This window comes from Kitasatospora sp. NPDC057595, assembly GCF_042800875.1.
Classification (GTDB): Bacteria; Actinomycetota; Actinomycetes; order Streptomycetales; family Streptomycetaceae; genus Kitasatospora.
In genome coordinates this window covers 1-223,247 of the sequence record NZ_JBHVGL010000005.1, presented here as the reverse complement: position 1 = coordinate 223,247, position 223,247 = coordinate 1, and the positions used below count along the sequence as shown (strand labels likewise).

The following is a 223,247-nucleotide window of genomic DNA, read 5'->3' as shown; positions in this document are numbered from 1 at the left end:
GCGCGCACCGCCGCCAGCACCTCCAGCGGAAGCCGCAGCCGGTGGGCGAGCGGGCCGCCGTACTGGTCGCTGCGCCGGTTGGTGAGCGGCGACAGGAAACCGGAGACCAGATGGCCGTGGCCGAACTGAAGCTCCAGGGCGTCGAACCCGGCTCGCGCCGCGCGCTCCGCCGAGGCGGCGAAGTCGGCGGTGACGGCGGCGAGTTGGATGTCGTTCGCCTCGTGCGGCAGCGGACCGTCGGGCTGCCACGGCAGTGGCGAGGCGGCCAGCAGCGGCAGGCCGGTCTCGGCCGGCCCGGCGGTCGCGGCCCGGCGGCCGGCGTGGGTCAGCTGGATCCCGAGCGGGGTGTCGCTCACCGCCCGGACGGCGTCGACGAGTTCGCGCCAGGCCGCCTCCTGCCGGTCGTTCCACAGGCCCGGGCAGTCGGCGATCCGGCCCTCCGGGGCGACGGCCGTCATCCCGGCGAGCACCAGCCCCGCGCCGCCGAGCGAGTGCGCGGTCAGCTGCGCCCGGTCGAACGCGCTCGGCAGCGCGTCGACGGCCGTGAAGGTGGCCAGCGGCGGCACCACCACCCGGTTGCGCAGCTCCAGCGCGCCCAGCTTCAGCGGCCGGAACATCGGCGGGAGGTCCGGTGTGTCGTCCGCCCCCGCGAACGCCCGGTCGACCGCCGCGACGAACCCGGGATCGCGCGCCCGCAGGTTCCCGTAGGTGACCCGGCGGCTGCGGGTGAGCAGGTTGAACGCGAACTGGTCCGGGCCCTGCCCGGTCCGCCGTCCGATCGTCTCGAACCACTCCAGACTCGCCTGCGCGGCCCGCTGGGTGGACTCCACCACCGGCCGGCGCTCCGCCTCGTACGCCGCCAGCGCGCCCTCCAGTGTGGGCTGTTCGTTCAGTCCGGCGGCGAGCGCCAGGGCGTCCTCCAGGGCCAGTTTGGTGCCCGAGCCGATCGAGAAGTGCGCCGAGTGCGCCGCGTCGCCGAGCAGCACCACGTTGCGGTGCCGCCAGGTGGCGTTGCGCACCGTGGTGAACCGGATCCAGCGGGAGGCGTTGGGGATCAGCCGGTGTCCCTCCAGGTGCCCGGCGAGCAGTTGCGCGATGCGCCGCACGCTCGCCGCGTCGCTCTCGCCGCGTGCGAACTCCCGTGCGGACAGGGCCTCGAAGCCCGCCCGTCGCCAGGGCTCCTCGGCCAGCTCCACGACGAACGTCGACCGCTCGGCGCCGTACGGGTAGGCGTGCACCTGGAGCACGCCGAAGTCGAAGCGCTCGACGATGAAGGTGAAGGCGTCGAAGACCCGGTCGGTGGCGAGCCACATGTAGCGGGCGCTGCGCTCGTCCCGCTCGGGCCGGAAGGCCTTGGCGTACGCGGCCCGGGTGCCCGAGTTGACGCCGTCGGCGGCGACCACCAGGTCGTACTCCTCGGCGAGCCGCTCGACGGGCGGGGCCGGCGTGCGGTAGCGCACGTCCACCGCCAGTTCGGCGCAGCGGCGTTGCAGGATCGCGCGCAGCCGGTTGCGGTCCAGCGCGGCGAAGCCGTGGCCCCCGCAGGTGCGGACCTGGCCGGCGTAGCGGACGTCGATGTCGCTCCAGCGGGCGAACTCGGCGCTCAGCGCGGCGAACACCCGGGGGTCGGCCTGCGCGATGCCGTCGAGCGTCTCGTCGGAGAACACCACCCCGAAGCCGAACCCGTCGTCGCGGCCGTCCCGTTCGAAGACGGTGATCTCCCGCTCGGGCGCCGATTGCCGGGCCAGTGCGGCGAAGTGGAGTCCGCCCGGTCCGGCGCCGATCACCGCGATCCGGCCGGCGCCGGCCGTCACCGGAGCACCTCCGGCTCCTGGCGCCCGGCGGCGGCCAGCGTGCGGCGGACCTGCTCCGGCCACGGTTCGGCGCCCTTGGCGTGCGGCGCGGCGTGCACCACCGACATCCGTCCGCTGGCGGCCAGGCCGTGCGGCCCGTGCACCTCGAACGCGTAGTGCAGCGACGACCCGCCGACCCGCTCGACCCGCAGCTCGGTGCGGACCACGTCGCCGAACCAGAGCCGCTCGCGGTAGTCCGCCTCGAAGTGCACCCGGGGGATCCGGCCGAACAGCCCGTCCAGGCCGAGCCGGCGCAGCAGTGTCGCCTCGGCCGCCTCGGCCCAGCGCTGGACGGCCGAGAAGTGGTAGTGACCGGCCGCGTCGGTGTCCGACCATTCGACCCGCCGTTCGGTGCTCACGCTGGCCGGAGCCGCAGCCGCGGCCGATGTGGGCGCCGCCGCCTGGCGGCGCAGCTCGGCGCGGGCCAGCTTCCCGGTCGCGGTGCGCGGCAGCGCGTCGACGAACTCCACCACGCGCGGGTACTTGTAGGGCGCGATGGTGCGCTTGACGTGCTCCTGGAGCGCGCGGACCGTCCCCGGCCCCGCCGTCGCCGTCCCCGCGCGCAGCACCACGTACGCCTTGACCACGCTGCCGCGCCGCTCGTCCGGCACCCCGACCACCGCGCAGTCGGCGACGTCCGGGTGCTCGGCGAGCGCCTGCTCGACCTCGGGTCCGGCGATGTTGTAGCCGGCCGAGACGATCATGTCGTCGTTGCGCGCCTGGTACCAGAAGTAGCCGTCGGCATCGCGCACATAGGTGTCGCCGGTGAGGTTCCAGCCGCCCCGGACGTAGTCGCGCTGGCGCCGGTCGTGCAGGTAGCGGCAGCCGGTCGGGCCCTTGACGGCGAGCCGCCCGGGCTGCCCGTCGGGCACCGGCCGGCCCCGGTCGTCCAGTATCGCCGCCCGGTAGCCCGGCACCGGCAGTCCGGTCGCGCCGGGGCGGATGTCGGCGTCGGTGGCGGAGATGAAGACGTGCAGCAGCTCGGTGGCCCCGATGCCGTCGATCAGCCGCTGCCCGGTGGCCGCCCGGAACGCCTCCCAGACGCCCGCCGGCAGGTGCTCGCCCGCCGATACGCAGCGCCGCACCCCTGTCAGCCGGTCGGCCAGCCCGGCGGCGAGGATCGCCCGGTAGGCCGTGGGCGCGGTGAACAGCACGCTCACCCCGTGCCGCCGGACCTGTTCGGCGAGTTGCCCGGGCGTGGCCTGCTCCAGCAGCAGGGTGGCGGCGCCGGCCCGCAGCGGGAAGACCACCAGGCCGCCGAGGCCGAAGGTGAAGGCGAGCGGCGGAGTGCCGGTGAACAGGTCCTCGGGGGTGGGGCGCAGCAGGTGGCGGGAGAAGGTGTCGGCGTTGGCCAGCACGTCCCGGTGGAAGTGCATGGTCGCCTTGGGGCGTCCGGTGGTGCCGGAGGTGAAGGCGATCAGCGCGACGTCGTCGGCGGCGGTCGGCACGGCGGCGAAGGCGCCGTGCCCACTCAGGCCGGCCGGCCCGGCTCCGTCGTAGGGCACGACGGTCAGCCCGGGCGTCTCGGCCCGCTCCAGTTCGGTCAGGAAGCGGCTGTCGCAGAGCGCGACGGCCGGCCGGGCGATCGTGTGCACGGTGCTCAGCTCGCCCGCGCGCAGCAGCGGCATGGTGGTCACCGCCACCCCGCCCGCCTTCAGCACCCCGAGCCAGCAGGCCACCAGCCAGGGCGCGTTGGGCCCCCGTAGCAGCACCCGGTTGCCGGGCACCAGCCCGAGCGGTCCGACCAGCAGCCGGGCCACCGCGTCCGCGCGCTCCCGCAGTTCGCCGTACGTCCACTGCCCGCCCGGCGTGACCAGGCAGCGCCGGTCGGGCCCGTACCGCTCGATCGTCGCGTCGAGCAGCTCGTGCGCGCAGTTCAGTCGATCCGGATACGCCAACTCCGGTAGTTCGAACAGGAATTCCGGCCACTCGTCGAGTGGTGGGAGGTTGTCGCGACAGAACGTGTCCACGTGCGCAGAGGGCGAGAGCTCCATGGGCGGGCCACCTCATCGGGCGAGCGGGGAGTGAGGCAAGTATCGCGCTTCGGTGACGCCAGTCAAGAGAGCGATACACGCATTCGGCCCAGCCCTTACCGTCTCCGCCCCCGTCAGTCCGGGCGTCCGCGTCCGGGCCCGCGCAGTCGGCGCAGGGCGGCCTCGGCGGCGTGGGCGCCGCACATGCCGTGGGCGCCGGGGCCGGGTGGGGTGGCGGCGGAGCAGAGGTAGTGGCCGGGCAGGCCGGTGGCGTAGGGGCGGAGGGTGGCGCGGGGGCCGAGGAGCAGTTGGGGGACGTCCTTGGCGCCGGTCATGATGTCGCCGCCGACGAAGTTGGGGTTGTCGGCGGCGAAGTCGGCGGGGCGGCGGACGGCCAGGCCGACGATCCGCTCGCGGAAGCCGGGGGCGAAGCGTTCGATCTGGGCGGTGATCGCCTCGGTGGCGTCGCCGGTGTAGCCGTGCGGCACATGGGCGTACGTCCAGAGCGGGTGGACGTCGCCGACGGAGCGCCGCGGGTCCGCGAGGTACTGCTGCCCGACCAGCACGAACGGGCGCCGCGGCATCCGCCCGGCGGCGACGGCGCGCTCGGTGGCGGTGAGTTCGGCGAAGCTGCCGCCGAGGTGGACGGTGCCGGCGCGGCGGGCCGGTTCGGCCGTCCAGGGGACGCCGCCCGCCACGGCGAAGTCCACCTTGAACGCGCCGGGCCCGTGGCGGAACCGGCGGTAGGCGCGGGCGGTCCGGGGCGGCAGGCGGTCGCCGAGGACGTCGGCGACGGCGCCGGGCGCGAGGTCGTACAGGACGAGGTCGGCGGAGGGGAGTTGGGCGGCCGAGCGGATCCGCACCCCGGTCTCCACGGTGCCGCCCAGCTCGGTGAGCAGCGCGACCAGCGCCCGGGTGATCGCCCCCGAGCCGCCGGCGGCCACCGCCCAGCCGTACCGGTGCCCCGAGGTGAGCAGCCCGAGCCCGATCGCCGCGCTCAGCGGCCGGTGCAGTGGCTGGAACGCGTGTGCCGCCGCCCCGCCGAACAGCGCCCGCGCCCGCTCGCCGGAGAACAGGCGCGCCAGCGCGGAGGCCGGCAGCAGGGCGGGCAGTCCGAAGCGGGCGAGCCGCAGCGGGTGATGGGGCAGGCGCAGCAGCGGACCCATGATGTCGGCGGCGAGCCGGTCGTACCCCGCGACCGGGCCGTCGAACAGCCGTCGCCACCGCGCGCCGTCGGCCCCGCCCAGCCCGGCGGCGGTGTCGGCGACCGAGCGGTACAGGACGCCGGCCGATCCGTCGTCCAGCGGGTGCGCGCAGTCGACCTCCGGCAGCCGGAACTCCAGTCCGAAGCGCTGCAGCCCCAGGCCGCGCAGGAACGGCGAGCCGATGGTCATCGGGTGGACGGCCGAGCAGTGGTCGTGCAGCAGCCCGGGCACGATCGCCTCGCCGCTGCGCGCGCCGCCGCCCACCTCCTCGGCGGCCTCCAGCACGGTCACCCGCACCCCCGCCTGCGCCAGCCGTACGGCGGCGGCGAGCCCGTTGGGCCCGCCGCCCACCACCACCGCGGTCGTCATGGGGCCAGCATCCCGCATCCGCCCGCCCCCGGCGCCGCGGGCACCGTGCGGCCGTCCGCCCCCTCGGCCGGCCGGGGCGCGGATCCCGGACCGAGGGCCCCGCAAGGCCGGTATGGTGATCATTTTGTCGGCCCCGGCCTTGCGGCCATGAGATCACGTCAGGGGAACCCCGAGGATGAAGCCGCGTCTCTCCGGGCCGGTGGCCTGCGCCGCCGTCGCTCTTGTCCTGCTCACCGGGTGCAGCGGCAGCACCGGCGGCGGGAGCGACGCGCCCACCGCGGGCGCCCGGGCGAGCTACGACCCGCCGACGGCCTTCGACCGCGCCCGAGGTGTCGCGCTTCCCCCGGACGCCAGCGCCTTGAGGGCCGTGCTCGACGGGCCGACCGCCTACCTTCCGGCCCAGGGCAGCCTGAAGGCGGTGGACCTGGCCGACGGCAAGGTGCTCGGCACGGTGAGCGCCCAGTACCCCGCCCAGTTCTTCGAGCGGCCCGTGATCGCCGAGGTCGGCGGAGCACGCCTGGCCGTCATCTCCTTCTCGGAGACGATCCCCGGCGAGGGCGGGGGAGCGCCCCGCGCCGCCGCCGAGCTGGTCGCCATGGACACCACCACCCATCAGGCCGCCTGGTCGCTGCCGCTGGAACTCCCCGACGGACGCTTCCGCGACGGCAAGTACGTCACCCTGCTCGGCGTGCGGGGCACCACGGCGGTCGTCTCGGTCACGGACAGCGCCGACGCGCTGCTCCTCGCGGTGGACCTGCTCTCCCGGAAGGTGCTCTGGAGCCGGACCGGGTTCGTGGGCGCCATGCTCGGCGAGGGGCAGATCGTCGGCGCCGTGGAGAAGGACCGGGCGACCGCCGAACGCCGGGTGTCCGCCGTGCACCTCGGCGACGGGCGGGACGCCTGGACGGAGGACGGCGACGGCCTGGAGACGACGGTGCGCCCGGCCGGACCGAACACCGTCCTCGTGCAGGGCCAGGAGAAGGGCTCGTCGAAGCGCTTCGCCCGGCTGGTGGACGCGAGCACCGGTCGTCGGCTGCTCGACCTCGGTGAGTTCCCGGGCATCTGCGCCTACGACGGCCGCTCCGTGACCGTCTGCCACGACCGCGACCTCGTCGTCGCCGCCGACCCCGCGACCGGAAGCCTCCTGTGGAGGCTGCCCGACGCGACCGGAACGCGGCCGGCGCCCACCGTCACCACCGCCTGGCACGGCCTCGTCTACGGCAGGACGAGCACCGGCCCCGTGACCCTGGACGCGGCCACCGGCGCGCAGCGCCCCGGCGACCCCGGGATCGCTCCCACCGCCGTCAGCGGCTACGCGGGCCTCGCGGAGGACGAGACCCGGCACGTCACCATGGCCCACCCCGCCACCGGCTGAGGCCGGTACTCCGGGACCGGCCTCAGAGGCAGATCCAGCAGTAGAGGTCCTCACCGGCCTCCCGCGCGCGACGGGCCAGCCCGGACAGCTCCTCGACCAGCGGTCGCAGGTCTTCGCCGTCCGCGTCCGGCAACTCCTCGGCCGTCGCCGCCCACCGGGCGCTGACGTCCGCGAGCCCGGCCCGCGGGAGGTCCGCCAGGGTGTCCCGCACCGGGCCACCGAGCCGCGTCACCCACGGCCCGGTGGCCCACGGGTCGTCCTCGTCGGCGGGCCCCTCCCGGCCGGGCGGCGGCGTGGTCGGCCACACCGGCGTCCCGCCGACCAGGTCCGCCTCCCACTCCACCCGCCGCACGACGGCTATCAGCTGCCCCAGGACGACGTCCGGGTCCACCCCCTTCGCCTCGACCCCGTCGAACACCGGCCGCGCCCCGCCGACCAGCGGCCCGCCCTCGGCGTCCTCCAGAGCGGCGAGCACGGCGCCGTCGTCGGCCGCGCGGAAGTAGTCGGTCAGCACGCCCATGGCCGGCGGCTCCTGTCTGCTCGGTGGTGGTCCCGCTGTGCGGACAGTGGATCAGACACCACTGACATCGGACGGCCCGCAGCACGTGGCGTCGGTCGGCGGCAAGGGGAGCGCGGCCGACGAACGGGGTGGGCATCGGCGGACGTCAGGCGTCGGTCGGCAGGGGGCGGGCCGGGGAGCGGTGCGGGGCAGTGCGGGGGTGGGCGGGGAGCGGGAGGGCGAGGGAGGCGTCGGAGCCGGCGGGCAGGGCGAGGGCGGCGGCGGCCTCCGGCGGCAGCTCGCGCAGACCGAGCAGCCCGGCCGAGAGCCGGGCGGTGGCGCGGTGCCAGTCGCCGATCCGCCGCATCAGGGTGTGGCCGGTGCCCGCGACGGTGTAGCCGCAGACCCGTGCTCCGGCGGCCCGGCCGCGGGCGGCGAAGGCGCGGGTGTCGGCGGGGGAGGTGACCCGGTCGAGGTCGCCGTGCAGCATCAGCACGTCGCGGCCGGCCAGCTGCTCGCACGGGTCCTCGGCCGGGCACCAGGGGGCGAGCGCGACCACACCGGTGACCGTGGGGTGGCCGGCCGCGCGCAGGGCGGCCCGGCCGCCCATCGAGTGGCCGACCAGCACGGTCGGGACCGGGCCCAGCTCCTCGGCGAGGTCGTCCAGCGCGGCGACGGCGTCCCGGGCGGCGTCGGCCCGCTCGCCGTTCCAGCCCCGGTGGCGGTAGCGGACGGTGCCGACCGCCACCTCCGCGCCCGCCGTCTCGCGGCGCAGCGCGCGCACGAAGCCGGCCATCCGCAGACCGGCCAGGTTGAGCGGCCCCGGCCGGGCGAGGTTGTGCTCCTGGCCGCCGTGCAGGACCAGCACCGCGGCGCCCGGCCGCTGCGGCCGTCCCTGCCAGGCCAGTGCCCGGTGGCCGCCGCCGCCCGTACGGTTGTCGCTCACGTCGTCCCCGCTCCCCGCCCCGCCGTCCGTGTGCCGTCTGGACCGCCACTGTACGTCCGGGGCGCGCCCGACGGGGCCCCCGGCCGGCCGGACCGGGTTCACCCGTGAAGGCCAGTGCGGGTCGCCGGGGCGTGCGGGCCACCCGGAGCGCTGCTATCCACGAAGAGTGGGGGGTCGCCGCGCCGCTCCCGGCGCGGTGCCGCCGAGTGGAGGACTCCCGTGGCTCAGCAGCTGGCACTGTCCGTCGACTTCGGCTCCGGCTTCACCGAGGCCTGGTCGAAGGTCGCCAAGTTCATTCCCCAGTTCATCGCCTTCCTGGCGATCCTCGTCATCGGCTGGTTCGTGGCCAAGGCGATCGCCCGGCTGCTCGACCGGGTGCTGCGCCGGGTCGGCTCCGAGCGGGTGTCGGAGCGCTCCGGGATCGCCGGGTACCTGGAGGGTTCGAAGTACGACCTGACCGGGATCGTCAGCAAGATCGTCTACTACGCGATCCTGCTGATGGCCCTCCAGCTGGCCTTCGGCGTCTTCGGGCCGAACCCGATCAGCGTGATGATCCACGGCATCGTCGCCTGGCTGCCGAGGGGCATCGTCGCGGTCGTCATCGTGGTCGTCGCGATGGCCATCGCCAACGCGGTGCGCGACATCGTGCGCAACGCGCTGTCCGGCGCGGCCTACGGGCGGACGGTGGCCACCATCGCCTGGGCGTTCATCGTCCTGCTGGGCGTGGTCGCGGCGCTCGGGCAGGCCGGGATCGCCACCGCGATCACCGGTCCGGTGCTGATCGCGGTGCTGGCCTCGATCGCGGGCGTGCTGATCGTCGGTGTCGGCGGCGGTCTGATCATCCCGATGCGGCAGCGTTGGGAGCGCTGGCTCTCCAGCGCGGAGCAGGAGACCGCCAAGCTGCGCGGCAGCGCCTACCAGGCGGGCCGCTCGGACGCGCTGGCCAACCAGCCGGCCCGGCCGACCACCCCGAGCACGCCGCCCGCTCCGGGCATCGACCCCGGCCGGCCGGGTGAGCAGCCGCGCTGATCGGTCCGGGTCGATCGGCCCGGCCGGCCGGCACGGTGCCGCCGGGCGGACGCCGCTCAGGCCGTGAGCAGGCCGTCCTGGCGGACCAGCCAGCAGATCGCGGTCAGCCGGTGCACGGCGTAGTCGTACCCGACCGGTTCGCGCCAGCCGATCTCGGCGAGGGCGTCGAGGAAGCCCAGCGCGTAGTCGGACAACTCCTCACGGTCCAGGGGCCGGGGCAGCAGCTCCGGCCCCTGCGCGTACAGCAGTTCGCGCAGCTCGGCGGCGTGCTGGTCGACCGCCGCGGTGAAGCCGGGCTCGAAGGCGAACTCGGCGAGCCGGGGCGTGAACGCGGAGACGATCCGGGGCAGCGGACAGCCGGCCGGCCGGTTGCGCGGGTCGGGGGAGTCGTCGGGGGAACCCGGGGGCGACTCGTCGGGCGTGGCGAACATCCGTCCACGGTAGGCGAGCGCGGGAGCGGCTCCGGCCGCCGGGAGCGGTCGCGGGCTGAGACCTTGGCCACGCGGCAGGTGGGGCCGGCCCTTCCCACCGGCCCTCCGTCACCGGCCGTCCGGCACCGGCCGTCCGGCACCGGCCCTCCGGCACCGGCCCTCCGTCACCGGATCGACGGAACCGCCGTGGGCGCCCGTGATCGGTACCAGAATGGCCGCCATGGACCTCCGCATCTTCACCGAGCCCCAGCAGGGCGCGAGCTACGACACCCTCCTCCGGGTGGCCCGCACCACCGAGGAGCTCGGCGCCTTCAGCGCCTTCTTCCGCTCCGACCACTACCTCAGGATGGGCGACGTCAGCGGGCTGCCCGGCCCGACCGACGCCTGGATCACCCTGGCCGGCCTCGCCCGCGAGACCAGCACCATCCGCCTCGGCACCCTGATGACCGCCGCCACCTTCCGGCTGCCCGGCGTGCTCGCCATCCAGGTCGCCCAGGTCGACGCGATGAGCGGCGGCCGGGTCGAGTTCGGCCTCGGCGCGGGCTGGTACGCGCAGGAGCACACCGCCTACGGCATCCCCTTCCCCAAGGAGAAGTTCGGGCGGCTGGAGGAGCAGCTGGAGATCATCACCGGGCTCTGGGGCACCGGCCCGGGCGAGACCTTCGACTTCGAGGGGGAGTACTACCGGCTGAGCGAGTCGCCGGCCCTGCCCAAGCCGGCCCAGGCGAAGATCCCGGTCCTGGTCGGCGGCACGGGACCGACCCGCACCCCGGCGCTGGCCGCCCGCTTCGCCGACGAGTTCAACCTGCCGTTCGTCGCCGTCGAGGACACCGCCGCCCAGTTCGGCCGGGTCCGCGAGGCCGTCGAGAAGGCCGGCCGCAAGGCCGACGAGCTGGTCTACTCCAACGCCCTGGTGGTCTGCGTCGGCCGGGACGACGCCGAGGTGGCCCGCCGGGCCGCCGCCATCGGCCGCGAGGTCGACGAGCTGAAGGCCAACGGCCTGGCCGGGACCCCCGACGAGGTGGTGGAGAAGATCGGCCGGTACGCCGCCGCCGGCTCCCAGCGGATGTACCTGCAGGTCCTGGACCTGGACGACCTCGACCACCTGGAGCTGATCGCCTCCCGGGTCGCCCCGCAGCTCGGCTGATCCGCCGCGCCCCCCACCGCCCTGTAACGGTCCCGGAGCACTTCTGTGACCTACCTGGGGCGGTGGAGGGCTCGGCCCGGACCCGGTCTGACCATTAGTCTTTACTCTCTCTTGAAGGGGAAGGCCCTTCGAGGCAGGGGGGTTTCGATGGCGGACGCACAGGTCTCCAGGACGGTCCTCGACGGCGCGGTCCGCGGTGCGACGCCGCGCGGCACGACGCCCCGCGACCGGGTGGTCCCGGCGCCGCGGTCCGGCTGCCCGGACGTCGCGGCGGAGCCGGACCGGGGTGCCGGTGCGCTGCGCCCGCGCGGCCTGCAGGACCTGAGGCAGACCCGGCCCGGGCACGGCCGGCCGGTCGCGCTGCACTACCCGGCCGGCGACCTGCTGGTGGTCTCCGGGCTGCCGGGCAGCGGCAAGAGCACCCTGATGCGCCGCTGCGTGCGCGCCCCGCTGGTGGACTCGCAGTCGGTCCGCGAGGAGTACGCGGCCCGGCTGCCGTCCTGGCTGCCGTACGCGGTGTACCGCCCGCTGGTGCGGATCGCGCACTACCGGCGGCTGCGGCGCGCGGTGCTGGCCGGCGGCCCGCTCGCCGTGCACGACTGCGGCGCGGTGCCGTACGTGCGGCAGTGGCTGGTCCGGGAGGCCGGGCGGCAGGGGCGCCGGGTGCACCTGGTCCTGCTGGACGCCACCGCCGAGGAGGCCCGCGACGGCCAGCGCGTCCGGGGGCAGTCGGTCTCCGCCTACGCCTTCGCCCGGCACCGGGAGGCCGCCCGGCGGCTGCGCCGGAGGCTGGCGGGGACGGGCCGCCCGCCCGCCGGCTGTGCGTCGGCCGTGGTACTCGACCGGGCCGGTGCGCGTGCCCTGCGGGAGATCGTCTTCGTCGCGTCGTAGTCTCGGCGAGGCGGTCCGGACGCCCGGTTCATCCCGTTCGTCCGTGTCCGCCGGCCGCCGCACCGCTGCGCGGGGCAGACGGGGTGTCACGTTTCGGACAGGTCGGGGCCGGTACTGTGCGCAGGCGCGCGACGGGAAATGCTCATGTGCGGCAAGGTCGGGCCGCTCAAACTTCCGGATTCTGTCCGATTTGTCGTCAGAAGCTCCAGGCCTGAACCTGTCTGACGCGTACACGCAACCCTGCGTAGCCTGTGGCACACGGTGGCCCCCCTCGACCGCCGTCCCCCCACAACCTCCTCAGGAGCGCAGATGCGTCGTTCCGCCCGTGTCCCCTCGCGTGCCACCAGTCGATTCCTCGGCGCGGCGGCCGTCGTCGCCGCCCTCGGCCTCACCCAGTTCGTGGTGCCCACCGCGCTCACCGCCGCCGGCGCGCCCGCCCAGGGGCCGTCCGCCACCGCCTGCACCGGTGACACCTCCCAGGATGCCGCGGCCCGCAAGCCCGCCGGCAGCCCCGGCGGTCACGAGCCCAACGCCGTCACCGACGCCCAGGCCAACGCGATGGACACGGACCTGAAGGCCCGGCTCGGCCAGCTGGCGCAGACCCCGCAGAGCGGCGCGCTGGTCGCCCCCGGCACGCTGGCCGCCACCACGACCATCCCGGTGTACGTGCACGTCGTGCACTCCGGCAGCACCGGCAAGCTGTCGGCCGCGACCATCGCCCAGCAGATCGACGTCCTCAACGCCGCGTACGGCGGCCAGGGCGCCGGCAACACCGCGAGCCAGTTCCGCTTCCAGCTGGCGGCCACCGACTACACCGACAACGCCACCTGGTACAACGGCGTGGCTCCGGGCTCCACCACCGAGAAGGCGATGAAGACCGCGCTGCGCAAGGGCGGCGCCGGTGCCCTCAACCTCTACAGCGCCAAGCTCGGCCAGTCGCTGCTCGGCTGGGCGACCTTCCCCAGCTCCTACAAGTCCAACCCGACCGACGACGGCGTGGTGATCCTGGACTCCTCGTTCCCCGGCGGCTCGGCCGCCAACTACAACGAGGGCGACACCGCCACCCACGAGGTCGGCCACTGGCTCGGGCTCTACCACACCTTCCAGGGCGGCTGCAGCGGCCAGGGCGACTACGTCGCCGACACCCCCGCCGAGGCGAGCGCCGCCTACCAGTGCCCGGCCGGCCGGGACACCTGCACGTCCCCCGGCCTCGACCCGATCCACAACTTCATGGACTACACCTACGACTCCTGCATGACCCAGTTCACCCCCGGCCAGGTCGCCCGGATGTCCAACTCCTGGGCCGCCTACCGGGCCTGACGGTCCCCGCGCGGGGAGCCGAGACCCTGGCGGATGCGCGGCGAGCACGCCGCGCACCCGCCAGTACCAGTTTCGGAGGTGTGCGAACCGATCGGCGCGGCAATTAGCTGACAAATGCCCCAGTTGATCTATGTTTGGAGGGCAAGGCAGCACGTCGAGCACAACAGCACGTCGAGCAAGGAGCAGCGGCATGGCCAACAGCGCGAACCCCAGGATCGTCGTCGGTGTCGACGGCTCGCCCGCCTCGGAACGGGCACTGCGCTGGGCGGTCGACTACGCCCGGCTGACCGGTGGCACCGTCCACGCCATCGCCGCCTGGGAGTACCCGGCGTTCTACGGCTGGGCCGGCGCGAGCGTGCCCGCCCCCGAGTTCAACCCCGAGGAGCTGGCCGGCAAGACCCTCTCCGACACCGTCACCAGGGTCGTCGGCAAGCAGCCCGAGGTGCGGATCACCGAGTCGGTGAAGCCCGGCAACGCCGCCCAGGCGCTGCTGGAGGCCTCGCGCGGTGCCGCGCTGGCCGTGGTCGGCAGCCGCGGTCTCGGCGGATTCACCGGCGCCCTGCTCGGCTCGGTCAGCCGCCACCTCACCGAGCACGCCCCCTGCCCGGTGGTCGTGGTCCGCCACGGCGTGGGCGGCGAGGAGGGCGACGGCGCCGCCGCTGTCGAGTAACCGGCCGATCGGCTGCGGCGGGCCGTCGCGCGGAGGGAGGATGGAGGCATGCCGGAAGGTGACTCCGTCTTCCGCGCGGCGGCCCGCCTGCACGCCGCGCTCGCCGGCCAGGTGCTGACCACCGGCGAGCTGCGGGTGCCCGCCCACGCCACCGCCGACCTCGCCGGGCGCCGGGTGCTGGAGGTCGCCCCGCGCGGCAAGCACCTGCTCACCCGCCTCGAAGGCGGCCTCACCCTGCACAGCCACCTGCGGATGGACGGCCGCTGGGTGCTCTTCCGCCCCGGCGAGCGCTGGACCGGCGGGCCGTCGCACCAGATCCGCGCCGTCCTCGGCACCGAGCGGGGAACCGCCGTCGGCTACCGGCTGCCCGTCGTCGAACTGCTGCGCACCGCCGACGAGCAGCGCGCCGTCGGCCACCTCGGACCGGACCTGCTCGGGCCCGACTGGGACCCGGCCGAGGCCGCCCGCCGGCTGCTCGCCCACCCCGGCAGGCCGGTCGCCGAGGCCCTGCTCGACCAGCGCAACCTGGCCGGCGTCGGCAATGTGTACGCCAACGAGCTCTGCTTCCTGGCCGGCGTCACCCCGTGGACGCCGGTCGGCGAACTGGCGAGTGCCGACCGGCTGGTGGCCCGCGCCCACCAGCTGCTGGACGCCAACCGGCTGCGCTCCGGCCACGTCACCACCGGCGACACCCGGCACGGCCACCAGCAGTGGGTCTACGGTCGGGCCGGGCGGCCCTGCGCGCGCTGCGGCGCCACGGTGCTGACGGCGCGTCACGGGACGGCGGAGCGGGAGCGGTCGGCGTACTGGTGTCCGTCCTGCCAGCGCGGCCCCGCCCCGGAGGCCCGGCCCGGACCGCCCGGACGGCGCGGGCGCTGAGGACCGTTCGGGCGGCCGGACCGGTGGCCGGGTGGGGCCGGTGATCAGGCGGGTTCCACCAGGGCCGGGTGGCGCGGGTCGTCGCAGCGGACGGTGAGGTCGGCCGCCTCCGCCGGTACGGTCTCGGCCTCGTAGCGGGCGAACGCGGGCAGTGTCCACCGCTCCTCCGGCGCGGTCCGCCGGGCCAGCGCCGCCGGGGAGAGCGCCAGGTGCACCGTCAGCTCCAGCGGCAGCCACCGGCCGAGCAGCAGCGCACCGTCCAGCAGCAGCACCCCGCCGGGCGCCAGCTCGGTGTAGTGCGCGCGGGTGGCGCGGTCCGTCACCGGGTCCCACAGCGAGGGCAGCACCCGGCCGCTGCCGCCCGGCTCCAGCGGGTCCAGCACCTCGCGCAGCAGCGCGCCGTCGTCCAGCCAGAGGTCGTGGAAGGCGTCCGCGTCGTGCCGGCCGTACTCCAGCCGCACCGAGGACGGGCGCAGGAAACCCGCCGCCGGAACCCGCAGGGTCGGGAAGCCGCGCAGCCGCAGCGGCTCGACCAGGGCGTCCGCGAGCGCCCCGGGCCCGGCGGCCGCGGCGCCGTCCACGGCCACCCGCAGCCGGCGCTCGCCGGCCCCGGGCAGCGCGGCGATCCGGTCGGCGAGCAGTTCGACGAGCCGGTCGGGCGAGATCGGGCGAATCGGCACGGCATCATCCTGGGTCGGGGGGACGGGTGGGGCGGCGCTCGTCGTCGAACACCCCGGACGTTCAGGGCACCGGCAGCGCGCCCAGACAGTAGAGCGTGCTGTCGTGGCCCGCGAAGAGCCGGGTGCCGTCGCTGGCCACCGACCAGACGTCGACGCCGGGGCCGGAGTCGGCGAAGGTCGTGAACGTCCGGCCGGTCTCCGTCTCGACGAACTGGACGCCCGCGTCGGCCGGGCCCGGTACCACCAGGGTCGTACTGGTCAGCAGCGGGCGGCAGCGCCGGTCGAGCCGGAACGGCAGCTGGAGCTGCCAGACCTGCTCGCCGCCGTCCGCCGCGTGCGCGGTGACCAGCCCGTCGTCCCGCAGCACGTACACCCGGAAGTCGTCGCTCATCGGCGGCAGGGCCCGCCACTGCTCGCCGGGCCGGGGCTGCACCGACCAGCGCGGGGTGCCGTCCGCCAGCCGCAGCGCGCGGACCCCGCCCGACCCGGCCGGCAGGTAGACGTGCCGCTGGTCGACGGCCGCCCAGGCGGTGCCGGTGTTCTCGGCGGACCAGAGCCGGCCGCCGGTGGTGCCGTCCAGCAGCGAGACGCCGGCGGACGGATCGGCGCCCCAGGCGAGCAGCCGTCCGATGCCGGCGTCGAGCACGGCGATCGAGGTCTCGTCGCGGTCGGCGGCCGGGCGGGACCAGAGCAGGCCCGTGCCGTTGGCGCTCATCGCGAACAGGTTGCGGCTCAGGACGCCCCTGGCGGTGACCGAGCCGTACACCTTGTCGCCGTCGCAGCCGTACACGGTGATCTGGTCGCCCAGCTCCGGTGGCAGCGGCAGGCTCCAGCCGGCGGTGGGGCCCACCAGCGTCCGGGCGTCGACGTGGCCCGGTGAGGCGGTGAACAGCCGGCCGGCGCCGAGGACCAGCGGGGAGTCGTCCGGAAAGCCCTTCGGGGGGCTCACCCCGACGGCGGCGGTCACGGCGCCGGTCTCCGGGTCGAGCAGGCGCACACCGCTGCGGGTGAGGTAGGCGGGCGCGAACAGCCGGCCGCTCTGCCGGCCGGGCGTCATCGGCTCGGGGCCCCGGTAGACCCACGCCGGCTCCGGGCCGACCACCCGGGTGGGCAGCGGCTGAGGCTTCGGCGGTGCGGGATCCGACCCGCCGATCGCCCGGGACACCCCCCAGACGGCGGCGCCCGCGGCGAGCACCCCGGCTCCGGTCAGCAGCCCGCGCCGGCTCAGCCGGGGCCCGTCCCCGTCCGCACCCCCGCTCACCACATCACCGGGCGCACCGGTGGCGCGGCCCTCGTCCTCCCCGTCCCACTGCCAGGACGCCTCGCCCGCCGAACGATCGGCCGGTGTGGACCCCATGCTTCGCCACTCGTCTCCCCCGGGGCAGCGGTCTGCGCTGCGCTGTCCAGGGAGAATACCCAAGCGACCTCGCGCCCCTGCTCCGGTGGAACGCCCCCGCCCGCCCGCACGGCCGCGGTCGGCCCGGGCCGAGCGGGCGGTCAGGAAGGCGCGCCGTGGTCGGCGAGGTCGGCCAGGACGTCGGCGTGGCAGGGGAGCGGGGCGCACCAGCAGCCGAGGCGGTGGCCGCGCAGCCCGGGGACGAGGGACAGCAGCTCCGGGCGGGCGAGGAGGTGGGCGCGGTACCTGACCAGCATCTCCTCGCGCGAGAGGTCCGGGCCGGGGCGGTACGGGCAGTGCAGCGGGGACTCGGCGAGCTGCCAGCCGCCGCGGTGCATCGCCCGGCCGACGTAGACCACGTCGTCGAACGCGGGGTCGTCGCGGTGGCCCTTCAGGTTGACCACGGTGGTCGGACCGGGGCGGGAGGCGCGGGACGTCATGGGGTCGATGGTGGCGCAGCCGGGGCCGGCGGGCACCCCGGGGCGGGCGGGGCTCGCCTTGACAGCCCCCGGGCCCCGGCGTAGCAAGAGAGGATGCGCGAGGGTGTGCCGGCGGACCCGCCCGGTCCGCGACCGAGCGGCGGCGGTGCCCGGGCGGTGGGACCCGGTCCGCACCGCCTGCGCCCGCGCGCCGAGCCGTCCCCGGACGAGCAGGCGGTCCGCGACCGGGACGCCCTGCTGACCTCCGCCGTGCGCACGGTGCTCGGCGGCACCGACGCCCACGGCGCGACCCTCCACCTGCGCTCGCGCGACCGCCGCTCGCTGGTGCTGTGCGCCGTCGCGGGCGTGCCGCTGTCGGTCCTCGCCCCGTTCCGGCGGATCGCCGCCGCCGGGCCGCTGCCGGTCGCGGTCGGCTACCGCACCGGCCGCACGGTGCTGCTCGCCGACACCGAGGACACCATGCGCCGCTTCCCGCAGCTCGCCCTCGGCCTGCCGTACGACTTCGCCTCCGCCTGGGTGCCGGTCCGGGCGGGCGGCGAGACGTACGGGGTGCTCGGCGTGCTGTGGCCGGCCTCGGGAGACGGCGTGCCCGAGGGCGCGCGCCGCCATCTGCGCGCGGTGGCCGACCGGCTGGCCGCCGGGCTGGCCGCGCTGGAGGCGGACGGCCACGTGGTGGAGCCGAACGGCGACACCACGGTCGTCGAACTCACCCCGCCGTCGGCGCCCACCACCCGGGTGGGCCTGTTCGACTGGGACGTGCTGGCCGGCGCGGTGACCGCCGACGACCAGTTCTGCGAGATCTTCGGCCTCGCCCCCGGCGACTTCGACGGCCGCGCCGACACCCTGTCCGCCCGGATCGCCCCCGGCGACCTGCCCGAGTTCCGGGCCGCGGTGCGCGGCGCCCTCGACGGGGACCGGGTGCTCGCGGCCCGGGTACGGGTGCTGGACCGCGACGGCCACCCCTATCCCGTCGAACTCTGGGCCCGCGCGCCGCACAACGGCCCGCACACCTGGGGCCGGCTGGTCGGTGCCGTCCTCGACACCCGCACCGGCACCGCCGCGGCGGCCGCGGTCGAGCGCCTGCGCGACGGCGTCTTCTCGCTCGACCCGGACGGCCGGATCACCTACGCCAACCACAGCGTCGAGCTGCTGCTCCAGGCCCGCCGCGAGGACCTGCTCGGCCACCACCCGTGGCAGGTGCTGTCCTGGCTCTCCGACCCGGTGTACGAGAACCGCTACCGGGCCGCGCTGCTCTCCCAGCAGCCCACCGCGTTCCTCGCGCTGCGCCCGCCGGACAACTGGCTGGCGTTCTCGCTCTACCCCGACGCGCACGGCGTCACCGGCCGGGTGGTCGCCGCCGAGCCGCCCCCGGGCAGCACCGTCCGGTCGGCCGAACCCGCCCCGCCCGGCACCTGGACCGGCCTCGGCGCCATGTACCACCTGCTCCAGCTGGCCAGCGCGCTGAGCGAGGCGGTCACCGCCCGCGAGGTGTTCCGGGCGGTGGCCGACGAGATCCTGCCGGCGCTCGGCGGCCAGGAGCTGGCCGTCTACGCCGTCCGGGAGAAGCGGCTGCACCTGGTCTCGCAGAGCGGCTACCCCGAGGGCTTCCTCGACCGCTTCGAGGGCATCCCGGTCGGCGCCAGAGTGCCCGGCGCGGAAACCCTCAGCACCGGCACCCCGATCTTCTTCGAGTCCGTCGACGAGCTGGCCGCCGCCTACCCCGGCCTCACCCTGGACGACATGGGGGCGTGGGCGTTCCTGCCGCTGATCGCCTCCGGCCACCCGGTCGGCAGCTTCATCCTCGGTTTCGACCGGCCCCGCGTCTTCACCCTGGAGGAACGCGGCCTGCTCACCGCGCTGGCCGGCTTCATCGCCCAGGCGCTGGAGCGCGCCCGGCTGTACGACGCCGAGTTCACCCTGGCCCGCGGCCTCCAGCAGGCGCTGCTGCCGCACCGGCTGCCACGCGTGGAGCGGGTCACGATCGCGGCCCGCTACCTGCCCGGCACCCAGGGCATGGAGATCGGCGGCGACTGGTACGACGCCGTGGTCACCGGCCGGGACCTCTGCCTGGTGATCGGGGACGTCGAGGGCCACAGCGTCGGCGCGGCCGCCACCATGGGCCAGCTGCGCAGCGCCGTCCGCGCCTTCACCACCGGCGGCCACCCGCCGGACGAGGTGCTGGCCCGCACCAACCAGCAGCTGCTGGACCTCGGCCCCGGGCTGCTCGCCAGCTGCTGCCTGGTCCGGCTCACTCCCGCGGCGGGCACCGCCCTGGTCGCCCGGGCCGGCCACGTGCCGCCGGTGCTGCGGCACCCGGACGGGCGCACGGAGGCGCTGGAGGTGCCGGGCGGACCGCTGCTCGGGGTGGACGGGGCCGCCGCGTACCCGGTCAGCCCGCTGACCCTGGAGCCCGGCTCGGTGCTCGCGCTGTACACGGACGGACTGGTGGAGGACCCGGCGGTGGCGATCGACGAGGGCGTGGAGCGGCTGTGCGCCGCCCTGGCGGGCCCGGACGCCGGGTGGCTGGCGGCGGAGGGGCCGGACGGGCTGGCGGAGCGGGTGCTGTACGAGCTCGGCTCGACGCACCGGGTGGACGACATCGCGCTGCTGCTCACCGCCTACCGCTGAGGCGGGCGTCGGTGGCGGCGGCCGGCCGCGGGAGGGTCGTCGGCGTGGGGAGAACGACTTTCGTCGGCCCCGGCCGCGACGAACGGTGGCGGTGCCGGGCACGGCCGCTTCGTTAGCCTCGACGGGTGAACGTCATCGCGAGAGCCTGGTCGAAGGCGGTACGGACGGCGCTGCCCGGGCCCTGGCGGGTCGGGACCGTGCTCCGTGAGGGGGTGGGCGCGCTCCTGCTCGGTGGGCTCGCCGCACTGATCGAGGTGGCCAGCCGCTCCGGTCTTGAGCTGACGATGGGGGTGGCGGTCGCCGTCCTCTTCCTGCTCCGCCGGGGCCTGCCCGCGACCGCGCTGTTGCTCGCGGCGGCGGCCAGCGGGTTCGGCGGCGGGTCCCTGCCGCTGATGGTCTGTGTCGGCTGGTCGGCCGGTGCCCGGGTGCGCCGGGTCGGGGTGCTGATCGGTTCCTTCACCGTCGGCTGGGTGGTGATGACGGCGCTGGGCGTGCTGAAGGACGCCGGGGAGCTGCCGGCCAAGGTCATCGTCGGCTTCTCGCTGGGCGGCTACCTGCTGTTCGCCGTGCTGCCCGCGCTCTGGGCCCGCTACCGGGCGCAGCGCCGGGAGCTGCTGGACGCACTGCGCGAGCGCAACGAGCAGCTGCTGCGCGAACGCGCGATGGTCGCGCACCAGGCGCGGCTGCGCGAGCGGCACCGGATCGCCCAGGACATGCACGACAGCCTGGGCCACCAGCTGGCCCTGATCTCGGTGCACACGGGGGCGCTGGAGGTCGACCGGACCCTCACCGACCGGCAGCGGGAGGCGGTCGGGGTGCTGCGGCTGGCGGCCGTCACGGCGATGCGCGAGCTGCGCGAGGTGGTGGGGGTGCTCCACGACGAGTCGACGGCGGCGCCGTCCGGGCCGGCTGCCGGGGCGGCGGTCGGCGGCTCGCCGGCGGCCGAGGCCGGGGCCGGGGGCGCCGGGACGGGCGGGGTGGAGGGGATCGAGGGGCTGGTCTCCTCCTCCCGGGCGGCCGGCACCGTGGTCGCCCTGGTGCGGGAGGGCGAGCGCCGTCCGCTGACCGCGGTTGCCGGTCATGCGGCGTACCGGGTCGTTCAGGAAGCGCTCACCAATGCGCACAAGCACGCCCCCGGCGCGCCGATCACGGTCGCACTCCGGTACGAGCCGGACGCGCTGGTGGTGGAGGTGGTGAACCCGGCGGCGCCCGAGCCGGTGGGCGCGCGCCCCGGCGGCGCGGTGCCGGCGGTCAGCGGGGGCCAGGGACTGACCGGTCTGCGCGAGCGGGCCAGGCTGGTGGGCGGCATGGTGCACGCCGGTCCGACGGCGGAGGCCGGGTTCCGGCTGGCGGCCGTGCTGCCCTACGAGGACGCGGAGAAACCGGCGGACACCGGGAGCGCGGTCGTGGACGCCGGCGCGGACGGCGCGTGGGGCGTAGCCGGGGTGGCGGGGGCGGAGGGGGCGCCCGCCTGGGCGCTCGACGGCGTGCCACCGGTCGGGGCGGCGCCGGGGAAGCGGCGGAGCCCGGCGCTCGGCTGCGCGGTGGGCGGCGCGGCGGTGCTGCTGGCCGTCCTCGGCCTGCTGGTCTGGGGCATCGTCGGGTTCATCCGCTCCGCCGCGGACTCCACGATGTCGCAGGCGGCGTACGAGGCGGTGCGGCTGGGGGCCCCGCAGGAGGAGGTCGAGCACCAACTGCCGCCCGGCAGCGACTTCTTCACCCAGAACCTGCGGGGCACCGGGCCCACCCCGCCGATCGGGTCGGTGTGCCGCTACTTCCTCGCCGAGGACTCCTCGGGCGGCTGGGACGAGCAGCCGGCCTACCGGTTCTGCTTCAAGGACGGGGTGCTGGTCGACAAGCAGCACTACCGGGTGAACGGCTGACCGACGCGGGTGTGAGGATGGTCCCCGGCGCCGCCGGCGGGTGCGGCGGCGCGCCGTCAGGACCAGTACTAAGGGGATGGCCAGCAGTGATCCGAGTCCTCGTCGCCGATGACGAGCCGCTCATCCGGGCCGGGATCAGGATGATCCTGTCCTCCGCCGACGACATCGACGTGGTGGCGGAGGCCGCCGACGGCCGGCAGGCACTGGAGCTGGCCCGGGCGCACCGGGTGGACGTCGTTCTGCTGGACATCCAGATGCCGGTGATGGACGGGCTGACGGCGCTCGCCGAGCTGCCGAGGGTCGCCCCCGGCGCGCGGGCGCTGATCCTCACCACCTTCGGGGAGCGCGAGAACGTGTTGCGCGCCGTGAGTGACGGCGGTGCGGGCTTCCTGCTGAAGGACACCGCGCCAGGTGAGCTGATCCAGGCCGTCCGGGCGGCGGCCACCGGGCAAGCCTTCCTGTCGCCGGCCGCGACCCGGCACATCGTGGACTCGCTGGCGGGCGGACAGGCCGGGCCGGCCGCGGCCCGCGGGGCGCGGGCCCGGCAGCGGCTGGAGGTGCTGACCGAGCGGGAGCTGGAGGTCCTGGCGCTGCTCGGCGAGGGGCTGTCCAACGCGGACGCCGGTGCCCGGATCCACATGAGCGAGGCGACGGTGAAGACGTACGTCAGCCGGATCCTGGCCAAGCTGGGGTGCGACAACCGGGTGCAGGCGGCGCTGCTGGCCCGGGACGCGGGGCTGGACGGCGTCGGCTGAGGCGGGGTGCCGGGGGGCACGTCGGCATCGGATCGGGGGCAACGGCGGGCTGACGGCCTGTTCGGTCCGTGCGCGGACGGGTCGTGTGCCATGCGCTGAGCGATTTTTTGCTCACTCGCCGTAATGGGAGTGGTGAACGCCACATCGACGGCGGGTGGAATCGGGAACTCCGATCGGCGTGATGACGGTGCGTCAGATGGTCGTGGCGATTTGTCGATGATGCGGGCGGCCGGGCGGCCGGCCGGGTGTGAGTGACGGCACGGAAGACGACCGTTTGGGCCGGGAAATCCGGTCAAAGCCGGTCGTTTCCCGGTCGGTTACATGATCGATACCGCCGGTAACAGTCAACTGACCTGCGGCATCCAAGAATTGCTTGATGCCGCCCGGTGGGCGCCCTTAGCTTCTTTGGCGGTGCAACGAGCACCACCCGGGTTCACCCCCGATGCACGGCCCGCCGGCCGACCACCGGCGCGAGGGCGGTGCCCGTCGACGCGACAGGCTCGAACAGGCCGTCGGCGAGCGGAGGGTGGCCGGGGCGGCACGGCACGTCGGACGCGTGCCCGGCCGCCCACCGAGTGAGGGAGCGACAGCCGGCCCCGGCAGGGGCCTGGTTCCGCACGCCTACCCGGGGCTTGTCGAGAGGAATTCCATGAATCCCCGTCACGAGACCGCCGCTTCCACCACCGTCGACAGCACCACCACCGGCACCAACGGCACCGCCAGGCGCAACCGGGTCCGGCTCGCTGTCGTGGCGGGCGCCGCCGTGGCGCTGCCGGTGGCCGGCCTCGTCACGGCCACCTCGGCCGCTGCCGCCCCCGCCACGTCCTGGGACGCCGTCGCCCGGTGCGAGAGCGGCGGCAACTGGGGCATCAGCACCGGCAACGGCTTCTACGGCGGACTCCAGTTCACCCCCTCCACCTGGCGGTCGTACGGCGGCACCGCGTACGCCCCGCAGGCCCACCAGGCGAGCCGGGAGCAGCAGATCTCGGTCGCCGAGAAGGTCCTCGCCAAGCAGGGCCCGGGCGCCTGGCCGGTCTGCTCGGCGAAGGCGGGCCTCAGCCGCGGCGGCGCGCCGGCCGCCATCGCCGACGCGCCCGACACCTCCGACGCGCCCGCCCCGGCGCAGCAGCCGGCCAAGCAGGCCCCGGCCAAGACCCCGGCCAAGTCCCCCGCCAAGGCGCCGGCCCAGGGCCAGAAGCCGACCTCCCGCAAGGCGCCGGGCACCCCGTCCCAGGCCCCGTCCCAGGGCGCAGCGAAGCCCGCGGCCCCCGCTGCCGCGCCCGCCGCGCCCGCCGCGCCCGAGAAGAACCCCGCGAGCGGCGGCTACACCGTCAGGAGCGGTGACACGCTGAGCGGCATCGCGGCCAAGTTCGGCCTCGACCCGGCCGGGCTGCACGCCCGCAACATCAAGGCGATCGGCGCCAACCCGAACCTGATCTTCCCCGGCCAGACCCTGTCCTTCTGACACCGTCCGCCGTCCCCCGTTCCACCGAGCGATCGGCACTCCCCGGCACCCCCTGCCCGGGGTCCCGTGCGGCCACCCCTTGCCCCAGGGGTGGCCGCACGGCTCGTCGTGGGCCGTTGCCGTGGGCCGTCCGGAGGTGCGCCGACCGGCGGTGGTTGAACGTTGAACGCGGCGTCCGAATACCGCCGGACTCGGGGGCGGCGCGGGCCGAGGATCGAGTCATGTCCGCGAACGACCTGAGGAGTTCTGACGATATGACGACGACCACGCTCGCGAAGCTCGACGGCAAGGTGGCCCTGGTGACCGGCGGCAGCCGCGGCATCGGGGAGGCCGTGGCGCTGCGGCTCGCCGAGGACGGCGCCGACGTGGCGGTGACCTACCTGGGCAGCGCCGAACGGGCCGAGGCGGTCGCGGCCAAGATCACCGCGATGGGCCGGCGCGGCTGGGCGGTCCGGGCCGACAGCGCGGACCCGCAGGAGGTGAGCGCCGCCGTCGAGGCGGTCGCCGAGCGGTTCGGACGGCTCGACATCCTGGTCAACAACGCCGGGGCGGGCTTTGTCGCCCCGATCGAGGAGACCGGTCCGGCCGACGTCGACCGGGTGCTGAAGGTCAACGTCCGCGCGCCGTACCTGTACGCCCGGGCCGCCGTGGCCCACCTGGCCGAGGGCGGCCGGATCGTGACCGTCGGCAGCTGCATGGCCAAGCGGGCCGCCTTCCCCGGTGGCAGCCTCTACGCGACCAGCAAGGCCGCCATGATCGGGCTCACCAAGGCGCTGGCCCGTGAGCTGGGCCCGCGCGGGATCACCGTCAACGTGGTCCACCCCGGCCCGATCGACACCGACATGAACCCGGCCGACGGGCCGTCGGCCGGGTTCCAGGCCGGCTTCACCGCGCTCGGCGGCTTCGGGCGCCCGGCCGACGTCGCCGCGACCGTCGCGCACCTGGCGGGCGCGGAGGGCCGCTACATCACCGGCGCGGAGATCGCGGTGGACGGCGGCTTCGCCGCCTGACCCGGCGGCCGGCGGCCGGTTCGGGGTGTTGCTCCGGGCCGGCCGCCGGTGCCCGCGTTTACGATCGGCCGGTCCGACCGCGGGTGCGGGCGCGCGTCCGCGGCGCGCGCCGGCGCCTGGGTCCCGAGTGAGGGGCCGGTGCGGCCCCGACGACGGAGAGGTGCGTCATGACCGGAGTGGAAGACCCGATCGAGCTGCTCGCCCGGGCCCTCGCGCAGACCGCCGGCCTGATCGACGGGGCCGGGGTCGAGCAGGCCGGCCACCCGACCGCCTGCCGCTCTTGGGACGTCGGGCAGCTGGTCGGCCACCTGCTGCACGACCTGCGGCAGTTCACCGTCCGGGCGGAGGGCGGCACACCCGACTGGTCGGAGCCCTTCGAGCGGGTCGAGGAGGACTGGCTGCACCGCTTCGAGGCCGGCGCCGAGCGGCTGGTGGCCGCCTGGCGCGAGGCCGGGGACCTCGACGGCGTCATCGAGGTCCCCGGCGTCGGCGAGCTGCCGGCCCGCTTCCCGGTGGACCAGCAGATCGCCGAGTTCGCCGTGCACGCCTGGGACCTGGCCCGCGCCACCGGCCAGTCCACGGCGGGGCTGGACCACGAGGTCGCCGAGGCCTCGCTCGCCTGGGGGCGCGGCGCGCTGCGGCCGGAGTACCGGGGGAGCGAGGAGGAGCGGCACGCCTTCGGCCCGGAGGTCGCGGTCGCCGAGGACGCGCCGGTGTACGACCGGCTCGCCGGTTTCTTCGGCCGCGACCCGGAGGCCGCCGCGTAGGGAGAGGGGCGGCTCAGCCGCGGCTCCAGACGAAGGAGATCTCCGGGTGGCGCGGGGAGGGGGCGTCCAGCAGCGGCGACGGGCGCCCGCGCAGGAACCGGTCGAAGTGCGCGCGCACATAGGCGCGGGCCAGCGCGGTGGAACGGGCCGGGGCGATGGTGCCGAACAGCGCGGAGTAGAGCTCCGGCGACATGCGGTCGGCGGCGTGGCCCGGCCCGGCCGAGTACGGCCGGTCGGTGAAGCTGAGGTGACCGGAGTCGCGCTGGCGCAGCTGCCGTCCCCAGCCCTGCTGGTGGGAGCGCCAGCGCCGCCAGGTGTAGTGGTCGGCCAGGGCGGTGAGCAGCAGGAACGGCCGGTCCAGTCCTTCGTCCGCGACCGGCGAGCCGAAGAAGCCGCCGTCCATGTCGAGCCCGGCGGCGAAGCGGCGGTCCTGCCGCACGGCCTCGGCGGCGGCCGCGCCGCCCATCGAGTGGCCGAACACGCCGATTCGCCGCGGGTCGGCGCACGGCAGTCCCGGGTGCCGGAGCGCCGGCCCGACGCCGGTCAACTCCGTGGTGACGAAGCGGAGATCGGCCACCCGGGCGGAGACCTCCTGCTGCTCGGCGGCGTCCCAGTCGGCCGGCTCGTCCTCCAGCGCGCTGCGCACCACCCGGCCGTCCGGGAACTCGACGGCGGCCGCGTCGTAGGTGTGGTCGAGCGAGGCGACCAGATAGCCGTGCGCCGCCAAGTCCTCCGCCAGCGCGGTGCAGTTGCTGCGCCCGCCCTTCCGGCCGTGGCCGAGCAGCAGCAGCGGAAGCGCGCCCGGGAGCGCCGGCGCACCGAGCCGCGCCGTGGGGCGCATCCGGGTGAGGGTGCCCGGGTCCAGGAAGGAGTCCTGCTCCATCACCTCCGCCTCGCGTGCCGTGGCGTACGGCGCACGCGGGCGCCCGGCGGCGCCCGCCGCGGGGTACCAGAGCTGAACCATCAGTTCGCGCGGCCGGGGCGTGGGGGCGAACGGGTCCTGCCGGTTCCCGTCGACCAGGTGCAGCGACACCGTGCCGACCGGGTGCCCCACGGTCGGTGCCGGAAGGTCGATCGGCGCCGGGGCGCCACCGGGCCCGGGTGCGGCCCCGACGGCCGAGGCCGGCAGCGCGAGCGCCACGCCTCCCAACCCCGCAGCGGTCAGCAGCGAACGGCGCCGGATCATCGTCATCCACCCCTCGGGTCAACGGTCGTGACGTCGGATCACCCTAGGTGGGGCCGGTCGTCGGCGGCTAGGGGCGTCTCACGGACCGTCGCCGGTCGCCGGTCGCCGGTCGCCGGTCGCCGGTCGCCGGTCGCCCGTCGGCCGCTGTCGGCCGTTCGCCGTCCGTCGGGGGCGGGCGGGTCAGGCGGAGGTGAGGGCGAGACGGATCCAGCGCTGGGCCTCGGCGGTGGCGCGGTCGAGGGCGAGCACCCCGGGAGCGGTGGCGGCCTGGACGATCAGGCCCTTGAGCAGGCCGACCACCGCCGTCGCCGCTGCCTCCGGGTCGACCTCCGGCCGGACCTCGCCGACGGCCGCGCCCTGGCGGATCACCTCGGCCACCCAGCCGCGCATCCGGGCGTCCAGACGGGCGACGGCGTCGGTGAGTTCGGAGGAGCCGGCGAGCGCCTCGGCGCCCAGGACGACGAACGCCCGGCCGAGGTCGGTCGGGTGGCGCACCCCGTCGAGGCAGGCGGCCCGCGCGAAGGCGCACAGCTCCTGCACGGCGCCCGCGCCGCTGCGCGCCGGCGCGGCGGCGGCCATCGCCTCGGCGAGCGCCTCCTCCTGGAGCCGGGCCAGCAGGGCGCCCTTGGAGCCGAAGTAGTGCGAGGCCAGGCCCCGGCTGAAGCCGGCCTCCTCGCCGACCCGGGCGAGGGTCACCCCGGCGCTGCCGTGCTCGGCGACCAGGCGCGCGGCGGCGGCGAGCAGCGCGTGCTCGGCGCGCGCGCGGCGCTCGGCCTGGGTGCGGCGCGGCGGCTCTGGCCGGTCGGCCGGTGCGGGGGAGGGCTCCGTCGGGGAAACGTGCGTGGACATACCACCATGCTAGGGTGGAACTTGCTTGTTGAACAACAAGTAAGTTGGATGGTGCGGCCCGCCGACCGTGCCACCCCCTGCGAAAGGGAACCGGGATGACCGCCACGATGCTCGCCGGCCGGCTCGACGTCGCGAAGGGCGCCTTCGCCGTCGAAGAGGTGCCCGTGCCCACGCCGGGGCCGGGCCAGGTCCTCATCAAGGTCGGCGCCGCCGGCGTCTGCCTCTCCGACGTTCACCTGATCGAGGGCATGCTCAAGCCGCTGCACCTGCGGGGCGACAAGGTCACCCTCGGCCACGAGGTCGCGGGCACCGTGCACGTCCTCGGCGAGGGCGTCACCACCGCCGCGGTCGGTGACCGGGTGCTGCTCCAGGCCGGGGAGATCCGGGACGGCGTCGTCCTCACCCGGGGCGTCGACTACGACGGCGGCTGGGCCGAGTACGCCCTGGCCACCGTGGAGACCCTGGTGCCGATCCCCGACGAGCTGCCGTTCGAGCAGGCCTGCTTCATCCCGGACGCGGTCTCCACCCCGTGGGCCGCGATCACCGGCACCGGCGCCGTCCGCCCGGCCGAGGCCGTCGGCGTCTGGGGCGTGGGCGGGCTCGGTGCCCACGGCGTCCAGCTGCTGCGCGGCATCGGCGCCCACCCGATCGTGGCGGTCGACCCGCTGCCCGCCGCCCGTGAGCGGGCGCTCGCCTTCGGCGCCGACGCCGCCCTCGACCCGGGCGACCCGGAGTTCGCCGACCGGCTGCGCGCCGCGACCCGGGGCCGCCCGCTGGCCGCCGCGTTCGACTTCGCCGGGGTCGCCCCGGTCCGCGAGCAGGCGATGGCCGCGCTCGGCGAGCACGGCCGCCTGGTGCTGGTCGGCCTGACCAACCAGCCGCTGACGATCACCAACGGCACCCTGGTCAGCTACCTGCGCCAGCAGATCCGCGGCCACTACGGCTCGGAGGGCAAGGACGTGGTCGACCTGGTCGACCTGGTCCGCGGCGGCCGTCTGGAGTTCTCCCGCTCGGTCAGCGGCACCTTCCCGCTGGCCGAGGCCGCCGAGGCGGTCGAGGCCCTGGAGCAGAAGAAGGGCAACCCGATCCGGCTGGTGCTCGTCCCCTGACGGGCCCGGTGGCGTAGCCTCCCCCCGTGGTGCGCGAAGCACCGCGGGGGGAGGCGTCGCATGCTCGGATGGTGGTTCGTGGTCACGGCTCCGGCCGTGGGGGACGGTGCGGGCGAGGTGCTCGCCAAGTGGGAGACCGGTCTCGGCGGTCTCGACTGGATCGCGGCCCTGGCCGCGGCCGGCCGGGCCGAACAGCTGCGGTTCGACGGCTACCCGCTGCGCTACGCCGTCCGGGCCGAGGAGGTCCTGCCGCTGCTGGCCGACGGCTCGGTGTTCGGCGCCGGCCACCGGCCGCGAGAGCTGCATGCCGAGACGGTGGCCGGCTGCCCGCCGGACGCGCTGCTGACCGTCGACGCCTGGGACCAGTCCTGACCCGGTGGTTCGGCCACCCGCTCGGCCGGTCGCTCAGCCGCCCGCGGCGGTGGTGCGGGCGGCGGCCCGCTTGATGGCCTCGCGGATCCGCGGATAGCTGCCGCAGCGGCAGATGTTCTGGATCCGGTCGATGTCGGCGTCGGTCGGCGCCGGGTTGCGGCGCAGCAGGGCGACCGCCGTCATGATCTGGCCGGGCTGGCAGAAGCCGCACTGGGCGACGTCGCACTCCAGCCAGACCTCCTGGACGGGGTGCAGGGTGTCGCCGTCGGCGAGGCCCTCGATGGTGGTGACCCGACGGTCCGCGCAGTCCTTGACCGCCACGATGCAGGGCTGGATCTCCTCGCCGTCCAGGTGGCTGGTGCAGGCGCGGCAGACGCCGACCCCGCAGCCGTACTTGGGACCGGTGACGCCGAGCTTGTCGCGCAGCACCCAGAGCAGCGGCATGTCGTCCGGTGCCTCGACGGTGACCGGCCGGCCGTTGAGGACGAAGGTGTGGCTGGGCATGGGAGGGCGGGTTCCTCGGGGTCGGCGGGCGGGGGCGTGGGGCGGGGACACTCTGCTGGTGGTCAGAAGTTGATCGGGAAGGAGCGCGGGCCGGTGCCGGTCGCCCGGGCGTAGGCGTTGGCCACCGCGGCGGAGGCCGCCGGGACGCCGAGTTCGCCCGCGCCGCCCGGCGGTCCGCTCGGCGGCAGCAGGTGGATCTCGACCACCGGCGGGCTGTGCTTCTGCCGCGCGTAGTGGAAGTCGCCGTAGCTGCCCTCGCGGACGGCGCCGTGGTCGATGTGGTTGCCGGCCTGCAGGATCACCGAGATGCCGTCGATCAGCGCGCCGGTCAGCTGGGCCTCCAGGCCGGTCGGGTTGATCACCGTGCCGAGGTCGGCGGCGATCACCGCCTTGGTGACCCGGGGCTGGGTGGGCTCCGAGGCGTCGAGCTCGACCAGGTAGGCGGTGCGGCCGCCGTTCTCGGCGTGGTAGCCGACGCCCTGGGCCTGGCCGGCCGGCATGGCGCGGCCCCACCGGCCGGCCCGGGCGACCGTGTCGAGGACGGCCCGCCCGGCCGGGTCGCGCAGCCGGGCGCGGCGGAAGGCGACCGGGTCCTGGCCGAAGCGGCGGGCCAGCTCGTCGATCATGATCTCGTCGGCCACCCGCACGGTGCCGGAGTAGACGGAGCGCCAGCTGCCGGTCGGGATCCTCAGCGGCACCTCGGCGAGCACCTGGGTGGGGACTCCGACGTCGTACGGGTTGCTCTGGCTGAGCAGGAAGAACGCCTGGGCGACGGAGAGCCCGGCGACCTCCAGCTGGAAGCCGGCGGCGGTGAGCGCCTCGCCGAGGCCGTGGCCGAAGTCGGTCGTCACGGTGGCGGCGCGGTGCTCGTAGCTGAGCACCTGGCCGAGGCCGTAGGTGGCGCGGACGCGGTGGTGGGTGGCGGGGCGCATCCGGCCGTGCCGCATGTCGTCGTTGCGGGTCCACATCAGCTTGACCGGGCGGCCGGCCGCGCGGGAGATCCGGGCGGCCTCCAGCGCGGCGTCGTAGAACAGCCGGCGGCCGAACGATCCGCCGCCGCGCACCACGTGCACCGTCACCGCGTCCTGCGGCAGGCCGAGTTCGGCGGCGATGGTCTGCTGCGCGACGATCGGGGTCTGCGCGGCGAACCAGAGCTCGGCGCGGTTCGCACGGACGTCGGCGATCGCCGTCAGCACCTCCATCGGCGCGTGGTTGACGAAGGCGAAGTCGAACTCGCCGTCCACGTACTGGGTGAGCAGCGGGGGCACCAGGAACGGGGCGTGGGCGGCGCGCAGCCGCTGCCTGATGTCGGCGTCGGAGAGCGCGGCGACCGGGCCGGGATGCCAGCTGGTGCGCAGCGCGTCGCGGGCCCTGAGCGCCTGGTCGAACGTTTCGGCGAGGACGGCGACCCCGGTCGGGACCGTCACCACGGCGAGCACGCCGGGCATCGCGCGGGCGGCGGAGGCGTCCAGGGTGGCCAGGGTGCCGTTGATGGTGGTCGGGCGGGCGACCACGGTCGGCACCGCGCCGGGAACGGCGAGGTCGCCGGCGTACTTGGCGCGGCCGGTGACGATGTCGCGGGCGTCGATCCGGCCGGTGGGGCGGCCGATCACCCGGCGCTGCTCGGCGGGCTTGGGGGTGGCGGGGAGGGCGGGCACCGCGATGTCGGCGGCCGCGACGGCGAGTTCGCCGTAGCCGGCCCGGCGGCCGTCGGGGGCGAGCACGGCGGAGTCGGCGGTGCGCAGGGTGCCGGCCGGCAGCGACCAGCGCCGGGCGGCCGCGGTGACCAGCCGGGCGCGGGCGGCGGCGGCCACGGCGCGCACCGGGTCGTACAGCGTGCGGACCGAGTTGGAGGCGCCGGTGAGCTGGTTGAACAGCAGGTCGGGGCGGCTGTCGGAGAGCGGGACCTCGACGTCGGCGAGGCGGGCGTCGAGCTCCTCGGCCACCATCATCGCGACCGTGGTGGTGAGGCCCTGGCCGACCTCCAGCCGGGGCAGGTGGAGGACGGCGCGGCCGGCGGCGGTGATCTCCAGGACGAGCAGGTGCGAGGTGGGCAGCCCGGCGAGCTGGAGCGCCTGGCCGAGGTCGACGATGTCCGGGATGCCGGGCAGTCCGAGCAGCGGGGCCGGGGCGGTGGACTGCCGCGCGGGTACTGCCGCCTCGGCGGCCCGGGCGGTGGCGGGCGCGGCGGCGTCGAGGCCGGCCCGGGCGGCGACGGTGAGGGTCGGCGCGGCGAGCAGGTACGTCAGGAAGCGGCGGCGTTCCGTGGCGGCGGGCCGCCGCTCGGCGGCGGGGCCCGGGTCGCCCGGGGGCGCGGTGGAGGTGCTGATGGGAGAGCCCTTCTCGCCGGGTGACGGCTTCCGCCGGACGGGAGCCGCGACGCTCCCGCCCCGGTGCCGGACGGCGCTCGCGGGGCGTGCACGTCTTGGTCGTGTCCACGATCGCGAACGAGAACGCGGACGAGCATAGGAGGGCCCTACTGGCCGGTCAACACGGCTTTCCGGGACGGGATCGGACAGCCGGGGGAGGGGATCGGACAGCTGAGCGGACGTCGGACGGGACGGACACGGAGGGCGCGGGCCGCGCCGGGTACGGCGCGGCGTGGAGCCGTCCGGCGGTCCGCGCCCCGGGGGCGCGCGTCCGGCCGAGGGGGCGGACGGGGGCACCGGCGGGCGCCGGGGGGTGTCCCGGGCGCCCCGAGGTGCCGAAGTGGCCCAAGATCATCGATGATCACTGGCCCTGTCGAATGGTCCGCCGGTGTTCGAGACTGGGGGTCCCACACCGCCCGCCACCGTCCAGGGAGTACCGTGCCGTTCCGCCTCCGTCCCGCCTCCCCGGCCCAACGCAAGCTCGCCGTCGCACAGTTGGTGAGCGCGATCGGCGACGGTGCGTACTACACCAGCTCGGCGCTGTACTTCACCCGGATCGTCGGCCTCTCGCCCACCCGGCTCGGCCTCGGCCTCGCGGTGGCCTGGGCGATCGGCTCGCTCGCCGGGGTGCCGCTCGGCCACCTCGCCGACCGGCGCGGACCGCGCGGCACGGCGGCGGCGCTCGCCCTCGGCACGGCCGTGGTGGTGGCCTCCTTCCTGACGGTCCGCTCCTTCCTGCCGTTCCTGGCCGCCGCCTGCCTCTACGCGACCGCCCAGTCCGGGCTGGGCGCGGCCCGGCAGGCGCTGGTCGGCGGGCTGGTCCCGGAGGGGGAGCGGACGGCGGCGCTGGCCCGGCTGCAGGCCACCCTCAACGCCGGGCTGGCGGTGGGCGCCGCGCTCGGCGGCGTCGCGCTGACCGTCGGGACCGGGGCCGCCTTCCGCGCCGCGTTCGCGCTCACCGCCCTGGGCTTCGTGACGACGGGTCTGCTCCTGCTGCGGCTGCCGGTCGTGCCCGGGTCGGCGCCCGCGGCGGCGTCCGCGTCGGCCCCGGCCACGTCGCGGACCGTCCCCGGCCGCCCGGCCCGGGACGGCGGGTTCGCGGTCCTGGCGGACCGCCGGTACGTGGTCGTGGCGCTGGTCAACACCGTGCTGCTGCTGCGGATGCCGCTGCTCAGCCTGGTGATCCCGCTGTGGATCGCCGACCGGGCCCCGCAGCTCGGCTGGCTCGGCTCGGGCCTGTTCGTGCTCAACACCCTCGGTGTGACGCTCTTCCAGGTCCGCACCGCCCGCGCCGTCACCGGACTGCGCTCGGCCGCCCGGACCGTCCGGCAGGCCGGGGCGGTGCTGCTCGCCTCGTGCGCGGTCTTCGCGCTGTCCGCCGCGGCGGTCCCGCTGTGGGCGACGGCGGCGCTGCTGGTGGCCGGGGCGGTGCTCCAGGTGGTCGGCGAGATGAAGCAGTCCGCCGGGTCCTGGCAGATCGCCTTCGACCTCGCCCCGGCCGACCGGCTCGGCCAGTACCAGGGCTTCTTCGGCACCGGCGTGGCGGTGGCCCGCACGGCCGGACCGCTGCTGCTGACCACGCTGCTGCTGGACGGCGGCGGCCCGGGCTGGCTGCTGCTCGGCGGGCTCTTCCTGGCCGCCGGCTGCGCGATGGGCCCGGCCGTGCGCCGGGCCGAGCGCGACCGCCCGTGGCGGACGCCGGTCACCACCGGGGCGCTCACCGAGGCCTGCTGAGACCCATGACGGCCTGCCAGAGCATACGGTGAATGATGATCTTCAGCCATCGACCGCACTGTTTCCCGTCAATCAGCTGCTGGAACGACGGATTGACGCCCCCTCGGGCCGATCCCGCAAGAATCTCCCGTCGCACACGTCTTCCCCTGCTGATCGAGTACTGACAGGCTGTGCGGGTTTGCAGAACCGGAGGAGGTTTCGTGTCCCGTATCACCAGCGTGGCACTGGCTGTCACCAGTGCCCTCGCCCTCGTCGCCGGATCGGCCGCGGCGGCCGTCGCCGCCCCGTCCGCCGGCCCGGCGCCCGAGGCCAAGGTGGCACCGGTCGACTGGAAGCCGTGCAACCCCGACCCGACCCAGCCGGACCCGAAGATCTACGACTGCGCCGTCTACCAGGTGCCGCTCGACTACGACCACCCCAACGGCGAGACCACCGGCATCGCCATGATGCGCCGCCGCGCGAGCGACCCGGCCAAGCGGATCGGCTCGCTCTTCATCAACCCCGGCGGGCCGGGCGGCAGCGGCTACATGTGGGCGACCACCACCCGCTTCGGCAAGGACGTCCAGGACCGCTTCGACCAGATCGGCTTCGACCCGCGCGGCGTGGAGCGCAGCAACCCGCTCAAGTGCTTCACCACCGACGAGGAGGCCGCCGGCGTCAACGACCGGATGGTCGGCGTCCCGGTGACCAAGGCCGAGATAGCCCAGACCATCGACGCCACCGAGGACTACAGCGACGCCTGCTCGCGCAACGCCGGCCCGCTCATCGAGCACATGTCGACCATCAACGTGGTCCGCGACCTCGACCGGATGCGCCGCGCCGTCGGCGACACCAAGCTGAACTTCGTCGGCTTCTCCTACGGCACCCTGATCGGCGCCACCTATGCCGGCATGTACCCGGACAAGGTCCGCGCGCTGATCGTCGACGGCAACGTCGACCCCAACCTGCGGATGCACAACGGCGTCGAGTACGACCGCCAGCGCGCCACCGGCTTCGAGGTCGCCCTCGCCGAGTACCTCAAGCGCTGCCAGACCGCGGGCGCCCCGCGCTGCGCCTTCGGCGACGGTGACACCCGCACCAAGTTCGACTCGCTCCGCGACCGCCTGCGCACCGGCCCGGCCACCCTGCCGGACGGCACCCAGGTCACCCTCTCCAGCTTCACCGGCCAGGTCGCCAACGCCCTGTACGCGCAGAGCCGTCAGGCGCCGCTGGCCAAGTCCCTCCAGGCGCTCTACTCGGTCGTCAACGCCCCGGCCGCCGCCGCCCAGGGCCTGGCCCCGGTCACGCCGGTCGACCCGGCCGCCGTCGAGGACGCCAAGGTGCTCGCGACGGAGGTGCCGAACGCGCTGCGCGAGGCCCTGCCGGAGACCGCGTACTCCGCCGACGACTCCTACTACGGCGTCAACTGCCAGGACAAGCCGTACCCGTCCAACCCGTGGACCTTCGTCAACCTGGCCAAGGCCTGGGAGAAGGAGTCGCCGACCTTCGGCCGCTACCAGGCCTTCGACGGCCCGACCTGCTCCAGCTGGCCGGCCCCGGCCCGCGACGCCGAGCGCTTCACCGGCCCGTGGAACAAGAAGACCGCCACCCCGGTGATGGTCGTCGGCAACCTCTACGACCCGGCCACCAACTACACCTTCTCCCAGCGCATGCAGCGCCAGCTGGGCAACGCGGTGCTGGTGTCGGTCGACGTCGTCGAGCACTGCGCCGTCGGCCGCAGCAAGGAGCTCGGCAAGCTGGTCACCGACTACCTGGTGAACCAGAAGGCCCCGGCCGCCGGCCAGCTGCTGAAGCCGGACGCCGAGGCGTTCCCGCCGGTCGCCTGACACCCGACCACCGCGAATCAGAACGGCCCGCTCCCGGAAACAGCCTTCCGGGAGCGGGCCGTTCGGCGTACCCGGAGCCGCTCAGAGATCGGTGAGGGGGACGGTCGGGTCGGCGAGGGCCTTCACGTCCACCGGGCGGCCGGAGCGGACCAGTTCGCGGATCGGGTCGGTGACGTCCCAGACGTTGACGTTCATGCCGGCCAGGACCCGGCCCTCGGAGAGCCAGAAGGCGATGAACTCGCGGGTGGCCGGGTCGCCGCGGAACACCACGCGGTCGTAGCCGCCGGGTTCGACGTAGCCGGTGTACTCCATGCCGAGGTCGTACTGGTCCGTGAAGAAGTAGGGGACACGGTCGTACACCGCGTCCTCGCCGAGCATCGCCCGGGCGGCGGTCTGCGGCTGGTTGAGGGCGTTGGCCCAGTGCTCGACGCGCAGGTGGCGGCCGAAGAGGGGGTGGTAGGCGTTGGCGACGTCACCGGCCGCGTGGATGTCGGGGTCGGAGGTGCGCAGGTGCTCGTCGGTCTTGATGCCGTTGTCGACCGTCAGGCCGGCCGCCTCGGCGAGCGTGGTGGTCGGGGCGATGCCGATGCCCACCACCACCGCGTCCGCCGCCACCGTCGTTCCGTCCGCCAGCCGGACACCGGTCACCCGGCCGCCCTCGCCGGTCAGTTCGGTGACCTGCACGCCGAATCGCAGGTCCACGCCGTGGTCGCGGTGCAGGTCGGCGAAGACCTGCGCCACCTCGTGGCCCAGCACCCGCAGCAGCGGAAGTTCGGCCGCCTCCAGCACCGTCACCTCGGCGCCCGCCGTCCGGGCCGCGGCCGCCGTCTCCAGCCCGATCCAGCCCGCGCCGATCACCACCACCCGGGCGCCCTCGCGGAACACCCCGCGGATCCGCTCGCTGTCCTCCACCCGTCGCAGGTAGTGCACGCCCTCCTGCTCCGCCCCGGGCACCGGCAGCCGGCGCGGTACCGAGCCGGTGGTCAGCAGCAGCTTCGCGTACTCCACCCGCCCGTCGTCGGCCAGCGTCACCGTGTGCCCCGCCGGGTCGATCGCGACCACCGGCGTGCCCAGCCGCAGCGTCACGTCGTGGTCGGCGTACCACTGCGGCGGATGGACGTAGATCTTCTCCCGGTCGGTCTTGCCGAGCAGATAGCCCTTGGAGAGCGGCGGGCGCTCGTACGGGCGCTCGTGCTCGTCGCCGATCAGCACGATGCCACCGGTGTACCCGGCCTCGCGCAGCGCCTGCGCGGCCTTGGCGCCGCCGAGGGAGGCGCCGACGATCACGAAGGGGCGCTCCCGCCCGCCGCCTCCGGTGCCGCTGCTGTCCGTGCTCATGGTGAACTCCTCGTTCTCCGGCGGAAATCACGGACAGCCTGCCGCCGGCCGGGGGAGCTGTCGAGAGCGCGTGCGGCGCGCCGCGCGGGCTCCCCCGAACGGGTGACGCGCTGGTCAGGGCTTCAGGGCGTCAGGGCTTCAGGCCGTCATCGCGTCCCGGACCAGCGCGGTGTCGGTGAACTGCTCGAACCGCACGATCCGCCCGCCGCGCACCGTGAAGTGGTGCGCCACCCGCACCGCCAGCGGCCGGCGGGTGGCCTTGTGCACCGCCGTGTACCGGCCCAGCACCACCACCTCCTCGCCGGCCACCACGTACCGGTCGTCGTGCGCCGTCCAGTCCTCCCACTCGGCGGCCAGCCGCTCCATCACCCCGCCGGTGACGCCCTTCGGCGTGCGGTAGGTGCCGCCCAGCGGGAAGCCGGCCATCTCGGTCCACTCCACGTCGTCGGCGAGCGTGCTCCGCAGTGCCCCCAGATCGCCGCGCGCCGAGGCCAGGTACTGGCGGCGGACCACGTCGGCCGGGGCGTCGGACTCCGCGAAGGCGGCCTCGGACCTCGGGATCTCGATCATCGCGCTCAGCCCCAGCTCAGCTCGCCCTTGGCGACCTTCGTGCCGAGGTCGACCGCCAGTGGCATGCCCAGTTCCGGGAAGCGCCGCTCCAGCGCCGCCCTGGCCGCCGCCGCGTCCGGTGCCCGGCCGATCTCCGTCTCGAAGGCCCGCAGGTAGTCGCGGGTGTGGTCGATCGACGAGGTGTCGGTCGGTGCGCCGTCCGTGCGGTGCCCGGCCACCACGAACGCCGGCTCCAGCGCGGCCATGCCGTCCAGCAGGTCGATCCAGGCGGCCCGCTGCTCCGGCGTCGGCGTGTCCGCCGTCCACACGTGCAGTCCCTGGAACAGCAGCACGCCGCCGAGCACCGTGCGGTGGTGGTGCTGCCACAGGTAGTGCCGGTCCGGCAGGTGGAAGTCCGCGCCGCGCAGCTCGAAGCGGTGCCCCTCGAAGACCAGCTCGTCGCCGTGCAGCACCTCCGGGCGCACCAGCCGGGTCGGCAGCTCCGGCCCCAGGTGCGCCCAGGCCCGCTTCTTGGCGTCGAAGGTCTCCTGGATGTGCTCGACCGTCGACGCGGTGGCCAGGAACCGGGCCTGCGGGAAGACGTCCTGCAGCTCCTGGGCGCCGAAGTAGAAGTCCGGGTCGCCGTGGCTGACGAACACCGTGGTCAGCCGTTTCCCGCTCGCCTTCACCCGCTCCGCCAGCCGCCGCCCGTCGGACCGGGTGAACCCGGCGTCCACCAGCAGCGCGTCCTGCGGCCCGGTGACCAGCACGGAGGTCTTGTCGAGCGAGCTGTCCGGGCTGTCGATGACCTCGAAGTCGAGGGCGCTCATGCGGTGTCCTTCCTCACGACCGGAGCCGGGCGCGTGCGCGCGCGTGCCTCGCCGCCCAGGATCGGCGACCGGGGGCCCGCCCGCACCCCGGGCCGCAACCCGGTCCGCCGTGCCGGGCCGCCGTGCCGGTCCTCAGCCGGCCGGGCGGAGGCGGGCGACGGCGGCCGCGGCGAGGAGGGTGACGGCGGCGAGGGACGGCCACAGGACGCCGGGTCCGACGCCGAGCAGGGCGGTGAGGACGGCCGGGGCGAGCGCTCGGCCGACACCCATCGACAGCTCCCAGCGGGCCAGGGCACGGCCGAGCAGGTGCGGCGGCGCGCTCGCGGCGACCAGGGCGGTGCCCGAACCGGAGTAGAGGATCTCGCCGAGGGTGAAGAGCACCGACACCACCGCCACGGCGGACGCCCCGGCGGTGCCGCCGATCCCGCCGGCCGCCCAGAAGCCCAGGTAGGAGAGGGCGAGCGCGGTGCCGCCGACGGCCAGCAGGGTGTGCCGGGAGCGGTGGGCGAGGCGGAGCACCACGGCCAGCTGGAGGGTGATCACCAGCACGGTGTTGCCCACGAAGATGCCCGAGGACCAGGCCGCGGAGGTGTGCAGGTGCAGTACCAGCAGCGCCGGCAGGGCCACCTCCAGGACGTCGAAGGAGAAGGCGAAGGGCAGGTTGGCCACGCTGAGCAGGGTGATCCGGCGCAGCGCCGGGGCCGCGGCGGGCTCGGTTCCCGCAGGGCTCCCGGACGCGGCAGGACCCTCGGACACGACAGGGGCCGACGGCATCCGGGGCGCGGACACCCGCAGCGAGTGCACCAGCACCGCCGACAGCAGGCACCCCACGGCGGTCACTCCGGCGAGCATCCGCAGCGTCGCCGGGCCGCCCGCCACCGCGAGGGTCGCCAGCAGCGCGCCCGCGCCCATCCCGGCGTTGCGCAGCGTCCGCCCGGCCGCCAAGGCGGCGTCCCGGGTGCGGCCCTCGGTGAGCGTCGTGACGACGGCGGCGTGGGTGGCGGGCCAGGACTGGCTGCCCACCCCGAGCAGCACGGCCGCCGCCACGAACCCCGGCGTGCCGTCGGACAGCAGCAGCGTCACCGCTCCGGCCGCCCGCACCAGGAGGGTCGCCGCCGCCGGCAGGCTGCGGGCGCCCCGGTCGATCCACCGGCCGGTGAGCGGGAGGACGAGCAGGCCCGCGACCATCCCGGCGGACATCGCGAGGCCGGCCGTCCCCGCGTCCAGGGCGAGCACGCCGATGCCGTAGAGCAGCAGGAACGGCCGCAGCAGGCCGGTGCCGAGCGCGTCCACCAGCAGCGCGGCCGCGTAGCGCGGGCCGCCCGCGGCGGTGAGCAGGCCGAGCAGGGCGGCCGGTCCGCTGCGGGGCTCCGGTGGGACGGAGGGTGGGACGGGGGACGGGGTGGGGGCCGGGGCGGGGGAACGGTGCGGTGGGGTTCGGGTCGGGTTCATGACCGGTACCGTCGGCCCCCGCCCACCCGGCGGGCACGTCGATTGACGAGTCCCGCCAATCGGTGCCGGGTGCCGTCGTCGCAGGTGACAGGATCGGAGTCGTGAGCCTGACCATCGACATCACCGGCCTGCCCGACGAGCGCCTGCTGTTCACCCCCTCCCCGCTGGCCGAGCTCAGCGCCATGCTGCACGTGCTCGCCGAACCGGCGCACCACCCCACCCTGCACGGATGGGCGGCGAGCACCACGGCCGCCGTCCCGCCGGCGCTCGCCGACCGGCTCGGCGAGGCGGAGTTCCTCTGGCGCTCCTCGCGCGCCGACTTCCTCGTCCCCGGACTGCCCGGCGCCACCCTCGCCGCGGAACTGGACGCCGTCGACCGGATCGACGACGAGCAGTACGTCCGCGCCGCCCTCGTGATGACCTGCGGCGCCTCCCGGCTGGCACACCGGTTCGCCTCGCCGCTCACCGACCCGGTCGCACAGGAGCGGGCCCGCGACCTGGCCCTGGCCCGCGGCCCCCGGCAGGCCGAGTTCGCCGACCGGCTGCTCACCGACCCGCCCGCCGTCCGGGCGCTGGTCCGGCGGCTGCTGGAGGACTGCGCGGACGCCTTCTTCGCCGACGCCTGGCGCCGGGTGCTGCCCGAACTGGCCTCCGACGCCCGCCGCAAGACCGACCTGCTGGTACGGCACGGCGCGGCCGAGGCACTGGCTGCCGTCTCCTCCTCGGTCCAGCTGGAGGACACCGGCGAGGGACGGCGCCGGATCGTCGTCGACAAGCTGCAGGACAACACCACCAGCGGGACCGCCGGCGGCGGCGTCACCTTCGTCCCGACCGCCTTCGGCCGCCCGCACCTGCTGGTGGTCTCGGCGCCCGGCTGGCGGCCGGTGGTGCAGTACCCCGTCGCCGAGGAGGGCGGCGGGACCGAACCGGTCTCGCTCGCGGTGGTCCAGCAGCGGCTGGAGGCGCTCGCCCACCCCGTCCGGCTCCGGCTCGCCCGCACCATCGCCCGCGGCCCGCACACCACCGGCGAGCTCGCCGCCGCCTGGCAGATCAGCGCGCCCGAGGTGTCCCGGCACCTTTCGGTGCTCCGCAAGGCCGGCCTGCTGACCACCCATCGGCGCGGGCGGTACATGCACTACCAGCTCGACCTGGCCGGCAGCGCCCGGCTCGGCACCGACCTGCTGGAAGCGGTGCTGCGGTGACGGGGAACACGGAGCCGACGGGGCACGTTCGAGCGGTCATGACCAGTGACGACGCCGCTTCCGGCGCACCCGAGATCCTGCGCTACGCCGCCTTCGCCGCCGACCCGGCGGGCGGCAACCCGGCGGGCGTGGTGCTCGACGCGGCCGGCCTGTCCGGCGAGCGGATGCTCGCGATCGCGGCCGAGGTCGGCTACTCGGAGACCGCCTTCCTGACCCCCGACCCGGCGGGCGGCTACGCGGTGCGCTACTTCAGCCCGCTCACCGAGGTGCCGTTCTGCGGCCACGCCACCGTCGCCTCCGCCGTGGCACTGGCCGAACGGGTCGGCCCGGGACACTACCTCTACCGCACGGCGGCGGGCGAGGTGCCGGTCGAGGTCGCCGAGGACCCCGACGGCGGCCTGCGCGCCACCCTCACCAGCGTCGAGCCGCAGGTCACCGAGGTGGACGCGGCCGACGTCGCCGAGGCGCTCGCCCTGCTCGGCTGGGCACCCGAGGACCTCGACCCCGCGCTGCCGCCCCGCTGCGCCTACGCGGGCGCCCGGCACCTGGTGCTGGCCGCCGCCACCCGTGAGCGGCTGGCCCGGCTCGCGTACGACTTCGACGGCCTCGCCGCCTTCATGACCGCCCGTGACCTGGTCACCCTCCAGCTGGTCTGGCGCGCCGGCCCCGACGTCTTCCACGTCCGCAACCCGTTCCCGGTCGGCGGCGTCGTCGAGGACCCGGCCACCGGCGCGGCGGCCGCCGCCTTCGGCGCCTACCTGCGCGCCCTCGACCCCGCCGGCGCCCCGCCCGCCGTCACCCTCCACCAGGGCGAGGACCTCGGCCGACCCGGCGTGCTGCACGTCGACCTGCACTCGGCGGCCCCACGCGTCCGCGTCTCCGGCGCGGCGGTGGCCATCCCGTAGGGCAGGGGGCCGCCGGGTGGGCCGCCCGACCGGACCCCCGGCCGGAAAACCGGTCGCGTGGGTGGGGCGGGTGCGGGAACCTGCCACGGTGAATCAAGCGGATGTGCGGACGGTCGGTGTCCATCTCACCCACGGGGGCGACTACCTTGGGCCGGTGGGTCCCTTCGAGGTGGGGGAGCCGTGGTGGTCGTCGGTCGGGTCGGTGGTGGAGCGGGTCTCGGGCGAGGTCGGGGTGCCGGTGGTGGTGGTCCGGCTGGTCGCGGTGACCGGCGGGGAGGGTGGCCGCGGCGGGCACCCGGTGTACCACGTGGAGGCGCTGGAGTACCCGGCCGGACGGGCCGCGCGGCCGGCGGACGCCGGGACCTCGGCGCTGCTGGGGCCGGCCGAGCGGCGGGCCGGCTGGGCGACGCCGCAGGGGCTGCGGGCGGCGCTCGACTGGGCGGAGCGGGCGCTCGCGGCGGCCGGACGGCCGGTCACCGGGCGCGCCGGGCAGGTCCGCAGCTGGAACCTGTCCGGCCTGTTCCGGCTGCCGACGGCCACCGGCCCGGTCTGGCTGAAGGTGGTCAACCCGGCGTTCAACGCCCGTGAGGCGGAGGCGATCGCGCTGTTCGGCGCCGCCGACCCGGCGCTGGTGCCGGTGGTGCTCGCCGCCGACCCGGCCGAGGGGCGGGTGCTGCTGGACGAGGTGCCCGGGGAGGACTGCTGGGGCCCGTCGGAGGCCGTGGTGGCGGACGTCGTACCGCGCCTGGTCGCCGCGCAGGCCACGCTCGCGGCCGACGGCCGGGCCGCCGCGGCGGGGCTGCCCGACCGTACCCCGCGCGCGCTGGCCGCCGCCGTCCCCGGGCTGCTCGACCGGCTCGCCGCCGGGTCGGAGCTGACGGCCGGGGAGCTCGCCGACGCCCGGGTGCTGGCCGGGCGGCTGCCCGCGCTGGTCGAGGAGCTGGCCGCCTGCGGGCTGCCGGAGACCGTGCTGCACGGCGACTTCCACCCGGGCAACTGGCGCTCCGACGGCGGCGCACCGGTCGTCCTCGACTTCGCGGACGCCTGCCTCGGCCACCCGGTGGCCGACGCGCTGCGGCCCCGGGCGTTCGTGTCCGGGGAGCGGTGGGCCCAGCTGGCCGGGGAGTGGGCGCGGGCCTGGCGCGAGCGGGTGCCGGGCTGCGCGCCGGAGCGGGCGCTGGAGCTGGCCCCTCCGCTGTTCCACCTCGGGTACGCGCTGCGGTACCAGGAGTTCCTGGACCACATCGAGGACAGCGAGCGCCCGTACCACGAGGGCGACCCGGCGGCCGAGGTGCGGCGCGCGCTGGAACGGGCCCGCTGACCCCCGGCCGCCCCCGGCTGCCCCCGGTGCCGTCGGCGCCGCGCCGGTCGGGGCGTGGCGCCGACGGACGGTCAGCCCGGCCGGACGGTCACCCGGCCGGGCTGATCCGGCGTCCGTCGCGGGCGCCGTACAGGATGAGCGCCTCGACCGGGCAGTAGTCGACGGCGTCGGCCAGCTCCGGGGTGAGCGGTTCCCCGGCGGCGCCGGTCGGCTGCTCGCGCAACGGCCGCGCGAGGCCGTCGGCGCCGAGCGCCAGCGAGCCGGGCGCGGTCAACGCGCACATGCCCGAGCCGATGCACCGGTCGCGGTCGACCTGGACGATCACCTCCGGCCCGGTCCCGGCGGTGCCGTGGCCGGTCACCAGGAGACCTGCAGCCGCTGCGGGCTGCGGGTCAGCAGGCCGCGACGCCAGTCGATGGCCTCCTGCGGCGCGGTGAGCCGCAGCGCGGGCAGCCGCCGGGCCAGCCGGTGCAGGGCGAGTTCCAGCTCCATCCGGGCCAGCCAGGCGCCCAGGCAGTGGTGCGGTCCGGCGCCGAAGGTGTACATCGGCGCGGCGAGCGGGGAGAACAGCTCGGTCAGCAGGTCCCCGGTGAACACCCCGGGGTCGGTGTTGGCGGCGTTGACGTCGGCCGCGACCACGCTGCCGGCGGGGATCCGCACCCCGCCGATCTCGACGTCCTCCGCCGCCCGCCGCAGCAGGCCGGGCAGCACGTCGGCGTCGCCCAGCGGAACGACCCGCAGCAGCTGTTCGGTGGCGGCGGCCGCGCTCTGCTCGTCGGAGGCGAGCTGCTCCCAGGCGTCGCGGCCCTCGCCGAGGAGGTAGACGAGGGCGTTGCCGAGCGAGGTCATGGTGGTCTCGTGCCCGGCCACGACCAGGCCGATGACCAGCGTGACGATCTGCTCCTCGGTGATCCCGGGGGTGTCGGCGGCTGCCGCCAGCAGGCTGCTGACCAGGTCGTCGCCGGGCGCGGCGCGCCGCTCGGCGACGACCTCGGCGCCGAACGCGGCGAACTCGTCCATGGCGGTGCGGATGGCCTGCGCGGTGAACGCGGTGGTGGCCAGGGCGTGGTCGCTCCAGTGCTCCAGGCGCTTGCTGTCGAGGAGGTCCAGGCCCATCAGCCGGCTGATCACGGCCACCGGCAGCGGACGGGTGTAGCCGGCGACGATGTCGGCGGGCGAGCCTTCGTCGATCAGCTCGTCGATCAGGCCCTCGACCACCGAGGCCACCCAGGGGCGCCAGCGGGCGATGGCGCGCGGGGTGAACGCCCGCTGCACGGTGCGGCGCAGCCGCTGGTGCTCGACGCCGTCGATGTTGAGCAGCCCGTTCGGGTCGTCGAGCAGGTTGGGGGTGAGGGTGAGCGGCGGGGCGTCCGGCGTGTGGAGCGGGGCGCGGCCCAGGCGCGGGTCGGTGAGCACCTGCCGGACGTCGCTGTGCCGGCTGACCAGCCAGACCGGGGTGCCGGTGGGCAGGGCGGCCAGTCGGGGCGGTCCGGGCGCGGTCAGGCGCAGGCAGTGCAGCGGCGGCAGCACGGCCGGGGCCGGGCCGGGGGGAGTGGCGGTACCGGTTCCGGCACCGGTGGCACTGTTGTCGGCGGACATCCGTACTCCAGTCTCCAAGGCGGTGGCCGCCGCGGACGGCGGCCGGCGGGGGGTGGATCCGGGCGGTGCGCGGGGGACGGGCGGGCCGGCCGACGGGTGTGCCGGGTGTGCCGGACTGGCTACGACCGTACGTGGGCGACGGTCCGTCGTCAGCGAGCTTTCCGGCCAACGCCCGGGAACCGTGGGCATGGTGAGGACGCGGCGACGGCAAGGGGGCGCTCGGTGGTGATCGCGCGCCCCGTGGTGCGCCCCGGGGTGGGCCGCCGCGGTGAGCCGGATCACCCGGGACGCTCCCCGACCCGCCGCCGGACCGGGCGCTACGCTTCGTGGGCGAGTCGTCCGACTCGTGTCGACCGACCGTGTCGACGCAGGTCACGCCGGTGCAGAGCGGCACCGGCCGACGGAGGTGGAACCGGATGGGCCAGCAGGTCAAGGCAGTCATCGCGCGCGCCAAGGGTGCGCCCGTGGAGGTGACGACGATCGTCGTGCCCGACCCCGGGCCGGGCGAGGCGGTGGTGCGGATCCAGGCCTGCGGCGTGTGCCACACCGATCTGCACTACCGTGAGGGCGGGATCAACGACGAGTTCCCGTTCCTGCTCGGCCACGAGGCCGCGGGCATCGTGGAGACGGTCGGCGAGGGCGTCACCGAGGTCGAGCCCGGCGACTTCGTCGTCCTCAACTGGCGCGCCGTCTGCGGCCAGTGCCGCGCCTGCAAGCGGGGCCGGTCCCAGTACTGCTTCAACACCCACAACGCCAAGCAGCGGATGACGCTGCTCGACGGCACCGAGCTGTCCCCGGCGCTGGGCATCGGCGCGTTCGCCGAGAAGACCCTGGTCGCCGCCGGCCAGTGCACCAAGGTCGACCCGGCCGCCGACCCGGCGGTCGCCGGTCTGCTCGGCTGCGGCGTGATGGCGGGCATCGGCGCCGCGATCAACACCGGCAACGTCGGCCGCGGCGACACGGTCGCGGTGATCGGCTGTGGCGGTGTCGGCGGCGCTGCCGTGCTGGGCTCGCGGCTGGCCGGCGCGTCGAAGATCATCGCGGTGGACATCGACGACCGCAAGCTCGCCACCGCCGAGAAGCTCGGAGCCACCCACACCGTCAACTCGAAGAACACCGACCCGGTCGAGGCGATCCGCGAGCTGACCGGCGGCCACGGCGCGGACGTGGTCGTCGAGGCGGTCGGCCGCCCGGAGACCTACCAGCAGGCCTTCTACGCCCGCGACCTGGCCGGCACCGTCGTCCTGGTCGGCGTGCCGACTCCGGAGATGAAGCTGGAGCTCCCGCTGCTCGACGTGTTCGGGCGCGGCGGCGCGCTGAAGTCCTCCTGGTACGGCGACTGCCTGCCCTCCCGGGACTTCCCGATGCTGATCGACCTCTACCTCCAGGGCCGTCTGGACCTCGGCGCCTTCGTCAGCGAGACCATCGGGCTCGACGCGGTGGAGCAGGCGTTCGAGCGCATGCACCAGGGTGACGTGCTCCGTTCGGTGGTGGTCCTGTGAGCGACACGACCGCCCGCATCGACCGGCTCGTCACCGCCGGCACCTTCGAGCTCGACGGCGGCAGCTGGGAGGTGGAGAACAACGTCTGGATCGTCGGCGACGACACCGAGGCCGTGGTGATCGACGCGGCCCACGACGCCGCCGCGATCGAGCGGGCGCTGGCCGGGCGCCGGCTGCTCGCCATCGTCTCCACCCACGCGCACAACGACCACATCGACGCCGCCCCGGAGCTCGCGGCGCGCACCGGCGCGCCGATCCTGCTCCACCCGGACGACCTGCCGCTGTGGAAGCTCACCCACCCGGAACGCCTCCCCGACGGCGAACTCGCCGACGGACAGCGGATCGAGGTCGCCGGCACCGGGCTGACCGTGCTGCACACCCCCGGCCATGCTCCCGGCGCGGTCTGCCTGTACGCGCCGGACCTCGGCACGGTGTTCACCGGCGACACCCTCTTCCACGGCGGCCCGGGCGCCACCGGCCGCTCGTTCTCGCACTTCCCGACGATCATCGACTCCATCCGCGAGCGGCTGCTCACGCTGCCCGCGGACACGGTGGTCCGCACCGGCCACGGCGACCCGACCACCATCGGCGCCGAGGCCCCGTCCCTCCAGGACTGGATCACCCGCGGCCACTGAGCGCGCGGGGGTGCCCGAGGCCCGGGCCCGGCGGTCCTCCGCCGGGCCCGGGCACGTACGATCGCGGCCATGGCCCATGACCCGCGTGCGCTCGACGACGCCTTCCTCGCCTTCTGGCGGGAGCGGCACATCTCCACCCTGACCACCCACCGCCCGGACGGGTCTCCGCACGTGGTGCCGGTGGGCGTGACGTTCGATCCCGGGACCGGCGTCGCGCGGGTGATCAGCAGCCGCACCAGCCGCAAGGTGCGCAACGTGCTGGCGGCCGGGGAGGCCGGGCAGCGGGTGGCGGTCTGCCAGGTGGACCGGGCGCGCTGGTCGACGCTGGAGGGCGTCGCCGTGGTGCGTGACGCGCCGCAGGAGGTGGCCGAGGCGGAGCGCCGGTACGCCGAGCGCTACCGCGAGCCGCGGGTGAACCCGGACCGGGTGGTCATCGAGATCACCGTGGACCGGGTGCTCGGGCGCGCGTAGCGACAACTGCCGCTCCGTTTATCCGACGTTGATCGTCAGGCCCTACCGTCGGGGCATGAACGAGGGAACGACGGTGGACCGGGGCGTGCGGGCCCCGGCCGAGGGCGGCCGGATGACGGCCGAGGACGCGGACCGCTTCCGGGTGCTGCTGGCCCGGCTGGAGGACTCGCTGGCGGCGGACCGCCGCACCGGGGTGGTTCCGGCGGCGAGAACGGCGCCGGGCCGCGATGGATGAGCGCCACCCGGCCGCGCGCGTCGCGGTGCTGCCGCTGTGGCAGCGCGGCGCGCGGACGGGCGGCGACCGCGGGCTACTTGGTGAAGCGCACCTCGGGGAAGGCGCGCGAGGGCCGGTCGAGCAGCGGGGCCGGCCGGCCGAGCAGGTGCCGGTCGAAGAACGCGCCCAGGTAGGCGCGGGTGGCGGCGAGCGCGCGGTTCCCGTTGATGGTGCCGAAGCTCTCCCGGTAGGTGTCCGGCGGCAGTTGGTCACGCAGGCCGAGGTTGTCGACCAGCCAGTGCTCGTCGGAGAACGACAGGTGCCCGGCGGTGGGCATCTCCACCCAGTAGCGGGGGCCGGTGAACCGCTTCCAGTTGTCCTCCCAGTTCTGGGTGGCCTCCGGTGAAGCGCCGACCCCGGCGCTGAACAGCAGGGCCGGGCGCCCGGTGTCGTCCCCTGCCGGGATCCAGATGCTGCCGTCCAGGTTGGCGGCGGCCTTGATCCGCGGGTCCTCGCGCATCGCCTCCAGGGCGGCCGCCCCGCCGAGGGAGTGCCCGGCGGCGCCGACCCGCGAGGCGTCGATGCTCAGGCCGCGGACCGGGCCGCCGTGCCCCGGCGCGGTCAGCCTGTCGAGCACGAAGCGCAGGTCGGCAGCCCGGGCGCGGGAGGACTTCGCGCCGAACTCCGGGTCCTTCCCCTCCAGTCCGCAGGCCAGGCAGGACTCGATCCGGCCGTCGGGGAACTCCACCGAGGTCTCGTAGGTGGAGTCGACGGCGGCCACCGCGTAACCCCGGGCGGCGAACTCCTCGCCGAGGGCGGTGAGCGTGCTGCGGCTCATCCCGAAGCCGGGGGAGAGCAGGATCAGCGGGTGCCGTCCGGCGGCCGGCCGGGCGTCGGCCACGGCGTTGGTCCGGATCGTGGCGGGCTCGTCCAGGTCGTACAGGGCGCGGGACAACTTCGGTGATATGTAGGGCGCGTGGGCGCCGCGGGGCGAGTCCGCCGGGTACCAGAAGGTGGCCATCAGCTCGCGCGTCGGCGCGTCGGCGCGCCACGGGTCGGGGCGGCTCGCGTCGACCAGGCGGACGGACGACGTCCCGACCGGCCGGTGCGCGGTCGGGGCGGGCACCAGCGGCCTCGCGGAGTGGGCGGTGCCGCCGGCTGCGGCGGCGGCCACGTTCAGGGGTGCGGCCGGGGCCGCGCCGGCCAGCGCGGTGGCCGGGCCGGCCAGCGCGAGGACCAGGGTGGTGGACATGATCGTCAGGGCGGCGGAACGCCACCGTCGGTTCTTCGACATGACGCCACGTTAGATTCGCCCGGGCCATCGGCACGTCGCTCCGCCGGTGGAGCGCCGGTACGCCGCGAGGGGGAGCCGGACCGGTCCCGGGCACGCCGTCCGGCGCGGTCCGGCTCCCCCTGGGGGCGTGCCCCGGCGGTGGTGCTCAGCAGTCGCAGCCGCAGTCGCAGCCGTCACAGCCGTCGCAACACCCGCCGCAGCAGCTCGCGTTCTCCCCGCAGCACTGGCACCCGTCGCAGCAGCACTCGCCGATGTCGCAGCAGTCGTGCCGGGCGCAGAAGCCCTCGCGGGGTTCGCCGGAGAACGGGTCGTTGTGGTTGCAGCAGAGCAGCTGGCAGGTGCAGGCCATCAGCGCCCACGCGGCGCAACCGGCCAGCAGGTTGCGGCCGTTCGGCGGCGGCGCGCCGGGCGGGGTGAAGCCGGGGCCCTGCGGAACCCACGGCGGGACCGGTGCTCCGGGCTCCTGCGGCGGAGCCTGGTCCGGGTCCTGCTGCGGCGGCGCCTGGTACGGGTTGGCGGCGAGCGGGGTACCGCCGCCGTCCTTCGCCCCGGCCCGGCAGGCGGTGTGACCGGCCCGGCCGAAGACCCGCTCGACGGCGCGCTCGGTCTCGTGCGCGAGCAACACGTGCACCAGGGTGCGGTCGGCCAGTTCGACGTCCCGCAGGGCGAGCCGGATGCCGTGCACGGCGTCCCGGCAGAGCCGCTCGGCCTCGGCGCGGTCGGTGCCGGTGGCGCTCAGCGGGTTCCAGGCGCCGCTCGTGGCGTCGGCGTGCTGGTCCTCGGCGGCGTCCAGCAGGTGCGCGAGCCGGCCGAACAGCCGGCCCGCCTCGGCCAGCGGCGCCGCGTTCCCGGGCCGGCCGGCCAGCGCGGCGGTGTGCGCGAAGGCGGCGGCGGTGGCGGTCTCGGTGGGCTCGGTGACCAGCAGCACCGAGCCGCCGACCGGCAGCGCGCGCTCCAACTCGCCCTGCCGGGCGGCCGCGTCGAGCAGGACGGCGGTGTCGAAGCCGACCACCGAGGCGCTGCCCGCGCTCTTGCGGTCCCAGCGCCGGGTGACCGCCCGGGCGCCCGCCGCCACGGACCGCCGGGCGAAGACGCCGTCCCGGTCCTCCACGTGGTCGCGGATCTTCACCGAGGCGAGCGCCAGCGAGACGGCGGCGGCCAGCCGGGCGCCCTCGCCCTGCGCGACGGAGGCGGTGCGCATGCCGCGCAGCGGACACGGCCCGGCGGTGCGCCGCCCGGCTCCGTCCCCGGCGGCGGCCTGCGCCTCGACCAACACCGAGATGATCAGCCCGTCGTAGTTGGTGGCGGTCCGCGCCAACTGCCCGTGGTCGTCCCGCAGGGCCAGGCAGAGCCCGCAGAGGTGGGCCATCCAGCCGGCCTGCAGCCGCTCGGACAGGCGGTGACGGCAGGGTCTGATGATGCCGAACATGTGGTTCCCCCGTGTTTCGCGTGGGCCGTCGGCCCGTGATCGCGCACATCATATGATCGCCCGCTCGATGCCCCGGAACCCTCGACGGACCGGCCGGGCCATTCCCGGATTCGGGATAGCATCACGGATATGGGAATCGACACGGCCGCCGACGAGCGGCTGGCGGAGCGGCTCGCCGAGTTGCGGGTCGAACGCGGATGGACGCTGGAGGGGTTGGCGCGGCGCGCGGACGTCAGCCGCTCGACGCTCTCGCGGGTGGAACGGGCCGAGGTGAGCCCGACGGCGGCGCTGCTCGGGCGGCTCTGCGCCGTGTACGGGCGGAGCATGTCCCGGCTGCTCGCCGAGGTGGAGGCGGCGCCCGCGCGGCTGGTGCGGGCGGCCGACCAGCGGGTCTGGCGGGACGAGGCGACCGGGTTCGTCCGGCGCTCCGTCTCGCCGCCGCACGGCTCGCTGCGGGCCGAGGTGATCGAGGGACGGCTCCCGGCCGGCGGCGACATCGCCTACGACAAGCCCTGTGACACCGGCCGGGAGCACCACCTCTGGCTGCTGGAGGGCCGCTTGGCGCTCACCGTCGACGGCGCGGAGGAACTGCTGGAGGCCGGCGACTGCCTGCGCTTCGTCCCCGAGACCACCCGCTTCCGCTGCCCCGGCCCGGACGGCGCCCGCTACGCGCTGGTGGTGGTCGAGCCATGAGCGGGCGGGACGCGGGCGGCCTGGACGCGAGCGGGCGCGGCGAGAGCGGGCCGGGCGCGAGCGGGACCGCCGCGATACCCGGGCCGCCGTCGGCCAAGGAGAAGTTCGACGCGGCCGGGCGGCGGGTCCTGCTGGTCTGCGTCGCCGGCGGTTTCACCACCCTCATCGACCAGTCGGTGCTCAACACCTCGATCCCCGCGCTGCGCGAGTCGCTGCACGCCCAGCCCGCCCACCTGCAGTGGATCGTGGCCGGCTACTCGCTCGCCTTCGGCCTGGCCCTGATCCCCGGTGGGCGGCTCGGCGACGTACGTGGCCGCAAGTGGTTCTTCGTCGGCGGCCTCGCCCTGTTCACCCTGGTCAGCCTGGTCTCCGCGACCGCCACCGAGCCCTGGGTGCTGGTCGCCTCCCGGCTGCTCCAGGGCGCCGGCGCCGGACTGGTGAACTCCCAGATGATCGGCACCATCCAGGACGTCTTCCGCGGCCAGCTGCGGGCCAGGGCGCTCGGGATGTACGCGGTCACCGGCGGCCTCGCCTTCGCCCTGGGCCCGCCGATCGGTGGAGCGGTGCTCGCCGCCGTCGGGCCGGAGCACGGCTGGCGGCTGAGCTTCCTGCTCAACGTCCCGTTCGGACTCGCCACCGTGGTGCTGGCGGCCCGGCACCTGCCGCGCCCGCGCCCCAGCACCCGCGGCGCCGACCTCGACCTGGTCGGGCTGCTGCTGGTCGGCGCGCTGACCCTGGCGCTGATGCTGCCGTTCGTCCAGCCGCCCGGCTGGGCGGGCTGGCTCGGCTTCGCCGCCGCCGCGGTCCTGCTGCTGGCCGCGCTGGCCCGGTGGCAGCGCCGCTTCGCCCGGTCCGGCGGCCAACCGCTGATCCACCCCGCGCTGACCCGCTCGGCGCCGTACGCGCTGGGGACGGCGGTGGCGATGGCCCAGTTCGGCTCCTCGCTGGCGGCCGGGCTGGTGCTGACCATGTTCCTGCAGGACGGGCTCGGCCTGTCGCCGCTCGGCGCGGCCCTGGTGGCGCTGCCCTCAGCGGTCGCGATGGGCTTCGCCTCGGCGTTCGCCTGGCGGGTGGTGCAGCGCTTCGGCCGGCGGACCGTCACGGCGGGCATGACCGGCTCGGCGCTGGTGATGCTGGTCGGCGGTCTGGTCGCGCTGCGGGCGCCGGCCGGCTGGCTGCCCTGGCTGCTCGCGCTGCTGCAACTGCTGGGCGGCGCCTCGGTCGGGCTGATGGGGGCGCCCAACCAGGCGTTCGTGCTGCGGCACGCGCCGGCCGAGGCGGCCGGGGTGAGCGGGGCGATCCTGCAGATGGCGCAGCGGATCGCGGCGGCGGTCAGCGTCTCGGCGCTCTCCGGCGTCTATCTGCGGGCGACCGCCGGGGGCGGCGGGCACCGGGCGGCGTACGCGTGGGCGAGCGGTGTCTGTGCGGCGCTCGCCGCGCTGGCGGTGCTGGCCTCGGTGCTGGCCGGCCGGGCGACGGCGCGCGAGGAGAAGGCCCGTGAGGAGGCGGCCCGTGAAGAGACGGCCCGCGCCGGCGGACCCGCGGAGACGCCGGACGCGGTACGCGAGGGGACCCGGGCGTCCGGCTGAGCGAGGCCCGCGGGCCGGGCCCGGACGCACCGGGCCCGGCCCCGCCGGTCAGATGCCGTGCTCGGCCGGGAGCCGGCCCGACCGGATCGCGGCCACCAGGTCGGCGTGGTCGGCCTCGGTGCGGTCCGCGTAGGCGACCGCGAACGCCGCCACCGCCTCGTCCAGCACCTCGGTCTTGCCGCAGTAGCCGCTGATCACCCCCGGGTCGGCGGTGTGCGCGTGCGCGCGGGCGAGCAGGGCGCCGGTGATCCGGGCGTAGTCGTCGAGCTGGGCGGGCAGCAGCGCCGCCGGGTCCACGCTGCCCTTGCGGTTGCGGAACTGCCGTACCTGGTAGGGGAGGCCGTCCACCGTCGTCCAGCCGAGCAGCGGGTCGCTGACCACCTGCATCCGCTTCTGGCCGAGCACCACCCGGCGGCCCTCGTGGCTGTCCGGCGCGGTCACCGGGTACCCGGCCCGGGCCAGGTGGGGCAGCAGCACCGACGGCCGGGCCTCCTTCACCTGGAGCACCAGCGGCTGCTCGCGGTGGTCGGTCAGCAGCACCACGTACGAGCGGGTGCCGACGCTGCCGGTGCCCACCACGCGGAACGCCACGTCCTGCACCCGGTGCCGGGTCAGCAGCGGGTGCAGCTCGGCCGGCACCGTGCGCACGTACGGGCCGAGCGCGGTGGCGACCGCCGTGGCCGTGCCGTCGGCCACCTCGCTGAGCACCGGCGGCGCGGCGGTGAACCGCCAACCGCCCTCCTCCGAGCGGACGGTGGACTTCGCGGCGAAACGCGCGCCGGTGTTGCGCAGCGCCTTGGCCGCCACCCGGTCCAGCACCTCGGCCAGGTCGTGGGCCTCGGCGAAGGAGACCAACTGCTCGTCCGCGACGGCGTTCCAGGCATCCAGCGCCGACAGCTTGGCCAGCGTGCGCATGGTGCGGCGGTACGCCCCGGCCGCGTCGAAGGCGGCCTGGCGGGCGGTCGCCTCGTCCGCGCCGACCTCCCGGCCGGCCAGCACCAGGCTCGCGGCGAGGCGCTTGAGGTCCCACTCCCACGGGCCGGGCACGGTCTCGTCGAAGTCGTTGATGTCCATCACCAGCCGGCCGCGGGCGTCGCCGTACAGACCGAAGTTGGCGGCGTGCGCGTCGCCGCACAGCTGGGCGACGGTGCCGCTGGTCGGCGTGGTGGCGAGGTCGGCGGCCATCAGGCCGGCCGAGCCGCGCAGGAAGGCGAACGGGGTGGCGGACATCCGCCCCAGCCGGATCGGCACCAGCTCGGTGAGGCGGCCCGCGTTGGAGGCCTCGATCGCCTCGACGGCGGTCGGCCGGTCGGCGGCCGCGGCGAACGCGGCGTGCTGCTCGCGCGGGCTGCCGGAGCGCAGGGCCTTGCCGCGCGCCCGGGCGCCGCCGTCCCGGCCCGGCGCGAAACCCTCGACGGTGAACCGCCGCCCGGGCCCCCGCTGGGCCCCCACCCCGTCCGCCGGTATCCCGGCCCCGATCACCGTCTCGGTCAGCTGCGTCACTGCGCCCCGCCCTGTTCTGAGTCGTTCCCGCCCGCGACCTGCACGGACCCGGCCCCGTACGGGCCGGCCAGCAGGCTACCGGGCCGCCTGCGCGGCCTTTCGGCAGGGAGGGACGCGGGAGGAGCGGCAACGGTTCCGGGCCTGCCGGGGCGGTTCGGGGTGTGGTGGTGAACGATCTCCGGTGCTGGTGGGCGGGTTAGGGTTCGACGGTGGACGATCTTCGGGGGCGGTGGGCGGTTCGTGGTGCGGCCGTGGTGGCGGCCGGGCTGACGGTGGCGGCGGGGCTCGGGGTGCGGGCGGTGGGCGGCGGGGACGCCGCCAAGTACGCGGGCGACGCCCTCTACACGGTGCTGCTGTACACCCTGGTGCTGCTGCCGGCACCGCGGTTGCGGCCGTGGCCGGCGGCGGCCTGGGCCGCCGGGCTGAGCTGGGCCGTCGAGCTGTTCCAGCTCACCGGCGTGCCCGACGACCTCGCCCGGCGCAGCACCCTCGCCCGGCTGGTGCTCGGCTCCACCTTCAACCCGCCGGACCTGCTCTGGTACCTCGCCGGCGCGGTCCTGGCCGCCCTCGCGCACCTGGGCGTGAGGGCGGCGCGCCGACAGATTGTCTGATGGATCGTCAGAGCGGCATCAGCTCGGGCCGCTTGGCCTCGACGTGGTCGCCGGAGGACTCGCCGCGCAGTCGGCGGCCGACCCACGGCAGCAGGAACTCGCGCGCCCACTGGAGGTTCTCCCGGCGCAACTCGGCGGAGGAGACCGCCGGGGCGGACGGCCACCGGGCCTCCGGGTCCTGCTCGGTGCGCAGGCCCAGCGAGCGGGCGGCCAGCAGGGCGACCCGCTGGTGGCCCTCGGGGGACAGGTGCAACCGGTCCTCGCTCCAGGCCCGGCGGTCCTGGACGGCCCGCAGCGACCAGAGGTCGGCCACCTTGCAGCCGTGCCGGTCGGCGACCGCCCGCATGTGCCCGTTGTAGGTGGCGATCTTGCCGCGCAGGTGCTTGAACAGCGGCACACCACGGGTGTCGAAGCCGGTGCAGATCAGCACCGTGCCCGCCGAGTCGGCGAGTTGGGCGACGGCGGCCTCGAAGCGCTCGGCGACCTCGTCGGGGTCGCTGCCGGGGCGCAGGATGTCGTTGCCGCCGGCACAGAAGGTGACCAGGTCCGGCTGGATGCGGCGGACCTCGGGCACCTGCTCGGCCACGATCTGGTCCAGCAGCCGGCCGCGCACCGCGAGGTTCGCGTACTTGAATCCGCCCGGCGGCCGGCCCGCGGCGAGCAGTGCCGCCAGCCGGTCGGCCCAGCCGGCGAAGGCACCGTCGGCGGCGGGGTCGTTCAGCCCCTCGGTGAAGCTGTCCCCGAGGGCGACGTACGAATCGAGGTCAAGAGTCTCCTGGAGGTTCGGCATGAAAGAGATAGTTCACTGTCTGAAGTGACCTACGCCACCGTAGGTGGCCGGTAGCGGTACGTGAGATCGGCCACGTGCCGTGGTGCGCGCCCTCGTGCGCCCGGTGCGCGCGGACCAGCGCGCCGGGTGCGCGGGGGGACTGCGCCGCCGGATCGGCCTGCCCGGGTGTGCGAACGGTCCGTTCGGGGCAGCCGCCCTCTGGGCCGACGGGCACCGGCGGTGGACGCCGCCGACCCCTGTCCGTGGTCGCGCCCCGAGTCCCGTCCCGAGTCCCGTTCCGATTCACGCCCCCGATGGCGGAGGTCGCCGCATGCCCACCCGATTCCCGGAGCGCACCGCGAAGCCGCGGCGCTATCTCATGTGCCGTCCGACGTACTTCACCGTCGAGTACACCATCAACCCGTGGATGGACCCCGCGCGGCCGACCGACACCTCGCTCGCCGTCCGCCAGTGGGAGCGGCTGCGCGCGCTGTACGAGGAACTCGGCCACACCGTGGAGCTGATCGACCCGGTGCCCGGCCTGCCGGACATGGTCTACACGGCCAACGGTGCGACCGTGGTCGACGGCCGGGTGCTGGTCGCGACCTTCCGGCACCCGCAGCGCGCCGCCGAGTCGGCCGCCCACGCGTCCTGGTTCCGGGCCGGCGGCTACCGCGAGGTGCGCCAGGCGGGGTACGTCAACGAGGGCGAGGGGGACCACCTGCTGGTCGGCCGCCGGGTGCTGGCGGGCTCGGGCTTCCGCACCGACCCGGCCGCGCACGCCGAGGTGCGGGAGGTGTTCGGCCGGCAGGTGCTCGGCCTGGAGCTGGTGGACCCGCGCTTCTACCACCTGGACACCGCGCTGGCCGTGCTCGCCGACGACCAGATCATGTACTACCCGGCGGCGTTCACCCCGGACAGCCAGGCGCTGCTGCGCAGTCTCTACCCGGACGCCGTCCTGGCCGAGCGGGAGGACGCCGAGGCCTTCGGCCTGAACGCGGTCTCCGACGGCCGCCGGGTGCTGCTCCCCGAGGCGGCGAAGGCCCTGGCCGCCCGGGTGGCCGAGGCCGGCTTCGAGCCGGTGCCGGTCGACCTCTCCGAGCTCTTCAAGGGCGGCGGCGGCCCCAAGTGCTGCACCCTGGAGCTCCGCCCGTCCTGACGCCGGCCCGCCGGGGCCCGTACGGTGGCCGGTCGGCGACGAACGGTGTGCGGGCCCCGGACGGGCGCGAGGTCCTGCGGGAGAGGGCCGACCCGGTGGCGGCGGTCGCCGGGGCCGGACGGGCGCCGAGCGCGTTCTGACGGTCAGCCGCCGTCCGTCACCAGGACGACTTCCAGGGTGCGGGGGCCGTGCACGCCCTCGACGCGGCTGAGTTCGATGTCGCTGGTGGCCGAGGGGCCGGAGATCCAGGTCTGCGGGCGGGTGGGGTCGAGGCGGGGGAGGGCCAGCGGGACGGAGGCGACCACCTGCTCGGGGGCCAGGACCACGCAGACGTGGTGGTCGGGGACGAGCGTGAGCAGCCGGCGTCCCTGGGCCGGGCCGGCGTCCAGCACCAGGGTGCCGGTCTCGGCGATCGCCAGGGCGCAGCCGGTGAGCACGCTGTCGACCGTGTCCAGCCGGGCGGCGGTCAGCGGGCCGTCCGGGCCGTCGTCCGGGAGCGGGCGGGCGCGGGTGACGGCGAGCCAGGCGGGCGGCAGGCCGGGCGGGACGGCCACGGTGCGGGTGCCGCGCGCCTCGAAGAGGGCGGCGAGCAGCAGCGGCAGCCGGTCGGGGGTGCAGCGGTGGACCAGGGCGCGGTAGTCGGCGAGGTGGTGCTGCAGCAGGTCGAGCAGCGCGTCGGGGTCGTCGGTGGGGACGTGGCTGCGCAGGTAGTCGCGCGGCACGGGCGCCTGCTCCGGCGTACCGGCGCGCACCGCGGCGCGGATCCGGGCGAGCATCAGGGCGCGCGAGCCGGCGCCCGGGGGCTGATGGGTGCTCATGTCCGGTTCCTCCGCCACCAGTCGCGGAACGGTTCGGGCGGGACGGCCGGCAGCTCGCGGGTGTCGGTCCAGGCCCGGCCGGGGCCGGGGAGCCGGTGCGGGTGGAGCCGGCGGGTGCGGGCGGCGGCCCGCTCGGCGGCCCGCAGCAGGGCGGGGCGGTCGAGTACGTAGGTGGCGGCGGCCATGGCGGCGCGCTCCAGCCGGTGGCCGCGCTGCCCGGCGACCCGTTCGCGCAGGTGGACCAGGACCTCGGGGATGTCGATGGCCACCGGGCAGACCTCGTAGCAGGCCCCGCAGAGTGACGAGGCGAACGGCAGGGAGGCGTCCAACGGATCACGGGTGCCGCGCAGTTGGGGGGTGAGAACGGCGCCGATCGGCCCCGGGTAGACCGAGCCGTAGGCGTGTCCGCCGGCCCGCTCGTAGACCGGGCAGACGTTGAGGCAGGCCGAGCAGCGGATACAGCGCAGTGTCTGGCGGCCGACCTCGTCGGCGAGCGCGTCGGTGCGCCCGTTGTCGAGCAGGACGAGATGGAACTCCTCGGGCCCGTCGCCGTCCGGGCCGTCGGCGTGGGTGCCGGTCCAGAGCGAGGTGTAGGGGTTCATCCGCTCGGCGGTGCTGGAGCGGGGCAGCACCTGCAGGAAGATCTCCAGGTCCTGCCAGGTGGGCAGGACCTTCTCGATGCCGACCACCGAGATCAGGGTGCGCGGCAGGGTCAGGCACATCCGCCCGTTGCCCTCCGACTCGACGACCACCAGGGTGCCGGTCTCGGCGATCATGAAGTTGGCGCCGGAGACGGCGACCTCGGCCCGCAGGAACTTCTCCCGCAGGTGCAGCCGGGCGGCCTCGGCGAGTTCGGCGGGCGCGTCGGTGAGCCCGTCGGGGGCCGGCCGGCCCCAGTCGGCCATCCGCCGGGCGAACACCTCCCGGATCTCGCCGCGGTTGCGGTGGATCGCCGGGACCAGCAGGTGTGAGGGCCGGTCGTCGCCCAACTGGACGATCAGCTCGGCGAGATCGGTCTCGTAGGCGCGGATTCCGGCCTCGGCCAGTGCCTCGTTGAGCCCGATCTCCTGGGTGGCCATGGACTTGACCTTGACCACCTCACGGGCACCGGCCGCCCGGACCAGGGCGGTGACGATCCGGTTGGCCTCGGCGGCGTCGGCGGCCCAGTGCACGGTGCCGCCCGCGGCGGTCACCTTCTCCTCCAGCCGGACCAGGTGCCGGTCGAGTTCGCGCAGGGTGCGGTCCTTGACGGCCTTGGCGGCGGCCCGCAGCTCGGCCCAGTCGGCGAGTTCGGCGACGGCGCGGGCCCGCTTCTCCCGGATGGTCCGGGTGGCGTGCCGCAGGTTGCCGCGCAGCCGTTCGTCCCGCACGGCCCGCTCGGCCGCCTGCGGGAAGGTGACCTGCGGGGAGACGCCCGGCGGGAAGCCGGGCATGCCGAGGAAGGTTCCGCTCACGACGCCGCCCGCCAGGGGTCGGCCTCGGTGCTGGCGAGGATCTCGGCGAGGTGCAGCGGGCGCAGCCGCGCGCCCTGCCGGGCCAGGGTGCCGCCGAGGTGCAGCAGACAGGAGTTGTCGCCGCCGCACAGCACCTCGGCGCCGGTGGCCAGGGCGTTGGCGGTCTTGTCGGCGGCCATCGCGGCCGAGACCGCCGGGTTCTTCACGGCGAAGGTGCCGCCGAAGCCGCAGCACTCCTCGGCGCCGGGCAGCTCGACCAGCTCCAGGGCCCGGACGGCGCGCAGCAGCCGCAGCGGGCGGTCGCCGAGGCCGAGCAGCCGCAGGCCGTGGCAGGAGGGGTGGTAGGTCACGGTGTGCGGGAACCACGCGCCGACGTCCTCGACGCCCAGCACGTCGGTGAGGAACTCGGTCAGCTCGTGCACCCGGGGCGTCAGCTCGGCGACGTCCGCGGCGAGTGCGCCGCCGGCGCGGGCGGCGATCCGCGGGTGGGCGTCGCGCACCATGGCCACGCAGGAGCCGGAGGGCGCCACCACGTGGTCGTACCCGGCGAAGGCCCGCACGGTGCGGCGGACCAGTGGTTCGCAGGCCCTGACGTAGCCGCTGTTGTACTGCGGCTGGCCGCAGCAGCTCTGCGCGGGCGGGAAGTCGACCTCGACGCCGAGGCGTTCCAGCAGCCGGACGGTCGCGATCGCGGTGGAGGGCAGCAGCGCGTCGTTGACGCAGGTGGCGAACAACGCGACGCGCAACGGTCCTCCCGTACGGGTGGGGCTCTGCCGGTGCCGGTCCGGGCGGACCTGCCGGTGATCGTACCGAGCTGTCGGCCCGGGCGGCGGGGCACCACGCCGGGCGCGCCGCCCCGGACGGGGGCCGGGGCGGCGCGGTGCCGGTGGGCCCGCCGGGGTGGCGGGCCCACCGGGGGTCAGGCGTCCTGGCCGAGCCAGAGGTCCGGGCCGAACACCTCGTAGTGGATGTCCGCCGCCGGGACGCCGGCCGTGAGGAGCTGGCCGCGGACGGCGCGCAGGAAGGGCAGCGGGCCGCAGAGGTAGGCGGTGGTGTCCGCCGGGACCTCGACCGAGGCCAGGTCCACCAGGCCGGTGCGGTCGGCCGGCCAGTCGCCGAGCGGCTGCTCGTAGAAGACGTGGGCGGTGGCGTTCGGCAGCTTGGCGGTCAGCTGGGCGAGGTCGGCGCGGAACGCGTGCGACAGCTGGTCGCGGTCGCCGTGCACGGTGACGACCCGGCGGGTCGAGCCGGTGGCGGCGAGCCTGGCCAGCATCGCGGTCATCGGGGTGTTGCCGATGCCGGCCGAGGCGAGCAGCACCGGGCCGTCGCCGTCGGCGAGGGCGACGTCGCCGAACGGCGGGGCGATGTCGAGGACGTCGCCGGCGCGCAGGGTCTCGTGCAGGTGGTTGGAGACCTCGCCGTCGGGGCCGCCCGCGGCCTCGGCGGTGGCGCGCTTCACGCTGAACTGGAGCACGCCGTCCGGGGCGCCGGAGAGGCTGTACTGGCGGATCTGGTGGGCGCCGTCCGGGAGTTCGGCGCGCACCGAGACGTACTGGCCGGGCGCGGCCGGCGGCAGCGGCTTGCCGTCGGCCGGGCGGACCAGGTAGGTGGTGACGTCCTCGGTCTCCTGGTGGCGGGCCACCACGGTGTAGGGGCGCCACAGGTCGGCCGGGTCGAGGCCCTGGGCGGCGGCGGACTCCTCGCGCAGGCGGTCCTCGATGGCGATGAGCGCGTTGGCCATCAGCCAGTAGACCTCGTCCCAGGCGGCCGCGACCTCGGGGGTGACGGCCTCGCCGAGCACCTCGACGATGGCGGCGAACAGGTGCTCGTGGACGATCCGGTACTGGTCGTTGGTGATGCCGACCGAGACGTGCTTGTGGGCGATGCGGGCGAGCAGCGCGTCCGGGCGGCTGTCCGGCGCGGCGATCAGCGCGGTCGCGAAGGCGGCTATCGAGCCCGCGAGCGCCTGCCGCTGGCTGCCGTTGGCCTGGTTGCCACGGTTGAAGAGGTCGCGCAGCAGCTCCGGGTGGGCGGCGAACATCTTCTCGTAGAAGAGCGGCGTGATGTCGCCGATCGCACCGCCCACGACGGGCAGGGTGGCTTCGACGACCTCGGCGGACTTGGCGGACAGCATCGAATGCACTCCAAACTGGAATCTGAGAATCGTATTTTCGGCCGTGCGGAAGCGCGGACCGGCGTGGGGAGGTGACGTGGTGCGACGGTGGGGCCGTGCGGTGGGGTGGTGCGGTCCTGCGGACGGTGCGGTACCGCGGGTGGTGCGTCGGGGTGTGCCGGAACGCGTCAGCCGGTGGGGCCGGCGACGGGTTCGGGTCTCGGGGCGAGACCCGGTCTCAGGGTGAGGTCGAGCAGGACGGGCCCGGCCGGCGTGGACACCAGATCGCCGATCGAGAGCGGGTCGAGGGTGGCGTAGAACGCTGCCTGCGCGGTGCGCAGTGCCCCGCGCAGCCGACAGGACGACCGCAGCGGGCACGGTGGATCGTCCTCGCAGCCGACCACGTCACCCACCCCTTCCAGTTCGCGCAGCAGCAGTCCGAGCGAACCGGTACGACCGGCGGTGGTGAGGGACAGGCCCCCGCCACGACCGCGCCGCGCCGTCACCACGCCCAGGTGCTGCAGCCGGCTGACCACCTTGGCGGCGTGGGTGTACGGCACGCCGACCGCCTCGGCCACCTCGCGGGTGGTCGGGTTGGCCTCCTCGTCGAGGACGGCCAGCCGCATGGCGATGCGGAGGGCGATGTCGGTGCTCTTGGTCAGCCTCACGTTCGAAAAGCTATCGAATGCGAATCCAGAACTCCAATTTCTTGCACGCACCACCCGGCGGAGCCGAACCGTTACCCACGGTCGCGGTCCGGAGGCTGTCCGCAGGGAGGGTCAACTGCTTTACTGGCCGAGCTCGTTCGCCGGAACAAGGCCTGGGGAATGGGGACATCATGGACAGTGGCACCCCACCGCCACCTCCGCCACAGGGACCACCGCCGACTCCACCACCGCGTCCGTCCAGCCCGCCGCCGGGGTACCCGCCGTCCGCGTCGATCCCGCTCGGGCCGGTCCGGCCCCTGCCGCAGGACGCGACGGTCCGGCCGATTCCTCCGCCCACCGTGCCCGCCGCCGCCGTGGCCGCCGCGCCCGCGACCGCCCCGCCCGCCGTACCGGCGACGCCCGAGAACCTGCTCCACCAGGCCGGCCCCGTCCCCGGCGACGCCACCCGCTACCTGTGCGCCGCCGCCTGGCTGGACCGGCGCTTCCGCGCGGAGCTGATCGAGGAACTGGTCGAGCAGTCCTTCCGCATCCCCGCCCCCTCGCCCGGCACCGATCTGGTCCGGGTGCTGCACGAGGCCCTCACCGCTCGCCGCTGGGAGGCCTGGACCGGCGCCGTCTGCCTGCTCCTGCTCGTCCTCGGCGTCCCGCTGTTCGGCGTCGCGGCCGGTACCGTCACCCTGCTGCTGGTCCTGCTGCTCGGCCTGGTCGGCGGCCTCGGCACGCACCGGATGGACCACCGGCTCGGCCTGGAGGTGGAGCGGCTGGTGATCGCCCCGCGCGCCCCGCGCCGCACCGGCCCCGGCGCCACCCTCACCACCTGGATCGGTCGGCTGCTCGTCCTCGCGGTCCTGCCGGCGGTCGCCCTGGGCCTCGGCCTGCGGGACCGGCTGGACGACGTCGACCCGGACCTGCTCGGCGGCGCCGGGTACGCGTTCGTCGAACTGCTGCTGCTCTGGCTGACCGCCGCCGTCCTGCGCTACCGGATCAGGCGCCGGCTGGCCGCGTTCGCCGACCCCGGCGGCGCCGCCGTCCCGGCCCCGGAGCCGAACGGCGTCCGGGCTGCCCTGCTGTACGAACGGCTGCGCGAACAGCAGAGCGGACCCGAACTGCTCTACCGCCGGCAGGCCCCGCTGGTCGGCCTCGGCCGGGCCGGTCGCACCTGGCGGATGACCTTCGAGCTGCGTCCCTCCGCCGAACGCGCCGCCCGGGGGCGGGCGCCCGAACCGATCGACGCCACCGTGCTCTACCGCACGATCGCCCAGCGGGTGCGCGCCCTGGCCGAGGACCCGCGCTATCCCGAGGACCCGCTGCGCGGACTCTCCGTCACCGACCGGGTGTTCCGGCCCAGCCTGCGCGGCGACGACCCGGCGGGCTGGCTCGGCGCGATGTCCGGCCACGCCGGCGACGCGGTGCTGCTCGAACCCGCCTGGGCGGACCTGCTCAGCCGCACCGGCCACGAACGGCTGCGCCACTACCTGGCGATCCGGGTCGGCTCCTGGCAGGAGGAAGTGGTGATCACCGTGCTGGTCCGCGCCAGCACCCGCGGCGGACTGCTCTACCTGGAGTGGCTGCCCTATGTGCTGGAGCCGGTCGCGCAGGCGTACCACGTGGTCGACCTGCTCGGGCAGCGCTCCGCAGCGGCCCACGCCGCGAACGCGCTCGGCTGGGCCGCCCGCCGTCTCGGCGGTGACATCGGGATCGCCCTCGGCCAGCTGGGGGAGGTCCGGGCCTCGCGCGGCCGGGCCGCCCGGCTGCGCCGCCGCTACCGCTACCTCACCCGCGCCGGCTACGCGGTCGACTACGCGCCCCGGCTGAGCGTGCGCGAGCTCGGCGCCGGCGGCGAGTACCAGAACATCTTCCAGTCGCACGACGTGCAGCGCTTCCTGAACACCGTCACCCAGCGGGTGTTCAGCGCGGTCGGCGACGAACTGCGGGCACGCGGCTACGACAGCGCGGCGTTCGAGGAACAGGCCCAGGGCATCACCAACGTCAACAACGGCGGCGTCCAGGTGGTCAACTCCACCGTGCACGGCCCGGTCGCGGGCGGCGCCGGCGCGAACGTCGACATGAGCAAAGGGAAGGGGAAGTGATGGCTGATCAGCCTCCCGGCCAGGCCGGCCCGCCGGCCGGCGGCAACTGGAACGACGGCGGCGTCCAGGTGGTCGGCTCCACCGTGCACGGCCCCGTGGCCGGCGGCCGGGGCGCGACCGTGTCGATCGGCGACGGCGCCGCCGGAGCGGCGGTTCCACCCGGCCCCGAGGGGCTGCGGACGGCGGCCGGGGCGCTGCGGACCGCGCTCGCCCGGCTGCGCGCCGAACAGCCGGGCGCGGTGTCCGAGGAGGACGCCGAGGACGCCGACGCCGCGCTCGCCGGCATCCTCGACGAGGCGGCCCTCGACGAGCCCCGCGAGGGCCCGCTGCGCCGCCGGGTCCGCACGGTGGCCGACGCGCTGCGCGCGGTCGCGGTGCTCGCCGCGGCGGTGAGCGGTCTGGAGGCAGCCTTCGCGGCGCTGTTCGGGCAGAGCTGAGGCCCCGACGGGCCGTGATGTCCCGGGTTACGGTTACCATGCGCACGAAGGCGTTCCGCCAGCGGAGTTGACGGGGGCGAAACGCGGACGTGGCACGGATGGAACGTCAACGGGGAGATCGGGAGGGGCGGCACATGTCGCGTGCTGACTGGGTGTCGGGAGAGCGGTCGGGAGGGCCTGGCGAGGACGGCTGGACGGGGGTCGATCTGCGGATGGACGTGCCGCACTCGGCGCGGGTGTACGACTACCTCATCGGCGGCAAGACCAACTTCGAGCCGGACCGGGCCGCCGCGCACGCCTCCGTGAAGGCCTGGCCGGCCCTGCCGACCTCGATGCGCAGCACCCGCAGCTTCATGGAACGGGTGGTCCGCCGGCTCGCCGAACAGCACGGCGTGCGGCAGTTCCTGGACATCGGCGCGGGCATTCCCACCTCGCCGAACGTGCACGAGATCGCCCAGGCGGTGGCGCCGGAGTCGCGGGTGGTGTACGTCGACAACGACCCGATCGTGCTGACCCACGCCCGGGCCCTGATGTCCAGCCGCCCCGAGGGCCGCACCGCCTACCTGGACGCCGATCTGCGGGACGTCGACGCGATCCTGGACTCGCCGCGACTGCGCGAGGTGCTCGACCTCACGCAGCCGGTGGCGCTCTCGCTGATCGCGATCGTGCACTTCGTGCTGGACGAGGACGACCCGCAGGGCATCGTCCGCCGTCTGATGGACCGTCTGGCGCCGGGCAGCTTCCTGGCGTTGAGCGTGTTCACGGGCGATACCGACCCGGTCGGCGTCGGCGGGGTGGGCCGCGAGTACAACACCCGGGGCATCCCGCTGCAGATCCGCGACCGGGCCGAGACGCTCGCCTTCTTCGAGGGCTACGAACTGCTGGAGCCGGGCGTCACGCTGGTCCACCACTGGCACCCGGAGCCGGGCGCCGCACCGGTCCGGGACCAGAACATCGCGATGTACGGCGGTGTGGCCGTCAAGCGCTGATCCGCCCGGCCGGGACGTCCCGGCCACCGCCCGCCCGACGGCGCCGCCGCCCACCCGGCAGCGCCGTCGGGCGTTCTGCGACCCCCGGTGGTCCGCCCACCGGTCGTCGCGTCAGGCCGTCCGCGCCTCGCCGGTGATCTCGGCCATGACCGCGTCGTAGCGCTGGAAGAACCGGGGCCCGGGATCGGGAGCGTCCTGGCCCGCGCGGCGCAGCAGGCGCCAGCAGTCGGCGGTGAGGGCGCGCGCCTCGGTGCCGGGCCAGGGGCGGGGGAGGAGCTCGGGCGGGAGTAGCGGATCGGGGGTGGTGGCGCGCGTGAACTCGGCGGCCAGTTCGAGGGCGATCGCGAGGTGCTCGACCCAGGTCGGCGCGCTCTCCGGGGCCGTGGCGGTCAGCCGGGTGAGGCGGTCGGCGGCGAGGGCGGCCAGCCGGCGGTGGCCCTCGGCGAGGTCGTCGAGCGGCCAGAGCCGGCGTGCGAGGGTGAGCGGGTCCTCGTCGCCGGCGATCCGCAGGTCGGTGCTGGTGAGCAGGGTGACGCAGTCGGCGACGCCGAGGCGGGCGGCCTCGGCCTCGACGTGGGGCGCCCAGTCGTTGGCGCTGACGTAGAGCCCACCCTGGACGGCGGCGCCGCCGTGCCGGACCAGCGTCTCCCGCAGCGCGTCCCGTGCGGCGCGGGCGGATTCGGGGACCGCGAAGGCGACGAGGTGCCAGCGGCCGTCCCAGGGGGCGAGTCCGGCGTCCTGGGCGTACATGTGGCGGACGAACCCGACCTCGGGTTCCGCGGACCGCCGGGCGTGCTCGGTCTCCCGCAGCACGGCGCGCCGGCCGCGCCCCTCCTGGACGAGCAGGTCGTCGGCGGCCATCCGCTTGATGCACAGGCGCACCTGCTGGTCGGTCATGCCCAGCTCGCCCGCGACCTCGTACAGCTCGCCGGCGTCGACGGTGCCGTCCGTCCGGACCATGCCCTCGACCAGGGTGCGGGTGGGGACCTCGACCCGTCCTTCCTCGGTCATCGCTGCCGCTCCTCTCGTCCGCCGTGTCGCGGTTCCGCTGCCTACGGACGAGTTTAGTACGCTCCGAACTATCGACCATAGGACGATCGTTTCAAATGTGATAGTCAAAGCCGGCCGCCGCGGCGCCGGGCCCGGTGGGGCGCCGACGGTTCGAACAGGGACCAACTGAGCGGAATTGAACGGTTGGTGACAATCCCAGTCATCTCCTGACGCTTCGTCAGTCGGGCTTCTACGCTTCGGGCGATCCGGGCGGTCCCCCCCGGGTCGCCGAGGGCGACCGCGTACCGCCCGTTCCGCCGAGGAGTCTGGAGATCCCGTTGACCACACGCCCCGCACCGCGCCGATTCTGGACGGCCGTGGCCGCCGCCGGCGCGGCCACGGCCGCCCTGCTCTCCCAACCCGCCACCGCCACGGCCGCCCCCGCGGGCGCCACCGCCGCGCCGCCGCCCGTGGTGGCCGCGACCGTCACCGTCGCCCCCTACCCGGCGGGCGTCGCCCTCGCGCCGGACGGCGGGCACGCCTATGTAACCAGTCAGAGCAGCGGCACGGTGACCGTGCTGTCCACCGCCACCGGCGCGGTCACCGGCACCTTCACCGCCGGTACCGGCTCCTACGCGGTCGCCCTCGCGCCCGACGGCGGACACGCCTACCTCACCCACCACCTCACCGGCACCGTCAGCGTGGTCGACACCGCGACCAACACGGTGGCCGCCACCGTCCCGGCCGGCGCCGGAGCCTTCGGCGTGGCGCTCGCCCCCGACGGCTCCCGCGCCTACGTCACCAACGCCGCCGCCGGCACGGTCAGCGTGCTCGACACCGCGACCAACACGGTGGCCGCCACCGTCCCGGTCGGCGCCGAGCCGCACGGGGTGGCCGTCGCCCCGGACGGCGGGCACGTGTACGTCGCCGCCTCCGGCGCGCAGCGGGTCGACGTGATCGACACCGCCACCGCCACCGTGAGCGCCTCGATACCGGTCGGCCACGGCGTCTTCGGCCTCGCCCTGGCCGCCGACGGCTCCCGGCTGTGGACCGGCAACGGCGGCGACTCCACCGTCAGCGTGCTGGACACCGCCACCCGGGCGGTGACCGCCACCGTCCAGGTCGGCGCCAACCCGTACGCGGTCGCCGCCGCCCCCGACGGCCGCTCCGTCTACGCGAGCAACTACGCCGACAGCACGCTCAGCGTGCTCGACGCCGCGAGCGGCACCGTCGCCGCCACCGTCCCGGTCGGCGCGAGCCCGTTCACCCTGGCGGTCACCCCCGACAGTCGGCACGGCTACCTCGCCGACTTCGACGGCGCCGCCGTGAGCGTCCTCGGCTTCCCGCTGCCGGTGCCGGCGGTCACCGGCGTCAGCCCGGCGAGCGGCCCGCAGGCCGGCGGCACGGTCGTCACCGTCACCGGCACCGACCTGGCCGGCGCGACCGCCGTGAACTTCGGCGCCGCGGGCGACGCCGCGTCCTTCTCCTGCACCGCGACCTCCTGCACCGCCACGGCCCCGGCCTCGGCCACCGCCGGGACGGTCGACGTGCGGGTCACCACGCCCGGCGGCACCAGCGCCGTCTCGGCCGCCGACCGGTTCGGCTACCAGGCGCCCGCCGCCGACCTCGCTGTTTCGCTCGCCGCCAGCCCGGTGGCCAATCTGCTCGGCGGCCGGGTCGACTACACCCTCACCGTCACCAACCAGGGCCCCGGCGCGGTAACGGCCGCGACCGTCGGGGCGGCCCTGCCCACCGGGCTCGCCGCGAGCAGCACCGACTGCGGGGTCGCCGCCGGCCACCTGACCTGCGCGCTCACCGCCCCGCTGGCCGCCGGTGCGAGCGCCACCCGCCACCTCACCCTCCAGGTGAGCCAACTCCTCAACCTCGGCCGGACGTTCACCGTCACCACCGCCCGGACGGCCGGTGCGCCGGTCGACCCGGTGGCCGCCAACGACGCGGCGAGCCGCACCTGCAAGGTCGCGCTGCTGGCGATCACCTGCGACTGAGCCGGAACCGGCAGGGTCGGACGGGCCCGTCCCCGGGATGAACGATCCCGGGGGCGGGCCCGTCCCGTGCCACCGCCTGGACGAAACGTCCACTCTGGACGTACAGTCCAGAAGTGACCATCGAGACCCCCGACCCGCGCCTGCGCACCTGGGCTCCCGTCTGTCAGGCCGTCGCCCTGCTGCTCGGCCCCTACGCCGAGGTGGTGCTGCACGACGCCGTCCGTGACGAGGTGCTCGCCATCTGGAACCCGATGGGCGACCGCGGGCCGGGCGACCCCTCCCTGCTCGGCGAACTCGACGGGCTCGACCAGGCCGCCCCCGACGTCTACGGCCCCTACCCGAAGCTGCTCCCCGACGGCCGGCGGCTCTCCTCGGTCAGCGCCGTGCTCCGGGACGAGGACGGTCGGCCCGCCGCCGTCCTGTGCGTCAACCTCGACCGAGGGCCGCTGGAACACGCGGCCGAACTGCTCGCCGCCTTCGCCGCGCCGACCGCCCCCCGCCCGGAACCGCTCTTCGAGCAGGACTGGACCGAACGGATGAACGACGTGATCGGTGGCTACGTCCGCGCCCACGGGCGGCCCCCGGAGCGGCTGGGCCGCGAGGACCGGCTCGCCGTGCTCCGCGAACTCGACCGGGCCGGGGTGCTCGCCGTGCGCCGCGCCGTCCCGGCCGTCGCGACGGCGCTCAAGGTCTCCCGCTCCACCGTCTACACCCTGCTCGCCGAACTGCGCGGCGCGCCCGGGGCCGCGCAGCCGTCGGACTGACCCCGTCGGACTGACCCCGCCGCTGCGAGAGCGACGAACGCGGAACGCCGCACGCGGCAGCACGAACCCATCGCACCGAGGAACGAGAACCCCCATGACCAGGCTCCCCGACTTCCGGCTGGAGACGTACTTCTCCCGCTGGGAGTTCACCGCCCGCCACCACCTCACCGCCTCCGACGCGCAGACCATGGCGATGTCCGAACTGCTCGACCTGGCGGACGCCGAGGACCGGCAGGCCTGGGAGACCCTCGCCCTCGGCTACACCGAGACCTTCGGCGACCCGGCCCTGCGCGAGGCGATCGCCGGCATGTACGACCTGGCCGGCCCCGAGGACGTGATCTGCTTCGGTGGCGCCCAGGAGGGGCTCAACCTGGCCATGCAGGTACTGCTCGGCCCGGACGACCACGCCGTCGTCGTGACCCCCAACTACCAGTCCGCCGAAACCGTGCCACTCTCGCTCTGCGAGGTCACCGGCGTCGCGCTCGACCCCGGCCGCGACTGGGCGCTCGACCTCGACGAGCTCACCGCCGCGCTGCGTCCCAACACCCGCGTCGTCTCCGTCAACTTCCCCAACAACCCCACCGGGAAGGTGATCGGGGCCGCCGACTTCGTCCGGCTGGCCGAACTCTGCGACGAGCGCGGCATCCACCTGTTCAGCGACGAGGTCTACCGCGGCCTGGAGCGCGACCCGGCCCGAGCCCTGCCGCGGGCCGCGGACCTCTCCGAACGCGCCCTCTCGCTCGACGTGACCTCCAAGTCGCTCGGCCTGCCCGGGCTGCGGATCGGCTGGATCGTCTGCCGCGACCGGGAGTTGCGCGGCCGGCTGGAGCGCGCCAAGCACTACACCACGATCTGCAACGCCGCCCCCAGCGAGATCCTGGCGCGGATCGCGATCAAGGCCCGGGAGCCGATCCTGGCCCGCAACCGGGCGCTGATCGCGGCCAACCTGCCGCTCTTCGACGCGTTCTTCGCCCGCTTCGCCGACCTCTTCGAGTGGCGCGCCCCGGACGGCGGCTGCGTCGCCTACCCGCGCTACCTCGGCGCGGACGGTGTCGAGTCGTTCTGCCGGGGGCTGGTCGAGGAGGCCGGCGTCCTGCTGCTGCCGGCCTCCGTGTTCCGTTCGGAGCTGACCGCGACGCCCGCCGACCGGTTCCGGATCGGCGTCGGCCGGCGGGATCCGGCGCCCGCCCTGGAGGCCTTCGCCTCCTGGCTGGAGGCCCGCCGCTGACGAGACCCCGCCGTCAGTCCCGGGCGGGGACGGCCGCCGGCGCCTCGGCCGCCGTCCCCGTCGTCGCGGCCCGCCCAGCCTCGGCCGGGGCCCGGCGGGCGGCCTTGGCCCGGTACTTGAGCCCGAGCAGTGCCCCCGGCACGCCGTGCGGCACCAGCCAGGAGACGTCCTCGCGGTCCACCGCGTCGAAGCGGTACTTGTACGGCTCGGTGCCGCGCAGGAAGTCGAAGGTGGTGAGCCCCTGCCCGGCGGCGGCCCGGATCGCCTCGGCGATCACCGCCGTGCCGAGCCGCAGCGGGGCCCAGGCCACGTCCCAGCCGATCTGGTAGTAGGCGAAGGTGTCGCGCCACTGGAAGCCGTAGAGCACGCCGACCACCTCGCCCGCCCGCTCCGCGACCAGGAACGCCGGGCCCTCGCCGCGGTGGGTGTCGGCGGCCCGCTCGATCACCCGCAGGTGCAGCGGGGCGCGGGCCTCGTCGAAGGTGGTCGGCCGGCCGAGCGCGGCCCGGCGCAGCCGGTGCAACCGGACGGCGGTGCGCAGCAGTTCGAGGCGCTCCGGGAGTTCGGAGAGCGCCAGGGCGGGCGGCACCCAGCGGAAGGTGATGCCCTCGGCGGCCAGTTTGCGGCCGTAGCGGCGCAGGTTGGCGCGGAACTGCCGCGAGCCGAGCGCGTCCGGTCCGGCCGTGAGATCGGCGCGCGGGCACGGGGTGCGGCCGATCTCCACCGCGCCGGGCGGCAGCAGACCGGCCTGGTCCGGGTCGAGGTCGGCGAGCAGCAGGGTGGCCCGCCGTCCGCGCCGGGCCAGCCAGTCGGCGACCTCGGCGCGGCGGTGCGGGGCGACGGCGAAGCCGCAGTGGTCGGCGGCGCCCGGCCCCGAGCCCAGTACGGTCAGGCAGGGGACGGGCAGCGGCGCGCGCGGGTGGAGGCGCTGGGCGGTGCGCAGCAGCGGGACGACGGCGTCGACCCGGCCGTGCCCGTCCCGCCACACCACGACCTCGCCGCCGGTACCGGAACGCGAACCGCTCTCGGCGGCCCCCAGCGTCTCCCACCAGGCCAGCGTCCACTCGGGCGTGCTGAACCAGGAGCCGCCCGGCCCGCCCGCGCGGCCCGCCACCAGCTCGCGCCAGCCGTCGACCACGTCCGCCGGCAGGGCGGCCGACCGGTACCGGACCGGCACCGCGCGCGCACCGGCGGGCGCGGCGACGGATGCCGTCCGACCGGCCGGGCGCTGAGGTGTCGGTCCCGGATGCGCTGTTCCCATGTGTGCTGCCCCCCAGGCTCGTCCGTTCCCGGTGTGCCCGCCGGCCGGCGGCCGGCCACGGGCCGGTCGGTATTCTCCCGGATCCCGACCCCCGGGCGGCGGGGATCCGGGCAAGCGGTCCCCGCGCCGGCCGTCCGGGCGGGGGAGCGGGCGGCGGCGCGGCCCCCGCCGGAGCGGCCCGTCAGGTGCCGCCGCGCAGGCGGTGCACGGCCGGGTGGAGCCCGGAGAGGATGGTGTCGAAGCGGTCCCGGCCGGTGGTGGAGTTGACCCGCAGCCGGCTGATCCGCAGTGGGTTCGGCGGGAGCAGCCGGTCGTGGCGGTGGTCGAAGAGGAAGCCGAGCCGGTAGCCGAGGCGGTTCAGCAGGGTCTCGGCGCGCGGGTCGAGGTTGCCGTTGGGGTAGGCGAAGGCGGTGGGCGCCTCGCCGCCGAGCCAGCCGGTGAGCGCCCGGTGCGCGCCGGTCACCTCGGCCCCGACGGTGTCGTCCTCGCACCGGTCGAGGCAGGGGTGGCCGGCGGTGTGGTTGCCGATCGCGACGCCGCCGCGGGCGAGCGTCAGCAGGTCGGCCGGGGTGAGCTGTTCCTGCCGCGGTGCGCGGACCCCGGCGCTCTCCCGGAGTTCGGCCAGCGCGGCGCGGCGCTCCGGGTCGGCGAGGGTCTTCATCCGGCGGACCGCGCCGCTCGGCGGGCAGTCGGCCAGCGCGCGGGCGGTGCCGCCGTGTTCGGCGAGGAAGGCGGCCTCGCGCCACCAGAACGGCTGGTCGCCGCCGATGAGGTCGGTGACCACGAAGGCCGCGGCGGGAATGTCGAGCCGGGCCAGCACCGGCAGGCCCTCGGTGAGCACCGTGCGGTCGCCGTCGTCGAAGGTCACCAGCACGCTGCGGTGCGGCAGCGGCCGGCCGCCGTGCGCCGCCTGCTCGACGGCGGCGAGCGAGACCGGGCGGGCGTGGCGGACCAGGCGCTCCATCTGGAGCGCGAACACCCGGGGGTCGTCCACCCCGTGGTAGGCGAGCACGGCCAGCCGGCGGGTGGCGGCGAGCCGGAAGAGCGGCTGGAGCGGTGAGTGGCGCAGGACGGCGTCGACGGTGGCCCGCCGGCCGGCGAGCCGCGCGCGCGGTGGGGCGGCGTCCGTCGGAGCGGTGCCCTTCGTGCGGGTGACGGCGGTCGTGGTCGGGCCGGTGGTCGTGGTCGGGCCGGTGGTCGTGGTGGCGGTCGTCGTGGTCGTGGCCGTGGTGGTTCCGGTGGCCGTCGCGGTGCTCGGGCCTTCGGCGGCCCCGGTCGAATGCGCGGTTCCTTCGGGCATGGACGCGCTCCCCCCTTCCTCCCCGTGCGATGGTGCGTCGGCGGGGGTGGAGCACGCTGCACCGCAAGGCCCGGCCGTTCGGCGCACGCCTGTCGGGTGGGCGGCCCGCCCCGCTCCACGAAATCCCAAGATAGTGCAAAAACCCATGCTCCGAACCGGGTTGCGCACCGTGGACGGGTTTCGACGGGTGGTTGGCGCATTTGCCGACGGCCCGTGAACTGAGCGACGGCTGTGAGCATCCTGAGTGATTGCTGGTGGGAGCGGTGGCGGATGCTTCCTGGGGGGACGGCGCCGGCCACCGGGTGCGGGCCCGGCGGCCGGCCCGGGCCGGGGCGCGCGAGGCCCCGGCCCGTCAGACCCCTGTCATCGGACGGGGCGTCAGAACGGGTTGGTACAGGTGGTCACCTGCTGCGCCACGTCCTGGGCGGGGCCCGCGGTGGCGCAGACTATCTTGAGGTCCGAGGTGACCACGCGGGGCGTCACGGCCTTCGCGAAGCCCTGGGCGTAGGTGGTCGCCGAAGCGGCGGTCACCCACGGGCTTCCCCAGGCGCGCTGGGTGCGCACCTCGACCTTGACGATCGTCAACTGGCCGAGGTCGGCGGAGACCTGGGCGACGCCGACGACGCCCGCACCGTCGGCCTCGTGCCAGACGCACGGCTGGTTCAGCACCGTCGTGCACGCGACGCCACCCGTCGGGGCCGTGGCCCCGGGGGTGGTCGTCGCGGCCGCGGCCGGAAGGACCGTGACCGCGGTGATCCCTGCCGCCGCCGCCATGAGAGCTGCAATCCGAGCGCGCATGATGTCAACCTCCTTGGAATGAAAGGGAATCTCGCTCTGTGGGATGAGTCTTGCACAAATCCTTAAGGTTCCCCGTGTGCGCTGCATCACACTGATGGTGATCGCTCAACTACTGAGAGCGATCGCGCCGGTGACGTGCGGATGACCCTGAGGTGTCGACCGACCGACGTGACGGTGCGGGTGCCGGTAGTCGAATTGACGGTGCGCCAGGGAGCAACTCGCTCCTGGCGGCTCCTCGTTCACTCGTCCGGGTTGGGCCGGCGCTGCCGGATGGTTCGGACGGCTACGATCGGGCCGACCCCCGGAGGTGACCCGGATGACCACGGTCATCGTGCAGTTGCCCGACGCCCGCCCGCCGGCCCCGGCCGACCGTCGCTTCGCCCGCCTGTCGCGGCCGCCCCGCGGCGCCCCGCCCAGCCGTCCGGCCCTGCTGCACCTCGGGCCGGGTGACACGGCCGCGTTCGGGCGCGGCGAGCCCGGCCGCCCGCCCGCCGTGCCGATCCCCGACCCGGGTGTGTCGCGCCGGGCCGGCGAGATCACCGCCGCCGAGGACTACTGGCGGCTCTCCAACTTCAGCGCCACCGCCACCTACGTCGTGGAGAACCTCGAAGGCGCGGGCGAGCACGTCAAGGTCGCGCCCGGGCGGCTGGGCGCGCCCGTCCCGTTCGAGATCTCCCGGATCCTGCTGCCCGCCCACGGCGAACCGGCGGCGTTCAAGGTCTTCGCCCCCCAGCACGCCTACCTGAGCGGCGAGTCGGCCGTTCCGGACGGTGAACGCACGGTCAGCCCGTTCGCCCTGGACCCGACCGCGAAGTACTTCCTCGTCCTGCTCGCGCTCTGCGAGCCGCGGCTGCGCTCGCCCTCCGCGGCGGCCGTGCCCGGTGCCACCGACGTGGTGGCGCGGCTGCGCGACCTGCCGGCCTGCCGCGACCTCAGCCGCTCGGCCGTCAACTACCACATCGACTACCTGGTCGGCAGCAAGCTCCGGCTCCGCGACCCGGTGGAAGGGGGCGACCCGGGCGGCAAGCGGGAGGAACTCGTCGCGCTGGCCCTGCGGTTCGACCTCGTGCGGGAGGAGCACCTGGTGCTGCTCCCGCCCCGGCGCGGCGGGTGACCCCGCGGTGGCAGCGAGCACCGCGTCGCCGGCCCCGCCCGAACCCCCGGAGGACGGGGCGGGGTTCGCGGTGCCGCCCGGCTGTGTCGTCGCGGGGTACCGGGTGGGCGAGCGGATCGGGGCGGGCGGCTGGGGAAGCGTCTACGCCGCCCGCCGCGAGGGGGCGGGATCCGACGGCGGGTCCGGTGCCGGCTTCGGCGAGACGTGCGGCGGCGGGTCCGGCGGCCCGTCCGGGGGTGGTCCGTGCGAGGCGGCCGTCAAGTTCCTCCACCCCGGCCGGCTCAGCCCCGGCCAGCGCGACACCATGCGTCAACTCGCCCACAGTGAAATGCGGTTCAGTCGGCGCGCCGACCACCCCCACCTGATCCGCACCCTCGCCGTGGTCACCCTCGCCGACCCGGCCCATCCCGCACTGGACGGCGCGCTCGCCCTGGTGATGGAGCGCGCCGCGGGCAGCCTCCAGGACGTCCTGGCCGGGACGCGGCCGCCGGCCCCCGTCCCGGACGCCGGCCGGATCCTCGCCGAGGTCGCCGCCGGCCTGCGCCACATGCACACCGCCGGCTGGGTGCACGGCGACCTCAAGCCCGCCAACGTCCTGCTGATGCCCGACGGCACCGCCAAGCTCGCCGACTTCGGACTGACCGCCGAACTGGACGGCACCCACGCCTACGCCCCGCCGCTCGGCTCGCCCGACCACGTGCCGCCGGAGTGGTGGTCCCAGCGGACCGGCGCGCACGGCGTGGCCCTGCGTCCGAGCGCCGATCTGTGGGCCTTCGGCGTCCTCGCCCACCAGCTGCTGACCGGCGGCCTGCACCCGTTCCTCGGCGCCACCGCCCGGGCCCGCTCGCTCGCCGCCCTGGCCTACGCGCGCGGCAGCGCCCCGTTGCGGCTGGACGCCGCGCTGCCGGAGCGGTGGCGGCCGCTGGTCGCCGCCTGCCTGACGGCCGACCGGCGGCGGCGCGCCGAGGTCGACCTCGCGGCGCTGCTCGCCGTGGCGCTCGACGAGGACGCGCCGCTCGCGGGTGGGGCGCCGGTGCGGCCGCGGCGCCGCCGCACCGCCGTGAGCGCGACGGCGCTGCTCGCCGGGGCCGCCGCCCTGCTGGCGCTCACCGGCGCGCCGGAGCCGGCCGAGCCGTCCGCGTCGTCCGCGTCGGCGGTGGCGTCCGGGGCGCCGCCGCCGGTGCGCGGTCCGGTTCGGCCGGGTGCGATCCCGCCGGGCGCCGACGTCCCCGTCGCGCTGCGCACGCCGATCGACGACGCGGCCCGCCGCTGCCCCGAGGCCGAGGTCACCCCGGTGCTGCTGGCCGCGATGATCAAGGCGGAGTCCGGCTTCGACCCGGCCGCCGCCCGCCCCGAGACCGGGGAGTACGGCGTGGCGATGTGGACGCCCTCGGTCTTCAACGCCTGGGCGCAGGACGCCGACCACGACGGCGTCAAGGACTACCTGGACCCCGACGACGCCATCGCCGCGATGGGCGGCTACGTCTGCTGGCTCGCCCAGCGCTTCAAGCAGCGCGGCTATCCCGCCGCCGAGCTGCCCGCCCTGGTGACGGCCGGCTACCGGACGAGCGACAAGACGGTCGCCGACGCCGGCGGTGTACCCGATCGGGTGAAACCGCACGTCGGCAAGGTCCTCGCCTACCTCGCGGAGTACGGCGGGACTACGGTGGCCGGGTCATGAGGTCGGCCACATCCGCGGCCTCCCCGGTGGCGCCGCCGTGGAACCCGTGCTTCCGGATGGGATGCTCGGCGGCATGTTCACCAAGCTCCGACCTGCCGTCACGCAGTGGACCGTCGTCGTGCCCCTGCTGGCCTTCGCCGTCCTCGCCCTGACCTGGCACCGCGATCTCCCCGGCTGGGTGGTCGGCGTGGTGTCGCTGTTCCTGGCGGGCGCCGTGCTCGCCGCCGTGCACCACGCGGAGGTGATCGCCCACAAGGTGGGCGAGCCGTTCGGTTCCCTGGTGCTCGCGGTCGCGGTGACGGTGATCGAGGTCGCGCTGATCGTGACCCTGATGATCGACGGCGGCGACAAGTCGGCGACGCTCGCCCGGGACACCGTGTTCGCCGCGGTGATGATCACCTGCAACGGCATCCTCGGCCTGTCCATCGTGGTGGCGGCCAGCAAGCACCGGGTGGCGGTCTTCAACGCCGAGGGGACGGGCGCGGCGCTGGCCTGCATCGGCACCCTCGCCACGCTCAGCCTGGTGCTGCCGACCTTCACCACCAGCTCGCCCGGCCCGCAGTTCTCGCCCGCCCAGCTGGCCTTCGCGGCCGCCGCCTCGCTCGTGCTCTACGGCCTGTTCGTCGCCACCCTGGCGGTCCGTCACCGGGAGTACTTCCTGCCGGTCACCCCGGAGGGCAAGGTGGTCGAGGAGGACGACCACGCCGAGCCGCCGACGATGCGGGCCACCATCGTCAGCCTGGCCCTGCTCGGCGTGGCGCTGGTGTCGGTGGTCGGCCTGGCCAAGGGCGTGTCGCCGACCATCGAGTCGGCGGTGCAGTCGGCCGGGCTGCCGAACTCGGTGGTGGGTGTCGTGATCGCGCTGCTCGTCCTGCTGCCGGAGACCATCGCCGCCCTGCGCGCGGCCAAGCGCAACCGGGTGCAGACCAGCCTCAACCTGGCGCTCGGCTCCGCGCTGGCGAGCATCGGCCTGACCATCCCGGCCGTGGCGGTCGCCTCGTACTGGCTCTCCGGGCCGCTGGTGCTCGGCCTGGACTCCTCGCACCTGGTGCTGCTCACGCTGACCATCGTGGTCGGCACGCTGACGGTCATCCCGCGCCGGGCGACGCCGCTCCAGGGAGCGGTGCACCTGGCCATCCTGGCCGCCTACGTGGAGCTGGCGATCACCCCCTGAGCGCCCTGGGGACGGCGGGGACGGGGACGGCGAACGGGCCGGTGACCTTGAGGGTCACCGGCCCGTTCACGTGTCCGGGTGCCGGAGGTCCGGGCGCCGGATCAGGAGGAGCGGCGGGTACGGCGGGTGTAGACGACGGCGCCCGCGCCGCCGAGCAGCAGGACGGTGCCCGCGCCGGCCATCAGCAGGGTGCCGGTGCCGTTGCTGCCGGTGGAGGCGAGGTCCTTGCCGGAGGACGTGCCACCGGCGATCGGGGTCGGCACGCTGACCTGGGTCGGAATGATCAGCGGGTCGGCCGGGTCGACGACGGTGTCGGCCGGCGCGATGTGCACCGGAACGGTCGCGGTGGGCTTGGGGGCCGGGCCGCTCGCGCTCGGCTCCGGCGCCTGGCCGCCCGGGGTGGCGGTGCCGGACGGGCTCGCCGAACCGGTGGTGCCCGGGGTGGCCGAGGGGGTGGCCGACGGGCTCGCGGCCGGGGTGGTGGCCGGCGTGCCGCTGGGCGTGGTGCTCGGCGTGACCGACGGGATCGCGCTCGGCGAGCCGGTCGGGGCGACGGTCGGCGGGACCGTCGGGTTCGGCGGCGTCGTGGTCGGCGGCGTGGACGGGGTCGGCGCCTCGGTCGGCGACGGCGTCTCGCTCGGGGCCACCGTGGGCACCGTGCTCGGGGTGACCGGGACCGTCGGGACCGGCGTCGTCGGCAGGGTGGTCGGCGGGGTGGTCGGCGTCGCGCTGGTGGGCGGCGGCGGGACCGGGGTCGCCTTGGTGGGCGTCGGCACCGGCGTCGGCGTCACCGGCGGCGTGGTGGTGGGCTTGCCGGTCGGGCTCGGCGTGGCGGTCGGGGTGGGGGTGCGGCCGCCGCAGTCCACCTTGAACACCTTGTGCTTCGGGTTGTTGAGCTTCGGCGGCGTCGTCGGCAGCTTGCCGCGGTCCAGCTCCACCGAGGCCCAGTACAGCTTGTACTGGCCGTCCGGCAGGTTGATGTCCTCGGTCCGGATGTGGCCCTTGCCGTCCACCGGGATGTCGCCGTACACGACGGCGGTCTCCTTGTTGTCGGTGTGCATCTGGGCGATCAGCCAGACGATGTCCTGGCCCGGGTCGAAGCCGAACGAGTCCAGGTAGAAGGCGCATACCTTGGGCTCGTTGTTCTTGGGCTCCTCGCCCGTCGAGGAGTCGTGGATCTTGACGGTGCCGTTGTTGCCCTTCGCGGCCTGGCCGCCGGCGGCGGCCTCGGCGGTGGGGGTGGCGAGCAGCAGGGCGGCGACGGCGGGGACGGCGACGAGGGACCGCGCCGTGGTGGAGCGAATGCGCATGGCTGTGTCCAACGGGGATCGGCGGCCCGGCGGGGCCGCGCGTGGAGGTGGGAGCCCTCGGCCGACATCGGTCGGCGGACGAGACGCATCAAAATCCCGTAGCCGGTTCGGCTCCGCAAGGACGGTTTGGCCGAATTGCCAGAAAGCAAAGCAGATTGTCCGACAAATTCATGGCAACGATTCGGTCACCCGGATGTGAGGGGCCGGTGTGCGGATCGGTCCGATCGGGCCGGGTGGTGTCGGGTGGGGCGGCCGATGCCCGCGTGTCGGGTTCGACGGGGCGTTCGCGGTCCATATCGTCTGTGTCCGCCGAATCCGCTGAGTCCGCCGCAGGACCGACACCCGTGGGAGCGCCGCATGCCCGGCCCAGCAGAGCAGTCGTCCACCCGTCCCGCCCAGCCGGACCCCGCCGGCCCGTCCGGCGGCGCCGAGCCGGTCGGGGGCGCCGGGCAGGCCGGGGGAGTGGAGCGGACCGGGGGAGCGGAGCCGGTCGAGGGGGCGGAGCCGACCGCCGCCGACGGCGGGTCCGGGACCGGCGTGGACACGGCCGATGTGATCGTGGTCGGCGCGGGTCCCGCCGGCTCCACCGCCGCCTACCACCTGGCCCGCACCGGCCTGGACGTCCTCCTGCTGGAGAAGTCCGCCTTCCCCCGGGAGAAGGTCTGCGGCGACGGCCTCACCCCCCGCGCCGTCCGGCAGCTGATCGACCTCGGGATCGACGTCTCCGAATCCGCCGGCTGGCTGCACAACCGCGGCCTGCGGATCGTCGCGGGCGGGCGCCGGGTGGAACTCGACTGGCCGGAGCTGTCCGCCTACCCGGGCTTCGGGCTGGTCCGCCGCCGCGCCGACTTCGACGAGCTGCTCGCCCGGCGGGCCGCCGCGGTCGGCGCCCGGCTGGTGGAGCGGGCCAACGTGGCGGGCCCGGTGCTGGACGAGCGGACCGGCCGGATCACCGGCGTCACCGCCCGGCTCGGCGAGGAACGCCGGCCCGTCACCTACCGCGCGCCCCTGGTGGTCGCCGCCGACGGCAACTCCACCCGGCTCTCGCTGGCGATGCGGCGCTACCGCCGTACCGACCGCGCGATGGGGGTCGCCTACCGCACCTACTTCACCACCCCGCGCCACGAGGACCGCTACCTGGAGGCCTGGCTCGACCTGCGCGACCCCACCGACCCGGCCCGCCGCCTGCTGCCCGGCTACGCCTGGGTGTTCGGCATGGGCGACGGCACCGCCAACATCGGCCTCGGTGTCGTCGACACCGGCGCGGTGCCCCGCGAGGTGGACTGGCGGCAGCTGCTCCGCCGCTGGTGCGACGATCTCCCCGCCGAGTACGGCTACCACCCCGGGGCCGTCACCGAACCGATCCGCGGCTCCGCCCTCCCGATGGGACTCAACCGCCAACCCCACTACGCCGACGGCCTGTTGCTGGTCGGCGACGCCGGTGGCACGGTCAGTCCGGCCACCGGTGAGGGCATCGCCTACGCGATGGAGTCCGGCCGCTTCGCCGCCGAGGCGATCGTCCAGGCCCTCGCCCGGCGCACCGACCGCGGCCGCGATCTGGCCCTGCGCGCCTACCCGCAGGCCCTGCGCGCCGCCTACGACGGCTACTTCGCGCTCGGGCGGCTCACCGCCGCCGCGCTGAGCCACCCGCGGCTGGTGGGCGCGGCCGGGGCGGTCGGGCTCGGCAACCCGGCCCTGCTGCGGGCAGCGTTCCGGCTGATGGTCAACCTGACGGAGCCCAACTCCCGCGACGCGCTGGACCGCCTGCTGCACCTCCTCGGCCGCCTGGCCCCCAGCAGCCGGGGCTGAACCCGGCGGTCCCCGGTCCGAACCCGGTCCCCGGTCCGAACCCGGTCCCTGGCCCGAACCCGGTCCCTGGCCCGAACCCGGTCCCTGGCCCGAACCCGGTCCCCGGTCCGAACCCGGTCCCTGGCCCGAACCCGGTCCCTGGCCCGAACCCGGTCCCTGGCCCGAACCCGGTCCCTGGCCCGAACCCGGTCCCCGGTCCGAGCCCCGCCGTCCCCGCCGCGGGCCGGCGGGCACGCCTAGTCACTGAACCAGGCGCGCCCGTCGGCGGACAGGAACGCCCGCAGGACGAACGCGCCGAGGGCGATGCCGGCCAGGGCGGCGAACGAGCCGGTGGCCACCAGGAGCACGCCGACGGCCACGGACAGGGCCTCGATGACGGCCACCGTCGTCCTGGTCCAGCCGGCCCGGCGCGAGGCGAGGCCGGCACAGGTGCCGAGCAGCAGGCCGACCAGCACGGAGGTCATCGCGACGAAGCGCACCAGCGCGACCTCGTCGCCCTGGTTCCGGCCGAGGGCCCCGAGCAGCAGGAGGCCCGAGCAGCCGCTGAGCGCGGCGTGGATCCACACGCACGCGACCGCCCGCCGGACCGACGTCGGCATCCGCCGTGCGGCGCACTGGTCCGTCATCGCTGACCACCCCCGGTCGTCGAGCGGCCGTGGCCGGCGGCCGGGCCGTACCGGCGAGGATCGGGCCGGCCCGACGCGCTGTCAATGGAACTGATGCGTCCCCCGGCGGCTCCGGCGGGGTCCGCCGCTGGTTGCGGCGGCTGTGCCGGGTCCGAGGCTGGGGGCGCGACCCTCCAGTTTGCACGCCCCCGGCACCCGACGTGCGCGGGTTGGCCGAAACCGGGGGCTCCGGACCCGTTACGGGCTCGGGCGGTTGACGTGCACTCAGATGATCCGATTGCCTGGTGCCGGCTTGGCCACGGAGGGTGACCGATCATGCTCCGGTCCGCCCGCCGTGCCGCCGCCGGCTCATCACCGAACCACCGCACCACCCAAGCTGCATGCCAGCTCACCACCTCATGACGGAGACAACGTGCGCCTTCGCCTGCTCGCCGTACCGCTCGCCGCGGTCGTCGCCCTGCTCGCCCCGACCACCCCGGCCCTCGCCGCCACGACGGCCGCCACCCCGTCCGACGAGTGCTCGACGGCGGACTTCCACGGCGATCCCCGGCTCGGCCCCGCCGACCTGCCGACCGCCGGCACGGTCGGCCGTGAGCTGATCGGCTACCGGCGGACCGGTGGCCTCGACGAGGCGAAGTTCCTCGCCACCTACTACAGCCCCACCGCCAACAACGGCAGCCCGGGCTGGATATACCCGCCCGCCAACGGCTACGTCACCCTGCCCGACGGCACCCCGGTCGAGTTCGAGATCACCCTCTACCCGAACCAGCGGATCGACCGCTACGGCAGCGAGTACGGCGCGTTCCTCGCCCCCGAGGGCCTGCCCTACGCCAGCCGCTCCATCCCGCCGCAGAGCCTGGACGCCAACCCGGCCGCGAGCTGCAACTACCACGACTACCAGGTGGTCAAGCCCTTCAAGGTGCACGCCGGACCGATAGCGCCCTGGTTCGGCCAGCCCGGCTACGGTCTGCAGTACCAGCTCGACGCCGCGCTCGTCCCCGACGGTCCGGCCCGGCTGAACGTGCTCTGGCTCGTCGACAACGGCTACCTCGCCCGGGTCTGACCCCCTCCGGCGCGACGGCGGTCCCTGGACTGCGGCCTCCGGGCTCCGGCTACCAGAGGTCGCCGTCGCGCCAGTCGCACACCAACCGCCCGTCGAGGTCCAGCGCCACCGCACCCGGCAGCACGAACACCTCGCCCTCGTCGTCCGGCGTCGGCACCGGGCCGTGCGGCGTCAGCGCGGCGAGCGGACCGCGCCACGGCTGCCGGCCGCGCGCCGCGTAGAACGCCACCGCGTCGTCCGCCGCGCAGAGCGCCCCCAGCTGGTAGCCGCCCCGGACCACCGCCTCCGACGCCGCCATCAGCGCCGCACCGTGGCCGCGCCCGCGCCGGTCCGCGCGCACCACCACGTTCTCCACGTACCCCGTGCGCAGCGCCCGTCCGGCGTGCAGCAACCGCCGCTGGACCACCGCCGCGTGCCCGATCAGCACACCGCCCTCCCGGACCAGCGCGTGCACGCCGCCGAGCCCGTGCTCCCAGTCCTCCTCGCCCAGGTCGACGAACTCCTCGGCCAGCAGGGCCCGGACCGCCTCCCTGGTGCCGGGGTCCAGGGCGGAGGTGTGGGCGGTGAGGAGTTCGGCCATGGGCCGATCGTGGCACGCCGGGGCTGCGGTGCCGACCGGTTTTCGCGGCGACGGTAAATCCGTTGCCGGGCAGGTGGGACGGGGGATAGGAAGGGCGGATGAGCACCACGCACTCCACCGCACCCGTCGGCTCCGCCGCTTCCTCCGCGCCCGCAGCGCCCGTAGGACCGCCGACCGACGGCAGCCGCGGGTTCGTCCCGGCCGTCCTCGACCTGGGCGACGTCGTCCTGCGTCCGTGGCGGCCCGGCCTGGAGGTCCGGGGCGGTGCGGTGGCGAGCCTGACCAAGGCCGCCGCCGATCCGGAGATCGCCCTCTGGAACCCGCTGCGCGCCGCCGACCCGGTGCAGGCCGAGGCGTGCCTCGACCGCTGGGCCACCGGCTGGGAGAACGGCAGCCTCGGCTACTTCGCGATCCTGGACGCCGTGGACTCCGAGCTGTTCGGCACCATCGCCCTGCGGTGGACCGACCGTGCCGACGGGCTCGCCATGGTCGGCTACTGGCTGCTGCCGGCCGCCCGAGGCCGGGGCGTGGTCACCCGGGCCACCCGCACGGTCACCCGCTGGGGCTTCGACACCGCGGGCGCCCGGCGCATCGAACTCGCGCACGCGGTCGACAACCCCGCCTCGTGCCGGGTCGCCGACCGTTGCGGCTTCCCGCTCGAAGGCACCCTGCGTGCCTCCTACCGTTTCGGCGACGGCCGCTACCACGACGAGCACCTCCACGCCCGGCTGGCCACCGACCCCGACACCGAGGCCGGCGCGGGTCCCGGCCCCGAGGCGCGGGGCCGCCGGGACGGCTGAGCCCGCGCGGATGGCATCGGGCTGCCCGGTTCCCAGGCGGGCAGGGGGCGGGGTGCCGGGTGCGGGCCTAACCTGGAAGGGCGCGCCCGTACGTGGTGCGGAACGGGAGCGGTGGGCCATGACGGTCATCTCCGCGGCACTCTTCGGGGCCGATTGGCGTGCGACGCCACGCGGTTCCGCCGATCTGCCGCGCGAGTGCGCCGCCCGTGGCTGGACCGTGGTGCTGACCGCCCCCGGTCCTGCCGCGACCCCCGCGCTCACCGTGACCGACCCCGGCCACGACCCGGTTCGGGCCGCGCTCGACCTGGTCGGTGGAGAGCCCGCGCACGCGGTGTTCGTCGCCGGGAGCGTGCCCGAGGTCCGGGCGGCGCGCCGGGCCGGGGTGGCCTGCGTCGCCGTGCTCGGCGTCGGTGCCACCGCGCCCGAACTGCGGGCCGCGGGCGCCGTCGAGGTGCACCGTGACGCCGCGGCCCTGTTGCGCGTGCTGGACGACAGCCTGCTCGCCCGCCCCCGGGCGTTCCGCGACCGCCGTCCGACCGCGTCGACCGGGTTGACCTCCTCGACCGCCTCGGCGGGCCGGAGCGGTTAGCCCGCACCCCGCCGGGCACTCGCCCGGACGGGAGGACGTCGTCACCGGAAGTGCCGGAGGTGACCGAGATGGACGGACCCGCGCTGAGCGGACGGGAGCGGCGGCTCCTGGCCGAGATCGAGGGCGAGCTGAGCAGGGACACCCGCCTCGACCGGCGGTTGAGCACGATGGGTGCCAAACGGCCGAGCCGGTTGGGGAACGCGTTGGGCGGCCTGGGCCGCCGGATGCCGGCCGGTGTGCTGATGACGGCACTGGTGATGTCGGCGGTCTGCCTCAGCGTCGCGGTGCGCAAGCCCACCGCGGCCGTGGCGATCGCCTCGGCGGCGGTCTGGATCGGCAGCGTCCTGATGGCGGCCGCCCTGTCGACCGTGCTGCGCCGTCGGCGGCGCGCCCGCGTGGAGGAGACGGCGGACGATCTGCTGGACGGCGGGTACCGGGGACCGCGCGCCCGCGGGTGGCCGGGGGAGCCCACGGACGGCGGCGACCGCCCCGGCGATCATCCGGAGGGGCGCCGCGACCGGCAGGACGGCCGCGAGCGCAGGCCCTGGGACTATCCGGAGACGTGATGACCACCGAGCTGTGGGAGTACCGCCCCGGCTCCCACCACGCCGCCGATCTCACGCTGGTCGGCTACGAGGTCGAGGCGACGGACGGCCCGCTGGGCCGGGTGGACCAGGACGCCGGGGACCACCTGCTGGTGGACACCCGGCCGTGGGTGCCGGGCGCCCCGGTCCTGGTACCGGTCGGACTGGTGTCCCGGATCGATCACCTCGAACTGGTCGTCCATCTCGACTGCCCGCGCGCCCGGGTGCGCTCGGCGCCGCCGCCCGCGGCCGTCGACCGGGTGGGAGGGGCGGCCGGGCCCGATGCGGGCCGTGCGGGCCGTGCGGGCCGTGCGGGCTGAGTCGGCGCGGGACGGGTGGTGAGCGGGGTGAGCCGGACGGAGTTCGTCGCCCTCACCGGCCGCACGGTCGCGTTCCTGGTCGCGCCCGAGGGCGTCGAGCAGACCGAACTGACCTCCTCCTGGCAGGCCGTCGCCGAGGCGGGCGGCACGCCGCGACTGGTGTCCACCCGGCCCGGACGCGTGCAGGCGTTCCGGCACCTGGACCGGGCGGACACCTTCCCCGTCGACGACCTCGTCGGTGTGGCCGAGCCGGCCGCCTACGACGCGCTGGTCCTGCCGGGCGGCGTCGCCAATCCCGACACCCTGCGGCTGCACCGGGCCGCCGTGGCCTTCGTCCACGAGCTGTCCGCCGCCGGCCGGCCGGTCGGGGTGATCTGCCACGGCGCGTGGACGCTGATCGAGGCGGACGCGGTGCGCGGCCGCACGCTCACCTCCTGGCCGAGCATCCGCACCGACCTGGTCAACGCCGGCGCCTACTGGGTCGACGAGCCGGTCCACGTCTGCCGGGACGGTCCCGGCGTGCTGGTCTCCGGCCGCAAGCCCTCCGACCTGCCGGTCTTCAACGAGACACTGGTGACGGAGTTCGCCCACGCGCACCCGGCCAAGGGCCCGCACCCGCCCTGGCCGGTCGCCCACGAGGCCGCCCCCTCCCGCCACACGGCACCGGAGGACGTCAGCCGAGGAAGCGGTGGACCGGTCCCAGACTGACCGGCAGCTCGTCGCTGACGTCGACGGTGCAGACGTAGGTGACGGCGGCACGCCGGTCGTCGGCCGGGTCGAAGAAGCGCACCATCACGTCCTGGCAGTCGGAGTCCGCCCGGCAGTACGGGCTCCTGGCGACGGTGATCGTGTCCAGGGTGCAGAGGCCGCGTGTGGCCGGGCCGGGCGTGGTGGGGCCGGGCGTGGCGGGGGCGAGTGCGTCGGGCAGCCGCTGGGCGGAGAGCGGGCCCTCGCCGAGCAGGCCGCCGCTCAGGAAGGTCTCCGTCACGGCGTGGTTCAGCGCCCGCTCGGCGGCGCTCCGGCCCGGGTTGCGAAGCTGGTAGTACACCTTGTCGAGCAGTGCGCGGACGTGCCCGGTCACCGCCTCGTGGTCGTGATCGTGGGCGTGTCCGTCGTCGTCGTGTCCGTCGTCGGGATTGCGATCGCGCCGGGTGATGCCCTCCGCGACGGTGTCCACGGCGGCCGCGATCAGCGGGGTCTCCGTCCAGCGGGCCAGGCCGACGGCGCTCACCCGGACCACCGGCACGGTCCGGCCGGAGAACAGCCGCGTCGAGCGTTCGGTGAGCCGGCCGGGGACGGTGAGCCGGCCGATGCGGCCCGGATCCCCGAGCGGGAGCGACTGGCCGAGCAGCGCCTCGCGCAGCGCCCGGTGGACGGGGTGCACCGGCGGGGCGGCGGCGATCCGGCGCAGCAGCGCGAGCCGTTCCTCCTCGTCCTCCTCGGTCCCGTCCGGCGCGGGGCCGGGGAGCGGGCCGGACCAGTCCATCCCGACGGCGGGTCCGGCCTCCAGGGCGTAGACCGGGGTGCTGTCGAGGGTGAGCGTCCAGGTCACCTCGGACGAGGCCCAGGGGTTGCCGACCAGGTGGTCGTACAGCTGCCGGGCGTCCCCGGGATCCGGGGGCGGTCCGCCGGGGACCTCCGCCAGCTGTCGTCGGAAGCCGTCCAGGCGGGCCGCGGAGCGGAAGTCGACGCCGACCCGGCCGACCGCGTACACGGGCGCGCCCTCGGCGGGGCCGGCGTCGGCTTCGGCGGGGTCGGGGTCGGGGTCGGGACTCGGACTGGGGCTGGGGCTGGGGCTGTGGTTCATGGTGCTGGGCTCCCTCGACGCGGCTCGGTGGGCGGGTACGGCTCGGTGGGCGCGTCCGGGCTCAGTCGCCGCGCAGCCGGACGAAGAGCGCCGTCGGAGGCCGTCCGGTCACGGTCACCTCGGCGCGCAGCGCGGTGGTGACCGGCCGGACGGAGCCGTACTGCGCGTCGTGGACGGGCGGGCCGAGCCGTCCGGCCGTCGCCTCCGCCACCTGTCGGGACTGCGGCGGGGAGAGCGGCGGCGAGGAGAGCAGGACCCGGCCGTCGTCCAGCTCCAGGACCACTGCCCTCGGCCGCGCCGGCGGTCCGGTGACGGCGCGCACGGCCGCGTCCACGGTGTCGCCGCGTCGGTACTTCACCCAGACCCGCCCGGCGCCGCGGGCCCGGTACGGGGAGCCGGCCGCTTTGCAGACCAGCCCCTCCACCCCGGTGTCGGCGAGCCGTTCCATCCAGGCCAGCGCCTCGGCCCGGTCGGTGGTCGCCAGGACGGCCTGGACCGGGGGCGGGACGTCGGCCAGCGCGGCCACCAGCAGCCGCCGCCGGTCGGCCAACGGCAGCCCCCGGACGTCCCGACCCGGCAGGGCGAGCACGTCGAAGGCGATCAGCCCGAGCGCCACGTCCTCGGCGGCCCGCGCCTGGCGGGTGCGCAGCAGTTCCTCGAAGGCGAACCGTCCGCCGCGCCAGGCGACCAGCTCCGCGTCCAGCACCAGCCCGGCCGGGAGCCGGGTCACGGCGGCGGCGATCGGCGGGAAGTCGGCGGTGAGGTCCCGCCCCGAGCGGGACTGCAGGAACGACGGGCGCCCCGGCCCGCGCGCGAAGGCCACGCAGCGGAAGCCGTCCAGCTTGAGCTCGTACACCACCCCGGCCCCGCCGAGGCCGTCCGCCGGGGGGACGGCGGGCACGGCCGCCGGGCGCATCACCTCCACCGGGGGCTCCAGGACCACCGGATCACGGGCGGCGGCCGAGGGCGCTCTTCGGGGTGAGGCGGTCGGGGCGGTCGAGGTGGCGGCGGTGGACGGGGTGCGCGGCGAGGCGGCGGGCAGCGGACGGGCGCGTGCCGGATCGAGGAGCGGCGCGAACAGGTCGCCGCGCGCTGCCAGCCGATCCGGCACGTCGGCGATCGTGAACACCAGCTCCTCCACCGACCCGGCCGCGTCCAACTCCGCCCAGGACAGCGGCGCCGACACCGTCGGCCGCTGCTGCGCCCGCACGGTGTACGGCGCGGCGGTGGTCTTCTTGGCCGTGTTCTGCGACCAGTCGACCAGCACCCGGCCGGTGCGACGGGCCTTCGCCATGGTGTGCACGACCAGGTCCGGGTGGGCCGCCTCCAGCTCGGCGGCCAGCTGCTTGGCGTACGCGGAGACCCGGGCGCTCGGCATGGGCTCCAGCGGCACCATCAGGTGCAGGCCCTTGCCGCCGGAGGTCTTCACCCAGGCCTCCAGACCGTCCGCCGCGAGCCGCTCGCGCAGCATCCCGGCCACCGTGCGGCAGGTGAGGACGTCCGCCCCCGCGCCCGGGTCGAGGTCCAGCACCAGCCGGTCCGCCAGCCCCGGCGCGGCGGTGTGCCACTGCGGCACGTGCAGCTCCAGACAGCCCAGGTTCACCAGTGCGAGCAGGGCGGCGCCGTTCTCCAGCACCACCTGGCGCAGCTCGCCGCTGTTGCTCGGCACCTCGGCCGTGCGCACCCAGCGGGGCGTCCCGGGCGGCGGGTTCTTGGCGACGAAGACCTCGGCCGCCACGCCGTCCGGGGTGCGCAGGAAGGACACCGGGCGGTCGCGCAGGTGCGGCAGCAGCGCGGCGTGGACGGCGGCGTAGTAGCGCAGCACCTCGCCCTTGAGGGTGCCGGTCTGCGGGTAGTACACCTTGTCCAGATGCGAGAGCGCGAGCGTGCGCCCGTCAACCACCATCTGCGGCATCGCCGCCTCCGAGGCTGCGCGCGTCCCGGCGCGGCCGGGTCCGTTGCGGCCAGTCTGCCCGGCGCGGGGGCCCGGCGCGAGCCGTCCATGCCCCGGGCAGGTCGCTTGCCCGTTGCCCGGGAGTGTCACGGCCCGAGCAGGTCAAGCGCGGTACGGACCAGCGTGGCATCGGTGTCCGGCGCCCGCGCACCCGCCAGCCCGGAGCGGAACAGCGAGGCGCCCTCGATCAGCATCACGAACACCCCGGCCCTGGCCTGCCGTTCGGCCGGCGACAGCCCGGGCCGTCGCCGGCCGAGGAACGCGGCCACCTGCTCCCGGTAACCGTCGTAGAACTGCCGGACGGCACCGGCCACCGCCGCGTCCCGGGCAGCGAGCGCCCACACCTCGGCGAACAGCCGGACCAGCCGCGCGTCCTCCTGCTCGGCCAGCAGCGCCACCACCACCGCAGCGGCCGTGTCGGTGTCAGGGGCGGTGTCGGTGTCGGGGGCGGTTTCGGGAGCGAGCAGCGGGGCCAACCGCTCCGCCGACCGCCGCAGCACCCGCTCCAGCACAGCCGCGACCAGGTCGGCATGCGTGGGGAAGTAGTACTGGAGATGCCCCAGCCGTACCCCGGCCGCCGCCGCCACGGCCCGCATCGTCAACTCCGCCCCGCCCTCGGCGACCAGCACCCCCTCCGCCGCGTCCAACAGCGCCTCCCGCCGCTCCGCCCCCTTCCGCCCCCGCCCCGGGCCCCCCTTGCCGGCACTCCCGGCAACCCGCTCTCCGGACCCAGCTCCCACCGAGCGACTGCCGGAGCCGCCCGGCCCCGGGGCCGCCGTGCCGGCGGCCCCCGCCGCGCCGGCCAGGGCGTGGCCTTCCGGAGCGGTGGCCGATCCGTGGGCACCGGCGGTGCCTTCGGCTCGCTCCATGGTTGGGGCTGCCACGGTGGCGATTTCCGCCTGCCGTTCGGCTTCCTCCGGTTCGCCTGCGTGCCCAGGGGTGGTGGCGGCGGTTTCGGCCGGGCTGTCGGGGGTGCGGCGTTTCGGAGCGGTGGCCGATCTGTGGGGGCCGGGGGTGGGCTTCGGCCGTGCCGGGCCGGGAGCCGTTGGCGTGCCGGCTTCCGTGGCGGTGTTCGGGGCGGGCGTGGGTGGGGTGGGATCCGGTCGCCGCGTGGCCTTGTGGGGGCGGGGCCGCCCGGGGGGTACCTCGGTGGGGTTGCCCGGGTTCGGGTCTGGCGGTGTGGAGGGGGCGGGGGCGGTGCTCATGCGGCAGCATCCAAGCCGGTGGCGGGGTGAATGTCGACCGAGACACCGAGGGCGGCGAGTGCGGGGAGGAGTTGGGCGGGGCGGGGTGTCCGTTCCGGGAAGGAGACGCCGGCCGGGGCGGGGGCCGCACCGTCCGTGCCGAGGGCGCGGCGGAGGGCGAGCAGGCCGCCGACGGCGGTGAGGTGGGCCTGGCCGGCGCGGTCCTCGACGACGGCGGTGAGGGTGCGGCCGCCGTGCGTGACGTCGATCCGCAGGAGCGCGGTGCCGCCGTCGCCAGGGGAGTACAGCATGGCGCGGCGGGCGGACTGCCAGCGCTCGCCCCGGCCCCAGCGGAAGAAGCCGGCGTGCTTGGCGGCCAGCAGGGCCCGGGTGCTGAGGCCGGAACTGAAGCCGATCCGGGTGGTGGCGGTCGTGGTGCCGAGGGTGAGCGGCAGGGTGAACTGCTCGGGCGTGTCGATCCGGGCGACCCGGGTGGGACGGTCGCCGATCCGGACGGTGCCCGCGTCACTCAACGGGGCGACCGTGCTGCGCCGGCCCTCGCGGATGACCTCGTAGTCCAGCCCCAGCCGGTCCATGAACTCGACGGAGTCCGCACCGGCCCGGTCGGCGAGGTCCCAGCGGATGGCGGTCTCGACCCGGTCCGCCCCGCCGAGCCGGTCCGCCAGCGCGGCGGTGACCAGGCTGACGACGCCGCCCATCCACGCGGAGGAGAGCAGCACCGGTGCGGTCGGGCGCAGCAGGGCGGCCAGGGTGGCGGCCCGCTGGAGCCGGACGGTCCAGCGGGTGATGTCCGCGTACGGCACCCCGCCGACGATCGCTGCTCGCAGCACCCGGTCGTCCGGGTCGTTGACCACGCCCACGACGGCCCGGACCGCGGCCTGGAACGGTGCCGGGTCGGCTAGGTCCCAGCGGCGGACCGCGGCGTGCGGGGCTCCGCCGAGGTCGTGGACCAGCGCTGCTCCCCGTTCCTCGGACCGGCCGGTGAGCAGTACGGGGTGGTCGGCCGCCACCAGGCGGGCGAGTTCGGCGCCGACCGTCCCGTAGCCGCCGACCAGGAGGACGGGCCCGTGCGGGTCGTGGGTGAGGGTGTCGGGGGCGGAGACGTGTGCGGGTGTGGTCATGGAAGAAAAAATAGGTCACCTGACCTAAAAATATTGTCAAGGTGCGCGGCCGGTCACCAGGGCGTGCGCGTCGGCGACCAGGTCCTCGATCCGCTTCCAGTCGAGCGGTGTCACATCGAGGCGGACGCCGACCCAGCCCCGGTGGCCGACGTAGGGCGGCCGGAAGAACCGGTCCGGCTCCTCGGCGACCAGGAACTCCTGGGCGCCGGCCGCCGCCGGACACCAGAACGCGAGGTGGTCGTCGTGGTGGTGGTCGGAGAGCATCACGAGGACCCGCGCCCGGCGGCCGGCACCGGCGAACCAGGTCGGCTCACCGTGGCTGACCCGCTCGTCCACCTCGGGCAGTGCCAGGCAGACGGCCCGCAGCCGCTGCACGGCCGCCGCCTCGCCGGAGGAATCGGCTGCGGTCACGTCGCCGGTCGTGTCACCGCTCGTGTCACTGCTCGTATCGCCGGGGCGCACGGCTCAGCCCGCCGTGGGTCGGGGCGCCCGGGTAGGTGCCGAAGTACCAGTGGTTGCCCTCCGGATCGGCGGCGGCGAAGTCGCGCGAACCGTAGTCCGTGTCGAACGGCGCGGTGGTGATCCGTGCCCCGGCGGCGACGGCCCGCGCGTGCAGGGCGTCCGGGTCCGCCGTGACCACGTACGCGCTGAACGTGCCGGGGCCGCCGGGCCAGGGCTCGGCGCCCTCGGGCGTCGGGCGGTCGGAACCGAGCATCACACCACCGCCCTCCGGCCAGGCCAGCTCCGCGTGGGCCACGAACGCGCCCTCGCCGTAGGCGACCACCTCCTCGAAGCCGAACGCCTCCGAGAGGAAGCGGATCAGCGCGCGGGCGTCGCGGGCCCGCAGGCTCGGCCAGACCTGCGGCGCAGGCGCCGTTCCGCCGGAGTTGATGTCGGCGGTGTTCGTGGGGCCGGTGTCGGTGGTGTCGGTGCCCATGGCGGGTGCCTCCTCCGGGTCGTGGCGGCCGGTCCCGGACAGGCACCGGGCCGGACCGCCGTCATGCCTCTCACTCTGGCGCGGGCCCGGTGGCCCCGCCTTGGACATTTCGGAACTTCGCCGCGTCCGGCCCCTCCTCGGCCAGCCAGGTACTCGGCGCGCACCCGGCCAGCGCGCGGAACTCGCGGGCCAGGTGGGCCTGGTCGGCGAAGCCGCAGTATGCCGCGAGCTCCGCCAGCCGGGGCGTCCGGCCGGGCGCGGCCAGCAGCCGGCGGGCCCGGTCGAACCGCATCACGCGGGCGGCGGCCTTCGGGCTGAGGCCGGTCTCCCGGCGGAACCGGTCCAGCAGGTGCCGTTCGCTCCACCCGGTCTCCCGGGCGAGCACGGCCACCGGCAGGGCCCCGCCGCTGCGCCGCAGCGCGGACCAGGCGTGGACGACCTCCGGCGGCACCTGGCCGGAAGGGCGCGCGAGCCGCAGCAGCGCGCCGTCCAGCGCCGCGAAGCGCTCCGGCCAGTCGCGGGCCTCCCGGACCGCCTCCCGGAGGCTCGCGGCCGCCGCCCCGAGCACTGCCTCGGCCGGGACGTCCATCCCGGACAGCTCCCCGGCGGGCAGCCCGAACAGGGCCCGCGCCGCGAGCGGGTGGACGGCGAGCTGGATGCCGGACTGCCGGCCGTCGTGGCTGATCAGCGCGGGCGCCGTGTGCAGGCCGCCGATCAGCGTGGCGTACCGGGCGGGCGGCTGCCCCGGGTCCGGGTGGCCGGCCACCGTGAGCGGATCGTCCAGGGTCAGGATGAAGGTGAGGTGCGGGGACGGCAGACCCCGGTGCAGCGCGGCTGGCACACCGTGCCGGCGGTAGCCCGAGTACCAGGCCACGTACGGGCGCAGCGCCGTCGTGGGCCGCACCCGGACCGCCTCGTCGAGCGGGTCGTCGCCGGCCGCCGTCCTGCCGGGCGGTGCCCCGGCGAACTCGTCCGTCACGCCCCCAGTATCGGTCCGCCCCGGCGCCCGCCGCAGCGGCAGGGCCCGTGCCGGGCCCTGCTCCCGCACGGCCCGGCGGTGACCGCACGTAGCACCCGGGGCGATGCGCTCGCGGACCGTCGGCGGGGTGCATAGGGTGGGCGCAGCGGACCGTTCGCTGCTCGGGGGAAGACCCTGAGGAGGAGTCCCCGTGACCACAGCCCGAGACATCATGCACCCCGGCGCCCAGTGCGTCGACGCCGAACAGAGCCTCGCCGACGCCGCCCGGATGATGCGCGACATGAACGTCGGCGCCCTCCCGATCTGCGGTGGCGACCAGAAGCTGAAGGGCATCATCACCGACCGCGACATCATCGTCCGATGTATCGCGGAGGGACGGGACCCGGCCGCCGTGAAGGCCATGGAACTGGCCGGCCACCTGCACTGCGTCCGTGCCGAGGACGGCATCGACGCCGTGCTCCAGAAGATGGAGCAGCACCAGATCCGCCGGATCCCGGTGATCGACGGTGACCGGCTGGTCGGCATGATCAGCGAGGCCGACCTGGCGATGGGCCACCGTCAGGGCCACCGCCTGACGGACCAGCAGATCATCGACTTCATGGACAGCGTCTACATGAAGCGGTGACGCCGGCCGTCCCGGACCTGACGGGGCGGGGCCGGCGGGCCCCGCCCCGCGAGGACGCCCGCGCCGGGCCGCGCGAGGGTCCTCGCCGACGCTTCCGGACCCGGGTCGCAGGGCGACGGCGGCGACTGCCGGGACGAGGGCCGCGAGGACGGCGATGGACGCCAGGACCGTCAGGGCCCGGCCGGGTCGGCGAAGGCGCGGTCGGATGATCCGATGGCCTGTCAGAACGCTGTGGTGCATGGATGTTCACTCCTCGTTCCGAGCTCCCGGGGACAGGCCGGGAGGGGCGCTGAACCTGACGCTGATGAGGCTAGGGGTCCGCGCAGGGGGCCAAGAAGTGCCGATCTGCACATGTTCGCGCGGTCTGTGCCCCGGCCCTCCATGACCTTTGGCCAATCTTTGTGCGAGGGAGGGGAGGGTGCCGGGAACGCGGGTACAGTCCCGGCGTGGTCGGGACCGGCCCGGTCGGCACTGAGGAGGGGTGGATGGAACAGCGCGCCGTGCGGTGGATCCCGCCCGTGCTCTACACCGTGGTCCTGGCCGGTGGCTTCTACCACGCGGCGGTCGCCGCCGGTGAGTTCGGCGGTGCCCGGCTCACCGTCTTCGCCGCCGGTCTGCTGGCCCTGCTCGCCCTGGAGGCGCCCGGGCCGGACTCGGCGCCGGCCGCGCGGCTGCCCGCGGAACCGCTGCTGGCGGCGCGGGTGACGCTGTTCGCGGTGGTCGCGGTGGTGGACGGCTCCGGGGTGTCGCGGGCGCTGTTCGTCCTGGTGCCGTTCACCGCGTACCTGGCCTTCGGCCGGTGGGTGGCGCTCGTCTGCGCCGCCGGGAGCGTCGGGCTGCTGCTGATCGGGCTGACGGTCCTGGCACCGGGGTGGTGGGTGCGTCCGGTCTACGTGTCGGACGTGCTGGTGTTCGGCCTCGCCCTGGCGCTGGTCCTGTCGGTGGCCGGGTCGGCGGTCCGTGAACAGGAGACGCGGGTACGGCTGGAGGAGTCGCGCGAGCGGCTGGCCCGCTACGCGGAGCGGGTCGCGGAACTGTCCGCGGCGGAGGAGCGCAGCCGGGCGGCCGGGGAGATCCACGACAGCCTCGGCCACCGGCTCACCGCCGCCGGTGTGCAGTTGGAGAAGGCCGAGGCGTTCCGAGTACTGGACCAGGAGGTTTCGGCGCGGGCCCTCGCGGACGCGCGTCGGTCGGTGGGGCGGGCACTGGAGGAGGTGCGCGAGTCGGTGGGCGTGCTGCGCGGGGCGCGCCCATTCTCCCTGGTCCGCTCGCTCGCCGAGCTCGTCCGGTACCTCGGCGACGATTGGCTGGCGGTGGAGCTCACGGTCACCGGCGAGGAGTCGGGCCACGACGCCGGGACGCTCACCACCCTCTACCGCGCCGCCCAGGAGGCGATCACCAACGCCCGCCGGCGCGGCCGGGCGACCAGGGTGGAGGTCCGGCTCGTCCTGGACGGTCCGGCCGCCCGGCTGACCGTCACCGACAACGGGAGGGGGATCGCCCGGGGCTCCGAACCGGGCCACGGCATACGCGGGCTGCGCGAGCGGGTGGCGCTGCTCGGCGGCCGGGTGGACATCCGGGGCGGGGTCGACGGGGTCGGCGGGGCCGACGACGCCGGTGAACCCGGGGGCGTGGCCGTCACCGTGACGGTTCCCCGCCGGTCGCCCGCCGGAGCCGGAGCCGGAGCCGACGTCACGACGACGGCAACGACCGCCGCAGCGGCGGCGACCAGGGCCGACCGTGCGACCGGTCGAGCTACCGGATGAACGCCGACGATTGGGACGGGTTCTGACGGCACGACACCCAGACCGTCGACGCCGCGACCGCCGACACCCGAGCCCGCCATGAGCTGCCACGAGACGGGCGCGGCGCCGAGGACCGCTCGGCACCGCGCCCGCCCCGGTCAGCAGGTGAGCACCGGTGCGGCCCAGTCGGCGTGGTCGCTGTTGGTGCCGTCGCCGCCGTCCGTCACCACGAGCCGCAGCTCGTTGGCCCCGGTCAGCGCCGCCGCCAGGTGCTTGGCCCCGGAGGCGGCGGTCATCCGCCCGCTGTCGGCGACCTTGCTGTCGTCGGCGTAGATCTCGAAGGAGACCGAACCCCGGCCCTGCGCCTCGTCGTCGACGCCCACGTCGGTGCTCAGCGCGGAGCAGGACCCGCCGAGGTAGTAGACGATCTCGCTGAACGCGTTGACGCCCAGGCCCTTGGGGTACTTGGCGCCCGCGATGCTGATCGCGGAGCCGTCGCGGGCCTGGTTGTCACCATTGCTCATGTCCCGCTCGACCGGACCCCAGCTGTTGCCCGCGGCGGACCAGGCGAGGTCGGAGAGCTGGTAGGTGCCGGCGGCCGGGCCGCTGCCACAGGCGATCCGGACGTTCGCCCAGTCGGCGTGGTCCCAACTGGTGCCGTCGCCGCCGTCGGTGACCACCAGCCGCAGCTCTCCGGCCCCGGTGAGGTCGGCGGTGAGCCGCTTCGCCGCGTCCCGGCCGGTGACCGGGCCGCTGTCGGCGGCCTTCACCCCGTCCGCGTAGACCTGGAACACCACCGAGCCGTTGCCGTACGCCTCGTCGTCGATCCCGACGTCGGTGACCAGGTTGCGGCAGGTGCCGCCCAGGTGGACGCCGATCTCGCTGGGGGCGTGCACCCCCAGGCCGTAGGGGTACTGGACGCCGCGGACGGTGATGGTCCGTCCGTCGCCGGCCGCGTGGTCGCCGTTGCTGTGGTCGCGCTCCACCGGGCCCCAGAAGTTGGAGACGGAGGTGAACGGCAGGTCGCTCAACCGCGTGACCCCGTTGGGCGGGGAGACCGGCGAGCTCGGGGTGACCCGGAACATCGCCGTGCCGTGCCCCGGGACGACCGCGCCGATCGCCCCGGTGCTGGTCGTGCTCTGCTTGGACCACAGGTCCTTGACCGTGTACGACGCCGCGCCGCCGATGCCGATGGCCTGCGCCGTGGTGCTGATGGTGGTGTCGTAGGAGCGCTCGTTGGTGAGGGTCACCGAACGGCTGCCGTCCGCCAGCGGCTTGCTCATCACCACGAGCCCGTTCACCCGGGAGACCACGGAGCCCTGCCGGCCGAGCGGGTCCTGGTCCACCGCGATGACGTCCTTGTTGGTGAGGATCTCCAGGGTCTCCGGTTCGGCGCTGCGCAGGTCGGAGCCGATCAGCAGCGGTGCGGCCATCTGGGCCCAGAGGCTGAAGTGGGTCCGGTACTCGGTGCCGGTCATGCCGCCGTTGCCGACCTCCAGCATGTCCGGGTCGTTGAAGGCGCCGGGCTTGGCGTAGTTGGCCAGGCCCTGGTTGGCCTGCGCGATGGAGATCATGCTCTCCCAGTTGTCGCTGATGTCACCGGTGGTGCGCCAGGAGTTGCCCACCGGCTGCGCCCAGTTCCACGGCCCGGTGCTGCCCCACTCGCAGATGCTGTAGAGGATCGGCCGGCCGGTCCGCTTCAGCGCGTCGCCCATGGCCCGGTAGCGGGTCTGCGCGTCGACGCCCTGGTTGCGGCAGTTGTCGTACTTGAGGTAGTCGACGCCCCAGGATGCCCACAGATCCGCGTCCTGCTGCTCGTGGCCGAGGCCGCCGGGGAAGCCCTTGGTGTCGCAGGTGTGGTCCCCGGCGCTGGAGTAGAGGCCGAACTTCAGCCCCTTGCCGTGCACGTAGTCGGCGAGCGCCTTGATGCCGTGCGGGAAGCGGACCGGGTCGGGAACGAGGTTGCCGGCCCCGTCGCGCTGGGGCATCGCCCAGCAGTCGTCGAGGTTGACGTACTGGTAGCCGGCAGCCTTGAGGCCCTTGTCGACGAAGATGTCGGCGATGTTCCTGATCATCGCCTCGTTGAACTGCTCCCCGCAGGCGGTGGAGTTCCAGTTGTTGAACCCCATCTGCGGGGTCAGGTTGAGGCCGTTGTCGAGGGCCGCGGCCGGTGGCGCGGTGGCGAGTTGGAGCCCGACGGTGAGGGCGCCGCCGCCCGCCATCAGGGTGAGCGCGGTCAGTGCGGCCGCGAAGCGGCGGCCCGGCCGGGTTTCGGGGGTGCGCAAGAATCCTCCAGGTGAGGGAGCCGAAAGGATGGTCGGGTCGGGGGAGTTGGACCCGGGCAAGGAAGGAACGGAACGCGGCCGCTCAGTTGAGCAGTGTCCAGGCCTGACCGGGGGCGGCCGGGTTCGGCGCGCCGAGGACGACCGCGGAAGTCGGTGCGCTCTGCGGGGCCTCCAGGGCCAGCCCGGTGGCGACATTGGTGATGATCAGTGCGCCGGTGGCGGTGTTCTGCACGACCCGCCACTTCTGGTGCGGGCTCGCCGGGTCCCAGCGGTTGAGCACCCAGGCGGCCGAGCCGGGCCCGTTGCCGCCGGTCAGCGTGCCGTGTACCTGGGTGGGCGTGTCGCAGTTGTCGGTGATGTGCACGGTGCCGTCGGGGTTCGGGGTGAACTTCCACTGCTCCGAGGTGTGCCAGTCCCACCAGGTGTTGATGTCGGTGGTGGAGCCGTCCGGCGCGGCGCACATGCCGCGGACCTCCAGGGCCTGGCCGCCGGTGCCGCCCGCGCTGATGCCGTGGTAGCGGCCGTCGCCGACGACCGCGGCCGGAACGGTGGCGGGCAGCGCCTTGAGGCGGTACAGCGTGACGCCGTGCGGCGCCACCGAGGCCCCGACGGTGTTGGTGAAGACACCGGTGGCGCCGGTCCAGAGGTCCTTGACCGTGTAGCCGGGCCCGGTCAGCCCGAGGTCGGTGAGCGTGGTGGTGATGTTCTTCCAGCCGGCCGGGTCCTGGTTGACCAGCAGCACGGCGGTGTCACCGTCGGCCAGTTGGCGCTTGAGCACGATCGGCGCGGCGGGGCTGTTGGGCGGGGCGCCGACCAGGGTGGCCGGCTTGCCGAGGCGGTCCTGGTCCACCGCGATGACATCGGTGTTCTTGTAGATCGCGAGGGCGGAGTCGCTGATGCCGGTGGTCCAGCTGACGCCCTGGTCGGTGTGCCGGGTGTCCGCCGCGGTGCGCAGGTCGGCGCCGCTGATCAGCGGGGCGGCCATCATCGCGAGGATGGACATCTCGCTGCGCGCCTCGTCGTCGGTCATCGGCTTGTGGCAGGTGCAGTTGTCGGTGGTGCCGTAGACGCCGTAGGGGGACAGCCAGCCCGCGAACATCATGTCCATGTCATTCCAGCTGCCGGGCCGGACGTTGCCCGGGTACTCCAGCGCGGTCCGCAGCTGGCCGTTGTAGAGCACGCCGTCCAGGTCGGGGCCGCGGTCGCCGCCGATCCGGCACAGGTTGGCGACCTGGCCGCACCACTTGCCGGTCGGCGCGTAGCCGGGCGCCTCGAACGGGGGCGTGCCGGCGGCGACGACGACCGGGTCGGTGCGGGCGGGGTCGTCGGCCGCCAGCAGGTACGGGACGCCGGTGTGCACGGGCTGGGCGGAGATGCTCAGGGTGACCCGGGGCCGGTTCCGCGCGGCGGAGGAGGCGTCCAGTGCCCGGCGGAAGTCCTGGGCGCGGGCGTAGATGGAGCGGGTGAGCTCCCGGCCGATGCCCTGGGTGTAGTAGTTGTGGCCGTCCGGCCCGGTGATCTGGGGCCCGTAGGGGCAGTCGTCGTACTTGACGTAGTCGACGCCCCAGGCCACGAAGTCGTCGGCGTCGGTGCTCTCGTGGCCCAGGCTGCCGGGGTGGCCCTGGCAGGTGGTGTAGGTGGTGGTGGCGTAGATGCCGAGCTTCATGCCCTTGCTGTGCGCGTACCAGGAGAGGTACTCGATGCCGTTGACGGTGCGGCCGTTGACGGTGCGGGAGGGGAAGTGCGCCGGGTCGGGCACCAGGTGGCCGCTGGTGACGTCGAGGCCCGTGCCGTCGGTGCCGCTGACCGGGTTGCGGTTGGCGTCGTAGAGCTGCATGGCGCCCTCGGCGGTCTTCGCGAAGTCGGCGCTCTGGCCGTCGCGGTGGCCGAGCGACCATCCGTCGTCGATCGTGACGGTGTCGTAGCCGGCCGCGACCAGTCCGCGGGCGACCATGAAGTCGATGGTCTGGACGACCTGTTCCTGGGTGACGGCGGTGCCGAGGATGTTCCAGGAGTTCCAGCCCATCGGCGGGGTGAGGGCCTGTCCGTTCTCGACGGTGACGGCCGTGGGCGCGGCAGCGGCGGGGGTCGCCGCCGGGCCGAGGGCGAGCGTGCCGAGGCCGGACGCGGCGAGGGCCAGCGCCAGCAGGGTGCGGGGGACGATTCGGGGCGCGGATCTGCGCATGGGCGCTCCAGAAGTGCGCGGGTGGGGGCGCATGAGGTTCGCTGGTGAAGGGGAGTCGCGCTGGTGCTTTCTGTCTCATTTTCAAACAGAAAGCAACGCAGCATAGGTCTGGCGGGAGCCGACATTCAAGAGCACCTTTCTGCTGCACGGGGCTTGACGGTCTGTCAGTGCCGGGTGTGATATTTCACATCGCGTTGAAATCTGTTTGGTTCTGCTTGATGAGGAGCGGTCCAGTCCATGACCAGAAGCACCAGCCGTCGCGCTGCGGTCGGCTCCCTCCTGCTCGCCCTCGGCCTGACCGCCGCCTGCTCCGACGGGCAGGAGACGACCACCGGCAACGCCTCGGCGGCACCCGTCGGCGGGAAGATCTCGATCACCTACCTGCAGAAGCAGGGCGACCAGGAGTACTTCATCGGCGAGGCCGCCGGCGCCAAGGCCAAGGCCGCCGAACTCGGCATCGACCTCAAGGTGGTCAACCTCGGCAGCGACGCCAACAAGACGGTCAGCGAGGTGCAGGGAGCCGTCGCCCGGAAGACCAACGGGGTGATCGTCGTCGTCCCCGACCCGGCCGTCGGACCGCAGGTCGTGCGGACGCTCCGGGACGCCGGGACCGCCCTGCTCACCTCCGACGACCAGGTCTGCGCCACCGGCCCCGACCCGGCCGCCTGCGCCAAGGCCGACCTGGTGCCGCGGATCGGCTTCAGCGGCGCGCAGATGGGCGCCGAGGTCGGCCGGCGCGCCGCCGAGGAGTACGCCAAGGCGGGCTGGTCGGCGGCCGACACCCGGGTCGTCTCGGCCTGGAAGCAGGACGTCACCGTCTGCGGGGACCGCGTCAAGGGGGCCAAGGAGGCCTTCGACGCGGCCGTCCCCGGCGTGCGGACCATCGACGTCGCCACCGACAACACCCCCACCGGCGCGCAGGACAAGGTCGCCGCGACCGTCACCGCCAACCCGGGCGTCAAGCACTGGGTGGTGTGGGGCTGCAACGACGAGAACGTGCACGGCGCCGTCACCGCGCTGCAGAACGCCGGCCTCGGCGCGAACGACGTGATCGGCGTCGGCCTCGGCGCCTACCTCGCCTGCAAGGACTGGAGCGCGGGCAAGCCGACCGGGATGAAGGCCGCGCTGTTCATCAACGGACGGGAAGTCGGCGCGCTCGCCGTCCAGACGATGTACGACAAGCTCAAGAACGGCAAGGAGTTCCCGGCCGAGCTGTTCGCACGCGCCACCATGGTCGATGCCGCCACCTGGCAGGGCGCGGGAGTCACCTGTGGCTGACCGGGCCACCGAGCCGCCGGCCACCCCGGAGCCGCCCGGGCCCCGGCCGCCCGCCGGACAGCGGCCCACCCCGCAACCGCCCGGCACCACCGGCGTCGCGGCCCTCACCAAGACCTTCGGCGCCGTCCGGGCCCTGAGCGGCGTCACCCTCGACTTCCCCCGCGGAACGGTCACCGCGCTGATGGGCGAGAACGGCGCCGGCAAGTCCACCCTGCTGAAGATCCTCACCGGCGACCACCGGCCCACCGAGGGCCGCGTCCTGCTCGACGGCCGCCCCGTCGACCTGCGCTCCCCGGCCCAGGCCCGCGCCCTCGGCATCCGCATCGTCCCGCAGGAACCGGAGATCGTGCCGCACGTCTCGGTCGCCGAGAACGTCTACGCCGGCGCCCTCCCCACCGGCCGGGGCCGCCGGCTGGACCGTGCCGTGCTGCGCCGCCGGATCACCGCCGACCTGGACCGGCTCGGCTTCACCGGCGTCCTCGACCCCGACCTGCCCGGCTCCCGGCTCACCGCCGCCCAGCGCCAGCTGGTCGAGATCATGCGCGCGCTGACCGGTGGGGCCGGCGAGGCCAAGCTGATCGCCTTCGACGAGCCCACCTCCTCGCTGTCCGAGCACGAGGCCGACACCCTCTTCGCGCTCATCGGCCGGCTACGCGCCGAGGGCGTCGCGGTCGTCTACGTCTCGCACCGGATGCGCGAGATCTTCCGGCTCGCCGACCGGATCGCCGTGCTGCGCGACGGCGCGCTGGCCGGCGTCCAGGACACACGCGACACCACCGAGGGCGACCTCGTGCGGCAGATGGTCGGCCGCGACCTGTCCGCCCTGTTCGTCCGCGGCGACGTCGCCACCGACCGGGTGGTGCTGCGGGCCCGCGGCCTGACCACCGACCACGTGCGCGACATCGACCTCACCGTCCGGGCCGGGGAGGTGGTCGGTCTGGCCGGGCTGATCGGCGCGGGGCGCTCGGAACTCGCGCTGGCGCTCGCCGGGGACCTGCCGGTCCGCTCCGGCACGGTCACCCTCGACGAGCGACCGCTGCCCGCCGGCCGCCCCGGCCGGGTGATCCGTGCCGGCCTGGGCCTCGCCCCCGAGGAGCGCAAGGCCCAGGCCCTCTTCCTGCACCGCTCGATCCGCGACAACACCTCGATCGCCGTCCTGGACCGGCTGCGCCGCTGGCGCTTCGTCAGGCGCGCGGCCGAACGCGACCTGGCCCGCGTGTACACGGACCGGCTGCGGGTGCGCGCCCCGTCGATCGAGCACGAGGTCCGCAAGCTCTCCGGCGGCAACCAGCAGAAGGTCGTGCTCGCCCGCTGGCTGGCCCGCCGGCCCAAGCTGCTGATCCTCGACGAGCCGACCCGCGGCATCGACGTCGGTGCCAAGACCGAGATCCACCGGATCATCGCCGACCTGGCCGAGGAGGGCGTCGCCCTGCTGGTCATCTCCTCCGAACTGCCCGAACTCCTGGGCCTGGCCGACCGGATCGTCGTCCTGCAGAACGGCCGGATCACCGGCGAACTCGACCGCGCGGCCGCCACCGAGGAGGCGGTCCTGCAGCTCGCCATGGCCGACGACATCACCGCGGTCGCCACCGCCGACCGCCCGACCTCCCCGGGAGCACCCTCATGACCAGCGCCGCTATTCCGCCCGCCGTCGGGCGCCCCGGTCCCGGCGACCCCGGGTCCGGAGAACCCGGCTCCGGCCGGGGACCGGGCTCCGGGCACGGCCGCCGGCGGCGCACGGGAGGCCGTCCGCTCGCCCTGCTCGCCGGGATCGGCGGCCAGAACCTCAGCCTGCTCGGCGCCCTGGCCCTGGTCCTCACCGTCTTCGGCCTGCTCGACGACAACTACCTCGGCTGGACCAACCTCCAGGTGATCGCCGAGGCCGCGACCATCACCGGCCTGCTCGCCGTCGTCCAGACGGTCGTGATCATCTGTGGCGGTCTGGACATCTCGGTCGGCTCACAGGCGGGCCTGGCCTCCGTGGTCAGCGCCATGGCCTTCACCTCGGCCGGGTCGAACGCCCTCGCCGGGACGGCCGCCGCGGTGGCCGTCGGCGTTCTCGTCGGCACCGTCAACGGCCTGGTCATCGTCCGAGGCCGGGTCAACGCGACCATCGCCACCCTGGCCGGCCTCGCCGCCTACAAGGGCATCGCCCAACTCGTCTCGGACGGGCGGGCGCAGGGCTATGTGCTCGGCGACCCGGTGTTCGTCTTCCTCGGCCGCGGCAAGATCGCCGGACTGCCGGTGATGGTTTGGATCCTGATCCTCGTCGCGCTCGCCGTGCACATCCTGCTCACCTACACCGACCTCGGCCGCAACCTCTACGCGATCGGCGGCAACGACACCGCCGCCCGGCTGGCCGGCATCGCGATCAACAAGTACCTGGTGGCCGTCTACACCCTGATCGGCGCGGTCGCCGCGCTCGCCGGCATCCTGCTCACCGCCCGCACCGGCTCGGGCCAGCCGGTCTCCGGCAGCGAGGGCCTGGAACTCAAGGCGATCACCGCCGCGGCACTCGGCGGCTGCGCCCTCAAGGGCGGCCGGGGCGGGATCGGCGGCACCCTGCTGGCCGTCGCCCTGCTCGGCGCCCTGGAGAACGGGCTCACCGTCGAGGGCATCAACTCCTTCTGGCAGAACGTCGCCCAGGGCCTGCTGCTGGTGGTGGCCGTCGTCGTCCAGCAGTCCCGCTCCGGCGACCGCGCGGTCGGCCTGCCCGGCTAGCCATCGGCTCCGAAGCCCCGGAACCGGGGCGCACAAACGCGACCTCGGCCCCTCTCGATGATGTGGCCCCTCGGCGCCCGCCAGGCCGACCCGGAGTCCTTCGACCTCGCCGGGCCGGCCTGCACGCTCGACCTCGGCCATGCGGGCCACGAGATGGTCGCGGATCTCCGGGTGACCCCCGTGCGTGCGGGGCGGACAACGCCCCGTGCCCGAGGCGGGCTTCGGCGGTGCGGCGGCGAATCCTTCGGTTCGACCGTGCAGGCGGCCGTGGGAGGGCTAGCGTGTGGGCGTGCCCGCGCCGACACCACCGCCTCCGCCGCCAGCACCACCCCCTGCTGTCCCGCCCGTTCCCGCGCGGCGGCCCGGCCCGCCGGCCCCTGGCCGTGCCCGGCGGCTGGGCGGTTGGTGGGCGCGGCGGCACGCGCTGGGGCGGTTGCCCTACTGGTTGCTGACCCGTGCGAGCTGGGTGCTGGGACTGTGCGCGGGACTGTTCGCGCTGAACGGCTTCCTGCTGGGGTGGGCGCAGGCGTACGAGGTGATGGTGGGCCTCGCCTCGCCGGCCGCGGTGCGGCCGCAGTGGAGTGCGTGGCTGCTGTCGGTGACCGGATGGGCCGCGATCCCGGCCTTCGTCGGCGGCATGGCCGGGCATCTCGTCACCGCGCAGATCCAGGCCCACCAGGCCCTGCCGCTGGAGGAGGTCCTGAACAGCGTCCGGGAGCTCGCCGCTCCCCCGCCCCCGCCGCCGGGCGGGAGCGGACCGTGATCATGCTGCACGACCTGCACAAACGCGGCGGCGACGTCGAGACGGCCGTCCTCGCCTTCGGCGACCTGCACCGGGCCGCGACGGCAACGGTCCCGGTCCCGGTCCCGGGCCCGGACTGGGAGCGCGCAGAGGAGCACTGGCGACAGCTCGTGACCTTCCTGCTGGACAATGCCGCACCGAAGCGGAAGCAGACTCATGCGGACAGGCTTCGCTGGGCGCAGAACGCCGCGCTCGACGTCCTGCTGTCCTGCGTGGGCGTCTCCGGCTCGCGGTGCCCGATCTGTTCAGGCCTGTCATGACAGCCCTACCGTGGAGAACGTGGTGGACGACGACGAGATGACGCGAGCGAGCGCGGTGCTGCGCGGCGTGCTGTACCTCGCGCGCCCCGACGCTCCCTCCGCTGCGCTGACGGAGACGGCCCGTGGGATCGCCGAACGTGCCGGGCGCGAGGAAGAGCCTCGGCAGGCCCTCGCCCAGGCGGCCGGCCTCACGCTCACTCGTGCCGGCAACGACCGGTTGAACCTGGCGGAGGCCAACCTGGCCTGGGCCGACCTGGCCCTTGCCGGCCTGGTCGGGGCCGACCTGGCCGGCGCCAATCTGACCAGGGCCGTCCTGGCCGGGGCCGAGCTGGCCGGGGCCGACCTGGCCGGGGCCGACCTGACCCGGAGCATTCTGGCCGAGGCCGTCCTGACTGGGGCCGTCCTGGCCGGGGCCGACCTGGCCGGGGCCACCCTGAACCGGGCCACCCTGACCGGCGCCGACCTGACCGGCGCCGTCCTGGCCGGGACCACCCTGAGCGGGGCGGACCTGACCGGGGCCGTCCTGGGCGAGGCGGACCTGGCCGGGGCCCGCCTGGACCGGGCCGACCTGACCGGGGCCGACCTGATCGGGGCCGACCTGGCCGGGGCCAATCTGACCAGGGCCGTCCTGGCCGGGGCCGAACTGCTCCGAGCCACCCTGACCAGGGCCACCCTGACCGGCGCCGACCTGACCTTCGCGGACCTCACCGGGGCCGATCTGACCGGGGCCGACCTGACCGGGGCCAACCTGGCCCTGGCCCGCCTGGACCAGGTCAACCTCGCTTCGGTGACCTGGGGCATTCGCACCACCGCGTGGCCGGCGGCGATCGCCGATCGGGTGCTCGCCGGATCGGACGAGATCGAGCCCGGCGTGTACCGCGTCCGGGGAGGGTCGTCGCCGGACCGCAGCGTGGTGCTGGTGTGACCGGCGCGCGCTCCACCGCTCGCCCCGGTCCGCCCGCACAGCCGGCGTGACCAAGGCCGGGTGCCCGGTTCGCGGCCCGGATCCGACGGCCACCGTGCACACGTCCCGCCAACGGTGCTGGGCGGAAGCCCGGTGACCTGCGAGGGCTCCGGAGACGTCCCGCACCTACGATGACCGGTCACGTCACGGCTCCACGGCGGGCCCGGCCGGCCTCGTCGCGTCCTCACAGCCTTCGAACGACCAGGCGTTCCGCCCGTCGCCCGGGCGGCGGGAAGCCGGAGGAAAGCCCACGCTTCTCGGCGGACTCCTCACCACCAGGGGCCCCGTGATCCCGAGCCGGCAACGGGCGTACGACCGGGCCCCATCTCCAGGCATCCGGCGGGTGTCGGGTGGCGGGCGGCCTCAGTCCGTCGGGACCGGAGCGACGACCAGCTCCCCGACGGCCTCCGCCAGGGCGGTGCGGGCCTGGGCGTTGAGGCCCGCGTCGGTGACGAACACGTCGATCTCGTCCAGCGCGGCGAACCCGCTGAGCGCGACCACGCCCCACTTGGTGTGGTCGGCCACCACCGCGACCCGGCGGGCGGAGGCGACCAGTGCCCGGTTGGTCTGCGCCTCGGCGAGGTTGGGGGTGGTCAGGCCGGCCTTCTCACTGACCCCGTGCGCCCCGAGGATCAGCAGGTCGACATGGAGCGAGCGGACCGCCTGGTCGGCCAGCGGGCCGACCAGCGCCGCCGAGGGGGTGGGCGAGCCGCCGGTCAGCAGCAGCGTGGGCGCGCCGGCCGCCGGCTCGTCGCCCGTCGAGCGGATCAGCTCCGCGACCGGCAGCGAGTTGGTGACGACGGTGAGGCGCGGGACGTGCAGCAGCCGGGCGGCGACCGCGTACGCCGTGGTGCCCGCCGCGACGGCGACCACGCTGCCGGGCTCGACCAGGGTGGCCGCGGCCTCTGCCACGGCGGCCTTCGCGGCCGATTCCAGCGCCGACTTCGCCTCGAAACCCGGCTCGTCGATGGCCGTGCCGGCGGCGGCGACGGCCCCGCCGTGCACCTTCTTCACCACGCCGGACCGCTCCAGGGCGTCGAGGTCGCGGCGCACGGTCATGTCCGAGACGCCCAGCTGCTCGACCAGCTCGGCGACGCGTACGGCTCCGCTGCGGCGCACCATCTCGGCGATCATCGCCTGCCGCTGATGGGCCAGCAGCCCGCTGTCGGCCAAGACCCCACTCCTCACGCTGGTACGCCCTGCAGGACCGGGCGGCCCGCGAGTCCGTCAAGGATACTGTCCGACCGGGTACGGCCGACCGGGTACGGCCGACCGCAGAGGTGCGGGGGCGTCCGGCATACGGAACTCGATCTCCCCGCGGGCGGCCCGACGGCAGAATCACCGCATGGGAAAGACATACGAGAAGATCGACGACCGCCTGCGCGCGTTCATCGAGGCCCAGCCCGTCTTCTTCGTGGCGACCGCGGCGCTCGCCGCCGACGGGCACGTCAACCTCTCGCCCAAGGGCCGGTCCGGGTCGCTCGCCGTGTTCGACGAACGCACCCTCGCCTACCTGGACTTCGGCGGCTCGGCGGCGGAGACGGTGGCGCACGTGCGGGAGAACGGGCGGATCACCCTGATGTGGTGCGCCTTCACCGGCCCGCCGAAGATCCTGCGGGTGCACGGCCACGGCGAGGCGGTGTTCCGCGACGACCCGCGGTTCGCCGCGCTGCTCGCGCGCTTCGACCCGGCCGCGGACGGACCCTCGCTGCGCGCGATCGTCCTGGTGACGGCCGAGCGGGTGAGCGACTCCTGCGGCTACGCGGTTCCGCTGATGGACTACCAGGAGGACCGGGACCTGCACGCGCAGTACTTCGGCCGCCAGACGGACGAGGAGTTCAGCGACTACTGCGCGCGCAAGCCGCAGGTGGCCACCAGCCTCGACGGCCTGCCGGCGATCCCGCTGCCGCTCCCCGCCCGCCCCGGCCCGGCCGGCTGACGGCGTACGCGGCGCGGAACGCACGACGCCGTGGAACGCACGACGCCGCTGGACGCCGACCGGCCCTTCAGGGGCCCGGTCGGGTGCAGCGGCGTTGTCGTGGTGCTCCCCGGCGAGGGGAGGCGAGGCGCGGGGGCCTGCCCGGTCAGGGGTCTTACTTGCTCAGACCGGCCTTGACGGAGCACACGGGCCAGGCGCCGGGGCCCTGCGCGGCGAGGACCTTCTCGCCGACGGCGATCTGCTGCGCCTTGGTGGCCTGGTGGGCCTGCGGCGCGTAGGCGGTGCCACCGAAGGCGGCCCAGGTGCTGGAGGTGAACTGCAGGCCGCCGTAGAAGCCGTTGCCCGAGTTGATGGCCCAGTTACCGGTGGCCTCGCACTGCGCGACCTTGTCCCACACGGAGACCGGCGCGGCGGAGGCGCCGTTCGCCGCGACGAGGCCGGCCACCGGGAGAGCGGTGAGCGCCCCGGCCATCAGAGCCATCCGGACGCGGTTGCGGCGCTTGGTGGCGGTGGTGGTGGCAGCGGCGGTCTCGTTACGGAAGGTCATGGGTTTCCTTTCGGAGAGGGTTTGCGAGCGTGCGGAACCAGGCCCTCGGAAGGCCGTCGGTTTCGGGGACTCAGCACTCGCGTGGTCTTGCACCGTCCGGCTCCCGGGGCGGTGAGGCCCTGGTGAGCGGCTTGCTCGGTGCAACGACTTCGAAGTTACGGGGGCTGTGGGGCCGTTTCAAGGAATCGCAGGTTTAGCCACGTCAGGGCGGGGTTACCGCTAGTAAGGATCAAGAAAATGGGTGGATTTGAAGGCAAATGTCCCGATTTTCAAGATCAAACCTTCCGGGAAAGTGGCCTGGCGCACATCCCGGGCCCTGTGAGGCCGCGCACACGGTCGACGGCGTGTGACGGGCGCTCGCCGCGCCGTGCGCGAATCCGCCCCTCCGGGGGCCGGGGGCCGGGGGCACGGGTGGCCCGCACCACAGCCCTCACCGGCCGTGCCCCCTGCGGTCACCCGCCGTGTCCGGCATAGCCTCTGGCCATGACCAACGAGAGCGATGCGGAGCGGGACGAGGCGGACTTCGAGGCCGAGGAGCCGGGCGGTGCGGTCGCGCCGGCCGGGTTCGAGCTGGGCACCGACGGCCCCAGGATGCTCCTGGCGGGCCTGGACGGCTCGGACTCCTCCTGGCGTGCCACCGCCTACGCGGCCGGCCTGGCCCGGCGGCAGAACGCCACCCTGGCGATCGCCTACATCCAGCCGGTCCTGGGCGCGGCCACCGCCCTGGCCGGCGCGGCGGTGGAGGAGACCACCCGGGAGATCGCCGAGGAACTGCTCACCGCGATCCGCGAGGCCGAGCACCGGCTGCGCGACGTCTGGCAGGTGGACTGGCGGTTCCTGACCGTGCGCGGCGACCCGTACGTGGGGCTGGCGCGGCTGGCGGACGAGCTGCGGGCCGACGGGGTGGTGGTCGGCGCCTCCGAGCAGGCCGGGCACCGGGTGATCGGCTCGGTCGCGGTGCGGCTGGTCAAGGCGGGCCGCTGGCCGGTCACGGTGGTCCCGTAGGCGTCCGCGGGGAGGGGGCGGCAGGTGGGGAAGGAGAACGGGCTGCGGCCCCGGGGGTTCCGGGACCGCAGCCCTCGGCGTGCGGGGGCGCGTCGGCGAGGCGTCGGCGCGCGGGTGGGCGGGCTTCGGTCAGAGGATGGACAGACTGTTGCCGCAGACGTTGATCGGGACGCTGATCGGGATCTGGACCTGGTTGCCGGACAGCACCCCCGGCGAGTTGGCCACCACGCCGCTGGCGTAGGCCCCGCCCTCGTTGATACAGGTCGTTCCGCCGCCCTCGTGGGGGGTGGGGGAGTGGAACGCGGGGGCGTGCTGCCCCGGCTGGTGGTGCCCGTGCCCGTGCTCGGGCTCGTCGCAGTCGCCGGCGAAGGCGGGGCCGGCGGACAGGACCGCCAGCGCGGCACCGAGGCCCGCGGCGATCAGGTACTTCCTGGTGTTGGTCATGCCGAAGGAATAGCCAGCCGCCACGCTGAGGGCGACACAATCCGACCATCGGATCACCCGATCGCAGTCGGAAGCACACACCGATGCAGGAACGCCGCCGCCCACCCGGCGCGGCCGACCGGGCGACGGCCCCGGGCCGCCCGGGGCGGCGGGGCCCGGCCCCGGGGCCCGGACGGGCCCGGCGCTAAGGTGCATGACCATGACGGACACCCCGGTCGATCAGCCCCGGACGCCCCGCCGCCGTCCCGCCGGATCAGGCGGACCGGCACACCCCGTCGCCGGTCCGGCCCACCACCCCGGGCGCCGGACGGACGACGTGAACGCCACCACCGCCGCCCCCCGATCCGCCGCCCCTCGCTCCGCCGCCGGCCCGTCCGGCACCGACCTGCACCTCGACCTGCCCGCCACGGGCAGCCGCCGGTCCGCCCTGATGACCGCCCTGCGCGAGGCGATCCGCAGCGGCCGGCTCGCCCCCGGCACCCGGCTGCCGCCCTACCGCACGCTCGCCGCCGACCTCGGCATCGCCCGCAACACCGCCGCCGACGCCTATGCGGAACTGGTCGCCGAGGGCTGGCTCACCGCCCGCCAGGGCTCGGGCACCGCCGTCGCCGAACGGGCCGAACCGGTCGCCGCGAACCGCGCCCGCCGCTCCTCCCTTCCGCCGCGCCCCACCCACGACCTGCGACAGGGCCGGCCCGACGCGTCCGCCTTCCCCCGCACCGCCTGGCTCGCCGCCGGACGCCGGGCGCTCACCGCCGCGCCCAACGAGGCGTTCGGACCGGGCGACCCGCAGGGCCGGCGCGAGCTGCGCGAGGCCCTCGCCGACCACCTCGCCCGGGCCCGCGGGGTGCGGACCGGCCCGGACCGGATCGTGGTCTGCTCCGGCTTCGCCCACGCGCTGCGCCTGCTGTTCGACGGCCCGGGCGCCGTGCTCCCCGCCCGCGGCCGGGGCCCGCTCGCCGTCGAGGGCTACGGGCTGCCCTTCCACCGCGGTCTGCTGGCCGCGGCCGGGGTCACCACCGTCCCGCTCCCGCTCGACGAGCACGGCGCCCGGGTCGGCGCGCTCGCGGACCAGCGCGAGGTCCGGACCGCGCTGCTCACCCCCGCCCACCAGTTCCCGACCGGGGGACCGCTGCACGCGGGCCGCCGGGCGGCCGTGGTGGACTGGGCGCGCGGGCGTGGTGGACTGGTCCTGGAGGACGACTACGACGGCGAGTTCCGCTACGACCGGCAGCCGGTCGGCGCGGTGCAGGGCCTGGACCCGGAGCGGGTGGTCTATCTCGGGACGGCCAGCAAGAGTCTCAGCCCGGCCCTGCGGCTCGGCTGGATGGTGCTGCCCGACCACCTGGTGGACCGGGTGGTCGCCGCCAAGGGGGAGCGCGAGGGCTGGGCGAGCGCGCTGGACCAGCTGACCCTGGCGGAGTTCATCGACTCGGGCGGCTACGACCGGCACGTGCGGCGGATGCGCCGCCGCTACCGCGAGCGCCGCGACCGGCTGGTCGACGCCCTGGCCGAGCGGGCCCCGCACGTCGAGGTCACCGGGATCGCGGCCGGACTGCACGCGGTGCTCCGGCTCGCGCCCGGTACCGAGCGATCGGTGCTCAGGACGGCGGCCGGCCGGGGGCTGGCCCTGGACGGGCTGGCGGACTTCCGGCACCCGCTGCTGGCTCCGGAGGCGATGCCGGCGGTGGACGGCCTGGTGGTGGGCTACGCGACCCCGCCCGACCACGCCTACCCGGCGGCCGTGGACGCGCTCTGCGCGGTCCTGCCGTCGCCGCTCTGACGGAGCACGGGCCCGGCCGGCCCGCCGGCCGCCCGGCGCCCGGTCCGCCGGACCGCTCCGCCGCCAGGCGCCCGGCCCGTGGGCGAGCCGCCGTCCGGTGCGGCGGGAGGGGAGGGTAGGGCTCCGGACACCCGGGCGCGAAGCGAACCGGAAGGTAATGGCCCCGGTGTCCGCTCGCCGGTCATATGCCGGTACGGACCGGGGCGGAAGCCGCCACCGCGGACCGGACCGCCGCCTACGCTCACTGGTCATGCGCACTTCACTCAAGAGCCGTCTCGGCCTCCCCGCGGTCCTCGCCTTCCTCGTCGCCCTGCTGCTGTCGGCGACCCCCGCCCACGCCGGCACCCCGGTGCTGTCCGTCGCCGTCGACAAGGCGACCGCCACCCCGGGATCCTCCGTCACCCTCACGCTCACCCTGACCAACCCGCACGACACCGCCGCGCAGTTCGTCTACGAGTCCATCCAGCCGACCTACGCCACCACCCTGAACACCGGCCTCAAGTACGGCTTCTCCGCCTGCGGCGGCAACGTCACCAGCTGTGACACCGGTGCCACCAGCGGCCTGGTCCACCACTCCGTCCCGGTCGCGGCCGGCGCGACCACCACGGTCACGCTGACCTACGCCATCGGCGCCGACTCGGTCTGCGGCAACGGCGCGCGGATCGACTTCTACACCTACCTCTACTACGAGTACGCGAACGGCACCGCCAGCGACTCCGGCATCTTCCAGGTGCCCGGCAACGAGGTCGTCTGCGCCTGACGGCCCGTGCCCCCCGCCCTTCCATGACCCCCCGTCAGGTGCCGGTCGCCCCCGTGGCGGCACCTGACGGGGGCTCCGTTCCCGGTGCCCGTCGGTGTGCCCGTTCCGGTGCCCGTCCGCCCACCGGGGCAGCGGCTGCCGCCCCGGCGTTGTCGTACCCCCGTGACAGGCTTGGCGCATGGCCGAACTCGTGACCACCGACACCCGCCCGACCATTCCCGGCGAGGGCGTGCCGCCGATACCCGGCGAGGTCGCTGAGCTGATCCGCGCCCGGGCCGGCGAGCGGCTGGCGCCGCTGGTCCACGGGCTGTTCCGCTCCTCCCTCGTCCTCGATCCCGTGGCGGACACCGAGGACGCCGGCGACGCTGCGGGCGCCGGGGATGCCGCGGGCGCCGGGGATGCCGACGGTGCCGCGCACGACGGCGTGGCCGGCCGGCTCGGCGGCCTGCCCGCGCTGCCGGCGGGCACGGCCTGGCCGGAGTTCGGCGACCGCCCGATGCAGCTGCTCGCCCAGCTCGATTGCGCCGCGCTCGCCGCGGCCTTCCTGGCCACCGGACCGGACACCGGCGGCTGGCCGCTGCCCGCCGACGGACTGCTGCTCTTCTTCCACGACGAGTGGCTCACCGACTTCACCGGCCGCGGCTGCCGGGTCCTGCACGTCGCCGCCGGCGCGCCACCGCGGCCGGCGCCGCTCGCCGAGCGCGGCACTCCCGCCGTGCCGGGCGTCCCGGTCAGGGCCGCCCGGGCGCTGTCCGCGCCGTCCTACCAGGACCGCGAGCTGGAGCGGCTGTTCCCCGACGACTTCCTGATCGCCCTCGACCTCGCCCAGGACCTCGCCGAGCAGCTGTCCCGCCCCGCGGTCCGGGTGCTCGGCTGGTGCGACACCGACACCGGCCGCCCCGAGGGCCACCGCCCGCTGCTCCAGATCGAGAGCGGCGTGCTGGCCGCCGACTGGGGCGAGTGCGTCAACGTCTCCTTCTGGATCACCCCCGACGACCTCGCGGCCGGCCGCTTCGACCGGGTCCGGCAGGGCTTCGAGATCGCCTGAGCGGTGGGAGGCCGGATCCGCGCCCCCGGGGGCGGAGTCCGCGTGATCGGGGGTGCCCCCCGTCCGGAGGCGGGGGCGCATGGCCCGGCAGGCGCGAGTTCGAGGGCAGCACCTAGGCTGGGAGGAGCCCGGGCGAGGCGTCGGCCCGGGTGTGGCCGGAGCGCGCGGCGGACGGTGGGACGGACGTGGCCCCAACGACAGACCCGGGCCCCGGGCGCCCGGAACAGCCCGGGGCACCCGGGGCCGACGAGAGCGCCCCCGTCGTCGAGCTGATGCGCTCGATGCGCGCCCACCCGGCCCGGATGCCGGAGCTGCTCGCGGTTTTCGCCGTCCGCCACCGCGGGCCCCGGGCCGCCCGTCGAGTCGCGGAGCTCCGGGCGGCGTATCCGGGCGCCCCGGAGCGCGACCTGGCCCAGCGGGCCGTCGACCGTGCCCGCCGGGTCAGCCAGAACGAGGGAGCGTTCGTCGCGGGCCCCTTCCTCTGGATGGCCCCGTTCGCCTTCTGCATCGCGCTGCTGGCCCAGGGGCAGCTGCTGCTGGAGCTCGCCGCCCTCGCGGGCAAGGACCCCACGGACCGGGCCCGCGCCCCCGAACTGCTCGTCCTCCAGGGAGCGCACCCGGATCTCGTGAGCGCCGAGCGGGCCATCGCGGCCGGCCCGCCGCCGGAGGAGGACGTCGTTCGGCCCGGCCGGTTCCGGGGGTTCGCCGCGCTGGTGTGGCGGATGGCCCGGCTGCTCGGGCTGACCAGCGAGGACGTCGTCCCGCCGCCGTCCCGGTGGCGGACGGCAGGGGAGTGGGCGCTGCTCGCCCTGGTGTTCCTGGTCGGCACCGTCGCCCCGCTGATCTGGCTGCCCTACATGGCGTTCTCCTACAACCGCGCCACCGACCGGCTGGCTGCCCGCGCCGTCGCCTTCCACTTCGGCGGTGAGCCGGCCGACTGGCCCGGTCCCCGGCGGGCCAGGACCGACCCCGGGGTGGTGACCGCCGCCGCCCGGGCCGCGTTCGCGCTGCTCGTCCCGGTCGCCGGGGTGGGGGTCCTGCTGGTCGCCGACATCCGGCTCGCCGACAGCCGCTGGCCGGCTCTGGCCCTGGTGCTGATCGGCCTCTCGGTCGTGGTGAGCGGGCTCTGGTGGATGGCGCACTGGCGCTCCCTGCACCCGCCGCGGAACCGGCAGCCGTCCCGCCGCCGCAAGGGTCCGTCCGCCGCCCGGCGGACCCCGCCCGACAGCCGGCCGCGACGCGAGGATTAGGCTGCCCGCAGGCCCCGGTCGAGGCCGACGCCGTTCGAACGCAGGTCCTGATCCGGACCCCTGTCCGCGGCCCCCAATCGCACAGTGTTCGAATCTCGAACACATGTTTGACGGTCTCGCGCCCCGGGGGCTGGGGCGTGGGCGCTCGCGCTCCTCCGTTCGGGTGGGGTGAATCGTTCCTGCGTCTGGGCGATTCGCATGCGCATGAACGTGCGGCCGTGGTCGCGTGCGGTTCTCGGATTCAAACCTTCCGATCGGAGAGATTCACCCTATCGGGGGGCAGTCGGCTGCCGTGCGGGGTTGCCAGGGTCTTGGTGATCTAGGGTTCCGATGGATCGCCCGAGCGGGGCGCACAGCATCGCGAAGGCCGCCAAAACTCCCACCGATACGCGTATCTGATGATCCGTCGAAACCGATGCTCCGGCTGTCGCCGGCCGTCCGACGGGTCGGCGTGACCCGATCACACGAAGGAGATCCCTGCCGATGTCCGTGGAGACGACCACCCCGGAGACACCGCAGGTGGCCCAGCAGTCCAGCCTGACGACGGCTGCGGCCCGCAATCTTGCCACGACCACCAAGTCCGCACCGCAGATGCAGGAGATCACCTCCCGCTGGCTGCTCAAGGTGCTGCCCTGGGTGCAGGCCGCCGGTGGCGCCTACCGGGTCAACCGCCGACTGACCTACACGGTCGGTGACGGCCGGGTCGAGTTCATCAAGACCGGTTCCCAGGTCCGGGTCATCCCGCAGGAGCTCGGCGAACTCGCCCTGCTGCGCGGCTTCGAGGACGACGAGGTGCTCACCGCGCTGGCCGACCGCTGCGAGCAGCGCGACTTCGGCCCCGGTGAGGTGCTCGCCGACCGCGGCACATCCGCGGACCGGATCTACCTGATCGCGCACGGCAAGATCAACCAGATCGGCACCGGCAAGTACGGTGACGAGACGGTGGTCAGCGTGCTCGGCGACGGTGACCGCTTCGGCGAGAACGCCGTGCTCGACCCCGACGCCGTCTGGGAGTTCACCGCCAAGACGGCGACCGCCGGTACGGTGCTGTCGCTGCTCCGCCGGGACTTCGAGCAGATCCGCGACAACTCGCCCGCGCTGCGGGAGCACCTGGAGGCCTTCCTCGCGCTGCCGCTGCAGGCCCAGAACGAGCGTGGCGAGGCCGAGATCGCCATGTCGGCGGGCCACCACGGCGAGTACGAGCTCCCCGGCGCCTTCGTGGACTACGAGCTCAAGCCGCGGGAGTACGAGCTGAGCGTCGCCCAGACGATCCTCAAGGTGCACACCCGGGTCGCCGACCTCTACAACCAGCCGATGAACCAGATCGAGCACCAGCTGCGGCTGACCATCGAGGCGCTGCGCGAGCGCCAGGAGCACGAGCTGGTCAACAACCCGGAGTTCGGCCTGCTCAACAACGCCGACTTCGACCAGCGGATCCAGACCCACTCCGGCCCGCCCACCCCGGACGACCTGGACGAGCTGCTCAACCGCCGCCGCGACCCCGACTACCTGCTCGCCCACCCGCGGACCATCGCCGCGATCGGCCGTGAGCTGAACGCGCGCGGGCTCTACCCGCACCACGTCGACCTCGGCGGGCAGCAGGTGCCGGCGTGGCGCGGCGTTCCGATCCTGCCGTGCAACAAGATCCCGATCAGCAAGGAGAACACCAGCTCGATCCTGGTGATCCGTACCGGCGAGGACAACCAGGGCGTCATCGGCCTGCACCAGACCGGCATTCCGGACGAGTACCAGCCGAGCCTGTCCGTCCGGTTCATGGGCATCGACGAGAAGGCGATCATCTCCTACCTTGTGAGTGCCTACTACTCCGCCGCGATCCTGGTGCCGGACGCGGTGGGTGTGCTGGAGAACGTCGAGATCGCGCACGGGCGCCGCTGAGGCGCAGTTCGGACGGGCCCTCTCCGGAGGGCCCGCCACGGACCGGGCGTAACCGGTCCACCCCGATGATCGTTCAACCGGATACCGGACGGCCCGCCCCCGTGGCGGGCCGTCCGGTGTCGGCCCCCTCCCGGCGCGGCCGACCTCCTGACGACGCGAGAGGTGCACGGAGCGATGCCGCTGCCCCAGCCGCCCCGGCGGATATCGATGGACGGGCCGTCGTGACGGCGGACCGGAGCCCGGCGTCCGTCGCCGCCGGGCACGGTGGCTCCGGCGGCCCTCGCGCGCGGCGGATCCGGCTGGTCGGTGCGGCGGCCGGGGTGGCCGCGCTCTGCGCGCTGGTGAGCGGCTCGGCCGCCGCCCGCCCCACGGGGGACCAGCACGGCGGCGGTCGGCCGCACGGCCCGGTCGTCGAGACCTGCGTCTGCGCCGGGACGGATGTCGCGGTCGGGGCCGGCCGGGACGGCGTGGACGTCGAGGTGGACGTGGACGTGGCGGTCGGCGTGGACGTCGACCTCGCCGGGATCCTGCACCACCCGCACCCGCACCCGCATCCGACAAGGCCGACGCACCACCCCTGCCCGTCGCCGTCGCCGAGCCCGACGCCCACCCCGACGCCCACCGCGTCGCCGTCGCCGAGCCCCAGCCCGACGCCGACCCCGACGCCGACCCCGACGCCCCGGCCCACGCCGACTCCCACGCCGACGCCGACGCCCGTCGAGACGCCGACGCCGACGCCGATCGTCACCCCGATCCCCACCCCGGTGCCGACCCCGCCGCCGGCCCCGGCCCCGGTGCAGCCGGCCCCGCCCGCCCCGCCGGTACCGACGCCGCGGCCCACGCCGTCGGCCACCCCGCCGCCCGTGTCGCCCCGGCCCCCGGCGCCCACCCCCACGCCGAGACCGGCGACCCCGCCGCCCGCGCTGGTGGTCCCGCCGCCACCTCCGCCCCCGGCGCCCGCGCCCGAAGCGCCCGCGCCGCCCGCGCCGACGCCGACCCCGTTGCCCCCGGCTCCCAGCCCGGTGCGGTCGGACCCGACGCTGCGACCCGTGCCACCGGCTCCGCCCGTCCAGGCGCCGGAGCGGCACCACGGCGGCTCCACGACCCGGACCATGCTGGTCGTCACCGTGCCCGCCGTGCTCGCGGCGGCGGCGCTGCGCCCACGCGGCCGGGCCGGTCGCGGCGGTGGCGGCTCCGGCGGTTCCCGGAGTTCCGGCGGAACCAGCGGCTCCTGACGCCGCCTCCCCTTCCCCCTTCCTCCCTTTCGCTTGCCGTTCGTCGAATCGCACCGGTCCCGACGAACGGTCCCGACTGCTTCCGATCGACCCTGTCGATTTCCGACCGAGAAAGGAGTTCCCATGTCCGAGTGGTTGGCGCTGGCCATCGCCATGCTGGCGGCCGGCGCCGTCGTGGTGGCGGTGGTGCTGCTGAAGCACCGCCGCGCCGGTGTGAACGAGGACGCCGACGAGACGCCCGACGTCATCGAGTACATGACGATGATGATCGGTGTGGTCTACGCGATCGTGCTCGGCCTCGCCATCGCCGGTGTCTGGGAGGCGCGCGGCCAGGCGCAGGACGACGTCTTCCGCGAGGCGCAGTCGCTGCACGAGGTCAGCGAGCGGGCACAGGTCTACCCGGTGGAGTTCCGGGACCAGGTCCGCGCCGACGTCGACGCCTACGTCTCCTACGTGGTGGACGTGGAATGGACGTACATGCGCGAGAACGGCGAGATCTCCGACCGGGGAACCGAGCTGCTGGAGAAGCTGCGCACCGACGTGGCGACCCGCACCCCGGCCTCCGACCTGGAGGCCCAGGCGTATCAGCCGATCATGGACCGGATCAGCATCGCCGACGACGCCCGCAGCGCGCGCGGGCAGAACGCCGGCCCGACCATGCCGGGCGTGGTCTGGTTCGGTCTGATCGTGGGCGCCGTGGTGACGGTCGGCATGGTGTTCGCCCTGCAGATCCGCCGCTCCGCACGCGAGTTGCTGCTCGCCGGTGCGTTCAGCGCCCTGATCGCCTTCCTGCTGTTCCTCATCTGGGACTTCGACGACCCGTTCGGCCGCAGCGTCTCGGTCACCACCCAGACGTTCACCGACCTGTTCCCCACGCTCGGCGGCGGGAGCGACTGAGCGTCCTTCCCGGTCCTCGCCCTGGCCGGCCCCCGCGATCACGGCCTTCGATAGTCTGATCGAGCCGTTGGGGGCCGGCCCCGGCGTGCGCGCCGAGAGGAATCACCAGCGTTGTCCCATCAGCAGCCCGGCCAGGGCGAACAGTTCCCGACGACCGGACGCCCCGGACGGGCCTGGTGGTGGCTGCCGGCCGAGGAGCGACGTCGGCGCAGGCGGCAGCAGCAGGAGTGGAAGGCGTACCTGCGCGCGCACGGGGAGAAGAAGAAGCAGAAGGACGACGTGGACGACTGCCTTCCCTCCGGCTGCGGCGGTGGGGGTGGCGGAGGTTGCGGCGGCGACGGGTGCGACGGTCCCTGCCTGATCGGCCTCTTCCCGGTGATGATGGCCGCCGGCCTCCGGTTCGCCCTCACCGGCGGCCGGACGCGGCGCGCGGCGCACCGCACCGATCCGGCCGCGCCCCCGCCGCGGGGCCTGGCCGCCGGGATGCTGTACGGCGCGGTGCGGCACTACCGTGCCGAGATCAGCCCGAACCGCCCGGCCTGCTGCCCGTACACCCCGACCTGCTCGACCTACGCCGTCCAGGCGCTGCACCGCCACGGCGCGCTGCGCGGTGCCCGTCTGACGGCGGGCCGGCTGCTGCGCTGCCGCCCCGGCGTGGCCCGGCGCGGCGGCGGCGTCGACCCGGTGCCGGAGCGCTGACCCGGCACCGGAGCGCTGGGCCGGCGCCCGGCGGCACCGGCCGGCCCACCGTCCGGGAAACGACGAGGCCCCGGAGGCCCGGCCGGTGCACCACCACCGGCCGGCCCTCCGGGGGCCGCTGAAGCGGAGCGTCAGTTCAGGCTGTTGCTCATCGCGTTGAGCATGGTCGCGGAGGCGTCGTCGTTCTCCAGGGAGAAGGCGAACATGCCCGCGAGGCCCTTGCTCTTGGCGTACGCGCCGCGGGCCTGGACGGCCTGCGGGGTGTCACCGGTCCAGAAGTTGGTGCCGTCGTACACCCAGGAGGACTCGGTCACCGGGTCCCAGTGGGTGTTGGCGGCGGTCGGGTTGAGCTCCTTCCAAGCGGCCAGGCCGGCCTCCGCGCTCAGCGGCTTGGCCGGGGTCGGGCCGGTCGCGCTCTGGTAGAGGCCGAAGTTGTCGCCGGCCGGCACGCCGGTCCAGCCGCGCCAGTAGAACGGCACGCCGAGCACGATCTTGTTGGCCGGGAACCCGCCGGTGATGCCGTACTCCGGCAGGCCGGTGGTGTAGGCGGCCAGGGTGGTGTCGATGTTGTACTTGCGGGTGCCGGGGGTGATCGGCGTGGTCGGGTCGGCCGGGCTGTCGTGCAGCGGGTCCTGGTGGTTGGTCGGGCCCTTGGCGTCCCACGACCCGTGCATGTCGTAGGTCATGACGTCGGCGTAGTCCAGGTAGGCGCCGATCTTGTCGGTCTCCAGCTGCGCGATCTTGTCCTGGCCGCTGGGCAGCGCCGCGGTCAGCAGGAACCGCTTGCCCTGGGCGTTGCCGAGGGCGTCCAGCTGGGTGCGGAACTCCTTGAGCAGCAGGGTGAAGTTCTGCTTGTCGGCGGGGGAGTAGTGGTTGCCGGTGTGGCCGCCGGCCGAGCCCGGGTACTCCCAGTCGATGTCGACGCCGTCGAAGAGGCCGGCCGCCGAGGCCGCGCCGCCCGCCGGGTCACCGGCGACGTTGGCCGGCAGGTTCCCCTTGAGGAACATGTCGAGGCAGGAGGAGACGAACTTCTTGCGCGAGGCGTCGGTGGCGGACGCGTCCGAGAAGTACTTGGAGTACGTCCAGCCGCCGAGCGAGATGGTGAAGCGCAGGTTCGGGTACTTGGCCTTCAGCTGGCGCAGCTGGTTGAAGTTGCCCTTGACCGGCTGCTCCCAGGTGTCGGCCGTGCCGTCCACGCTGGTGGCGGCGTTGTAGTCGGCCTGGTAGTCGGCGTAGGCGTCACCGGCGCCGTCACCGGCGTTCGGGTTGTTCTCGTTCGCCGAGTCCGAGGCCTTGACCGCCTGGAAGCAGGTCAGGTTGGTGGGGTGGATGTTGGCGAACGCGTAGTTGATGACGTCCAGCTTGCCGGCCGCGCCGCTGGTGTCGACGTTCTTCGCGTGGTAGGCGTTCTCGTAGACGCCCCACTGGTCGAAGTAGGCCGAGCGGAACGGGCTGTTGGCGGGTGCCGCGGCGGTGGTGGTGTTCACCGGGGCGGACTGCGCGGAGGCGTGGCTGCCGGAGTAGCCCTGGACGGTGAAGGTGTAGCCGCGGGTCGGCAGCAGCGAGCTGACCGCGACCGAGGTGCCCATCGAGGTGGCCACCAACTGGTCGCCCGCGTAGACCTTGTAGGCGACCGGGAGGTCGCCGGCGCTCACGGTGGCCGGCTGCCACTTGAGGACCACGGCGTTGTGGGTGACCTTGGTGACGGTGAGGCCGGTCGGCGTGGTGACCTTGCCGTCCCCGGTGGGGCCGGTGCCGGTCGAGGTGGCGGTGGGCGTCACGGTCGGGCTGTTGGTGGCGGTGGGGCTGTTGGTCGCCGTCGGGCTGCTCGTGGCCGTCGGGCTGTTGGTCGCGGTCGGGCTGCTCGTGGCGGTGGGGCTGTTGGTCGCGGTCGGGCTGCTCGTGGCGGTCGGGCTGTTGGTCGCCGTCGGGCTGGCCGTGCCGGTCGGGCCCGCCGGGCCGGTCAGGGTGAGGTCGTCGGCCTGGTACGCGCCGGTGCCGTACCAGCCGTGCGTGAAGACCGTCACCGAGGTGGTGCTCGCACCTGTGGTGAAGGTGGTGCTCAGCTGCGTCCAGGCGGTGGCACTGGGCGCCCAGCTCTGGGAGTTCACGCCGGTTCCGGTCGCGCCCAGGTAGACGTAGTTGCCGCGCACCCAGCCGGCCAGGGTGTAGGTGGTGTTCGGCTGGACGGTGACCGTCTGCTGGCACTGCGCGGTGTCGGACGCCGAGGCGGCGCCGTTGAGCGCGTAACTTCCACCGTGTACCGGGGTGGTGACGACCGATCCGTTGGCGCAGGTCCAGCCGGCCAGCGTGCCGGTCTCGAAATCGGCGTTGGTGAGCAGGTTGACGGGGGCGGCCGAGGCGGTGTTGAGGGAGAGCGCGAGGGCGGCGCTGCCGGTGCTGAGCGTGGCGGCCAGGGCGAGGGCGAGCGCGCGGCGGCGCGGAGCGGCGGCCCTGCGCTCAGCGGGGCGCGCGGACATGACACGGTCGTGCATGCGGTGGTCCTCCGGAGGAGTGGGGGTTCCGGCGGTGCGGTGGCCCGGGTGGGCCGTGGGAGCCGGACCGCGAGCTGTGGGGGCGCGCGGTCGGGTGAAGCACGTGCGGCAGGGCAGGATGCGGCAGGGCGTGCGGGTTCGTGCCGTGGGCCGGCCCGGAGGCCGCCGCGGTCACGACATCACAGATTGGACTGGACCAATATTCGCCGTCAAGGGGGTCCGGTGGGCGGATGGTCGGCGGCCGTACGACCGGTGCGCGGAGCGCCGGCCCGGTACGGTGGCCTCCCGAGAGGTCCCGCGTCGAACGGAGAACGGGTCATGGACAGCCGCGCCTGGGACGACCGCTACGCCGCCAGCGAGCTGGTCTGGGGCACCGAGGCCAACCGCTGGGTGGTCCGCGAACTGGCCGGGCACACCCCCGGGCGCGCCCTGGACCTCGCCGCCGGGGAGGGCCGCAACGCCATGTGGCTGGCTGCTCTGGGCTGGGAGGTCACCGGCCTGGACTTCTCCACCGTCGCCCTCGGCCGCGCCGAACGGCTCACCGCGGCGCTGCCCGACGAGGTCGCCGACCGCCTCACCTGGCGGCACGGCGACGCCCGGACATTCGAGGCCCCGCCCGAGGGCTACGACCTGGTGCTGGTCGCCTACCTCCAGCTCCCGGCCGCGGACCGCCGGGCGGCGCTGCGCCGTGCCGCCGCGGCCCTCGCCCCCGGCGGCACCCTGCTGGTGGTCGGACACGACTCCGGCAACTTGACCGAGGGGGTCGGCGGTCCCCAGGACCCGGCGGTGCTCTTCACGCCCGACGACGTCCTCGCCGACCTGGCCGACGCCGGGCTGCGCACCGTCCGCGCCGAGCGGGTCCGCCGCCCGGTGGGCGAGGCGGAGGCGATCGACGCCCTGGTCCGCCTGGAGCGGGCGTAGGGCCGGGCCCGCAGGAGGCCGGGCCCGATGACGGCCGGGGATTCGCTTCCCGGGCGTGTCCGCGGGGTATGCAGGTGTCCCGGGACGAGGGCGTACGCGGGGCGCGGAAAAGATCTACATTGCTGTAGATTCGAGGCGCGCAGGCGAGCAACGAGGAGGGCGCGATGAGCGTTTCGCTGGCGAAGGGTCAGAAGCTGAGCCTGGAGAAGCCGGGTGGAGGCCGACTGGGCGTGGTGCGGATGGGCCTCGGCTGGCGCGCCGCGCAGAAGAAGGGCTTCCTCGCGAAGCTGTTCGCCGCCCAGGACATCGACCTGGACGCCTCGGCGGTGCTGTTCGCCGCGGGCAAGCCGGTCGACGTGGTCTTCTTCCAGCACCTCACCAGCAACGACGGCTCGGTGCGGCACAGCGGCGACAACCTGACCGGCGGCGCCGGGGACGCGACGGACGACGAGACCATCACCGTCGACCTCACCGCCGTGCCGGCCGAGGTCGACCAGATCCTGTTCACCGTCAACTCGTTCACCGGCCAGACCTTCCAGGAGGTCGAGAACGCCTTCTGCCGGCTGGTCGACACCCAGACCGGTGCCGAGCTGGCCCGCTACACGCTCACCGGCGGCGGCGCGTACACCGCGCAGATCATGGCCAAGGTGCAGCGCGCCGCAGGCGGCTGGCAGATGACCGCGATCGGGCAGCCGGCCAGCGGGCGCACCTTCCAGGACCTCATGCCGGAGCTGGTCAAGCACCTCTGAGCGAGGGCTCCGACGGCCCGTCCGGGGAGACCCGGGTGGGCCGTCGGCCGTTCCGGCGGTGCCCGTCGGCGGTGCCGGGAGCGGGCCGTGCCCGGTCGGGTGGAGTTTCCGCGATAGCCGTGCGGTGCGCTCCGCGCGTCCGCTAACACTGGCCGCATGGACGATGACGCTGTGCAGTTGCCCGAGCACCTCACCATCCGGGTCACCCACACCGACGACCCGGTCGCCGCCGTGGCCGGCCTGGAAGCCTGGGCGTCCCGCGAGAAGTACCCCGACCTGATGATGATGCCGCCCGTCTTCGGCTGCCTGGAGCGGACCGACACGGGCGCCTGGCAGATCCTCGGGTTCCACGCCATCACCCCGCAGGCGGCCAGGGACGAGCTGGGGCACACCTTCCGGGCCTGGGCGGTGGCCGAACCGGGTACGAGCCTGGCCGCCCCCCGGCCGCTCGGCGACGAGGAACGCGCCGCCTACACCGAGGCCTACGAGCGGCTGGAGTGGGAGGCGCTCGACGAGATCTCGGTGGCCGGCCGGGACTACCGGATCTTCCGGGCCGAGCAGGTGCTGCGCTCGGGCCCGGACGGGATCGAGCCGCCCCGGCCCACCGACCCGGACCCGGCCGCCGTCGGCGAGGGGTACCGGGTGCCCTCCCGGGTGAACGGCTTCGTGATCGACCCGGCCGCCGGCGTCACGCTGGTCGACGGGATCCTGCGGCTGGACCTGATGACGCTGGTGCCGACCGGCCGGTTCATCCCGGAGGACGTCCGGGCCGAGGCACGGCTCGCCTCGCACCTCTACCCCAACGTGCTGGTCCTGCCGGTCCACTGCGCCGTCGCGGAGTTCCGAAACGGCCGCTGGGGGCCGATGACCGGCGCCTGCGAGACCCCGCAGGGCGCCCGGGACAGCCTGGCCGCCTATCTGCGCGAGTTCGCGCCCCGGCTGGACCCGAACCTCGGGAAGGAGGAGCTGGCCCGGTACGCGGAGGCCGCCGACCGGCTGGACGCCGAGCGGGCCGACGAGGTGCGGGCCGCCGACCGCCGGTTCCGGCTGGTCCGGGTGGAGCCGGTGGTCCGCCTCGGGCCGGACGGGCCGGAGCTTCCCCGCACCTCGGACTGGGACCCGGACGTGCCGCTGCGGGTGCAGGAGCAGCGCGACCGCGCCGCCGGCATCGTCTACGGCGAGGACGAGGAGGACGAGGAGGGCGAGGAGGACCCGGCGGGCGGGCGGGCCGAGGAGTCGGAGGGATCGCAGGGGGCGCAGCGGTCGGAGGACGGCTGAGGGACGGCCGCCCCGCGCGCGTCGGCCCGCCTCCCGGACGAACGGGAGACGGGCCGATGTCGCGGCGCTGGTCCGCCCGGGCCGGTCAGTGCGCAGAGGGGGCGGCGGCCGAGGGGGAGAGCGCGGCGCTCGGGGAGGCGGAGTCGGACGGCGCCGCCGTCGGGGCCGCCGAAGGGGCGGTCGGCGTGGGGCAGCCGGGGCCGGTCGGGGTGGCGGTCGCGCTCGGCGTGGCCGAGGGGCTGGCGCTCGCGGACGGGCTGGCGCTCGCGCTCGGGGTGCCGGTGGGGGCGTCCGTCGGCGTCGCGCAGCCGGTGGGCGTCTCGGTGGGCGTCCCCGTCGGCGTGGCGCTCGGGGTACCGGTCGGGGTGCCGCTCGGCGTCGTCGACGGGGTCCCGGACGGCGTCGTGGTCGGCGTCGCGCTGGGCGTCGTGCTGGGCGTGTCGGTCGGGGTGGCGCTCGCGGAGGGGCTCGCGCTGCCGGACGGCGTGGTGCCGGGCGTGGTCGGCGGGGTGGTGCCCGGCTGCTCCGAGGGCGAGGACGACGGCGAGCCGGAGGGCGTCGCGCTCGGCGACGGAGCGCCGGTCGGGGTGCCGGTGGGCGCCGTGGACGGTGTGCCGGACGGCGTCGTGGTCGGGCCGGAACCCTGCTCCGGGGTCGGCTGCGCGCCGGTGGTCGGGCTCGGCGTCACCGGCGCGAGCGGGCTCGGCGGTGTGACGGGCAGGAGCGGGGCGAGCGGGCTCACCGTGCCCGGGCGGTCCGGGGTGGTGACCGGGCTGCCGCTGCCGAAGTGCGCCATCCAGTTCCGGACGGTGCGCAGGTACTCGTTGGAGTGGTTGTAGCCGAGGATCGCCCGGTCCAGCTGGGCCTGGTCGGACAGGTCGCGGCCGCCCGCGCACAGGTACCGGCCGGCCGCCTCGGAGGCGTCGAAGATGTTGTTCGGGTCGGCCTTGCCGTCCCCGTTGGCGTCGACTCCGTAGGACGCCCAGGTGGAGGGGATGAACTGCATCGGGCCGACGGCGCGGTCCCAGGCGGCGTCGCCGTCGTAGCGTCCGCCGTCGGTGTCGGCGATCGCCGCGAAGCCGGCGCCGTTCAGCACCGGGCCGAGGATCGGGCGGAACGTCGTCCCGGCGGCGTCGACCGCGCCGCGGCCGGCCTGGCCGGACTCGACCTCGCCGATCGCGGCGAGCAGCTGCCAGGGGAGGTGGCAGCCGGGCGAGCGCTGCGCGAGCGCGGCCTCGGCCTTGCGGTAGGCGGCGAAGACCGTCTCCGGCAGGGACGGCCCGGTGCGCAGCGGGTCGGCGAAGGGCGAGGTGAGCGGGGAGAGCGGCGGCTGGAGCAGCGGCAGGGTGCCGCCGCCGTCGACCGGAGCGGTGCCGAGCGTGCCGGGAAGAGCGGGGATGCCGGTGGTGAAGGGCGAGGCGGTGCTGCCGTCGGCCGCGCCGCCGGGGACCGTCGTGGCCGTGCCGGGCAGCGTCTCCGCGGCACCCGCCGCGGCGACCGGGGAGAAGCCGAGACCGGTCTGAGAACCGGTCAGCGCCGCGAGCGCGGTGAACACCGCCAGCATCCCGGTCACCCGCTTGCCGAGCCGCAGTCGGCGGCCGGCCGTCCGGCCCGTCCGTCGCTCCCCGGTTCCGGCGGGTTTCCCGCCGTCCCGTGCGGCCTCGCCGTTCCTGCTCACCATGCCGTGCCCCTCCCGTCACCGTCCGGTCCCCCCGGGAACGGACGGGTTGTCACCATCGTGCCCGCCGGTGCATGACAGCCGTCGCTACCGGAATGATTAGTATCACGACGATCCGACAGGGGCTTGGTGTCCGGGGACGATCCCGGGCGCCACCGTTCGGTGAACGGACGGTGGCCGCGTTCGACCGGACGCGGTCAGACGGCCGTCCGGGGCGGCGAACCTCCCAGGTCGAGCAGCATCCCGTCCTCGGCGACGGCCGCGCCCGCCGCCGCCAGCGCCGGCGCCAGGGCGGCGGCCTCCGGTGAACCCCGGTGGGCGAGCGGGTTGGTGTTGTTGAGGTGGGTGTAGAGGTAGCGCGGCCCGGGCCGGCGGGCCAGTTCGGGGAGCGAGTCGGCGACGGCGAGATGTCCCATGCCGCGTGAGGTGCGGGCGCCGCCGGTGCGTTCGGCGAGTTCGTCGTCGGTGGCGAAGGTGCCGTCCAGGATCACCACGTCGGCGTCGGCCACCGACCGGTCGAGGCCGGGTGTCCAGGCAGCGAGGCCGGGCGCGTAGACGGCGCGGGCCGGGCCGTCCGCCTCGGTGAAGCGGTAGCCGACCACCCAGTCCGTCCGCTCGCCGGAGGGGCTGCCGGAGGGGTCGTCGGACGGGCTGCCGGCGGCCGGGGCGAGCGGGTCGGCGGCGTAGCGGGGGCGCTTGCCGCCGAGCGCCAGCGGCTCGGCGACCAGCCCGCCGGCCAGCTCGACGGGCGTTCCCGCGGTGACGGTGTGCCAGTGCGCCTTGGTGTAGGGGGCCAGCAGCGGGCCGACCGGGAACGCCTCGTGGAGCGCGGTGCGGACCGGTGCGGTGGCGTGCACGGAGAGCTCGGCGGCCTCCCGCAGGGTCACCAGGCCCAGGGTGTGGTCGAGTTCGCCGCTGGTGAGCAGCACACCGCGCAGCGGGGTGGCCCGGGTGCCCGGCGCGGGCGCCAGCTCGGGCGCGGCGAGCAGCTGGGAGCGCAGGTCCGGGGAGGCGTTGACCAGGTACCAGGCGGCGCCGTCGGCACTGATCGCCAGGCAGTCCTGGCTGCGGACGGCGCCGGTGCGGCGGGCGGTGGCGCAGCCCGCGCAGCCGCAGTTCCACTGGGGCAGGCCGCCGCCGGCGGCGGTGCCGAGGATCCGGATCTTCAGCGGGTGCTCCTCAGGCCGGGTCCGGGGCGGGCCGACCGGCGGGCCGGACCGGTGGTGCGGGCAGGACGGGCAGGACGGGCAGGACGGGCGGGACCGGCGCGGTGAATCGGCGCGGAACCGGTGCCGGTGCCGGCGCGGGCTCCGCGTCCGGTTGTCCCCGCACCAGGTGGTGGTGCGGGGAGAACCGGCAGGCCGGGTCGGTGACGCCCGGGTCGCCGGTGAACTGGAAGGCCTGGCAGCGGCAGCCGCCGAAGTCCTGCTCGCGCAGCGCGCAGCCGCGGCACGGCTCGGGCATCCAGTCGGTGCCGCGGTACCGGTTGAAGGCGGGCGAGTCGTGCCAGCTCGCCGCCAGCCCGTCGGTGACCGCGTTCGGCGGCACCAGGTCCGGCAGTTGGGCGGCGGCCAGGCAGGGCAGCACGGCGCCGTCCGGTGCGACGACCAGTTGTTCGTTCCCCCAGCCGTTCATGCACGGCTTCGCGGTGCCGCCGTGGTGGTCGGCGACCACGTGGGTGATCTCGATCCGGTCGCCGTGCCGCGCCCGGGCCTCGGCGACGTCCCGTTCGGCCCGGCGGACCTGCTCGTCGTCGGGCGCGAGGTGGGTCCGGTTGACCCACGCCCAGCCGTAGAACTGGGTGTGCGCGAGCTCGACCCGGTCGGCGCCCAGCTCGACGGCGAGGTCGGCGATGGCGCCGAGCCGGGCGACGTTGTCCCGGTGCAGCACCGCGTTGACGGTGAGCGGCAGGCCGGTGCCGGTGAGCAGGGCGGCCGAGGCGAGCTTGCGCTCGTGGCCGGTGGGGCCGGTCAGCCGGGTCAGTCCGGCGATGGTGTCGGCCCGGTGCGGATCGGCGTCCTGGACCGAGAGCTGGACGTGGTCGAGCCCCGCCGCGGCGAGTTCGGCGGCGCGCGGGCCGTCCAGCGGCAGACCGCTGGTGATCAGGTTGGTGTAGAGGCCGAGGCTGCGGGCGTGCGCGACGATGACGGCCAGGTCGCGGCGGAGCAGTGGTTCGCCGCCGGTGAGGTGGACCTGCAGTACGCCCAGGCCGCGCGCCTGGTCGAGGATGCGCAGCCACTGCTCGGTGTCCAACTCGTCGCGCTGCCGGATGAGTTCGACCGGGTTCGCACAGTAGGAGCACTGCAGCGGGCAGCGGTGGGTGAGTTCGGCGACCAGGCCGAGCGGGGCGGGCGCCCGCTTTCCGGTGGCGGCGCCGGGCAGTCCGGCCGCCGGGTGGGGCTCGGCGGGTGCGCCGGTGCCGTCGAGGGTGAGCAGCCGGCGCGCGGCGAGGTCGGTGAGCAGGGCCAGCACCTGGCCGGCGTCCACGCCCTCGTACTCCTCGGCGAGCCGGGCGGTGATCCGGGCCGCGTCGCGCCGGCCGTCGATGTGCCGCAGCACGGCGGCGGCGGTCGCGTTGAGCAGCAGCACGCCCTCCGGGTAGAGCAGCGCGGCCTGTTGGCGCACCGGGTCGTCGACCAGCCGCACCCCGCGCCGCAGCCCGGGGGCCGCGGCGGCGGGTGCGGCGTTCACCCGGCGGTCCCGGCGGCCACCGACGTCTCCGCCGGTGCGGCGGGCCCGGTCGGCGCGGCGCCCTCCGGCCCGTAGTCGACGGCGTCGAGCATCGCGCGCAGCACCTCGCACTTGAACGCGAGCGCGTCCACCGCGGCCCGCTGCTGCTCGGCCGTCACGCAGTGGTCCAGCACCAGATCGAGGGTCTGCGCGCTGTCCCGGCGGGCGTCGGGGATCCGGTGCTCGAAGTACGCGTAGCCGGCCGGGTCGATCCAGTCGTAGTGCTTCTGCCAGGCGACCACCCGGTCGGCCATGTGGTCGGGCGAGAACATCTCGGTCAGCGCCGCCGCCACGCCCTCGGTCCACGGCCGGGTCCGGCAGAAGTTCAGGTAGGCGTCGACGGCGAAGCGCGTGCCGCGGGCCACGTGCCGTTCGTCCAGGACCTCGGCGCGGTCCAGGCCGACGGCCTCGGCGAGCACCAGCCAGTCGGCCAGCCCGCCCTCGCCCTCGTGCGGGCCGTCCTGGTAGCCGAGCCGCCGGGTCCACTCCCTGCGGACCTCCGGCAGCGGGCAGTTGGCGATGATCGCGGCGTTCTTGCGGGTCAGGACCAGCTGGTAGTACCAGCGGTTGGCGACCCAGCGCCGCAGCTCCGGCGGCGTGCAGCCGCCGGAGTGCAGGCGCAGATGGAACGGGTGGGTGTCCCAGTACCGTCCCCGCAGGCCGTACAGCCTGGCCGCGAACTCCTCGCGGGTCGACGCGGTGGTGGAAGCGCCGGTGGGGGCGTGGGTCACCGAGTGGTCCGCGCGGCGTACGCGGTGACCTCGGCGCCGGTGCGGTGGCACTCCACCGCCGGGGCGGACCAGACGGGCTTGGCCGGGGCCGCCGCGGCGGCCGGCGGGGTGGTGGCGGTGGTGGCGGTCAGCGGGGCAGTGAGCGTGGACTTCATGGGAGTTGCCCTCCTCGGTGAAGTGGGGTTCGGGGCTTCGGGGCCCGGTGGCCCCTGGAGCAGGACGCTACGAGCCGCCGGGCCCGCCCGCCGGGCCAACCCGCGCGACAGCGTGCCAAACGCGCTCGAACGGGTGACGCGACGGGCTCCGCGGCCGGACCGGGCCCGCGCGGCAAACCGGTGTCGAGTGTGCCGCGCGGGAAGTGCCGTGTCGAGTGGGCCGACAGAGGGTCTGTCAGGTGGTGCCTCCAGGGCGCCTCCCGGGGAGCTGTCATCGGGTCAGGCGCTGCGGCCGAACGCCAGCAGGTGGCCGTCCTTGGTGCCGACGAACACCCGCCCGCCGTCCGTCGCGGGCACCGAGAACCTGGTCACCGTGCCGAGCGCGAAGCTGCGCCGCAGGGCGAGCGTGCCGTTGACCGGAAGCGCGTCGTAGACCCGCAGTTCGCCGTTCTGGCCGCCCGGTCCGGTGCCCGAGTAGACGGTCCACACCAGGGCCGAGCCGGTGGCCGTCCCGTTGGAGGTGACGACGGGTGAGCCGGAGGCGTAGCCGAAGCCCTCGGCGCTCGTCGCGGCGCTCGTCAACCGCGGGTTCCCGGCGCCGTCCACCGCGTACTTGAGGGCCCGCAGCGCACCGTAGTTCTCGACCAGGTAGACGTAGCCGCCGTCGCCGCCCCAGACGCCCGGGTGGCCCCAGACGCCCTTGAACGGGCCGGTGGTGCCGACCACGCCGTCGGTGCCGCCCGGACCCTGGCCCATGCCGCCGAGGCGGTCCCGGTCGAGCAGGAAGATCCGGCCGTCCTTGCCGACCTGCACCATGAGGCGCGGGTGCGCGGCGGTGCCGAAACCGGACGGCAGGGCGGCCGGGCCGCCGGAGCCGAGGTCGATGTCCCCGTGGTCCATCGCCCGGTTGTCGGTGGGGCTGAAGAAGTCCCGTGGGGCGAGGCTGCCGTCGGCGGCGACGCCCAGCCGGACGACGGACTCGGCGAAGTGGCCGCCGGGCCGGTCGCCGGGGCCCTTCGGCGGGGAGGCGCCGTCGCCCGCGCCGTTCCCGGTGGCCAGGAAGATCCGCCCGGGGCCGTCCGAGACCAGGCCGCCGCCGCTCATCCAGACGCCCCCGTTCTGCGAGGCGGAGCCGGACTCGGTGGACCAGAGGGTGAGTCTGCGGGTGCTGGTGCTGACGCCGGCGACCGTGCCGACGTAGGTGCCGACCCCGCAGTCCGAGGCGAACCCGAAGTAGACCGCGCCGTCCAGCAGCAGCAGTCCGGCCCGTTGGGCGGAGGTGGCCGGGTCGAACGGCACGCCGGGGCTGTTCACCGCCGAGCCCTCGACGGCGACCGGCCAGCCGGCGCGCTCGGCGCCCGAGGCGGTGTCCAGGGCGTGCACCGAGAAGCGCGCGCCGCCCCCGTCGCCGGACTTGGAGACCAGGTAGACCGTCCTGCTCGCCTTGTCGTAGACCGGGGTGGAGATGACGCCGGTACCGGGGGAGAGGCACGCGGTGGAGGCCGGCACCGGGGCGCCGAGCGAGCGCTGCCACAGGATCCGGCCGTCGGCCGCGTCGACGCCGTAGACGTGGTTGGTCGCGGTGGCGACCACCACGGTCGAACCGGCCACCAGCGGCTGGGCGTACACCGCGCCGTCCACGGCGGTGGACCAGCGGCGACCGAAGTCGGAAGAGGACACCCGGGCCGGGGCGAGATCGGGTTCGGCGGCGTCCCAGGCGGTGCGCAGATTGTTGACGGAGACGGTCGGATTGTCGGCCCGGGTGGGCGTCGCACCGCCGAGCGCGCCGGCGGCGAGCGCCGGGACGAGCAGCGCCAATCCGGAGAGCAGGGCCGCCGCCGACCGCGGCGGCCGGCCGGGTCGGTCGGGTCGGTCGGGTCGGGCGGGGCGGAAGGGCCGGAGGAGTCGGACGGGATCAGGGGCGTCCGGGGCCGGTCCGGTGACGCGCGCGGGTGGGTGAGATCGGCTCATGCGATCCGCCTTGGCTGTCGGGGGGGAGTACGGACAACGGCGCCGTGGCGTCGTTGTGCGAACGACCGTCCCGCACCCGCGGCCGCCCGGCACCACCGTGCCCGCCCCGTTCACGCCCCGGGGGGAACCGGCTGCGCCGGGCGGAGGTGCGGCGGCTACACCCCCTTGGACAGCAGCAGCGCCAGTCCGGTGGCGGCGGCTGCCTCGGCGTCGGCGTTGACGTCGTCGCCCGGGCCGCGGTCCTTGACCACCTCGACGGAGTACGCGTGGCCGTCGGCGGTGAGGAAGTTCACCTCGGGACGGCGGCCGTTCTTGTCGCGGAGCAGGTAGGCGTCCTGGCCGGTACCGGGGACCGGGGTGGAGGTGAACTCCGGGTTGGACTTCAGCGAGGTGAACAGGGCGGGGTCCATCTCCTGGATGTGGGCGAAGGACTGCCGGGAGCCCCAGGTGCAGCCCCAGACCGGCTTGCCGTTCTTGGGGTCGGGGTGGGTGCCGGTGAACGGTCCGCCGGTGCCGACGGCGGCGACCACCTGGGGGGAGGTCAGCAGGGTGCAGGCGTCCGCGGGGCGCTTGCCGGTGCCGGTGAGCGTGCCGGCCGGCGTGCCGGCGGTGGGGACGGCCGGGGTCGCGGTCGGGGCCGGGGCGGCGGTGGCCGCCGCGGTGGTCGTCGGAGCGGCGGCGGTGGTGGCCGGGGCGGAGGCGGCCGTGGTCGAGCCGCCGCCCGAGGAGGAGCAGCCGGCCACCGCGACGGCCGCGAGGGCCAGCGTGGGCAGCCAGCCGTACCGGCGGCCGGACATGATCGGTGACCTGCGGTCCATGGAACCCCCTCCGATGGCGCCCACCGGTGCGGCGGGCGGCGACGTGGCAGGATCCTACGGCGTCGGGCGGCCCGCGATTTCCTGTTTGTGCTACAGGAGTTGGACGGCTCCGTCACGGGCGCGAGCGGGTCGTCGGCCGGCCGCGGGACCGGCGCGCCGGGGCGCCCGGGACGGCGGTCCGGAGCACGGGGGTGGTACGCGCACGTGCGGCCGGGCTCCGGGCGGCGCCCGCGCCGGGGCGAGCTGACCTGCCCGGATGTCCGGGCCCCTCATTATCAGTGCGGCAGGTCCGGTGTCGAGCGCGGGACGGCGTCTTCCCCGGACGGGTGACGTTCTGGTGAAAGTGGTCATGCCAGGAACGGCGGCCCGGCATCCTTTGCCCGTGATCATGCGGATCCCGGGACGGGGCGGGGCGCGCGACCGAGCGGATGCCCATTGGGACGGAGGCCCTGAGAGATGAGCACCAACCTGCCGGAGACCGTGGTGGAGGCCCCGGCCGTCCTGCCCGCGCCGCCCCGGGTGGTCGACGACCTCGCCCGTGATCTGACCCGGGCGGCGGCCGCCGTCCGCTCCGCCTCCAGAGACGGCCGCAGCGGCGGCGACCTCGCGGTGGCCGCCTACACCGCCGTGGTCTGCACCGGACGGTCGGCGGCCCGCGCCCTGGAAGAGGCCGCCGCCTGGTGCCGGCAGGCGCCCGAGGCCGAGGTGCACTCGCTGGCCTGGGCGCGGGTACCGGGTCACCGCGACGACGTCGACGAGTACCGGGTCACCCTCGCCGTCAGCTTCCCCGACCAGGAGACCGGCGAGCACGTCGGCGACACCCACCGCGCCCGGCGCTGAACCCCGGGACCGGGCCGGCCGATCGGCGGGGTCCGACCCCGGGTGTCCGCGTGGCAGACTCGCCGTCATGGACACCCCGGGGGCGAAGGATCCTGTTGTGACCGAGCGTGAACTGCCCGTCGGGGCGGCCGTGGTGGTCACGGTGCTGGCCGGGCTCTGCGGCGCGGCGCTGCTGCTGGCCGTGCTGCACTGGCTGGGCTGGACCGTCCCCGGCCTCGGCCGGCTGCTCGCCAAGGGCGCCGTGAAGGTCGGGGTCGGCGGAGCGGTCGGCCTGACGGCCGCCGTCGCCTGGTTCCGGGTCCGCCGCGCCGGCCGGGGACGGGACGCTTCCTGAGCGGCCCGCCTCAGGACCGGGTGGCCGCGCACTCCAGGTGGCCCCAGCTGGTACCCACCTTGGTGATCTTGTCGCCCTTGGCGTACGGGCGGGAGCACGGGCAGGTGCCGGGGAAGCGGGCGGAGAGCGTCGGCGCGCCGCCGGAGCCGGTGGAGGTCCGGCGCTTGGCCGAGGCCGTGGACGAGGTCGTGGCGGGGGCGGTACGACGGCTCCGCGCCGGGGCGCTCGTGACCGGGTCCGGGACCGGCAGGTCGGCGGCGGTCCCGCCGGCCGCCTCCTGGGTGCGGGCGGCGTCGCTGGCGGCCTTGTCGGCGATGGCGTTCAGCGGATCGCCGTCCACCTGGTGGGCGGGCACGTAGACGAACGCGACCTCGCGTCCCTCCAGGAGCCCGTCGATCCGCTGGATCAGCTCCTGGTTGGCCACCGGCTTGCCGGCGGCGGTCTTCCAGCCGTTGCGCTTCCAGCCCTTCAGCCACTTCGTCACCGCGTCGCGGGTGTACGTGCTGTCCAGCCGGACCTCCAGCGGCACGGCGGGATCGGTGGCGGCCAGCAGCTGCTCCAGGGCCGTGAGCTCGCCCACGTTGTTGGTGCTGCGCCCGAGCGGGCCGGCCTGCCAGCGCTGCGGCACCCCCGCACCGTCGGCCACCACGTAGGCCCAGGCCGCCGGGCCCGGGTTCCCCTTGGCCGCCCCGTCACAGGCGGCGATGATTCGGTCGTTCATCCTGCGATCATGCCAGCCCGCGCGGGCCCCGCGGACCGCGCGGCGTCCCGGGGCCGGGCCGCCGCGCGGTCAGGGCAGCAGGACCAGCCGCCCGCGCAGACCGCCCCGCGCCAGCCGGCGGTGCGCCTCGGCGGCCCGTTCCAGCGGCAGGGTGCCGGCCACCGGCAGTGCCAGCTCGCGGTTTGCGGCCAGGGCCGCGAGCCCGGCGAGCGCGGCGCCGTCCGCCGCCACCCAGACGTGCACGACCCGGATCCCGCGCAGCCCGGGCGGCGCCGCACCCGCCGACAGCGCGACGAAGGCCCCCCGGTTGCGCACCGCGCCGAGCGCCGGCACCCCGAGCAGCGCCGCGTCCAGCGCGCCGTCCACGCCGCCGGGCACCAGCGCGCGGACCTCGGCGGCCGTGTCGGGTGCGTCGCGCGGCAGGCACCACCGCGCCCCCAGTTCCCGCAGCCGCCCGGCGTCCCGCTCGCCCGCCACCGCGACCACGCGCAGTCCGCGGCGCGCCGCCAGCTGGACCGCGAAGCCGCCGACCGCGCCCGCCGCGCCGGTGACCAGCAGCGTCGACCCGGGCGGCAGGTTCAGCAGGTCCAGCGCCTGGAGGGCGGTGAGCCCGTTGAGCGGCAGCGTCGCCGCCTCGACGGCCGGCACGCCCGGCGGCGCGGCGGCGAGCGCCGAGGCGTCCAGCACCACGGCGTCGGCGTAGCCGCCGAGCGGGACGTCCAGCCGGTCGCGCAGCCCGATCACCGCGTCCCCGACCGCGAACCCGGACACCCCGGGGCCGATCCGCTGCACCGTGCCGGCCACGTCCCAGCCGATCCCGACGACCTCCCGCGGCGCCATCAGCCCGGCCTGCGCCAGCACCCCGGCGCGGGTCACCGCGTCCACCGGGTTGACCCCGGCGGCCGCCACCCGCACCCGCACCTGGCCCGGCCCCGGCTCGGGGACGGGCACCTCGACCAGCTCCAGGACCTCCGGACCGCCGAACCGGCGGACGACCACGGCGCGCATCGCGCTCTCCTTCCAGCAGGGGCCGCCACCGGCCGCGGCGGCCGGCGGGGCTTGCCAACGGCACCCAACCTAGGGAGAGTTGCTTCCCGGCGGGAAGTACGCACCCGGGAGTGCGTACCGTACGGAGAGGAGAGCCGATGGCGACCACGACCGCCGCCCAGCGCCGCTCGGCCGCCCGGGCCGACTACGACGCCTACCTCGCCGAGTGCCCCGCGCGGCAGCTGCTGGAGCGGATCGGCGACAAGTGGGTCAGCCTGATCGTCAACGCCCTGGCCGACGGGCCGCAGCGCTACAGCGACCTGCGCCGCCGCCTCGCCGGGGTCAGCGAGAAGATGCTCACCCAGACCCTGCGCGCCCTGGAGCGGGACGGCCTGCTGACCCGGACGGTCACCGCGGCGGTCCCGGCCCGGGTCGACTACGCGCTCACCCCGCTCGGTGCCGGGCTGCTCCCCCTGCTGCGGGCGATCAAGGACTGGGCGGAGGAGAACATGCCCGAGGTGCTGGCCCACCGGGAGACCCACGACGGCCTGGCCGGCCGAGCGGACGGCGGATTGACGGGCCGTCAGGGAGTGGGGCCGGAACCGGTCGTGGCAGGCTGACGGCATGGACACCGAAGAGCTGAGACTCGCGGTCTACCGTGCCTTCGCCGCCACCGGCCGGGCCCCCGGGCACGACCGGCTGGCCGCCGAACTGGGCGTCACCGCACCGGAGATCCGCGCCGGCCTGCGCGGGCTCGCGGACGCCCGGCACCTGGCGCTCGGCCCCGACGACACGATCGTCATGGCCCACCCGTTCTCCGCCGTGCCGCTGGGCTTCTCGGTGATGGCCGGCGCCACCCTGTGGTTCGGCGGCTGCGCCTGGGACTCCTTCGCGCTGCCGCACCTGGTGCCCGGCGCCGATCCGGCGCTGGTCGCCACCACCTGTCCGGCCTGCGGGCGCGCGCACGCCTGGACCGTCACCCGGTCGGCCCCGCCGGAGGGTGAGCAGGTGGCGCACTTCCTGGTGCCCGCCGCCCGGATGTGGCAGGACGTCGTCCACACCTGCGCCCACCAGCGGCTGTTCTGCTCCACCGACTGCGTCGACGACTGGCTCGCCGTCACCGGCCACCCGCGCGGCGCCGTCCTCGACCTGGCCACCCTCTGGCGGCTCGCCGCGCACTGGTACGAGGGCCGGCTCGGCTCGCCGTACACCCGGCGCGAGCCGGCCGAGGCCGCCGACCACCTGCGCTCGGTGGGGCTGAGAGGGGAGTTCTGGGGGCTGTGAACCGCTGACACGGGCTTGAGCAACAGCGTAGGAGTACCGGAGGAACGCCGAAGGCCCGCGCGGCCGCCGCCGTCGAGGCGGTGGCGGCCGCGCGGGCCGGGGTCAGGAACGGAACGGCGGCGTCACAGGGCGCCGCACTGGCCGCCCTTCGGGCCGTTCACGGTGTTGCCGTGGCCGCCGTTGCCGGGGGCCGGGGTGTTGCCCGCGCAGTCCAGCGGACCGCGCACGGTGCTGCCGGCGACGGCGGTGCCGCCGGTGTTGAGGGCCAGGTGGGCCGGGCCCTCGACGGTCGACCAGAGCAGGGCGACCTGGCCGGTGGAGCCGCTGACCGCGACCGGGCCGGACACCTGGGAGTCGGTCAGCACGAAGGCCGCCGCGCCGCGGGCCGAGACCGGGCCCTTGAAGGTCGAGCCGGTGGCGACCAGCGCCGCGCCCGGCTGGACCAGCACCGGGCCGGTGACCGTCGCGCCGTCCAGGCAGGTGACGCCGGAGGTGACCGCGAGCTTCTTCTGGGCGCCGCGCAGCGTGGTGGTGCACGCCGGGACGGAGCCGACGGTGAGCGCGCGCTCCGCCGTCACACCGCCGACGGTGACGCTCAGCGTCGCGCTGCCCGGCCGCAGGCCGGTGAGCGTGCGGGTGGCCGGGTCGTACGCGGCGATGCTGCCGTGCGGGGCCTTGGCGGCCGGGCCGACGAACACCCCCCGGCCGCCCCACCGGGCGGTGACCGGCCAGGCGACCGGCACCGTCCGCTCGCCGTCCTGGGTGAACGTCGCGCTGACCGGCGCGGAGTCCAGCAGGCCGAGCGACTCGGGGGCGGTCAGTTGCACCGCGTCGGCGCGGGCCCGCACCTCGGCGCGCAGCCAGGCCGAGGCGTCGTCCGGCACCGCGTACGGGTCGGTGACCTTGCCGGCGGCCGGGTTGATGCCGAGCATCGTCCAGCCGGTGAAGCCGCCGCGGTCCGGCTCGGCGGCCGGGCCCTTGCCCGAGTTGCCGTTGATCAGGTACGGGACGCCGTCGACGCTGCTCGCGTGGAAGGCGCCGACGTGGCCGCTGACCATGGCGGCGGACTTGCCGCCCGCGCGGAAGCCGGCCAGCCACTGCTCGACCAGCGCGGCCTCCTTGCGGTCACCGAGCCGGCTGCCCTGGTCGGGCAGCGGGTCGCGGGTCGGGTGGTGGTCGAACAGCAGCAGGCCGGTGACCGAGGGGTCCTGCGCGGCCGCGTCCAGGGTGGTGCGCAGCTTGGCGATCTGGTCGAAGCCGCTCGCCCGGAAGGAGCCCAGCGAGCTGTTCAGGGTGATGAAGCGGGTGCCCTTGACGTCGAACACCTCGCTGGTCTCGCCGAAGGCGGTCTTGAAGTTGTCGATGGTGCCGGGGCCCATCACCTCGTGGTTGCCGGGCACGTAGTGCCAGGGGATGCTGCGGCCGGTGAGCTGGTCGAACTCGTCCAGCACCTTGCGGGCGAGGGCGAAGTCGGCCGGGCTCGCCTCGTCGACCAGGTCGCCGGCGATGACCAGCAGGTCGGGCTTGGCAGCGGCGATGTCGCGCAGCGTGCGGCGGGCGGCCTGCACGATGTCGCTCTCCGGGGCGCGGGCGATGAACTGGGCGTCCGACATCACCGCGACCCGCAGCGGCCTGCCGTCCACGGTGCCGTCGGTGAGCACCACCGGGTCGGTGACCCGCGGGCGCACCGGCAGTTCGACGTCCGGCGCCACCTTGACCCGCAGGTCGGCCAGGGTCAGCGCGCCGGTGTAGGAGCGGGCGGCGCTGGTCTCCATCAGCCGGAAGCGCTGGAAGGTCAGCGGGTACTGCACACCGGCCGGGATCGGGAACTCGACCTTCTGCCAGCCGGTCCAGGTGACCATCGGCGCGTCCAGGTTGGCGGTGACGCCGGCGGCGGTGCGGTACTGGATGCGCGGCCAGGCGCCGTTGCCGTCGCCCTCGATCCACATCGTGATCGAGCGCGGCTGGCCGGGCAGCACGATGCCCTCGGGGGCGATCGCGTACTGGCCGCGGGTGCCGGTCGACTTGGTGAAGTCGTACGTCAGGCGCAGGCCCTTGCCGCCGTCGTGGCCGGCGGCCGGGGCGATGCCGCCGCCGGGCGCCCGGTCGTTGCCGGACTTCCAGGCGGCCGCGTCGGAGAAGTCGGCGAACGGCTTCTCGGTCATGCCGACGGTGACGGCGACGGCGGTCTCCAGGCCGCCCACGGTCAGCCTGAGGGTGGCGGAGGTGCCGTCGGCGAGCGCCTTGAGGGCGATCGATCCGTCGTCGGCGGCGGAGGTCCCGACCACGCCCGCGCCGCCGGTGACGGTGATGTCCGCGGCCTCGACCGGGGCGGCGTGGCCCTGGGCGTCGTATCCGGTGACGGCGATCTTCGCGGTGGCGCCGGCGCCCTCCAGACCGATCGGGTCGGTGCCGGCGGCGATCCGCACCGGTGCGCCGAGCACGGTCAGCGGCAGGGTGGCGGTCTCGGCGCCGTCGGCGGCGGCGGTGACGGCGGCCGGGCCGGAGGTGCGGCCGGTGACGACGGCCTCGGTGCCCTTGCCGGACACCTCGACGGCGCCGCTGCCCGACGCGCCGCCGGTCGCGCCGCCGGTCGCGCCCTTCGCGGCCGACCAGCGGACCGGCGGAGTGGCGCCGGCCACCGGGCCGAAGGTCTCGTCGTGCGGCAGCGCGCGCACGGTGCGGTGCAGGCCGGGGAAGACCCGGGTCGCGGTGTCCACGGTCTCCGCGGGCCGGACCCGGAAGCCCTTGACCTGGCCGGAGCCCGGCGCGGAGAACAGGCCGAGCCCATTGGCGACGGCACGCTCCCCGCCGTTGTCGGACGGGCTGCTGACGGTGCCGGCGCGGGCGGCGCCGGGCAGCCGGGCGGCCATCGCCGCCGAACCGCCGCCGTCCATGTTGAGCGCGTTCTGCGCGCCCATGTCCCGCATCAGCACCGCGAGGTCGGGCAGGCTGATGCCGGGGCTGTCGGCCTGCCGGCCGTCGATCGTGACCAGGTACATCCGCTTGTTGTCGGCGGAGAAGCCCACGGCGGTCCGGGCGTTGGGCTCGTTGCCGTCGTTCTCGCCGGGCCGCATCGCGACGCCGTCGCGGACCAGCACCTGGTAGCCGCCGACCGCCACCGCGACCTCGCCGAAGGAGGCGCGCGGCCGGTAGCCGGTGGAGACCTGGTCGCCGGGCTTGAGCTCGCGCAGCGCGCGGGCGCCGGCCTCCCGGCCGACCAGCACGGTGGCGCCCTCGGGCACGGCGGCGCCCGGCTGCTCGCGGACGGCGGTGACCCGGCCGTCGCGCAGCTCCACCTCGACGACCTCCGAGGAGCCGCCGGCGACCTTGGCCCGGGAGGCCTGGCCCCAGGCGGGGGTGAACAGGCCGACGCCGTCGGTGGGCAGGCCGTAGGTGTTGACGCCGTCGAGGGTCAGCTCGCGGCCGCCGGGCAGCGCGGCGTGGCCCTCCAGGAACACCTCGGCCATCCGGGCCAGGCCGTCGGTGCCGACGGTCACGGCCTGGTTCCAGCCCTCGATAGGGGCGTGCACGAGGCCGCCCTCGCGGGAGACGCCGACGCCGAGCGGCGCCTCGGAGGCGTTCATGTCGAAGTAGTCGCCGTTGATGGCGGCGACCGCCCCGGCGCCGCGGGCCATGTCGGTGACGGTCTGCCGGGTCGTCACCTGGCCGGAGGACAGGTAGTCGACGCTCAGGCCCTTGGTGGCGAGGTCGGCGACCAGGACCTTGCCGCGCAGCCAGCCGGTCGTCCCGAGCCGGTCGAAGGCGGTCATGGTCAGCCCCGGGGCGATCGGGGTGACCTCGCGCCGGGTGACGACCGACTCGCCGGGGCGGTCGAGCACCAGGCCGGGGTCGGCGGCGGTGCCCTCGGCGCCGGCCGTGGCCGGTCCGCCGGGCGCGGCCCAGGCGGTGGAGGTGGCGAGGGCGGGCAGGCCGGCGGCGACCAGCGCGCAGAGCGCGACCACCGCGGCGGGCCGCCGGCGGCGGCGCGCCCCGGGTGCGGCGGCGGGTGCGGGAACGGGGGCGGTCGTCGTGGGGGTGACGGGCGGTGACATCGGTGGTTCAGCTCCTCGTACTGCTACGGGACGTGTGTGCCGCCGGTGCGAGCGCAGGACGCGGTCGGTGGCACGGGGCGCCGCTGGACGGCGCGGCCCGGGAGCATGATCACCGAGCCGACGGCAGCCAATCGTCCACGAAAGACCTTCACACCACGCGTCGGTGAACCGACCCGTTCGGCCGCGCGAACAAAAGCCCCATTCCTCTCGGGAACATGACACAACAGGACGTCCGGGCAGGGGTGGTGAGGATCGCCGGTTTCCCGTCCTGCTGCAGAGTTCGACGCCCGCCGGGGGCGCACAGTGGAGCGCGCACCACCCCGTCCTCGTCAACGAGCCCCATCGGAGGGGAAGTCATGAGCATCCGTACTGCGGCCGCGGCCGTCGCAGCCACCGCCGCCCTCGCCGTCCCGGTCCTCGCCGCCGTCCCGGCCACGGCCGCGCCCGCCCGGGTGGCGACCTGTTCGACGTACAGCAACTACGTCAGCTACGGCGTGGCCTGCGACGGCAGCCGCAGCTACTACGCCTGGGCCGTCTGTGCCAACAACCAGGTGGTGTACGGGGCCACCCGCTCGGGCGGGGTCTGGTCCTACGCCTACTGCAGCAACGTCGGTTCGACCTTCCGCAGCGGCGGTTACACGCTGATCTGACCGCCGGGGGAGTCGCCCGCGGCGGCCACGGCGCGGTCCACGCGGTCGGCGAGCGTCGACCACGGGCGGCAGTCGACCACCGGGAGCGCGTGCCGGCGGGCCTCGGCGGCGAGCCGGTGCGAGTACCGGGCGCTGACCTCGGCGCGGTCCGCCTGCACGCCGCTCCCCGGTTCGCGGGCCGCGTAGTTGGCGGTGATCCGGGCGGCGTCGCCCTCGTGCAGGAACAGCGCCCGGACGTCCCGCCCCGCCGCCCGGCCCAGCGCGAGCGCGCGGGCGCAGCCGGCCGGAGTGAGGTAGTCGCCCTCGACGACGGCGGGGACCGGGACGGTCAGCCGGTTGCGCACCACCCCGAGCAGGGCCGGCTCCAGCGCCTCGGCGGTGGCGATCTGGAGGTCCAGCACCCGCTCGGGCGTCAGCTCCTCGACCGCGCCGCCCTCGCCGAAGTGGTGCAGGGCGGGGTGCTGTTCGGGGGTGGTGAGCTCCTGGACGGCGGCGACCACGTCGTCGAACTCGACGACGAAGGCGCCCGTGCCGGCCGCGATGCGGGCGGCGGCCAGGCTCTTGCCGACGCCGGAGGCGCCGCCGAGCAGGAGGAGGTCCCAGGTCCGGTTCGTCACCCCGCGACGCTATCGTGCGGGATCCGGTCGGATCATCCGGATTTCCCCGTCGGGCCCTCGCTGTGGTCGAGCCGCCGCTGCCACGTCGTCAGCAGGCCCTCCAGTGCGGCCGCCTCCTCGGGGGTGAGCAGGTCGAGCAGGCGGTGCTCATTGCGCATGTGGGCGGTGAACGCCTCGTCGATCAGCCGGCGGCCCGCCTCGGTGAGGGCGACCACGCGGCCGCGCCCGTCCGCCTCGCTGCGCCGGCGGGTGACCAGGCCCGCCCGCTCCAGCCGGTCGATCCGCTTGCTCATCGCGCCGGTGGTGACCATGGTGCGGGCGGCCAGTTCCCCGGGTGCCCGCTCGAACGGCGCGCCCGCCCGGCGCAGCGCGGCCAGCACGTCGAACTCGCCCTCGCCCAGCCCGTAGCGGCCGTAGACCAGGCAGAGCTCCTCGGTGAGCCGGCCGGCCAGCCGGTGCAGCCGTCCGATCACCGCCTGCGGGGAGACGTCGAGGTCGGGCCGCTCACGGCGCCAGTCGGCCTGGATGAGGGCGACGTGGTCGGGGGCCGGATCCGTCGGGTGGCTGTCTCGGCTGTGCTCCATGTCCGGCATCCTAGCCCGATGGCTTCCCGGGAAGTTATATTGTCTTCCATGGAAGCAAGTTTTCGGTGGGTGTTGCTGACCGCCGTCGCGCCGGTGGCCTGGGGCGCCAACTACTACGTCACCCGCGAGTTCCTCCCGGCCGACCGCCCGCTGTGGGGCGCCGCGCTGCGGGCCCTGCCGGCCGGACTGCTCCTGCTGGCGCTGCGCCCGCGTCTGCCGCGCGGGGCCTGGTGGTGGCGGTCGGCACTGCTCGGGCTGCTCAACACCGCGGGCTTCTTCGTCCTCCTCTACATCGCCTCGCAGTCGCTGGCCACCAGCGTCGCCTCCACGGTGATGGCGGCCTCACCGCTGGCGATGCTGCTGCTGGCCTGGGCCCTGACCGCCGCCCGTCCCTCCCGGGCCCATCTGCTCGGCGCGCTGGTCGGCCTGGGCGGGGTCGGGCTGATGCTGCTGACCCGGGCCGAACCGGTCTCCCCGGCGGGCCTGGCCGCCTCGGCGGCGGCGATGCTCGTCTCCTCGTTCGGCTACGTGCTGGCCGGCCGCTGGCGCGACGGCCCGGACGTGCTCGCCACCACCGCCTGGCAGCTGGTGGCCGGCGGGCTGGTCCTGCTGCCGCCGGCCGCGGTGGTCGAGGGCGCGCCCGCGGTGCCCACCGGGCGGGAGCTGCTCGCCTTCGGCTACGTGGCGATGGTGGCGACCGGGCTGGCCTTCACGGTCTGGTTCGCCGGCCTGCGCCGGCTGTCGCCCGGGACGGTCGGGCTGGTGGGACTGCTCAACCCGCTGACCGGCGTCCTGCTCGGCACGGCGGTGGCGGGCGAGGCGCTCGGCCCGCTCCAGTACGCCGGGCTGCTGCTGGTCCTGGCCGGGGTCACCCTCGGGACCGTCTTCGGAGCCCCGCCCGCCGGGCGACGCGGGGCAGGCGGGGACGGCCCCGGCCCGGGGCGGGGCGCTGTCCGGACGAAGGCGCTCGGACGGCGCGGATGACCTCCCCTTCCGTCGCCGCCGGTTGACGGCCGGTCGGAGGGAAAACCGGGTGACCCGGGGCGGGCCGGTTCCTACACTCGACACCCAGAGGCGCGCCGCCCGGGATTCCGGCGGCGGCGCGCGCCGTGACGAGTCGAGGGAGGACCGGTCGTGCGCCACCGCACCGCTGCCGTCGTCCCCTCGTCCCGGTTCGAGGTGATCCTGGTGTCCTCGTGCTTCCGGTGCCCGCTGCGCGGCCGGCACCGGGGGCGTGCGACGACCTTCTGACCCGGGCGCGGGAACACCCTCCGCCGGTCGCCGTCGCCGCCGCAATCGCGCTGCCCTTCTCCTCCCGAGAGCTTCGAAAGGCACCGGGCCATGCGCACCGACGTCACCACCACCATCGCCGCCGTCCGCAACCTGGGCATCCTCGCCCATGTGGACGTGGGCAAGACCACGGTCACCGAGCGGATCCTCTTCCTGACCGGCGAGACCCACCGGCGCGGCGAGGTCCACGACGGCACCACCGTCACCGACTGCCACCCGCAGGAACGCGAGCGGGGCATCACGATCTCCGCGGCGGCCGTCGCCTGCGTCTGGGACGGCCACCGGATCAACCTCATCGACACCCCCGGCCACGTCGACTTCGCCGACGAGGTCGAGCGCTCGCTGCGGGTGCTGGACGGGGCGGTCGCGGTGTTCGACGCCGTCGCGGGTGTGGAACCGCAGAGCGAGAGCGTCTGGCGCCAGGCCGACCGGCACGGCGTGCCACGGATCGCGTTCGTCAACAAGATGGACCGGGCCGGTGCCGACCTGGACGCTGCCGTCGCCTCCGTCCGGGAGCGGCTGCACCCCGCCCCGCTCGCGGTACAGCTGCCGATCGGACGGGAGGGCGGCTTCACCGGTGTGGTCGACCTGCTGACGATGCGTGCCCTGACCTGGGACGACGGCCCCGACCGGGACGGCTTCCGGGAGGGGACGGTGCCCGACGGGCTGAGGGCCGAGGCCGAGCGGCGGCGCCGGCTGCTGGACGAGGCGGTGGCCGGGCTCCATCCGGCCGCGCTGGAGGAGTACGTCGAGCACGCGGCGCTCTCCGGCGCGACCCTGGCCGCGGCGCTGCGGGACCTCACCCGTAGCGGCGAGGCCGTGGTGGTGCTGTGCGGCTCGGCCTACCGCAACCGCGGGATCGAGCCGCTGCTGGACGCCGTCACGGCCTACCTGCCGTCACCGCTGGACGTCCCGGCGGTGCGCGGCGCCGCGGTCGGCACGGCGGACGGGACGGCGGACGGTGCGGAGGTGGAACGATCCGCCGATCCCGGCGGGCCGCTCACCGCGCTGGTGTTCAAGGTGAACGTCACCGCCACCGGCCGGCTCACCTACCTGCGGCTGTACGCGGGCACGCTGCGCAAGGGGGACACCGTGCTGGACGCCGGCGCCGGTCGCACCGAACGGATCGCCCGGATCCTGCGGGTGCAGGCCGACAACCACACCGAGACGGACACGGCCGTGGCCGGGGACATCGTCGCGGTGATCGGCGTCAAGGCGGCGCGCGCCGGCGCGACGCTCTGCGCGCCCGGCGCGCCGGTGGTCCTGGAGCCGGCCGTCGCGGCGGTGCCGGTGGTGACGGTGGCCGTCGAGGCGCGGCGCACGGTCGACACCGACCGGCTGGCCGTCGCGCTCGCCCGGCTCGCCGAGGAGGACCCGTCGCTGGTCGTCCGCACCGACCCGGAGACCGGGCAGCGGGTGCTGTCCGGGCTGGGCGAACTGCACCTGGAGGTGGCGGTGGAGCGGATCCGCCGGCTCGGACTGGAGGTGGCCGTCGGCCGCCCGCAGGTCGCCCACCGGGAGACCGTGGAACGCGGGGTCACCGGGCATGTCCACCGGCACGTCAAACAGGACGGCGGCGCCGGCCAGTTCGCCCACGTGGTGCTCGACGTGGCGCCGCTGGACGGCCCGGCCGGGCAGCAGGAAGGGGGATTCGTGTTCGCGTCCACCGTCACCGGCGGGCGGGTGCCGAAGGAGTACGTCCAAGCGGTCGAGGCGGGCTGCCGGGACGCGCTCGCGGAGGGCCCGCTGGGCGGCCACCCGGTCACCGGCCTGCGGGTCGTGCTGACCGACGGGGCCACCCACCCGAAGGACTCCTCGGAGCTCGCCTTCCGCACCGCCGGCCGGCTGGCGCTGCGCGAGGCCCTGCGGGCCTGCCGGACGGTGCTGCTGGAACCGGTCGCCGAGGTGACGGTGACCGTGCCGCAGGAGTCGGTGGGCGGGGTCCTCGGTGACCTCGCCGCCCGCCGGGGCCGCGTCCAGGGCTCGTCCCCGCGCGGCGGGACGGCGGTGCTGACGGCGGTGGTGCCGCTCGCCGAGCTGTTCGGCTACGCGACCGCCCTGCGCAGCCGCACCCAGGGCCGGGGCACCTTCACCACCCGGCCGGCCGGGTACGCCCCGGCACCGGCCGCCGTCCGGTAGGGCGGGTGCTGGCCGGCGCCGGGCCGTCGGGACCACCTCGGTGGCCCGGTGGCCCGGCGCCGTCTCCCGCGGGTTCTCCCGCCGTACCCGCGGGTGTAACTGACGCGGGCTCGGGTGCGAGGGCCTCGACCAGGTGTCAGTGCGTGTTCACCTGACCGCCCACTTGGTTGCCCGCTTGGTCGCGTATTCATAACGGGTCTGGTCCAAAGCGCGCGGAGGTGACGTCTCCCCCCGGCCCCGCGCGACAGTCGAGAGGAAGAGACCATGGAACGCAGATCCCTGCTCGGTGCGACCGCCGGAGCGCTGGTGCTCGGAGGTCTCGCCCAGGCGCCCGCCCACGCGGCTCCCGCCGACGGCGGCGAGGGGCTCGTGACCACGTTCAACGTCATCAGCGACATCCAGGGCGACCTCGGCGACTTCGCCCAGGCCCTCAAGGACATCAGGGCCACCAACCCGCGTTCCTCGGGCCTGGCCGTCGCCGGGGACATCACGCCGCGCGGCTACGACTTCGAGTACGCCGACGTCCAGAAGGTGCTGGACCAGGGCCCGAAGCCCCGTGAGGTCGCCTGGGCCATCGGCAACCACGAGTTCTACGTCCCCAAGTGGTCCGACCCGAACACGCTCGCGCAGAGCACCTGGCCCAACGGGACCACCGAGGACTCCCTCTTCCGCAGCTTCTACCGGTTCGCCAAGCGTTCGGCCGTCTACGCGGAGACGACGTTCGGCGGCATCCCGGTCCTGACCCTGGGCACCGAGCGCTACATGCACTTCCACGACAAGTCCCTGTGGGACGAGGTGTGGATCAGCGAGGCGCAGTTCCAGTGGCTGGAGGACCGCCTGCGGTACTGGGAGAAGCGCCGCAAGCCGGTCATGGTCATCACCCACCACCCGCTGCCCAACACCGTCTCCGGGACCCGGAGCAAGATCTACCTGAGCGACTACCTCCAGCCCGACCGCCTCCTCGGCCTCCTCGGGCGCTACCGCGACGTGTTCCTCTTCAGCGGCCACACCCACTGGGACCTGACCCTCTCCGACTGGTACGTGCGCCGCGTCGTGCCCGGCACCGCCAATCTCGACGGCTTCTCGGTGATCAACACCGGCGCCGTGCAGACCGGCTTCGCCGACAACGGGCAGGGCGGCGAGGTCACCGTCCCCGGCCGCTTCAACCAGGGGCTCCAGGTGGACGTGCACCGCGACCGCGTCGTCGTCAGGGCACGCGACTTCGCGACCGGCAGCTGGATGAAGCAGATCACGGTGCCGCTGTCCACCCGGATCTGACCCGACCCCGGACGGGCCGGCGGGCGCGCTGTGGCGGCTGCTACAGCGCGCCCGCGTCGCGGGCCGTCCACACCGACGGGTACAGCGGGCGCCAGTTCAGCTCCCGGCGGATCGCGGCGGTCGAGACCTGGCCCTCCCACGGGTCGCCGGCGCCGAACGTCGCGGGCCCGGCGCCGCCCTCCGGGGTGGTCCAGGACGCCGGGTCGGTCCAGGCCGCCGGGTGCGGCTCGCCGTTGATCCCGTGCAGGTCCCAGGCGGTCACCGGGGCGTCGTCCGCCACGTTGTAACTGCGCCCCGCCACCCCCGGGGTCACCGCCGCGCTCCACAACGCCCGCGCCACATCGGCGTGGTGGACCACGGGCAGGCGCTGGTGCGAGGGCCAGCGACCGGCCCAGTGCAGCGCGTCCGCGAGGTGCGGGTCGCCCTCGCCGTACACGAACGCGGGACGGACCACGACCAGCGGCAGCCGGTCGCCGAGCGCGCGCAGCCCCTCCTCCGCCGCGGCCTTGGAGGCGGCGTAGGAACCCCAGGCCGCGTCCGGGGCCAGCGGGTCGTCCTCCACGGCCGGGCGGCCCGGCGTGCGCCCGTACACCAGATTGGTGCTGGTGTGCACGAACCGCCGGACCCCGGCCGCGGCCGCGTCCCGCCCGAGGGCGACGGTCGCGTCCCGGTTCACCGCGAAGGCCTCCTCGTCCGACACCCCGCGCAGCGCGGCGGCCACGTGCACCACCACGTCCACGCCCTCCAGCGCCCGCGCCCGGTCGGCCGGCTCCCGCACGTCCCCGACCACCGCCCGCAGCCCCGCCGCGCCGGCCGCCCGCGCCTGCGCGTCCTGCCGCACCAGCACCCGGACCGCGCCCGGCCCGGCCCACTGCGCCAGCCGGGGCACGAACCGGCGGCCGACCTGGCCGGTGGAACCCGTCACCAGAAACGTCGTCATCACTGCCTCACTCCCTGAAGGTGGCCGTTCCCCGGCCCGCTCCTCGGCCCGCGCAACGGCGGGGGCGGCGCCCGTCCGTCCGGCGCCGTCCTCCCGGACACCACGATGGCGGGGCGCCGACGACGGTGGGAGAGACCTCCTCAACCAGGGATCGGCGATCCCTGGTTGAGCGGCTCGCGCGGGCGGAGAATACGAGGGTGATCGACCGACCGGCCCTCGCCGACTTCCTGACCCGCCGTCGCGCCGGACTCGCCCCCGCCGACGTCGGCCTGCCGCCCGGCGCGCGCCGCCGCACTCCCGGCCTGCGCCGCGAGGAGGTGGCGCAGCTCGCCGGACTCTCGGTGGACTACTACGCGCGCCTGGAGCAGGGACGCGGCCCGCAGCCCTCGCCGCAACTGGTCGCGGCCCTCGCCCGGGCCCTGCGGCTGACCGAGGACGAGCGGGACCACCTGTGCCACCTGGCCGGCCACCGGCCGCCGCGCCGGCACAGCCCGCTCACCCACGTCCGGCCCGGTCTGCTGCTGATCCTGGACCGTCTGCACGACACCCCGGCCCAGGTGGTGTCGGACGTGGGCGACGTCCTCGCCCAGAACCCGATGGCCGCCGCCCTGTTCGGCGACGTCTCGCAGCAGGGCCCGGAGCAGCGCAATGTGGTCCTGCGCTGGTTCACCGACCCCGCCGCCCGCGCGCTGTTCCCCGCCGAGCAGCACGAGGAGGTGGCCCGCGCACACGTCGCCCACCTGCGCGCCGCCCACGCGGCCCGGCCCGGGGACGCGCACCTGGACGGGCTGGTGGCACGCCTGCTCGCCACCGGCGGGGAGTTCGCCGCCCACTGGGCCCGGCACGACGTCGCCGTGCGGCGCAGCGGCCGCAAGACGGTGCTGCACCCGGTGGTCGGGCGGCTCGACCTCGACTGCGAGGTGCTGGCCGCCGCGGGCCAGGACCAGCTGCTGCTCGTCCACACCGCGCCGCCCGGCAGCACGACCGCCGAGCGCCTCGAACTGCTCCGGGTGGTCGGGTGCCAGCAGCTCGACCCCGGGCCGGCCGAGGGCGCGGGTGTGTCATGAGCCGCCGCCCCCGTTCCTCCGGAGCCGGGGCCCCGGAGCCCGTCGTTGCGCCCCGGAGGTCTGGACGGCACGGCCCGAGCTCGCCGCCCGGCTCGCCGCCGCCCTCCGCGGGGTGGCGGCCGGCCCGGCGCCGGACCTCCCGGAGGAGGTGCGACGCCGGGCCGAGGCGTTCCTGACGGCCGGGCGCGCGGCTGCGGACGCTCCGTCCCCCGGCAGCGGGTGACGGCCTTGCCACGGCGGGTCACCGGCCGTTCCGTTGCCCCGGGGAACCGGTTCTGACCTGCGCGTCCGTTTTCGGCGGCGGCCCGCGGAGCGGCTACCGTGGCCGGGCGGCCGGGCCCGGCCGCCCGGCGCCGCGGGCGCCGTCGGCACCACAAGGGACGGACCGGAATGCAGTTCGACGACCAGGGCGACCTCGACACCTCGCAGGTGGACGACCGGCGCGGCATCCCCGGCGGGAAGATCGCCATCGGCGGTGGCGCGGTCGGTCTGGTCGCCGTGCTGATCGCGGTGCTCTTCGGCGTCGACCCGAGCATCCTCGGGCTCTCCGACGGCGGCGGATCGAGCGCCGGGGCCGGCCGGACCACCACCGCGGGGGAGGTGCAGCAGGCCTGCAGGACGGGTGCCGACGCCAACCGCCGTCAGGACTGCCGGATCGTCGCCGTCACCAACAGCCTCCAGGACTACTGGGGCGGCCAGCTGCCCAAGTCCGGCGTCGCCTACCGGCCCGCCGAGACGGTCCTGTTCACCGGCCGGGTCTCCACCGCCTGCGGCGCGGCGAGCTCGGCGGTCGGCCCGTTCTACTGCTCCGGCGACCGGCGCGCCTACTTCGACCTCGGCTTCTTCGACGAGCTGTCCACCCGCTTCGGCGCGCGCGGCGGCCCGTTCGCCGAGGCCTACGTCGTCGCCCACGAGTACGGCCACCACATCCAGAACCTGACCGGCACGATGCAGAAGGTCGGCCAGGACCGGCAGGGCCGGGACAGCGCCTCGGTCAAACTGGAGCTCCAGGCCGACTGTTACGCCGGCGTCTGGGCCCACCACGCCACCACCACCCCGCAGGCCTCCACCGGCCGGCCGCTGATCAGTACCCTCACCGACCAGGACATCGCCCAGGGCCTGGACGCCGCGGCGGCCGTCGGCGACGACCGGATCCAGAAGCAGGCCACCGGCCGGATCGACCCCGACACCTGGACCCACGGCTCCTCCGACCAGCGCAAGACCTGGTTCACCACCGGCTACCGCAGCGGCGACCCGGCCCGCTGCGACACCTTCGCGGCGCAGCGCTGACCCCTCCGCTCGCCGGCCGCGCCCGGCCCGCCCGCCCCGGCACCCTGTCATCCGTCAGGGACCGGGGCGGGCGGCTGCTTCCTACGCTGCTGAGCACCGGCCGGACAACGGGCCGACCAGCACCTGAGGGAGAACCACCATGCGCAAGATCCTGCACGCCGCCGCCGCGCTCGCCCTCGCGGCCGTTGCCGCCACCACGGCGGGGGCCTCCGGCGCCCGGGCCGCCGACGGCTCCTGGGACGGCTGCCCGTACGGGGCGGTCTGTATCTACCCGCAGGACTCCGACACCAGCAGGCCGCCGACCGACGTCTTCTGGAGCTACGGAGCCCATAACCTCCGCAACCAGATCGGCCGGCACTGGGTGCTCAACAACCAGTCCGGCGGGGCGCATGCCCACTTGTGCACCGGCTCCAACGGCACCGGCTGCGGCGAGGACCTCGCCGCCGAGACGGGTGTCTACGCCGATCTGACGCCGATCAACTCCCTCACGCTCGACCGTCCCTGACCGGCCGAGGGCCGCCCGGTCCTCGGCCGACGCCGTCCGCGGCGGGTCCTTCGGGGGGAGGATCCGCCGCGGACGGCCGTGTCCGGGGCGCTTTCAGGCCCTGGGCGCGGCCGTGATCAGGAGTACCACCGGTGCTCGACCTGCTTCTGGAGGCCCAGGGTGAACAGGTCGATCCGGTCGGCGTCCCAGGACACGGCGCCCACTGTGGTCGGCGCGGCCGGTGCCGAGACGCGGCCGGTGCGAGTGCGGCCGCGCCCAGCAGGGTGAGTCCGACGGCGAGCCGTGCGGAGAGCGGACGGTGTGACATCTCCCGGGTCCCCCCTCGGACGATGGTCAAATCGACTGGGCATCAGATCAGTTGACGCTGCACGGGCAAGCCGTCGGGGGGCGGCCACCGCCGTCCGGGGGACCGCGAAGGGCGTGCGCCGGCCGTGGCGGGAGAGCTCCCGCACGCCGGCGCGCGGCTCAGCCCGCCTCCGGCGACGGGCAGCTGAGGTCGCCGGGCGGCAGCGCCCCGGTGAGCAGGTAGGACTCCACGGTGGAGCGCACGCACGGGTTCGGCCCGGGGTACTGGCCGTGGTCCCCGTTGCCGGTGACCGTCACCAGGCGCGAGCCGCGCAGCGCCCGGTGCGCGGACAGCGCGGCCTCGATGGGCGTCGCGGGGTCGTTCACCGAGTTGAGCATCAGGGTCGGCGGCAGGCCCGCGCCGGTGACCCGCACCGGGGGCGCCGTCGGTGCCGGCCAGGTGGCGCAGACCGCGGCGAAGGCGAGCGTGCGGGCCCCGACCAGCGGCCAGCGCGCGGTGCTCTCGGCGCTCCGCTCCGCCCAGACGGACAGGTCGCGGGTCCACGGGGTGTCGTTGCAGGTGACGGCGAAGTACTCGGCGAGGAACTCCGGGTCGAGGTACTGCTCGAAGGCCTGGCGGGCGGCGGCGCGGGCGGCCGGCCCGGCGTTCGGCCAGTCGTCGAGCGCGGTCAGCGCGGTGGCCAGGAGGGGGAAGTTGTGCGCGCGGTAGACGACCTGGATGGCTCCGTTGTCGAACTGGTTGGGCCCGATGGTGAGCGGGCCGTCGACGACCGGCGCCTCGCGCAGGGCCGCCCGGCGCGCCTCCCAGCGGGCCTTCACCTCGGCGGCGGTCGTGCCGTAGTGGTAGGTGGCGTCCCGGGCGGCCAGCCAGGGCAGGAAGTCCTCCTCGAACCGGCGCTGGAAGCTCATCGGCAGCCGCTGCTGGAACCGCTCCCAGGTGCCGTCGAAGCCGGTGTTGCTGTCCAGCACCATCCGCTCGACCCGCTGCGGGAAGAGCGTCGCGTAGTACGCGCCGATCCTGGTGGCGTAGGAGGGGCCGTAGAAGCTGACCCGGCGTTCGCCCAGCAGAGCGCGCAGCAGGTCGAGGTCCCGGGCGGTCTGCTCGGTCGTCAGATAGGGGAGCAGGCCCTCGCTGCGCCGCTCGCAGTCGGCGGCGAACCCGCGTGAGGCGGCGATCACCCGGGCCCGGTCGGCCGGCGTGTCGTCGCGGAAGTCCCCGGCGAAGAACGCCTGGAACTCCTCGGGCGTCTGGCAGACGGCCCGGGTGCTCAGGCCGACGCCGCGCTGGTCGAAGCCCACGACGTCGTAGGCGGCGCCCAGCGCGGGCGCCTTGGTGACGAAGTCCGCCGGGCGCGCCAGGCCCTTGCCGCCGGGGCCGCCGGAGGCCGTCAGCAGGGTGCCGATCCGCCGGCCGGGCTCGCTCGCGCGGTGCCGCGAGACCGCGATGGTGAGGTCGGGGCCGTGCCCGGGGTGGTGCCAGTCCCGGGGCGCGGTCATGGTGGCGCACTCCAGCGTGGCCTTGTCCGCGCAGGGCTGCCAGTCGAGTCGCTGGTGGGCGTAGCGCGCGGGGACGGGGGCCGGGGCCGGTCCGGTGGGAACCGCGACCGCGCCGGCCGTGCCCGCCGTCTGGGCCAGCGCGACGACGGCGAGCAGCGCCGCGGTGCGCCGGCCGAGGGCGGAGAGCCCGGGGCGGCGCATCCGGCCGGTCCGTGCGCTGGGTGCGGTGGGTGCGGTGGGTGCGGTGGGTGCGGCGGAGGTGGTCCGTGTGCTCGGCGTGGTCATGGGTCGATCATGGCCGCCGGAACGGTCGTGGTCGATCCAGTAGGCCCCCGTCTTCTCCCGGGTGCCTGGACCACCCTTGACGGTAAGTCAGCTACAGGTCGGCCCCCTCCCGGGGAACGCTTCAGTAGCCGACGGTGAAGCGGAGGCGGTGGTGGGCCGGGCGCTCGGCCTCGTCGAGGAGGGCGAGGGCGAAGTCCTCCATGGAGATGGCCGAGGTGCCGTCCGGGCCGACGAGGAGCTCGTCGCGGCCCAGCCGGTAGCGGCCGGTCCGCTCACCCGGTTCGAGCAGCGCGGCCGGGCTGAGGTAGGTCCAGTCGACCTCGGCGTCCGCGCGGCAGAGGGCGAGCTGCTCGCCGCAGGCGTCGGCGATCGGGCGCAGGGCGGCGGGGAAGTCCGGGGCGTCCACCAGGGCGACGCCGTTCCCGCCGGGCAGGGTGAGGCTGCCGGCGCCGCCGACGACCAGCAGCCGCACGCCCGTTCCGGCCAGGCCGGTCAGCAGGCCCTTGGTCGCGGTGGCGAGTTCGTCCTCGTGGCCGGGGGCCGGCCGGGTGGCCGCGACCAGCAGGTCCTGTCCGGCGGCGAGGCGGCGGACGTCGGCGGGGTCGCGGGCGTCGCCGGTGGCGGTCGCGACCGTCGGCGGGAGCCGGTGCGGGCCGGCGGGGCCGCGCAGCACGGCGGTGACCCGGTGGCCGCGGGCGGTGGCCTCGGCCACGACCCGGCTGCCGACGTTGCCGTTCGCGCCGAACACGGTGATGCGCATGGGGAGTTCTCCTCGGGGTCGGTCGGGAGGGAGGCGGGGGACGGTCAGGCGGTCTGGCGGCCGCGGGTACCGGAGGCAGCCGCGGCCGGCGCCCCGGCGACGACCTTCGACGGGGTGCTCGGGCGCTGGGTCTGCGCGGCGACGAGCGAGCCGAGCACGATCAGCGCGCCGACGGCCTGGACGGGCGCGAGGTCCTGGCCGAGCACCAGCCAGCCGAGGGCGGTGGCGACCACGGGGCTGAGCAGGCCGAGGAAGGTGACCGAGGTGGGCGGCAGGGCGCGGATGCCGCGGAACCAGAGCGCGTACGCGACGGCCGCGCCGATCAGGCCGAGGTAGCCGTAGCCGAGCAGGTTGGCGCCGGTGAGGTGGGACGGCGGCGGTCCTTCGACCAGCAGCGCGACCGGAAGGAGCAGCAGGCCGCCCGCGGTGAGCTGCCAGCCGGTGGTGGCCAGCAGCGGGGCCGGCGAGGTCCAGCGCTTGGAGAGGACGACGCCGGTGGCCATCACCACCGCGCCGCCGAGGGCGGCCACGACGCCCAGCGCGTCCAGCTGGGCGTCGGCGCGCAGCACGAGCAGGCTGACCCCGGTCACGCCGGCGATGCCGGAGACGAGGGTGCGCGCGGAGAGGCGGTCGCCGAGGAGCGCGGCCGACAGGCCCGCGGCGATCAGCGGCTGGACGGCGCCGACGGTGGCGGCGACGCCGCCGGGCAGGCGGTAGGCGGCGACGAAGAGGAGGGCGAAGAAGGCGCCGATGTTCAGTGCCCCGAGGACGAGCGAGCGCCACCACCAGCTGCCCTTCGGCAGGCGGCGGGTGAGGGCGATCAGCAGCAGTCCGGCGGGCAGGGCGCGGAGCACTCCGGCGAGCAGCGGCCGCCCGGGCGGCAGCAGTTCGGTGGTGACGAGGTAGGTGGAGCCCCAGATGGTGGGCGCGAGGGCGGTCAGCAGCACGATGGCGAGTCGATTCCTTAGCACTAAGCCAATGTATCTCAGCGCTAAGGAATCTGGGTGGGGAGTGGGCGGACGGGCGCTGTGAGGTATCTCACCGCTAAGGCATCGTTTAGGGTGGAGGGCATGGCAGAGCGCGAAGATCATGTGGACCGGGTGGTCCGGCAGTGGGGCGCGGAGCGTCCCGACCTCGATGTCTCCCCGATGGAGGTGATCGGCCGCCTCAAGCGGCTGAGCCGTCTGGTCGACGCCGAGCTGAAGGAGACCTTCGCCCGGCACGACCTCGACGCCGCCTCCTTCGACGTGCTCGCCACCCTGCGGCGCAGCGGCCCGCCGTACCGGCTCACCCCGACCGGCCTGATGCAGTCCGCGATGGTCACCTCCGGGGCGATCAGCCAGCGCCTCGACCGGCTGGAGGCCCGCGGCCTGGTCACCCGGACCCCCAGCGGCTCCGACGGCCGCAGCCGCGAGGTCGCGCTCACCGACGAGGGGTACGCCCTGATGGACCGCGCCCTGCCCGACCACCTCGCCACCGAGCGCCGCGTCCTGGCCGGCCTGGACGAGGCGCGGACCGCCGCCTTCGTCGACGCCCTGCGGACGGTGCTCGCCACCCTCGGCGACGGCCCCGGGTGACCGCCGCTCAGGGGTTGACCGCGACCGCCTTGAAGAAGGTGTAGTGGAAGGTCCCGCCCGGCTCCGCCGCGCGGCGCAGCTCCGTGAGGCCCCGGTCGAATGCCTCCGCCGTGGTGAGCCCGGCCGCGACCGCCTCGGCCCGCACCGCCTCGACCATCGCCACGAAGGTGCGCCGGGTGAACCCCTCCACCAGCGCCGGCCGGGCACCGTCCGCGTACACCGTGCGCGGTCCCACCACGACGTCCCGGAACCCGGCGCCGGTGAGCAGCGGGTACAGCCGGCGTCCGATCAGGGCGTCCCCGCCGCCGTCCGCCTGGAGCCGGACCAGCTGGTCGACGACGCGCTGCGCCGCCTCGCCGCGCGGGTGGAAGAACGCCGAGCCGTGGTCGCCCTCGATCACGGTGACGGTGCCGCCGGGCCGTAGCAGCCGGCGCAGCGCGGCCAGCGCCGCCACCGGGTCGGCGAGGTGTTCCAGGACGAAGCAGACGAAGAGGTGGTCGAAGGAGCCGTCGGGGAAGGGCAGCCGGTGCAGATCGCCGTGGTGCCAGCGGACGTCCGCGCCGGGCAGCTGCTCGGCGACCCGGTCCCGGGCCCGCGCGAGCGAGTCCGCCGAGACGTCGGCGGCGGTCAGCAGCACGCCGGGGTTGGCGGTCAGCAGGTGCACCGTCTGCGCGCCGACGCCGCACCCGGCCTCCAGGACCCGGCTGCCCGCCGGGTAGGCGGTGCCGGCGTGCAGCAGGGCGGCCAGGGTGTCGGCCTGCTCGCCGAGGCGCCGGGCCTCGGTGGGGGAGTAGCCGTGCACGTAGCCGGTGTCGGGGGCGGCGTCGGCTTCGGCGGCCGGCTCGGGGCGGAGTGCGGCGGACTGCGGGGTGCTCGTGGTCATGCCTCCACCCTCCCGGCACAATGGACCGGTGCCCAGGTCCAATGAGCGGTCGCCCGACAGGTCCACAACGGCCGGTGCCGACTTCCTCCAGCTCGACCCCCGCGAGGCCCCGGCCGGCGGACTCGCCGACTGGCTGGCCCGCCGGCTGCGGCAGGCGATCGCCGACGGCCGGCTGCCGGCGGGCAGCCGCCTGCCCGCCACCCGCCTGCTCGCCGCCGACCTGCGGGTCTCCCGGGGCGTGGTCACCGACGCCTACCGCCGGCTCGCCGAGGAGGGCCGGATCGCCGGCCGGGGCAGGGGCGGCACCGTCGTGGTCGACCCGTTCCCCCGCCCCTCGGCGCCCCAGCCGCCTGCTGTCCCCGCCCCCACCCGCGTGCCCGCCTCCGCCGCCGCGTCCCCGCCCGGTTCGCCGTTCGACGGCCCGCTCGTCCCGGCCGGCTTCGACACCCTGCGCAACGCCCCCGCCCGGATCGACCTCTCGCCCGGAGTCCCGGACCTCGCCGCCTTCCCCCGCACCGCCTGGCTGCGCGCCGAACGCGCCGTCCTCCACGACCTCGCCGCCCGGGACTTCGGCTACGGCGACCCGCGCGGCACCCCCGCGCTGCGCCGCGCCGTCGCCGACTGGCTCGGCCGCAACCGCGGCATCCGCGCCGACCCCGAGGACGTCCTCGTCGTGGCCGGGGCCGCCCAGGCCCTCGCCCTGGCCGGCGAGGTGCTGCGCACGGTCGGCCTCGACGTCGTCGCCGCCGAGGACCCGGGCTCCCTCGGCACCCGGCAGCACCTCGGCCACCGGATCACCGCCACCCCGCCGGTCCCGGTCGACGCCGAGGGCATCCGGGTCGACGCGCTGCGCGCCACCGGCGCCCGCGCCGTCCTGCTCACCCCCGCCCACCAGTTCCCGACCGGCGTGGTGCTCGCCGGCGCCCGCCGGCGCGAACTGCTCCGGTGGGCGGCCGAGGGCGGGCTCGTCATCGAGGACGACTACGACGCCGAACACCGCTACGACCGCCCGCCGGTGCCCGCGCTGCGCGGCGTCCTCCCCGAACAGGTCCTCTACCTCGGCAGCGTCTCCAAGCTCCTCGCCCCCGCGCTGCGCACCGGCTGGATGCTCGCCCCCGCCCGCTACCGGGACCTGCTGGTCGACGCCAAGCGGCTCAGCGACCTCGGCAACCCGGCACTGCCGCAACTCGTCCTCGCCCGCCTGATGGACTCCGGCGCGCTGGAACGCCACCTGCGGCTGCTGCGCCCGCGCCACCGGCGCCGCCGCGACGCGATGACCGCCGCCGTCGCCGCCCACCTGCCCGGCGCCGTCGTGCACGGCGCGGCGGCCGGGCTGCACCTCACGGTCACCTTCCCCGACGGTCCGGGCCGCACCGACACCGAGCTCGCCGCGGCGGCGCTGGCCCGTGGCGTCAAGGTGCAGCCGCTGTCCTGGCACGCCCGGCTGCCGCACCCGCCCGGGCTCGTCCTCGGCTACGCGGCCGTCGCGCCCGGCGAGATCGAGGAGGGCGTCGCCGTCCTCGGACGGCTGCTCCGGGAGGCGGGCCGCCCGCTCCCCGGGTGAGGCTGGTGACACCTTGCGCACCGCGCGGGGTGCCGACGGCGGGCGTGCGGCAGCCGCCCCGCCGTCGCGGCCCGGGTGCCCCGGGCGAACCCGGACGCGCGCCGCTCCCCGGACCGCCCGGACCCGAACGACCGAGGGAGGCCGGATGCCGATATCCCGCCGAACGATCCGTCTCGCCCTGCTCGCCCTGCTGCTCTCCGCCCTCGCCCCGTCCGCCTCGTCCACCCCGCTCTCCCCGCTCGCCCCGCCCGTCCGGGGTGCGGCGGCGGAGCCCACCGGCGAGGGGACCGGACCCGCGGCGACGGCTCCGACCCGCTCCACCCCTACGGAGAGGACCACCCCCGTGTCCACCACCGATGCGCTCCAGCTCGCCGGCCGGCGGGTGGTCTACTCGTACCCGGGGCCCACCCCGCCGCCGGAACTGCTGAGCACCGTCCGCGCGGGCCGCGCCGCCGGCGTCATCTTCTTCAAGGACAACATCCCCTCGCTGCCCCAGCTCCAGGCGGCCGTCGGCCAGTTGCGGCAGGCCGCGGCCGAGGCCCCGTCCGCCGCGCCGCTGCTGCTGATGACCGACCAGGAGGGCGGCCGGATCCGTCGGCTGACGGGTGCCCCGGAGCTCTCCGCCAAGCAGACCGGCCTCGCCCCCGACCCGGCCGGCGCGGCCGCCGGCGCCGGGGCCGGAGCGGCCCGCACCCTGAGCGGGGCGGGCCTGAACGTCAACCTCGCGCCCGTGCTCGACGTCTTCGACGCGCCCGACAACTTCATCGACCACTTCGAGCGCTCGTACAGCCAGAAGCCGGACGTGGTCGCCGAGCTGGGTTCCGCCTTCCTCGCCGCGCAGCAGAGCCTGGGGGTGGCCGCGACGGCCAAGCACTTCCCCGGCCTCGGCGCCGCCCCGGCCGGCGCGAACACCGATGCCGAACCCGTCGTCCTCCCCGTCCCGCTCGCGGACCTGCGGGAGCGCGGCGAGGAGCCGTACCGCGCCGCCATCGCCGCCGGGGTCCGGCTGGTGATGGCCTCCTGGGCGGTCTATCCGGCCCTGGACGCCTACCGCCCGGCGGGCCTGTCGCGCACCGTCGTCCACGGTGAGCTGCGCGAGCGGCTCGGCTTCCGCGGGGTGACCATCACCGACGCCCTGGAGGCCGGCGCGCTCGCCTCCTTCGGTGACGCCGGCGAGCGGGCCGTCGCGGCCGCGGACGCCGGGATGGACCTGCTGCTCTGCTCCGGCCGCGAGGTCGGACAGGGCGACGCCGCGGTCGCGGCCCTCGCGGCCGCCCTCGACAGCGGCCGCCTCGACGAAGCCGGGTTCACCGAGGCCGTCCACCGCGTCGACGCCCTCCGCGCCTCGCTGACCGGCTCCTGACCCGCTCCTGACCGGTTCCTGACCGGCGGTCCGCGGCCTCCCGCGGTGCCCGTCCTCCCGGGGCGCCCGACCTCCGGCGGCCCGCGCTCGCCTGCGATCATGCGTGCCATGGCAATGGACTGGAATCGCGCACAGGTGGTCCTCGAACCGGCCGGACCCGACCGCACGGCCGAGGTGCTGGAGGTCCTGGACGATGCGGCCGGATGGCTCGGCTCGCGCGGGATCGCACAGTGGCCCGCACGCTTCGAGGCCGCCCGGATCGCGGGAGCGCTCTCCCGCGGGGAGACCTGGCTGGCGGTCGTCGGCCCCGGGGACGAGCCTGCCGGTCGGGGCCGGGTGGCCGGGACGGTCACCTTGGACTGGGCGGACCCGCTGTGGGCGGACGCCGCCGGTGCGGCCGGCTACGTGCACCGTCTGGCCGTGCGCCGCTGGGCGGCCGGGCTCGGCGGGCACGTGCTCGACTGGGCCGCCGATGCCGCGCGGGCGCGCGGGGCGGGCTTCCTGCGGCTGGACTGCGTGGCGACGAACGCGCGGCTGCGCGCCTACTACGAGTCGCGCGGCTTCGCCCATCGCGGGGACGTGCAGGTGGCGGGCGCCCCGGGCGGACCCGCGGCCGAGCGGCCCGTCATCCGGCACAGCCGCTACGAGCTCGCCCTGGCCGGTGCCGCCACACGCTGACGCGGGGCGGCCCGGGTGACGGAGGCCGGCAAGGGTGGCGCGGAGGTGGCGCGAAAAGGGGCGAGGGTGGCGCGAAGAGGGTGCACGAGCGATCAACACGCGCCGATCCTCAGCGGAAACGAGCGGACACGGAGGGTCATCCTGATGGCAGGCTTTCCGCCGTGACTGTGCACCCTCTCGTACACGAGATCGCCGACGCCTACCTGGCCCTGGTCGACGCCGCCGCGCCCGGGCTGGTCGAGGGCCTGTACGTGGTCGGTTCGACGGCCCTGGACGACTTCCACCCGGCACGGAGCGACATCGACTTCGTGGCCGTGACCGCGGATCCGGTCACGGCGGAGCAGCTCGGCGCGCTGGAACGCGCGCACGCCCTGCTCGCGGTGCGCCATCCGCGCCCGGCCTTCGACGGGCCCTACCTCACCTGGGACGAGCTGGCGGGCTCGCCCGCGCAGGCGCCACCGGGTCCGCAGGTGTTCGGGGGGACGGTCCGGCACCGGGTCGCCTCGGACCGCACGCCGGTGCTCTGGCACACGCTGGCGCGGCACGGCGTCACGCTGTGCGGGCCGCGGGCCCAGGAACTGATGATCGACACCAACCCGGAGGAGCTCGCCGGCTGGACGGTCGCCAACCTGGAGGAGTACTGGCGTCCGTGGTGGCGGCGCTCCTCCCGGTTGGCGTCGCGCCCGGGGCTGGCCTGCCTCAACGGGTCGGGGCCGGTCTGGGGCGTGCTCGGGGTGAGCCGGCTGCACTACACGCTGGCCACCGGGCGGATCGCCTCCAAGCGCGGCGCCGGCGAGTACGCCCGGGCGGTGTTCGACGAGCGGTGGCACCGGATCGTGGACGAGTGCCTGCGGATCCGCGCCGGCGGGCGGGGACGCTCGCACTACCCGAACCCGTTCGTCCGGCGGGCCGAGGCGCTCGCGTTCATGGACATGGCGATCGAGAGCGCCCGGTGGCTGGGGGCGGACCGGCTGCCGCTCGGGGACTAGCGGGAGACATCGGCACTGGTCAAGGCCCTTGATCACGCCATCCAAGGCCAGTTTCCAGTCTGATCATCAACTGTTTGGATCTTCGCCCTTTTCGGCATTCGATTCAGCTGTCAGAGTTTCGACATGCCACATGTGACATGTCACATGTGGCACTGAGATGCCCATGAGAACGAAGAGAAGAAAGCGGAGGAGCGGAATCATGCGGATGAACCGACTCACCCTGACCGCGGCCGGCATCGCCGGCGCGGCGGCCCTGCTGGCCGTCCCGGCCCAGGCGAACGCGGCCCAGACCACCACCACCGGCACCACCGTGACCTGCGGCGCCTCCGGCCTGCAGGCCGGCCTGTCGACCCGGGTGTGCGCGGAGATCACCGGCGACAGCATCAAGCTGTACGGCGAGGTCAGCCTGGCCGGCCCGCCGAGCCCGGGCACCCCGTGGCCGCCGAGCATCGACCTGATCACCAGCACCTCCGGCAACATCGTCGGTGGCGCCTCGCTCGGCACGGTCAGCGGCCCGGCCCACTTCGCCGGCAGCACCATCAAGGTTCCCGGCCTGACCAGCACCGTGCCGGCCGGCTCGACCGTGCACGGCAGCTTCAGCGCCGCCACCTTCCCGTGGTCCCCGGCTCCGGTGACCATCGACGTCGTGGTGCCCGGCTGATGACGCGGTCCTAGCGGACTGACGGGGGTGGGCGGGCCCGGGGTGCGAGTCACCCCGGGCCCGTCCTGTTTCCGCCCGTCCCTTCCCCCCGTGCGGCCGGCCGACCGTGACGACTTGAAGAAATCTTCATCTGCGGCGAAGATGCTTCCCGCCGAGCAGGCCGATCCACGGCCCGTCCGGACCCCATCCGGCGACGAGCAGGGAGAGACGGACGATGCCGGTCCCGCTGTACCAGGCGAAGGCGGAGTTCTTCCGGACGCTCGGGCACCCGGTGCGCATCCGGGTCCTGGAGCTGCTCCAGGACGGACCGCGCCCGGTGCGCGAGCTGCTGGCCGCGATCGAGATCGAGCCCTCGAACCTCTCCCAGCAGCTCGCGGTGCTGCGCCGCACCCAGCTGGTCACGGCGACCCGCGAGGGCAACACCGTCGTCTACGCCCTGAGCACGCCGGACGTCGCCGAACTGCTGCGCGCCGCACGGCGGATCCTGACCGAGCTGATCACCGACCAGGGCACGCTGCTCACCGAGCTGCGGGCGCCGCAGGCCGGGGCCTCGCCCGCGGGCAACCGATGACCGGCCCGTCGAGCGAAGGAGTGCCCGGCCATGAGTGAGAACACCGGCGAGCAGCGGCGGGAGGACACCGCCACCCGGGAGGAGAAGGCGCGGCGCAAGGCCATGCTGATCCGGGCGGGCATCTACATCTTCGCCACCCACCTGTTCGCGGGGTTCGTCCTGCTGCTGTTCGCCCTCGGCGGCCGGAAGTGACCGGGACGCCCTGAGGCCCGGCCCGGGCCCCTCCGGGCGGTCCCGGCCGGGTGGCGGCCGGGACCGGTCCGGTGCGGCCGGGCGGCCGCCGACCGGGATCAGTGCGCGGTGTCCTCCCCGGTGTAGCGGCGGCTGGTGCTGGTCCAGGCGTAGACGCCCTCGACCAGTTCCCGGGTGCCGTCGAGGTACCACCCGCCCGCCGGGTGCCGCACCTGCAGACTGCGGCGCAGCTCCTCGCTCTGGGCCGTCAGCCGGGCGATCCTGGCGCCGACCGCGCGGGCGGCCCGGCTGCGGGTGCAGCCGCGGATCCGCTGCAGGGTGAGCACGGTGTTGAAGGCCGCGACGTTCTGGCGTTCCTCGCGGTCCGCCGAGTAGAGGTCGTTGATCAGCGTCGCCGCGTCGGCGGTGTTGGCGCGCAGGCGGTGCAGCGCGGGGTCCGCGTGCAGTCCGGCCGGTGCCTCGCCGCCGTGGACGTGCTCCAGTATGTCCATGAACGGGTAGAGGCAGCTCGCATGGCGGCGCAGTCGCACCGTCTCGGCGAGGTCGGGCTGGGTGCGGGCGGCCCGGTGGGCGGTCTCGGCGAGGAAGGTCTCCAGGCACGACCGCCACTCGACGGCGGCGCGCCGGCGCCAGCCGGGCGGCATGGGGGCGCTCTGGCGCTGCCACAACTCCCGCCAGGCGTCCAGCAGATGGGGCTGGGAGGTGCCGGTGGGGACGGGCCGCCCGGCGAGGACGGCGAGCAGCGGCTCGACGATCGCTCGGGCCTCGACGGGGTCGCGGCCGGGCGGGCCGTCGAAGCGGTCGTCGAGGATGGTGAACCAGCCGAGGATGTCGATCAGCAGGTCCAGCTCGGTGTCGCGGGCGCGGGGGTACGAGTGGCCGATCAGCTCGGGCAGCGCGTAGGTGTGGTAGCGGGCGAGGTCCTCCGGGGCGAGCAGGCCGTGGGCGAGCGCCCATGCGCTGTGCCGGGCCTCGGCGGCGTGCAGTTCGCCCGGCGCGCGCGGCTCGTCCTGCGGGCGCAGCGCGTGGGGCGCGCGCCGGGCGGCCGGGGGGGCGGCCGGGAAGGGCCGTGCCTCGGTGCGGACCGGTGGCACGGGCCGGGGGGCGACGGCGAGCCGCCCGGCCGTGGTGACCTGCCGGACGATCGCGGGCGGTCCCAGCGTGGTGACCGGCACGAGGGTGGTGAGCGGGCCCAGGTAGGTGGCCGGGCACACGGGGAGGGCCGTGACGCTCCGGGGGGCGCCGCCGGGACGCGGGGAGCCGGTGCGCGAGGCGCTGTGCTCGGCCGGCCGGGCGGCGGTCTGCGGTGCCTTCGCGTGCGCGCGTTCGGTGGCCGCGGACCGGCGGGTGGCGAGGGAGGACTGGGCGGGGAGCACGGCGGAGCGTCGGGGCCCCGCCGAGCCCGGGGGCCGCAGCGGTTCGACCGGGACGGCCGCTCCGCCGGGGGCGGCCGGACCGGCGGCGCCCACCGGACAGCCCTCGCCCGGTCGCGGGCCGGCCGGGCCCAGCGGGCCGCCCGCGCCTCGTGGGCCGCGCGGAGCGGACTCGGGCCGGCGGGGGTCGGGCTCGGGTCGGCGGGGCCCGATGATCGGGATCCTTTGGGCGGGCGTGTCGTCGAGGCCGGCCGACGGCGTGCGGCGCGGGCCGGGGGCGTGCGGCGCGCGTCCGCCGCGCGCGGCGAGCCGCACGCGCAGGCCCTGGGCCTGGACGGTGGTCCACACCACCTCGCGGGCCCGGGAGCCGGGGACGGCCGTCGGGCGCCAGCGGCGCAGGATGGCGGCGGCGGCCACGGTCAGCTCGGCCCAGGCGAAGGCCTCGCCGATGCACTTGTGCTTGCCGGCCCCGAACGGCAGGAACGCCTGCCGGACCGCACCCCCGCCGCCGGCCGCGCCCGGCGCCCGGCCGTCGCCGTACCAGCGGCCGGGGCGGAAGCGGAGCGGCTCCGGGTACAGGGCGGGGTCGCGGTGGATCGCGGTGAGGCTGTAGAGCAGTTCGGTGCCGGCCGGGATGCGGTACCGGCCCAGCTCGACCGGTTCGCGCGCGGTGCGCATCAGGAAGGCGTTCGGCGCGTGCAGCCGGACGACCTCCTGGGTGACCGCGCGGGTGTAGCCCAGACGGGCGAGCGCCTCGGGGGTGGGCACGGTGCCGGCCGGGAGGTGCTCGTCCAGCTCGGCCAGTACGCGGGCCTCGACCCGGGGGTGCCGGATCAGCTCGTCGATCAGCCAGGTGAGCGTGGTGGAGACGGTCTCGGTGCCGGCGCCGAACATGGTGATCGCCTCGGAGCGGACGTCCGCCTCGGTGAGCGGCCGTCCGGTCGCGGGGTCGACGGCGGCGCGCAGCAGCGCGGGCAGCGAGGCGCCACGCCGGCCGCCGGGGCCGGTCACCGGGCAGCCGCCGTCCGGCGCGGCGCCGAACGCGCTCTCGAAGGCGTCCTCGAACGGGTCGCCGGGCGCGGTGCCGTTGACGGCCTGGTCGACGACCTGGTTGAGCACCCGCACGGCCGCGTCGAAACGCCGGTTGACCGGCAGCGGCAGCCGGGCGAGGGAGCGGTGGGGGTAGAGCGACTGGACGATCTGGCCCTTCACCATGTCGGGCAGGGCCCGGTGGAAGGCGAGCGTGGCGTCCTCGCTCAGCCGGGCGTCGAAGAGCGCCCGGGTGACGATCTCCAGTGCGAGGTGGTTCATCTCCTTGCCCACGTCGAGCACCTCGCCGGGGCGCCAGCGCCCGGCCCGCTCCTCGGTGACCCGGTGCATCACGGCGACGTACTCGGCCATCCGGTCCGCCCCGAAGGCGGGCTGGATGATCCGGCGGCGGTCGCGGTGGGCGCGGCCCTCGGACATCAGCAGGCCGTCGCCGAAGGCGGTCTTGAGGGTGTCCTGGACGGCGCCGCGCGGGCAGTCGTGGGCGAGCGCCACCAGCAGGGTGTGGACCAGGGCGGCGTCGGTGACCACGCAGACCGTGCGCGGTCCGAGCCGGATCCGGACCACCTCGCCGTGCCGGGAGAGCGAGCCGAGGAAGCCGAGCGGGTCGCGCAGCAGCGCGGGGGCGTGGCCGAGGCCGGGCACGGCGCCGGGGGCGAGCGGGGGGACGGCCGCGCGGCTCTCCGCCGAGGGGGTTCTGGGCGGGGCAGGCGGTCTGCGGGTCTCGTTCGTCAGGATCATGACATCACCTCTCACCAGATGGACCGGGGGGACGGACCGGTGGGACGGACCGGTGTGTCCGGCCGGGTGTCGGACCGGTCGACCGGCCCGGCGCTGCTGCGGTACCACCGGAGCCGCCGCCGCGACAGCCGGGATTCGGAAGCCTGTTGACGCAGACCCCCGCGCGCGCCACGGACAGAGGGCGCACGCCATGGGAAACGCGCCGGTCCCGCGAGCGTTGCGCCGGACCCGGATGGATCACTCCATCGGTGGAGTGTCCTCAAGATGTGCGCGGTGCGTCCCGATGGGGGCGCGCCGTCGGACGCGGTCCGCGGAGCCGGTCGCGCCACCCCGCACGCCACCCCGCGCGGGTGCCGACGCGGACGCCGGCCCGGGTGCCGGCGCGGCCGCCCGTCGGGGCCGTCCTGCCTGGCAGGCAGGGCCTTTCGGCCCTCGGCGGGACGGTGCGCACCGGTCCAGCATGGTGCAGAACGAAGGAGGACCCTCTGATGACCCGTCTGCGCCACCGGCCGGCACTCGACGTCCGCGTGGAGATCCGGGGCGAACTGCCCCGGGAGGACGCCGAGTACGCCCGGGCCCGGTCGCTGGCGCTGATCACGGACCTCGGGCCGGACGCGCACGCCGCCCGGCTGCGGCTCACCCGGCCGCGCGACCGGTCGGTCACCAGGCCCGCCGTCGCGCAGGCCTCGGTGGAGCTGGAGGGCGCCGGACGGGTGCGGGTGGAACTGGCCACCGTGGCGGTGCGCGAGGCGGTCGACCTGGCGCTCGGCACGCTCGCCGGGCGCGCCGCGCGACTGCGCGAGCTGGGCGACATAGGGCTCGCCTCGGCGTACGAGAGCTCCTGGCGGCCGCAGTACGCGGCGCGCCCGCTCGCCGACCGGCGGATCGTCCGGCACAAGTCCGTGCGACTGGCCCGCCGCACGCCCGAGCAGGCGGTCCGCGAGATGCTGGCGCTGGACTACCGCTTCCACCTCTTCTCGGACGCGCTGACCGGCCAGGACAGCCTGGTCCACCGCAGGCCCGGCGGCGGCGGGTTCCGGCTGGTCCGGGCGCACTCCACGGCCCGGCCGGGCGGTCGGTGGCCGTCGGTCACCGAGAGCCCGGACCCGGCGCCCCGGCTGGAGCCGGCCGAAGCCACCCGCCAACTCTGGCTCACCTGCTGGCCGTTCGTCTTCCACGCCGATCCCGGCGACGGCCGTGGCCGGGTGCTCTACCGCCGCTACGACGGCCACTATGGCTTGATCACGCCGATAGCGGGAGCCCACTGACGGGCAGGTAATGATCGGCACGGGCTGACCGGTACACGACCGACAACGGACGAGCACACCTTCACGCTCTCGACGGGAACTGGGACCATGGACTGCGAAGAAGTCATGCTGACCGTCAGGATCACGGCCGCCGAGCGGGCCCTGCTGCGCGAACTCGCGCGCGGCCACGGCACCGACGTGTCGGACGTGGTCGTGGACGGTCTGCTGGACGTCATCCCCGGCCTGCACGTCCTGCCGGTGCTGTCCGTGCCGCCGGCCGGGCGGGTGCTGCCCGCCGTCGCCGGGGACCCGGGCGTCTCGCGGCTGCTGCGCGTGCTGGCCCGGCCCGCCCCGTGCGCGGTGACCCTCTGGCTGCCGGCCCCGGTGGCGGACCTGCTCCCGCTGGTCGGTGAGCGGATCGCCGCCGTCAGCGGGCTGCGGATCGGCCCGGCGAGCGCGGCGCTGGCCGCCGCACTGCGGTTCTGGCTGACCGGGGATCCGGGGCGGCTCGCCGCGGGCCTCGCCGGGCTGCACCGGCACGGCGCCGGCCGCCTCGCGGTCCAGCGGCTCGACGTCGCGGCCTGAGCCGAGCCCGGGCGAACGGGGTGCGGGCGGGCGGGGTGTGACGGACGGTGCTTTCGCCGACCGTCCGGATCCGGCCGCTCCGCGCGAGCCGGTTCCGGGGGGCACCCGGGCGCTCAAGGGCGCGTGGGGAGGCGTGCCGGGGGCGGCCGAGCGCTCGTCGTGCCTCGGCGCTCCGTCGCCCGGTGCGGGCCGGACGGGCGTCCGCCCGATGGTCGACGGACCGTCGGGCCGGGCGGGGCCGGAGCGGTTCCTGGGGGTCAAGTGGCATGTCCTGGACGGGAATTTAGCTGGTCAGAGCTCTGGTCACGACCTGCGCGCAGGTCTAGCATTCCGGTCACGGCAACCGGTGTCCGGACCCCCGGACGACCGGTGCGGTGGCCGCCACCACCCCCTGCCGGGGAGCGTACACCCCCCGGGTACGCTCCCCGGCGCCGCTTTGTGCGCGGTGGCCGTCGGGCCGCTCCCAGGCCCGGCGCTGCCGCGGATTGTCCGCCCCGCGCTCGGTAGCCGCATCGTCCGGCGCGCGCCCCCGCCGGTGTGGCCGCGCGCCCCCATGGGGGCGCGCACGCCCGGCGCGCGCCACCGGCCACGCCGTCGAGCCGCCGCACGGGTGCCGAACGTTCGTTCTCCGGAAGGCCGGGAACCGTCGCGTGCGAACCGGACGTCCCCACCCCGACGGGCGCCACCGGGTGCCCGCCCGAGGCAAGGAGCGTCCGACCGTGCGCAAGGTACTGATCACCGGCGGAGCCGGCTACATCGGCAGCACCGTGGCGTCGGCCCTGCTGGACGCGGGCATCACCCCGGTCGTCCTCGACGACCTCTCCCGGGGCCGGGCCGAGTTCGTCGAGGGCCGGGTGTTCTACCAGGGGGACATCGCGGATCCGGAGCTGGTCGACCGGATCTTCGCCGAACACCCCGACATCGACGCCGCCCTGCACTGCGCCGCGCGGATCGTCGTCCCCGAATCGGTCGCCCGGCCGCTCTTCTACTACCGCGAGAACGTCGGCAAGACCGTCGACCTGCTGGAGTCGCTCCAGCGCAACGGCTGCACCCGGGTGGTCTTCAGCAGTTCCGCCTCGATCTACCGGCCCACGCCGACCGGCCGGGTCGACGAGTCCTGTCCGGTCGAGGCGAACAGTCCCTACGCGCGCACCAAGCAGATGATGGAGCAGGTGCTCCAGGACTGGACGCGCGGTGACGGGGCCGATGGGACGCGGGTCATCGCGCTGCGGTACTTCAATCCGATCGGCGCCGACCCGCAGCTGCGCACCGGGCTGCAGGACCTCCGGCCGACCCACGCGCTGGGCAAGTTGATCGAGGCGCACACCAACGGCACGCCGTTCACCATCACCGGGGTCGCCTGGGAGACCCGGGACGGCTCGGGCATCCGCGACTACATCCACGTCCAGGACGTCGCCGAGGCCCATGTCGCCGCGCTGCTCCGGTTCGACGAGGTGGTCGGGGCCGCCGGGGAGGAGCGCTACCGGGTCGTCAACATCGGGACCGGTGACGGCACCACCGTGCGCGAGCTGGTGACCGCCTTCGAACAGGCGGTCGGTGCGAAGCTGGACGTCCGGGAGGCCGAACCGCGGCCCGGCGACGTCCTCGGCTGCTACAGCGACGTGACGGCCGCGCGCGACCTGCTCGGCTGGACGGCGCGCCGGAGCATCGCCGAGGGTGTCGTGGACGCGCTCGCCTGGCGGGCCCGCTGGTCGGCCCGCCTGGCCGCCACCGTCTGATCCTCGCCCGGCCCCGGCCCGGCCAGGTCCGCGTTCGACCGGCCCGGGCCGGGGCGCGGTGCCGGCGTTACTTGGACTCGTCGAGACCGTTGATGAAGTCCTTGGCCTTGTCGGCGGCGGTGTCTATCTGGCCGCTGTACTTGCCGTCGGTCTTGTCGTCGATGACGTCGGCGACCTTGTCCAGGCCCTGGGAGATGGCGCCGCTGTGCTCGCGGGCGAGGTCGGTGGCCTTGTCGGCGAGGTTCTTGAGGTTCTCGAACATGATGGTCCTTCTGTTCGTCCGGCGTTCGCGGCCATCCTAGCCGCCGCCGACCCGGCCTGAGCTGGCGTTTCCCCGCGGCGGGGGCCTGGCGGGATGACTTTGCGGGGGTGGGTTTGTATGCTCCTGGCTTGTTCTACAGCATTGTAGAAGTTCGCTGGCGGGTACCGCGGAAGGGGTGTGGGGCATGGCAGGGCAACGAGCGAGAACCTCGGAGCGGGAGGCCGGACCGCGTTCCGGCGCGGCCCCCGTGCCGGCCCCGCGCCGTGCCGCCGAGCGCCGGGCGACCCCGCGCCGGGCGGCCGGCCGCGATCGCCGGGCGGGCGACCGGAGCACGGATGGTCGAAGGGCGGGCGACCGGGGCACGGGCGACCGCCGTACGGCCGACCGCCGTGCCGGGGCCCGGCGGTCCGGCGGCGCGCTGCCGGTGCTGCTCGCCGCGCTCGGGCTGCCGCCGGCCGGCGCGGTGGCCGGTGAACTGACCGGGTCGGGCGGCGGCGCGCTGTTCGCGGCCGGCGCCGTGCTCGGTTCCGGCGTCGCGGCGGCGCTCTGCGGCCGGGCCGGGCGCTGGTGGGTCGTCATGGCCGCGCCGCCCGTGGTCCTGGCCGCCCGGGCCGGCACCGCCTACCTCGCCGACCGCGACGGCCTCCAGGGCAAGGCGCTCGCCTCGGCGGCGGTGCGCTGGGTGGTCGGCGCCTTCCCGGTGATGGCGTGGGCGGTGGCGGTCGCGTTGCTGGTCGTCGCGGTGCGGGTGGTCCTCGACCGGCGCACCCGCCGGGGCCGGCGGTCCGCCGACCGCCGCCGGGCCGCCGGAACCCGCGCACCGGCGACGTCCGACTCCGCGACGGGCGGCACGGCGAAGGACGGCACCGCGACGGACGGCGCCACGAAGGAGGGTGCCGCGGAGAACGACTCCGCGACGCCCGACACCGCGACCGGCGGGCCCCGGACCGTCCGGACCCCGACCCCCACCCGGAGGAGCCACCGTGGCTGAGTCCCGCACCAGGCCGCTCACCGTCGCCGGCCGCGTCCTCGCCGGCACCGTCTCGGTGGCCGTCCTCGGCGCCAGCGGCTTCACCTGGTACGAGTACCGCCAACTGGACGGCGGCATGGTCAAGTCGGCCGCGCTCACCGAGGCGAGGAAGAACGCGCCGGCGCACCTCGACAAGTCCGTCAACCTGCTGCTGATCGGCCTCGACAGCCGCAAGGACATGGACGGCAACGACCTCCCCAAGGAGTTCGTCGAGGACGAGCTGCACGCCGGCTCCAGCGAGATCGGCGGTTACAACACCAACGCGCTGATCGTCCTGCACATACCGGCCAACGGCGGCAAGGTGACGGCGCTGTCCGTCCCGCGCGACGACTACGTGCAGACCGTCGGCGCGGACGGGAAGATGCACAAGATCAAGGAGGCCTACGGGATCGCCAAGGAGGCCGCCGAGCAGAAGCTGGGCGGCAAGGGGCTGTCCAAGTCCGAGCTGGAGCGGCAGAGCCGCGAGGCCGGCCGGGCCGCGACCCTGCAGACCGTGCAGGCCTTCCTGGACATCCCGATCGACCACTTCGCGGAGGTGAACCTGATCGGCTTCTACGACATCGCCAAGGCCGTCGAGCCGATCCAGGTCTGCCTCAACAATCCGGTCGACGACCCGATCGTGGCCCGGACGGCGACCCACGAGGGCGGCGGCACCGGGCTCAAGCTCCCGGCGGGCGTCAGCTCGCTCGACGCCCGGCAGGCGCTGTCCTTCGTCCGCCAGCGACACCACCTGAAGAACGGCGACCTGGACCGGACCCACCGCCAGCAGGCCTTCATCTCCTCGGTCGTGTACAAGCTCAAGCAGCAGGGCGTGGTCAGCGACTTCGGCCAGCTCCAGCGGCTGTTCGACGTGGTGAAGAAGGACGTGGTGATCGACGACCAGTGGAACGTGCTCGACTTCGCCCAGCAGGCGCCCAACCTGACCGGCGGCAACGTCGAGTTCAACACGCTGCCGATCACCGGGTTCAAGACGATCGGCGGCCAGGAGGTCAACACGGTCGACCCGGACCAGATCAAGCGCATCGTGAAGCAGGTGTTCGGGCACGAGCCGCCGCCGGCCGCGCCCGACGCGGCCGCGCCGGCGGCGGCGTCCACCGCGCCGGCCGAACCGTCCGCCGCAGCGCCTGCCGCCACCGGGCCGTCCGCCACCGGGCCGTCCGCCGCACCGGGCAAGGCGCGGGCCGTCGTGGACGTCCGCGGCGCGAGCGCGGAGGCGGCCGCCGCGGAGTCCAAGGCGCTGGCCGAACTCGGCTACCCGGCGGGCAAGGCGACCGAGACGGCCGCCGCCGGGCGGGCGAAGGCGACGACGGTCGCCTACGGCACGGGGGCCAAGGCCGACGCCGAGCAGGTCGCGGCCCGCTACGGCACCACCGCCACCGCCTCCTCCGCGGTCCCGTCCGGCCACGTCGTCGTCACCCTCGCCGCCGCCCGTACGCCCGCGCCGTCCACCTCCGCCGGTACGGCCGCGCCGACCGACGACCCGACCCCCGAGCCGCCCATGCAGGGCCCGGCGGTCAAGGCGGGCGGCATCCCCTGCGTGGACTGAGGCGCGACGGCCGGCCGGTACGGCCCGTTCGGATGAACGCTCAGCCCAGCTGCAGCAGTTGAGCGGTGATCGGTGCTACCAATGTCCATGCGCTCGGGCCCAGGCGGAGAAGTAACTCATGGCCGTGCGTGCACCGCACCGCACGGCCGGTCACCGCGAGAACGGAATCCACTTCATGGCCATCGCCATCCGCAAGACGCTCGCCGTTACCACGCTGGCCCTGACGGCCGCCTTCCTGCCCGCCGCGGAGGTCGGGGTCGCCGGAACCGCCCAGGCGGCCCAGCGCACCCCGGGCGTCTACTGCCTCGCCAACACCTGGAACACCCCGACCACCTCCGTCAAGCCGTGCAACTCCGGTGACCAGGGCCAGCACTGGACCGTCTCGGGCGAGCAGATCTCGCTCACCAACGCGCGGGCCTACTGTCTCGCCAACACCTGGAACGCCCCCGACGTCTCGACCAAGCCGTGCAACCCCGGTGACCAGGGGCAGTACTGGACCGTGTCGGGCCAGCAGATCTCGCTCACCTTCGCCCCGGCCTACTGCCTCGCCAACAGCTGGGGCACCCCGAAGATCTCGACGAAGCCGTGCGACACCACGGACCCCGGCCAGCACTGGGTGGTCTTCAACGACCAGATCAGTCTGGCCCTCGCCTGATGCACCCCGCCGTGCCCGGGACCGTCGGAAGCCGCCCCGGGCGCGGCGCTCTCGTCCGTACGGGGGGAACCGGGACGCGGGTCGGGGCGTCCTGGGACCGGAGGGCGGGCGTGGGGCCGGAGTGGCGGACGGGGGAGACCGGGTGGCGCGGGCGGGTTGGCGGCTGTGGCTGCGACGGGTGTTGGTGGGGACCTGCGGGGTCGTGGCGGCCGTGGAGGCCGCGCTGACGGCGGTCCGCCTCGGCGGGTGGGACGACGGGACGTGGCTCGCGATGGCCGTGGTCGGGCTGCCGTACGCGGCGCTCGCCGGTCTGGTCGCGCTCGGTGTGCTGCTGGCCCTGCGGTCGTGGTGGCCGGCCGCGGTGGCCGGAGTCCTGGTGGCGGTGCAACTCGTCTGGCTGGTACCGAGGTTGGTCCCGGACGGCGGCGGCGCCCCGGCGGCCGACGCACCGCGGCTGCGGGTCGCGACCAGCAACGCCTACCTGAGCCGGGCCGACGCGGACGCACTGGTCCGGCTGGTGCGCGAGCAGCGGGTCGACGTGCTCGCGGTGGAGGAGTTCGGCCCCGGGGCCGCCGACCGGCTGGACCGGGCGGGGATCGCCGAGGTGCTGCCGTACCGGGAGGCGCGGCCGGGCCGGGACACCGCGATCTACTCCCGGCTGCCGCTGACCCCGCTGGACGGCTCGGCCCCGGAGGCGGCGCGGGACCAGATCGCGGCCGAGGTGGCGGTCGGCGGGCGCACCGTCCGGCTGACGGCCGTGCACACCTACTACCCGATGGGCGACGCCCGGCGCTGGGCGGAGGACTTCGACGGGCTGCGGGCGGCGGTGAGCGGAGCCACCCGCAACGCCGTCCTGCTGGGGGACTTCAACGCGACGCTCGACCACACGCCGATGCGGGACCTGCTCGACACCGGCCTCACGGACAGCCACGCCGAGCTCGGGCGTGGCGTCGCGCCGACCTGGCCGGAGTCCAACACCTACTTCTCCGGTCTCCGGCCGCTGATCCAGATCGACCACGTGCTGCACGGGGAGGCGCTGCGCGCGGTGTCGGTGGCCGAGCACACGGTGCGCGGCACCGACCACCGCGCGGTGGTCGCCGAGCTGGCGGTCACGGGCTGACGGCGCTCCCGGCCGCGTCCCGGTCGTCGGCGCCGTGCGCGGAGGCACTGCGGTCGGTGACCCACCAGAAGGCGAGCGCGAGCAGGCTGACGCCGGCGCCCAGCAGGCAGACCGCCGTCCAGCCGCCCCGCTCGTAGGCCACGGTGGAGAGGATCGCGCCGAGGGCGCTGCCGGCGGAGTAGAGCAGCATGTAGCCGGCGGTCATCCGGCTCTGCGCCTCGGGGCGGACCTGGTAGAGCAGGTGCTGGTTGACCACGTGCACCGACTGCAGGCCGTAGTCGATCACCACCGTGGCGAGCACCAGCCACCACACCGAGTGCGGCAGCAGCGCGGCGATCGGCCAGCCGGCGAGCATCGCGATGAGCCCGATCGCCAGGGTGCGCCGCGCCCGCCCCAGGTCGGCCTGCCGTCCGGCGCGCCCGGCGCCGAGCGCGCCCGCGGCGCCGGCCAGGCCGAAGAGCCCGATCACGGTGTGGCTGAGCCCGAACGGCGGGGCGGCCAGCGCCAGCACCATCGGGGTGAGCAGCACGGTGACGGCGGTGAAGATCAGCAGCGCGAGCCCGGCCCGGATCCGGAGCACTGGTTCCCGGGCGAACAGCGTGAACACCGAGCCGACCAGCCGTGGGTAGCGGATCCGTTCCGGCCGGCGGCGCGCCTCGGCCGGGACGACGGTGGCGAGGAGGACGGCCATGGCGGCCGTCGCGGCGGCGGAGACGACGTAGACGGCGCGCCAGCCGGCGAGGTCGCCGATGGTTCCGGCGACGGTCCGGGCGAGCAGGATGCCGACCACGATGCCGCTGGTGACGGTGCCGACCACCCGGCCCCGGTCGGCGGGGTCGGCGAGCGAGGCCGCGTGGGCGACCATCACCTGCGCCACCACGGCGAGCACCCCGACCGCCGCCGTGGCGAGCAGCATCAGCGGGGCCGAGGGGGCGACGGCCACGGCGCCGAGCGCCACCACGGAGAGGCCGAGCTGGGCGGTGGTCAGCAGTCGGCGGTCGAGGTGGTCGCCGAGCGGGACGAGGAGCACCAGGCCGACGGCGTACCCGATCTGGGTGAGGGTGCCGACCAGGCCGACGGTGGCGCGGCCGATGCCGAGGTCGTCGCCGATGAGGTCGAGCAGCGGCTGGGAGTAGTAGACGTTGGCGACGGCCAGGCCGCTCGCCACGGAGAACAGCCAGGCGACGGCAGGGGAGAGCCGATGGGCGGTGGTGGCGGGGGTGTGGGTGGTACTGGCGGACGGGGCCACGGGGACAGGCACGGGCGAGGGCTCCTTCGCACGGCAAAGTGGTTTCAAAGTGCTACCGCGCCACCCTCGCACGGGGAGGTTTCTTTAAGCAACCACCAGCCTCGTCGGGAAGCGGCACGGTAGGGTTGCACGGTGAAACCGGCCCCGCCGGAGCGCGGGACCGCAGGTGAGAGGAGGGGGCGCGTGCCGAAACGCACCTCGCACGAGGACTCGGCCTGCCCGGTCGCCCGGCCGCTGGACGTCCTCGGCGACGGCTGGACGCTGCTGATCGTCCGTGACGCCTTCGACGGGCTGCGCCGCTTCGGGCAGTTCCAGAAGAACCTCGGCCTGGCGAAGAACATCCTCTCCGCCCGCCTCGCCACCCTGGTCGCCAACGGCGTCTTCGCACTCGCCCCGGCCGCCGACGGCAGCCCGTACCAGGAGTACGTGCTCACCGAGAAGGGGCGGGCGCTCTTTCCCGTCGTCACCGCGCTGCGCCAGTGGGGCGAGCAGTACTTCTTCACCGACGACGAGCCGCGCGCCCGCCTGGTCGACCGGGCCGCCGGTGCGCCGGTCGCCCGGGTGGAGGTCCGGGCGGCCGACGGCCGGGTGCTCGGGCCGGACGACGCCGAGGTGCTGCTGCCCTGACCGCGCGCCGCGCCCCGCCCACCGGAGTCGTGGGCGGGGCGCTGGTGGCCGGGGGGTGTCAGCAGTTCCGGATCGACCGCACGGGCGTCCAGTCCTGGGTGTGGTTGGCGCCCCCGTCGGCGGTGAAGGACTTCAGGACACGGCCGTTCGCGTCGTAGAAGGAGGACCTCGTGCCGCTGGTCTGGTTGTCGGCGTAGAACCCGTGGCCGCTCCAGCCGCTGAGGCTGTACCGGGCGCAGGTGTAGAGGTAGAAGATCTTGTAGTCGCCGGTCGTGGGGTCCCAGACCAGGGTGCAGAGGTTGCCCGGGGCGCACTGGTAGTCGCTGTTGGCCGGGACGTGCCCGGAGGGGGCCGCCGGTGAGACGGTCGGCGAGACGGCGGCGGGCGCGGCCTGGGCCGGGGCGGTGCCGGCGAAGGCCGTCAGCAGGGCGGTGAGAGCGCCGGCGGCGCCGAGGGCCGAGCGCTTGGGGCGAGAGCGGAGCATGGGTCCTCCCACTGTTCGGATCGGCTCGGCCGGTGGGTCCGGCGGCTGCCGCGGGCTCTTCGGCGGAGGTCTTCGGCGCGGTGGCAGGGGTGGCACGGGTGGCGCGGCCGGCATTCGCCCGATGGGGTGAACGGCGCCGGGCCCGGGTCCCGCGGACGGACGACCGGTCCGTCCGGCCGGCGCAGCGGGTTCCTGCCACTCGCATCCATTTCTCCCCCCGCTCCCCGCCGGTCGCAACAGCAGCCCGCCCGGCACCCGCCCGGCACCCGCCCGGCGACCGGTGCGCCACCCGGGGTGTTGCGTCGTCCGCCCGGCCGTGCGCGCGCCGCGCTGCCCGGGCGGGGCGGCGCGGCTTGGGCCACCCTGGTGCCAGGCGAGGGGGCGGGGCCGGGAACGGACGCGTGGGGGAAACCGACCCCGACAGGGAGGCCCGCATGCAGCAGCAGGCCCGTTCGAGCCCGCCGCCCGGCGCGGCGGCGGCCGGACCGCCCGGCGCCCTGCACGACTGGCTGGACGCGGTGGCCGTCGTCGTGGCCGGCCTCGCCGCGATGCTGGTGGTGGCCGCACTCGGCCTCTGGGCGGCCGGCGCCGACGCGCTTCCCGGCGGGGCCTTCCCGTTCGTGCTCGCCGCCACGCTCGCGCTCGCCGTCGGCGGATCGGTCGAGCTCGACGGCGGCGCCGGCTTCTTCGCCTCGGTCGACGCCGGGATCACCGCGATGCCGCTCTCCGTCGGCCTGGCCGGCGCGCTCGCCGTGGCCGAGGTGTTCCTGAGCCAACTGCGCTACCGCGCGGTGGCCGGCGGCCGTGAACTGCTCGGCCGCGCCGCCCGGACGGCGGTGGTCTGGCTGGTCGCGCTGGCGCTGCTCTGCGCCGTCGCCCGGCACACCTTCACGGTGACGCTCGGCGACGGCCTGGCCGAACAGCTCGGCGGTGCCCTCGGCCTCCACCCCGAGGTGGGCTTCTACGCGGAGCCCGCCGGCACCCTCGGGCTCGGGCTGCTCTGGCTGCTCGTCGTGCTCGCCGCGACCTTCGCCGTCTCCCGCCGGGCGCCGCTGCCGCGCTCCCTGCTGCCCTTCCAGCAGGCCGTCCGCCCGGCCGCGTTCGCGATGCTGCTGGTGCTGCTCGGCTATGTGCTGCTCGGGGTGGCGGCCGCGATCGGCACGGCGGTCGTGCACGGTGACGCCCGGCAGGTCGCCGCCGTCGCGCTGCTCGCCCTGCCCAACCTGGTCTGGATGGCCTTCGGCGTCGGCCTCGGCGGAGAGTGGCACGGCCACCTGGTCGGGGCGGTCGGGCTGCCGGTGCCCAAACCGCTGGCCGCCGTGCTGCGCACCGGCGAGGGCGGGGGCGGCACGGTGAGCCTCGGCACGCTCGCCGAGCAGGACGGCCGGGCCTGGTGGCTGCTCCCGCTGGCCGCCGTCCTGATGCTCGCGGCCGGGGTGCTGGCCGCCCACCGCTCACCGCGCGGGGTTCGCCTCTGGCAGCACGCCGTGCGGCTGGCGGTGGCCGCCGCCGTCACCGTGCTGCTGGTCGGCGTCTGGACCAGGGTCTCCGCCGACTACGGCCTCTCGGTGCTCGGCGTCGGGCTCGGCGAGGGCGGCCTGGGGAACCTGCTGAGCTCCGTCCTCGGCCCGGCCGCCGGCCCGGCCGGGCCCGCCGCCGCCCTTGCCGGGGGCACCCTCACCCTCGACCCCCAGCTGTGGACGCTGGTCCCGCTGGCCGCCGGCTGGGGCCTGCTGGCCGGTGCCCTCGGCGCGCTCGCCGCCACCCGCCTCCCCCGTCGCGGCGAGACCGGGTAGCCCGGGGCGGGCGCGCGGCCGGGCGGCCGGCTGGGCGGCCGTCAGCTCGCGGCCTCGGCCAGCAGGACGACGGCCGGGGGGAGCGCCTGACCGAGGGCACCCGGCCAGAGCCGGGGCTCGGAGACGACGAGGGTGGTGCCGGCCGCGATCATGAAGGCGCTGAGGTAGGTGATCAGGGTGCGGCCGACCACGGGCTCGCCGCGGTGCAGTGCGACCAGTCCGGCGACCAGGCCGAGGGCGAGGAAGAGGTTGTAGAAGCCGACGTTGACCCGCCAGAGACGGACCTGGGGGGCGTCGGAGGTGGAGGCGGTGAGCAGCCGACGGACCCTCGGGTGGCCGTAGAGGAAGCTCTCCAGCGGCCACACCACGAGGTGGACGGCGGCGGCGATCAGCGCGAACACCTGGCTGACGGCGTTCATCCGGAACTCCTGCGCGCGGGTCGATCGGCTGCGGATCATTCTAGTCCGCACCCGGTCCGGCCGCCGTCCTCATGCCGTCCGCCCGGAGTTCCGTACCGTCCGTCCGGTCCGATACCACGGAATTGGACTGGACCACTGGATCACTGCCGGGAGCCTGCCCTATCGTTCGGAGAGATCTGCACGGTCGTCCGGGGCATTCCGCACGACTCACTCGACCGCCCCGGGATGAATCGATGAGCGTCTGGCCGAAGTTGCGCGACACCCGTACGGTCAGAGCGGGCACCGCCCCGGGAACGGTGGTCCGCTGCGGTCTGGCCGACACCATGCTCGCCGACCTCGCCGTCTCGGTCGTCCTCTTCTTCGAGCGCGCGCTGGACGAGGACCGCCTAGCCGCCGGCCTGGCCCGGGCGCTGGAGCGCGTCCCGGTCTTCGCCGGCCGACTGCGCACCGTCGACGGGGTGTTGGAGGCGGTCTGCGACGACTCCGGTGTCCCGATGGTGAGTTACCGCGTCGACGGCACGCTCGCCGAGTCCATGGGGCGGGTCACCGCGCCCGGCGCGCTGCACGTCGACCCGCTGGACGCCCGGGCCGCCCGCACCGGCGGCGGACCGCTGCTCGCCGTCCGGGTGACCCGCACCGGTGACGGCGGCACCGTGCTCGGCTGCTCCTGGCACCACGCCGTCGGCGACCTGCACAGCTTCGCGCTGCTGCTGCGCGCCTGGTCGGCGGCGGTCGAGGGCGAGGAGCTCCCGGCGGCCGAACTCGTCGAGGACCAGGACGCCTTGCTCGACCAGGTGCTGCCCGCCGAGGACTGCGGCCGGCCCGGATTCCGGGTCCCCGGGCCGGCCGAGCGCGCCGTGCTGGACCGCGAGGTGGCGGCCGGTCCGCGCGCCAACCGGACCGTCCAGATGTACTTCGGTGATGCCGAGACGGCCCGGATGCGCGAGGAGTTCGGCGCCGTGGCCGGCCGCTGGGTCTCCTCCGGCGACGCGGTCTGCGCCCATGTCGTGCACACTCTGCGGGAGTTGGACGGCGACCGGGAGACCCGCTGGCTCACCGTCCCGGTCAACGCCCGGCGCCCGCTCGGCCTGTCGGACGCCCTGGTCGGCAACCTGCTCGGCGACATCCACCTGCCGTACACCCCCGAAGAGGGCCCGGCGGCCCTCGCCGGGGCGCTGCGCACCGCCGTCCTGGGGTACGCCGATGGCCACCTCAACCTGCGTGCCAATCTGCGCTTCCTGGCCGAGCTGGGCCGCCCCGGACTGGGCTCCTGCGTGCCGATCGGCTTCGACCCGGCGCGGCGCCGGATCAGCTTCTCCAACTGGAGCCGCTTCGGCCTCTATGACGCGACCTTCCAGGGCCAGCGACCGGTCTTCTTCAGCCCCGCCGCCAACTACCCGCTGCCGTGGGTCTGCTGGGCCGTCGAGGGCTTCGGCGGCACCGGACTGCTGACCACGGCGGTGCTCCCGGCCCGGCTGGCCGCGCGGCTGCGCGGGACGGAGGGACGGGCGCTGCTGCACCGCTACCGCGACCCGTCCGACGAGCTGCCGGCCCTGCTGGCGGACGTGCCCAAGGTGCTCTGAGTCCCGGACCGGACGACAGGGGGCGGCCACAAGGACCGCCCCCTGGAACACGATTGATGAAACGTCATTTCATGACGGCGCGCAGTGCGTGTCGCAGCTGCTCCCGGTCCGGCTGCAGCGCCCGGTCGAGCACGGGGGCGAACGGCAGCACCGCGCCGTCCGGCCGGGTGACCCGGCGCGGCGGGGCGGTGAGCCGGAACTCCTCGGCGGCGGTGGCCAGCACCTCGGCGCCGATCCCGCAGCTGCGGTTGGAGTCGTCGATCACCACCAGCCGCCCGGTGCGCTCCAGCGAGGCGCCCAGCGCGGCCCAGTCGAACGGGTACAGCGTGCGCGGGTCGAGCACCTCGACCGAGATCTCCCCGGCGAGTTCCTCGGCCACCGCCAGCGCGTCGTGCACCAGGTGCCCGACGGCGACCAGGGTGACGTCCGTGCCGCTGCGGTGCACCCGGGCGGTGCCGAGCGGGATCGGCGCCAGCTCCCAGGTGACGGTCTCGCGGACCGGCAGCGCGGCGGCCGGGGCGAAGACCACCACCGGGTCCGGGTCCCGGATCGCCGAGCGGAGCAGCCCGTAGGCGTCGGTCGGCGTGGCCGGGACGACGGTCTTCATCCCGGCGTGCGCGAAGAGGCTGTACGGGTGGTCGGAGTGCTGGCCCGCCCAGCCGTCCCGGGAGCCCGAGCCGGGGACCAGACAGGTGAGCGGGACGCCCGCCTGACCGCCGGTCATCAGCGAGAACTTGTGCGCCTGGTTGACGAGTTGCTCGAAGACCAGGAACAGCAGCGAGGGGATCTGGAACTCCAGCACCGGCCGCCGCCCGGCCAGTGCCGCGCCGAGCGCCATCGCGGTGAACGCCTGCTCGGAGAGCGGGGTGTCGACGATCCGCTCCGGCCCGAACCGGTCCAGCAGACCGAGCGTGGGCCCGGCCATCCCGGCACCGATGTCCTCGCCGAACACGCAGACCGCCGGATCGTCGGCCAGCTCGTCGGCCAGCGCCCGGTTGAGCGCCTTGGTGTACGAGAGTCTCATGCCGCCGCCCCGCTTCGCCCGGCAGGGGCATGCGCCCATCCGCACCTTCTGATGATTCGCCTGCTTCGCCCGCTCATGTCACCGCCCCCGCCCGGGGCCGCAGCCCGGAGGCGTACAGGTGGTCGGTGGCGCCGGCCGGGTCCGGGTGCGGCGAGGCGAGCGCGAACTCCTCGGCGGCCACGATCGCGGCGGCCACCTCGGCGTCCAGGGCGGCGGCGCGGTCGGCGCCGATCGCGGCGGCGGCCCGGGGGAGCGGGTCGCGCTCGCGCCAGGCGGCCACCTCCTCGGGCGTGCGGTAGTGCAGTTTCATCCGCCGTTCCATGGTGTGGTGGCCCTCGAAGCGGTAGGTGCGGCACTCCAGGAAGCCGGGACCGCCGCCGGCCCTCGCCCGGGCGACGGCCTGCTCGGCGGCGGCCCGGACCGCCTCGGTGTCCATGCCGTCGACCTCGGCGGCGGGGATGCCGAAGGCGGCGGCCCGCCCGGTCGCGCTGCCCGCCACCGCGGTTCCGGCGGGCAGGGTGGTGGCGTAACCGTTGTTCTCGCAGACGAAGAGCACCGGCAGCCGCCACATCGCGGCCAGGTTGAGCGACTCCAGCAACACACCCTGGTTGAGCGCGCCGTCGCCGAAGAACGCGACCGCCACCGCGTCCGAGCCCGCCTGCCGGTCGGCCCAGGCGGCGCCGACCGCGATCGGCGCGCCGGCGCCGACGATGCCGTTGGCGCCGAGGATGCCCAGCCGCAGGTCGGCGGCGTGCATCGAGCCGCCCCGGCCTCGGTTGGAGCCGCCGGTGCGCCCGGCCAGTTCGGCCAGCAGCCGGGCCGGGTCGAGACCGCGGGCCAGCACGTGGCCGTGCCCGCGGTGGGTGGAGGCGAGCCGGTCGCCGGCCCGGAGCGCGGCGCAGACGCCGACCGCGACGGCCTCCTGCCCGATGTACGGGTGGATGCCGCCGGTGATCACCCCGGACCTCACCAGGTCGAGCGCCCGTTCCTCGAAGGACCGGATCAGCCGCAGCATCCGGTACCGCCGCTCGGGCGTGTCGAGTGCGGCGACGGCGGGTGCCGTGGTCGTCACCGGGCGCCCCGCCACACCGTCGGGCAGAACTCCGGGTCGGCGTAGTCGGGGTGACCGTCGGCGGTGCTGCGCACCAGGACGTCGTGGTTGTAGACGACCGTCCCGCCGTCCGGGCGGGTGGCGCGCCGGTAGGCGTTGGCGCCGTCCTGGAGGTGCAGCGAGACGGCGCGGCGCGGATAGGCGGCCAGGTTGGGTCCGCTGCCGTGGTAGGTGCGGCAGTGGTGGAAGCTGACGTGGCCGCGAGGGATGGTCATCGGGACCTTGCGGACCTCGGTCCCGTTGTACGCCGCGTTGGCGTCCAGGATCGCGTCCAGCTCGGAGTTGTCGCGGTCGGCGAAGTGCCGGGTGGAGTCCTCCTCGGAGGGCAGCTCCTTCCAGCGGTGACTGCCGTCCACCATGGTGATGGTGCCGTTCTCCTCGGCGCAGTCGTGGAACGGCAGGAACGCCGTGAGCATCCGGTCCGAGCTCGACGTCTGCCAGTAGTGCTTGTCGAAGTGCCACGGCACCTGGTTGCTGGGCTCGCCCGGCACCGGGGGCTTGTAGATGAGGGTGGCCTGGAAGATCCGCACTTCCTCGGCCTCCGCGAGCAGCGCGGCGACGGCGCCCAGCAGCGGCTTGCGCAGGATCGCGCCGATCGCGTCGCTCTCGTAGTGCACGTAGTCGTTGTGGCGCTGGACCGGGCCGTGCGCCGGCTCCCAGGAGGCCAGCCGGGGCGGGCGGACCGACAGGGCGCGGTCGCGGTGGCCCTCGTAGTAGCGCTCGGTGGCGGCCTGCAGGGTGTCCAGCTCCTCGTCGCTGAACAGCTTGCGGGACAGGTACCAGCCGTGCTCCAGGTAGCCGGCCACCTCCTCGGGGGTGGGCAGCAGGGCGCGTTCGGCCTCGGTGAGGTGGAACTCGGGTGCGGCGGGCGCGGTGGTCATGGGGGACGGGCCTCCTGTGGTGGTGAGGGCTCGGGTGGACGCCGGCCGTGGTGCGGCCGGGCGGCGGCTCAGACGGCGGCGGCGGCGCGCTGCCGCTCGACGGCCTCGTAGAGGGCCTTGATGTTGGCGGTGCCGAAGGTACCGGCGCCCTGGCGCTCGATCAGCTCCACGAAGTACGTCCGCCGGGGGTGTGTCGAGCGGGCGAAGATCTGGAACAGCTGACCGCCGTGGTCCTGGTCGACCAGCACGTCCAGCTCGCGCAGCGTCCCGACCGGGATCGCGGTGCCGCCGAGCCGCTCGGCGAGCGCGTCGTAGTAGGTGCCGGGGGTGGTCAGGAACGCCACGCCGCGCTCGCGGATGGTGCGCACGGCGGTGGCGATGTCGCCGGTGCGGAACGCCAGGTGCTGGACGCCGGCGCCCTCGTGGTCGGCGAGGAAGGTGTCGATCTGCCCGGGGCGGCGGGTGGTGTCGGGCTCGATGAGGGTGAAGGTGACCTCGCCGGAGGCGCTCTGCACCACGCTGGAGTCCATCGCCTGCTCGCCGACCTCGATGTACTCGCCGAAGATGCGGTGCATGCCGAGCGCGGCCTCGCAGAACTTCACGGCGTCCGCCAGCTCGCCGGCCGGCAGGCAGATCGCGGCGTGGTCGAGGGCGTCCAGCAGGCGCGGTGAGCCGTCGGCGGGCTCGGGGGCGGCCGGCGCCTCCGGGACGAACCGCAGGGCGGTGTCGCCGAAGCCGGCCACCAGCCCGCCGGCCCGGTCCAGCACTCGGGCGCCGTGCCGCTCGGCGCGGTCCAGGGCGGCCTGCGGGTCGGGGCAGGAGAGCGCGAGGACCGCGACGCCCTCGCCGTGCCGGGCGGCGTAGCGGGCCACCGGGTGCGCCGGGTCGGTGGCGGAGCGCACCAGGAAGCGGATGGTGCCCTGCTGCACCAGCAGGGTGCGGGCGTGCGCGGACTCGGCCGCGGCGAGTTGGTCCGGATCGGGTGTCGCGGCGGCGAAGCCGTAGTCGGCGCAGAGTTCCGCGGCGGTGGCGTCGGCGTCGGCGCAGTGGTACTCGACGTGGGCGATGGACTGGATGGACAACGGGATCTCCCCGGGGGATCGCGAGTTGACGAGGGGCCTGGCACGGGTGTCCGCGCCGCGTCGCCGGGCGGCGTCAGCGGAGGGACGGGGTGGAGGCGGGCTCGAAGACCAGGCTGAGGTTGTGCCCGCCGAAGGCGAAGGCGTTGCTCAGGGCGGCGGTGAGCGGGACGGCGCGGGCCGCGCCCCGGACGTGGTCCAGGTCGCAGGCCGGGTCCGGCTCGTCCAGGTTGACGGTCGGCGGCAGGGTCCCCCGGGCCACCGCGAGCGCGGTGACCGCGGCCTCCAACGCGCCCGCGGCGCCCAGTAGATGGCCGGTGGCGCCCTTGGTGGAGCTGACCGCGGGGCGGTGCGGGCCGAAGACGGCGTTCAGCGCGGCGCTCTCGGCGACGTCGCCGAGCTTGGTGCCGGTGCCGTGGGCGTTGACGTAGCCGATGTCGGCGGGCGCGAGACCGGCGTTGGCGATCGCGGCGCGCATCGCGTCGGCGGCGCCCGCGCCGTCGGGACGCGGCATGGTCGGGTGGTGGGCGTCGGTGGAGGCGCCCCAGCCGGTGAGCTCGGCGTAGCCGGCGGCGCCGCGGGCGGCAGCGTGCTCGGCGCTCTCCAGCACCAGGACGGCGCTGCCCTCGCCCAGCACGAAGCCGTTGCGGCGCCGGTCGAAGGGCCGGCTGGCCTGCGTCGGGTCCTCCCAACCGGAGGACAGCGCACGGGCGTTGGTGAACGCGGCGGCGATCGTCGGGTGCAGCGAGGACTCGGTGCCGCCGCACACCACCACGTCCGCGTCGCCGGAGCGGATCAGCCGCAGCCCCTCGGCGACGGCCTGGGCGCCGGCCGCGCAGGCCGTCACGATGGCCGTGCTGAAGCCGCGGATCCCGTGCTTGATGGCGATCCGGGCGGTGGCCATGTTGGAGAGCATGCCGGGCAGCAGGTACGGGCTGACGCCGGGGCGACCGCGTTCCAGGCGGCGGTGGGACTGCTGCTCGAAGGTCTCCAGACCGCCGCCGCCGGTGGCCAGCACCACGGCGGTGCGGTGCGGGTCGGCGTCCTCGCCGACCACCAGGGCGGCGTCGGCGAGCGCGTCGTCGGCGGCGGCCAGGGCGAGCAGGACGAAGCGGTCCACGCAGCGGGTCTCGGTGGGCGGCAGCACCTCGCGGCCGTCCACCGCCGGGGCGAGGCCGGCCGCGGTCAGCCAGCCGTGGGCGGCGTGGCCCTCGGGCAGGGAGCGGATGCCGGTGCGGCCGGCGGTGAGCGCGTCGAAGACCTCGGCGGGCTTGCGGCCGAGCGGGGTGACCAGGCCGATGCCGGTGACCACGGCGCCCGGGCGGCGGGCGGCGCTCATGCGCTCACCCCGGCGGCGACCGCGTCCAGGTAGCGCTGGCGCAGCAGCACCTTGCGCACCTTGCCGGTCGGGCCGAGCGGGATGTCCTCCCCGGCCACCACGACGACCTGGCGGACGGTGGCCGCGGCGGCCTCGTCCAGCGCGGCGGTGACGGCCTTGGTCCGGTCGGCGGCCGGGTCGGCCCCGGCGGCCAGGACCAGCAGCACATCGGTGACCACCCGTTCGCCGTCGCGCACCGCGACCACCGTGCAGTCCAGCACCTCGGGGCAGGCGGCGAGCACCCGCTCCTCCGACATCGCGGTGAACAACCGCTTGCCGTCGCCGAGTTCGACCGAGTCCACGGCCCGGTCGACGTGGTAGTAGTAGCCCTCCTCGTCCCGGTACATCAGGTCGCCGGTGAGGAAGCGCCCGCGCAGCCTGGTGCGGTAGGTGGTGGCCGAGTCGTTCCAGTAGCCGAGCGCCAAGGTCGGTGAGGTGGTGGCGAGTTCGCCGACCTCGCCGGGGCCGAGCGGTTCGCCGTCCGGGCCGACCAGCTCGCAGTCGACGAAGGCGTGCGGGCGCCCGACGCAGCGGCCGTAGCGCTCGGTGCCCGGGCCGTGGGTGATGAAGAAGTGCGAGTGGCCCATCTCGGTGGAGCCGAGGCCGTCGACGAACAGCGAGCCGGGCACCCGGACCCGGCCCTCGCGGGTCACCGACTCACGGCTGCCGGCGGCGACCAGGCGGCGGATGTGCACCTCGTGGGCGCAGTCGCCGGTGTTCCACCAGAGCGCGACGGAGTCCAGGTCCCGCGCGGCCAGGTCGTGGTGGGCGAGGTCGGCCCAGGTGGCGGCGAAGCCGACCACTCCGCTGGGGCGCCACCGCTCGATCGCGTCCAGCACGCCGGCGCCGGACTGGCTGGACAGCACGGCGAGTCGGGTGTGCGAGGCGAGGGCGAGGTTGACCGCGATCAGGGTGGCGGCGTGCGGGGCGGGCAGCGCGCTGAGCATCCGCTCCTGGCCCTGCGGGCGGGGCAGCCGGGCGCGGTGGCGGATCGCCGCGTACAGGCTCGCGTGCGAGTGCACCACGGCCTTGGGCATGCCGGTGGTGCCGGAGGAATGGGTGATCGCGACCGGGTCGCCGGCCCAGTGCCGGTAGGGCTCGGGGGCGGCCTCGGGGTCGCCGGAGCCGAGGGTGGCGATCTCGGGCAGCGCGGGGGCGCCGGGCTCGTGGCCGGCCAGCGCGGCCAGGTGCGGGGCGTCGGCGAGGATGCCGACCGGGCCGAGCTTGGCGATGTAGCGGGCCGCCCGCTCGCCGTCCAGGTGCGGGTTGAGCAGCGCGGGGACGGCGCCGAGCCGGGCCAGCGCGAGGAAGGCGAGCACGTGGTCGGCGGCGTCGCTCGCGTACACCACCACCGGGTCGCGCCGGCCGATGCCGAGGGCGTGCAGGGCGGCGGCCCGGGCCCGGACGGCGCGGTCCAGCTCGGTGAGGGTGAAGGGCTGCCAGGCGGCGTGGTCGTCCACCGGGGTGTCGAAGGTCAGCAGCGGCTCGTCGAGACCGAGGCCGAGCGCGAGGCGGCTGGTGAGGACGTTTCCGGCGCCGACGGCCGGGTCGTCCGCCAGCAGGGTGCGGATACTGCGGATGCTCACGGGGTGGATCCCTCCCGGGGTGCGGGCGTGCGGGCGTGCGGGGCGTGCTGCGGCGGGACGCGGCGGGTGGGGGACCGCTCGCGCCGGTGGTGCGCGGGGGTGGGCTGCGGCGGTTCGGGTCGGTCTCGGAACGGGGGTCAGACGGCGGTCACCAGCAGGGCCACCGCCCGGTCGGTGCCGTCGCCGGTGGAGTCGGCGGAGGCGGCGGGGTCGGCCTGCTCGGCGGCGATGACGAGGACCTGCTCGGCGTCGCCGTCGGCGAGCAGCAGCTCCGCCAGGTCGAGCGCGTCCTGCGGGACCCGTCCGGGTGGCGGGGCCTGCACCGGACTGATCGCCACCACCGGGCCGGTCAGGCCCCAGCGGGCGGCGATGTGGCCGAGCACGGCGTTCGGGTTGGACTGGAAGAACAGCAGCGGGGGCATTCGCCGGCCGGTGTCGGCGGCGGCCTCGTCGATGGCGCGGGCGGTGGCCCGGTCGCCGCCCGCGCTCGCCAGCAGCAGCGCGGTGCGGCCGGGGGCCGGGGCCGCGCCGTGACGGGCGCGCAGGCAGCGTTCGGCGGTCTCGGCCACCAGGGGGTTGAAGGAGGAGGCGGCGAAGCCGGGCAGCGGAGGGAGCGGCTCGGGCTCGCGGGCGTCGGGGTCGGGCCAGGCGGCCTCGGCGAGGATGCGCAGCGTGGTCATCGGGCGGCCACCAGGAGTGCGGTGTTGGCGCCGCCGAAGGCGGAGTTGAGGGTGAGCGCGTAGCGCGGCCGGGCGGCGCGCGGGCCGTCCAGCACGAGGTCGAGACCGATGTCCGGGTCCGGGCCCAGCCAGCCGGCGTTGACCGGCAGCGCGCCGTCGGTCAGCGCGCCGATGGTGACGACGAGTTCGAGCAGTGCCGAGGCTTCGAGGGCGTGGCCGTGGACGGCCTTGCTGGAGCTGACGGGCAGCCGCGCGGTGTGCGCGCCGAAGACCCGGTGCAGGGCCTTGGCCTCCGCGAGGTCGGACAGCGGGGAGCCGGTGCCGTTGGCGTTGACGTAGCCGACCTCGGCCGGCGCGATCCCGGCCCGGCCCAGCGCGGCCTCGACCGCCCGTGCCACGCCGTCGCCCTCGGGTTCCGGGCGGCAGACGTGGTGGGCGTCGCCGGCCCGACCCCAGCCGGCCAGCCGCGCCAGCACGGGCGCCCCGCGTCGCTCGGCCTCCGGTTCGGCCTCCACCAGTACGGCGGCGGCCGCGTCGCCGAGCAGGGTGCCGCTGCGGCCGGCGCTGAACGGGCGCAGCTCGCCGTCGCGGGCCAGCGCCCGGCCGGCGTCGAAGGCGGCGAAGACGCCCGGCTCCACCAGGTGTCCGGCGGCGACCAGGACCCGGGGGTGGCGGCCGGTGGCGACCAGCGCGGCGGCGTCGGCGACGGCGGTCGCGGCCGCCACGCAGGCGCCGGTGTAGGCGCGGGTGACCCCGGGGGAGCCCCAGGCGGCGGTGGTTCCGGCCGCGACCGCGGCGACGGCGGCCCGGGTGTGCAGGTCGCTGTGCAGGGCGAACAGCACGGGCGGACCGCCCTCGGGCGCGGCCGGGTCCAGGCCGGCGCGGCGGCAGGCCTGGCCGACGGCGGCGAGCACGGCGTCCGCGAGCGGGCGCGGCTCGGGCAGCAGCGCGGCGCGCACGGTGCGGCGTGCCGAGACGTCGAACCGGGTGACCGTGCCGAACGCGGCCTTGCCGTGGACGACGGCCTCGGTGAGCGCGGCCGGTCCGTCGCCGGCCGCGCTGAGCACGCCGACACCGGTCACCACGGGCCGGACGGCGGGCGGGGCGTGGCGGTTCATGGCCGCGCGGCCCCCGCGGTGCTGTCCACGGGGGAGCCCGCGGCGTTCACGGCGGCGTCCACGGCGGCGCGGAACACCGCCACGGCGTCGTCGACCGTCCGGACGGCCTCGAAGGCGTCGTCGTCGAGGTCCGGCTCGATGCCGTAGCGCTGCTCGAACTCGGCGATCAGCCAGGTGAGTTCGAGCGAGCCGAGCTCCTCGGGGACGTCCTCGGCGGAGCGCTGCCCGAAGGCCGCGAGCATGGCGAGGACCTCGGCCCGGTCGGGGCGGGCGAGGTCGGTCACGCCGGGCTGCCCGAGGCGGCGGTGGCGGTGGAGGCGGCGATCCGCGCGGCGACGTCGGCGGTGAACTCGTCGAGCGTCATCAGGGCGGTGCTCTCCATCTCGTCGAGGTCGAACTTGACCCCGTACTCGTCCTCGACCTGGACCGAGAGGTCGGCGAGGGCGAGCGACTCCAGGTCCAGGCCGGCCGGGCCGAGGTCGGTGTCGCCGGTGACCTCGGAGACGTCGTACTGCATCTCGGTCAGTGCGGCGAGGACGAACGCGCGGATGCGGTCCTGCATGGTGGGCTCCTTGTGCCCGGGCGCGCGCGGCGCTCGGGGTCGTCGGGGAAGGGTAGGTGGTCCTTCGGGTCGTCGGCGGTGGCCCCGACGGGCAGGCGGATGCCGCCCGTCGGGGTGCCGTCCGGGCCCGTCACGGGCGCGCCCGGGCGCGCCGGATCGCGGCGCGGCGGGTCGCGACCGGCACCGGTGCCGGTGCCGGTGGCTCAGCCGGCGGCGGCGCGCAGGGCCACCGGGTCGCGCAGCAGCTTCCCGGTGGCGGTGCGGGGCAGCTGCGGCAGGAAGGCCAGCCGGCGCGGCCGCTTGTAGGCGGCGAGCTGCCGGGCGAGGCCGTCCTGGACGAGTGCCCGGTCGGCACCGTCCTCGGCCGAGAGGTAGGCCTCGATGGCGCCGTCGTCGAAGACCACCACGGCCTCCCTGACCTGCGGCAGTGCGGCGAGGGTCTGCTCGACCTCGGTGAGGTCGACCTTGAGGCCGCCGATCGAGACCTGCGAGTCCCGACGGCCGAGGACGGTGACCCGGCCGGTGTCCGGGTCGAGGACGGCGGCGTCGCGGGTGTGCAGCCAGCCGTCCGCCCAGCGGGTCGGGTCGTCGAGCCCGGGGTAGGGCGAGGCGGGGGTGCCGAGTTGGAGCTCGCCGCCCACCAGCCGCAGCTCCATGCCGTGCACGGGCTGCTTGGCCGGGTGCAGGGTGCCGTCCAGGTCGGTGGCGATCACCCCAGTCTCGGTCATCCCGTACATGGTGCCGAGCGGGACGCCGTAGCGTGCGGTGAACGCCGCCGGCAGGCCCGGGCGGACGAGTTCGCCGGCCACCACCATCCGCCGCAGCTGCGGCAGTTCGGGCGGATCGGCCGCACCGGCGAGCAGTTCCGCGTGGAACGGCACGCCGATCACGGTGGTCGGGCGGCCGTCGGCGGCGACCGCGGCGAGGATGCCCGCGGCCGTCATCCGGTCCGGGACGGTGAGCGGGGCGCGCGCGGACAGGCTGTTGAGCAGCCCGCCGACCAGGCCGAGAACGTGCACCACCGAGGACAGCAGGACCACCCGCTCGCCCTCGCCGGGGAACGCCGACAGCCGTCGGTAGCAGTCGAGTTCACGGATCAGATCGCTCGCGGTTCGGGCGATCACCTTGGCCGGGCCGGTCGAGCCGGAGCTCAGCTGGACCAGCCCGTGGCCGGTCCCGGCGGGCCGCCCGGCGGGCAGCCGGACGGCGACCGGGTCGACCGTCGAGTAGCCGCGCAGCGCCGCGGCCGCGGGCCGCGAGGCCGAGCCGACCAGCACCTGCGGGGCCAGTCGGCCCACCGCCAGCTCGACCTCGTGGTCGGTCAGCCGGTGGTCCAGGAGAGCGACCTGGGCCCGTAGTCGCCAGCCCGCCAGGAGCACGGCGACGAAGCCCAGGGAGGGCGGCAGCCGCAGGGCGACGGTGCCGCCCGGGCCGAGGCCGGCCGCGGCCAGCCGTTCGGTCTGCTCGGCGACCAGCGCGCGCAGGGCGTCGCGGTCGACGGGTGTGCCGAAACGGAGGCACTCCTCACCCCCGGGACCGGCCAGCAGCACCCGGTCGACCCAGTCGGCGGGAGCATCGGCGTGCGGGGGTGAGGAGGGCGGCGGTGAAGAAGGGGAAAAGCCGGTCAACGCCACTCCACACAGTGAGGAGATTTGTCATGGACACCGGACGATGTTCACATGCCATCAGAAGCAATACGTCCAATTCCGTTGCCAGACCATTGCACAGACGATTGGTCAAATCAAGGTCTATACCAATGTGGTGCAGACCTCCTACGCTGCCGATCCGTGGACCGGTCCGAACGCGGCCGGTCCGGGAACGAGGATGCCCGTGGCACCACTCACACTGGCCGGGATCGAACACGCTGCGCGTGATCAACTGCCCCCAGAAATCTGGGACTTCGTCGAAGGTGGCAGCGGTTCGGAACGCACCATGGCGGCCAACCGGGAAATGTTCGGACGCTATGCGTTCCGCCCCCGCGCGCTGGTCGACGTCTCGATCTGCGCGCCGGCCGTCGAGTTGCTCGGCAGCACCCTGCAACTCCCGGTCGGAATTGCCCCGATGGCCTACCACCGACTGGTCCATCCGGACGGCGAAACGGCGACCGCCCGGGCAGCCGGAAAGGCCGGCGCCCTCCTGGTCGCCGGAATCTTCGCCAGCCGCACCCTGGAGGAGATCGCCGCCGCCGCGACCGGCCCGCTCTGGCTCCAGCTCTACTGGCTGCGCCGCCGCGACGCCCTCGCCGCGCTGGTGGAACGCGCCGAGGCGGCCGGCTTCGCCGCCCTGCTGCTCACCGTCGACGCCCCCCGGATCGGCCGCCGGCTGCGTGACCTGCGCAACGGCTTCGCCGTCCCGCCGGAGATTCGCGCGGTCAACCTCGACCCCGCCCTGATGGCCGCCAGCCACCGCGCAGGCCAGGGCAGTTCGGGCATCGCCGAGCACGCCCGCGAGCAGTTCGACCCCACCCTGACCTGGTCCGACCTCGCCTGGCTGCGCGAACGCACCCGGCTGCCGCTGGTCCTCAAGGGCGTGCTGACCGCCGAGGACGCGCGGCTCGCGGCCGAGCACGGCGTCGACGCGGTCGTCGTCTCCAACCACGGCGGCCGCCAGCTCGACGGCGCCCTGCCCGCCCTGGCCGCCCTCCCCGAGGTCGTCGACGCCCTGCCGCCGCACCTCCCGGCGCTGCTCGACGGCGGGGTGCGCGGCGGCGCGGACATCGCCGTCGCCCTCGCCCTCGGCGCCCGCGCCGTCCTGGTCGGCCGCCCGGCGTTCTGGGGCCTGGCCACCGGCGGCGAGGCCGGCCTGACCCGCGTCCTCGACCTGCTGCGCGACGAACTGGAGCACACCATGGCCCTGTTGGGCCGCCCCGCCGTCGCCGACCTGGACCGCACCGCCCTCGCGCCCTGGCCGCGCTGACCCTCCCGCCCACGCACCCCGACGTTACGATCGGAACACCGACACCATGAGCAGACAGGACGCCTTCCCCGGCTGGGACTGGGACGACCCCGACGGCCTCGCCGAGCAGCTCGACCGCTTCAGCGCCGACGTCGCCACCTGCCGGAAGCTGGAAGCCGCCGCCGGCGGACTCCCGTACGACCACGCGGACTTCACCGACCTCGGCGTCACCGGCCTGGAGTTCGCCGCCTTCCGCACCGCCCACCCGGCCGGTCTCGGCACCGACCTCACCGCCCTGCGCGGCCCCGACACGACCACCGAGCCCGGCACCCTCTACCGGGTCGACGGCGACCGCTGGTTCACCCAGCTCGACATCGCCGAGCCGCTGCCCTTCGCCGACGAGAGCGTCGACTGGGTCTACGCCGAGCACCTCATCGAGCACGTCACCATGCCCGTCGCGGTCGGCTGGCTGCGCGAGGCGCGCCGGGTGCTGCGGCCCGGCGGCGTGCTGCGGATCACCACCCCCGACCTGGCCCGCTACCTGGTCGGCTACGCCACCGGGGACGGCTTCCTCGGCAAGCACCGCCGGCGGCTGACCACCATGGGCTTCGGCCCGCCGATGCCGCAGCGCCCCGCCTTCCTGGTCAACCAGATCTTCCGCTACTACGGTCACCAGTGGATCTACGACCTCGACGAGCTGCGGCACGTCCTCACCCTGGCCGGCTTCGAGCCCGGGCGGATCCGGCACTGCGCCTACCGCGAGGGGGCCCGCGCCGACGTCGCCGACCTGGACACCCCCTTCCGCACCGACGAGACCATCTACGTCGAGGCCGACCGCTGACCCGGCCCCGTCCCGAGGAAACCCCGATGCCCCTGCACCCCCAGGCCCAGGCGCTGCGCGACCGCCGCGCGAGCGCCGGCACGGCCCCCCTCTACAGCCTCACCGTCGCCGAGGCCCGCGCCGCCGACCTCGCCGACATCCGCGCCGCCGCCGGCAACCCCGAGCCGGTCGCCGCCGTCGAGGAGCACCGCCTCCCCGGCCCCGGCGGCGAACTCGCGCTGCGCCTCTACCGGCCCGAACCGCCCGCCGACGGCCGCCCGTCGCCGGTGCTGCTCTACCTGTTCGGCGGCGGCTGGACCCTCGGCTCGCCCGACACCAGCGACGCGATCTGCCGCGCGCTGACCAACGCCGTCGGCTGCGCCACCGCCTCCGTCGGCTACCGCCTCGCCCCCGAGCACCCGTTCCCCGCCGCCGTCCGGGACTGCGCCGCCGCCGCACGCTGGCTCGCCGCGCACGCGGAGGGGCTCGGCCTGGACGCCGGGCGCCTCGCCGTCGCCGGTGACAGCGCGGGCGGCAACCTCGCCGCCGTGCTCGCCCTGATCACCCGCGACGAGGGCGGCCCGGCCCTGCGCCACCAGCTGCTCGTCTACCCCAATACCGACGCCCGCGCCGACACCCCCTCGCTGCGCGAGCACGACGACCCGGCGCTGTTCAACCGCCGCTCGGTCGCCTGGTACTGGGGCCACTACCTGGCCGACCCGGCGGACGGCGCCCACCCGCACGCCTCGCCGCTGCGCGCCGCGAGCCTGGCCGGCCTGCCGCCCGCCACCGTCATCACCGCCGAGTACGACCCGCTGCGCGACGAGGGCGAGCAGTACGCCGAGGCGCTGCGCGCGGCGGGCGTGCCGGTGGAGCTACGGCGCTGGGCGGGCATGCCGCACGGGTTCTTCGCCATGACCGGCACCCTGGACGGCGCCGCCGAGGCCCAGGCGTACGCGGCCGCGCGGCTGCGCGAGGCCCTCGCGTGAGTTCCCCCGCGGCGCCCGCCGCCTCCGCCGCCCCGGCCGCACCCGGGGAGGACCGGCCCGCCGAGGCCGTCACGCTTCCGCTCGGCGAGCTGCACGGCTCCCTCGCGGACCCGCTGCTGGACGCGATGACCTTCCTCAACGAGGTCACCACCCGCTACCCGCAGGCGGTCTCCTTCGCCCCCGGCCGCCCCTACGAGGGCTTCTTCGAACCCGAGGACGTCCCCGTCTACCTGGACGCCTACCTCGACCACCTGGCCGCGACCGGCCTGGACCGCGACGCGATCCGCACCACCCTGTTCCAGTACGGGCCGACCAAGGGCATCATCAGCGACCTGGTCGCCCGCACCCTGGCCCACGACGAGGACCTCACCGTGGCCCCCGAGGCGCTGGTGCTGACCGTCGGCGCCCAGGAGGGCATGCTGCTGGCGCTGCGCGCGCTCTGCGCCGGCCCGCAGGACGTCCTGCTGGTCAGCTCGCCCTGCTACGTCGGCGTCACCGGCGCTGCCCGGCTGCTCGACCTGACCACCGTGCCGGTCCCGGAGGGGCCGGACGGCGGTCCGGACCCGGCGGCCGTGCGCGCCGCCGCGCGGGAGGTCCGCGCCGCCGGCCGGCGCCCGCGCGCCCTGTACGTGGTGCCGGACTTCGCCAACCCCTCCGGCACCTCGATGCCCGTCCCGGCCCGCGCCCGGCTGCTGGCGGCGGCGGCCGAGGAGGACCTGCTGGTCATCGAGGACAACCCGTACGGCTTCTTCGCCCGCGATGCGGGGGAGCGGCCCGGCGAGCGGCCCACCCTCAAGGCGCTGGACCGCCACCGCCGGGTCGTCTACCTGGGCTCCTTCGCCAAGACCTGCTTCCCCGGCGCCCGGCTCGGCTACGTCGTCGCCGACCAGGAGGTGATCGGCCCCGGCGGGCGGCGCACCCTGCTGGCCGACGAGCTGGCCCGGCTGAAGAGCATGACGACGGTCAACACGCCGGCGCTCAGCCAGGCCGTGATCGGCGGCATGCTGCTCACCCACGACTGCCGGCTGCGGGCCGCCAACGCGCCCGCCACCGCCCACTACGCGGCCGTCATGGACGTCCTGCTGGCCGAGCTGGACCGGTGCTTCCCGGCCGCCGAGCGGGAGCGCCTGGGGCTGTCCTGGAACGTGCCGGAGGGCGGCTTCTTCGCGGTGCTCACGGTGGCCTTCGCGGCCGACGACGCGGCGATGGAGCGCTGCGCGCGCGAGTTCGGCGTGCTCTGGACGCCGATGACGCCGTTCTACCCGGCCGGCGGCGGGGAGCACCGGCTCCGGCTCTCGATCAGCTCGCTGACACCCGGCCGGGTGGCGGCCGGCGTCGCCCGGCTGGCGGACTTCATCCGCGCCGAGACAGCCCGGGCGGCGACGGCCTGACCACGGCCGGGAACGACGACGACGGCGCCCCCTCGGAAGCGGGGGGCGCCGTCGTCGTCGTGCGGTCAGCGGGTGCCGGCCGCCCGCGGTCCGCCCTCGACGGCCTTGACCGGGGGCTTGGCCGTGACGACCTTGACGGGCGGCTTGGCGGCGATGGCCTTGGTCGGAGGCTTCGCGGGCAGGGCCTTGGCCGGGGGCTTGGCCGCGACCGCCTTGACGGGCGGCTTGGCCGTGACCGCCTTGATCGGCGGCTTGGCGGCGACCGCCTTGGCCGGCGGCTTCGCCGTGACCGCGGCCGGCCGGGCCTCGGCGGCCTTGATGGGCGGCTTGGCGGCGGCCGGGGTGGCGGCCAGCAGGCCCACCACGGGCAGCGCGGCGATCGCCCCGCCCGCGAGGGCCAGCCGGGCGCCCCGGCGCCGTGCGGGCAGCGCGGCGCGGTCGGCGGCGGGGACGTTCTCGGACCGGGAGTTCATGCGGTTCCTCTCGACGAACTGACGATCGGCCGACCCGACCATAGGCCCGCCGCCTCGGCCGGGACAACCAACCGCGCGTTGCCTCACCTGCGATGACGGAGCGACGGCGGACCGGGCCCGCGATCGGCCCGGCCCGCCGGCACGGGCGGGCGCCCCGCCCTCGCGGGCAGTGCCCCGCCGCGCCGGGGCTCGGCGCACCCGCGCCGGGGCTCAGCGCACCCGGGTCGAGAACAGCCGCGCCGACCAGAACACCGCCGCCACCGTCATCAGCGCGACCACCAGCAGGCCCTGCCAGACCACGTTGTCCCCGACGTGGCCCGAGAACAGCGAACGCATGCCCTCCACGGCCCAGTAGAAGGGGTTCCACTTGGCCATGGTCTGGAGCCACATCGGCGCCAGCGCCAGCGGCAGCAGGGTGCCCGACAGCAGCGCGATCGGCTGGGCGACGGTGTTGACCACCGGCGCCATCGCCTCGTCGGCTGGCAGCACCAGCGCGATCCCGTAGGAGATCGCGGAGGTCATCAGCGCGAGCAGGCCCATCAGCAGGAAGGCCAGCACCAGGTCCAGCGGGCCGACCCGCAGGCCGAACGGCAGCGCGATCAGGGTGATGATCACCGCCTGGACGAGCAGCGCCACCGTCTCGCGCAGCGCCCGGCCGAGCAGCAGGGCGAGCCGGCTGACCGGGGTGACCCGGGCCCGCTCGATGATCCCGGCCCGCAGCTCGCCGAGCAGGCTGAAGCCGGTGTAGAGGCCGCCGAAGATGCACAGCACGGCCAACAGGCCGGGCACGTAGATCTGGTAGGCCTCGGCGTAGCTGTGCGCGCCCATCGGCTCCAGCACCTTCTTGAGCAGCGGCGCGAAGAGCAGCAGGTAGAAGATCGGCTGGATCACTCCGACGGCGATCCAGACCGGGGTTCGCCACATCAGCAGCAGCTGGCGCTGGAAGACCAGCCAGGTGTCGCGGGCGAGCTTCATGGGGCCCCTCCTCAGGGATCCGGAGGTGCGGTCAGGACTGCTCGATGGAGCGGCCGGTGCGGGCCAGGAACACGTCGTCCAGGCTGGGCCGTTGCAGCTGCACGGTGCCGGTGACGACGCCGGCCCCGTCCAGGGCCCGCAGCAGGCGCGGGACGGCGGCGGCACCGTCGTCCAGGTAGAGCCGCACCCCGTCCTCGCCGCTCAGCTCCAGACGGTGCAGTTCGGGCAGGTCGGGCTGCTCGCGCAGCGCCTTGGCGGCCCGTTCGGCCTCGCCGGCGCCGAGGCCGATGAGGACGACGTCGCCGGAGATCTCGCGCTTGAGCGTCTCGGGCGTGCCCTCGGCGACGATGCCGCCGTGGTCGACGATGGCGACCCGGTCGCAGAGTGCGTCGGCCTCGTCCAGGTAGTGGGTGGTGACGACGACGGTCATGCCCTCGTCGCGCAGCCGCCGGATCTCGGTCCAGACGTGGCCGCGGCTGGCCGGGTCGAGGCCGACCGTCGGCTCGTCGAGGAACAGCACCTTCGGCGCGTGGATGACGCCGAGCGCGATGTCGAGGCGCCGGCGCTGGCCGCCGGAGTAGGTACGGCACGGCCGGTCGCCGAACTCGGTGAGCTCGAAGGCCCTGAGCGCGTCCTCGGCGCGGCCTTGCGCCTCGGCCTTGCCCTTGCCGTGCATCCGCGCCTGCATCACGAGTTCCTCGCGGGCGGTGACGGCGTCGGTGGTGCCGCCGCCCTGGGCGACGTAGCCGATCAGGCGGCGCACCTCGGCGGGGTCGGCGAACAGGTCGGCGCCGGCGATCCGGGCCTCGCCGCCGTCCGGCCGGATGAGGGTGGCGAGCATGCGCAGGGTGGTCGTCTTCCCGGCGCCGTTGGGGCCGAGGAAGCCGAAGATCTCACCCGGCGCGACGTCCAGGTCGATGCCTCGGACGGCGTCCACGGGGGGCTGGCCGCGTTTCTTGGAAGGGTAGGACTTTCTCAGCCCCTTGGTCTCGATCAACCAGAACTCCCGAGCGGGGATGGGTTGCCGGGGCGCCGGGAAGGCGGCGCGCGGGGCACCTGGGAAGCGGTGCTGCGGGCCACCCTAGGGTGAACGGCGCCCCGGAAACAATGGCCTAGACCAGTGGATTGGGTCGACGGGCACCCGTCGCGACCAGTGCCTCCACCCGGTCGGCGGCCGTCACGGCCCCGCCGCCGGCGAGCAGTTCGGAGCCGACCCGGGCCGCCGCCGCCCGGTACGCGGGCTCCTCCAGCACGCTCCGCAGCGCGCCGGCGAGGTGATCCGGCGTCACCCGGGCGAACGGCACCCGCAGTCCGGCCCCGGCCGCCGCCAGCTGCGCCGCCACGAACGGCTGGTCGTGCCGGATCGGCGCCGTCACCAGCGGGAGCCCGTGCGCCAGCGCCTCGCCGACGGTGTTCATCCCGCCGTGGCACAGCACCGCGTCCAGCGCCCCGCGTCGCATCAGCTCCAGCACCGGCGCCCGGTCCACCGCCACCGCCCCGGCGGGCAGTTCGGGCAGCAGCTCGCCGGGCGCCGCGAACACCGGCTGCACGCCGGGCCCCGTCAGCTCCAGCGCCCGCGCGGCCCGGGCCAGGAAGTCCGCGCCCAGCTCGCCGGAGAGGGTGCCCATGGTGACCAGCACCCGCCGGCGCCCCGGCAGCAGCCGCTCCCACGGGAAGGCCGGATCGGCCGGCCGGTCCGCCAGCACCGGCCCCACCAGGGCGTACTGGGCCGGCAGCGCCTCGGCGCCGGTCGGCTCCGCCCCGGTCAGCGCCGGACCGGTGAGCGCCGGGCCGGTGAAGGCCAGCACCAGCGCGCGGGAGAACCGTGGGTCGGTGTACTCCTCCGCGGGCAGCCCGGCCCGCTGCCACAGGCCCCGGAGCAGGTCGGACATCCACTGCTCGACCAGCGGCAGCGCCCGGAACGGCCGTCCCAGCTCCATCGCGCCCGGCGCCAGGGTGCCCCAGGGCAGCCCGTGCCGGTGGGCCACCAGCGCCCCGGCCGGCGTGTGCTGGTCCACCAGCAGCGCGTCCGGCCGGTACTCGCGCACCGCCGCGTCCAGCGCCTTCACGGTGAACCGCGCGTACGGGACGATGAATCCCTCCCACAGCGAGCGGACGGCGGCCAGCCCGTGTCCGCCCTGCGCCCGGAACGCCCGGGTGCCGGTGCCGAACACCGGCGCGTCGGGTCCCAGCAGGGGCCGCAGCGCCGACTCGGTGCCGGTCCAGGCCACCTCGTGGCCGCGCGCCACCAGCTCCCGGGCCAGGCCCACGGTCGGGTTGACGTGCCCGGTCAGCGGCGGGACCACCAGCAGGAAGCGGCTCATCGGGCGTCCTCCGCGGGCAGCAGCCGTTCGACGTCGGCGACGCTCAGCGCCTCCAACCCGGCCAGGTCGAGCCCGGCCCGCAGCGCGGCGAGGTCCACCGACGGGCCGAAGTCCCGGCGCAGGGCCTCGTGCAGCGCCGCGAGCTCGGTCTCGTCGAGCAGCAGGTCGCCGTCCAGCCGGGCCTGCGGGGTCACCCGCGAGGCCCAGCCGGGCGGCGCCTGCGCGGCCTCGGCCAGCAGGGACACCAGCGCCGCGCGCACCGGCGGCGCGGCGACGGGTGGTTCACGATCGGTCATCCGGGGACTCCACCGGCTCGACGAAGCGGGGGACGGGGGACGGCGGCACCGGAGGTGCGCGTTCCGTCGGTGAGGTGTGCGGGATGTGTGCCGCAACCGCCCGAGATCACTTGTGCGGACCCGTCGGGCGTGGGAATACTAGCCCGCGTGACCGCACTGGAGGCAGTGGCCGTTCACCTCCCCCACCACATCGTGCCCATCGAGGCAGTGGGTGAGCGCATCGGCTTGACCCCACGTCAACTTCGACTCTTCCGCCGCTTCCACGGCCTGGACCAGCTGCGACTGGACCCGGACGGGACGCTGCCCGACCTGCTCGGCGCCGCCGTCGACGCCCTTCCGGAGCTGCGCGGACGCGAACGGCACGTCCGCTTCGTGATCCACGCGCGCAGCATGCCGGTGGCGGTGCCCTACCCGCTCAACCCTTTGCGCGAGCTGCTCGGACGCTACGGCCTCGGCCACGCCCAGGCCTTCACCGTCACCCACCACGCCTGCGCGGTCGGCCTGCTGGCCGTCGACCTGGCCGGACGCCTGCTCGCCGGAGAACCCGACCGGGAGGCGCTGGCCCTGGTGCTCGCCGGGGAGAAGACCTTCACCAAGGACGCCCAGGTGGTGCCCGAGACCGGCATCTTCGCCGAGGGCGCGGCCGCCTGCCTGGTCAGCGCCGAGGGCGAGCGGGACCGCGTGCTGTCCTACGCGGTGCGCCAGCGCCCGGAGTTCGACGGCCGGCTGGCCGAGGACCCGGAACTGCTCGCCCGCTACCAGCGCGAGTACCCGGCGGTGATGGTCGAGGCGATCGAGGCCGCCCTCGGCCAGGCCGGTCTGGACCTCTCCGACCTCGCGCTGCTGCTTCCGCACAACGTCAACCAGGCCTCCTGGCGGATGATCGCGCGCCGGATCGGTTTCCCGATCGGGAAGGTGGTGCTGGACAACGTGCCCGCCGTGGGGCACAGTTTCGCAGCGGACAGCCTGATCAACCTGCACACCGCCACCACGCGGGGGCTGCTCGGCCGCGGCGACCGCTACCTCATCGCCTCCGCCGGCATCGGAGCGACCTTCTCCGCCATGGTCGTCGAGCACTGACGTCACGTCAGCGGCCTTTTCCAGTACGCCGGTTGGCCGGCGTCCCCGACCCCACTCCACCACGTACGACGGGACGGTCCCACCCATGTCCGACCAAGTGGTCCAGACCTTCGACACCGAGCTGCGCGACCGGATCCTGCACAGCCTCGGCGAGCTGCTGCCGCGCGTCCTCAAGCGGGAACTGCCCGAGATCCCCGAGAACGCCTGCCTCTTCGACGACCTCGGCCTCACCTCGGCCGGCACCATCGAGCTGATCCTGGAGCTGGAGGAGGCGCTCGACCTGCAGGTCGACGTCGAGCAGATCACCGAGGACGACCTGCGCTCGGTCACCGGTCTGGCCGACTACGTCGCCTCGCACCTCATCGCCGAGGACTGACCGGTGCCCGCCGCGCCGGGTCTCACCCGGGTGCTGACGCGGTACTCCGACGGCCGCTCCGAGCTCTCCCTCGACCCCGACCTGCGGGTCTTCGTCTCCGACCTGGTCCGCCCCTACGGCCTGCCGCTGCGCGAGGACCTGCTGGCCGAGGGCGTCGGCCACGCCTACGAGGAACTGGCCGCCGGACTGCTGGCCGAGGCACTCGGCCCGGGTGAGCCGGCCGACGTGCTCGTCCAGGCCTTCGACTCGCCCGACGTCCGGCCCGGCGCGCCCACCTCGCTCGCGCTCAGCCGCTCCTGCGCGGGCACACCGCTCGCCCTGGCGCTCTGCGACCAGGGCACCGCCGGGGCGTTCGGCGCACTGCGCGCGGCCACCGCGTACCAGCGGACCGGCGTCGCCCGGCGTGCGGTCGTCGTGCTCGCCGAGCAGACCGCCCTGCACTACGAGCCGGCCGCCCCGGTCACCCTGCCCGAGCGGCACTGCGCGGTCGTCCTGGTCTGCGAGACCGCGCCGGGCGAGGAGCTGGCCGTCCGTCAGGACGGCGGGGCCGAACCCGGATCCGCCGCCGAGGAGGTGCGCCGGCAGGCGAAGGCGCTGGGGGAGGGGGCGGCCGTGCTGCTCTCCGCCGCGCTGGAGGTGCCCGGTCTGGACGCCGTGCGCACCCCCGCCGGCCAGCCGTTCACCGGACTCTGGTCGCGACTCGCCGAACGGCTGCCGGCCTGGCGGGCCGAGCGGCGGACCGTGCTGCTCGCCGACTTCGACCCCCGGCTCGGTGTGCTCTCCACCCTGACCCTGCGCGCCGGTCCGTGACCGCGGGTGCCGATCCCGACGCCGGGGGCGGCGCGGGCGCCGACCGGGTCGACGTCTGGCTGATCCCCACCGACCAGCCCGAGCCGGTGGTCCGCGCCCTGCGCGAGCTGCTCGACCCGGCCGAACGCGCCCGAGCCGACGGCCCGGACCCGCGCTCCGGCCGGCGGTTCACCGTCGCCCACGGCGCCGCCCGGATGCTCGTCGGCGCCCGGCTCGGCCGCGACCCCGCGCGGCTGGTCTGGCGACGCGGGCCGAACGGCAAGCCCGGGATCGACGGGCTCGCCGTCAACCAGTCCGCCTCCGGAGCCCTCGCCGCCGTCGCCCTCGCCGAGGAACGCGCCGTCGGTGTCGACGTGGAGGAGGTCCGCGACGCCCGCGGCGCCCTGCGGCTGGCCCGGCGCTACTTCCCCGCGGCCGAGGCGGCCCTGGTCGCGGCCGACCCGGCGCCCGCCGAGCGGTTCACCGAGCTGTGGTGCCGCCGCGAGGCCTGCGTCAAGGCGTACGGCGGCCGGCTCGTCCAGGGCTTCGGCCTGCCGCTGGCCGGCCCGGCGCCGGTGCTGCTCGCCGACCCCGGCGCGCTCGGCCCGGGCCCGTGCCGGATCGACGACCTGCCCGCCCCCGGCCCGTTCCGCGCGGCCCTCGCGGCGGTCGGCGAACGCCCTTTCCGGGCCCGTCTGCACCGCTGGTCCATGGCCGATGTCGGTGCCACGTCAGGTAGTTGACGAAGCGTCAGATGTGCTCCGGCATCCCAGAATTCTGGTCTGTTCCGGATGATCGCGGCACTGATAGCGTCCCCACCGCATTCCCACCACCTTCCCCACCGCATCCCCGCCGGGGTCTGTCGGGACCTGTCGAGCCGAAGGGCGCGCACGACGTGACGTACGACGTGGAAGAGGCCGATGGGCGGATCACGGTCCGCTACGCCGGTGCGAGCGACGGCACCGGCCCGCTCACCCTCGGCCAGGACAACATGATCCGCTGCATCCGGCGTGACCGGCCCGAGCAGATGAACCAGGCCTCGGCCTGGCCGGTCCCCGACGGCACCACCGTGCCCGCCGCCGTCGACGCGCTGCGCGCCCTGGTCGAGCGCCACGAGTCGCTGCGCACCGCCTTCCCGCCCGGCCCCGCCGCGGACGCCTTTCCCGAGCACCAGCAGGTTTGCCCGGAAGGCGAGTTCACCGTTGTCACCGTGCCCGCCCGCGACCGCACGGACAGCGAACTCGACGCGCTGGCCGATGAATTGGCACAGGCCGATGTCGCCCTGCCGCTCGACCTCGGCGCCGCCCCGCGGCTGCGCTTCACCCTCGTCGCCGACGGCGAGCTGGTGCGCAGACTGGTCGTGACGGCCTGCCACGCGGGAGTCGACGGCGCCGCCGTCACCCTGCTCATCCAGGACTGGCTGGCCCTCGCCGCCGGCAAGGAACTGCCGCCCGCCACCTCCCGCACCCCGCTCCAGGTGTCCGCCCAGGAGCAGAGCACGCAGGGCCGGCGCAAGACCGCGGCCGCGCTCAAGCACTGGGAGGCGATCCTCGCCACCGGCCCCACGACGGTCTTCGCCACCGACGGCATCACCGGCCCGCCGGACGGGCTGGCCGCCGTCCTGCTGCGCTCCCGCACCGCCGCCGCCGACCTGGAAGCGGTCTGCCGCCGAACCGCGGCCAGCCCCTCGGCCGTCCTGCTCGCCGTCTTCGCCGCCCTCACCGCCCACCGTGCCGACCGCACGGACCTGGTGATCTCGGCGCTGTCCGCCAACCGCCAGCGCGCCGCGCTCGCCGACCACATCGGCACCCTCGCCCAGGACGCGCTGATCGCCCTCGACACCGCGGCCGGCGACCTCGACGAGCTGATCGGCCGGACCAAGTTGGCCTCCTTCACGGGCTACTGGCACAGCACCCTCAACGCCGACAAGGTCTGGCGGCTCATCGACGAGGTCTCCGAGCGGCGCGGCGCCCGCTTCGCCCGCCAGGTCGTCGTCAACGACCTCAGCCTCGCCATCCCCGAGGCGCTGTCCGACGCCCGCCCCGCGCCCGCCGCCGACCCCGAACTCCAGTGGCTGCCCGACCAGCCGATGCCGGTCCGGCTGATGCTCAACCTCCTGCGCACCACCGGCACCCTGGAGTTCGCCCTGCTCGCCTGCCCCCAGGTGCTCGACCGGGCCGACACCGAACGCTTCGCCCACGCCGTCCCCGCCGTGCTCGCCGCAGCCGCCGACCGCCCCCTCCCGCTCACCGAGCTGGCCGCGCTCAGCGGCCTGCGCCCCGCCACCCGGACGGGCGACTGGCACCGCGTCGGCGCCGACTGGATCGACCTCGACGCCGTCCGCGCCCTGCTCGCCGAGGCCCTCGGCCCCGCCGCCGCGGCGGTCGACCTCGTCCGCACCGACAACGACGGCCTGCTCGCGCGCATCGCCACCGCGCACCCGGCCCTCACCCCCGCCGCCGCCCACCGCGCGGTGATGGCCGCGCTCGGCGGACGCGAGACCGCGATGGCCCCGCAGCACTACACCGTCCACCCCTACCCGGACGCGCTCCCGCCCGTCTGGTCCGCCCTCCCGGTGCTCGCCGAGGGCACCGGCCGCGCGGGCTGACCGGCGCGCGGCGCGCCCGCGGTCCGTGAACGGGGATCACCTCCGTCCGGCCCCCGTCGCTACCATGGGGGCCGTCGGGGGACAGCCGAAAGGGGGGCGGGCATGAGCGTTCGGGAGATGGTGGCCCTCACGCTGGCACTCGAACTGCTCGGCGCGCTCTTCCTCGGCGCCGTGCTGCTGGTGGGATGGCTGGTGACGGACGGCCTGATCGACCTGGCGCCCTGGTCGCGGCTTGCGCTGATGGGCCCCTGCGGGCTCGTGGTCGGCTACTTCCGCAGGCGTCCGCCGCGCCGACTCCGTGCGGTCCTGGCCGGGATGCTGTCGTTCGCCCTGGTGTGCTTCCTCGTCGTGACCGCCGCGGAGCGGTGGCTGCCGGGGCTCGCCGAGTCGACGGACCTCGACGGCGTACTGGCCCTCGTGGTCGCGTTCGTGCCGGCCAACGGCGTCTTCGCCTTCGTCGCCGGCCCCCCGACCGAGCGCTGACACGGCCCTTCTGCGCCACGGCCGCGCCCGGCAGACACTGGGGGTGACCCCCGTTCCCCGGGGCGCCCGCCGACGCCGGGAGGGCCATGCTGCTCGGACTCACCACCGCCCTGGTCGCCACCGTCTGCTTCGGCTTCGGCTCGGTCTTCCAGGCGGGCGGCGCGCGCGAGGCCCCGCACATCACCCGGGTACGGTTCGGCCCGCTGGCGGCGCTGCTGCGCTCCTGGCGCTTCCTGCTCGGCACCGCCCTGGACATCGTGGGCTTCGCGCTGAGCATCGTCGCCCTGCGCAGCCTGCCCCTCTTCCTGGTGCAGGCCGTCACCAACGCCAGCCTCGCCGTCACCGCGCTCGCCGCCGCCCGACTGCTCGGCGCCCGGCTGCACCGCGCCGACCTGCTGGGCATCCTGGCCGTGGTGGTCGGCCTCACCCTGCTGGCCGTCGGCTCCGGCGAAGCGGGCCGCGACCACGCGCCGTCCGCGTTCCACTGGGCGCTGCTCGGCACGACCGTGCTGATGCTGCTGCTCACCCTGCTGCTCGCCCGCCGCGACGGCACCGCGGCGGCCGTGGGTCTGGGCCTGTTGGCGGGCGTCGGCTTCGGCGTCACCAGTCTCGCGGTCCGGGTCTTCGACTTCTCCGGCCCGCTCGACGTGTTCACCGACCCGGCGGCGTACGGGCTGGCGCTGGGCGGCCTCGGCGGCTACCTCGCGTACGCGCTCGCCCTGCAGCGCGGCACGGTGACGGCCTCGACCGCCGCCAGCACCGTCTCGGAGACCTTCGGCCCGGCGCTGGTCGGGGTGGCCGCACTGGGCGACAGCGCCCGCCCCGGTTACGCCTGGTGCGTGCTGACCGGCTTCGCGGTGGCGGTCGGCGGCACCGTCGTCCTGTCCCGCTTCGGCGAGGTGGAGGCCGAGCTGGGACCGCCCCCGGACACCGGCGACGACCACTCACGGCCGCACCCCGGTCGCCCTGACGGAACCGCCGTGCGAAGGTGACTTGCCGGACAAATCGGACGGCGAGGCGCGCACAGAGCGGCAGGTGCCATGACCACGGACGACGACCATCCGCCCTCCCCCCGGGCCCGGCGCCGACCCGCCGCCGACCCGCCGGTCGCCCTGCTGACCGGCGCCTCCTCGGGCATCGGCGCGGCCACCGCCGACCGGCTCGCCGCCGCCGGCTGGCGGCTGCTGCTCTCCGGCACCGACCAGGCCCGGCTCGACGCGGTCGCCGCCCGCACCGGCGGCCGGCCCCTGCCCGCCGACCTCGCCAAGCCCGACGGCGCCCAGCGCCTCGCCGAAGCCGCCCTCGCCGCGGCCGGACGGGTGGACGCCCTGGTCGCCAGCGCCGGCCTCGGCTGGCGCGGCCCCTTCGCGTCGACCCCCGCCGACACCCTGGACCGGATGCTGGAGGTCAACCTCGCCGCCCCGCTGCGGCTCACCCGCCTGCTCCTGCCCGGCATGCTGGAGCGCGACCGGGGCCGGATCGTCCTGCTCGGCTCGATGGCCGGCCAGGTCGGCGTCCGCGACGAGGCCGCCTACGCGGCGACCAAGGCCGGGCTGACCATGTTCGCCGAGAGCCTCTGGTACGAGCTGCGCGGCACCGGCGTCGGTGTCCGGCTGATCCTGCCGGGCGCCGTCGAGACCCCGTTCTTCGCCACCCGGGGCACCGACTACCAGCGCGAACGCCCCCGCCCGGTCCCCGCCCAGGAGGTGGCCGACATCGTCCTCGGGGCGCTCACCACCGAGCGCGACCGGGTCTTCGTACCGCACTGGCTCGGCTACCCGGCCCGCCTCCACGGCGCCGCTCCCGGCCTGTTCCGGCGGATGGCGTCCCGCTTCGGGTGAGGGCCGGCGTCCTGCCGGGCACCGCGGCCGCCGTGGAACTGCTGCACCTCGCGCCGGCCGCCGTCCGCCTGCCGCCCGTCAAACGCCTCGCCGCCCGCCGCACCGCCGGCTACGGCGACCCGCGACACATCGCCCTGACCTTCGACGACGGCCCCGACCCGCGCGGCACCCCGCCGATCCTGGACGCCCTGGACTCCCTCGGTGTCCACGCGACCTTCTTCCTGCTGGGCGCCATGCTGGAACGCTCCCCGGACGTCGGCCGCGAGCTGGTCGCCCGGGGACACGAGGTCGCCGTCCACGGCTGGTACCACCGCCGCCAGTACCGCCCGGCCCCCGCCCGCGACCTGCGTGAACTCCGCCGCGCCACCGAGGCGGTCACCGACCTCGCCGGCACCCGCCCGCACTGGTACCGCCCCCCGTACGGCGTCCTCACCGCCGGCCTCGCCCTCGCCGCCCACCGCCTGGGCCTGCGCACCGTCCTGTGGACGGCCTGGGGCCGCGACTGGGAACGGGGAGCGACCGGCCCCTCCGTCTACGCCACCGCCCGCCCCCACCTGGTCGGCGGCGCCACCCTCCTCCTCCACGACTCCGACGACACCTCGGCTCCCGACTCCTGGCGCGCCACCCTCGCCGCCCTCCCGCTGATCGCCGCCCACTGCCGAGCCCACGACCTCACCTTGGGCCCCCTCCGCGACCACGCCGTCCCACGCGGCTGACCGCCCATCCCCGCGCGTGCGGGGGCGAGGGGTCCGGCGCGGCCGGTCGTCAGGACAGGCCGACCCGCTCCAGGGCCGCCGCGAAGCCCGTGCGCCAGCCGTCGGGGGTGGCGCCGGGCGAGGGGGGTGGCTCGGGGCGGTCGACCGCCGCCAGGGCGGAGCGGACGACCTCCTCCGGGCGGGCGGAGACGACGTCGGCGTGGCCGAGTGCCAACTCGTGCTGCAGGTTGTCGCGGCCGTGGCCCTGCACCACGTCGAGGAGCAGCAGTCTGCGGCCCAGCGCGCGGGCCTCGCTGCAGGTGTCGCCGGAGCTGGTCACCACCAGGTCGGCGGCGGCCATCAACGCCGGCACCCGGTCCGTCCAGCCGAAGGGGTGCAGCCGCAGCCGACGGGCGGCGGCCCGCCGCAGCCGCCGTTCCAGCTCGGCGTTGCTGCCCGCCACCGCCAGCACGTGCGGACCGGCGTCGGCCAGTGCCGCCGCCGTGCGGGCCAGCGGCCCGAGGCCCCACGCGCCGGAGATCAGCAGCACGCACCGGGCCCCCGGCGGCACGCCCAGCTCCGCCCGCGCCTCGGCGCGCGAGGGCGGCCGGTAGAACGGCGCCCGCAGCGGTGCGGGCAGCACGGCGATCGGCGCGTCGGGACGGTAGCGCCGTACGCCGCAGGCGGCGACCTCCGAGGTGACCAGGAAGAGGTCGCTCTCCTCCTGCACCCAGAGCCGGTGCGGGGTGACGTCCGTGCACAGCACCAGGTGCCGGAAGGGCTGCGGCCCGCCGCGCAGCCGGTTGACCGCCGAGGTGGCGGTGGCGAAGACCGACACCACCAGCTCCGGCCGCTGCTCCGCGAGCAGTGCCCGCAGCGCCGGCACCAGCCGCCGCCGCGCCGCCGCGTCGGCGAGCAGCGCGATCCGGGCGCCGGGGCGCAGCGCGGAGAAGTGGAACGCGTCGTAGAGGCCCGGCAGGCCGAGCAGCCGCCGGAACACCGCCTCCCCGGCGGTGCCGGCGCGCTGCCCGAGCAGGGCCATGGCGTCGACGGTGGCCGTCGTCCAGCCGCGCGCCTCCAGCGAGTCCGCGCAGGCCCGGGCCATCACGTCGTGGCCCTGGCCGAGCGAGCCGGAGACCAGCAGCGCGTGCGGCACGGTTCCGCCCCCTCCCGGCTTCAGGCGTCCGACCGCGGGTAGGCCTCGGCCCGGTACCAGTCCGCGTAGCGCCGCACGCCGTCGGCGAAGTTGGTCCGCGGCGACCAGCCCAGCAGCCGCTTGGCCTGTGCGGCGGAGATCCGGCGGCCGGCGTAGTCGGCGGTCCGTGCCTCGATGTGCTCGATGGTGACCGGTCCGAGCAGTTCGTCGACGGTGTCGGCGATGTCCCGCACGGAGACGGCGGTGGAGCCCTCCAGCGCGAAGGTCTGGTCCTCGGCGGCGGGGGAGAGGGCGCGGACGTGGGCGTCGGCGAGGTCCTCGACGTAGACGAAGTTGCGGCTCTGCCGGCCGTCGCCCGCGATGGTGATCGGCCGCCCGTCGAGCGCGGCCTGCACGAAGCGGGCGACCACCAGCGAGTCGCGCATCCGGGGCCCGTAGGGGATCCCGTAGCGCAGGATGGTGAAGTGCCGCCCGTAGAGCTGGCGGTAGCTGTGCACGAGCATCTCGGCGGCGAGCTTGGTGGCGACGTACAGGTGTCCGCTGTGCTCCAGCTCGATCGGGACGTGCTCGTCCAGCTCCTGCTCCTCGCCGTCGAGCGCGGCCTCGGTGAGCGCGGCGCCGTAGACCCAGACCGTGCTGGCCAGAACGGTGCGGCTGAGGTCGTTGCGCCGGGCCGCCTCCAGGACGGCCTCGGTGCCGTCGATGTTGGCGCGGACGGCGCCGACCGGGTCGGCGGCGACGCGTTCGACGTCGGCCTGCGCGGCGAGGTGGAAGACCACCTCGCAGCCGTCCAGGGCGGTGGTGAGCGCGGGCAGGTCGAGGATGTCGATCCGGGCGTGGTCGGCGCCGGGGTTGAGGTACTTGTCGGTGGTGTCCACCGCGAGCACCTCGTGCCCGGCGGCGAGCAGCCGGTCGACGACGTGTGAGCCGATGAATCCGCATCCCCCGGTGACCGCAATCCGCACGGCTTCCTCTCCTTCGTCTGCTTCATCCCTGTCGGGTTCTCCCGGTCGGCGGGGCCGCCGGTGTCGTGTCATCCCGCGAAGCGGCGGTGGACGGCGCTCACCGCCTCGATCACCAGGTCGGTCTCGTCCTCGGTCATGTCGGAGTGGACCGGCAGGCAGATCTGCCGGGCGCAGACGTCCTCGGCGACCGGGAGGGCCGCGCGCCGGTAGGGGGCGAGCACCGGCTGCAGGTGCAGCGGCAGGTCGTAGACCTCGCCGGAGAGCCGTACGCCGTACTCCTCGGCGACCGCCCGCTTGAAGGCCGCCCGGTCGGTGCCGGCGGGCAGCAGCGCGACGTACTTGTAGTAGTTGCCGCGGCAGCCGGCCGGCTCGGTGACCGGGTCCAGCCCGTCGAGCGCGCCGAGCGCCGCGTCGTAGCGCTGGGCGACCCGGCGCCTGGTCTCCACGAACTCCTTGAGCCGGCGCAGGTGGACGGTGCCGATGGCGGCGTTCGGCTCGCTCATCCGCCAGGACGCGCCGAGCCGGACGTGGTGGTTGGTGGTGAACGAGCCCTTGCCCTGGTCGCGGTGGATGCGGGCCTCGTCGCGCAGTTCGGCGGACTCGGTGAGGATCATGCCGCCCTCGGCGCTGGTGGTGACCTTGGTCGGGTAGAAGGAGAAGGCGCCGGCCACGCCGAAGGTCCCGGCGGCCCGGCCCCGGTAGCTGCTGCCGTGCGCGTGCGCGGCGTCCTCGACCAGCGGGATGCCCCGGGCGTCGCAGATCGCGCGCAGGGCGTCCACCTCGGGGGTGATCAGCCCGCCGATGTGGACGAGTACGACGGCGGCGGTGTCGGGGGTGAGCGCGGCCTCCAAGGTGTCCGGGGCGAGCGCGAGGGTGGCCGGGTCGACGTCGGCGATCACCGGCCGGCCACCGGCGTGCAGGACGGCGCCGGCGGTCGCGTAGAAGGTCACGGCAGGGACGACCACGTCGCGGTCGCGGACGTCGAGGCCGCGCAGGACGATCTCCAGCGCGGCGGTGCCGCTGGCGACGGCGACCGCGTGCGAGGCGCCGTGCTCGGCGGCGAAGGACTGCTCGAACCGTTCGGTCCAGGGACCGAGGGTGAGCGCCCCGGTGGCGAGCATCTCGCTCACCGCCTCCGCGACGGCCGCGCGGTCGTCCTCGTCGAACACGATGCGGGCGGCGGGAACGCCCATGGGCACCTCCGGCTACGGGACGGGCTGTGGACGGGCTGTGCGCCCCTCGGGCCGTCGGAGACGCGGAAACCGTGAGGGCACATCGTTGCGAACCTGGACGAATAGTCCGGGCCAGGCACATCACGCTACTTCGCCCGCCGGGCCGCGGCCCGTCCGCACCTCCGCGCGGGTGACGCAGGGTGGCGCGGACTCGGGCGGCCGTCCCGACCGGCACCCCTGACAGCCACCCGGGAGCGGCCCTCGGCCGCAGGTCGGAGCCCGGCCCCGGGCCTCCACCCCGGGGACTACTCCGCCCGGGGTCGTACTGCTGCGTCCGCATTAGTCCGGAATGCCTGCACAGAGCCGACGCGGAGGAGGCCCCCGTCGACCCAGGATGGTCATGCTCCGGGCGTCCCCGGCCCACCGGCCGAGTGCGCCGCCCGGCCAACCCGACCTGCCCGCCATCCGTAAGGAGTCCGCTCTCCCGTGGCCACTTTCCTCTACCGCCTGGGCCGATGGTCCTTCCACAGGCGCCGGCTGGTGACCCTGCTCTGGGTCGCCCTGCTGGCCGCCGTCGGGGTGCTGGCCGCCAAGGCGCCGGCCGCCCCCGACGACGGTTTCGCCATGCCCGGCACGGAGGCGCAGAAGGCCTTCGACCTGATGGACCAGCGCTTCCCCGGCGCCACGTCCGACGGTGCCTCGGCCCGGATCGTCTTCGTCGCCCCGTCGGGCCAGAAGATCACCGCCGCCGCGAACCAGCAGACGGTCGAGAAGGCGGTCGCCGAGCTCGCCCACACCGACCAGGTGGTCAGCGCCGTCGGACCGTTCCAGGCCGGCGCGGTCTCCCAGGACGGCACCACCGCCTACGCGACGGTGAGCTACAGCGAGAAGCCCGGCAAGGTCAGTGAGACCGCCACCGAGGCCCTGAAGGACGCGGCCCAGCACGCCCGCGACGCGGGCCTGACCGTCGACATCGGCGGCACGGCGCTGATGGAGGTCGGCGAGGCGGGCGGTTCCGCCGAGGCGATCGGCATGGCGATGTCCGCCGTCGTGCTGGTGATCACCTTCGGCTCGCTGCTGGCCGCCGGACTCCCGCTGCTCACCGCCCTGATCGGCGTCGGCCTCGGCATCGCCCTGATCACCGCGCTCGGCAGCACCCTCGGCCTATCCACCACCACCAGCACGCTGGCGATGATGCTCGGCCTCGCCGTCGGCATCGACTACGCGCTCTTCATCGTCTCCCGCTACCGCGCCGAGCTCCTCGACGGCCATGAGCCCAGGGAGGCCGCCGGGCGTGCCGTCGGCACCGCCGGCTCGGCCGTGGTGTTCGCCGGACTCACCGTGATCATCGCGCTGGCCGGCCTCTCCGTGGTGGGCATCCCGATCCTCGCCAAGATGGGCATGGCCGCGGCGGGCACCGTGGTGATCGCCGTCCTGGTCGCGCTCACCCTGGTCCCCGCCCTGCTCGGCTTCCTCGGCCGCAAGGCGCTGTCCCGCAAGGACCGCAAGGGCAAGCGCGCCGCGACCGGGACCGACGGCGCCCGCCCCAACGGCGGCACCCGCTGGGCCCGCTTCGTACTGCGCCGTCCGGTCGCCGTGCTGGTCCTCGGCGTGGTCGGCCTCGGCGTGCTCGCCCTGCCGGCCCTGGACCTGCGGCTCGGCCTGCCCGGCGACGAGGCCAAGCCCACGTCGACCACCCAGCGCCGCGCCTACGACCACCTCTCCGAGGGCTTCGGCCCCGGCTTCAACGGCCCGCTGACCGTCCTGGTCGACGCCAAGGGCACGGCCGACCCCAAGGCCGCGGCCGACAAGGTCGCCGAGACCGTCAAGGCGCTGCCCGGTGTGGTCGCCGTCGCGCCCGCGATGTTCAACCAGGCCGGGGACACCGCGCTGGTCAACGCCGTTCCGGCGACCGGCCCGAGCGACGCGGCGACCACCGACCTGGTCCACGCCATCCGCGACAAGGCCCCCGAGCTGAAGTCCACCACCGGTGCGACCGTGCTGGTCAGCGGTGCGACGGCGATGAACATCGACGTCTCGCAGAAGCTCAACGACGCCCTGCTGCCCTACCTCGCGGTCGTCGTCGGCCTCGCGGTGCTGCTGCTCCTGGTGGTCTTCCGCTCGATCCTCGTCCCGCTCAAGGCCGCCCTCGGCTTCCTGCTCTCGGTGGTCGCCGCGCTCGGCGCCGTCGTCGCGGTCTTCCAGTGGGGCTGGCTCGCCGAACTGATCGGCGTCGAGCAGACCGGCCCGGTGATGAGCATGATGCCGATCTTCATGATCGGTGTGGTGTTCGGTCTGGCCATGGACTACGAGGTGTTCCTGGTCACCCGCATCCGGGAGGCCTTCGTGCACGGCGAGGAGCCCGGTGAGGCCGTGGTCACCGGCTTCAAGTACAACGCCCGGGTGGTCACCGCCGCCGCGCTCATCATGATCAGCGTCTTCGCCGGCTTCATCGGCATGAGCGAGCCGATGATCAAGATGATGGGACTCGGCCTGGCCGCCGCCGTCGCCCTCGACGCCTTCGTGGTCCGGATGGCGATCGTCCCGGCCGTCCTCGCCCTGCTCGGCCGCCGCGCCTGGTGGCTGCCGGCGAAGCTGGAGAAGATCATCCCCGACGTCGACGTCGAGGGTGCCAAGCTGCAGACCGCGGCGCCCGTCCCGGCCCCGGCCGACGGCCCCGACGCCGACCCGGTCCGCCACTCCGTGGGCGTCTGACATGGGCGTCTGACCCATCCGGCCCCGCCGCGGCTCCCACCCCCACGGGAGCCGCGGCGGGGCCGCGCCCGACCCGGCGGCGCGCCGGCGGGCAAAATGGTATGAACCGCATCCGTACTACCGTTCCAATGGTCGGTATGTACTGCATCTGCAGTATGCCCGCCACGTGCAGTACGTCCCCACTCCCCTCGCCGGATCGTCCGGGCCCGGCGAGGGGCCCGCCAGGGCAGCCCCGGACCGGGAGAAGCGAGCATGACCGAGATCTGGCTGCGCCGCGTACGCAGCCGCCACCCCCTCCTGCTCGACGTGCTGCTCGTGCTCGCCGTGTTCGTGGTCACCGCCGGGACGACCACCATCGACCGCCTCGGGAACCCCATCGCGCCGAACCCGGCCGCGTTGACCCTGGCGGTCCTCTCCAGCCTCGCCCTGTTCGGCCATCGCCGCCGGCCCTATGTGGTCTTCGGGGTCACCCTCGCCTGCAGCCTGGCCCTCTGCTTCGTCGCGACCCAGCTCAACGTCGGCCTGGTCGCCCCGCTGCTGATCGCGCTGTACTCGCTCGCCGTGCACACCGACCGGACCACCGCGCGCGCCGCCACCGCGGTCTCGGCCGTCCTGGTGACCGTCGCCACGGTCATCAACGAGCCGCACACCTCCATCAGCATCAAGATCGGCGTCATCGCCTGGGTCCTGCTGCCCGGAGCCATCGGCGACTCCGTCCGCGCGCGCCGCGCCCACCTCGCCGCCATCGAGGAACGCGCCGAGCGAGCCGAGCGCACCCGCGAGGAGGAGGCCCGCCGCCGGGTCGCCGACGAGCGCATCCGGATCGCCCGAGACCTGCACGACGTCGTCGCCCACCACATCGCCCTCGCCAACGCCCAGGCCGGCATCGCCGTCCACCTCCTGGACCGCCATCCCGCCCAGGCCCGCGAGATGCTCAGCCACCTCACCGACGCCACCGGCTCCGCGCTGCGCGAGCTCAAGGCCACCGTCGGCCTGCTGCGCAGCGCCGACGACCCGCAGGCCCCGCTCGAACCCGCGCCCGGCCTGGACCGGCTGCCGGACCTCATCGGCGCCTTCGAACGGGCCGGCCTGCCGGTGCGCCTCGCCGTCGAGGGCGAGCCGCAGCCGCTCTCCCCGGGCGTCGACCTCACGGCGTACCGGATCCTCCAGGAGTCCCTGACCAACGTCGCCAAGCACGCCGCCGGCACCACCGCCGACGTCACCCTCGCGTACTCCGGCAGCCGTGTCCTGCTGACCGTCGCCAACGGGCGCCCGGCGCCCGGCCCCCGCTCCGGTGTCGTCGCCCCGGTCGGCGGAGGCTTCGGCCTGATCGGCATGCGCGAGCGCGCCGCCGCCGTCGGCGGGCGCCTCACCGCCGACCGCCGGCCCGGCGGCGGCTTCCTGGTCTCCGCCGAACTGCCCCTGCGCACCGCCGCCCGAGAGGAACACCCGTGACCATCCGAGTACTGCTCGCCGACGACCAGACGCTGCTGCGCGGGGCCTTCCGCGTCCTCATCGACGCCGAGGAGGACATGCAGGTGGTGGGCGAGGCCGCCGACGGCCGCGAGGCGATCGACCTGGCGAAGAACCTGCGCCCCGACGTCGTGCTCATGGACATCCGGATGCCCGGCGTCGACGGCCTCTCCGCCACCGCCGCCATCTGCGGCGACCCCGAGCTCGCCGGCACCCGGGTACTCATCCTCACCACCTTCGAGATCGACGAGTACGTCGCCCAGGCCTTGCGCGCCGGCGCCGGCGGCTTCCTCGGCAAGGACGCCGAACCGACCGAGCTGCTCGCCGCCCTGCGCCGCGTCGCCGCCGGCGACCCGCTGCTGTCGGCCGCCGCCACCCGCGCCCTGATCGACCAGCTGCTCGCCCACCCGGAGCCGGACCGCGGCCCCGCCGCCGCCCCCGAACGCCTGGCCGCCCTGACCGCCCGCGAGCGCGAGGTGATGGCGATGGCCGCCACGGGTCTCAGCAACGAGGAGATCGCCGCCCGGATGTTCGTCAGCCCCTTCACCATCCGCACCCACATCCACCGCGCCATGGCCAAGCTCGACGCCCGCGACCGCGCCCAGCTGGTGGCGCTCGCCTACCAGACCGGCCTCGTCCCCACCCCCCGCCCCCGGGACTGACCCCGTCCGCGGGCCCGTCCGCGCGCCCACCCGCCCGCGTCCGTCCGGTGACCGTCCGCCGGGTGGGCGCCGGCGGCCCGCCCGCATCCCGCTGCACGGCTGCTCCAGTGGGACCGGCTGCTTCAACGTGCTCACGGCCGGGCCTGATTCAGGCACCGGAGGCGGCACCTGCCCCGCGGACCTGAAGGGTGTCCCGCTCGGCGCCGGCTTTCTGATGGCCACCGAACTGACCGACCGCGGTCCGCGCACCCGGACCCTGCTCACCTACGGCGAGTCGGCCGACCCGACCTCGCCGCACTTCACCGACCAGACCCGCCGCTACGCCGACAAGCAGTGGGTGACCGAACGCTTCACCGAGGCCGAGATCCGCTCGGCCCCGGGCCTCACCGTCACCACCCTGCGTCGCTGACGCCCCGTCGATCCGTCCGTCCGGGCCACCGCCGTTCCCCGAACAGCGGTGGCCCGCAGGCGTGTTCGGGGGCGCGCGGACCTCGCGAGGGGCGTGCGGAAAGTGCGAGTGCATCAACGTCTTGACGCTCCGTCAGGTTCCCTCCGTGGTGCGCAGGCCGAGGCGGAAGGGTGTGTGCCGTTCATGGCAACAGGATGTTAACCAGATCGGCACATTCTGAGCCCTGGACGAGCTTTTGCCGACCCCATACCCGTGTTTTACTTCCCCTTGACGCGTCATCAGGTCACCGGGGGAGCACCGAGGGTCACCGACGCGGCTGCGCGGCGCGCCATCGACCCGCCGCGGCCGCACCCACCCGTCCGGGGGCATCTGGTTCCGACGTGCCTGCCCGTCCACCGCCCCTCCCGGCCGACGCCGCGAGGGTCACCGAAGGAGGCATCCACCACCATGGAACCGCTCATCGACCGGGCCCGGGCGTTCCCGCAGCGCGCGGGCGACACCGGCCGGGAACTCACCGCACTCGCCGCCGGCCAGGCCCCGCAGGCCCTGTTCATCACCTGCTCCGACTCCCGGGTGGTGCCCGCGCTGATCACCGGCGCCGATCCCGGCGACCTCTTCGAGCTCCGCACCGCGGGCAACATCGTGCCCGCCTACCGGGCCGACGCCGCCTCCGGCGAGACCGCCACCATCGAGTACGCCGTCGAGGTGCTCGGCGTCCGCGACCTGGTGGTGTGCGGACACTCGCACTGCGGCGCGGTCGGAGCCGTCGTGCGCGGCGAGGACCTCAGCGTGGTGCCCGCCGTCCGCTCCTGGCTGCTCCATGCCGACCGGGCCACGCTCCGTGCGGACGGTGCCGACGTCTTCGACCCGACGGTGGCCGGCCCGGTGCAGCGCCACGTGCTCGCCCAGCTCGACCGGCTGCGCGGCTACCCCGCCGTCGCCCGCCGGCTGAGCGAGGGGCGGATCCGGCTGCACGGCTGGTTCTACGAGATCCACACCGGACTGGTGCTCGCGCACCGGGCCGACGCCGGCCTCTTCCTCCCGCTGTGACTCCGCCGCACGGTCCGCCACCGCACGGTTCTCCACCGCACCGCCCTTCCCCGCACCGCCCCTCCACCGCACCGCCACCGCACCGTCCACCGAACCCTCCGCACTCTCCCGAGGACCCGATGACTCGTCGTCCCGCCCTTCGGCTGAGCACTCTGCGCTCCGACCTCCCCGCATCCCTCGTCGTCTTCCTGGTCGCCCTCCCGCTCTGCGTGGGAGTCGCCGTCGCCTCCGGCGTCCCGGCCGAACTCGGCCTGGTCACCGGCATCGTCGGCGGCCTGGTGACCGGCCTGATGCCCGGCAGCAGCCTTCAGGTGTCCGGCCCCGCCGCGGGCCTGACCGTGCTGGTCCTCGCGGCCGTCCAGGAACACGGCCTCGCCACCCTCGGCGTCATCACCGCCGTCGCCGGCCTGCTCCAGCTCGCCCTGGGCGCCGCCCGCCTCGGCCGGCTGTTCCGGGCGATCTCCGTCTCGGTCGTCCAGGGCATGCTGGCCGGCATCGGCCTGGTGCTGATCGCCGGTCAGCTCTACGCGCTCGCCGACGCCAAGGCGCCGGCCGGCGGCCCCGCCAAGCTCGCCGGAATCCCCGGGCTGGCCGCCGACGTCGCCGGGGACCCGCACGCGGTGGCCGCGGCCGCCATCGGCGCCGGGACGGTGGCGGTCCTGCTGCTCTGGCCGCGCCTGCCGGCCCGGGTCCGGGCAGTCCCGGCACCACTCGCCGCCGTCGCGGGCGCGACGGCCGTCACCGCCCTGTTCGACCTGCCCGTCGCCCGGGTCGAGGTGGCCGGACTCACCGGGGTCCTCCACCTGCCCGGAGCCTCCGACCTCGCGGCGCTCGGCAGCCTCGGGGTGCTCGGCACGGCCGTCGCCTTCGCGCTGATCGCCTCGGCCGAGAGCCTGTTCAGCGCGGCCGCCGTCGACCGTCTGCACGACGGCCCGCGGACCGACTACGACCGCGAACTGCTCGCCCAGGGCGTCGGCAACACCCTTTGCGGCCTGCTCGGCGCGCTGCCGATGACGGCCGTCATCGTCCGCAGCGCCGCCAACGTCCAGGCCGGCGCCCGGACCAAGGCCTCCCGCGTCCTCCACGGCCTCTGGCTGCTGCTCTTCGCGGCCCTGCTCCCGGGCTTCCTCTCCGCCATCCCGCTCGCCGCGCTGGCCGGCGTCCTGGTCCACGCCGGGGCCAAGCTGGTCCCGGTCCGCACCCTGCGGCCGCTCTGGCGGGCCGACCGCGGTGAGGCGGTGATCCTGGCCGCCACGGCGATCGCGATCGTCGTGACCAACCTCCTGGAAGGGGTGCTGCTCGGGCTCCTGCTCGCGGTGCTCAAGAGCGCCTGGGACACCTCCCACCTCCAGGTCGCGGTCACCGAACTCCCCGACGGCGCCGTCCGGGTGAACCTGCACGGGAACGCCACCTTCCTCCGGCTGCCCCGTCTCCTCGAAACCCTCGAATCCCTGGAGGAGCTGCCGGCCGACCGTCCCGTGCGGCTCGACCTCGCCGGTGTGCGCCACCTCGACCACGCCTGCCGCAGCGCCCTCGAACTCTGGCAGGAGCGCCACAACCGCAACGGCTCCGCCGAACTCCTCGGACTGCCCGCGGCCTCCGTCTGACCCGCCCGGGGACGGGGACGGGGCGGGCGGGGGCCACGAACGGCCTCGCCCGCGACGAACTCCGGATGACGAACTCTGGGACGATGAGGTCCGTCGTCGACCTCGCGGCACGCGCGGCCGCGGGGTCCGGCCTGCTCCGACGGTGTCCGCGGGATAGGCCCCGGCCGGACCGACCCGCCCTGGAGGCACATCGTGGAGCGGACACCGGGGGAGCGCTGGGTCGCCGGGGTCGACGTCGGCGGCTCCGGGATCCGGCTCGCGCTGGCGCCCGCCCGGTGGCCGGACGGGCTCGCGGGGGCACGGACGGCCGAGCTGGCCGCGCCCGCCCGGGTGTCGGCCGCAGCCGGCGGCCAGGACGCGCGGGCGCTGCTCGACCACCTGCTCCCCGCCCTCCGGGGCCTCGCCGGCGGGCTGCCGGACGGCGCCTGGATCGGGGCCGTCGCGGTGGGTGCCACCGGCATGGCCCTGCTCGGCCGTGACCTCGCCGCCCGCCTGCCCGGTCCGCTCGCCCGCGCCACCGGGGCCCGGCAGCTGGTGCTCGCCGGGGACGCGATCACCGCCCACGTGGGCGCGCTGGGCGCGGACGCCGGAGTGACGGTGGCCGGCGGCACGGGGCTGGTCGCCATCGGCTTCCACCCCGGATCCGGCTGGCGGCGCGCCGACGGCTGGGGCCAGCTGCTCGGCGACTGCGGCAGCGGCGGCTGGCTCGGCCGCGCCGGGCTGGAAGCCGCGCTGCGGGCGTACGACGGCCGCCCCGGCGGCTCGGCCCCGCTGCTGGCCGCCGCCGAACGCCGCTACGGCCCGGTGACCGACCTCCCGGCCGCCCTGCAGCCGCGCCCCGACCGCGCCGCCCTGCTCGCCGCCTTCGCCCCGGACGTCGCCGCCGCAGCCGAGCAGGGCTGCCCGGTGGCCGCCGGACTGCTCCGCCGTGCCGGTGAGGAGATCGCGGCCACCGCGACCGCCGCCGCCGCGTCGGCCGGTCTCCCCGCCCCCGACCTCGCCCTGACCGGCGGCCTCTTCCGCCTCACCGCCCTGCACCGCGCCACCCTCGACGCCCTCACTGCCCGCCTGCCCGCCGCCCGCCTCCGCACCCCCGACGGCCCGCCCCTGCTCGGCGCCCTCCGCCTCGCCGTCACCGCCCCCGACCTCCCCTGGCCCCTCCACCCACCGCTGCTCACCCTCCTCGCCACCTGAGGACACCACCCGACGGTCACCACCCGACGTCGGAAAAACGGCTTGAGCAGCGAGCCGGAGCCTGTCTAGCGTGGCGGGCATGGAGAAGATCACCGCCCCCGCCGACTGGCTCGCGGCCAACCGTGCCAGCTGGGACGGGCGCGTCCCGGTCCATGTCGCCAGCAACTTCTACGACGTGCCCGGCTTCGTCGCGGGCCGGGAAGCGCTGCGGGACTTCGAGCTCACCGAGGTCGGCGATGTGCGCGGGAAGTCCCTGCTGCACCTCCAGTGCCACTTCGGGCAGGACACGCTGTCCTGGGCCCGGCACGGGGCGACCGTCACCGGGCTGGACTTCTCCCGGCCGGCCGTGGAGGCCGCCACCGAGCTGGCCGCGCGGATCGGCGCCGACACCGCCCGCTTCGTCGTCTCCGACGTGCACGACGCCGTGGACGCACTCGACGGGCAGCGCTTCGACGTCGTCTACACCGGCCTGGGCGCGTTGAACTGGCTCCCGGACATCGAGCGCTGGGCACGGACGGCGGCGGCCCTGGTCGCCCCGGGGGGCTTCCTCTACCTCGTGGAGTTCCACCCCTTCGCCGACACCCTGGCCGAGGACGGCCGGACGGTGGAGCACGACTACTTCCACCGCGAGGCCATGGTCTGGGACGAGGCCAGTACCTACACCGACGGCGAGCTGCCGCCCACGGCGGCGAGTCTGACCGTCGAGTGGCAGCACGGCGTGGGCGAGGTCGTGAGCGCGCTCGCGGCGGAGGGCCTGCGGATCGAGTTCCTCCACGAGCACGACTTCACGCTGTACGCCCGCTTCCCGGTCCTGGAGCACGACCGGGTCTTCCGCTACCCGGACGGGCAGCCCGGCGTCCCGCTGATGTACTCGATCCGCGCGAGCAAGCCGGCGTAGCCCGCTCCACCGGTGTCACGGCTTGCGGGCCACCGCGCCGTACATGCTCACGCGGTCGGCGCCCTCGGGCAGGGCGCCGTCGGGGCGCCAGAGGGGGACGGTGACGACCCCGGGGTCGAGGACCTCCAGGCCGTCGAGGAAGGCGCGCACCTGGTCCCGGGTGCGGCCGACCAGGGGGGCGGTGGCCTTGCTGTAGACCCCCGTCACCCGGTCGCGGACCTCGGCGGGCAGGAAGTCCGCGGTGCCGTGCGACAGGATCAGGTGGCTGCCGGGCGCGAGCGCGTCCAGCAGGGTGCGCACCAGCTCGTAGGGTTCCTCCTCGTCCCGCACGAAGTGCAGGACGGCGGCGAGCACGAGGCCCGTCGGGCGGTCGAGGTCGAGCAGCTTCTCGGCCCGGGCGTCGGCCAGCAGCTCGACGGGCGAACGGAGGTCGGCCTGGATGACGGTGGTGCGGCCGACGGCGCTGCCGCCCATCAGGGCGCGGGCGTGGGCGAGCACGATCGGGTCGTTGTCCACGTAGAGGACCCGGACGCCGGGATCGACCGCCTGGGCGATCTCATGGGTGTTGCCCGCGGTGGGGATGCCGGTTCCGATGTCGAGGAACTGGTCGATGCCGAGGCCGGCCACACAGCGCACCGCCCGGGTGAGGAAGCCCCGGTTGGCGCGCGCGGTGGACCGGAACTCGGGGTTGGCCGACAGGGCGCGCTCGGCGGCCTCGCGGTCGGCCGGGAAGTTGTCCTTCCCGCCCAGGTAGTAGTCGTACATCCGGGCGGGGTGCGGGATCTCCGGACGGAGATCGGCGGGGACGCCCGGCTCGCCCTGTTCCCACATCTCTTCGTAACTCACCACTGCCGCCCCGTCTCCGCTTCGGTGATCCGATGGTCCGTCGGCGGACAGCGTAGGTGTTCGAGTGGACTCCCGTGTGCCGTTGGCCGGTTCACCCCCGGTTGTGCGGAATGGGACGGTTGCCGCCGCTCGCCCGTCACGGCGGGGCCCGGGGACGGCCGCGTGCCCGCGCGTTCACCCGATCGGGCGAGCGGCGGCCCGGCGGGCGGTCTCGGCGCTCCCGGCGGACGATGGGAGTGTCCGGGGCTCTGCCCAACCGAGGTGCCGCCGCCGTGGGGCGGCTACGGGAGGTCGCCATGGCCGTCGCCGAGATCGTTCCGGCCGACATCAGGGAGTGGCGGGGTCAGGCCGTCCTCGACCAGAAGGGGCACAAGATCGGCAAGCTGGAGTCCGTCTACGTCGAGACCGCCAGCGACGAGCCGTACTTCGCGACCGTGACGGTGGGGCCGGCCGTCTCGGTCGGGCTGAACGTCAACAGCAAGCTGGTCTTCGTGCCGCTGGACGGGGCCGTGCTGGGCCCGGGGTACGTCAAGGTGGCGTTCGCGCGGGCGCTGGTCAAGGCGGCGCCGTCGATCGGCGTCGACGACGTGCTGCCCGCCGAGGCCGAGCCGGAGGTGTTCGCGCACTACGGCCTCGACTACGCCACCGGTACGGGCGGGGAACGGCGGCTGGCCCGCCGCTGAGCGCCCCGCCCACCCGGTCGCCCGCCCCCGCCGTCGACCACCGGGGCAGTGATACCCCACGGGGTACACTGGACAGTCGGTAGTCGACAGCGGAAGGCGGTCCTGAGATGCAGGTGGACGAGGAAGCCGTCGGTGCGGTCCTGAACCGGCTCCGGCGTGCCCAGGGGCAGCTGGCCGGCGTGATCGCCATGATCGAGGCCGGCCGGGACTGCAAGGACGTGGTGACCCAGCTGGCCGCCGTCTCCCGGGCCCTCGACCGGGCCGGTTTCAAGATCGTGGCGAGCGGCATGCGCCAGTGCATGGCGGGCGCCGACGCCGACGCGCCGCCGATGAGCGAGGCCGAGCTGGAGAAGCTCTTCCTGGCCCTGGCCTGAGAAAGTGTTGGGTAATCGGGTGATCACTCGTTCTTGAGGTCGTCGGCGAGGCGGCGGGCTGCTTCGGTCTCGATGGGGCCGCGTGGTTCGA

General features: G+C 75.4%; 205 protein-coding genes and 3 pseudogenes (1 of these 208 running past the window's edge). 117 read left to right on the top strand and 91 right to left on the bottom strand.

The genetic code is table 11. The features are described from left to right. The 4 genes and pseudogenes from ACFU9E_RS11260 to ACFU9E_RS11245 all read right to left on the bottom strand — a co-directional run. Nucleotides 1–1,814: the 5' portion of an FAD-dependent monooxygenase gene (locus ACFU9E_RS11260; protein WP_380680701.1), read on the bottom strand. The gene continues 586 nt to the left of window position 1, outside the view; 1,814 of the gene's 2,400 nt are visible here — the first part of the coding sequence; it begins with the start codon at nt 1,812–1,814; the stop codon falls past the left edge of the window. Continuing rightward, nucleotides 1,811–2,155, bottom strand: a pseudogene (locus tag ACFU9E_RS11255) (acyl-CoA thioesterase); the annotation flags it as partial. The gene ACFU9E_RS11260 and the pseudogene ACFU9E_RS11255, both read right to left, overlap by 4 nt. 93 nt (nt 2,156–2,248) lie before the next feature. After that, a pseudogene (locus tag ACFU9E_RS11250) lies at nt 2,249–3,847 on the bottom strand (AMP-binding protein); the annotation flags it as partial. A gap of 113 nt (nt 3,848–3,960) precedes the next feature. Next, nucleotides 3,961–5,400, bottom strand: a complete 1,440-nt coding sequence (locus tag ACFU9E_RS11245) for a phytoene desaturase family protein (RefSeq protein ID WP_380680704.1) — start codon at nt 5,398–5,400, stop codon at nt 3,961–3,963. Between the two features lie 175 nt (nt 5,401–5,575). Between ACFU9E_RS11245 and ACFU9E_RS11240 the strand changes: the two genes are divergently transcribed. Next, entirely contained in the window at nt 5,576–6,775 is a 1,200-nt protein-coding gene (locus ACFU9E_RS11240) for a PQQ-binding-like beta-propeller repeat protein (protein WP_380680707.1), read from the top strand. Between the two features lie 22 nt (nt 6,776–6,797). Here ACFU9E_RS11240 and ACFU9E_RS11235 read toward each other — a convergent pair whose 3' ends face one another. Further along, nucleotides 6,798–7,295: a hypothetical protein gene (locus ACFU9E_RS11235; RefSeq protein WP_380680710.1), complete on the bottom strand. Its 498-nt coding sequence runs from the start codon at nt 7,293–7,295 to the stop codon at nt 6,798–6,800. Nucleotides 7,296–7,440: 145 nt separating this feature from the next. Beyond that, nucleotides 7,441–8,220: an alpha/beta hydrolase gene (locus ACFU9E_RS11230; protein WP_380680713.1), complete on the bottom strand. Its 780-nt coding sequence runs from the start codon at nt 8,218–8,220 to the stop codon at nt 7,441–7,443. Nucleotides 8,221–8,439: 219 nt separating this feature from the next. On the opposite strand from ACFU9E_RS11230, the gene ACFU9E_RS11225 reads away from it, so the two are divergent. Next, a complete protein-coding gene (locus tag ACFU9E_RS11225) occupies nt 8,440–9,249 on the top strand; it encodes a hypothetical protein (protein ID WP_380680716.1) in 810 nt (269 codons plus the stop codon). 56 nt (nt 9,250–9,305) lie between these two features. Here the strand turns inward: ACFU9E_RS11225 and ACFU9E_RS11220 are convergent, their stop codons facing one another. Then, a complete protein-coding gene (locus tag ACFU9E_RS11220) occupies nt 9,306–9,680 on the bottom strand; it encodes a DUF6401 family natural product biosynthesis protein (RefSeq protein WP_380680719.1) in 375 nt (124 codons plus the stop codon). A gap of 220 nt (nt 9,681–9,900) precedes the next feature. Here ACFU9E_RS11220 and ACFU9E_RS11215 point away from each other — a divergent pair, with 220 nt between their 5' ends. The 5 genes from ACFU9E_RS11215 (at nt 9,901) to ACFU9E_RS11195 (ending at nt 14,587) form a co-directional block, all read left to right on the top strand. After that, a complete protein-coding gene (locus tag ACFU9E_RS11215; protein WP_380680722.1) occupies nt 9,901–10,827 on the top strand; it encodes an LLM class F420-dependent oxidoreductase in 927 nt (308 codons plus the stop codon). A 147-nt stretch (nt 10,828–10,974) separates the two neighbouring features. Beyond that, on the top strand, nt 10,975–11,718 hold the full coding sequence (locus ACFU9E_RS11210) for an AAA family ATPase (protein WP_380680725.1): 744 nt from the start codon (nt 10,975–10,977) through the stop codon (nt 11,716–11,718). A gap of 309 nt (nt 11,719–12,027) precedes the next feature. Continuing rightward, complete coding sequence (locus tag ACFU9E_RS11205; RefSeq protein ID WP_380680728.1) at nt 12,028–13,038, top strand: zinc metalloprotease; 1,011 nt, start codon at nt 12,028–12,030, stop codon at nt 13,036–13,038. A gap of 190 nt (nt 13,039–13,228) precedes the next feature. After that, on the top strand, nt 13,229–13,708 hold the full coding sequence (locus tag ACFU9E_RS11200) for a universal stress protein (protein WP_380680731.1): 480 nt from the start codon (nt 13,229–13,231) through the stop codon (nt 13,706–13,708). A gap of 48 nt (nt 13,709–13,756) precedes the next feature. Further along, nucleotides 13,757–14,587, top strand: a complete 831-nt coding sequence (locus ACFU9E_RS11195; protein ID WP_380680734.1) for a DNA-formamidopyrimidine glycosylase family protein — start codon at nt 13,757–13,759, stop codon at nt 14,585–14,587. A 44-nt stretch (nt 14,588–14,631) separates the two neighbouring features. On the opposite strand, the gene ACFU9E_RS11190 is transcribed toward ACFU9E_RS11195, so the two are convergent. From ACFU9E_RS11190 to ACFU9E_RS11180, 3 genes are all read right to left on the bottom strand, one after another. After that, a complete protein-coding gene (locus ACFU9E_RS11190; protein WP_380680737.1) occupies nt 14,632–15,267 on the bottom strand; it encodes a uridine kinase in 636 nt (211 codons plus the stop codon). A gap of 61 nt (nt 15,268–15,328) precedes the next feature. Then, nucleotides 15,329–16,624 (bottom strand): PQQ-binding-like beta-propeller repeat protein, encoded by a 1,296-nt coding sequence (locus ACFU9E_RS11185; RefSeq protein ID WP_380680740.1) that lies wholly within the window; start codon nt 16,622–16,624, stop codon nt 15,329–15,331. Between the two features lie 140 nt (nt 16,625–16,764). Beyond that, nucleotides 16,765–17,103, bottom strand: coding sequence for a DUF4326 domain-containing protein (locus ACFU9E_RS11180; protein WP_380680743.1), 339 nt, complete (start codon nt 17,101–17,103; stop codon nt 16,765–16,767). 93 nt (nt 17,104–17,196) lie between these two features. Between ACFU9E_RS11180 and ACFU9E_RS11175 the strand changes: the two genes are divergently transcribed. The 6 genes from ACFU9E_RS11175 (at nt 17,197) to ACFU9E_RS11150 (ending at nt 25,611) form a co-directional block, all read left to right on the top strand. Then, the gene (locus ACFU9E_RS11175) at nt 17,197–19,731 is read left to right on the top strand and encodes a SpoIIE family protein phosphatase (protein WP_380680746.1); all 2,535 of its coding nucleotides are present in this window, start codon (nt 17,197–17,199) and stop codon (nt 19,729–19,731) included. Between the two features lie 125 nt (nt 19,732–19,856). Further along, entirely contained in the window at nt 19,857–21,614 is a 1,758-nt protein-coding gene (locus ACFU9E_RS11170) for a sensor histidine kinase (protein WP_380680749.1), read from the top strand. Nucleotides 21,615–21,700: 86 nt separating this feature from the next. Further along, entirely contained in the window at nt 21,701–22,369 is a 669-nt protein-coding gene (locus ACFU9E_RS11165; RefSeq protein ID WP_380680752.1) for a response regulator, read from the top strand. A gap of 649 nt (nt 22,370–23,018) precedes the next feature. After that, complete coding sequence (locus ACFU9E_RS11160) at nt 23,019–23,834, top strand: transglycosylase family protein (RefSeq protein WP_380680755.1); 816 nt, start codon at nt 23,019–23,021, stop codon at nt 23,832–23,834. Between the two features lie 254 nt (nt 23,835–24,088). After that, the gene (locus ACFU9E_RS11155) at nt 24,089–24,844 is read left to right on the top strand and encodes an SDR family NAD(P)-dependent oxidoreductase (protein WP_380714919.1); all 756 of its coding nucleotides are present in this window, start codon (nt 24,089–24,091) and stop codon (nt 24,842–24,844) included. Nucleotides 24,845–25,011: 167 nt separating this feature from the next. Next, the gene (locus ACFU9E_RS11150; RefSeq protein WP_380685131.1) at nt 25,012–25,611 is read left to right on the top strand and encodes a TIGR03086 family metal-binding protein; all 600 of its coding nucleotides are present in this window, start codon (nt 25,012–25,014) and stop codon (nt 25,609–25,611) included. A 13-nt stretch (nt 25,612–25,624) separates the two neighbouring features. On the opposite strand, the gene ACFU9E_RS11145 is transcribed toward ACFU9E_RS11150, so the two are convergent. Then, on the bottom strand, nt 25,625–26,803 hold the full coding sequence (locus ACFU9E_RS11145) for an alpha/beta hydrolase (RefSeq protein WP_380685132.1): 1,179 nt from the start codon (nt 26,801–26,803) through the stop codon (nt 25,625–25,627). Between the two features lie 174 nt (nt 26,804–26,977). Further along, nucleotides 26,978–27,646 (bottom strand): TetR family transcriptional regulator, encoded by a 669-nt coding sequence (locus tag ACFU9E_RS11140; protein WP_380685134.1) that lies wholly within the window; start codon nt 27,644–27,646, stop codon nt 26,978–26,980. A gap of 95 nt (nt 27,647–27,741) precedes the next feature. Between ACFU9E_RS11140 and ACFU9E_RS11135 the strand changes: the two genes are divergently transcribed. Continuing rightward, a complete protein-coding gene (locus ACFU9E_RS11135; RefSeq protein ID WP_380685136.1) occupies nt 27,742–28,755 on the top strand; it encodes a zinc-binding dehydrogenase in 1,014 nt (337 codons plus the stop codon). Between the two features lie 60 nt (nt 28,756–28,815). Next, nucleotides 28,816–29,127, top strand: a complete 312-nt coding sequence (locus ACFU9E_RS11130; RefSeq protein ID WP_380685137.1) for a hypothetical protein — start codon at nt 28,816–28,818, stop codon at nt 29,125–29,127. 33 nt (nt 29,128–29,160) lie between these two features. Here the strand turns inward: ACFU9E_RS11130 and ACFU9E_RS11125 are convergent, their stop codons facing one another. Both ACFU9E_RS11125 and ACFU9E_RS11120 read right to left on the bottom strand, forming a co-directional pair. Continuing rightward, nucleotides 29,161–29,631 (bottom strand): (2Fe-2S)-binding protein, encoded by a 471-nt coding sequence (locus tag ACFU9E_RS11125; RefSeq protein WP_380685138.1) that lies wholly within the window; start codon nt 29,629–29,631, stop codon nt 29,161–29,163. A gap of 62 nt (nt 29,632–29,693) precedes the next feature. Next, entirely contained in the window at nt 29,694–32,297 is a 2,604-nt protein-coding gene (locus tag ACFU9E_RS11120) for a molybdopterin cofactor-binding domain-containing protein (protein WP_380714917.1), read from the bottom strand. A gap of 141 nt (nt 32,298–32,438) precedes the next feature. Between ACFU9E_RS11120 and ACFU9E_RS11115 the strand changes: the two genes are divergently transcribed. Together ACFU9E_RS11115 and ACFU9E_RS11110 are read left to right on the top strand one after the other, a co-directional pair. Next, entirely contained in the window at nt 32,439–33,734 is a 1,296-nt protein-coding gene (locus ACFU9E_RS11115) for an MFS transporter (protein WP_380685139.1), read from the top strand. A gap of 200 nt (nt 33,735–33,934) precedes the next feature. Then, the gene (locus ACFU9E_RS11110; RefSeq protein ID WP_380685140.1) at nt 33,935–35,560 is read left to right on the top strand and encodes an alpha/beta fold hydrolase; all 1,626 of its coding nucleotides are present in this window, start codon (nt 33,935–33,937) and stop codon (nt 35,558–35,560) included. A gap of 81 nt (nt 35,561–35,641) precedes the next feature. On the opposite strand, the gene ACFU9E_RS11105 is transcribed toward ACFU9E_RS11110, so the two are convergent. From ACFU9E_RS11105 to ACFU9E_RS11090, 4 genes are all read right to left on the bottom strand, one after another. Then, nucleotides 35,642–36,898, bottom strand: coding sequence for an NAD(P)/FAD-dependent oxidoreductase (locus ACFU9E_RS11105; protein WP_380686938.1), 1,257 nt, complete (start codon nt 36,896–36,898; stop codon nt 35,642–35,644). 138 nt (nt 36,899–37,036) lie between these two features. Then, nucleotides 37,037–37,468, bottom strand: a complete 432-nt coding sequence (locus ACFU9E_RS11100) for a nuclear transport factor 2 family protein (protein ID WP_380686940.1) — start codon at nt 37,466–37,468, stop codon at nt 37,037–37,039. Nucleotides 37,469–37,473: 5 nt separating this feature from the next. Beyond that, entirely contained in the window at nt 37,474–38,277 is an 804-nt protein-coding gene (locus ACFU9E_RS11095; protein ID WP_380686942.1) for an MBL fold metallo-hydrolase, read from the bottom strand. Between the two features lie 132 nt (nt 38,278–38,409). Then, on the bottom strand, nt 38,410–39,729 hold the full coding sequence (locus ACFU9E_RS11090; protein ID WP_380686944.1) for an MFS transporter: 1,320 nt from the start codon (nt 39,727–39,729) through the stop codon (nt 38,410–38,412). 101 nt (nt 39,730–39,830) lie between these two features. Between ACFU9E_RS11090 and ACFU9E_RS11085 the strand changes: the two genes are divergently transcribed. The 3 genes from ACFU9E_RS11085 (at nt 39,831) to ACFU9E_RS11075 (ending at nt 43,157) form a co-directional block, all read left to right on the top strand. After that, nucleotides 39,831–40,931, top strand: coding sequence for a DUF5937 family protein (locus tag ACFU9E_RS11085; RefSeq protein ID WP_380686946.1), 1,101 nt, complete (start codon nt 39,831–39,833; stop codon nt 40,929–40,931). A 38-nt stretch (nt 40,932–40,969) separates the two neighbouring features. Next, entirely contained in the window at nt 40,970–41,836 is an 867-nt protein-coding gene (locus ACFU9E_RS11080) for a PhzF family phenazine biosynthesis protein (RefSeq protein WP_380686948.1), read from the top strand. Nucleotides 41,837–41,990: 154 nt separating this feature from the next. After that, nucleotides 41,991–43,157, top strand: a complete 1,167-nt coding sequence (locus tag ACFU9E_RS11075) for an aminoglycoside phosphotransferase family protein (RefSeq protein ID WP_380686950.1) — start codon at nt 41,991–41,993, stop codon at nt 43,155–43,157. 88 nt (nt 43,158–43,245) lie between these two features. Here ACFU9E_RS11075 and ACFU9E_RS11070 read toward each other — a convergent pair whose 3' ends face one another. Both ACFU9E_RS11070 and ACFU9E_RS11065 read right to left on the bottom strand, forming a co-directional pair. Next, complete coding sequence (locus ACFU9E_RS11070) at nt 43,246–43,518, bottom strand: ferredoxin (RefSeq protein WP_380689392.1); 273 nt, start codon at nt 43,516–43,518, stop codon at nt 43,246–43,248. Then, nucleotides 43,515–44,756, bottom strand: a complete 1,242-nt coding sequence (locus tag ACFU9E_RS11065; protein ID WP_380689394.1) for a cytochrome P450 — start codon at nt 44,754–44,756, stop codon at nt 43,515–43,517. The genes ACFU9E_RS11070 and ACFU9E_RS11065 overlap by 4 nt, the downstream gene beginning before the upstream one ends. Nucleotides 44,757–45,172: 416 nt before the next feature. On the opposite strand from ACFU9E_RS11065, the gene ACFU9E_RS11060 reads away from it, so the two are divergent. The 4 genes from ACFU9E_RS11060 to ACFU9E_RS11045 all read left to right on the top strand — a co-directional run bounded on the left by ACFU9E_RS11060 (nt 45,173) and on the right by ACFU9E_RS11045 (nt 47,599). Continuing rightward, on the top strand, nt 45,173–46,258 hold the full coding sequence (locus ACFU9E_RS11060; RefSeq protein WP_380689396.1) for an S-(hydroxymethyl)mycothiol dehydrogenase: 1,086 nt from the start codon (nt 45,173–45,175) through the stop codon (nt 46,256–46,258). Continuing rightward, the gene (locus ACFU9E_RS11055; protein WP_380689399.1) at nt 46,255–46,893 is read left to right on the top strand and encodes an MBL fold metallo-hydrolase; all 639 of its coding nucleotides are present in this window, start codon (nt 46,255–46,257) and stop codon (nt 46,891–46,893) included. Before ACFU9E_RS11060 ends, ACFU9E_RS11055 begins: the two co-directional genes overlap by 4 nt. Before the next feature lie 69 nt (nt 46,894–46,962). Further along, nucleotides 46,963–47,364, top strand: a complete 402-nt coding sequence (locus tag ACFU9E_RS11050; RefSeq protein ID WP_355376109.1) for a TIGR03618 family F420-dependent PPOX class oxidoreductase — start codon at nt 46,963–46,965, stop codon at nt 47,362–47,364. A gap of 55 nt (nt 47,365–47,419) precedes the next feature. Continuing rightward, a complete protein-coding gene (locus ACFU9E_RS11045) occupies nt 47,420–47,599 on the top strand; it encodes a hypothetical protein (RefSeq protein ID WP_355376106.1) in 180 nt (59 codons plus the stop codon). Nucleotides 47,600–47,672: 73 nt separating this feature from the next. Here the strand turns inward: ACFU9E_RS11045 and ACFU9E_RS11040 are convergent, their stop codons facing one another. Together ACFU9E_RS11040 and ACFU9E_RS11035 are read right to left on the bottom strand one after the other, a co-directional pair. Then, entirely contained in the window at nt 47,673–48,872 is a 1,200-nt protein-coding gene (locus ACFU9E_RS11040; RefSeq protein ID WP_380690350.1) for an alpha/beta hydrolase family protein, read from the bottom strand. Nucleotides 48,873–49,017: 145 nt separating this feature from the next. Next, nucleotides 49,018–50,301, bottom strand: coding sequence for a DUF5685 family protein (locus ACFU9E_RS11035; protein ID WP_380689488.1), 1,284 nt, complete (start codon nt 50,299–50,301; stop codon nt 49,018–49,020). Between the two features lie 129 nt (nt 50,302–50,430). Here ACFU9E_RS11035 and ACFU9E_RS11030 point away from each other — a divergent pair, with 129 nt between their 5' ends. Beyond that, nucleotides 50,431–50,994, top strand: coding sequence for a helix-turn-helix domain-containing protein (locus ACFU9E_RS11030; protein ID WP_380689490.1), 564 nt, complete (start codon nt 50,431–50,433; stop codon nt 50,992–50,994). Beyond that, on the top strand, nt 50,991–52,583 hold the full coding sequence (locus tag ACFU9E_RS11025; protein WP_380714914.1) for an MFS transporter: 1,593 nt from the start codon (nt 50,991–50,993) through the stop codon (nt 52,581–52,583). Before ACFU9E_RS11030 ends, ACFU9E_RS11025 begins: the two co-directional genes overlap by 4 nt. A gap of 48 nt (nt 52,584–52,631) precedes the next feature. On the opposite strand, the gene ACFU9E_RS11020 is transcribed toward ACFU9E_RS11025, so the two are convergent. Then, on the bottom strand, nt 52,632–54,086 hold the full coding sequence (locus ACFU9E_RS11020; RefSeq protein WP_380687220.1) for a DUF2252 domain-containing protein: 1,455 nt from the start codon (nt 54,084–54,086) through the stop codon (nt 52,632–52,634). 209 nt (nt 54,087–54,295) lie between these two features. Here ACFU9E_RS11020 and ACFU9E_RS11015 point away from each other — a divergent pair, with 209 nt between their 5' ends. After that, on the top strand, nt 54,296–54,697 hold the full coding sequence (locus ACFU9E_RS11015) for a DUF2809 domain-containing protein (protein WP_380687222.1): 402 nt from the start codon (nt 54,296–54,298) through the stop codon (nt 54,695–54,697). A 7-nt stretch (nt 54,698–54,704) separates the two neighbouring features. Here the strand turns inward: ACFU9E_RS11015 and ACFU9E_RS11010 are convergent, their stop codons facing one another. Continuing rightward, on the bottom strand, nt 54,705–55,487 hold the full coding sequence (locus ACFU9E_RS11010; protein ID WP_380687224.1) for an SGNH/GDSL hydrolase family protein: 783 nt from the start codon (nt 55,485–55,487) through the stop codon (nt 54,705–54,707). Nucleotides 55,488–55,797: 310 nt separating this feature from the next. Here ACFU9E_RS11010 and ddaH point away from each other — a divergent pair, with 310 nt between their 5' ends. Next, a complete protein-coding gene (gene ddaH, locus ACFU9E_RS11005) occupies nt 55,798–56,625 on the top strand; it encodes a dimethylargininase (protein ID WP_380687226.1) in 828 nt (275 codons plus the stop codon). Between the two features lie 143 nt (nt 56,626–56,768). Here the strand turns inward: ddaH and ACFU9E_RS11000 are convergent, their stop codons facing one another. From ACFU9E_RS11000 to ACFU9E_RS10980, 5 genes are all read right to left on the bottom strand, one after another. Continuing rightward, nucleotides 56,769–57,443 carry a lactate utilization protein C gene (locus tag ACFU9E_RS11000; protein WP_380687228.1) on the bottom strand — a complete coding sequence of 225 codons (675 nt, stop codon included), beginning with the start codon at nt 57,441–57,443 and terminating at the stop codon, nt 56,769–56,771. Further along, nucleotides 57,440–58,897 (bottom strand): lactate utilization protein B, encoded by a 1,458-nt coding sequence (locus ACFU9E_RS10995; protein ID WP_380687230.1) that lies wholly within the window; start codon nt 58,895–58,897, stop codon nt 57,440–57,442. The genes ACFU9E_RS11000 and ACFU9E_RS10995 overlap by 4 nt, the downstream gene beginning before the upstream one ends. Further along, nucleotides 58,894–59,643 carry a (Fe-S)-binding protein gene (locus ACFU9E_RS10990; RefSeq protein ID WP_380687232.1) on the bottom strand — a complete coding sequence of 250 codons (750 nt, stop codon included), beginning with the start codon at nt 59,641–59,643 and terminating at the stop codon, nt 58,894–58,896. Before ACFU9E_RS10990 ends, ACFU9E_RS10995 begins: the two co-directional genes overlap by 4 nt. Before the next feature lie 173 nt (nt 59,644–59,816). After that, nucleotides 59,817–61,031, bottom strand: coding sequence for a globin domain-containing protein (locus ACFU9E_RS10985; protein WP_380714912.1), 1,215 nt, complete (start codon nt 61,029–61,031; stop codon nt 59,817–59,819). 167 nt (nt 61,032–61,198) lie between these two features. After that, complete coding sequence (locus ACFU9E_RS10980; RefSeq protein WP_380688307.1) at nt 61,199–61,678, bottom strand: RrF2 family transcriptional regulator; 480 nt, start codon at nt 61,676–61,678, stop codon at nt 61,199–61,201. Nucleotides 61,679–62,016: 338 nt separating this feature from the next. Between ACFU9E_RS10980 and ACFU9E_RS10975 the strand changes: the two genes are divergently transcribed. The 3 genes from ACFU9E_RS10975 (at nt 62,017) to ACFU9E_RS10965 (ending at nt 65,194) form a co-directional block, all read left to right on the top strand. Next, nucleotides 62,017–63,768, top strand: a complete 1,752-nt coding sequence (locus tag ACFU9E_RS10975; protein ID WP_380688304.1) for a hypothetical protein — start codon at nt 62,017–62,019, stop codon at nt 63,766–63,768. Continuing rightward, complete coding sequence (locus tag ACFU9E_RS10970; protein ID WP_380688302.1) at nt 63,768–64,205, top strand: hypothetical protein; 438 nt, start codon at nt 63,768–63,770, stop codon at nt 64,203–64,205. Before ACFU9E_RS10975 ends, ACFU9E_RS10970 begins: the two co-directional genes overlap by 1 nt. A gap of 212 nt (nt 64,206–64,417) precedes the next feature. Continuing rightward, nucleotides 64,418–65,194, top strand: a complete 777-nt coding sequence (locus ACFU9E_RS10965; RefSeq protein WP_355367787.1) for an SAM-dependent methyltransferase — start codon at nt 64,418–64,420, stop codon at nt 65,192–65,194. A 111-nt stretch (nt 65,195–65,305) separates the two neighbouring features. Here ACFU9E_RS10965 and ACFU9E_RS10960 read toward each other — a convergent pair whose 3' ends face one another. Beyond that, nucleotides 65,306–66,205, bottom strand: coding sequence for a PaaX family transcriptional regulator C-terminal domain-containing protein (locus tag ACFU9E_RS10960; protein ID WP_380690362.1), 900 nt, complete (start codon nt 66,203–66,205; stop codon nt 65,306–65,308). A gap of 317 nt (nt 66,206–66,522) precedes the next feature. Between ACFU9E_RS10960 and ACFU9E_RS10955 the strand changes: the two genes are divergently transcribed. The 3 genes from ACFU9E_RS10955 (at nt 66,523) to ACFU9E_RS10945 (ending at nt 70,182) form a co-directional block, all read left to right on the top strand. Continuing rightward, complete coding sequence (locus tag ACFU9E_RS10955; RefSeq protein ID WP_380714910.1) at nt 66,523–68,190, top strand: cytochrome D1 domain-containing protein; 1,668 nt, start codon at nt 66,523–66,525, stop codon at nt 68,188–68,190. Between the two features lie 113 nt (nt 68,191–68,303). Continuing rightward, nucleotides 68,304–68,954, top strand: coding sequence for a transcriptional regulator (locus tag ACFU9E_RS10950; protein ID WP_380685076.1), 651 nt, complete (start codon nt 68,304–68,306; stop codon nt 68,952–68,954). A 94-nt stretch (nt 68,955–69,048) separates the two neighbouring features. Further along, entirely contained in the window at nt 69,049–70,182 is a 1,134-nt protein-coding gene (locus ACFU9E_RS10945) for an aminotransferase class I/II-fold pyridoxal phosphate-dependent enzyme (RefSeq protein ID WP_380685075.1), read from the top strand. A 13-nt stretch (nt 70,183–70,195) separates the two neighbouring features. Here the strand turns inward: ACFU9E_RS10945 and ACFU9E_RS10940 are convergent, their stop codons facing one another. The 3 genes from ACFU9E_RS10940 to ACFU9E_RS10930 form a co-directional block, all read right to left on the bottom strand. Further along, nucleotides 70,196–71,359: a GNAT family N-acetyltransferase gene (locus tag ACFU9E_RS10940; RefSeq protein ID WP_380685074.1), complete on the bottom strand. Its 1,164-nt coding sequence runs from the start codon at nt 71,357–71,359 to the stop codon at nt 70,196–70,198. A gap of 265 nt (nt 71,360–71,624) precedes the next feature. Continuing rightward, a complete protein-coding gene (locus ACFU9E_RS10935) occupies nt 71,625–72,743 on the bottom strand; it encodes a polysaccharide deacetylase family protein (RefSeq protein ID WP_380685073.1) in 1,119 nt (372 codons plus the stop codon). 378 nt (nt 72,744–73,121) lie between these two features. Continuing rightward, on the bottom strand, nt 73,122–73,541 hold the full coding sequence (locus tag ACFU9E_RS10930) for a hypothetical protein (protein WP_380685072.1): 420 nt from the start codon (nt 73,539–73,541) through the stop codon (nt 73,122–73,124). Between the two features lie 316 nt (nt 73,542–73,857). On the opposite strand from ACFU9E_RS10930, the gene ACFU9E_RS10925 reads away from it, so the two are divergent. The 3 genes from ACFU9E_RS10925 (at nt 73,858) to ACFU9E_RS10915 (ending at nt 77,510) form a co-directional block, all read left to right on the top strand. Further along, the gene (locus ACFU9E_RS10925) at nt 73,858–74,655 is read left to right on the top strand and encodes a serine/threonine protein kinase (protein ID WP_380685071.1); all 798 of its coding nucleotides are present in this window, start codon (nt 73,858–73,860) and stop codon (nt 74,653–74,655) included. A gap of 7 nt (nt 74,656–74,662) precedes the next feature. Continuing rightward, a complete protein-coding gene (locus ACFU9E_RS10920; RefSeq protein WP_380685070.1) occupies nt 74,663–76,336 on the top strand; it encodes a serine/threonine-protein kinase in 1,674 nt (557 codons plus the stop codon). 73 nt (nt 76,337–76,409) lie between these two features. Further along, entirely contained in the window at nt 76,410–77,510 is a 1,101-nt protein-coding gene (locus ACFU9E_RS10915) for a calcium:proton antiporter (RefSeq protein ID WP_380685068.1), read from the top strand. 101 nt (nt 77,511–77,611) lie between these two features. Here ACFU9E_RS10915 and ACFU9E_RS10910 read toward each other — a convergent pair whose 3' ends face one another. Continuing rightward, nucleotides 77,612–78,820: an LPXTG cell wall anchor domain-containing protein gene (locus ACFU9E_RS10910; RefSeq protein WP_380683621.1), complete on the bottom strand. Its 1,209-nt coding sequence runs from the start codon at nt 78,818–78,820 to the stop codon at nt 77,612–77,614. 357 nt (nt 78,821–79,177) lie between these two features. Here ACFU9E_RS10910 and ACFU9E_RS10905 point away from each other — a divergent pair, with 357 nt between their 5' ends. Continuing rightward, complete coding sequence (locus ACFU9E_RS10905) at nt 79,178–80,629, top strand: geranylgeranyl reductase family protein (protein ID WP_380683622.1); 1,452 nt, start codon at nt 79,178–79,180, stop codon at nt 80,627–80,629. 236 nt (nt 80,630–80,865) lie between these two features. On the opposite strand, the gene ACFU9E_RS10900 is transcribed toward ACFU9E_RS10905, so the two are convergent. Then, on the bottom strand, nt 80,866–81,255 hold the full coding sequence (locus ACFU9E_RS10900; protein WP_380683624.1) for a hypothetical protein: 390 nt from the start codon (nt 81,253–81,255) through the stop codon (nt 80,866–80,868). A 412-nt stretch (nt 81,256–81,667) separates the two neighbouring features. On the opposite strand from ACFU9E_RS10900, the gene ACFU9E_RS10895 reads away from it, so the two are divergent. Next, nucleotides 81,668–82,318 (top strand): TNT domain-containing protein, encoded by a 651-nt coding sequence (locus ACFU9E_RS10895; RefSeq protein WP_380683625.1) that lies wholly within the window; start codon nt 81,668–81,670, stop codon nt 82,316–82,318. 49 nt (nt 82,319–82,367) lie between these two features. On the opposite strand, the gene ACFU9E_RS10890 is transcribed toward ACFU9E_RS10895, so the two are convergent. Next, nucleotides 82,368–82,898 (bottom strand): GNAT family N-acetyltransferase, encoded by a 531-nt coding sequence (locus ACFU9E_RS10890; protein WP_380683626.1) that lies wholly within the window; start codon nt 82,896–82,898, stop codon nt 82,368–82,370. Between the two features lie 98 nt (nt 82,899–82,996). Here ACFU9E_RS10890 and ACFU9E_RS10885 point away from each other — a divergent pair, with 98 nt between their 5' ends. The 5 genes and pseudogenes from ACFU9E_RS10885 to ACFU9E_RS10865 all read left to right on the top strand — a co-directional run. Next, nucleotides 82,997–83,698, top strand: a complete 702-nt coding sequence (locus ACFU9E_RS10885) for a GNAT family N-acetyltransferase (protein WP_380683627.1) — start codon at nt 82,997–82,999, stop codon at nt 83,696–83,698. Nucleotides 83,699–83,816: 118 nt separating this feature from the next. Continuing rightward, entirely contained in the window at nt 83,817–84,287 is a 471-nt protein-coding gene (locus tag ACFU9E_RS10880; RefSeq protein WP_380683628.1) for an HAD family hydrolase, read from the top strand. A 68-nt stretch (nt 84,288–84,355) separates the two neighbouring features. After that, on the top strand, nt 84,356–84,853 hold the full coding sequence (locus ACFU9E_RS10875) for a hypothetical protein (protein WP_380683629.1): 498 nt from the start codon (nt 84,356–84,358) through the stop codon (nt 84,851–84,853). Further along, nucleotides 84,853–85,191: a PRC-barrel domain containing protein gene (locus ACFU9E_RS10870; protein ID WP_380683630.1), complete on the top strand. Its 339-nt coding sequence runs from the start codon at nt 84,853–84,855 to the stop codon at nt 85,189–85,191. The genes ACFU9E_RS10875 and ACFU9E_RS10870 overlap by 1 nt, the downstream gene beginning before the upstream one ends. 27 nt (nt 85,192–85,218) lie before the next feature. After that, nucleotides 85,219–85,785 (top strand): annotated as a pseudogene (locus ACFU9E_RS10865) (type 1 glutamine amidotransferase domain-containing protein); the annotation flags it as partial. A 79-nt stretch (nt 85,786–85,864) separates the two neighbouring features. Here ACFU9E_RS10865 and ACFU9E_RS10860 read toward each other — a convergent pair. From ACFU9E_RS10860 to ACFU9E_RS10830, 7 genes are all read right to left on the bottom strand, one after another. Further along, entirely contained in the window at nt 85,865–86,998 is a 1,134-nt protein-coding gene (locus ACFU9E_RS10860; RefSeq protein ID WP_380683631.1) for a hypothetical protein, read from the bottom strand. A gap of 61 nt (nt 86,999–87,059) precedes the next feature. After that, nucleotides 87,060–88,913, bottom strand: a complete 1,854-nt coding sequence (ligD, locus tag ACFU9E_RS10855; RefSeq protein WP_380683633.1) for a non-homologous end-joining DNA ligase — start codon at nt 88,911–88,913, stop codon at nt 87,060–87,062. A gap of 125 nt (nt 88,914–89,038) precedes the next feature. Then, a complete protein-coding gene (locus ACFU9E_RS10850; RefSeq protein ID WP_380683634.1) occupies nt 89,039–89,599 on the bottom strand; it encodes a TetR family transcriptional regulator in 561 nt (186 codons plus the stop codon). 554 nt (nt 89,600–90,153) lie between these two features. Beyond that, nucleotides 90,154–91,278: a saccharopine dehydrogenase gene (locus ACFU9E_RS10845; protein ID WP_380683635.1), complete on the bottom strand. Its 1,125-nt coding sequence runs from the start codon at nt 91,276–91,278 to the stop codon at nt 90,154–90,156. A 36-nt stretch (nt 91,279–91,314) separates the two neighbouring features. Then, nucleotides 91,315–91,689 carry an MmcQ/YjbR family DNA-binding protein gene (locus ACFU9E_RS10840; RefSeq protein WP_380683636.1) on the bottom strand — a complete coding sequence of 125 codons (375 nt, stop codon included), beginning with the start codon at nt 91,687–91,689 and terminating at the stop codon, nt 91,315–91,317. Nucleotides 91,690–91,714: 25 nt separating this feature from the next. Beyond that, a complete protein-coding gene (locus ACFU9E_RS10835; RefSeq protein ID WP_380683637.1) occupies nt 91,715–92,215 on the bottom strand; it encodes a VOC family protein in 501 nt (166 codons plus the stop codon). A 70-nt stretch (nt 92,216–92,285) separates the two neighbouring features. Next, entirely contained in the window at nt 92,286–93,194 is a 909-nt protein-coding gene (locus tag ACFU9E_RS10830; RefSeq protein ID WP_380683638.1) for a helix-turn-helix domain-containing protein, read from the bottom strand. 190 nt (nt 93,195–93,384) lie between these two features. Between ACFU9E_RS10830 and ACFU9E_RS10825 the strand changes: the two genes are divergently transcribed. Further along, on the top strand, nt 93,385–93,819 hold the full coding sequence (locus ACFU9E_RS10825; protein ID WP_380683639.1) for a CBS domain-containing protein: 435 nt from the start codon (nt 93,385–93,387) through the stop codon (nt 93,817–93,819). A gap of 485 nt (nt 93,820–94,304) precedes the next feature. Further along, nucleotides 94,305–95,585: a sensor histidine kinase gene (locus ACFU9E_RS10820; RefSeq protein WP_380682260.1), complete on the top strand. Its 1,281-nt coding sequence runs from the start codon at nt 94,305–94,307 to the stop codon at nt 95,583–95,585. 137 nt (nt 95,586–95,722) lie between these two features. Here ACFU9E_RS10820 and ACFU9E_RS10815 read toward each other — a convergent pair whose 3' ends face one another. Continuing rightward, nucleotides 95,723–97,786 carry an NPCBM/NEW2 domain-containing protein gene (locus tag ACFU9E_RS10815; RefSeq protein ID WP_380682277.1) on the bottom strand — a complete coding sequence of 688 codons (2,064 nt, stop codon included), beginning with the start codon at nt 97,784–97,786 and terminating at the stop codon, nt 95,723–95,725. A 145-nt stretch (nt 97,787–97,931) separates the two neighbouring features. Continuing rightward, nucleotides 97,932–100,034, bottom strand: a complete 2,103-nt coding sequence (locus tag ACFU9E_RS10810; protein WP_380682261.1) for an alpha-galactosidase — start codon at nt 100,032–100,034, stop codon at nt 97,932–97,934. 237 nt (nt 100,035–100,271) lie between these two features. Here ACFU9E_RS10810 and ACFU9E_RS10805 point away from each other — a divergent pair, with 237 nt between their 5' ends. From ACFU9E_RS10805 to ACFU9E_RS10780, 6 genes are all read left to right on the top strand, one after another. Next, nucleotides 100,272–101,312 (top strand): substrate-binding domain-containing protein, encoded by a 1,041-nt coding sequence (locus ACFU9E_RS10805; RefSeq protein ID WP_380682262.1) that lies wholly within the window; start codon nt 100,272–100,274, stop codon nt 101,310–101,312. Further along, nucleotides 101,305–102,939 (top strand): sugar ABC transporter ATP-binding protein, encoded by a 1,635-nt coding sequence (locus ACFU9E_RS10800; protein ID WP_380682263.1) that lies wholly within the window; start codon nt 101,305–101,307, stop codon nt 102,937–102,939. The genes ACFU9E_RS10805 and ACFU9E_RS10800 overlap by 8 nt, the downstream gene beginning before the upstream one ends. Further along, nucleotides 102,936–104,033 carry an ABC transporter permease gene (locus tag ACFU9E_RS10795; RefSeq protein ID WP_380682264.1) on the top strand — a complete coding sequence of 366 codons (1,098 nt, stop codon included), beginning with the start codon at nt 102,936–102,938 and terminating at the stop codon, nt 104,031–104,033. Before ACFU9E_RS10800 ends, ACFU9E_RS10795 begins: the two co-directional genes overlap by 4 nt. A gap of 433 nt (nt 104,034–104,466) precedes the next feature. Further along, a complete protein-coding gene (locus ACFU9E_RS10790) occupies nt 104,467–104,796 on the top strand; it encodes a DUF6313 family protein (RefSeq protein WP_380682265.1) in 330 nt (109 codons plus the stop codon). Continuing rightward, nucleotides 104,793–105,095, top strand: a complete 303-nt coding sequence (locus tag ACFU9E_RS10785; protein ID WP_380682266.1) for a hypothetical protein — start codon at nt 104,793–104,795, stop codon at nt 105,093–105,095. The genes ACFU9E_RS10790 and ACFU9E_RS10785 overlap by 4 nt, the downstream gene beginning before the upstream one ends. A 19-nt stretch (nt 105,096–105,114) precedes the next feature. Next, nucleotides 105,115–106,020, top strand: a complete 906-nt coding sequence (locus ACFU9E_RS10780; protein WP_380682267.1) for a pentapeptide repeat-containing protein — start codon at nt 105,115–105,117, stop codon at nt 106,018–106,020. A gap of 402 nt (nt 106,021–106,422) precedes the next feature. Here ACFU9E_RS10780 and ACFU9E_RS10775 read toward each other — a convergent pair whose 3' ends face one another. Next, a complete protein-coding gene (locus ACFU9E_RS10775; protein ID WP_380682268.1) occupies nt 106,423–107,232 on the bottom strand; it encodes a DeoR/GlpR family DNA-binding transcription regulator in 810 nt (269 codons plus the stop codon). Nucleotides 107,233–107,404: 172 nt separating this feature from the next. Between ACFU9E_RS10775 and ACFU9E_RS10770 the strand changes: the two genes are divergently transcribed. Continuing rightward, the gene (locus tag ACFU9E_RS10770) at nt 107,405–107,998 is read left to right on the top strand and encodes a pyridoxamine 5'-phosphate oxidase family protein (RefSeq protein WP_380682269.1); all 594 of its coding nucleotides are present in this window, start codon (nt 107,405–107,407) and stop codon (nt 107,996–107,998) included. Nucleotides 107,999–108,152: 154 nt separating this feature from the next. Here ACFU9E_RS10770 and ACFU9E_RS10765 read toward each other — a convergent pair whose 3' ends face one another. Continuing rightward, complete coding sequence (locus ACFU9E_RS10765; RefSeq protein WP_350567971.1) at nt 108,153–108,545, bottom strand: transglycosylase family protein; 393 nt, start codon at nt 108,543–108,545, stop codon at nt 108,153–108,155. 591 nt (nt 108,546–109,136) lie between these two features. Here ACFU9E_RS10765 and ACFU9E_RS10760 point away from each other — a divergent pair. Continuing rightward, nucleotides 109,137–109,550 (top strand): universal stress protein, encoded by a 414-nt coding sequence (locus tag ACFU9E_RS10760; RefSeq protein ID WP_380682278.1) that lies wholly within the window; start codon nt 109,137–109,139, stop codon nt 109,548–109,550. Nucleotides 109,551–109,679: 129 nt separating this feature from the next. Here ACFU9E_RS10760 and ACFU9E_RS10755 read toward each other — a convergent pair whose 3' ends face one another. Further along, complete coding sequence (locus tag ACFU9E_RS10755) at nt 109,680–109,994, bottom strand: chaplin (protein WP_380682270.1); 315 nt, start codon at nt 109,992–109,994, stop codon at nt 109,680–109,682. A gap of 199 nt (nt 109,995–110,193) precedes the next feature. Between ACFU9E_RS10755 and ACFU9E_RS10750 the strand changes: the two genes are divergently transcribed. The 8 genes from ACFU9E_RS10750 to yidD all read left to right on the top strand — a co-directional run bounded on the left by ACFU9E_RS10750 (nt 110,194) and on the right by yidD (nt 119,562). Next, nucleotides 110,194–111,777 carry a PLP-dependent aminotransferase family protein gene (locus tag ACFU9E_RS10750; RefSeq protein ID WP_380682271.1) on the top strand — a complete coding sequence of 528 codons (1,584 nt, stop codon included), beginning with the start codon at nt 110,194–110,196 and terminating at the stop codon, nt 111,775–111,777. 250 nt (nt 111,778–112,027) lie between these two features. Next, nucleotides 112,028–112,537, top strand: coding sequence for a hypothetical protein (locus ACFU9E_RS10745; protein ID WP_380682272.1), 510 nt, complete (start codon nt 112,028–112,030; stop codon nt 112,535–112,537). Nucleotides 112,538–112,715: 178 nt separating this feature from the next. Next, nucleotides 112,716–113,585: a DUF1963 domain-containing protein gene (locus ACFU9E_RS10740; RefSeq protein ID WP_380682273.1), complete on the top strand. Its 870-nt coding sequence runs from the start codon at nt 112,716–112,718 to the stop codon at nt 113,583–113,585. Between the two features lie 185 nt (nt 113,586–113,770). Further along, nucleotides 113,771–114,835: a hypothetical protein gene (locus ACFU9E_RS10735; RefSeq protein WP_380682274.1), complete on the top strand. Its 1,065-nt coding sequence runs from the start codon at nt 113,771–113,773 to the stop codon at nt 114,833–114,835. Nucleotides 114,836–115,318: 483 nt separating this feature from the next. After that, nucleotides 115,319–116,731 carry a family 2B encapsulin nanocompartment shell protein gene (locus ACFU9E_RS10730; RefSeq protein ID WP_380682275.1) on the top strand — a complete coding sequence of 471 codons (1,413 nt, stop codon included), beginning with the start codon at nt 115,319–115,321 and terminating at the stop codon, nt 116,729–116,731. A 221-nt stretch (nt 116,732–116,952) separates the two neighbouring features. After that, entirely contained in the window at nt 116,953–117,966 is a 1,014-nt protein-coding gene (locus ACFU9E_RS10725) for a hypothetical protein (RefSeq protein ID WP_380689833.1), read from the top strand. A gap of 123 nt (nt 117,967–118,089) precedes the next feature. After that, entirely contained in the window at nt 118,090–118,863 is a 774-nt protein-coding gene (locus ACFU9E_RS10720) for a hypothetical protein (RefSeq protein WP_380689831.1), read from the top strand. Nucleotides 118,864–118,974: 111 nt separating this feature from the next. Further along, the gene (gene yidD, locus ACFU9E_RS10715; RefSeq protein ID WP_380689829.1) at nt 118,975–119,562 is read left to right on the top strand and encodes a membrane protein insertion efficiency factor YidD; all 588 of its coding nucleotides are present in this window, start codon (nt 118,975–118,977) and stop codon (nt 119,560–119,562) included. A gap of 131 nt (nt 119,563–119,693) precedes the next feature. On the opposite strand, the gene ACFU9E_RS10710 is transcribed toward yidD, so the two are convergent. After that, nucleotides 119,694–122,057: a glycosyl hydrolase family 18 protein gene (locus ACFU9E_RS10710; protein ID WP_380683873.1), complete on the bottom strand. Its 2,364-nt coding sequence runs from the start codon at nt 122,055–122,057 to the stop codon at nt 119,694–119,696. A gap of 318 nt (nt 122,058–122,375) precedes the next feature. Here ACFU9E_RS10710 and ACFU9E_RS10705 point away from each other — a divergent pair, with 318 nt between their 5' ends. The 3 genes from ACFU9E_RS10705 to ACFU9E_RS10695 all read left to right on the top strand — a co-directional run bounded on the left by ACFU9E_RS10705 (nt 122,376) and on the right by ACFU9E_RS10695 (nt 125,005). After that, on the top strand, nt 122,376–122,978 hold the full coding sequence (locus ACFU9E_RS10705) for a class I SAM-dependent methyltransferase (RefSeq protein WP_380683874.1): 603 nt from the start codon (nt 122,376–122,378) through the stop codon (nt 122,976–122,978). 164 nt (nt 122,979–123,142) lie between these two features. Continuing rightward, nucleotides 123,143–123,727, top strand: coding sequence for a TerD family protein (locus ACFU9E_RS10700; protein WP_380683875.1), 585 nt, complete (start codon nt 123,143–123,145; stop codon nt 123,725–123,727). Between the two features lie 156 nt (nt 123,728–123,883). Next, complete coding sequence (locus ACFU9E_RS10695) at nt 123,884–125,005, top strand: DUF5954 family protein (protein WP_380683876.1); 1,122 nt, start codon at nt 123,884–123,886, stop codon at nt 125,003–125,005. A gap of 85 nt (nt 125,006–125,090) precedes the next feature. Here ACFU9E_RS10695 and ACFU9E_RS10690 read toward each other — a convergent pair whose 3' ends face one another. The 7 genes from ACFU9E_RS10690 to ACFU9E_RS10660 all read right to left on the bottom strand — a co-directional run bounded on the left by ACFU9E_RS10690 (nt 125,091) and on the right by ACFU9E_RS10660 (nt 133,088). Next, nucleotides 125,091–126,686, bottom strand: coding sequence for a lytic transglycosylase domain-containing protein (locus ACFU9E_RS10690; protein WP_380683877.1), 1,596 nt, complete (start codon nt 126,684–126,686; stop codon nt 125,091–125,093). Between the two features lie 194 nt (nt 126,687–126,880). Continuing rightward, entirely contained in the window at nt 126,881–127,840 is a 960-nt protein-coding gene (gene pqqB, locus ACFU9E_RS10685) for a pyrroloquinoline quinone biosynthesis protein PqqB (protein WP_380714929.1), read from the bottom strand. A 22-nt stretch (nt 127,841–127,862) separates the two neighbouring features. After that, nucleotides 127,863–129,374 (bottom strand): pyrroloquinoline quinone biosynthesis protein PqqE, encoded by a 1,512-nt coding sequence (pqqE, locus tag ACFU9E_RS10680; protein ID WP_380683878.1) that lies wholly within the window; start codon nt 129,372–129,374, stop codon nt 127,863–127,865. Continuing rightward, the gene (gene pqqC, locus ACFU9E_RS10675; RefSeq protein ID WP_380683879.1) at nt 129,371–130,144 is read right to left on the bottom strand and encodes a pyrroloquinoline-quinone synthase PqqC; all 774 of its coding nucleotides are present in this window, start codon (nt 130,142–130,144) and stop codon (nt 129,371–129,373) included. The genes pqqE and pqqC overlap by 4 nt, the downstream gene beginning before the upstream one ends. Then, nucleotides 130,141–130,299, bottom strand: a complete 159-nt coding sequence (gene pqqA / locus ACFU9E_RS10670) for a pyrroloquinoline quinone precursor peptide PqqA (protein ID WP_380683880.1) — start codon at nt 130,297–130,299, stop codon at nt 130,141–130,143. The genes pqqC and pqqA overlap by 4 nt, the downstream gene beginning before the upstream one ends. 279 nt (nt 130,300–130,578) lie before the next feature. Continuing rightward, nucleotides 130,579–132,117 carry a PQQ-binding-like beta-propeller repeat protein gene (locus ACFU9E_RS10665; RefSeq protein ID WP_380683881.1) on the bottom strand — a complete coding sequence of 513 codons (1,539 nt, stop codon included), beginning with the start codon at nt 132,115–132,117 and terminating at the stop codon, nt 130,579–130,581. 308 nt (nt 132,118–132,425) lie between these two features. Further along, on the bottom strand, nt 132,426–133,088 hold the full coding sequence (locus tag ACFU9E_RS10660) for a hypothetical protein (protein WP_380683882.1): 663 nt from the start codon (nt 133,086–133,088) through the stop codon (nt 132,426–132,428). Between the two features lie 456 nt (nt 133,089–133,544). On the opposite strand from ACFU9E_RS10660, the gene ACFU9E_RS10655 reads away from it, so the two are divergent. Together ACFU9E_RS10655 and ACFU9E_RS10650 are read left to right on the top strand one after the other, a co-directional pair. Continuing rightward, the gene (locus ACFU9E_RS10655; protein WP_355367607.1) at nt 133,545–133,928 is read left to right on the top strand and encodes a hypothetical protein; all 384 of its coding nucleotides are present in this window, start codon (nt 133,545–133,547) and stop codon (nt 133,926–133,928) included. Between the two features lie 97 nt (nt 133,929–134,025). After that, nucleotides 134,026–134,262, top strand: a complete 237-nt coding sequence (locus ACFU9E_RS10650) for a hypothetical protein (RefSeq protein ID WP_380683883.1) — start codon at nt 134,026–134,028, stop codon at nt 134,260–134,262. A gap of 10 nt (nt 134,263–134,272) precedes the next feature. Here the strand turns inward: ACFU9E_RS10650 and ACFU9E_RS10645 are convergent, their stop codons facing one another. Next, nucleotides 134,273–134,983: a ribonuclease H gene (locus ACFU9E_RS10645; protein ID WP_380683884.1), complete on the bottom strand. Its 711-nt coding sequence runs from the start codon at nt 134,981–134,983 to the stop codon at nt 134,273–134,275. Nucleotides 134,984–135,052: 69 nt separating this feature from the next. Further along, nucleotides 135,053–135,991 carry an NADP-dependent oxidoreductase gene (locus tag ACFU9E_RS10640; protein ID WP_380714907.1) on the bottom strand — a complete coding sequence of 313 codons (939 nt, stop codon included), beginning with the start codon at nt 135,989–135,991 and terminating at the stop codon, nt 135,053–135,055. Between the two features lie 137 nt (nt 135,992–136,128). On the opposite strand from ACFU9E_RS10640, the gene ACFU9E_RS10635 reads away from it, so the two are divergent. Further along, the gene (locus tag ACFU9E_RS10635) at nt 136,129–136,590 is read left to right on the top strand and encodes a winged helix-turn-helix transcriptional regulator (RefSeq protein ID WP_380690065.1); all 462 of its coding nucleotides are present in this window, start codon (nt 136,129–136,131) and stop codon (nt 136,588–136,590) included. A gap of 4 nt (nt 136,591–136,594) precedes the next feature. Then, nucleotides 136,595–137,254, top strand: a complete 660-nt coding sequence (merB, locus tag ACFU9E_RS10630) for an organomercurial lyase (protein ID WP_380690063.1) — start codon at nt 136,595–136,597, stop codon at nt 137,252–137,254. A gap of 122 nt (nt 137,255–137,376) precedes the next feature. Here merB and ACFU9E_RS10625 read toward each other — a convergent pair whose 3' ends face one another. After that, nucleotides 137,377–141,309: a phosphodiester glycosidase family protein gene (locus ACFU9E_RS10625; RefSeq protein WP_380714905.1), complete on the bottom strand. Its 3,933-nt coding sequence runs from the start codon at nt 141,307–141,309 to the stop codon at nt 137,377–137,379. A gap of 356 nt (nt 141,310–141,665) precedes the next feature. Here ACFU9E_RS10625 and ACFU9E_RS10620 point away from each other — a divergent pair, with 356 nt between their 5' ends. Next, entirely contained in the window at nt 141,666–141,959 is a 294-nt protein-coding gene (locus ACFU9E_RS10620; protein WP_380684553.1) for a hypothetical protein, read from the top strand. Here ACFU9E_RS10620 and ACFU9E_RS10615 read toward each other — a convergent pair. After that, nucleotides 141,944–142,576 (bottom strand): AAA family ATPase, encoded by a 633-nt coding sequence (locus ACFU9E_RS10615; RefSeq protein WP_380684554.1) that lies wholly within the window; start codon nt 142,574–142,576, stop codon nt 141,944–141,946. The two genes, ACFU9E_RS10620 and ACFU9E_RS10615, sit on opposite strands and share 16 nt — an antisense overlap. A gap of 32 nt (nt 142,577–142,608) precedes the next feature. Continuing rightward, complete coding sequence (locus tag ACFU9E_RS10610; RefSeq protein WP_380684555.1) at nt 142,609–143,160, bottom strand: MarR family winged helix-turn-helix transcriptional regulator; 552 nt, start codon at nt 143,158–143,160, stop codon at nt 142,609–142,611. A gap of 48 nt (nt 143,161–143,208) precedes the next feature. Between ACFU9E_RS10610 and ACFU9E_RS10605 the strand changes: the two genes are divergently transcribed. From ACFU9E_RS10605 to ACFU9E_RS10595, 3 genes are all read left to right on the top strand, one after another. After that, entirely contained in the window at nt 143,209–144,144 is a 936-nt protein-coding gene (locus ACFU9E_RS10605; RefSeq protein ID WP_380684556.1) for a DMT family transporter, read from the top strand. 357 nt (nt 144,145–144,501) lie between these two features. After that, nucleotides 144,502–146,589 (top strand): elongation factor G, encoded by a 2,088-nt coding sequence (gene fusA, locus ACFU9E_RS10600; protein ID WP_380684557.1) that lies wholly within the window; start codon nt 144,502–144,504, stop codon nt 146,587–146,589. Between the two features lie 264 nt (nt 146,590–146,853). Continuing rightward, entirely contained in the window at nt 146,854–147,867 is a 1,014-nt protein-coding gene (locus ACFU9E_RS10595; protein WP_380684558.1) for a DUF4073 domain-containing protein, read from the top strand. 40 nt (nt 147,868–147,907) lie between these two features. On the opposite strand, the gene ACFU9E_RS10590 is transcribed toward ACFU9E_RS10595, so the two are convergent. Then, the gene (locus tag ACFU9E_RS10590) at nt 147,908–148,807 is read right to left on the bottom strand and encodes an NAD-dependent epimerase/dehydratase family protein (protein WP_380684559.1); all 900 of its coding nucleotides are present in this window, start codon (nt 148,805–148,807) and stop codon (nt 147,908–147,910) included. 200 nt (nt 148,808–149,007) lie between these two features. Between ACFU9E_RS10590 and ACFU9E_RS10585 the strand changes: the two genes are divergently transcribed. The 3 genes from ACFU9E_RS10585 to ACFU9E_RS10575 all read left to right on the top strand — a co-directional run bounded on the left by ACFU9E_RS10585 (nt 149,008) and on the right by ACFU9E_RS10575 (nt 151,669). After that, nucleotides 149,008–149,874: a helix-turn-helix transcriptional regulator gene (locus ACFU9E_RS10585; protein ID WP_380684560.1), complete on the top strand. Its 867-nt coding sequence runs from the start codon at nt 149,008–149,010 to the stop codon at nt 149,872–149,874. Nucleotides 149,875–150,264: 390 nt separating this feature from the next. Continuing rightward, the gene (locus tag ACFU9E_RS10580; protein ID WP_380690301.1) at nt 150,265–151,164 is read left to right on the top strand and encodes a neutral zinc metallopeptidase; all 900 of its coding nucleotides are present in this window, start codon (nt 150,265–150,267) and stop codon (nt 151,162–151,164) included. Nucleotides 151,165–151,303: 139 nt separating this feature from the next. Continuing rightward, complete coding sequence (locus ACFU9E_RS10575) at nt 151,304–151,669, top strand: hypothetical protein (protein ID WP_380690299.1); 366 nt, start codon at nt 151,304–151,306, stop codon at nt 151,667–151,669. A 465-nt stretch (nt 151,670–152,134) separates the two neighbouring features. Here ACFU9E_RS10575 and ACFU9E_RS10570 read toward each other — a convergent pair whose 3' ends face one another. The 3 genes from ACFU9E_RS10570 to ACFU9E_RS10560 all read right to left on the bottom strand — a co-directional run bounded on the left by ACFU9E_RS10570 (nt 152,135) and on the right by ACFU9E_RS10560 (nt 155,488). Then, nucleotides 152,135–153,757, bottom strand: a complete 1,623-nt coding sequence (locus ACFU9E_RS10570) for an alpha/beta hydrolase (protein ID WP_380685195.1) — start codon at nt 153,755–153,757, stop codon at nt 152,135–152,137. Nucleotides 153,758–153,878: 121 nt separating this feature from the next. Next, on the bottom strand, nt 153,879–154,517 hold the full coding sequence (locus ACFU9E_RS10565; protein WP_380685197.1) for an NAD(P)-dependent oxidoreductase: 639 nt from the start codon (nt 154,515–154,517) through the stop codon (nt 153,879–153,881). Between the two features lie 44 nt (nt 154,518–154,561). Continuing rightward, on the bottom strand, nt 154,562–155,488 hold the full coding sequence (locus ACFU9E_RS10560) for an EamA family transporter (RefSeq protein ID WP_380685199.1): 927 nt from the start codon (nt 155,486–155,488) through the stop codon (nt 154,562–154,564). Nucleotides 155,489–155,587: 99 nt separating this feature from the next. Here ACFU9E_RS10560 and ACFU9E_RS10555 point away from each other — a divergent pair, with 99 nt between their 5' ends. Continuing rightward, nucleotides 155,588–156,094, top strand: a complete 507-nt coding sequence (locus tag ACFU9E_RS10555) for a MarR family winged helix-turn-helix transcriptional regulator (protein ID WP_380685201.1) — start codon at nt 155,588–155,590, stop codon at nt 156,092–156,094. Between the two features lie 7 nt (nt 156,095–156,101). On the opposite strand, the gene ACFU9E_RS10550 is transcribed toward ACFU9E_RS10555, so the two are convergent. After that, nucleotides 156,102–156,977, bottom strand: a complete 876-nt coding sequence (locus tag ACFU9E_RS10550) for a methyltransferase domain-containing protein (protein WP_380685203.1) — start codon at nt 156,975–156,977, stop codon at nt 156,102–156,104. Between ACFU9E_RS10550 and ACFU9E_RS10545 the strand changes: the two genes are divergently transcribed. The 7 genes from ACFU9E_RS10545 to ACFU9E_RS10515 all read left to right on the top strand — a co-directional run bounded on the left by ACFU9E_RS10545 (nt 156,976) and on the right by ACFU9E_RS10515 (nt 162,995). Beyond that, nucleotides 156,976–158,541: a PLP-dependent aminotransferase family protein gene (locus ACFU9E_RS10545; RefSeq protein ID WP_380685205.1), complete on the top strand. Its 1,566-nt coding sequence runs from the start codon at nt 156,976–156,978 to the stop codon at nt 158,539–158,541. The two genes, ACFU9E_RS10550 and ACFU9E_RS10545, sit on opposite strands and share 2 nt — an antisense overlap. A gap of 145 nt (nt 158,542–158,686) precedes the next feature. Then, entirely contained in the window at nt 158,687–159,904 is a 1,218-nt protein-coding gene (locus ACFU9E_RS10540; RefSeq protein WP_380685207.1) for a glycoside hydrolase family 3 N-terminal domain-containing protein, read from the top strand. A 108-nt stretch (nt 159,905–160,012) separates the two neighbouring features. Continuing rightward, nucleotides 160,013–160,582: a GNAT family N-acetyltransferase gene (locus tag ACFU9E_RS10535; protein WP_380685209.1), complete on the top strand. Its 570-nt coding sequence runs from the start codon at nt 160,013–160,015 to the stop codon at nt 160,580–160,582. Between the two features lie 161 nt (nt 160,583–160,743). After that, nucleotides 160,744–161,571, top strand: a complete 828-nt coding sequence (locus ACFU9E_RS10530) for an aminoglycoside adenylyltransferase domain-containing protein (RefSeq protein WP_380685211.1) — start codon at nt 160,744–160,746, stop codon at nt 161,569–161,571. A 199-nt stretch (nt 161,572–161,770) separates the two neighbouring features. Continuing rightward, nucleotides 161,771–162,232, top strand: a complete 462-nt coding sequence (locus tag ACFU9E_RS10525) for a hypothetical protein (RefSeq protein ID WP_380685213.1) — start codon at nt 161,771–161,773, stop codon at nt 162,230–162,232. Nucleotides 162,233–162,446: 214 nt separating this feature from the next. Beyond that, a complete protein-coding gene (locus ACFU9E_RS10520; RefSeq protein ID WP_355367536.1) occupies nt 162,447–162,803 on the top strand; it encodes a metalloregulator ArsR/SmtB family transcription factor in 357 nt (118 codons plus the stop codon). A 30-nt stretch (nt 162,804–162,833) separates the two neighbouring features. Continuing rightward, nucleotides 162,834–162,995 (top strand): DUF6126 family protein, encoded by a 162-nt coding sequence (locus ACFU9E_RS10515; RefSeq protein WP_380690087.1) that lies wholly within the window; start codon nt 162,834–162,836, stop codon nt 162,993–162,995. Between the two features lie 98 nt (nt 162,996–163,093). On the opposite strand, the gene ACFU9E_RS10510 is transcribed toward ACFU9E_RS10515, so the two are convergent. After that, nucleotides 163,094–166,156 (bottom strand): cytochrome P450, encoded by a 3,063-nt coding sequence (locus ACFU9E_RS10510; protein ID WP_380714904.1) that lies wholly within the window; start codon nt 166,154–166,156, stop codon nt 163,094–163,096. Nucleotides 166,157–166,644: 488 nt separating this feature from the next. Between ACFU9E_RS10510 and ACFU9E_RS10505 the strand changes: the two genes are divergently transcribed. The 3 genes from ACFU9E_RS10505 (at nt 166,645) to galE (ending at nt 169,727) form a co-directional block, all read left to right on the top strand. Next, nucleotides 166,645–167,424, top strand: a complete 780-nt coding sequence (locus tag ACFU9E_RS10505; RefSeq protein WP_380689173.1) for a sigma 54 modulation/S30EA ribosomal C-terminal domain-containing protein — start codon at nt 166,645–166,647, stop codon at nt 167,422–167,424. A gap of 87 nt (nt 167,425–167,511) precedes the next feature. After that, entirely contained in the window at nt 167,512–167,988 is a 477-nt protein-coding gene (locus ACFU9E_RS10500; RefSeq protein ID WP_380689171.1) for a hypothetical protein, read from the top strand. Nucleotides 167,989–168,707: 719 nt separating this feature from the next. Continuing rightward, nucleotides 168,708–169,727: a UDP-glucose 4-epimerase GalE gene (gene galE, locus ACFU9E_RS10495; RefSeq protein ID WP_380689363.1), complete on the top strand. Its 1,020-nt coding sequence runs from the start codon at nt 168,708–168,710 to the stop codon at nt 169,725–169,727. Between the two features lie 67 nt (nt 169,728–169,794). On the opposite strand, the gene ACFU9E_RS10490 is transcribed toward galE, so the two are convergent. Beyond that, on the bottom strand, nt 169,795–169,989 hold the full coding sequence (locus ACFU9E_RS10490) for an antitoxin (protein WP_380689365.1): 195 nt from the start codon (nt 169,987–169,989) through the stop codon (nt 169,795–169,797). 184 nt (nt 169,990–170,173) lie between these two features. On the opposite strand from ACFU9E_RS10490, the gene ACFU9E_RS10485 reads away from it, so the two are divergent. The 4 genes from ACFU9E_RS10485 to ACFU9E_RS10470 all read left to right on the top strand — a co-directional run bounded on the left by ACFU9E_RS10485 (nt 170,174) and on the right by ACFU9E_RS10470 (nt 174,340). Further along, the gene (locus tag ACFU9E_RS10485) at nt 170,174–170,980 is read left to right on the top strand and encodes a DUF6542 domain-containing protein (protein ID WP_380689367.1); all 807 of its coding nucleotides are present in this window, start codon (nt 170,174–170,176) and stop codon (nt 170,978–170,980) included. Continuing rightward, nucleotides 170,973–172,565: an LCP family protein gene (locus ACFU9E_RS10480; protein WP_380714902.1), complete on the top strand. Its 1,593-nt coding sequence runs from the start codon at nt 170,973–170,975 to the stop codon at nt 172,563–172,565. Before ACFU9E_RS10485 ends, ACFU9E_RS10480 begins: the two co-directional genes overlap by 8 nt. Nucleotides 172,566–172,683: 118 nt before the next feature. Next, on the top strand, nt 172,684–173,220 hold the full coding sequence (locus tag ACFU9E_RS10475) for a ricin-type beta-trefoil lectin domain protein (protein WP_380685440.1): 537 nt from the start codon (nt 172,684–172,686) through the stop codon (nt 173,218–173,220). A gap of 202 nt (nt 173,221–173,422) precedes the next feature. Then, a complete protein-coding gene (locus ACFU9E_RS10470; RefSeq protein ID WP_380685438.1) occupies nt 173,423–174,340 on the top strand; it encodes an endonuclease/exonuclease/phosphatase family protein in 918 nt (305 codons plus the stop codon). Here the strand turns inward: ACFU9E_RS10470 and ACFU9E_RS10465 are convergent. Continuing rightward, nucleotides 174,330–175,601, bottom strand: a complete 1,272-nt coding sequence (locus ACFU9E_RS10465; protein WP_380685436.1) for an MFS transporter — start codon at nt 175,599–175,601, stop codon at nt 174,330–174,332. The two genes, ACFU9E_RS10470 and ACFU9E_RS10465, sit on opposite strands and share 11 nt — an antisense overlap. Before the next feature lie 171 nt (nt 175,602–175,772). On the opposite strand from ACFU9E_RS10465, the gene ACFU9E_RS10460 reads away from it, so the two are divergent. Continuing rightward, nucleotides 175,773–176,216, top strand: a complete 444-nt coding sequence (locus ACFU9E_RS10460; RefSeq protein WP_380685434.1) for a winged helix-turn-helix transcriptional regulator — start codon at nt 175,773–175,775, stop codon at nt 176,214–176,216. 58 nt (nt 176,217–176,274) lie between these two features. On the opposite strand, the gene ACFU9E_RS10455 is transcribed toward ACFU9E_RS10460, so the two are convergent. Beyond that, the gene (locus ACFU9E_RS10455) at nt 176,275–176,700 is read right to left on the bottom strand and encodes a hypothetical protein (protein WP_380685432.1); all 426 of its coding nucleotides are present in this window, start codon (nt 176,698–176,700) and stop codon (nt 176,275–176,277) included. 434 nt (nt 176,701–177,134) lie between these two features. Between ACFU9E_RS10455 and ACFU9E_RS10450 the strand changes: the two genes are divergently transcribed. After that, nucleotides 177,135–178,496, top strand: a complete 1,362-nt coding sequence (locus tag ACFU9E_RS10450) for a streptophobe family protein (protein ID WP_380685430.1) — start codon at nt 177,135–177,137, stop codon at nt 178,494–178,496. Nucleotides 178,497–178,537: 41 nt separating this feature from the next. On the opposite strand, the gene ACFU9E_RS10445 is transcribed toward ACFU9E_RS10450, so the two are convergent. Further along, entirely contained in the window at nt 178,538–178,915 is a 378-nt protein-coding gene (locus ACFU9E_RS10445; RefSeq protein WP_355367494.1) for a DUF1304 domain-containing protein, read from the bottom strand. A gap of 233 nt (nt 178,916–179,148) precedes the next feature. Here ACFU9E_RS10445 and ACFU9E_RS10440 point away from each other — a divergent pair, with 233 nt between their 5' ends. Beyond that, nucleotides 179,149–180,498: an acyltransferase gene (locus ACFU9E_RS10440; RefSeq protein WP_380685428.1), complete on the top strand. Its 1,350-nt coding sequence runs from the start codon at nt 179,149–179,151 to the stop codon at nt 180,496–180,498. A gap of 64 nt (nt 180,499–180,562) precedes the next feature. Here the strand turns inward: ACFU9E_RS10440 and ACFU9E_RS10435 are convergent, their stop codons facing one another. The 11 genes from ACFU9E_RS10435 to ACFU9E_RS10385 all read right to left on the bottom strand — a co-directional run bounded on the left by ACFU9E_RS10435 (nt 180,563) and on the right by ACFU9E_RS10385 (nt 191,551). Next, nucleotides 180,563–181,522, bottom strand: coding sequence for an alpha-ketoacid dehydrogenase subunit beta (locus ACFU9E_RS10435; RefSeq protein ID WP_380685426.1), 960 nt, complete (start codon nt 181,520–181,522; stop codon nt 180,563–180,565). 73 nt (nt 181,523–181,595) lie between these two features. After that, nucleotides 181,596–182,594 (bottom strand): thiamine pyrophosphate-dependent dehydrogenase E1 component subunit alpha, encoded by a 999-nt coding sequence (locus ACFU9E_RS10430; protein ID WP_380714901.1) that lies wholly within the window; start codon nt 182,592–182,594, stop codon nt 181,596–181,598. Beyond that, nucleotides 182,591–183,514 (bottom strand): phytanoyl-CoA dioxygenase family protein, encoded by a 924-nt coding sequence (locus ACFU9E_RS10425; protein ID WP_380686718.1) that lies wholly within the window; start codon nt 183,512–183,514, stop codon nt 182,591–182,593. Before ACFU9E_RS10425 ends, ACFU9E_RS10430 begins: the two co-directional genes overlap by 4 nt. Nucleotides 183,515–183,582: 68 nt before the next feature. Next, nucleotides 183,583–184,596, bottom strand: a complete 1,014-nt coding sequence (hppD, locus tag ACFU9E_RS10420) for a 4-hydroxyphenylpyruvate dioxygenase (RefSeq protein ID WP_380686716.1) — start codon at nt 184,594–184,596, stop codon at nt 183,583–183,585. Nucleotides 184,597–184,669: 73 nt separating this feature from the next. Next, a complete protein-coding gene (locus tag ACFU9E_RS10415; protein WP_380686714.1) occupies nt 184,670–185,932 on the bottom strand; it encodes a beta-ketoacyl-[acyl-carrier-protein] synthase family protein in 1,263 nt (420 codons plus the stop codon). Next, the gene (locus tag ACFU9E_RS10410) at nt 185,929–187,557 is read right to left on the bottom strand and encodes a class I adenylate-forming enzyme family protein (RefSeq protein WP_380686712.1); all 1,629 of its coding nucleotides are present in this window, start codon (nt 187,555–187,557) and stop codon (nt 185,929–185,931) included. Before ACFU9E_RS10410 ends, ACFU9E_RS10415 begins: the two co-directional genes overlap by 4 nt. A 137-nt stretch (nt 187,558–187,694) precedes the next feature. Then, nucleotides 187,695–188,237, bottom strand: a complete 543-nt coding sequence (locus ACFU9E_RS10405; RefSeq protein WP_380686710.1) for a hypothetical protein — start codon at nt 188,235–188,237, stop codon at nt 187,695–187,697. Continuing rightward, complete coding sequence (locus ACFU9E_RS10400) at nt 188,234–189,355, bottom strand: beta-ketoacyl synthase N-terminal-like domain-containing protein (protein ID WP_380686708.1); 1,122 nt, start codon at nt 189,353–189,355, stop codon at nt 188,234–188,236. The genes ACFU9E_RS10405 and ACFU9E_RS10400 overlap by 4 nt, the downstream gene beginning before the upstream one ends. Further along, complete coding sequence (locus ACFU9E_RS10395) at nt 189,352–189,639, bottom strand: acyl carrier protein (protein WP_380686706.1); 288 nt, start codon at nt 189,637–189,639, stop codon at nt 189,352–189,354. The genes ACFU9E_RS10400 and ACFU9E_RS10395 overlap by 4 nt, the downstream gene beginning before the upstream one ends. Next, on the bottom strand, nt 189,636–189,917 hold the full coding sequence (locus tag ACFU9E_RS10390) for a phosphopantetheine-binding protein (protein WP_380686704.1): 282 nt from the start codon (nt 189,915–189,917) through the stop codon (nt 189,636–189,638). The genes ACFU9E_RS10395 and ACFU9E_RS10390 overlap by 4 nt, the downstream gene beginning before the upstream one ends. 203 nt (nt 189,918–190,120) lie before the next feature. After that, nucleotides 190,121–191,551 (bottom strand): class I adenylate-forming enzyme family protein, encoded by a 1,431-nt coding sequence (locus ACFU9E_RS10385; protein ID WP_380687980.1) that lies wholly within the window; start codon nt 191,549–191,551, stop codon nt 190,121–190,123. Between the two features lie 190 nt (nt 191,552–191,741). Between ACFU9E_RS10385 and ACFU9E_RS10380 the strand changes: the two genes are divergently transcribed. Genes ACFU9E_RS10380 through ACFU9E_RS10365 form a run of 4 tightly spaced genes read left to right on the top strand, consistent with a single transcriptional unit; the run spans nt 191,742 to nt 196,012 of the window. Beyond that, a complete protein-coding gene (locus ACFU9E_RS10380; RefSeq protein ID WP_380687978.1) occupies nt 191,742–192,833 on the top strand; it encodes an alpha-hydroxy acid oxidase in 1,092 nt (363 codons plus the stop codon). 46 nt (nt 192,834–192,879) lie between these two features. Next, nucleotides 192,880–193,653: a class I SAM-dependent methyltransferase gene (locus ACFU9E_RS10375; protein ID WP_380687976.1), complete on the top strand. Its 774-nt coding sequence runs from the start codon at nt 192,880–192,882 to the stop codon at nt 193,651–193,653. Nucleotides 193,654–193,679: 26 nt separating this feature from the next. Next, nucleotides 193,680–194,621, top strand: a complete 942-nt coding sequence (locus ACFU9E_RS10370; RefSeq protein WP_380687974.1) for an alpha/beta hydrolase — start codon at nt 193,680–193,682, stop codon at nt 194,619–194,621. Continuing rightward, on the top strand, nt 194,618–196,012 hold the full coding sequence (locus tag ACFU9E_RS10365; protein ID WP_380687972.1) for a PLP-dependent aminotransferase family protein: 1,395 nt from the start codon (nt 194,618–194,620) through the stop codon (nt 196,010–196,012). Before ACFU9E_RS10370 ends, ACFU9E_RS10365 begins: the two co-directional genes overlap by 4 nt. 65 nt (nt 196,013–196,077) lie before the next feature. On the opposite strand, the gene ACFU9E_RS10360 is transcribed toward ACFU9E_RS10365, so the two are convergent. From ACFU9E_RS10360 to ACFU9E_RS10340, 5 genes are all read right to left on the bottom strand, one after another. Continuing rightward, entirely contained in the window at nt 196,078–196,485 is a 408-nt protein-coding gene (locus ACFU9E_RS10360) for a hypothetical protein (protein ID WP_380714899.1), read from the bottom strand. Between the two features lie 210 nt (nt 196,486–196,695). After that, nucleotides 196,696–197,460 (bottom strand): ABC transporter permease, encoded by a 765-nt coding sequence (locus tag ACFU9E_RS10355; protein ID WP_380683359.1) that lies wholly within the window; start codon nt 197,458–197,460, stop codon nt 196,696–196,698. Nucleotides 197,461–197,491: 31 nt separating this feature from the next. Then, the gene (locus tag ACFU9E_RS10350; RefSeq protein ID WP_380683358.1) at nt 197,492–198,397 is read right to left on the bottom strand and encodes an ATP-binding cassette domain-containing protein; all 906 of its coding nucleotides are present in this window, start codon (nt 198,395–198,397) and stop codon (nt 197,492–197,494) included. A 175-nt stretch (nt 198,398–198,572) separates the two neighbouring features. Beyond that, nucleotides 198,573–199,784, bottom strand: a complete 1,212-nt coding sequence (locus ACFU9E_RS10345; protein WP_380683357.1) for a glycosyltransferase — start codon at nt 199,782–199,784, stop codon at nt 198,573–198,575. Beyond that, nucleotides 199,781–200,080, bottom strand: coding sequence for a hypothetical protein (locus ACFU9E_RS10340; protein ID WP_380683356.1), 300 nt, complete (start codon nt 200,078–200,080; stop codon nt 199,781–199,783). Before ACFU9E_RS10340 ends, ACFU9E_RS10345 begins: the two co-directional genes overlap by 4 nt. 147 nt (nt 200,081–200,227) lie before the next feature. Here ACFU9E_RS10340 and ACFU9E_RS10335 point away from each other — a divergent pair, with 147 nt between their 5' ends. From ACFU9E_RS10335 to ACFU9E_RS10295, 9 genes are all read left to right on the top strand, one after another. Continuing rightward, a complete protein-coding gene (locus ACFU9E_RS10335; protein WP_380683355.1) occupies nt 200,228–201,160 on the top strand; it encodes a 3-oxoacyl-[acyl-carrier-protein] synthase III C-terminal domain-containing protein in 933 nt (310 codons plus the stop codon). A gap of 85 nt (nt 201,161–201,245) precedes the next feature. Further along, nucleotides 201,246–201,536 carry a phosphopantetheine-binding protein gene (locus tag ACFU9E_RS10330; protein WP_380683353.1) on the top strand — a complete coding sequence of 97 codons (291 nt, stop codon included), beginning with the start codon at nt 201,246–201,248 and terminating at the stop codon, nt 201,534–201,536. Between the two features lie 3 nt (nt 201,537–201,539). Continuing rightward, complete coding sequence (locus ACFU9E_RS10325) at nt 201,540–202,346, top strand: hypothetical protein (protein ID WP_380683352.1); 807 nt, start codon at nt 201,540–201,542, stop codon at nt 202,344–202,346. After that, nucleotides 202,343–203,068 (top strand): 4'-phosphopantetheinyl transferase family protein, encoded by a 726-nt coding sequence (locus ACFU9E_RS10320; protein ID WP_380683351.1) that lies wholly within the window; start codon nt 202,343–202,345, stop codon nt 203,066–203,068. Before ACFU9E_RS10325 ends, ACFU9E_RS10320 begins: the two co-directional genes overlap by 4 nt. Before the next feature lie 152 nt (nt 203,069–203,220). Then, nucleotides 203,221–204,933 (top strand): condensation domain-containing protein, encoded by a 1,713-nt coding sequence (locus ACFU9E_RS10315; protein ID WP_380683350.1) that lies wholly within the window; start codon nt 203,221–203,223, stop codon nt 204,931–204,933. A 102-nt stretch (nt 204,934–205,035) separates the two neighbouring features. Next, on the top strand, nt 205,036–205,416 hold the full coding sequence (locus tag ACFU9E_RS10310; RefSeq protein ID WP_380683349.1) for a hypothetical protein: 381 nt from the start codon (nt 205,036–205,038) through the stop codon (nt 205,414–205,416). Between the two features lie 86 nt (nt 205,417–205,502). After that, entirely contained in the window at nt 205,503–206,408 is a 906-nt protein-coding gene (locus ACFU9E_RS10305) for a DMT family transporter (protein ID WP_380683347.1), read from the top strand. Nucleotides 206,409–206,456: 48 nt separating this feature from the next. Further along, complete coding sequence (locus ACFU9E_RS10300) at nt 206,457–207,257, top strand: SDR family NAD(P)-dependent oxidoreductase (RefSeq protein ID WP_380683346.1); 801 nt, start codon at nt 206,457–206,459, stop codon at nt 207,255–207,257. Then, complete coding sequence (locus ACFU9E_RS10295) at nt 207,254–207,973, top strand: polysaccharide deacetylase family protein (RefSeq protein ID WP_380683345.1); 720 nt, start codon at nt 207,254–207,256, stop codon at nt 207,971–207,973. Before ACFU9E_RS10300 ends, ACFU9E_RS10295 begins: the two co-directional genes overlap by 4 nt. Before the next feature lie 49 nt (nt 207,974–208,022). On the opposite strand, the gene ACFU9E_RS10290 is transcribed toward ACFU9E_RS10295, so the two are convergent. From ACFU9E_RS10290 to ACFU9E_RS10280, 3 genes are all read right to left on the bottom strand, one after another. Further along, complete coding sequence (locus tag ACFU9E_RS10290) at nt 208,023–209,108, bottom strand: hypothetical protein (RefSeq protein ID WP_380683344.1); 1,086 nt, start codon at nt 209,106–209,108, stop codon at nt 208,023–208,025. 20 nt (nt 209,109–209,128) lie between these two features. After that, complete coding sequence (locus ACFU9E_RS10285; RefSeq protein ID WP_380683343.1) at nt 209,129–210,073, bottom strand: NAD-dependent epimerase/dehydratase family protein; 945 nt, start codon at nt 210,071–210,073, stop codon at nt 209,129–209,131. A gap of 68 nt (nt 210,074–210,141) precedes the next feature. Then, nucleotides 210,142–211,266 carry a DegT/DnrJ/EryC1/StrS family aminotransferase gene (locus ACFU9E_RS10280; protein WP_380683342.1) on the bottom strand — a complete coding sequence of 375 codons (1,125 nt, stop codon included), beginning with the start codon at nt 211,264–211,266 and terminating at the stop codon, nt 210,142–210,144. A 465-nt stretch (nt 211,267–211,731) separates the two neighbouring features. Here ACFU9E_RS10280 and ACFU9E_RS10275 point away from each other — a divergent pair, with 465 nt between their 5' ends. The 8 genes from ACFU9E_RS10275 (at nt 211,732) to ACFU9E_RS10240 (ending at nt 221,253) form a co-directional block, all read left to right on the top strand. Further along, a complete protein-coding gene (locus ACFU9E_RS10275) occupies nt 211,732–213,960 on the top strand; it encodes an MMPL family transporter (protein ID WP_380683341.1) in 2,229 nt (742 codons plus the stop codon). A 252-nt stretch (nt 213,961–214,212) separates the two neighbouring features. Then, nucleotides 214,213–215,415 carry a sensor histidine kinase gene (locus tag ACFU9E_RS10270; RefSeq protein WP_380714897.1) on the top strand — a complete coding sequence of 401 codons (1,203 nt, stop codon included), beginning with the start codon at nt 214,213–214,215 and terminating at the stop codon, nt 215,413–215,415. Further along, nucleotides 215,412–216,095, top strand: a complete 684-nt coding sequence (locus tag ACFU9E_RS10265; RefSeq protein WP_380688501.1) for a response regulator — start codon at nt 215,412–215,414, stop codon at nt 216,093–216,095. Before ACFU9E_RS10270 ends, ACFU9E_RS10265 begins: the two co-directional genes overlap by 4 nt. A gap of 127 nt (nt 216,096–216,222) precedes the next feature. Then, entirely contained in the window at nt 216,223–216,504 is a 282-nt protein-coding gene (locus tag ACFU9E_RS10260; RefSeq protein ID WP_380688499.1) for a penicillin acylase family protein, read from the top strand. A gap of 447 nt (nt 216,505–216,951) precedes the next feature. Further along, a complete protein-coding gene (locus ACFU9E_RS10255) occupies nt 216,952–217,554 on the top strand; it encodes a carbonic anhydrase (RefSeq protein ID WP_380688497.1) in 603 nt (200 codons plus the stop codon). Between the two features lie 119 nt (nt 217,555–217,673). Then, nucleotides 217,674–219,161, top strand: a complete 1,488-nt coding sequence (locus ACFU9E_RS10250) for a SulP family inorganic anion transporter (RefSeq protein ID WP_380688495.1) — start codon at nt 217,674–217,676, stop codon at nt 219,159–219,161. Between the two features lie 192 nt (nt 219,162–219,353). Next, nucleotides 219,354–220,355 (top strand): BadF/BadG/BcrA/BcrD ATPase family protein, encoded by a 1,002-nt coding sequence (locus ACFU9E_RS10245; RefSeq protein WP_380689108.1) that lies wholly within the window; start codon nt 219,354–219,356, stop codon nt 220,353–220,355. A gap of 79 nt (nt 220,356–220,434) precedes the next feature. Then, complete coding sequence (locus ACFU9E_RS10240) at nt 220,435–221,253, top strand: class I SAM-dependent methyltransferase (RefSeq protein WP_380689110.1); 819 nt, start codon at nt 220,435–220,437, stop codon at nt 221,251–221,253. A gap of 15 nt (nt 221,254–221,268) precedes the next feature. Here ACFU9E_RS10240 and ACFU9E_RS10235 read toward each other — a convergent pair whose 3' ends face one another. Further along, the gene (locus ACFU9E_RS10235; RefSeq protein ID WP_380689112.1) at nt 221,269–222,084 is read right to left on the bottom strand and encodes an SAM-dependent methyltransferase; all 816 of its coding nucleotides are present in this window, start codon (nt 222,082–222,084) and stop codon (nt 221,269–221,271) included. Nucleotides 222,085–222,395: 311 nt separating this feature from the next. Here ACFU9E_RS10235 and ACFU9E_RS10230 point away from each other — a divergent pair, with 311 nt between their 5' ends. Further along, nucleotides 222,396–222,782 (top strand): PRC-barrel domain-containing protein, encoded by a 387-nt coding sequence (locus ACFU9E_RS10230; RefSeq protein WP_380689114.1) that lies wholly within the window; start codon nt 222,396–222,398, stop codon nt 222,780–222,782. 107 nt (nt 222,783–222,889) lie between these two features. Continuing rightward, nucleotides 222,890–223,156 (top strand): metal-sensitive transcriptional regulator, encoded by a 267-nt coding sequence (locus ACFU9E_RS10225; protein ID WP_355376282.1) that lies wholly within the window; start codon nt 222,890–222,892, stop codon nt 223,154–223,156. The last annotated feature ends 91 nt before the right edge of the window (nt 223,157–223,247 follow it).

Bases quoted from the DNA above. Each gene is read 5' to 3' on its own strand.
- ACFU9E_RS11245 (WP_380680704.1), bottom strand. From the start codon at position 5,400: ATGACGACCGCGGTGGTGGTGGGCGGCGGGCCCAACGGGCTCGCCGCC.
- ACFU9E_RS11240 (WP_380680707.1), top strand. From the start codon at position 5,576: ATGAAGCCGCGTCTCTCCGGGCCGGTGGCCTGCGCCGCCGTCGCTCTT.
- ACFU9E_RS11235 (WP_380680710.1), bottom strand. From the start codon at position 7,295: ATGGGCGTGCTGACCGACTACTTCCGCGCGGCCGACGACGGCGCCGTG.
- ACFU9E_RS11220 (WP_380680719.1), bottom strand. From the start codon at position 9,680: ATGTTCGCCACGCCCGACGAGTCGCCCCCGGGTTCCCCCGACGACTCC.
- ACFU9E_RS11215 (WP_380680722.1), top strand. From the start codon at position 9,901: ATGGACCTCCGCATCTTCACCGAGCCCCAGCAGGGCGCGAGCTACGAC.
- ACFU9E_RS11210 (WP_380680725.1), top strand. From the start codon at position 10,975: ATGGCGGACGCACAGGTCTCCAGGACGGTCCTCGACGGCGCGGTCCGC.
- ACFU9E_RS11205 (WP_380680728.1), top strand. From the start codon at position 12,028: ATGCGTCGTTCCGCCCGTGTCCCCTCGCGTGCCACCAGTCGATTCCTC.
- ACFU9E_RS11200 (WP_380680731.1), top strand. From the start codon at position 13,229: ATGGCCAACAGCGCGAACCCCAGGATCGTCGTCGGTGTCGACGGCTCG.
- ACFU9E_RS11195 (WP_380680734.1), top strand. From the start codon at position 13,757: ATGCCGGAAGGTGACTCCGTCTTCCGCGCGGCGGCCCGCCTGCACGCC.
- ACFU9E_RS11185 (WP_380680740.1), bottom strand. From the start codon at position 16,624: ATGGGGTCCACACCGGCCGATCGTTCGGCGGGCGAGGCGTCCTGGCAG.
- ACFU9E_RS11180 (WP_380680743.1), bottom strand. From the start codon at position 17,103: ATGACGTCCCGCGCCTCCCGCCCCGGTCCGACCACCGTGGTCAACCTG.
- ACFU9E_RS11175 (WP_380680746.1), top strand. From the start codon at position 17,197: ATGCGCGAGGGTGTGCCGGCGGACCCGCCCGGTCCGCGACCGAGCGGC.
- ACFU9E_RS11160 (WP_380680755.1), top strand. From the start codon at position 23,019: ATGAATCCCCGTCACGAGACCGCCGCTTCCACCACCGTCGACAGCACC.
- ACFU9E_RS11155 (WP_380714919.1), top strand. From the start codon at position 24,089: ATGACGACGACCACGCTCGCGAAGCTCGACGGCAAGGTGGCCCTGGTG.
- ACFU9E_RS11150 (WP_380685131.1), top strand. From the start codon at position 25,012: ATGACCGGAGTGGAAGACCCGATCGAGCTGCTCGCCCGGGCCCTCGCG.
- ACFU9E_RS11145 (WP_380685132.1), bottom strand. From the start codon at position 26,803: ATGACGATGATCCGGCGCCGTTCGCTGCTGACCGCTGCGGGGTTGGGA.
- ACFU9E_RS11140 (WP_380685134.1), bottom strand. From the start codon at position 27,646: ATGTCCACGCACGTTTCCCCGACGGAGCCCTCCCCCGCACCGGCCGAC.
- ACFU9E_RS11135 (WP_380685136.1), top strand. From the start codon at position 27,742: ATGACCGCCACGATGCTCGCCGGCCGGCTCGACGTCGCGAAGGGCGCC.
- ACFU9E_RS11130 (WP_380685137.1), top strand. From the start codon at position 28,816: ATGCTCGGATGGTGGTTCGTGGTCACGGCTCCGGCCGTGGGGGACGGT.
- ACFU9E_RS11125 (WP_380685138.1), bottom strand. From the start codon at position 29,631: ATGCCCAGCCACACCTTCGTCCTCAACGGCCGGCCGGTCACCGTCGAG.
- ACFU9E_RS11105 (WP_380686938.1), bottom strand. From the start codon at position 36,898: ATGAGCACGGACAGCAGCGGCACCGGAGGCGGCGGGCGGGAGCGCCCC.
- ACFU9E_RS11100 (WP_380686940.1), bottom strand. From the start codon at position 37,468: ATGATCGAGATCCCGAGGTCCGAGGCCGCCTTCGCGGAGTCCGACGCC.
- ACFU9E_RS11095 (WP_380686942.1), bottom strand. From the start codon at position 38,277: ATGAGCGCCCTCGACTTCGAGGTCATCGACAGCCCGGACAGCTCGCTC.
- ACFU9E_RS11090 (WP_380686944.1), bottom strand. From the start codon at position 39,729: ATGAACCCGACCCGAACCCCACCGCACCGTTCCCCCGCCCCGGCCCCC.
- ACFU9E_RS11080 (WP_380686948.1), top strand. From the start codon at position 40,970: ATGACCAGTGACGACGCCGCTTCCGGCGCACCCGAGATCCTGCGCTAC.
- ACFU9E_RS11065 (WP_380689394.1), bottom strand. From the start codon at position 44,756: ATGTCCGCCGACAACAGTGCCACCGGTGCCGGAACCGGTACCGCCACT.
- ACFU9E_RS11060 (WP_380689396.1), top strand. From the start codon at position 45,173: ATGGGCCAGCAGGTCAAGGCAGTCATCGCGCGCGCCAAGGGTGCGCCC.
- ACFU9E_RS11050 (WP_355376109.1), top strand. From the start codon at position 46,963: ATGGCCCATGACCCGCGTGCGCTCGACGACGCCTTCCTCGCCTTCTGG.
- ACFU9E_RS11045 (WP_355376106.1), top strand. From the start codon at position 47,420: ATGAACGAGGGAACGACGGTGGACCGGGGCGTGCGGGCCCCGGCCGAG.
- ACFU9E_RS11040 (WP_380690350.1), bottom strand. From the start codon at position 48,872: ATGTCGAAGAACCGACGGTGGCGTTCCGCCGCCCTGACGATCATGTCC.
- ACFU9E_RS11035 (WP_380689488.1), bottom strand. From the start codon at position 50,301: ATGTTCGGCATCATCAGACCCTGCCGTCACCGCCTGTCCGAGCGGCTG.
- ACFU9E_RS11030 (WP_380689490.1), top strand. From the start codon at position 50,431: ATGGGAATCGACACGGCCGCCGACGAGCGGCTGGCGGAGCGGCTCGCC.
- ACFU9E_RS11025 (WP_380714914.1), top strand. From the start codon at position 50,991: ATGAGCGGGCGGGACGCGGGCGGCCTGGACGCGAGCGGGCGCGGCGAG.
- ACFU9E_RS11010 (WP_380687224.1), bottom strand. From the start codon at position 55,487: ATGCCGAACCTCCAGGAGACTCTTGACCTCGATTCGTACGTCGCCCTC.
- ddaH (WP_380687226.1), top strand. From the start codon at position 55,798: ATGCCCACCCGATTCCCGGAGCGCACCGCGAAGCCGCGGCGCTATCTC.
- ACFU9E_RS11000 (WP_380687228.1), bottom strand. From the start codon at position 57,443: ATGAGCACCCATCAGCCCCCGGGCGCCGGCTCGCGCGCCCTGATGCTC.
- ACFU9E_RS10985 (WP_380714912.1), bottom strand. From the start codon at position 61,031: ATGCTGTCCGCCAAGTCCGCCGAGGTCGTCGAAGCCACCCTGCCCGTC.
- ACFU9E_RS10970 (WP_380688302.1), top strand. From the start codon at position 63,768: ATGGCTGATCAGCCTCCCGGCCAGGCCGGCCCGCCGGCCGGCGGCAAC.
- ACFU9E_RS10965 (WP_355367787.1), top strand. From the start codon at position 64,418: ATGGACGTGCCGCACTCGGCGCGGGTGTACGACTACCTCATCGGCGGC.
- ACFU9E_RS10960 (WP_380690362.1), bottom strand. From the start codon at position 66,205: ATGACCGAGGAAGGACGGGTCGAGGTCCCCACCCGCACCCTGGTCGAG.
- ACFU9E_RS10945 (WP_380685075.1), top strand. From the start codon at position 69,049: ATGACCAGGCTCCCCGACTTCCGGCTGGAGACGTACTTCTCCCGCTGG.
- ACFU9E_RS10935 (WP_380685073.1), bottom strand. From the start codon at position 72,743: ATGCCCGAAGGAACCGCGCATTCGACCGGGGCCGCCGAAGGCCCGAGC.
- ACFU9E_RS10930 (WP_380685072.1), bottom strand. From the start codon at position 73,541: ATGCGCGCTCGGATTGCAGCTCTCATGGCGGCGGCGGCAGGGATCACC.
- ACFU9E_RS10925 (WP_380685071.1), top strand. From the start codon at position 73,858: ATGACCACGGTCATCGTGCAGTTGCCCGACGCCCGCCCGCCGGCCCCG.
- ACFU9E_RS10915 (WP_380685068.1), top strand. From the start codon at position 76,410: ATGTTCACCAAGCTCCGACCTGCCGTCACGCAGTGGACCGTCGTCGTG.
- ACFU9E_RS10910 (WP_380683621.1), bottom strand. From the start codon at position 78,820: ATGCGCATTCGCTCCACCACGGCGCGGTCCCTCGTCGCCGTCCCCGCC.
- ACFU9E_RS10905 (WP_380683622.1), top strand. From the start codon at position 79,178: ATGCCCGGCCCAGCAGAGCAGTCGTCCACCCGTCCCGCCCAGCCGGAC.
- ACFU9E_RS10900 (WP_380683624.1), bottom strand. From the start codon at position 81,255: ATGACGGACCAGTGCGCCGCACGGCGGATGCCGACGTCGGTCCGGCGG.
- ACFU9E_RS10890 (WP_380683626.1), bottom strand. From the start codon at position 82,898: ATGGCCGAACTCCTCACCGCCCACACCTCCGCCCTGGACCCCGGCACC.
- ACFU9E_RS10885 (WP_380683627.1), top strand. From the start codon at position 82,997: ATGAGCACCACGCACTCCACCGCACCCGTCGGCTCCGCCGCTTCCTCC.
- ACFU9E_RS10880 (WP_380683628.1), top strand. From the start codon at position 83,817: ATGACGGTCATCTCCGCGGCACTCTTCGGGGCCGATTGGCGTGCGACG.
- ACFU9E_RS10875 (WP_380683629.1), top strand. From the start codon at position 84,356: ATGGACGGACCCGCGCTGAGCGGACGGGAGCGGCGGCTCCTGGCCGAG.
- ACFU9E_RS10870 (WP_380683630.1), top strand. From the start codon at position 84,853: ATGACCACCGAGCTGTGGGAGTACCGCCCCGGCTCCCACCACGCCGCC.
- ACFU9E_RS10860 (WP_380683631.1), bottom strand. From the start codon at position 86,998: ATGAACCACAGCCCCAGCCCCAGCCCCAGTCCGAGTCCCGACCCCGAC.
- ligD (WP_380683633.1), bottom strand. From the start codon at position 88,913: ATGCCGCAGATGGTGGTTGACGGGCGCACGCTCGCGCTCTCGCATCTG.
- ACFU9E_RS10845 (WP_380683635.1), bottom strand. From the start codon at position 91,278: ATGACCACACCCGCACACGTCTCCGCCCCCGACACCCTCACCCACGAC.
- ACFU9E_RS10835 (WP_380683637.1), bottom strand. From the start codon at position 92,215: ATGGGCACCGACACCACCGACACCGGCCCCACGAACACCGCCGACATC.
- ACFU9E_RS10820 (WP_380682260.1), top strand. From the start codon at position 94,305: ATGGAACAGCGCGCCGTGCGGTGGATCCCGCCCGTGCTCTACACCGTG.
- ACFU9E_RS10815 (WP_380682277.1), bottom strand. From the start codon at position 97,786: ATGGCGGGCGGCGGCGCCCTCACCGTCGGGCTCCAACTCGCCACCGCG.
- ACFU9E_RS10810 (WP_380682261.1), bottom strand. From the start codon at position 100,034: ATGCGCAGATCCGCGCCCCGAATCGTCCCCCGCACCCTGCTGGCGCTG.
- ACFU9E_RS10805 (WP_380682262.1), top strand. From the start codon at position 100,272: ATGACCAGAAGCACCAGCCGTCGCGCTGCGGTCGGCTCCCTCCTGCTC.
- ACFU9E_RS10795 (WP_380682264.1), top strand. From the start codon at position 102,936: ATGACCAGCGCCGCTATTCCGCCCGCCGTCGGGCGCCCCGGTCCCGGC.
- ACFU9E_RS10770 (WP_380682269.1), top strand. From the start codon at position 107,405: ATGGGAAAGACATACGAGAAGATCGACGACCGCCTGCGCGCGTTCATC.
- ACFU9E_RS10765 (WP_350567971.1), bottom strand. From the start codon at position 108,545: ATGACCTTCCGTAACGAGACCGCCGCTGCCACCACCACCGCCACCAAG.
- ACFU9E_RS10760 (WP_380682278.1), top strand. From the start codon at position 109,137: ATGCTCCTGGCGGGCCTGGACGGCTCGGACTCCTCCTGGCGTGCCACC.
- ACFU9E_RS10755 (WP_380682270.1), bottom strand. From the start codon at position 109,994: ATGACCAACACCAGGAAGTACCTGATCGCCGCGGGCCTCGGTGCCGCG.
- ACFU9E_RS10750 (WP_380682271.1), top strand. From the start codon at position 110,194: ATGACGGACACCCCGGTCGATCAGCCCCGGACGCCCCGCCGCCGTCCC.
- ACFU9E_RS10745 (WP_380682272.1), top strand. From the start codon at position 112,028: ATGCGCACTTCACTCAAGAGCCGTCTCGGCCTCCCCGCGGTCCTCGCC.
- ACFU9E_RS10740 (WP_380682273.1), top strand. From the start codon at position 112,716: ATGGCCGAACTCGTGACCACCGACACCCGCCCGACCATTCCCGGCGAG.
- ACFU9E_RS10730 (WP_380682275.1), top strand. From the start codon at position 115,319: ATGTCCGTGGAGACGACCACCCCGGAGACACCGCAGGTGGCCCAGCAG.
- ACFU9E_RS10720 (WP_380689831.1), top strand. From the start codon at position 118,090: ATGTCCGAGTGGTTGGCGCTGGCCATCGCCATGCTGGCGGCCGGCGCC.
- ACFU9E_RS10710 (WP_380683873.1), bottom strand. From the start codon at position 122,057: ATGCACGACCGTGTCATGTCCGCGCGCCCCGCTGAGCGCAGGGCCGCC.
- ACFU9E_RS10705 (WP_380683874.1), top strand. From the start codon at position 122,376: ATGGACAGCCGCGCCTGGGACGACCGCTACGCCGCCAGCGAGCTGGTC.
- ACFU9E_RS10700 (WP_380683875.1), top strand. From the start codon at position 123,143: ATGAGCGTTTCGCTGGCGAAGGGTCAGAAGCTGAGCCTGGAGAAGCCG.
- ACFU9E_RS10695 (WP_380683876.1), top strand. From the start codon at position 123,884: ATGGACGATGACGCTGTGCAGTTGCCCGAGCACCTCACCATCCGGGTC.
- ACFU9E_RS10690 (WP_380683877.1), bottom strand. From the start codon at position 126,686: ATGGTGAGCAGGAACGGCGAGGCCGCACGGGACGGCGGGAAACCCGCC.
- pqqA (WP_380683880.1), bottom strand. From the start codon at position 130,299: ATGAAGTCCACGCTCACTGCCCCGCTGACCGCCACCACCGCCACCACC.
- ACFU9E_RS10660 (WP_380683882.1), bottom strand. From the start codon at position 133,088: ATGGACCGCAGGTCACCGATCATGTCCGGCCGCCGGTACGGCTGGCTG.
- ACFU9E_RS10655 (WP_355367607.1), top strand. From the start codon at position 133,545: ATGAGCACCAACCTGCCGGAGACCGTGGTGGAGGCCCCGGCCGTCCTG.
- ACFU9E_RS10645 (WP_380683884.1), bottom strand. From the start codon at position 134,983: ATGAACGACCGAATCATCGCCGCCTGTGACGGGGCGGCCAAGGGGAAC.
- ACFU9E_RS10640 (WP_380714907.1), bottom strand. From the start codon at position 135,991: ATGCGCGCCGTGGTCGTCCGCCGGTTCGGCGGTCCGGAGGTCCTGGAG.
- ACFU9E_RS10635 (WP_380690065.1), top strand. From the start codon at position 136,129: ATGGCGACCACGACCGCCGCCCAGCGCCGCTCGGCCGCCCGGGCCGAC.
- merB (WP_380690063.1), top strand. From the start codon at position 136,595: ATGGACACCGAAGAGCTGAGACTCGCGGTCTACCGTGCCTTCGCCGCC.
- ACFU9E_RS10625 (WP_380714905.1), bottom strand. From the start codon at position 141,309: ATGTCACCGCCCGTCACCCCCACGACGACCGCCCCCGTTCCCGCACCC.
- ACFU9E_RS10620 (WP_380684553.1), top strand. From the start codon at position 141,666: ATGAGCATCCGTACTGCGGCCGCGGCCGTCGCAGCCACCGCCGCCCTC.
- ACFU9E_RS10610 (WP_380684555.1), bottom strand. From the start codon at position 143,160: ATGGAGCACAGCCGAGACAGCCACCCGACGGATCCGGCCCCCGACCAC.
- ACFU9E_RS10605 (WP_380684556.1), top strand. From the start codon at position 143,209: ATGGAAGCAAGTTTTCGGTGGGTGTTGCTGACCGCCGTCGCGCCGGTG.
- fusA (WP_380684557.1), top strand. From the start codon at position 144,502: ATGCGCACCGACGTCACCACCACCATCGCCGCCGTCCGCAACCTGGGC.
- ACFU9E_RS10595 (WP_380684558.1), top strand. From the start codon at position 146,854: ATGGAACGCAGATCCCTGCTCGGTGCGACCGCCGGAGCGCTGGTGCTC.
- ACFU9E_RS10590 (WP_380684559.1), bottom strand. From the start codon at position 148,807: ATGACGACGTTTCTGGTGACGGGTTCCACCGGCCAGGTCGGCCGCCGG.
- ACFU9E_RS10580 (WP_380690301.1), top strand. From the start codon at position 150,265: ATGCAGTTCGACGACCAGGGCGACCTCGACACCTCGCAGGTGGACGAC.
- ACFU9E_RS10575 (WP_380690299.1), top strand. From the start codon at position 151,304: ATGCGCAAGATCCTGCACGCCGCCGCCGCGCTCGCCCTCGCGGCCGTT.
- ACFU9E_RS10570 (WP_380685195.1), bottom strand. From the start codon at position 153,757: ATGACCACGCCGAGCACACGGACCACCTCCGCCGCACCCACCGCACCC.
- ACFU9E_RS10565 (WP_380685197.1), bottom strand. From the start codon at position 154,517: ATGCGCATCACCGTGTTCGGCGCGAACGGCAACGTCGGCAGCCGGGTC.
- ACFU9E_RS10555 (WP_380685201.1), top strand. From the start codon at position 155,588: ATGGCAGAGCGCGAAGATCATGTGGACCGGGTGGTCCGGCAGTGGGGC.
- ACFU9E_RS10545 (WP_380685205.1), top strand. From the start codon at position 156,976: ATGCCTCCACCCTCCCGGCACAATGGACCGGTGCCCAGGTCCAATGAG.
- ACFU9E_RS10550 (WP_380685203.1), bottom strand. From the start codon at position 156,977: ATGACCACGAGCACCCCGCAGTCCGCCGCACTCCGCCCCGAGCCGGCC.
- ACFU9E_RS10540 (WP_380685207.1), top strand. From the start codon at position 158,687: ATGCCGATATCCCGCCGAACGATCCGTCTCGCCCTGCTCGCCCTGCTG.
- ACFU9E_RS10535 (WP_380685209.1), top strand. From the start codon at position 160,013: ATGGCAATGGACTGGAATCGCGCACAGGTGGTCCTCGAACCGGCCGGA.
- ACFU9E_RS10525 (WP_380685213.1), top strand. From the start codon at position 161,771: ATGCGGATGAACCGACTCACCCTGACCGCGGCCGGCATCGCCGGCGCG.
- ACFU9E_RS10520 (WP_355367536.1), top strand. From the start codon at position 162,447: ATGCCGGTCCCGCTGTACCAGGCGAAGGCGGAGTTCTTCCGGACGCTC.
- ACFU9E_RS10515 (WP_380690087.1), top strand. From the start codon at position 162,834: ATGAGTGAGAACACCGGCGAGCAGCGGCGGGAGGACACCGCCACCCGG.
- ACFU9E_RS10510 (WP_380714904.1), bottom strand. From the start codon at position 166,156: ATGATCCTGACGAACGAGACCCGCAGACCGCCTGCCCCGCCCAGAACC.
- ACFU9E_RS10505 (WP_380689173.1), top strand. From the start codon at position 166,645: ATGACCCGTCTGCGCCACCGGCCGGCACTCGACGTCCGCGTGGAGATC.
- ACFU9E_RS10500 (WP_380689171.1), top strand. From the start codon at position 167,512: ATGGACTGCGAAGAAGTCATGCTGACCGTCAGGATCACGGCCGCCGAG.
- ACFU9E_RS10490 (WP_380689365.1), bottom strand. From the start codon at position 169,989: ATGTTCGAGAACCTCAAGAACCTCGCCGACAAGGCCACCGACCTCGCC.
- ACFU9E_RS10485 (WP_380689367.1), top strand. From the start codon at position 170,174: ATGGCAGGGCAACGAGCGAGAACCTCGGAGCGGGAGGCCGGACCGCGT.
- ACFU9E_RS10475 (WP_380685440.1), top strand. From the start codon at position 172,684: ATGGCCGTGCGTGCACCGCACCGCACGGCCGGTCACCGCGAGAACGGA.
- ACFU9E_RS10455 (WP_380685432.1), bottom strand. From the start codon at position 176,700: ATGCTCCGCTCTCGCCCCAAGCGCTCGGCCCTCGGCGCCGCCGGCGCT.
- ACFU9E_RS10450 (WP_380685430.1), top strand. From the start codon at position 177,135: ATGCAGCAGCAGGCCCGTTCGAGCCCGCCGCCCGGCGCGGCGGCGGCC.
- ACFU9E_RS10445 (WP_355367494.1), bottom strand. From the start codon at position 178,915: ATGAACGCCGTCAGCCAGGTGTTCGCGCTGATCGCCGCCGCCGTCCAC.
- ACFU9E_RS10440 (WP_380685428.1), top strand. From the start codon at position 179,149: ATGAGCGTCTGGCCGAAGTTGCGCGACACCCGTACGGTCAGAGCGGGC.
- ACFU9E_RS10435 (WP_380685426.1), bottom strand. From the start codon at position 181,522: ATGAGACTCTCGTACACCAAGGCGCTCAACCGGGCGCTGGCCGACGAG.
- ACFU9E_RS10425 (WP_380686718.1), bottom strand. From the start codon at position 183,514: ATGACCACCGCGCCCGCCGCACCCGAGTTCCACCTCACCGAGGCCGAA.
- ACFU9E_RS10415 (WP_380686714.1), bottom strand. From the start codon at position 185,932: ATGAGCGCCGCCCGCCGCCCGGGCGCCGTGGTCACCGGCATCGGCCTG.
- ACFU9E_RS10405 (WP_380686710.1), bottom strand. From the start codon at position 188,237: ATGACCACGCTGCGCATCCTCGCCGAGGCCGCCTGGCCCGACCCCGAC.
- ACFU9E_RS10400 (WP_380686708.1), bottom strand. From the start codon at position 189,355: ATGAACCGCCACGCCCCGCCCGCCGTCCGGCCCGTGGTGACCGGTGTC.
- ACFU9E_RS10390 (WP_380686704.1), bottom strand. From the start codon at position 189,917: ATGCAGGACCGCATCCGCGCGTTCGTCCTCGCCGCACTGACCGAGATG.
- ACFU9E_RS10380 (WP_380687978.1), top strand. From the start codon at position 191,742: ATGCCCGTGGCACCACTCACACTGGCCGGGATCGAACACGCTGCGCGT.
- ACFU9E_RS10375 (WP_380687976.1), top strand. From the start codon at position 192,880: ATGAGCAGACAGGACGCCTTCCCCGGCTGGGACTGGGACGACCCCGAC.
- ACFU9E_RS10370 (WP_380687974.1), top strand. From the start codon at position 193,680: ATGCCCCTGCACCCCCAGGCCCAGGCGCTGCGCGACCGCCGCGCGAGC.
- ACFU9E_RS10360 (WP_380714899.1), bottom strand. From the start codon at position 196,485: ATGAACTCCCGGTCCGAGAACGTCCCCGCCGCCGACCGCGCCGCGCTG.
- ACFU9E_RS10355 (WP_380683359.1), bottom strand. From the start codon at position 197,460: ATGAAGCTCGCCCGCGACACCTGGCTGGTCTTCCAGCGCCAGCTGCTG.
- ACFU9E_RS10345 (WP_380683357.1), bottom strand. From the start codon at position 199,784: ATGAGCCGCTTCCTGCTGGTGGTCCCGCCGCTGACCGGGCACGTCAAC.
- ACFU9E_RS10340 (WP_380683356.1), bottom strand. From the start codon at position 200,080: ATGACCGATCGTGAACCACCCGTCGCCGCGCCGCCGGTGCGCGCGGCG.
- ACFU9E_RS10330 (WP_380683353.1), top strand. From the start codon at position 201,246: ATGTCCGACCAAGTGGTCCAGACCTTCGACACCGAGCTGCGCGACCGG.
- ACFU9E_RS10310 (WP_380683349.1), top strand. From the start codon at position 205,036: ATGAGCGTTCGGGAGATGGTGGCCCTCACGCTGGCACTCGAACTGCTC.
- ACFU9E_RS10305 (WP_380683347.1), top strand. From the start codon at position 205,503: ATGCTGCTCGGACTCACCACCGCCCTGGTCGCCACCGTCTGCTTCGGC.
- ACFU9E_RS10300 (WP_380683346.1), top strand. From the start codon at position 206,457: ATGACCACGGACGACGACCATCCGCCCTCCCCCCGGGCCCGGCGCCGA.
- ACFU9E_RS10280 (WP_380683342.1), bottom strand. From the start codon at position 211,266: ATGGGCGTTCCCGCCGCCCGCATCGTGTTCGACGAGGACGACCGCGCG.
- ACFU9E_RS10270 (WP_380714897.1), top strand. From the start codon at position 214,213: ATGACCGAGATCTGGCTGCGCCGCGTACGCAGCCGCCACCCCCTCCTG.
- ACFU9E_RS10255 (WP_380688497.1), top strand. From the start codon at position 216,952: ATGGAACCGCTCATCGACCGGGCCCGGGCGTTCCCGCAGCGCGCGGGC.
- ACFU9E_RS10250 (WP_380688495.1), top strand. From the start codon at position 217,674: ATGACTCGTCGTCCCGCCCTTCGGCTGAGCACTCTGCGCTCCGACCTC.
- ACFU9E_RS10240 (WP_380689110.1), top strand. From the start codon at position 220,435: ATGGAGAAGATCACCGCCCCCGCCGACTGGCTCGCGGCCAACCGTGCC.
- ACFU9E_RS10235 (WP_380689112.1), bottom strand. From the start codon at position 222,084: ATGTGGGAACAGGGCGAGCCGGGCGTCCCCGCCGATCTCCGTCCGGAG.
- ACFU9E_RS10230 (WP_380689114.1), top strand. From the start codon at position 222,396: ATGGCCGTCGCCGAGATCGTTCCGGCCGACATCAGGGAGTGGCGGGGT.
- ACFU9E_RS10225 (WP_355376282.1), top strand. From the start codon at position 222,890: ATGCAGGTGGACGAGGAAGCCGTCGGTGCGGTCCTGAACCGGCTCCGG.